210 protein-coding genes, 1 pseudogene and 3 riboswitches (2 of these 214 cut by a window edge) are annotated in these 230686 nt (G+C 53.2%); of the genes and pseudogenes, 49 read left to right on the top strand and 162 right to left on the bottom strand.

Annotated elements, in window-relative coordinates:
* Positions 1-384 carry the 3' portion of a hypothetical protein gene (locus CJP46_RS04675; protein ID WP_256992185.1) on the top strand. 228 nt of this gene lie to the left of the window's left edge, so the window shows 384 of its 612 coding nt (coding positions 229-612); its start codon lies beyond the left edge, outside the window; its stop codon occupies positions 382-384.
* 23 nt (positions 385-407) lie between these two features.
* On the opposite strand, the pseudogene CJP46_RS36965 reads toward CJP46_RS04675, so the two are convergent.
* From CJP46_RS36965 to CJP46_RS04565, 22 genes and pseudogenes are all read right to left on the bottom strand, one after another.
* Positions 408-628, bottom strand: a pseudogene (locus tag CJP46_RS36965) (transposase); the annotation flags it as partial.
* Between the two features lie 146 nt (positions 629-774).
* Positions 775-1521: an SDR family NAD(P)-dependent oxidoreductase gene (locus tag CJP46_RS04665; protein ID WP_094594406.1), complete on the bottom strand. Its 747-nt coding sequence runs from the start codon at positions 1519-1521 to the stop codon at positions 775-777.
* A gap of 65 nt (positions 1522-1586) precedes the next feature.
* Positions 1587-1916 carry a putative quinol monooxygenase gene (locus tag CJP46_RS04660; RefSeq protein ID WP_094594405.1) on the bottom strand — a complete coding sequence of 110 codons (330 nt, stop codon included), beginning with the start codon at positions 1914-1916 and terminating at the stop codon, positions 1587-1589.
* Positions 1917-2030: 114 nt separating this feature from the next.
* Positions 2031-2738: a Crp/Fnr family transcriptional regulator gene (locus CJP46_RS04655; protein WP_094595068.1), complete on the bottom strand. Its 708-nt coding sequence runs from the start codon at positions 2736-2738 to the stop codon at positions 2031-2033.
* 392 nt (positions 2739-3130) lie between these two features.
* Complete coding sequence (locus tag CJP46_RS04650) at positions 3131-3982, bottom strand: MBL fold metallo-hydrolase (protein ID WP_094594404.1); 852 nt, start codon at positions 3980-3982, stop codon at positions 3131-3133.
* Between the two features lie 146 nt (positions 3983-4128).
* Positions 4129-4875 (bottom strand): WecB/TagA/CpsF family glycosyltransferase, encoded by a 747-nt coding sequence (locus CJP46_RS04645; RefSeq protein ID WP_094594403.1) that lies wholly within the window; start codon positions 4873-4875, stop codon positions 4129-4131.
* Positions 4872-5402 (bottom strand): GNAT family N-acetyltransferase, encoded by a 531-nt coding sequence (locus CJP46_RS04640; protein ID WP_094594402.1) that lies wholly within the window; start codon positions 5400-5402, stop codon positions 4872-4874. Before CJP46_RS04640 ends, CJP46_RS04645 begins: the two co-directional genes overlap by 4 nt.
* 16 nt (positions 5403-5418) lie before the next feature.
* Complete coding sequence (locus CJP46_RS04635) at positions 5419-6036, bottom strand: cyclase family protein (protein WP_094594401.1); 618 nt, start codon at positions 6034-6036, stop codon at positions 5419-5421.
* A gap of 52 nt (positions 6037-6088) precedes the next feature.
* Positions 6089-6463 (bottom strand): DUF4180 domain-containing protein, encoded by a 375-nt coding sequence (locus CJP46_RS04630; protein ID WP_094594400.1) that lies wholly within the window; start codon positions 6461-6463, stop codon positions 6089-6091.
* A 59-nt stretch (positions 6464-6522) separates the two neighbouring features.
* Positions 6523-7353: an SDR family NAD(P)-dependent oxidoreductase gene (locus tag CJP46_RS04625; protein ID WP_094594399.1), complete on the bottom strand. Its 831-nt coding sequence runs from the start codon at positions 7351-7353 to the stop codon at positions 6523-6525.
* A 72-nt stretch (positions 7354-7425) separates the two neighbouring features.
* Entirely contained in the window at positions 7426-8013 is a 588-nt protein-coding gene (locus CJP46_RS04620; protein WP_094594398.1) for a TetR/AcrR family transcriptional regulator, read from the bottom strand.
* Between the two features lie 164 nt (positions 8014-8177).
* Positions 8178-9254, bottom strand: a complete 1077-nt coding sequence (locus CJP46_RS04615) for an NAD(P)-dependent alcohol dehydrogenase (protein ID WP_094595067.1) — start codon at positions 9252-9254, stop codon at positions 8178-8180.
* Between the two features lie 238 nt (positions 9255-9492).
* Positions 9493-10950 carry an MDR family MFS transporter gene (locus CJP46_RS04610; RefSeq protein ID WP_094594397.1) on the bottom strand — a complete coding sequence of 486 codons (1458 nt, stop codon included), beginning with the start codon at positions 10948-10950 and terminating at the stop codon, positions 9493-9495.
* A 151-nt stretch (positions 10951-11101) separates the two neighbouring features.
* Positions 11102-11839 (bottom strand): UMP kinase, encoded by a 738-nt coding sequence (gene pyrH, locus CJP46_RS04605; RefSeq protein ID WP_094594396.1) that lies wholly within the window; start codon positions 11837-11839, stop codon positions 11102-11104.
* 617 nt (positions 11840-12456) lie between these two features.
* Positions 12457-14778 (bottom strand): alpha-xylosidase, encoded by a 2322-nt coding sequence (gene yicI / locus CJP46_RS04600; protein ID WP_094594395.1) that lies wholly within the window; start codon positions 14776-14778, stop codon positions 12457-12459.
* 40 nt (positions 14779-14818) lie between these two features.
* On the bottom strand, positions 14819-15658 hold the full coding sequence (locus CJP46_RS04595) for a carbohydrate ABC transporter permease (protein WP_256992184.1): 840 nt from the start codon (positions 15656-15658) through the stop codon (positions 14819-14821).
* Complete coding sequence (locus CJP46_RS04590; protein WP_094594394.1) at positions 15655-16581, bottom strand: carbohydrate ABC transporter permease; 927 nt, start codon at positions 16579-16581, stop codon at positions 15655-15657. Before CJP46_RS04590 ends, CJP46_RS04595 begins: the two co-directional genes overlap by 4 nt.
* Before the next feature lie 24 nt (positions 16582-16605).
* Entirely contained in the window at positions 16606-17829 is a 1224-nt protein-coding gene (locus CJP46_RS04585) for an ABC transporter substrate-binding protein (protein WP_179281033.1), read from the bottom strand.
* A 183-nt stretch (positions 17830-18012) separates the two neighbouring features.
* Positions 18013-19068, bottom strand: a complete 1056-nt coding sequence (locus CJP46_RS04580; protein ID WP_179281032.1) for a LacI family DNA-binding transcriptional regulator — start codon at positions 19066-19068, stop codon at positions 18013-18015.
* A gap of 319 nt (positions 19069-19387) precedes the next feature.
* Positions 19388-19783 (bottom strand): VOC family protein, encoded by a 396-nt coding sequence (locus CJP46_RS04575; protein ID WP_094594391.1) that lies wholly within the window; start codon positions 19781-19783, stop codon positions 19388-19390.
* Between the two features lie 229 nt (positions 19784-20012).
* On the bottom strand, positions 20013-20810 hold the full coding sequence (locus CJP46_RS04570) for a helix-turn-helix transcriptional regulator (protein ID WP_094594390.1): 798 nt from the start codon (positions 20808-20810) through the stop codon (positions 20013-20015).
* A 123-nt stretch (positions 20811-20933) separates the two neighbouring features.
* Positions 20934-21365, bottom strand: a complete 432-nt coding sequence (locus CJP46_RS04565) for a winged helix-turn-helix transcriptional regulator (RefSeq protein ID WP_094594389.1) — start codon at positions 21363-21365, stop codon at positions 20934-20936.
* A gap of 177 nt (positions 21366-21542) precedes the next feature.
* On the opposite strand from CJP46_RS04565, the gene CJP46_RS04560 reads away from it, so the two are divergent.
* Positions 21543-22760, top strand: a complete 1218-nt coding sequence (locus CJP46_RS04560) for an MFS transporter (RefSeq protein ID WP_094594388.1) — start codon at positions 21543-21545, stop codon at positions 22758-22760.
* Between the two features lie 140 nt (positions 22761-22900).
* Positions 22901-23743 carry an aldo/keto reductase gene (locus CJP46_RS04555; protein ID WP_094594387.1) on the top strand — a complete coding sequence of 281 codons (843 nt, stop codon included), beginning with the start codon at positions 22901-22903 and terminating at the stop codon, positions 23741-23743.
* 100 nt (positions 23744-23843) lie between these two features.
* Here CJP46_RS04555 and CJP46_RS04550 read toward each other — a convergent pair whose 3' ends face one another.
* The 5 genes from CJP46_RS04550 to CJP46_RS04530 all read right to left on the bottom strand — a co-directional run bounded on the left by CJP46_RS04550 (position 23844) and on the right by CJP46_RS04530 (position 28247).
* Complete coding sequence (locus CJP46_RS04550; RefSeq protein WP_256992183.1) at positions 23844-24587, bottom strand: spermidine synthase; 744 nt, start codon at positions 24585-24587, stop codon at positions 23844-23846.
* Between the two features lie 82 nt (positions 24588-24669).
* Positions 24670-25389 carry a YebC/PmpR family DNA-binding transcriptional regulator gene (locus tag CJP46_RS04545; RefSeq protein WP_094594386.1) on the bottom strand — a complete coding sequence of 240 codons (720 nt, stop codon included), beginning with the start codon at positions 25387-25389 and terminating at the stop codon, positions 24670-24672.
* Between the two features lie 98 nt (positions 25390-25487).
* Positions 25488-26456 (bottom strand): glycoside hydrolase family 43 protein, encoded by a 969-nt coding sequence (locus CJP46_RS04540; protein WP_094594385.1) that lies wholly within the window; start codon positions 26454-26456, stop codon positions 25488-25490.
* A gap of 197 nt (positions 26457-26653) precedes the next feature.
* Positions 26654-27070 carry a VOC family protein gene (locus tag CJP46_RS04535; protein ID WP_094594384.1) on the bottom strand — a complete coding sequence of 139 codons (417 nt, stop codon included), beginning with the start codon at positions 27068-27070 and terminating at the stop codon, positions 26654-26656.
* Between the two features lie 262 nt (positions 27071-27332).
* A complete protein-coding gene (locus CJP46_RS04530) occupies positions 27333-28247 on the bottom strand; it encodes a DMT family transporter (protein ID WP_094594383.1) in 915 nt (304 codons plus the stop codon).
* Between the two features lie 98 nt (positions 28248-28345).
* Here CJP46_RS04530 and CJP46_RS04525 point away from each other — a divergent pair, with 98 nt between their 5' ends.
* Complete coding sequence (locus tag CJP46_RS04525; protein WP_094594382.1) at positions 28346-29221, top strand: LysR family transcriptional regulator; 876 nt, start codon at positions 28346-28348, stop codon at positions 29219-29221.
* 51 nt (positions 29222-29272) lie between these two features.
* On the opposite strand, the gene CJP46_RS04520 is transcribed toward CJP46_RS04525, so the two are convergent.
* From CJP46_RS04520 to CJP46_RS04500, 5 genes are all read right to left on the bottom strand, one after another.
* Positions 29273-30550: a helix-turn-helix domain-containing protein gene (locus CJP46_RS04520; RefSeq protein WP_094594381.1), complete on the bottom strand. Its 1278-nt coding sequence runs from the start codon at positions 30548-30550 to the stop codon at positions 29273-29275.
* A gap of 26 nt (positions 30551-30576) precedes the next feature.
* Positions 30577-32319, bottom strand: a complete 1743-nt coding sequence (locus CJP46_RS04515) for a sensor histidine kinase (RefSeq protein ID WP_094594380.1) — start codon at positions 32317-32319, stop codon at positions 30577-30579.
* 112 nt (positions 32320-32431) lie between these two features.
* Positions 32432-33952, bottom strand: coding sequence for an ABC transporter substrate-binding protein (locus tag CJP46_RS04510; protein WP_094594379.1), 1521 nt, complete (start codon positions 33950-33952; stop codon positions 32432-32434).
* A gap of 95 nt (positions 33953-34047) precedes the next feature.
* Positions 34048-34947 carry a carbohydrate ABC transporter permease gene (locus CJP46_RS04505; protein ID WP_076167155.1) on the bottom strand — a complete coding sequence of 300 codons (900 nt, stop codon included), beginning with the start codon at positions 34945-34947 and terminating at the stop codon, positions 34048-34050.
* A gap of 72 nt (positions 34948-35019) precedes the next feature.
* Complete coding sequence (locus CJP46_RS04500; RefSeq protein ID WP_094594378.1) at positions 35020-35994, bottom strand: ABC transporter permease; 975 nt, start codon at positions 35992-35994, stop codon at positions 35020-35022.
* Between the two features lie 223 nt (positions 35995-36217).
* Between CJP46_RS04500 and CJP46_RS04495 the strand changes: the two genes are divergently transcribed.
* Both CJP46_RS04495 and CJP46_RS04490 read left to right on the top strand, forming a co-directional pair.
* A complete protein-coding gene (locus CJP46_RS04495) occupies positions 36218-37069 on the top strand; it encodes an alkaline phosphatase family protein (protein ID WP_094594377.1) in 852 nt (283 codons plus the stop codon).
* 15 nt (positions 37070-37084) lie between these two features.
* Positions 37085-38062 (top strand): metallophosphoesterase family protein, encoded by a 978-nt coding sequence (locus CJP46_RS04490; RefSeq protein WP_094594376.1) that lies wholly within the window; start codon positions 37085-37087, stop codon positions 38060-38062.
* A 62-nt stretch (positions 38063-38124) separates the two neighbouring features.
* Here the strand turns inward: CJP46_RS04490 and CJP46_RS04485 are convergent, their stop codons facing one another.
* The 5 genes from CJP46_RS04485 to CJP46_RS04465 all read right to left on the bottom strand — a co-directional run bounded on the left by CJP46_RS04485 (position 38125) and on the right by CJP46_RS04465 (position 43473).
* Positions 38125-39390 carry an MFS transporter gene (locus CJP46_RS04485; protein WP_094594375.1) on the bottom strand — a complete coding sequence of 422 codons (1266 nt, stop codon included), beginning with the start codon at positions 39388-39390 and terminating at the stop codon, positions 38125-38127.
* A 268-nt stretch (positions 39391-39658) separates the two neighbouring features.
* Positions 39659-40198 (bottom strand): superoxide dismutase family protein, encoded by a 540-nt coding sequence (locus CJP46_RS04480; protein ID WP_094594374.1) that lies wholly within the window; start codon positions 40196-40198, stop codon positions 39659-39661.
* A gap of 186 nt (positions 40199-40384) precedes the next feature.
* Complete coding sequence (locus CJP46_RS04475; RefSeq protein WP_094594373.1) at positions 40385-41473, bottom strand: Gfo/Idh/MocA family protein; 1089 nt, start codon at positions 41471-41473, stop codon at positions 40385-40387.
* 15 nt (positions 41474-41488) lie between these two features.
* Complete coding sequence (locus tag CJP46_RS04470) at positions 41489-42433, bottom strand: helix-turn-helix domain-containing protein (protein WP_094594372.1); 945 nt, start codon at positions 42431-42433, stop codon at positions 41489-41491.
* A 38-nt stretch (positions 42434-42471) separates the two neighbouring features.
* The gene (locus CJP46_RS04465) at positions 42472-43473 is read right to left on the bottom strand and encodes a Gfo/Idh/MocA family protein (RefSeq protein WP_094594371.1); all 1002 of its coding nucleotides are present in this window, start codon (positions 43471-43473) and stop codon (positions 42472-42474) included.
* 323 nt (positions 43474-43796) lie between these two features.
* Here CJP46_RS04465 and CJP46_RS04460 point away from each other — a divergent pair, with 323 nt between their 5' ends.
* Positions 43797-44414 (top strand): DedA family protein, encoded by a 618-nt coding sequence (locus tag CJP46_RS04460; RefSeq protein WP_094594370.1) that lies wholly within the window; start codon positions 43797-43799, stop codon positions 44412-44414.
* Between the two features lie 60 nt (positions 44415-44474).
* A complete protein-coding gene (locus tag CJP46_RS04455; protein ID WP_256992182.1) occupies positions 44475-45011 on the top strand; it encodes a phosphatase PAP2 family protein in 537 nt (178 codons plus the stop codon).
* A gap of 119 nt (positions 45012-45130) precedes the next feature.
* Here the strand turns inward: CJP46_RS04455 and cysI are convergent, their stop codons facing one another.
* The 3 genes from cysI to CJP46_RS04440 form a co-directional block, all read right to left on the bottom strand.
* A complete protein-coding gene (gene cysI / locus CJP46_RS04450) occupies positions 45131-46855 on the bottom strand; it encodes an assimilatory sulfite reductase (NADPH) hemoprotein subunit (protein WP_094594369.1) in 1725 nt (574 codons plus the stop codon).
* Between the two features lie 37 nt (positions 46856-46892).
* Positions 46893-48743, bottom strand: a complete 1851-nt coding sequence (locus CJP46_RS04445) for an assimilatory sulfite reductase (NADPH) flavoprotein subunit (protein WP_094594368.1) — start codon at positions 48741-48743, stop codon at positions 46893-46895.
* A 237-nt stretch (positions 48744-48980) separates the two neighbouring features.
* Positions 48981-50141 carry a serine hydrolase domain-containing protein gene (locus tag CJP46_RS04440; protein WP_256992181.1) on the bottom strand — a complete coding sequence of 387 codons (1161 nt, stop codon included), beginning with the start codon at positions 50139-50141 and terminating at the stop codon, positions 48981-48983.
* A 489-nt stretch (positions 50142-50630) separates the two neighbouring features.
* On the opposite strand from CJP46_RS04440, the gene CJP46_RS04435 reads away from it, so the two are divergent.
* The gene (locus tag CJP46_RS04435) at positions 50631-51329 is read left to right on the top strand and encodes a hypothetical protein (protein ID WP_094594367.1); all 699 of its coding nucleotides are present in this window, start codon (positions 50631-50633) and stop codon (positions 51327-51329) included.
* 254 nt (positions 51330-51583) lie between these two features.
* On the opposite strand, the gene CJP46_RS04430 is transcribed toward CJP46_RS04435, so the two are convergent.
* The 3 genes from CJP46_RS04430 to CJP46_RS04420 form a co-directional block, all read right to left on the bottom strand.
* Positions 51584-52111: a DinB family protein gene (locus CJP46_RS04430; RefSeq protein ID WP_094594366.1), complete on the bottom strand. Its 528-nt coding sequence runs from the start codon at positions 52109-52111 to the stop codon at positions 51584-51586.
* A 162-nt stretch (positions 52112-52273) separates the two neighbouring features.
* Positions 52274-53173 (bottom strand): NAD(P)/FAD-dependent oxidoreductase, encoded by a 900-nt coding sequence (locus CJP46_RS04425; protein ID WP_094594365.1) that lies wholly within the window; start codon positions 53171-53173, stop codon positions 52274-52276.
* A 53-nt stretch (positions 53174-53226) separates the two neighbouring features.
* Positions 53227-54621, bottom strand: coding sequence for an MATE family efflux transporter (locus tag CJP46_RS04420; protein WP_094594364.1), 1395 nt, complete (start codon positions 54619-54621; stop codon positions 53227-53229).
* Between the two features lie 409 nt (positions 54622-55030).
* Between CJP46_RS04420 and CJP46_RS04415 the strand changes: the two genes are divergently transcribed.
* Entirely contained in the window at positions 55031-55825 is a 795-nt protein-coding gene (locus tag CJP46_RS04415; RefSeq protein WP_094594363.1) for an SDR family NAD(P)-dependent oxidoreductase, read from the top strand.
* Positions 55826-55936: 111 nt separating this feature from the next.
* On the opposite strand, the gene CJP46_RS04410 is transcribed toward CJP46_RS04415, so the two are convergent.
* The 5 genes from CJP46_RS04410 to CJP46_RS04390 form a co-directional block, all read right to left on the bottom strand.
* Entirely contained in the window at positions 55937-56722 is a 786-nt protein-coding gene (locus CJP46_RS04410) for an arylamine N-acetyltransferase family protein (protein WP_256992180.1), read from the bottom strand.
* Between the two features lie 126 nt (positions 56723-56848).
* Positions 56849-57058 carry a hypothetical protein gene (locus tag CJP46_RS04405; RefSeq protein WP_179281030.1) on the bottom strand — a complete coding sequence of 70 codons (210 nt, stop codon included), beginning with the start codon at positions 57056-57058 and terminating at the stop codon, positions 56849-56851.
* On the bottom strand, positions 57055-57258 hold the full coding sequence (locus tag CJP46_RS04400; RefSeq protein WP_094594361.1) for a helix-turn-helix transcriptional regulator: 204 nt from the start codon (positions 57256-57258) through the stop codon (positions 57055-57057). Before CJP46_RS04400 ends, CJP46_RS04405 begins: the two co-directional genes overlap by 4 nt.
* A gap of 219 nt (positions 57259-57477) precedes the next feature.
* On the bottom strand, positions 57478-58221 hold the full coding sequence (locus CJP46_RS04395) for an SDR family NAD(P)-dependent oxidoreductase (protein ID WP_094594360.1): 744 nt from the start codon (positions 58219-58221) through the stop codon (positions 57478-57480).
* 102 nt (positions 58222-58323) lie between these two features.
* Positions 58324-58437 (bottom strand): SDR family NAD(P)-dependent oxidoreductase, encoded by a 114-nt coding sequence (locus tag CJP46_RS04390; RefSeq protein ID WP_094594359.1) that lies wholly within the window; start codon positions 58435-58437, stop codon positions 58324-58326.
* A gap of 118 nt (positions 58438-58555) precedes the next feature.
* Between CJP46_RS04390 and CJP46_RS04385 the strand changes: the two genes are divergently transcribed.
* Positions 58556-59476, top strand: coding sequence for a LysR family transcriptional regulator (locus CJP46_RS04385; RefSeq protein WP_179281029.1), 921 nt, complete (start codon positions 58556-58558; stop codon positions 59474-59476).
* 105 nt (positions 59477-59581) lie between these two features.
* Here CJP46_RS04385 and CJP46_RS04380 read toward each other — a convergent pair whose 3' ends face one another.
* The 7 genes from CJP46_RS04380 to CJP46_RS04350 form a co-directional block, all read right to left on the bottom strand.
* Positions 59582-59923, bottom strand: a complete 342-nt coding sequence (locus CJP46_RS04380) for a DUF1801 domain-containing protein (protein WP_094594357.1) — start codon at positions 59921-59923, stop codon at positions 59582-59584.
* 40 nt (positions 59924-59963) lie between these two features.
* On the bottom strand, positions 59964-60473 hold the full coding sequence (locus tag CJP46_RS04375) for an SRPBCC family protein (RefSeq protein ID WP_094594356.1): 510 nt from the start codon (positions 60471-60473) through the stop codon (positions 59964-59966).
* 104 nt (positions 60474-60577) lie between these two features.
* Entirely contained in the window at positions 60578-60907 is a 330-nt protein-coding gene (locus CJP46_RS04370) for an ArsR/SmtB family transcription factor (RefSeq protein ID WP_373557958.1), read from the bottom strand.
* A gap of 171 nt (positions 60908-61078) precedes the next feature.
* The gene (locus CJP46_RS04365) at positions 61079-61672 is read right to left on the bottom strand and encodes a peroxiredoxin family protein (RefSeq protein ID WP_094594354.1); all 594 of its coding nucleotides are present in this window, start codon (positions 61670-61672) and stop codon (positions 61079-61081) included.
* Positions 61673-61725: 53 nt separating this feature from the next.
* Positions 61726-62427, bottom strand: coding sequence for a Crp/Fnr family transcriptional regulator (locus CJP46_RS04360; protein WP_094594353.1), 702 nt, complete (start codon positions 62425-62427; stop codon positions 61726-61728).
* Between the two features lie 102 nt (positions 62428-62529).
* On the bottom strand, positions 62530-63663 hold the full coding sequence (locus CJP46_RS04355; RefSeq protein WP_094594352.1) for an AbrB family transcriptional regulator: 1134 nt from the start codon (positions 63661-63663) through the stop codon (positions 62530-62532).
* Entirely contained in the window at positions 63663-64331 is a 669-nt protein-coding gene (locus tag CJP46_RS04350) for an MBL fold metallo-hydrolase (protein WP_256992179.1), read from the bottom strand. The genes CJP46_RS04355 and CJP46_RS04350 overlap by 1 nt, the downstream gene beginning before the upstream one ends.
* A 216-nt stretch (positions 64332-64547) precedes the next feature.
* Between CJP46_RS04350 and CJP46_RS04345 the strand changes: the two genes are divergently transcribed.
* On the top strand, positions 64548-65471 hold the full coding sequence (locus CJP46_RS04345) for a TetR/AcrR family transcriptional regulator (protein WP_179281027.1): 924 nt from the start codon (positions 64548-64550) through the stop codon (positions 65469-65471).
* Between the two features lie 42 nt (positions 65472-65513).
* On the opposite strand, the gene CJP46_RS04340 is transcribed toward CJP46_RS04345, so the two are convergent.
* From CJP46_RS04340 to CJP46_RS04295, 10 genes are all read right to left on the bottom strand, one after another.
* Complete coding sequence (locus CJP46_RS04340; protein WP_094594349.1) at positions 65514-66275, bottom strand: LamB/YcsF family protein; 762 nt, start codon at positions 66273-66275, stop codon at positions 65514-65516.
* Positions 66262-67278 carry a 5-oxoprolinase subunit C family protein gene (locus CJP46_RS04335; RefSeq protein ID WP_094594348.1) on the bottom strand — a complete coding sequence of 339 codons (1017 nt, stop codon included), beginning with the start codon at positions 67276-67278 and terminating at the stop codon, positions 66262-66264. The genes CJP46_RS04340 and CJP46_RS04335 overlap by 14 nt, the downstream gene beginning before the upstream one ends.
* Positions 67275-67997 (bottom strand): 5-oxoprolinase subunit PxpB, encoded by a 723-nt coding sequence (gene pxpB, locus CJP46_RS04330; RefSeq protein WP_094594347.1) that lies wholly within the window; start codon positions 67995-67997, stop codon positions 67275-67277. Before pxpB ends, CJP46_RS04335 begins: the two co-directional genes overlap by 4 nt.
* A gap of 643 nt (positions 67998-68640) precedes the next feature.
* Entirely contained in the window at positions 68641-69081 is a 441-nt protein-coding gene (locus CJP46_RS04325; RefSeq protein ID WP_094594346.1) for an SRPBCC family protein, read from the bottom strand.
* The gene (locus CJP46_RS04320) at positions 69074-69595 is read right to left on the bottom strand and encodes a MerR family transcriptional regulator (RefSeq protein WP_094594345.1); all 522 of its coding nucleotides are present in this window, start codon (positions 69593-69595) and stop codon (positions 69074-69076) included. The genes CJP46_RS04325 and CJP46_RS04320 overlap by 8 nt, the downstream gene beginning before the upstream one ends.
* Before the next feature lie 873 nt (positions 69596-70468).
* Entirely contained in the window at positions 70469-74179 is a 3711-nt protein-coding gene (locus CJP46_RS04315) for a non-ribosomal peptide synthetase family protein (RefSeq protein WP_094595061.1), read from the bottom strand.
* Positions 74180-74199: 20 nt separating this feature from the next.
* Entirely contained in the window at positions 74200-75972 is a 1773-nt protein-coding gene (locus CJP46_RS04310) for a methyl-accepting chemotaxis protein (RefSeq protein WP_094594344.1), read from the bottom strand.
* 177 nt (positions 75973-76149) lie between these two features.
* Positions 76150-76236: riboswitch (cyclic di-GMP riboswitch) on the bottom strand.
* A gap of 102 nt (positions 76237-76338) precedes the next feature.
* The gene (locus CJP46_RS04305; protein ID WP_179281026.1) at positions 76339-77040 is read right to left on the bottom strand and encodes a 4'-phosphopantetheinyl transferase family protein; all 702 of its coding nucleotides are present in this window, start codon (positions 77038-77040) and stop codon (positions 76339-76341) included.
* A gap of 476 nt (positions 77041-77516) precedes the next feature.
* Positions 77517-78638 carry a Gfo/Idh/MocA family protein gene (locus CJP46_RS04300; RefSeq protein ID WP_094594342.1) on the bottom strand — a complete coding sequence of 374 codons (1122 nt, stop codon included), beginning with the start codon at positions 78636-78638 and terminating at the stop codon, positions 77517-77519.
* A gap of 41 nt (positions 78639-78679) precedes the next feature.
* The gene (locus CJP46_RS04295; protein WP_094594341.1) at positions 78680-79426 is read right to left on the bottom strand and encodes a sugar phosphate isomerase/epimerase family protein; all 747 of its coding nucleotides are present in this window, start codon (positions 79424-79426) and stop codon (positions 78680-78682) included.
* 117 nt (positions 79427-79543) lie between these two features.
* Here CJP46_RS04295 and CJP46_RS04290 point away from each other — a divergent pair, with 117 nt between their 5' ends.
* From CJP46_RS04290 to queF, 5 genes are all read left to right on the top strand, one after another.
* Positions 79544-80479 (top strand): helix-turn-helix transcriptional regulator, encoded by a 936-nt coding sequence (locus CJP46_RS04290; protein ID WP_094594340.1) that lies wholly within the window; start codon positions 79544-79546, stop codon positions 80477-80479.
* Between the two features lie 54 nt (positions 80480-80533).
* Positions 80534-80577, top strand: a riboswitch (PreQ1 riboswitch).
* Positions 80578-80709: 132 nt separating this feature from the next.
* Positions 80710-81378, top strand: coding sequence for a 7-cyano-7-deazaguanine synthase QueC (gene queC / locus CJP46_RS04285; protein ID WP_094594339.1), 669 nt, complete (start codon positions 80710-80712; stop codon positions 81376-81378).
* Complete coding sequence (gene queD / locus CJP46_RS04280; RefSeq protein ID WP_094594338.1) at positions 81375-81860, top strand: 6-carboxytetrahydropterin synthase QueD; 486 nt, start codon at positions 81375-81377, stop codon at positions 81858-81860. The genes queC and queD overlap by 4 nt, the downstream gene beginning before the upstream one ends.
* Positions 81857-82582, top strand: a complete 726-nt coding sequence (gene queE, locus CJP46_RS04275) for a 7-carboxy-7-deazaguanine synthase QueE (RefSeq protein ID WP_094594337.1) — start codon at positions 81857-81859, stop codon at positions 82580-82582. Before queD ends, queE begins: the two co-directional genes overlap by 4 nt.
* Positions 82583-82674: 92 nt before the next feature.
* Positions 82675-83172 (top strand): preQ(1) synthase, encoded by a 498-nt coding sequence (gene queF / locus CJP46_RS04270; protein WP_094594336.1) that lies wholly within the window; start codon positions 82675-82677, stop codon positions 83170-83172.
* A gap of 71 nt (positions 83173-83243) precedes the next feature.
* Here queF and CJP46_RS04265 read toward each other — a convergent pair whose 3' ends face one another.
* Both CJP46_RS04265 and CJP46_RS04260 read right to left on the bottom strand, forming a co-directional pair.
* On the bottom strand, positions 83244-83738 hold the full coding sequence (locus CJP46_RS04265; protein WP_094594335.1) for a VOC family protein: 495 nt from the start codon (positions 83736-83738) through the stop codon (positions 83244-83246).
* Between the two features lie 75 nt (positions 83739-83813).
* Positions 83814-84272 (bottom strand): MarR family winged helix-turn-helix transcriptional regulator, encoded by a 459-nt coding sequence (locus CJP46_RS04260; RefSeq protein ID WP_094594334.1) that lies wholly within the window; start codon positions 84270-84272, stop codon positions 83814-83816.
* Between the two features lie 231 nt (positions 84273-84503).
* On the opposite strand from CJP46_RS04260, the gene CJP46_RS04255 reads away from it, so the two are divergent.
* Positions 84504-85808 (top strand): glycosyltransferase family 2 protein, encoded by a 1305-nt coding sequence (locus CJP46_RS04255; RefSeq protein WP_179281025.1) that lies wholly within the window; start codon positions 84504-84506, stop codon positions 85806-85808.
* Between the two features lie 4 nt (positions 85809-85812).
* Here the strand turns inward: CJP46_RS04255 and CJP46_RS04250 are convergent, their stop codons facing one another.
* Both CJP46_RS04250 and CJP46_RS04245 read right to left on the bottom strand, forming a co-directional pair.
* Positions 85813-86016, bottom strand: coding sequence for a hypothetical protein (locus CJP46_RS04250; RefSeq protein WP_094594332.1), 204 nt, complete (start codon positions 86014-86016; stop codon positions 85813-85815).
* A gap of 29 nt (positions 86017-86045) precedes the next feature.
* Positions 86046-86579 (bottom strand): hypothetical protein, encoded by a 534-nt coding sequence (locus CJP46_RS04245; protein WP_094594331.1) that lies wholly within the window; start codon positions 86577-86579, stop codon positions 86046-86048.
* 424 nt (positions 86580-87003) lie between these two features.
* Here CJP46_RS04245 and CJP46_RS04240 point away from each other — a divergent pair, with 424 nt between their 5' ends.
* Positions 87004-89406: a glycosyltransferase gene (locus tag CJP46_RS04240; RefSeq protein ID WP_179281024.1), complete on the top strand. Its 2403-nt coding sequence runs from the start codon at positions 87004-87006 to the stop codon at positions 89404-89406.
* A 141-nt stretch (positions 89407-89547) separates the two neighbouring features.
* Here CJP46_RS04240 and CJP46_RS04235 read toward each other — a convergent pair whose 3' ends face one another.
* The 6 genes from CJP46_RS04235 to CJP46_RS04210 all read right to left on the bottom strand — a co-directional run bounded on the left by CJP46_RS04235 (position 89548) and on the right by CJP46_RS04210 (position 94815).
* On the bottom strand, positions 89548-90303 hold the full coding sequence (locus CJP46_RS04235; RefSeq protein WP_094594329.1) for a glycosyltransferase: 756 nt from the start codon (positions 90301-90303) through the stop codon (positions 89548-89550).
* Between the two features lie 63 nt (positions 90304-90366).
* Entirely contained in the window at positions 90367-91065 is a 699-nt protein-coding gene (locus CJP46_RS04230; protein ID WP_094594328.1) for a galactosyltransferase-related protein, read from the bottom strand.
* 42 nt (positions 91066-91107) lie between these two features.
* Positions 91108-92223 (bottom strand): methyltransferase domain-containing protein, encoded by a 1116-nt coding sequence (locus CJP46_RS04225; RefSeq protein ID WP_094594327.1) that lies wholly within the window; start codon positions 92221-92223, stop codon positions 91108-91110.
* Between the two features lie 43 nt (positions 92224-92266).
* On the bottom strand, positions 92267-92839 hold the full coding sequence (locus tag CJP46_RS04220) for a class I SAM-dependent methyltransferase (RefSeq protein WP_094594326.1): 573 nt from the start codon (positions 92837-92839) through the stop codon (positions 92267-92269).
* Positions 92840-92854: 15 nt separating this feature from the next.
* Entirely contained in the window at positions 92855-93718 is an 864-nt protein-coding gene (locus CJP46_RS04215; protein ID WP_256992178.1) for a glycosyltransferase family 4 protein, read from the bottom strand.
* A 266-nt stretch (positions 93719-93984) separates the two neighbouring features.
* Positions 93985-94815, bottom strand: a complete 831-nt coding sequence (locus CJP46_RS04210; RefSeq protein ID WP_094594324.1) for a helix-turn-helix transcriptional regulator — start codon at positions 94813-94815, stop codon at positions 93985-93987.
* A gap of 155 nt (positions 94816-94970) precedes the next feature.
* Here CJP46_RS04210 and CJP46_RS04205 point away from each other — a divergent pair, with 155 nt between their 5' ends.
* Entirely contained in the window at positions 94971-96374 is a 1404-nt protein-coding gene (locus tag CJP46_RS04205) for an MFS transporter (RefSeq protein ID WP_094594323.1), read from the top strand.
* Between the two features lie 163 nt (positions 96375-96537).
* Positions 96538-96804, top strand: coding sequence for a hypothetical protein (locus tag CJP46_RS04200; RefSeq protein ID WP_179281023.1), 267 nt, complete (start codon positions 96538-96540; stop codon positions 96802-96804).
* 12 nt (positions 96805-96816) lie between these two features.
* Here CJP46_RS04200 and CJP46_RS04195 read toward each other — a convergent pair whose 3' ends face one another.
* Positions 96817-97365, bottom strand: a complete 549-nt coding sequence (locus CJP46_RS04195) for a GrpB family protein (protein WP_256992177.1) — start codon at positions 97363-97365, stop codon at positions 96817-96819.
* Between the two features lie 147 nt (positions 97366-97512).
* The gene (locus tag CJP46_RS04190; protein WP_094594320.1) at positions 97513-98340 is read right to left on the bottom strand and encodes a L,D-transpeptidase family protein; all 828 of its coding nucleotides are present in this window, start codon (positions 98338-98340) and stop codon (positions 97513-97515) included.
* A gap of 274 nt (positions 98341-98614) precedes the next feature.
* Between CJP46_RS04190 and CJP46_RS04185 the strand changes: the two genes are divergently transcribed.
* From CJP46_RS04185 to CJP46_RS04175, 3 genes are read left to right on the top strand one after another with little or no spacing between them, the layout of a single operon-like run.
* On the top strand, positions 98615-99874 hold the full coding sequence (locus tag CJP46_RS04185) for an ABC transporter substrate-binding protein (protein WP_094594319.1): 1260 nt from the start codon (positions 98615-98617) through the stop codon (positions 99872-99874).
* Positions 99875-99910: 36 nt separating this feature from the next.
* Positions 99911-100873 (top strand): carbohydrate ABC transporter permease, encoded by a 963-nt coding sequence (locus CJP46_RS04180; protein ID WP_373557957.1) that lies wholly within the window; start codon positions 99911-99913, stop codon positions 100871-100873.
* A gap of 14 nt (positions 100874-100887) precedes the next feature.
* On the top strand, positions 100888-101712 hold the full coding sequence (locus tag CJP46_RS04175) for a carbohydrate ABC transporter permease (RefSeq protein WP_094594318.1): 825 nt from the start codon (positions 100888-100890) through the stop codon (positions 101710-101712).
* A gap of 103 nt (positions 101713-101815) precedes the next feature.
* Here CJP46_RS04175 and CJP46_RS04170 read toward each other — a convergent pair whose 3' ends face one another.
* The 10 genes from CJP46_RS04170 to CJP46_RS04125 all read right to left on the bottom strand — a co-directional run bounded on the left by CJP46_RS04170 (position 101816) and on the right by CJP46_RS04125 (position 116884).
* Complete coding sequence (locus tag CJP46_RS04170; RefSeq protein ID WP_094594317.1) at positions 101816-102634, bottom strand: endonuclease/exonuclease/phosphatase family protein; 819 nt, start codon at positions 102632-102634, stop codon at positions 101816-101818.
* 39 nt (positions 102635-102673) lie between these two features.
* Entirely contained in the window at positions 102674-105853 is a 3180-nt protein-coding gene (locus tag CJP46_RS04165) for an Ig-like domain-containing protein (RefSeq protein ID WP_094594316.1), read from the bottom strand.
* Positions 105854-105939: 86 nt separating this feature from the next.
* On the bottom strand, positions 105940-106785 hold the full coding sequence (locus CJP46_RS04160; protein WP_256992176.1) for a SurA N-terminal domain-containing protein: 846 nt from the start codon (positions 106783-106785) through the stop codon (positions 105940-105942).
* A gap of 183 nt (positions 106786-106968) precedes the next feature.
* Positions 106969-108717, bottom strand: a complete 1749-nt coding sequence (locus CJP46_RS04155; RefSeq protein ID WP_094594314.1) for a glycoside hydrolase family 35 protein — start codon at positions 108715-108717, stop codon at positions 106969-106971.
* A 34-nt stretch (positions 108718-108751) separates the two neighbouring features.
* On the bottom strand, positions 108752-110029 hold the full coding sequence (locus CJP46_RS04150; protein WP_094594313.1) for a Gfo/Idh/MocA family protein: 1278 nt from the start codon (positions 110027-110029) through the stop codon (positions 108752-108754).
* A gap of 18 nt (positions 110030-110047) precedes the next feature.
* Positions 110048-110935 carry a carbohydrate ABC transporter permease gene (locus CJP46_RS04145; RefSeq protein ID WP_094594312.1) on the bottom strand — a complete coding sequence of 296 codons (888 nt, stop codon included), beginning with the start codon at positions 110933-110935 and terminating at the stop codon, positions 110048-110050.
* Between the two features lie 14 nt (positions 110936-110949).
* Positions 110950-111840, bottom strand: coding sequence for an ABC transporter permease (locus tag CJP46_RS04140; RefSeq protein WP_094594311.1), 891 nt, complete (start codon positions 111838-111840; stop codon positions 110950-110952).
* Positions 111841-111951: 111 nt separating this feature from the next.
* Complete coding sequence (locus CJP46_RS04135) at positions 111952-113682, bottom strand: extracellular solute-binding protein (RefSeq protein WP_094594310.1); 1731 nt, start codon at positions 113680-113682, stop codon at positions 111952-111954.
* Positions 113683-113802: 120 nt separating this feature from the next.
* Complete coding sequence (locus tag CJP46_RS04130; protein WP_094594309.1) at positions 113803-115137, bottom strand: response regulator transcription factor; 1335 nt, start codon at positions 115135-115137, stop codon at positions 113803-113805.
* 13 nt (positions 115138-115150) lie between these two features.
* Entirely contained in the window at positions 115151-116884 is a 1734-nt protein-coding gene (locus tag CJP46_RS04125; protein WP_094594308.1) for a histidine kinase, read from the bottom strand.
* 302 nt (positions 116885-117186) lie between these two features.
* Here CJP46_RS04125 and CJP46_RS04120 point away from each other — a divergent pair, with 302 nt between their 5' ends.
* The 3 genes from CJP46_RS04120 to CJP46_RS04110 all read left to right on the top strand — a co-directional run bounded on the left by CJP46_RS04120 (position 117187) and on the right by CJP46_RS04110 (position 119751).
* Positions 117187-118236, top strand: a complete 1050-nt coding sequence (locus CJP46_RS04120; RefSeq protein WP_094594307.1) for a permease — start codon at positions 117187-117189, stop codon at positions 118234-118236.
* Between the two features lie 241 nt (positions 118237-118477).
* On the top strand, positions 118478-119359 hold the full coding sequence (locus CJP46_RS04115) for a haloalkane dehalogenase (protein ID WP_094594306.1): 882 nt from the start codon (positions 118478-118480) through the stop codon (positions 119357-119359).
* Between the two features lie 41 nt (positions 119360-119400).
* The gene (locus CJP46_RS04110) at positions 119401-119751 is read left to right on the top strand and encodes a luciferase domain-containing protein (RefSeq protein WP_373557956.1); all 351 of its coding nucleotides are present in this window, start codon (positions 119401-119403) and stop codon (positions 119749-119751) included.
* An 85-nt stretch (positions 119752-119836) separates the two neighbouring features.
* Here the strand turns inward: CJP46_RS04110 and CJP46_RS04105 are convergent, their stop codons facing one another.
* The 7 genes from CJP46_RS04105 to CJP46_RS04075 all read right to left on the bottom strand — a co-directional run bounded on the left by CJP46_RS04105 (position 119837) and on the right by CJP46_RS04075 (position 127388).
* The gene (locus CJP46_RS04105; protein ID WP_094594305.1) at positions 119837-120601 is read right to left on the bottom strand and encodes a glucose 1-dehydrogenase; all 765 of its coding nucleotides are present in this window, start codon (positions 120599-120601) and stop codon (positions 119837-119839) included.
* Between the two features lie 99 nt (positions 120602-120700).
* Positions 120701-121552: a MerR family transcriptional regulator gene (locus tag CJP46_RS04100; RefSeq protein WP_094594304.1), complete on the bottom strand. Its 852-nt coding sequence runs from the start codon at positions 121550-121552 to the stop codon at positions 120701-120703.
* A 171-nt stretch (positions 121553-121723) separates the two neighbouring features.
* Complete coding sequence (locus CJP46_RS04095; protein WP_373557968.1) at positions 121724-123241, bottom strand: MDR family MFS transporter; 1518 nt, start codon at positions 123239-123241, stop codon at positions 121724-121726.
* Between the two features lie 142 nt (positions 123242-123383).
* The gene (locus tag CJP46_RS04090; RefSeq protein ID WP_094594302.1) at positions 123384-124304 is read right to left on the bottom strand and encodes a helix-turn-helix transcriptional regulator; all 921 of its coding nucleotides are present in this window, start codon (positions 124302-124304) and stop codon (positions 123384-123386) included.
* 65 nt (positions 124305-124369) lie between these two features.
* Positions 124370-125413: an ABC transporter permease gene (locus tag CJP46_RS04085; RefSeq protein WP_094594301.1), complete on the bottom strand. Its 1044-nt coding sequence runs from the start codon at positions 125411-125413 to the stop codon at positions 124370-124372.
* A complete protein-coding gene (locus CJP46_RS04080) occupies positions 125410-126135 on the bottom strand; it encodes an ABC transporter ATP-binding protein (RefSeq protein WP_094594300.1) in 726 nt (241 codons plus the stop codon). Before CJP46_RS04080 ends, CJP46_RS04085 begins: the two co-directional genes overlap by 4 nt.
* Before the next feature lie 47 nt (positions 126136-126182).
* Complete coding sequence (locus tag CJP46_RS04075) at positions 126183-127388, bottom strand: YhgE/Pip domain-containing protein (RefSeq protein WP_094595058.1); 1206 nt, start codon at positions 127386-127388, stop codon at positions 126183-126185.
* Positions 127389-127575: 187 nt separating this feature from the next.
* Here CJP46_RS04075 and CJP46_RS04070 point away from each other — a divergent pair, with 187 nt between their 5' ends.
* The gene (locus CJP46_RS04070; protein WP_094594299.1) at positions 127576-128196 is read left to right on the top strand and encodes a TetR/AcrR family transcriptional regulator; all 621 of its coding nucleotides are present in this window, start codon (positions 127576-127578) and stop codon (positions 128194-128196) included.
* A gap of 52 nt (positions 128197-128248) precedes the next feature.
* Here the strand turns inward: CJP46_RS04070 and CJP46_RS04065 are convergent, their stop codons facing one another.
* The 23 genes from CJP46_RS04065 to CJP46_RS03955 all read right to left on the bottom strand — a co-directional run bounded on the left by CJP46_RS04065 (position 128249) and on the right by CJP46_RS03955 (position 153728).
* Positions 128249-129004: a class I SAM-dependent methyltransferase gene (locus CJP46_RS04065; RefSeq protein ID WP_094594298.1), complete on the bottom strand. Its 756-nt coding sequence runs from the start codon at positions 129002-129004 to the stop codon at positions 128249-128251.
* 302 nt (positions 129005-129306) lie between these two features.
* Positions 129307-129831: a cysteine hydrolase family protein gene (locus CJP46_RS04060; RefSeq protein ID WP_094594297.1), complete on the bottom strand. Its 525-nt coding sequence runs from the start codon at positions 129829-129831 to the stop codon at positions 129307-129309.
* 91 nt (positions 129832-129922) lie between these two features.
* The gene (locus CJP46_RS04055; RefSeq protein WP_094594296.1) at positions 129923-130909 is read right to left on the bottom strand and encodes an acetylxylan esterase; all 987 of its coding nucleotides are present in this window, start codon (positions 130907-130909) and stop codon (positions 129923-129925) included.
* 284 nt (positions 130910-131193) lie between these two features.
* Entirely contained in the window at positions 131194-131676 is a 483-nt protein-coding gene (locus CJP46_RS04050) for a DinB family protein (RefSeq protein ID WP_094595057.1), read from the bottom strand.
* Positions 131677-131857: 181 nt separating this feature from the next.
* Positions 131858-132364 carry a hypothetical protein gene (locus CJP46_RS04045; RefSeq protein ID WP_094594295.1) on the bottom strand — a complete coding sequence of 169 codons (507 nt, stop codon included), beginning with the start codon at positions 132362-132364 and terminating at the stop codon, positions 131858-131860.
* 406 nt (positions 132365-132770) lie between these two features.
* The gene (locus tag CJP46_RS04040) at positions 132771-134027 is read right to left on the bottom strand and encodes a S8 family peptidase (protein WP_179281022.1); all 1257 of its coding nucleotides are present in this window, start codon (positions 134025-134027) and stop codon (positions 132771-132773) included.
* A gap of 341 nt (positions 134028-134368) precedes the next feature.
* Entirely contained in the window at positions 134369-135286 is a 918-nt protein-coding gene (locus CJP46_RS04035) for a cupin domain-containing protein (RefSeq protein WP_483874438.1), read from the bottom strand.
* 232 nt (positions 135287-135518) lie between these two features.
* Positions 135519-136442, bottom strand: coding sequence for a ribose ABC transporter substrate-binding protein RbsB (rbsB, locus tag CJP46_RS04030; RefSeq protein WP_094594292.1), 924 nt, complete (start codon positions 136440-136442; stop codon positions 135519-135521).
* A 16-nt stretch (positions 136443-136458) separates the two neighbouring features.
* The gene (gene rbsC, locus CJP46_RS04025; protein WP_094594291.1) at positions 136459-137427 is read right to left on the bottom strand and encodes a ribose ABC transporter permease; all 969 of its coding nucleotides are present in this window, start codon (positions 137425-137427) and stop codon (positions 136459-136461) included.
* 1 nt (position 137428) lies between these two features.
* Entirely contained in the window at positions 137429-138910 is a 1482-nt protein-coding gene (locus tag CJP46_RS04020) for a sugar ABC transporter ATP-binding protein (RefSeq protein ID WP_094594290.1), read from the bottom strand.
* A gap of 15 nt (positions 138911-138925) precedes the next feature.
* Positions 138926-139324 (bottom strand): D-ribose pyranase, encoded by a 399-nt coding sequence (gene rbsD, locus CJP46_RS04015; RefSeq protein WP_094594289.1) that lies wholly within the window; start codon positions 139322-139324, stop codon positions 138926-138928.
* Positions 139324-140202 (bottom strand): ribokinase, encoded by an 879-nt coding sequence (gene rbsK / locus CJP46_RS04010; RefSeq protein WP_094594288.1) that lies wholly within the window; start codon positions 140200-140202, stop codon positions 139324-139326. Before rbsK ends, rbsD begins: the two co-directional genes overlap by 1 nt.
* Before the next feature lies 1 nt (position 140203).
* Positions 140204-141184 (bottom strand): LacI family DNA-binding transcriptional regulator, encoded by a 981-nt coding sequence (locus CJP46_RS04005; RefSeq protein WP_094594287.1) that lies wholly within the window; start codon positions 141182-141184, stop codon positions 140204-140206.
* A 410-nt stretch (positions 141185-141594) separates the two neighbouring features.
* Positions 141595-142470 carry a YitT family protein gene (locus tag CJP46_RS04000; protein ID WP_094594286.1) on the bottom strand — a complete coding sequence of 292 codons (876 nt, stop codon included), beginning with the start codon at positions 142468-142470 and terminating at the stop codon, positions 141595-141597.
* A 153-nt stretch (positions 142471-142623) separates the two neighbouring features.
* Entirely contained in the window at positions 142624-143850 is a 1227-nt protein-coding gene (locus CJP46_RS03995) for a cation:proton antiporter (RefSeq protein ID WP_094594285.1), read from the bottom strand.
* A gap of 4 nt (positions 143851-143854) precedes the next feature.
* The gene (locus CJP46_RS03990; RefSeq protein ID WP_094594284.1) at positions 143855-144349 is read right to left on the bottom strand and encodes a cation:proton antiporter regulatory subunit; all 495 of its coding nucleotides are present in this window, start codon (positions 144347-144349) and stop codon (positions 143855-143857) included.
* A gap of 539 nt (positions 144350-144888) precedes the next feature.
* The gene (locus CJP46_RS03985) at positions 144889-145248 is read right to left on the bottom strand and encodes a hypothetical protein (RefSeq protein ID WP_094594283.1); all 360 of its coding nucleotides are present in this window, start codon (positions 145246-145248) and stop codon (positions 144889-144891) included.
* A gap of 255 nt (positions 145249-145503) precedes the next feature.
* On the bottom strand, positions 145504-147702 hold the full coding sequence (locus tag CJP46_RS03980) for a hypothetical protein (protein WP_094594282.1): 2199 nt from the start codon (positions 147700-147702) through the stop codon (positions 145504-145506).
* A 15-nt stretch (positions 147703-147717) separates the two neighbouring features.
* Positions 147718-149379 carry an extracellular solute-binding protein gene (locus CJP46_RS03975; RefSeq protein ID WP_094594281.1) on the bottom strand — a complete coding sequence of 554 codons (1662 nt, stop codon included), beginning with the start codon at positions 149377-149379 and terminating at the stop codon, positions 147718-147720.
* A 61-nt stretch (positions 149380-149440) separates the two neighbouring features.
* Positions 149441-150337: a carbohydrate ABC transporter permease gene (locus CJP46_RS03970; protein ID WP_094594280.1), complete on the bottom strand. Its 897-nt coding sequence runs from the start codon at positions 150335-150337 to the stop codon at positions 149441-149443.
* 12 nt (positions 150338-150349) lie between these two features.
* On the bottom strand, positions 150350-151261 hold the full coding sequence (locus CJP46_RS03965) for an ABC transporter permease (protein ID WP_094594279.1): 912 nt from the start codon (positions 151259-151261) through the stop codon (positions 150350-150352).
* Between the two features lie 287 nt (positions 151262-151548).
* Positions 151549-152712, bottom strand: coding sequence for a GntR family transcriptional regulator (locus CJP46_RS03960; protein WP_373557955.1), 1164 nt, complete (start codon positions 152710-152712; stop codon positions 151549-151551).
* A gap of 239 nt (positions 152713-152951) precedes the next feature.
* Positions 152952-153728 (bottom strand): phytanoyl-CoA dioxygenase family protein, encoded by a 777-nt coding sequence (locus CJP46_RS03955; RefSeq protein ID WP_094594277.1) that lies wholly within the window; start codon positions 153726-153728, stop codon positions 152952-152954.
* Between the two features lie 140 nt (positions 153729-153868).
* Between CJP46_RS03955 and CJP46_RS03950 the strand changes: the two genes are divergently transcribed.
* Positions 153869-154768 (top strand): AraC family transcriptional regulator, encoded by a 900-nt coding sequence (locus CJP46_RS03950; RefSeq protein WP_094594276.1) that lies wholly within the window; start codon positions 153869-153871, stop codon positions 154766-154768.
* Positions 154769-154817: 49 nt separating this feature from the next.
* Here CJP46_RS03950 and CJP46_RS03945 read toward each other — a convergent pair whose 3' ends face one another.
* Complete coding sequence (locus CJP46_RS03945; RefSeq protein ID WP_094594275.1) at positions 154818-156260, bottom strand: serine hydrolase domain-containing protein; 1443 nt, start codon at positions 156258-156260, stop codon at positions 154818-154820.
* 159 nt (positions 156261-156419) lie between these two features.
* Between CJP46_RS03945 and CJP46_RS03940 the strand changes: the two genes are divergently transcribed.
* A complete protein-coding gene (locus CJP46_RS03940; protein ID WP_094594274.1) occupies positions 156420-157409 on the top strand; it encodes an aldo/keto reductase in 990 nt (329 codons plus the stop codon).
* 159 nt (positions 157410-157568) lie between these two features.
* Here the strand turns inward: CJP46_RS03940 and CJP46_RS03935 are convergent, their stop codons facing one another.
* Positions 157569-158090 carry a PCYCGC motif-containing (lipo)protein gene (locus tag CJP46_RS03935; RefSeq protein WP_094594273.1) on the bottom strand — a complete coding sequence of 174 codons (522 nt, stop codon included), beginning with the start codon at positions 158088-158090 and terminating at the stop codon, positions 157569-157571.
* Positions 158091-158319: 229 nt separating this feature from the next.
* On the opposite strand from CJP46_RS03935, the gene CJP46_RS03930 reads away from it, so the two are divergent.
* Positions 158320-158691 (top strand): ArsR/SmtB family transcription factor, encoded by a 372-nt coding sequence (locus CJP46_RS03930; protein WP_076167400.1) that lies wholly within the window; start codon positions 158320-158322, stop codon positions 158689-158691.
* A 176-nt stretch (positions 158692-158867) separates the two neighbouring features.
* Positions 158868-159734: a hypothetical protein gene (locus tag CJP46_RS03925; protein ID WP_094594272.1), complete on the top strand. Its 867-nt coding sequence runs from the start codon at positions 158868-158870 to the stop codon at positions 159732-159734.
* Positions 159735-159819: 85 nt separating this feature from the next.
* Here CJP46_RS03925 and CJP46_RS03920 read toward each other — a convergent pair whose 3' ends face one another.
* The 8 genes from CJP46_RS03920 to CJP46_RS03885 form a co-directional block, all read right to left on the bottom strand.
* Positions 159820-162060: a heavy metal translocating P-type ATPase gene (locus tag CJP46_RS03920; RefSeq protein ID WP_094594271.1), complete on the bottom strand. Its 2241-nt coding sequence runs from the start codon at positions 162058-162060 to the stop codon at positions 159820-159822.
* 179 nt (positions 162061-162239) lie between these two features.
* Positions 162240-164630 carry a helix-turn-helix domain-containing protein gene (locus tag CJP46_RS03915; RefSeq protein WP_256992175.1) on the bottom strand — a complete coding sequence of 797 codons (2391 nt, stop codon included), beginning with the start codon at positions 164628-164630 and terminating at the stop codon, positions 162240-162242.
* Positions 164631-164729: 99 nt separating this feature from the next.
* A complete protein-coding gene (locus CJP46_RS03910; RefSeq protein WP_089546747.1) occupies positions 164730-165608 on the bottom strand; it encodes a carbohydrate ABC transporter permease in 879 nt (292 codons plus the stop codon).
* 13 nt (positions 165609-165621) lie between these two features.
* Positions 165622-166566, bottom strand: coding sequence for an ABC transporter permease (locus CJP46_RS03905; protein WP_094595055.1), 945 nt, complete (start codon positions 166564-166566; stop codon positions 165622-165624).
* Positions 166567-166695: 129 nt separating this feature from the next.
* A complete protein-coding gene (locus CJP46_RS03900) occupies positions 166696-168318 on the bottom strand; it encodes a type 2 periplasmic-binding domain-containing protein (RefSeq protein WP_094594270.1) in 1623 nt (540 codons plus the stop codon).
* A gap of 186 nt (positions 168319-168504) precedes the next feature.
* Entirely contained in the window at positions 168505-170235 is a 1731-nt protein-coding gene (locus CJP46_RS03895; RefSeq protein ID WP_094594269.1) for an alpha-L-fucosidase, read from the bottom strand.
* A gap of 15 nt (positions 170236-170250) precedes the next feature.
* Positions 170251-171441 carry a glycoside hydrolase family 88 protein gene (locus CJP46_RS03890; RefSeq protein ID WP_094594268.1) on the bottom strand — a complete coding sequence of 397 codons (1191 nt, stop codon included), beginning with the start codon at positions 171439-171441 and terminating at the stop codon, positions 170251-170253.
* A gap of 282 nt (positions 171442-171723) precedes the next feature.
* Positions 171724-172413: an ArsR/SmtB family transcription factor gene (locus CJP46_RS03885; protein WP_094594267.1), complete on the bottom strand. Its 690-nt coding sequence runs from the start codon at positions 172411-172413 to the stop codon at positions 171724-171726.
* A gap of 93 nt (positions 172414-172506) precedes the next feature.
* Here CJP46_RS03885 and CJP46_RS03880 point away from each other — a divergent pair, with 93 nt between their 5' ends.
* A complete protein-coding gene (locus CJP46_RS03880; RefSeq protein WP_094594266.1) occupies positions 172507-173121 on the top strand; it encodes a flavin reductase family protein in 615 nt (204 codons plus the stop codon).
* A 150-nt stretch (positions 173122-173271) separates the two neighbouring features.
* Here the strand turns inward: CJP46_RS03880 and CJP46_RS03875 are convergent, their stop codons facing one another.
* Entirely contained in the window at positions 173272-173685 is a 414-nt protein-coding gene (locus tag CJP46_RS03875; protein ID WP_094594265.1) for a rhodanese-like domain-containing protein, read from the bottom strand.
* Between the two features lie 177 nt (positions 173686-173862).
* Positions 173863-174699 carry an AraC family transcriptional regulator gene (locus CJP46_RS03870; RefSeq protein WP_094594264.1) on the bottom strand — a complete coding sequence of 279 codons (837 nt, stop codon included), beginning with the start codon at positions 174697-174699 and terminating at the stop codon, positions 173863-173865.
* 148 nt (positions 174700-174847) lie between these two features.
* Here CJP46_RS03870 and CJP46_RS03865 point away from each other — a divergent pair, with 148 nt between their 5' ends.
* Positions 174848-175975: a glycoside hydrolase family 88/105 protein gene (locus tag CJP46_RS03865; RefSeq protein WP_256992174.1), complete on the top strand. Its 1128-nt coding sequence runs from the start codon at positions 174848-174850 to the stop codon at positions 175973-175975.
* An 83-nt stretch (positions 175976-176058) separates the two neighbouring features.
* Here the strand turns inward: CJP46_RS03865 and CJP46_RS03860 are convergent, their stop codons facing one another.
* The 7 genes from CJP46_RS03860 to CJP46_RS03830 all read right to left on the bottom strand — a co-directional run bounded on the left by CJP46_RS03860 (position 176059) and on the right by CJP46_RS03830 (position 183990).
* Positions 176059-177990: an FtsX-like permease family protein gene (locus CJP46_RS03860; protein ID WP_094594263.1), complete on the bottom strand. Its 1932-nt coding sequence runs from the start codon at positions 177988-177990 to the stop codon at positions 176059-176061.
* The gene (locus CJP46_RS03855; RefSeq protein WP_373557954.1) at positions 177965-178738 is read right to left on the bottom strand and encodes an ABC transporter ATP-binding protein; all 774 of its coding nucleotides are present in this window, start codon (positions 178736-178738) and stop codon (positions 177965-177967) included. Before CJP46_RS03855 ends, CJP46_RS03860 begins: the two co-directional genes overlap by 26 nt.
* A 178-nt stretch (positions 178739-178916) precedes the next feature.
* Positions 178917-179921, bottom strand: a complete 1005-nt coding sequence (locus CJP46_RS03850; RefSeq protein WP_094594261.1) for a sensor histidine kinase — start codon at positions 179919-179921, stop codon at positions 178917-178919.
* Positions 179918-180622, bottom strand: coding sequence for a response regulator transcription factor (locus CJP46_RS03845; RefSeq protein ID WP_094594260.1), 705 nt, complete (start codon positions 180620-180622; stop codon positions 179918-179920). Before CJP46_RS03845 ends, CJP46_RS03850 begins: the two co-directional genes overlap by 4 nt.
* A 9-nt stretch (positions 180623-180631) precedes the next feature.
* Positions 180632-182488 carry an ABC transporter ATP-binding protein gene (locus CJP46_RS03840; RefSeq protein WP_094594259.1) on the bottom strand — a complete coding sequence of 619 codons (1857 nt, stop codon included), beginning with the start codon at positions 182486-182488 and terminating at the stop codon, positions 180632-180634.
* Between the two features lie 16 nt (positions 182489-182504).
* Complete coding sequence (locus CJP46_RS03835; protein ID WP_094594258.1) at positions 182505-182984, bottom strand: MarR family winged helix-turn-helix transcriptional regulator; 480 nt, start codon at positions 182982-182984, stop codon at positions 182505-182507.
* 97 nt (positions 182985-183081) lie between these two features.
* On the bottom strand, positions 183082-183990 hold the full coding sequence (locus CJP46_RS03830) for a LysR family transcriptional regulator (protein ID WP_094595053.1): 909 nt from the start codon (positions 183988-183990) through the stop codon (positions 183082-183084).
* A gap of 142 nt (positions 183991-184132) precedes the next feature.
* Between CJP46_RS03830 and CJP46_RS03825 the strand changes: the two genes are divergently transcribed.
* Positions 184133-185032, top strand: coding sequence for a DMT family transporter (locus CJP46_RS03825; RefSeq protein ID WP_094594257.1), 900 nt, complete (start codon positions 184133-184135; stop codon positions 185030-185032).
* Between the two features lie 142 nt (positions 185033-185174).
* Here CJP46_RS03825 and CJP46_RS03820 read toward each other — a convergent pair whose 3' ends face one another.
* The 3 genes from CJP46_RS03820 to CJP46_RS03810 form a co-directional block, all read right to left on the bottom strand.
* Positions 185175-185555 (bottom strand): hypothetical protein, encoded by a 381-nt coding sequence (locus tag CJP46_RS03820; protein WP_094594256.1) that lies wholly within the window; start codon positions 185553-185555, stop codon positions 185175-185177.
* A gap of 137 nt (positions 185556-185692) precedes the next feature.
* Positions 185693-187042: a beta-N-acetylhexosaminidase gene (gene nagZ / locus CJP46_RS03815; protein ID WP_256992173.1), complete on the bottom strand. Its 1350-nt coding sequence runs from the start codon at positions 187040-187042 to the stop codon at positions 185693-185695.
* A gap of 89 nt (positions 187043-187131) precedes the next feature.
* Complete coding sequence (locus CJP46_RS03810; RefSeq protein WP_094594255.1) at positions 187132-187938, bottom strand: sulfite exporter TauE/SafE family protein; 807 nt, start codon at positions 187936-187938, stop codon at positions 187132-187134.
* A 519-nt stretch (positions 187939-188457) separates the two neighbouring features.
* Here CJP46_RS03810 and CJP46_RS03805 point away from each other — a divergent pair.
* Positions 188458-189294 carry a sulfurtransferase gene (locus CJP46_RS03805; protein WP_094594254.1) on the top strand — a complete coding sequence of 279 codons (837 nt, stop codon included), beginning with the start codon at positions 188458-188460 and terminating at the stop codon, positions 189292-189294.
* Between the two features lie 89 nt (positions 189295-189383).
* On the opposite strand, the gene CJP46_RS03800 is transcribed toward CJP46_RS03805, so the two are convergent.
* The 6 genes from CJP46_RS03800 to CJP46_RS03775 form a co-directional block, all read right to left on the bottom strand.
* Positions 189384-190826 carry an ABC transporter substrate-binding protein gene (locus CJP46_RS03800; protein ID WP_256992172.1) on the bottom strand — a complete coding sequence of 481 codons (1443 nt, stop codon included), beginning with the start codon at positions 190824-190826 and terminating at the stop codon, positions 189384-189386.
* Between the two features lie 109 nt (positions 190827-190935).
* Positions 190936-191814, bottom strand: coding sequence for a carbohydrate ABC transporter permease (locus CJP46_RS03795; RefSeq protein ID WP_094594253.1), 879 nt, complete (start codon positions 191812-191814; stop codon positions 190936-190938).
* A complete protein-coding gene (locus CJP46_RS03790) occupies positions 191811-192737 on the bottom strand; it encodes a carbohydrate ABC transporter permease (protein WP_373557953.1) in 927 nt (308 codons plus the stop codon). The genes CJP46_RS03795 and CJP46_RS03790 overlap by 4 nt, the downstream gene beginning before the upstream one ends.
* Positions 192738-192881: 144 nt before the next feature.
* Positions 192882-194657, bottom strand: coding sequence for a sensor histidine kinase (locus tag CJP46_RS03785; protein ID WP_094594252.1), 1776 nt, complete (start codon positions 194655-194657; stop codon positions 192882-192884).
* A 12-nt stretch (positions 194658-194669) separates the two neighbouring features.
* Positions 194670-196301: a response regulator transcription factor gene (locus tag CJP46_RS03780; protein WP_179281021.1), complete on the bottom strand. Its 1632-nt coding sequence runs from the start codon at positions 196299-196301 to the stop codon at positions 194670-194672.
* A 248-nt stretch (positions 196302-196549) separates the two neighbouring features.
* Positions 196550-199840, bottom strand: a complete 3291-nt coding sequence (locus CJP46_RS03775) for a sugar-binding protein (RefSeq protein WP_179281020.1) — start codon at positions 199838-199840, stop codon at positions 196550-196552.
* A 432-nt stretch (positions 199841-200272) separates the two neighbouring features.
* Between CJP46_RS03775 and CJP46_RS03770 the strand changes: the two genes are divergently transcribed.
* From CJP46_RS03770 to CJP46_RS03745, 6 genes are all read left to right on the top strand, one after another.
* A complete protein-coding gene (locus CJP46_RS03770; protein WP_094594249.1) occupies positions 200273-200695 on the top strand; it encodes a VOC family protein in 423 nt (140 codons plus the stop codon).
* The gene (locus CJP46_RS03765; RefSeq protein ID WP_094594248.1) at positions 200695-201471 is read left to right on the top strand and encodes an RNA polymerase sigma factor; all 777 of its coding nucleotides are present in this window, start codon (positions 200695-200697) and stop codon (positions 201469-201471) included. Before CJP46_RS03770 ends, CJP46_RS03765 begins: the two co-directional genes overlap by 1 nt.
* 5 nt (positions 201472-201476) lie before the next feature.
* Positions 201477-201977 (top strand): DinB family protein, encoded by a 501-nt coding sequence (locus tag CJP46_RS03760; protein ID WP_094594247.1) that lies wholly within the window; start codon positions 201477-201479, stop codon positions 201975-201977.
* A gap of 163 nt (positions 201978-202140) precedes the next feature.
* Entirely contained in the window at positions 202141-202341 is a 201-nt protein-coding gene (locus CJP46_RS03755) for a hypothetical protein (RefSeq protein WP_256992170.1), read from the top strand.
* Between the two features lie 116 nt (positions 202342-202457).
* Entirely contained in the window at positions 202458-203189 is a 732-nt protein-coding gene (locus tag CJP46_RS03750) for an MORN repeat-containing protein (protein WP_094594246.1), read from the top strand.
* 71 nt (positions 203190-203260) lie between these two features.
* Positions 203261-203800: a hypothetical protein gene (locus CJP46_RS03745; RefSeq protein WP_094594245.1), complete on the top strand. Its 540-nt coding sequence runs from the start codon at positions 203261-203263 to the stop codon at positions 203798-203800.
* A 221-nt stretch (positions 203801-204021) separates the two neighbouring features.
* Here CJP46_RS03745 and CJP46_RS03740 read toward each other — a convergent pair whose 3' ends face one another.
* From CJP46_RS03740 to CJP46_RS03730, 3 genes are all read right to left on the bottom strand, one after another.
* Positions 204022-205701, bottom strand: coding sequence for a DUF6138 family protein (locus CJP46_RS03740; protein WP_094594244.1), 1680 nt, complete (start codon positions 205699-205701; stop codon positions 204022-204024).
* A gap of 175 nt (positions 205702-205876) precedes the next feature.
* On the bottom strand, positions 205877-206938 hold the full coding sequence (locus tag CJP46_RS03735) for a suppressor of fused domain protein (protein ID WP_094594243.1): 1062 nt from the start codon (positions 206936-206938) through the stop codon (positions 205877-205879).
* Between the two features lie 41 nt (positions 206939-206979).
* Entirely contained in the window at positions 206980-208005 is a 1026-nt protein-coding gene (locus CJP46_RS03730) for a LacI family DNA-binding transcriptional regulator (RefSeq protein WP_094594242.1), read from the bottom strand.
* Between the two features lie 323 nt (positions 208006-208328).
* Here CJP46_RS03730 and CJP46_RS03725 point away from each other — a divergent pair, with 323 nt between their 5' ends.
* The gene (locus CJP46_RS03725; RefSeq protein WP_094594241.1) at positions 208329-209387 is read left to right on the top strand and encodes a 2,3-butanediol dehydrogenase; all 1059 of its coding nucleotides are present in this window, start codon (positions 208329-208331) and stop codon (positions 209385-209387) included.
* A gap of 120 nt (positions 209388-209507) precedes the next feature.
* Here the strand turns inward: CJP46_RS03725 and CJP46_RS03720 are convergent, their stop codons facing one another.
* Together CJP46_RS03720 and dapA are read right to left on the bottom strand one after the other, a co-directional pair.
* Positions 209508-210758, bottom strand: a complete 1251-nt coding sequence (locus CJP46_RS03720; RefSeq protein WP_094594240.1) for an MFS transporter — start codon at positions 210756-210758, stop codon at positions 209508-209510.
* A 540-nt stretch (positions 210759-211298) separates the two neighbouring features.
* Complete coding sequence (gene dapA, locus CJP46_RS03710) at positions 211299-212204, bottom strand: 4-hydroxy-tetrahydrodipicolinate synthase (protein ID WP_094594238.1); 906 nt, start codon at positions 212202-212204, stop codon at positions 211299-211301.
* A gap of 117 nt (positions 212205-212321) precedes the next feature.
* Here dapA and CJP46_RS03705 point away from each other — a divergent pair, with 117 nt between their 5' ends.
* Positions 212322-213197 carry a LysR family transcriptional regulator gene (locus tag CJP46_RS03705; RefSeq protein ID WP_094594237.1) on the top strand — a complete coding sequence of 292 codons (876 nt, stop codon included), beginning with the start codon at positions 212322-212324 and terminating at the stop codon, positions 213195-213197.
* Positions 213198-213411: 214 nt separating this feature from the next.
* Here CJP46_RS03705 and CJP46_RS03700 read toward each other — a convergent pair whose 3' ends face one another.
* The 4 genes from CJP46_RS03700 to CJP46_RS03685 form a co-directional block, all read right to left on the bottom strand.
* Entirely contained in the window at positions 213412-213960 is a 549-nt protein-coding gene (locus tag CJP46_RS03700; RefSeq protein WP_179281019.1) for an NADPH-dependent FMN reductase, read from the bottom strand.
* A 226-nt stretch (positions 213961-214186) separates the two neighbouring features.
* Positions 214187-214399 (bottom strand): hypothetical protein, encoded by a 213-nt coding sequence (locus tag CJP46_RS03695; RefSeq protein ID WP_076167490.1) that lies wholly within the window; start codon positions 214397-214399, stop codon positions 214187-214189.
* Positions 214400-214562: 163 nt separating this feature from the next.
* Positions 214563-215747, bottom strand: a complete 1185-nt coding sequence (locus tag CJP46_RS03690) for an MFS transporter (RefSeq protein WP_094594235.1) — start codon at positions 215745-215747, stop codon at positions 214563-214565.
* 295 nt (positions 215748-216042) lie between these two features.
* Positions 216043-216630, bottom strand: coding sequence for a TetR/AcrR family transcriptional regulator (locus CJP46_RS03685; protein ID WP_094594234.1), 588 nt, complete (start codon positions 216628-216630; stop codon positions 216043-216045).
* A gap of 227 nt (positions 216631-216857) precedes the next feature.
* Here CJP46_RS03685 and CJP46_RS03680 point away from each other — a divergent pair, with 227 nt between their 5' ends.
* Entirely contained in the window at positions 216858-217517 is a 660-nt protein-coding gene (locus CJP46_RS03680) for a DUF2306 domain-containing protein (RefSeq protein ID WP_094594233.1), read from the top strand.
* Positions 217518-217606: 89 nt separating this feature from the next.
* On the opposite strand, the gene CJP46_RS03675 is transcribed toward CJP46_RS03680, so the two are convergent.
* Positions 217607-218587: a hypothetical protein gene (locus CJP46_RS03675; protein ID WP_094594232.1), complete on the bottom strand. Its 981-nt coding sequence runs from the start codon at positions 218585-218587 to the stop codon at positions 217607-217609.
* Between the two features lie 146 nt (positions 218588-218733).
* Positions 218734-220089 carry an amino acid permease gene (locus tag CJP46_RS03670; RefSeq protein ID WP_094594231.1) on the bottom strand — a complete coding sequence of 452 codons (1356 nt, stop codon included), beginning with the start codon at positions 220087-220089 and terminating at the stop codon, positions 218734-218736.
* Between the two features lie 237 nt (positions 220090-220326).
* On the opposite strand from CJP46_RS03670, the gene CJP46_RS03665 reads away from it, so the two are divergent.
* Positions 220327-221442, top strand: coding sequence for a VanZ family protein (locus CJP46_RS03665; protein ID WP_094594230.1), 1116 nt, complete (start codon positions 220327-220329; stop codon positions 221440-221442).
* A 49-nt stretch (positions 221443-221491) separates the two neighbouring features.
* Here the strand turns inward: CJP46_RS03665 and CJP46_RS03660 are convergent, their stop codons facing one another.
* The gene (locus tag CJP46_RS03660) at positions 221492-222283 is read right to left on the bottom strand and encodes a hypothetical protein (RefSeq protein ID WP_094594229.1); all 792 of its coding nucleotides are present in this window, start codon (positions 222281-222283) and stop codon (positions 221492-221494) included.
* A 194-nt stretch (positions 222284-222477) separates the two neighbouring features.
* A complete protein-coding gene (locus tag CJP46_RS03655) occupies positions 222478-223245 on the bottom strand; it encodes an SDR family NAD(P)-dependent oxidoreductase (protein ID WP_094594228.1) in 768 nt (255 codons plus the stop codon).
* 275 nt (positions 223246-223520) lie between these two features.
* On the opposite strand from CJP46_RS03655, the gene CJP46_RS03650 reads away from it, so the two are divergent.
* Positions 223521-224129 (top strand): TetR/AcrR family transcriptional regulator, encoded by a 609-nt coding sequence (locus tag CJP46_RS03650; RefSeq protein ID WP_179281018.1) that lies wholly within the window; start codon positions 223521-223523, stop codon positions 224127-224129.
* Between the two features lie 60 nt (positions 224130-224189).
* A riboswitch (ZMP/ZTP riboswitch) is annotated at positions 224190-224273 on the top strand.
* Positions 224274-224340: 67 nt separating this feature from the next.
* On the top strand, positions 224341-225186 hold the full coding sequence (locus CJP46_RS03645) for a bifunctional 5,10-methylenetetrahydrofolate dehydrogenase/5,10-methenyltetrahydrofolate cyclohydrolase (protein ID WP_094594226.1): 846 nt from the start codon (positions 224341-224343) through the stop codon (positions 225184-225186).
* Between the two features lie 207 nt (positions 225187-225393).
* On the opposite strand, the gene CJP46_RS03640 is transcribed toward CJP46_RS03645, so the two are convergent.
* Genes CJP46_RS03640 through CJP46_RS03630 form a run of 3 tightly spaced genes read right to left on the bottom strand, consistent with a single transcriptional unit; the run spans position 225394 to position 228889 of the window.
* Positions 225394-226626 (bottom strand): ABC transporter permease, encoded by a 1233-nt coding sequence (locus tag CJP46_RS03640; protein WP_094594225.1) that lies wholly within the window; start codon positions 226624-226626, stop codon positions 225394-225396.
* Positions 226623-227315 carry an ABC transporter ATP-binding protein gene (locus tag CJP46_RS03635; protein WP_094594224.1) on the bottom strand — a complete coding sequence of 231 codons (693 nt, stop codon included), beginning with the start codon at positions 227313-227315 and terminating at the stop codon, positions 226623-226625. Before CJP46_RS03635 ends, CJP46_RS03640 begins: the two co-directional genes overlap by 4 nt.
* Positions 227312-228889: an efflux RND transporter periplasmic adaptor subunit gene (locus CJP46_RS03630; RefSeq protein WP_179281017.1), complete on the bottom strand. Its 1578-nt coding sequence runs from the start codon at positions 228887-228889 to the stop codon at positions 227312-227314. Before CJP46_RS03630 ends, CJP46_RS03635 begins: the two co-directional genes overlap by 4 nt.
* Before the next feature lie 208 nt (positions 228890-229097).
* Between CJP46_RS03630 and CJP46_RS03625 the strand changes: the two genes are divergently transcribed.
* On the top strand, positions 229098-230327 hold the full coding sequence (locus tag CJP46_RS03625) for an aminopeptidase (protein WP_094594222.1): 1230 nt from the start codon (positions 229098-229100) through the stop codon (positions 230325-230327).
* A gap of 100 nt (positions 230328-230427) precedes the next feature.
* On the opposite strand, the gene CJP46_RS03620 is transcribed toward CJP46_RS03625, so the two are convergent.
* Positions 230428-230686: the final stretch of an MFS transporter gene (locus CJP46_RS03620; protein WP_094594221.1), read on the bottom strand. Its footprint extends 911 nt past the window's final position; 259 of the gene's 1170 nt are visible here — the last part of the coding sequence; its start codon lies beyond the right edge, outside the window; the stop codon is at positions 230428-230430.

Below are 230686 nucleotides of genomic sequence, written 5' to 3'. Positions count from 1 at the left end.
AAACCGATCGTCGAACCTGCCGACTTCCGACGGCATCTACCGGTGCTAGTTTCGCAAGAGCACGAGGGGTACTTCTTTACGCTTACTTCGGTTCGGCAATACGCCAATGCCAGCGTCGTGACCCTGTATGTGGATTGGGATGTAACGATCCCGGAACAAACCTCGACCGGCATATCGAACTTCGTGTTACATATGGGAGAGCATTATGATTGCCGGATGGACAGGGGAGGAAGCTGCTCCGGGAATGCAACCTATAACTATGTGGTGTCACCGGCGCTTCCGGACAGGCTCTCCGGTCTCGAATTCGTGTTCAGGGAGGAGATCGGAGGACCTTTCGGCGGCGAACCGACCGGGAAGGAAGTCCGGTTCGACATAGAGGAATAATCAGCCTGGTAAATGACTGATTGTCAAGCGAAGTGCGACAGTTCGTCCATGAATGCTTCGTAAAACAGATTTTCAGCCTAGACATTTACGGGTACGATTGGTTGATGAGGCGAATAGCTTTCGCTAGTTCCTCTTCCGGCACCATAGCGAAATCATGCCCTTTAGGAAAGAACTTGCGCAGCGGTCCGTTAGCATTCTCATTGGAACCGCGCTGCCAGGATGAATAAGGATCTGCAAAATAAATGAAACACATCCGGCAAAGCAATGCAATCAAATCCGTCGCAGTATGAAAATCAGGCAGAGAGATCTTATATAGACTCCTCTGCCTGAGTTGATACATGGGCTTATTAGGAATTGCTTAAATGACAGCTCATCCCTTCTGATTCAAGGTCAGACTTGAGCCATACCGCCATCTACGAACAATTCGACGCCGTTCACATAGCTGCTTTCCTCCGAGGCCAGAAACATCACCGCGCTGGCAATCTCCTCCGTCTTGCCCAAGCGACTTAACGGAACGACATTCTTCGCCGATTCAAGAACTTGATTTAGCGCTTCGCCAAACAGATCATTATAAGCTGGCGTGTGGACCGTGCCAGGGCTCACTACATTAAGTCGTATCCCTGTGCCTTTCAAATCCATTATCCAACTCCTCGCCATCTGACGGAGAGCCGCCTTGGTACCTCCGTAGACACTAAACGCTGCTTCGCCGATCGTACCCGCCGTCGAGCCGGTTATGATGATGTTTCCTGTCATATTTGGAAACAGCGGCAAAGCCTTTTGGATGGTGAACAAGGTACCCTTTACGTTCACGTTGAAGGTTGTGTCGTATTGCTCTTCCGTAATCTGACCCAAGGGCAGAAAGCTGCCAAGTCCAGCGTTTGCGAATAGAATATCCAGATGTCCTTTCTCCTGCTTTACCGTATCAAACAGTTTATCCAAGTCCTTCAAATTCGAAATGTCACCTTGAACGCCGGTAACCCGGTCACCGATCAATTTTACTGCCGCGTCCAGCTCGCTTTGTCTACGGCCAGTAATGAATACGTAGGCTCCTTCCGAAACGAATCGTTGTGCCGTCGTAAGTCCGATACCGCTTGTTCCTCCGGTGACAACGGCTACCTTACCTTCAAATTTTCCCATGTCTATACGCCTCCTATGAAATTATGCATCCTTCTGGACCTTAAAGCGTTAAAGATTCAACGTCATCACGCATTCGTTATATGACTTCCCCATTCGCCCTTCGGTTGCAACCAGCTGACGCTTCTATCCACAATTAAATCGCCCAGTGTTCCTTCGTAATTCTTGCGGTATGGTTTATTAAATTCTTCCGCAAGCCAGCTATCTCTCGTGCCTTGCCATGTTTCATAAATGATCAAGTCATCCGGCTGATCCAGATCGTCCGAAACAATGGCGCTAATGAAAGCCTTCTCGGATGACATCTCCTCAATAAGGGAATATAGCTCCTTGCGGAATTCTTCTTTTTTCCCTGGTTTAGCTTTGAATCGAATATTCAGTTGAACTTGTTGATTGGACATGTTGACTCCTCCTATATTTTCATATTTTGAGTGATTTCGTTACGGCATTTATCATAACGCTAGATGAATAATTCGACAGTAATGCAGATTACGAAATTCATACGGGTCATGAAATCAAGCCAGTTCTTCCATCGCTTTTTCGATATGAATCATGACCATTCTACGACTGGTCACAAGAATACCTTCATTGGATAGTTCCTGTAGGGTAAGCGATACCGCTTCTCTTGTGGCGCCGATCATATTGGCCAATTCTTGATGAGTCAGGGGAATATCGATTTTTCGGTATCCATTTTCTTCTATGCCGAACTTTTTAGATAGACGGTTAAGAAAGTAAAGCACTTTACCACGCAGATCCCTAAAAACCAATTTTTCCACCAATTCATCCTGATCTCGCAGGCGTTTGCTTAGTTCCGATAAAAATCGTAAAGACAATTCAGAATACTTGCGTAAAAGCGGTTCGAATTGTTCAGTCGAAATCGAAAAAACGATCGAGTCTTCCATCGTCTCCACATAAGTCCCTCTTGTGCCCAATGAAAACGTTTCAACTTCGCCAAACATGCCGCCTTCGCTTAGGATGCAGACCGTATGTTGTTTGCCGGCCGAATTGGTTTTGTATAAGCGAAGTTTACCGTCGATGACGAAAAACAAGCCATTCCTTTCATTACCGGGCGTCTGAAGAATAGAGTTTTTTGAAAGCTTATACGTATTTGATCTTGTTACCAATTGTTCGATTTCACGGATAATTTCTGCCGGAAGCGATTCAAATATTTTTATTCGTGGCAAAAATGATGTTATGTTTTCCATCGCCTCATCATGTAACATTTTGCCCCTCCTTTCAATGTTGCGAACGACAACCGTTCCACTCTTCGCGATAATCTTCCTCGTGTAAAATAACCTATAGCGAAGGAGTGTTACATTCATCATAAACCACCATAATTTCCTCTTCTGTAATCCAGATTACAAAGCTTTTCGCTTAGAATCCAAAGACGAAAAGAACCTATATCCCTACAAAAACTTGATGTTTAAAATATTAAACTTTCCTTTTTACACGAATCCATTCATGGGCTTCTTTGTTTTTAGCTGTCGCACTTCATCGTACAATCCGTCAAATAAAAAAACAAACCGCCTTCAAAAGAAGGCGGTTTGTGGCTAATCTAATCCATATTTTTCGAAGCTGGCCGCTTCCGGACCGAGTCCGACCGAAAAACGTCAGACTATGACTTCAAAGCATTCAGGGCCGCATCCGTCACGTGGATAAACCTTTCGCCCCGGGCGATCACATGAATGCGCATCTCAGGAAAATGGTCATATACATAGTCCACGAAATATCCCGGATGCTCGGCATTTCCCGCAAAAATGTCATAGTGCATCGGGATCGTCATGCCGATGCCGACCGACTTCGCCAGCTCGGCCGCTTCCCGGTAGTCCATATTGCCGATGATGCCGCGGCTGTTTCGGAATGCGTCGCGGCCATTGATCGGGAGAAGCCCGAGGTCGATAGACTCGCCTTGAAGGCGGTCCGTCAACCCTTCATAAATGACCGTATCTCCGGAATGGTAGACCGTAACACCATTCAGTTTGATCAAATACCCGACGTAACGGTGGTAGCCCTGCTCATCGGTTTCGAGCACTTCATGTGCGGCCGCGATCGGGCGTATGGTCACTTCTTCGCCGTAATCCTTCTCCGTGTCGGCGATCATGAAGCGCTCAGGGGCTACGCCCTGCTTCAATATATCCTCCCGGCAGTATGCGGGAGCCATATAGACCGTCTGCGTGTTGGCGCGGGACATCGCCGCAATCGTCTCCAGGTCCATATGATCCGAATGCTCATGGGTAATCAGGCAGTAATCGGCATTCGTAATATGTTCCGGACCGATCGGCGCCGGGTAGGTCCGGCCCGGATTATGGCTGACATACGGATCGATATAAATGACCGTCTTTCCTCCCTTTATGATGAAGCTGGCTTGTCCAAGCGGCCACACCGCGACCATACCGTACGGCACGACGGTGTCCTCGATTTCTTGAATCAGAAGCTGGCCTTGCTTGACTTGCTGTGTATGGCTCATGCCTTCCTCTCCCTTCCGTGACCTTTCCTATCAAACTTATCATTCCATGGAGATCCCAAGCAAGCATCGGCCCCCATTCTGAATCCAGTTCGGCAGTGATTGAACCATCATTGATCGTTATCGACCCGCCAAACATTCACTGAAGGCTAAACTTCCCGCTGCCTTTCTCTGAAAAACACCGCTTTCAAAGCAAACCGGGGTAAAATGAGCTGTCTGCGCCATCTCGACGGTTGGGAAATCAGCCGGTACAACCATTCGAGATTGAGGCGCTGCCAAGCTGCAGGCGCCCGCTTCACTTTACCGCCGATGATATCCAGGCTGCCGCCGACACCGATGGCGATTTTGGCCTGCAGCTTGTCCTTATGGCTATGTATCCACTTCTCCGCCCGGGGTGCTCCCAAAGCTACGATGAGAAAATCCGGCGTGGCTTCAGAAATCTCCTGTACGATTCGCGGCTCATCTTCCGCCGTAAAGAAACCATGATGTCTCCCGCGTACGACGATGCCCGGATACTGCCGCCCAATGTTGATGACGGCTTGCCGGCTCGTATCTTCATCCGCGCCCAGAAAGTAAAACGACCATCCCTTCCGGTCGCCTTCCTCAAGCAGCTTAAAGAGCAAATCGCAGCCCGTCACCCGTTCGGGAAGGCTGCCGCCACGTACCTTGGAGACCATCACGATCCCGATGCCGTCCGCCGTCACGAGGCCCGCCTCATCGACGATTTGGCGCAGCTGCGCATCCTTTTGGCAGGAGATGACGATCTCCGGATTGCCGGTAATGACGTGAAACAGCCGCCGTTCCTCTCGGTCCACCACGTCGTGAAGAAGCCGTACGCTCTGCTCCATCGTCAGTTTCGGGAAAGGGATCCCCATGATGGGGACATGTTGATTCATCTTTCGACCACCTCTTCTGTATCGGCGTAAACGGAATATACAAGCACTTCTTTGTTCCATTTGAAGATGCGTTTTTCCAGCGTCATTCCGATCCGTTCGGCCACCCGTGCGGATGGTTTATTGTTGGCATCGGGAAGCGAAACGATTTTGCGAAGCTCCATTTGTTTTAATCCATAATGCTTGCAAGCCGTTGCTGCCTCAGTGGCATAACCGTTCCCCCATACGCGCCTTGCAAACAGGTAGCCGATCTCCATTTCCTTAGCCCCCTCCACTATCTGCGGAACGATGCCGCATTGTCCCAGAAACTCGCCAGTGATCCGGTCCTCCACGATCCACAAGCCGACGCCGCACTCCTCATAATTGCGCAGCGTCCATTCAATCCATTCCATTGTTTCTTGGTTGTTTTTGATGGAGGGGTAGTACTTCATTGCGACGGGGTCCGCAAATATTTGCTGCAGCAAAGGAACATCATCCCGTCCCATTTGCCTCAGGTTCAACCGATCGGTACTTAGTACAACGTTTTTCATGCAGAACCATCCCCTTTTACTCTGTACTGCGAGCTATAATTCTCGCCGGTGACGAATCCGCCCGGATGAGTAGAGGTAATGCTATTATTTCAAAGGCCGTAAAAGATAACAGCCGGTCGGTGTTGAACAGATTTTCGGCAATGAAAACCCCATGCCCAAATAAATACTTATGAATGTCGAACGGGTACTTATCCGGAGACGGCATATCCAGGCAGACCATCTTCGTTTGCTTGCGCACGAGCAGCTCGGCAAACGCTTGGGTTAAGACGGGATAGTCCGTAAAATATTCCGGCTGCCCCCACAGCCTGCCGTGATCGGTATGCAGCACTACGATTTGGCCTATTCCAATCTTCTCTTCGTACATAGACTTATATTCAACCGACGCCTCTTGCGAGACGTCCAGGATGCACCCGGTTCCAATAAAGCGGTCTAATGGAAATTCGCAAAGATACCGGTCGGAATCCGTCAAATGCATCGGCCCGTCGATATGCGTGCCGGCGTGCATATTGATGGACAGTTGGTGGTTGGCATACGAATCGCTTTTCAAATGCCTCGTCTGGACAAGTGCAGTTTCCTGGTCCCCCGGGAAAACAGGCAGTCCATCGTGAATGAGCCTGGTAAGATCGATCGTCATCTGAACCGTCATCTCCCTGTCCCTTGCGTTTACCTTCGTCTCTCTTAGGCTGTTAAGGTACCCGATGAAGGGCAGCCAGCGCCTCTTCCCCGTCCTTCATAAAGAACACATCCTGCCCCTGATTGCATTCGTAGATGAAATCCCGCAGGCTTTTGCTGGAATAGGCTTCAAAATCACCGACAATGGCTATCTTAAACTGATAGGTCCGATATTTCTGCAATATTTCGCCGGCGAAACCGGATTTCAGGTCAAAAAACGCTTCGGGCATATTCGACTGATTCAGTAACAGCTTATGGCAAGGCCCCGATGGATTCCATCCAATATCCGCCATCAGATCCAGAGCCGTTTGTACGTCGTGGATCACAGCATCCCGATCCTCGAGCACCGCTACCTTCGATCCGTCCTGTTCATGTATCGTATAATTCATGGTATCCACTCCTCCTTCCGTTATCTTACCTTGTCAGTTGAAGCAGTTCCAGTCTTTTCCTAAGGCTGGTCTGGCTGAACCGCTGCCTGGCGGGCGACGCGGCACACGAGCCTCATCAGCTTACGGTGAAGCGAAGGAAACAAGGTGAACACGATATCCATCGTACGGCGCAGCGGCATCGGGCAGATCACTGGCTCATTTTTGTGAACACCCTTTAGCGCAATGCGGGCGAACTGTTCGGGGCTCATCATCTTCTGCTTCTGCATTTGCTTCAGAACGAGTTCTTTATCCAAATGGAGCGCTTCGCCCGTCCGATGGATCGGGGTATCTACAAATGCCGGGCAAAGCGCGCTGACATGAACGCCAAACGTTTCTGCTTCATAATGAAGAGAAGTCGTCAGCCCGACTATGGCGTGTTTGGTAGTAGCATACGCGGCGGCGGTAGGCGATGGCCCAAGTCCGGTCGCGGAAGCGGTATTCGCAATGCAGCCGAAGCCCTGATCCTTCATGACCCGATAGGCCGCTTGGGTTCCGTGAATGACGCCCCACAAATTCACTTGAATGATCCGGTTCCAATGATCATGTGTCATATAATACAGCTCGCCGTACATGCCGATGCCCGCGTTGTTGAACATATAGTCGAGCCGTCCGAACTCCTCGTATACGCTCTCGACCAATCCTTCCACTTGGTAAGCATCCGTCACGTCCAGGTGAACGTACCGCCCTCCACCGCCCTTGGAGGAGATTCTACTGACCGTATCCTCACCGCCTGCGCGGTTCACATCGGCCACCACAATGAAAATACGCTCCTCCGCCAACGCTTCGCAAATAGCCCTGCCGATTCCCGAAGCCGCCCCTGTGACAACAGCCACTTTATCCCAATCCGCCATATCCTTAACTCCCCTCATCATTTTAAGTTTAGAACAATTAGGACGATCGTTCTAATCTGTCTATGGAAAACCTCATCGTTTGAGGATTCCGCTTAGAAAAAGATCGACGCTTTTCCGGAAAAGGCCATGCAGCTGCTCGTGCTCCATCGTGTAGATGTGCTGGCACAGCGCGCCGAGCAGCGTCCCGAACAAAAATGTCGTCCCTTGCAAATCGTCGATCTCAAACTCGCCTGTATCGATCCCGAATTGGAAAACCTCCGAGTAAGCCTGCATCGGCGTAACCGCAAGTCCGTACAGCTGCTGGACCGTCTCCGGACTCGTCGACGGATTCGCCGCCAGCTCCTGCCCCACCTTAAGCAGCGGTGTCTGATAATTGTTCAGCACGAATGTGGCCATCGCGTACAATTTATCCCTGGCTGTCTTGTAGAGCGGGGACACCCCGGCCCACTTCTCCCCCCAAGCCCGCATTCCGTCCAGGGCGAGATAAACAAACAGCTTTTCCTTATTCTCAAAATGGTAGTACACGTGGCCCTTGCTGAACCCGGAGGCTTTGGAAATATCAGAAATCGAGGTTCCGGCGAACCCCTTCTGCGAAAAGAGCTGTGCTGCCTTTTCCGCAATAATCCGCCGCGTTTCTTCACTGTCGTAATGTCGTTTCAAAGCGATCTACCTTTCCATATTTGCAGAACGATCGTTCTAAAGTCATCATACGCGATCTGGCCTGTCATTGACAAGAAATATTTGGAAAGTTCAAAAAGAAGACATAAAGAATACAAAAAAGCACGGCCTAAACCGTGCTTTTATCCTGAGAAGATAGAAAAGTATCACTCCGCTGCCGGCACGCCGTTCGGGTAAACGACGACTTTTAGGCACTCGCTTTTGTGATTTAAGGCCCGCTCCATCGCTTCCTGGGTATCCTCGAGCAAATAACGGTCCGTGACCAATGTCATCACATCGGCAATGCCGGATTCCAGAAAGCGGATGCCTTTCGGATACGTATTGGCATACCGGAAAATGCCGTAAATATCGACCTCGTTATCCGCGATAAAAGGAACATTCAGCGGAATCTCATCCTGGGCCGGGAGCCCGACGACGGCCAGCTTGCCACCTCGCCGCAGCGAGCCGAGCGCGGTTTGCAGCGCTTTGGGATTGCCGGCGGTTTCCCAAGCCACATCGACGCCTCTTCCATCCGTCAACCGCTGAATTTCTTCCAGGGCGTCCTGCTCTGCGACGTTAATCACATGATTCGCTCCGAGCTTCCGGGCGGCATCCAAACGCAGCGGTTCCAAATCCGTTACGATGATCTTGGCAGCGCCATAAGCTTTGGCCGCGACCACGGCCATTAGGCCAACCGGCCCCATCCCCATGATCGCAATGGTGGATCCGGGCTTAAGCCTGCTTCTCGCTGCCGCATGTATCCCGACGGAAAACGGCTCGATCAGCGCGGCCTCCTCATAGCTCAGCGAATCCGGGATCCGGTACACAAAATCCTGCCGGATTTTGATGTACTGCACAAACGCACCGTCCACCGGCGGCGTCGCCAGAAACTGCACGTCCGGACAGAGATTATACCGCCCCTCCTTGCAGGCTTCGCAGCGGCCGCAGGTTACACCGGGCTCAACGGCTACACGGTCTCCCACCTTGAATCCGGTTACATCTGCGCCCACGGCGGCGACATCGCCCGAGCATTCATGGCCGAGGATGATCGGCTTCTCCACGACATACTTGCCGATTCGTCCGTGCGTATAATAATGGAGGTCGGACCCGCAAATGCCGACGGCCATCACTTTGATCAAGATTTCGTCAGGTGCGATGTCCGGAACCGGCACCGTTTCCATCCGGATTTGTCGCGGGCTGTGCATCACAGCGGCTTGCATCGTTTGGGGAATGCTGGAGCTCATCATCTGTATATTTCCTTCCCTTCCTGAAATCTATTATTTTCTATCCATTGTATTATAGAAACCCGCTAATATCTATGAAATCCGCTCCTGATCAACAGAAAGAAACCGCCCCCTTTCGGGAGCGGATCATTCTGTCCAGCGAGAAGCACCACATCTAAAGGAACACAGTCCCTTCGCTCGCGGCTATGTATCTGGATGACCGGCGGATCAATGGTCGGTCATAGCAGCGGAGCGCCTATTATTCCGCAGGACCTTTGGTCCGCTTGAATAGCAAGGCCAGAATCAACGCTGCGATAGAGAAGCCGAACCCGATGACAAAAGCGTTATGAACGCCGGATACCATCGCTTGAGCCATTTGCCCCGGCGCGGTTGGATCGGAAGAGCCCTTCAGGAAGCTGGCTTGGCCGTTCGACATGACGCTGATAAAGAATGCCACGCCAATCGCACCCGCCACCTGCTGGAGCGTATTCAAGATCGCTGTGCCGTGCGGATAATACCGGGCCGGAAGCTGGTTCATACCGTTCGTCTGCGCCGGCATCATGATCATGGAGATCGAAACCATCATGCAGATATGAAGGATGAGCAGCGTAGTTTTGCTCGTTTCGACGCTCACCTGCGTAAAGAACCACATTATGATCACCAGCGCGGCAGTACCTGGAATGATCAGTGCCCGCGGACCGAATTTATCGAACAGCTTTCCGGTAATCGGCGAGATCAATCCGTTGAGCAAGCTGCCTGGAAGCATCAGCAAACCGGAGGCAAATACCGTCATGCCGAGTGCGCCCTGAAACAGGAACGGCAGCAGCGACATGGAGGAGAACAGCGTCATCATCATAATGATCAGCATGATCGCCGTCAGGGTAAATGCCGGAAATCTAAAGGACCGGATATCCATCAAAGGATCCTTCAGACGGAGCTGACGAATGACAAACAGCAGCAGGGCAACCCCGCCGACGATGATGGTCCAGTACACTTTGGGATGCGACCAGCCCGCTCCCCCTTCACCCAGACTGCTGAAGCCATAGACGATTCCGCCGAATCCGATCGTAGATAGAATGATCGACAGGACATCCACTTTGGGTTTGGTAGGCTGCGAAACATTTTTTAAATACACAAACGCGATGATGATCGAAATGATGGCAAACGGCAGAACCAAGTAGAACAGCCATCTCCATTCAAACGAATCCAGAATCAATCCCGACAATGTCGGTCCGATGGCCGGCGCGAACATAATGACCAGACCGATACTGCCCATGGCCGCTCCGCGTTTTTCCGGTGGATACAGCACCAGGATCGTATTCATCATGACCGGAAGCATCAATCCGCTTCCCGCCGCCTGAAGCAAACGGCCTATTAAGAGGAACTCGAAACCTGGGGCGAAGGCACAGACAAACGTGCCCACCGTGAAAATGATCATGGCTCCCAGGAACATTTGCCTGGTCGTAAACCACTGGACCAGAAGCGCCGATGCGGGAACCAGAACGCCGACGACCAGCATGTAGCCTGTGGCCAGCCACTGCAGCGTAGAGGCCGAAACTTTGAGTTCAACCATCAACTCCGGAAAAGCAATATTGAGAAGCGTCTCATTTAATATGGAAAAGAACGCTCCCACAATCAACGAGACCAAGATGGGCAGCTTCTTGATATGGCTGAGATCAGCCGGTGCAGATGCAGCTGCGGCACCTGATGGATTCATATATTCTCCCTCCTGTTTTGTGCAATTTATCTATATTTGGCATCAGCGAGCCTATTTTATCATATAACACCCTGAAAGTGTTTCTTATAAATTGCTTTTTTTAAATGATTTATTATTTTAAACATTTAAGTATTTCTTGAGTCCATAAATATTACTCATATGCCAGCACCGAATCCCGGCTGATGATCGTGCCTTGATGCTTGCCTTCGCACAATTCTTTCATCGACCCCGGCTTGTCAAAGTTGAATACATGAATAGGAAGATGGTAGTCCCGGGCCAGAATAAAGGCCGATTGATCCATGATTTTCAGGTCGTGCCGGATCACGTCGTCATAATGCAGCGATTTGAATTTTTTTGCGCCAGGATCTTGCTTCGGATCGGCACTCAACACGCCGTCTACTCCCTGTTTCGCAACGAGCAGCGCGTCGCAATTCACTTCGATCGCCCGCTGAACCGAAGGATAATCCGTCGTGACGTACGGCTGACCGTTCCCGCCGGCGAAGATGACGATATATCCTTTCTCCAGATGGTGTACGGCACGCAATCGAATGTAGGGCTCGGCCACCGAGGTGATAGGAAGCGCGGTCATGACCCGGACCTCCTTATCTGTTTTGGCTTTGAGGACGCCGCGCAGCATCAGGCTGTTGACGACGGTTGCCAAAGTACCGATGTTATCGGCCTCCGCCCTTTCAATCCCCCAGGTTTCCGCCATGTTTCCTCTAAATATATTGCCTCCGCCTATGACTAGGGAAACTTCCACTCCCATACGTACGACAGACAAAATTTCGTCCGCGATATGCTCGAGTCGTTCCGGCTCAAAGCCGAACTGGCTCGTTCCGGCCACCGCACCGCCGCTTAATTTAATCAACACTCTTTGATATGCCGCCATTTATCGAAGCACTCCTTTCGATTCATAAATAGGATGACCCTCATGGAACGCTAACAAAGATAAGCCTCCATCAGCGTTTATTTCGGAGCATTCAGATTCCCTGACGCTTAAGCCGGTGTTCATAGCGCCAAAAAGAAAACACTAAAGCCGCTCATGCCTTAGTGTTCAACGCTTAAAACGTATGCTGTTTTCTTCATATTGGGGTATTTGCGCTGCTTGAACACCAGGGCTCCTCCTTTGGAATCCGTTTTTTTTCCAAGCCGATTATATCCTGAAAGGTTTGGTCGATGCAACTAAGGCCGTTGTGAGGAGGTTTGGCGAAGTGGACAAGACTTCCTTGTGACTCGTGAAGTGTGACTAGAGCGTGTGAAAGAATGGGATTACAGGTTCAAGGTAGGTACGGTTATTCGGTTTTTCTATTGTGAATTTTTCATATGTTGAAATTTGGATATTAAAGGTTGTTGGTTCATACCATTTTAAAGCTGTCATAAAGGGTTGCCGAAAAAAGCAGACGTTCAAGTTGACGCAAAAACTCCCGAAAAACCGGCGAAAAGGCGGTTTTTCGGGAGTTTAGCGTCAGTATAGTTACAGATCTCGTGTGTGCAAGGCTATCGTTATTACAATTGGATCGATATATGCTCGGCGCCAGCTTGAGGCGTCAAAAGTATCCCCTGCTCGGTAACGGCGGCTTCGGCGCCGCCTACCTGGGCGATTTGGCGGATGCCGCGCAGAAGCAGCTTCCACGGCTTCGCTCCTTCCGCCTGAACAGCGATTTTCCCTCCGCCCCGGGTTACCATGACCTTCAGTTCCTCTTCGCCGTTCGTTCCATTCACGACGCATGTGGATTCCGTCCCGTCCACAAGTTCAAAGGCGTGAAGGGTCACCCCGTCCGCGTAATCGTAATCCGGGCGCTCTTCATTGTGTCCGACCGGAATGATGCTTCCGGCTCGCGCCAGCAGCGGCACCGTGAAGTAATCGACCTGCCGGCTGATCCATCCGCCGCCCTCAACACTCTCTCCGGTTACGAAATCGGTCCAGCGGCCCTCTGGTACATAGTAGCGTGCCAATCCCTGATCGTTCATGACCGGCGCGACAAGCAGCGAATCCCCGAGCATATACTGGCGGTCCAGCACATGGCAGTTCAGATCATCCGGGAATTCCAGCACCATGGCCCGCATGACGGGCACCCCGGAGGCCGCCGTTTGCACGGCGGAACGGAACAAGTACGGCATCAGCGTGCATTTCAGCTTGGTGAAATAGCGCAGTACATCCACCGCTTCCTCGTCAAAAAGCCAAGGCACCCGGTATGACTGGTTCCCGTGCAGCCGGCTGTGCGTGGACAGCATGCCGAACGCGGTCCAACGCTTATATAGGTCCGGTGTGGCCGTATTTTCAAAGCCGCTGATATCGTGGCTCCAGAAACCGAAGCCGCTGAGCGACAAGGACAGGCCGCCGCGAAGCGATTCAGCCATCGATGCGTACGACGCGGAGCAATCGCCGCCCCAATGAACCGGGAACTGCTGGCCGCCGGCCGTAGCGGAACGGGCGAACACCGCCGCTTCATTTTTGCCGCGCGTCTCCTCCAGCACTTCAAACACCGTTTTGTTGTACAGGAACGTGTAGTAATTGTGCATTTTCACCGGATCGGAGCCGTCGTGGTAAATGACGTTCGTCGGAATCCGCTCACCAAAGTCGGTTTTGAAGCTGTCGACGCCCATGTCGAGCAGCTCCTTCAGCTTGCCCTGGTACCAGCGGACCGCCTCCGGATTCGTAAAGTCCACGAGTCCCATGCCGGACTGCCACCGGTCCCACTGCCAGACGCTGCCGTCCGGATTTTTCACCAAATAGCCGTTCTCCTTGCCTTCCTTGAACAGGTACGACTTCTGGCCAATATATGGATTGATCCATACGCAGATATGAAGCCCTTTATCTTTCAGCCGCCGCAGCATCCCCTGCGGGTCCGGAAACACATCAGCATCCCACTTGAAATCGCACCATTGGAACTCCTTCATCCAGAAGCAGTCAAAATGGAACACATGCAGCGGAATGTCCCGCTCCATCATGCCGTCCACAAAGCTGTTGACCGTATCCTCGTCATAGCTGGTCGTAAACGAGGTCGTCAGCCACAGGCCGAAGGACCAGGCAGGCGGAAGCGCCGGTTTGCCGGTCAAAGCCGTATAGTTTTGAAGGACCTCCTTCAGGTTGGCACCGCCGATGATGTAATATTTCAGCTTTTCGCCGGGAACGCTGAACTGCACCTTCGAGACATTCTCGGAACCGACTTCATAAGAGACGCGCTCCGGATGATCCACGAACACGCCGTATCCTTCGCTGGAAACATAGAAGGGGATGTTTTTGTACGCCTGCTCGCTGCTGGTCCCCCCGTCTTCGTTCCAAAGATCCACAACCTGTCCATTTTTCACAAAAGGCGTGAAGCGTTCCCCAAGCCCGTACACGTATTCGCCGACCCCGAGGTCGAGCTGTTCCCTCATATATACATCCGCCGATTCGGAGGATTTAATGTAGGCAGGACCTTTGTAGCCTGTCCCGGTGAGGCGGCGTCCATCGTAATCATACGCAACGTTCCACCCCTCGTTCGGGCGGACGGTGGCGGTCAGCTTGCCGCTGGTAAAGGTCACGGCTCCGTCACGCTTCTCTACCTGGACTTTCAGGTCCGGTTGTGAATAGATTTGAAAGGCCGGGCCTTTTTCGTCCATGCCCTCATGATGGATATATTCCACGCAAATCACGTTCTCCATCGGGGACGTATAACGGACCGTGAGCAGCGTCGTATTCAGCGTATCGCCTTTGTGGACGATTTTTTTGGTGGATGCATATACCGTCATTTCATCTTCCCGGGTCTCGATATCCCTTACCTCTACCGGATACAATACCTGCAGCCCCTGCCGCACATGCCAATAACCATCTGTAAATTTCATAGTGGCTCTCTCTCCTAACCATATTATCTATAATCATTCGTCAGTCTTTCATGGAACCGGCGGTAATGCCGCCAACGACGTAACGCTGCAGGCCGATGAAAATGATAATGATCGGAAGCGCAGCCAGCGTGGCGACCGCCATCAGATTGTTCCACTCCGTGCCGTACTGTCCGATGAAGCGGTACAGTCCGAGCGTCAATGGGCGAACGCTGTCTTCGGTCGTTAAGGTCAGACCAAAGATGAAGTCGCCCCAGCCGAAAAGGAAGCAGAACACCGCGACCGTCATCATGCCGGGCACGACGAGCGGGAGGATGATTCGCGTGAACGCCGTAAACTGGTTGCAGCCGTCGATCTTCGCCGCTTCCTCCAGTCCTTTGGGCAGTGCCATAAACGACGGCCGGAGGACGAGGACCGCAAACGGCAGGGCATGGATCATGTCCGCCAGGATAAGTCCGAAGTAGCTGTTCACGAGATGAACCTTCGAGAACATGATGAACAGCGGCATCGCCATCATAATACCGGGCAGCATCTGGATCGCAAGCAGCAGAATCATGATCAGCGACTTGCCTTTCAGATCCAGTCTCGCCAGCGCATACGCCGCGGGTGTGGCGAACAGCAGCGACATGATCATCGTCCCGATGGCGATAATAAAGCTGTTCCCGATATACCGGAGCATGTCTGTATTGTGAATGAAGTTGTCGTAATAGGCTGTAAAGGTTGCGTTCAGCACGCCAAAATGCGGCGGAGACGAGAACAGGTCCGTAATCGGGGTTACCGACGTTTTGACCATCCAATAGACGGGAAACAAAAACAACAAGGTGATGACGGCACCGATCACGGTCATGCCGGCGCCCTTCCATTGTACTCGCTGGTTCATCATGCAGCCTCCTCCTTACTGGACATACGGAGATAGATCACGGCCAGCACGGTCAAAATCGCGAACATGATCATGGATACCGATGCTCCCTGGCTGAATTGGAATTTGGTGAAGGACAGCTGGTAGGCGTAAATCGGCAGGACGTTCGACGAGTTTACCGGTCCGCCTGCCGTCATAATGAAGATCATGTCGAACACTTTGAACGTGTTGATGATCCCCAGCATGAGCAGAATCAGGATCGTCGGGCGCATAAGCGGCAGCGTGATGTGGCGGAACTGCAGCATTTTTCCCGCACCGTCCAGCTTGGCCGCTTCATACAGCTGCTCCGGCAGCCCTTGAAGTCCGGACAGCAGGATGATCATGTTGAACGGAATGCCCACCCAAATGTTGGCGACGATCGTGGAGAGCAGCGCCGTGCCGTTTTCGCTAAGCCAGCTGTGCGGCTCATGAATGATCCCCAGACTTTGCAGGATGTAGTTAACCACTCCGTAGTCGCCGTTCAGCATCCATTGGAATACCGAAGCGGTGATGACGACCGGCAGCATCCAGGCGAGCAGCATGAGTGAGCGCATCAATCCCCGGCCGGGGAAACTGCGGTTGAAGAACAGGGCCAGCGCAAACCCGATCGAAAATTGAAACACAAGGCTGAGAACGGTAAACAATACCGAGTTTCCAAGAGCCGTGTAGAAGACCGGATCTTGGAACGTCTTAATATAGCTCGCCAGGCCCGCAAAGGCGTGATGTCCCTTAAAGTTGTATACCGTTACATTTTGAAAGCTGAGGATCAGGTTATACACAATCGGGAAAATAATGAACACCAGCAGGAACAGGATGACCGGCAGAACGAACAGATACCGGGTCCATGCCGTATTTCTTAAGCGCTTGGACGTTCTTGGCGCTGCCGCGGAATAGGATTGGTCAGACATATGGTTCCTCCTCCTTTTCAAAAATTAGGGTGCAAGCGGCTTGATTTTGCCGGCAGCCGTTTGAACGGCCTGCTCGGGAGAAGCCTGCCCGGTCAGTACCTGCTGAAGCATCGTTTGGATCGCTTCGGAAATTCCCGCATAATCCGGGCCGTAGGCACGTGCCTTGGCGACCTCCATCGCATCTGCAAACACCTTCATCTGCGGATCCTTCTGCCAGAACGGGTCCTGCAGCAAATCTTTGCGGCTCGGCAGGCGGCCGTTAGTCTGCAGCAGCTTCTTCAGCCGGTCCGGCTCGTTGGCGAAGCGGATGACGTCAAAGGCAGCATCTTTGTGCTTGGAGGCCGCAGAGATCGCCCAGTTTTCGCCTCCGAGCACGGTTGCGCCCGTTTTACCTTCGGGCAGCGGCACGACGTCCCAGTTGACTTTGCCTTCCTTCTGCAGGAATGGGATCTGCCACGTTCCGTTCACCATCATCGCCACTTTGCCTGCGGCGAACTGCGTCGCGGTGTCGGATTGCTTCTGCGTGATAACTTCCCTGGACATATAGTTGTTCTTGGCCATGTAGTCATACAGACTTACCGCATCCAGGGTGCCTTGACTGCCAAAGTCAGGAATGTCCGAGCCGGCCTGCAGCAGAAACGGCAAAAACTGAAACGTCCCTTCTTCCGTCTTCACCGCACTGACCGCGAATCCGTACACATTTTTCTTGGTGAGCAGCTTGGCGTCTTCCTTCAGCTCATCCCAATTGGCGGGGGGCTTGATCCCTGCTTCATCAAACATATCTTTGTTATAAAACAGCGCCAGGTTGTTGCTTCCGACCGGAACGCCGTAATTTTTGCCGTCATACACCGTGGAGGACCATGGCCCGTCATAATATTGATCCGCCTGCCCCCACGATTTGACCTCGGAAGTGATGTCGGCCAAAATGCCGGCAGCGGCGAATGTCTGATGGTCGGCGCTGTCGATCCAGACGATATCCGGCCCCTGGTTGCCGATCGAGCCAAGCAAAAGCTTGTTTTTGATGTCGGAAGAAGATACATATGTGCGTTTGATCCTCACATTCGGATGGGCCTTTTCATATTCGCTGATGATGTTGTTGATCGCAGTCACGCTGCCGTCGGTCGTCATCGTATCCCACCAGGTCAGGGTGACTTTTCCCGAATCGGTACCGGAACCTGCCGAGCAGGCGGTCAGCGCCAGAGCGAGCAGCGAAAAGGCGAGAAAGAGCGCTTTCATTTTGCCGCGCATAAACATGTCCTCCTTACAAATAATCTAGGATCGGTTCTTCAGTGTCCTCAGCAAAGGGTATTTGTTCGATCCCTTTCCAGCGGCAGCGGTTGATTTTGGTGTGAGCCCTATCGTTTGATAGTAAATATCATAAAATGATGTACGTAAATCATTTTATTTATGAGAAGCCCGGCACCTATATCCTCAGATATAGTACCGTGCATTCTCTCTCGTAACCAGTTCCAGCTTGGAGATATTTTCCTGCAAATTCACCTTCTCGCCGCTGGCCGTATAATTAAACAGCGTCTTGACCGCCAAATACCCCTGATTTACCGGGTCCTGGCATATCGTCGCCGTTACCGTGCCGCGATCCAGGTCCTTATAAATATGTTCCGTCATGTCATGGCCGATCAGGGACACTTTGCCGCCAAGGCCCGCTTCATCCAGATGGCGAGCAATGACATGCAGCTTCGCGCTCGTTACGTAAATCCCGTCGACCTGGCGGAAGTATTCGCCAAAGCGGCCCGGATCATCGTATTCCTCATGCTTCAGCTTCAGCGGCGGAGCCATTTCGATGTTCCCCTGCTCGGCGATGACTTCGCGGAAGCCGGTAATTTTCTGCTGCATCTGAAACGTGGTCGCCGACGGCAGGCTGCTGGCGTCTGACGTGATCAGTCCAGCCCGGCCGCCGCTTCCGATCAGCTTGCACAGCATGTCGGCGGCAAGTCTGCCGGCGACCCGATAATCGCAGCCTACGTAAAACAAACGTTTGCTGAGTGGCGCGTCGTTGTTGAATGTGCATACCGCCATTCCTTTATCGATCGCCTGGTCAATAGGGTCCTCCATCTGCTGGGAATCGTTTGGAGACAAAGCCAGCGCGTCGTAGGCGCCGCTGTCCACGATATCCTGCACGATCTGTCTCTGCTTCTCCGTGTTGTAGCTCTCCGATTTGAATATTTCAATCCGCAGCCCGTAATCACGCAGCTCCTCATACGCGAGGCGAATTCCGCGCTCAATCTGGGTCCAGAAATAGTCCGGATGCTCGGGAAACACGATCGCAAAGGAAATTTCGGTACTTCGTGAAAGGAATCTCGCCGATTTGTTCGGCGTGTATTCCAGCTCCTCCAGCTTCTCCATAACTTTGCGGTATGTCTCCGGCTTTACGTTGCCGCGATTGTTGAGGACCCGGTCCAGCGTGGCAACCGAGATGCCCAATTGCTGGGCGATTCCTTTTAACGTCAGTCTTTTATGATCCTTCATAAGCATACCTCTTGTCTTATTCTGCAGAATGAAAGACGTTTGATCTTTCAGGCAGATTCATTGTAACTCCGCTGCTTCCTGTGTGTCAACGCTTTCATGATGGATTAGGACAAAAAATGATGTTCGATAATCATTTTAAAAATTCTAACCTTCTCTTCCCCTTCCTATATTCCGCCGGACTATAGGTTATTATGTCGTTGAACTCAGGTAAATCACTAGACCAAAAAGGGACCCCTGAATCCCTTCCAGAAGTCCCTGTCTGCTGACGTATCCTGCTGTTAGGGGCAATCCACCCCTGCGCTGCCTCAAAGCAACGCCGTTAGGAACCGGTCGTTATCATCCAGCGGATGCCAAACTTATCTTCCAATTGGCCGAATAAGGATCCCCAGAACGCAGGTCTGATCGGATCGCGAACCGTTCCGCCTTCGGATAGCTTCTCAAATGAAGCATATGCTTCTGACTCTTGTTCAAATTCCAATACCAGGTTAATCGCCGTTCCTTGCTGCATCGGTTCGAATACTGCGTCCGACATCAAGATATTCACGCCTGCGGCGATCAGGCTCAAGTGCATCACCTTGTCTTTGTTCTCTTCTGACGCGTGAGGCAAATCACCATGGGTCTGTACCGATACAATTTCCCCTCCGAGTGCCTGAACGTAAAATTCAGCCTGTGCTCTGGCATCCTCTGAAAAAATGTAAGTCATGTGCTTGGCCATCGTCATTCTTCCTTTCCTGTGCAGTTGTTTCATTTCGAAGCAGGAATGGTATCCCTGACACGTGACTTGGCCGCGGACGATGAACTTGCTTGTCCCTTCCCAGAAAACAAGCCGCAGCCGAAAAAGTTCGGGAGTCCGATATGTAGCGTCATTGATGAGTCGATATGTACAAGGATGGTTTCCTGTCCCACCTGCCTCTACTATAACACCGCGATCAGGAACGGATTTATTACCGATTGCTGAGTTGACTGTTGATATGAAGAAAATTGTTCATCAAAAGGGGCAGCGATATCAAAATGGGCGGATCATCCGGATGGGGGACTCGCATGTTTACATGTTGAAAAGGAACCGGCTTATCCGGACCGACGACGATCGGAATCTTGTGTTTGGCGCGGAGCGTCGTCTGGGGCACCAGAAAATCGACGGCCCTCATTCCCCACGGAACGGAAGTCGCCAACAAATAATAAGTTCCGGGCTTGACGCCGGTAAACCGGAAGCGCCTGCTCGCGGACGACAGCAATGTACCGTAAGGAGGCAGTCCCTCAGGAATGGGTTTCGCGAACAAGCCGATGAGAATGACCCCTTCAAACGGCACCTCGAACGAAACGGAGCCTTCCACGGTTCCCATTGGTGTCATCAATGACGGCAGGTCATCCCAACTCACGAGCTTTTTCAGCGAACTCAAACGGCTGTCCGCAATCTCCCTGGAATTGCGGAAGAGGGAAGGCGTAACCCCTACTTTCTCGGTAAACCGGGAAGTAAACGTGCCCAGGCTCTGCTGACCGATCTCCAGGCTGATGTCGCGAATGCTGAGATTGGTGTGAAGCAGCAGCTCTTTGGCTCGATGCAGCCGGAGAGAAGATACGTAATAGAGGGGCGGCAGCCCCATCCGCGCTTTGAAAATCCGGGCAAAATGGTATGGGCTGTACCCGGCATACTTGGCCAGTCTGTTCAGCTCCAACGGTTCATCCAGCCGGCTCTGAATATACGTAATGACTCCATCCAGTTCAGGAAACTTATTCGTCATACTGTACCTCCCTTGAGTCCCGGATGGATGAGGAGCGATGGGCCTGAACCAACCCCTGCCAAACCAGGAACAACTGTTCCCGTTTATATTACCATATTCTACCCTTCAAATAAAAGACAAAATTCATGGTTTGGACAACGAAGTTTCCTCTTTCTTCGCAGGTTGATCCATTTCGGTCGCGAGGCCGATGTCCTTATTGTTCAGAATGTTATCCTCCAACACGGCAAACTTGTCGCCATACTCTTTAATAATATGATTCTCCCCCCATGCGCATAGCGAATCCAGGATCGGTTTTAGGCTCAAGCCGTATTCGCTAAGTTCGTACTCCACCTTCGGAGGAACCTGATGATAGATGATGCGGTTCACGATTCCGTCCTCCTCCAGCTCACGGAGCTGCTGGGTCAGCATTTTCTGGGTGATGGACGGCATCAGCCGCCGCAGATCGCTTGTCCGTTTCTTGCCGTGCGTCAAATGGCACAGGATTACGCACTTCCACTTGCCCCCGATGACTTCCAGCGTTGCTTCAACCGAAATGTTGTATTTCTTTTTCTCCATCCGTGACCCTCCTAAGCGTCTATGGGCACTTTTTAGTGCCTATCGTACTAAAAAGTACGTACTGTTCAAATAAACTTCACGGGTACATAATAACATTCACCGGCCGGTACTGACTACCCTGTAGCTTGATCGTAAGCATCAAATAGATTGAACAACATATAGGAGTGAGATAATATCATGTCTTTGGATAAAAAACGCGCAACCTTTGCCTTATTAGCTTTAGCCATCAGCGCGTTCGCGATCGGTACCACTGAATTTATCAGTGCGGGACTGCTTCCCCTGATCGCCAATGACCTGCACATTTCGGTGACCCTCGCCGGGTTGACCGTTACGTTATATGCGCTCGGAGTCACGTTTGGAGCGCCGATTCTAACCTCTTTGACGTCGGGTGTGCCGCGTAAGATTCTGCTTATCGGCATTATGCTCGTTTTCATTGTCGGCAACAGCCTGGCGGCCGCATCCACCGGGATCGGCCTGCTGCTGGTGGCGCGCATCATTTCGGCGTTGTCCCACGGCGTGTTTATGTCCATCGGCTCGACGATTGCCGCCGATCTGGTTGCTGAAGACCGGCGGGCCAGCGCCATATCCATCATGTTCTCCGGACTCACGGTAGCGACCGTCACCGGTGTGCCGCTGGGGACGTTCATCGGGCAGCAGCTCGGCTGGAGAGCCGCGTTTGCGGCGATCGTGATCGTCGGCGTCATTGCACTGATTGCCAACCTGATCCTCGTTCCGCGCAACCTTCGCAAAGGCGTCCGGACACCGGTCCGCGATCAGGTGAAAATTGTGACCAATGGCCGCCTGCTGCTTGCTTTTCTTATCACTGCGCTTGGGTACGGAGGAACGTTTGTCGTTTTCACCTACCTGTCGCCGCTGCTGCATGATATTACCGGCTTTAAAGAATCAACCGTCGCCCTGATTTTACTGCTTTACGGCATCGCCATTGCCATCGGCAATGTGATCGGAGGCAAAGCGGCCAACCGCAAGCCATTATCCGCCTTGCTGTATATGTTCCTGATCCAGGCGGTCATTTTGCTTCTTCTCACATTCACGGCCCCGTTCAAGGTGGCCGGGCTGATTACGATCTTCGCGATGGGGCTCCTGGCTTTTATGAACGTGCCGGGACTCCAGGTATACGTCGTGATGCTGGCGGAACGGTTTGCGCCGAAGGCCGTCGACGTCGCTTCGTCCGTGAACATCGCTGCATTTAACGCCGGCATTGCGCTGGGCGCATATTTGGGCGGAATCGTCACCGATCATCTCGGCCTGATTCATACCGCCTGGATCGGCTCGCTGATGGTTGCGGCAGCCGTTTTACTGACCTGGTGGAGCCGGGTCTTGGAGCGCAAGGACACAGCGTCCGCAGTTTCTGACGACAACATGCTCAGTGCGTAAACCTGAACCTTTTCTAGCTATCGTATCTAATGCGGATTAGTTCTATACGGATCCGGTAATGATAAGCGAATGAGGTTTCAGATATACGGAAGCATCACGGATTTTATAACATGACAATTACCATTAGGAGGAAATTCATCATGACTCAACATGTACAAAGCAAAACCCGATTGAATAATGGCATCGACATGCCTTGGCTGGGCCTAGGCGTTTTTAAAGTAGAGGAAGGCAGCGAGCTTGTCGAAGCGGTGAAAGCCGCGGTGAAGCACGGCTACCGAAGCATCGACACCGCTGCGGTATATGCCAACGAAACGAGCGTCGGTCAAGGAATCCGCGAAGCGCTGGCCGATAACGGACTGAAGCGGGAAGACCTTTTTGTTACCTCGAAAGTGTGGAACGCAGACCTCGGTTACGAATCGACGATCGCCGCCTACGAGACAAGCCTTAAGAAGCTGGGTCTCGACTATCTGGATCTGTATTTGATCCACTGGCCGGTTGCCGGCAAATATAAAGAGGCGTGGAGAGCGCTGGAGAAGCTGTATAAAGACGGCCGCGTCAAATCCATCGGCGTCAGCAACTTCCAGGTTCACCACCTGGAAGATTTAATGAAGGATGCGGAAATCGTACCGGTCGTAAACCAGGTGGAATTCCACCCGCTGCTGTCCCAGAAGGAGCTTCGCGACTTCACGAAACAGCACGACATCCAGCTGGAGGCATGGTCTCCACTGATGCAGGGCGAGCTGCTTAATCATCCGCAGCTGAAAGAGATCGCTGACAAATACGGCAAGTCCATCGCCCAGGTGATCCTTCGTTGGGATCTGCAGCATGGCGTCGTGACCATCCCCAAATCGACGAAAGAGCACCGGATCGTTGAAAATGCATCGCTGTTTGACTTTGAACTGTCCCAGGAAGATATGGATCGGATCGACGGGCTGAACGAGAACCGCCGCGTAGGTCCCGACCCGGACAACTTCGATTTCTAATTTGGTTTCGTCATCTGCATCATGAGCAAACGCCATTCCTCCGTAAGCGGAGGGATGGCGTTTTTTAGTTTATCATCCATTTTCTCAGGAAAACCGGCCACTACAGCCGGTCTCTAAGAATGTATCCTTGTTCAAGCTGCGCCTGCATAAAACCTTCCAGCACATTCGCTGTGGCGGCAGCCGGCATGTCCGAACCCATCAACAATACATTTCGCTCCTCGCCTGGATCTCCTTCCGTCAGGGCGAATGCTTGAACAGAAGGAAACACCTGCTCCATCGTGGTATGGATGGCACTCAGCACCGCATCCCGCTGCAGCTTACCCGCTGCGTTCATGATGAGAAGCCCGCCTGCCTTCAGCTTCTGCCGGGCCAGCATAAAAAATTCCTCGGTCGTCAATGGATAGGGCGTTCCTTCGCGGGTAAACGCGTCCACCACAACATAATCGCAGGAGCCGTCGGCCTGCTGCTCCAGCACGGCCCTTCCGTCTCCGATAACGACATTGTTCCAGCCGTATTGAAAATAGGTCCTGCTGAGCTCCACAATATCGGCGTTGATCTCAGCCACTTGGCATTGATCTTCGCGAAACCGGCCGGCGATCGTTCCAACTCCGTGTCCGATCATAAAAATTCGGTCGGCTTCGGGCGTGCGTTCACGAATCAGACGGACAATTTCGCGCGGGTACTCCAGTACGATGCGCTCCGGATGCCGGAGGTCGATGGCCCCTTGCACCGCATTGTCTCCAAATTGCAGAACGCGGAAGCGCCCGGTTTCACCGAACAGCTGATGCGTATCGCAGACGATGATCTCCTGATTACCGCTCGTTATTCTGGCTAGTTCGTACAAGCGCGGCTTCCCCCTTTACTCAAAAAAAAGGCCATCGTCCTCTCAGACAATGGCCTTCTGCCGGCAAGCGGCTTCCTCTGAATTATTCTTCAAACTCCACGTTATGGTACACGTTCTGAACATCCTCCAGGTTTTCCAGCGCATCGATCATTTTCTCAAACGCCAGCTGGGACTCAGCTGGAAGCGGTACATAGTTCTGGGCAATCATGGAGACCTCGGCTAACGTAAATTCGGTTACGCCGGCATTCTGGAATGCTTCCTGTACGGCATGGAATTGTTCCGGATCCGCATATACGATGACCGAGTCATCCTCCTGGATGATATCCCGAACGTCGACGTCGGCTTCCATCAACAGCTCCAATACCTCTTCCTCCGTCTTGCCTTCGACGCCGAAGACTGCGGTGGAATCGAACATGTATGCGACCGAACCGCTGACGCCAAGGTTGCCCCCGTTCTTGCTGAATGCCGCTCGAACCTCTGAAGCGGTACGGTTGACGTTATTCGTCAGGGCATCCACGATTACCATAGATCCGTTCGGTCCGAAACCTTCGTACCGAAGCTCGTCATAGATCTCATCGGAGTTGCCTCTCGCTTTCTCGAGTGCGCGGTCAATGATGGCCTTCGGCACATTGTACGTCTTGGCGCGCTCCAGAACGACCTTCAGCGCCCGGTTGGATTCCGGGTCCGGTTCGCCCTGCTTGGCGACGACATAAATTTCACGCCCGAAGCGGGCATATATACGGCTGGTATTTGCGTCTTTCGATGCTTTCTTCTCTTTAATGTTATTCCACTTACGACCCATACGATCCGCTCTCTTTCGCTATTATCAGATTCTATCGTTCCTCGTAGAAGACGTGTTCTATTATATCGCAAAAACGGTCGATTGAACAAGCTACCGCCTTACGAATCGATCTTCTCCCTTGTAGGCAAGGGTCTCGGCGGCACCCCTTCAAAGGTCAGTTTCACCGGCTTAATCCTGCCTTCGTGACCAAACTCCATCCGGTCGATGCAGACTTCGCGGTGATTCGCCGCGGTTTCCGTCAGCGGGCGGCGGTGGTATACGATATACCACTCGTCTTCTCCTGGAATTTGAATGACGCCGTGATGGCCCGCTCCCGTGGCAACCTCGGGATCCTGCTGCAATATTTTGGCCTCCCGCACAAACGGCCCCACCGGCGAATCCGAAACGGCGTAGCCCACCGAATAATCCGGGCCTCCCCAACCGCCTTCGGCCCACATGAAGTAATACTTGCCTTCGCGCTTGATCATGCACGGACCTTCCACGAAGTTTTCAGGTGTAATTTCCTTATATATCTCCCCATCTGAAAATGGCATGGTGCTGACCATGTCTTCGTTCAGTTTCACGACGTTGCAGTGCTGCCATCCCCCGTAATACAAATAAGCCTGACCGTCGTCATCGATAAAAACATGGGGGTCGATCGGCTGAGCGCCATGGTAAAACCGGCTGATCAGCGGCTTGCCCAAGGCATCCCGGTATGGCCCTTCGGGCCGGTCAGCCACGGCAACACCGATGCCGCCCAGCTCCTCATTGTTCTGGATATCGTTCGCTGCGAAATAATAATAGTAGCGTCCGTTTCGTTCAATCGGTGAAGGCGCCCACATCGCCCTTCTTGCCCATGAAATGTCCTTCATCTCCAAGATCCGTTCAACCTTGGTCCATTGGACCAGATCATCGGAATAAAATGCATCGAAAAACGTTTGATCATCGTACGCTGCCGAGTATGTAGGATACACCCAGTACCTCCCTGCAAAGATTCGGGGTTCGGGATCGGCATACCAGCCGGGAAAGATGGGGTTGCCAGATCGACGTTCGTTACCGTTAAGATTCACAATACTGCTCCTCTCCATAAGTGACTTGTGCCTGTACATTATTTTACCAAACGATGGTACCGTTTTCCTTAAGAAAGATTTCATATTTTCATATAACGTTTCGTTTCTTGCGATATAAGAAACCCCGTCTCCGTAGCTTATACTTTCTAATATCTAAAAAACGGTACAGGCCGCTGAGCCTGTACCGTTTTCCCTATCTACACCTTATAAATCGCTTACTGCCCTTGAAGGGCGCTTGGATCCATATACGTGACTTCCCACAGATGATTGTCGAGGTCCTGGAAGCTCCAGCAGTACATAAATCCATGATCCTGCTTGTCATTGGACGGCTTGCCGCCCGCCTCAAGCGCCTTGTTTACGATTTCGTCCACCTGCTCACGGCTTTCGGCAGACACGCATACAATAACTTCATTCGTCTTGGAGGCATCAGCAATTTCTTTTTTTATGAACGTTTGATAGTACGGCTCAACCAAAAGCATCACATAAATGTGATCACTGATCACCATGCAGGTTGCATTATCACCCGTAAATTGAGGATTAAATGCGAATCCGATGTTGGAGAAAAATTCGATGGAGTTTTTCAGGTTTTTAACAGGGAGATTCACGAAAATTTTATCCAATTGCAGCGCCATTTGCGTTACCACCTTTATTTGGAATAGTCACGGTACCCGGAGCATGTTCAGGTTCAGCCTCGGATCCGGCCGATCTGCGGCCATTAATGGATCTAAACTCCCTCAACCGATCCCGTTACCGCTAAACTTGATTACATTCTATCATGGAAATAATGCTTAGATTTCTTATAAATTGCTATAATCGCTAACTAGGAGTGGAAATAAAAGAAAAAACCCGCGAAAATCGCGGATTTTGCTCTAATCTTCGATCATGGCCCCTGATTTAGCGGGCTCCTGGCCCTGTAGGCCCTTCTAGCGCCGAAGCTCTTCTGCGCTGAAAACGCACGTTGACGAGCACGATACTAACGAGAACTAGGATGAGGCCAGCCACAAGATTGACCGTCACCTGCTCGTTCAAAAAAAGCACGCTCGAAAAAATCGAAACAATGGGAATGAGGAACGTAAACGAACCGATTTTGCTAGCTTCCCCTTCGCTGATCAATTTAAAATAAACGAACCATCCCATCGCGATGACGAAGACGGCGATAAACAGCGTATCCCAAATGAACGTCCCGTTCCATTGGATCTTCGACCAGTCCTCCATCCCGGAACCGGCCAGTAGCAGAATGACGCCGCCGATCGTAATTTGCATCGCCGTCAGCCAGGTCGAATCGACCTTCGGCCCGATCTTCTTGACATAGGCCGTGCCAAGCGCCCAGGAGAGCGCAGTGATCAGCGCCAAAATAATGCCGACGGCGGAAACGCCCCCCGTAAATCCGCCCGCGCTCATCGTGGCGACGCCGGCAAAGCCGACGATCAGACCAAGCATTTTCTGCTTCGTCATGGGCTCTCCCAGCCATAACCACGAGAACAGCCCAAGCAGGACGGGCTGCAGAAACACGATGGCCGAGAACAATCCGGCCGGCGTATACTGCAGTCCGATGGTTTGGACACCATAGTATATAACGATGCTGAGCATCGCGGAGGTCAAATAGATTGGCCAGGTCTGGCGCAGCCGCAGCTGCTTCGCTTTGGGCAGGGCTACGATCACCAGCAGCAAACCGCCGATCAGCGCACGCAAGCCTGCGAACAGGATGGGAGGCGCGTAGTCTAAGGCAATTTTGGATAATGGCCAGTTGATTCCCCATACCAATATTAAAAAGATCAATAGAAATAACGTATTCTTCTGCACTCGCACTGTGGGTCACTCCTTGTATCATGGTCAACAACCATGATACAATACGCCCAGCTATAAATAAAATGCATATTCCTCATAGGAGGTATACCATTTCCGTTATGAATGAAACGCAAATCAGACTATTCGTGGCTGTCGCGGAAACAGGAAGCTTTACCAAAGCGGGCCAAATGATGAATATGACCCAGCCGGCGGTCAGCCGTGCCATTTCCAGCCTGGAATCCGAGCTTGGCGTTACCCTCTTAAACCGTCATCCGCGAAATGGTGTCGTCTTGACGGATATCGGCAAACGGATCGTGGTGACCGGCAGGGAAATTTTGCTGCAGTATGAGAAAATTTCGCAGGAGGTTGCCGCCGAGAAAGGGCTGGAAACCGGCAGCATCCGTGTCGGTGCATTTCCGGCCGCTGCTTCCTTTTATTATCCGAAAATCGTCCGGGCCATCAACGACAAGTATCCGAATATCAACATTCAGATGTTTGAAGGCACCGTCGAGGATGTCCGGCATTGGCTCGATGAGCTGGTCGTGGATGTCGGCTTCCTTATTCCGCCGCTGAACGATCTGGATGCGAAGCTGCTGCGGAACGAAGCGCTTCACGTCGTTTTCCGTGACGATCACCCCTTCAGCAATTACAAGGAGATCCGGATTCAGGATCTATCGGATGAGCCGATGCTGGTGTGCAAGGGCGGCTATGAACTGCCGGTCATGGAACTGTTTCACGCTGGTGGAGCGAATTTGAACGTGAAGCATATTACGACCAACTATCCGACTGCCCTGAACATGATCAACGAGGGATTGGGCATCTGCATCATGTCGGAGCTGTCGCTGCAGAGCGTGCCCGATCGCGTCATGAGCCGCGAATTGACGCCTAAAGCGTACCGCAAGCTGCATCTTGCCGTTCCCTCGTTCAAACAGGCATCCATTGCCGTCAAATTGTTTGTGGATACGGCGTTTCGGCTGTTCCCGCCCGCACCATGAAGTCCTGGCGAGCAAGCTTAGACGCTGGGATACCGCACAGCATACGCGGCGTCACACCCATTTTCGTCTGAACTGCTGCGGAGAAGCTTGGTGCACCTTTCTGAACATTTTGGAGAAATGCGAAAAATTGTTGTACCCGAGAGCTTTGGCCACATCGGAAATCGGGATACTCGAATCCCTGATCATCTCTTTCGCCGCCTCCATCCGCTCGCGAAGGATATAATCCGTGATGGACTCTCCCGTTTCCCGCTTGAACAGACGGGACAGGTATGCCGGATTCAGGTGCACAAAACAGGCGAGCTGCTCCCTTGTAATAGGTTCATGGAGATGCTCGGCAATGTAGGCTTGGATGCGCTGAATGACCGAGGGACTACTTTCGTTTTTGGAGAGCGGCGGGTTCGACCTAGCCAGCCGATACACCTCGTTCGATTTGTTCAGATTGCCGTACTCCATCTCAAGGAGCTTTTGATAGATTCCACCAATTTCGAACAACGTCGACCGCTCACCGATGTAACAAGATAAGGTGCAGTGAAAATAACGCCGGCAGGACTCCAGGTAGGCCATGCAGCGGTTATACAATGCACCCTCCTTCATCTCCCCGTCTTCCGGACTGAACAGAATAACAACATTGACCCCCAGCTTGGTTTGGATCACCTCACCGCGTCCGGTGGATAGCAGCATCTCTTCCGCCGCCTTGCGGATGTTGTATTCCATCATTTCCTCATCGCGGGTGCTATACTCCCGCATCCACGATTCCACGCTGACCAGTACAGGCAGGAAGGTAGCCCCCGATAAGGAAACCAGTTCATGTTCCCGCAGTATTTTCAGGACGTTATCCGGCGTGCAAATGATTCGCCGGGTCAGAACATCATTCCAGAACTTCTCCTTGATCAGCCCTTTTCTCTTATTCCACGTCTCATCGTACCGGGTCCGCAGTTCCGTCATTTCCCGTTCCTGCCGGACGGATTCCAGCGCCCTGGCTACCGACGACTTCAGCACATCATACTCGATCGGCTTCAGCAGGTAATCAAATCCGTCGAGTTGAATCGCCCGCTGCATAAAGTCAAAATTGGCGTGCGCCGTCAAAAATATCGTTTCTGTCTCCGGCGAAATGTCGTTGACGCGCTCCAGCAGCTCAATTCCGGTTCCTTTCGGCATTTCGATATCGCAGATCATCACGTCCACCGCCGTGCGCTCGAACACTTTCAGAGCGGCGCTGAGATGATAAGCCTCATAAATCTCTGAAACCTGCAGCGCCTCCCAATCGACACCGCTCTTGATTCCCATGACGGCATAAATTTCGTCATCCACGATAAGCACTTTATACATCAGGTTCCCTCCAGTTCAGTTCATCCTCAGGAAGCGAATTCGTCCACCCTCCGGCGAGGAATCGTTAGGGTTACGACGGCGCCGCCTTCAGGAGCATTCCCAAAAGACAATCCGGCATCGCTGCCAAAAAAATGCTTCAAGCGGTACAGGACATTGGTAATGCCCAGGTGCTCGCCGCTTTGGCTCTCCATATACGCTCCTGTCCGCAGCATTTGCAGCGTCTCTTCGTCAAATCCGGCGCCGTTGTCGGCAATGACGACCGTCAGCCGTCCCGTTCCAGCATGATTGATGCGGATATCGATATGGAACGGATGGTCCATAAAATCAAAGCCGTGTTTAATCGCATTTTCGACAAACGGTTGAATGAGCAGCGGCGGAACCGCCGCTTGGGCAAGCTCCTCCGGCATATGACAGCCGTAAGTCACCTGGTCCGGAAAGCGGACCTGCTGAATCCGGATATAGCTCTCCAGATGTTCCATCTCCTCCGCCAGCGTCACCGCCACCTGGTTCGTGCGGGCCGCAAAGCGGAAATATTGAACGAGATTCAGGCACATCAGCTGGATGACGCCGTAATTTTGAATCTGGGCCAAATTGTATACGATATTGATCGAGTTCAGCAGAAAATGGGGATTGATCTGCAGCTGCAGATGCTTCAGCTCCGCCTTGTGCGCTTTGATCTGCTCCTCGTACACGCTGATTTTCAGCTCCTGAATATCCATGGCCATATGGTTGAATGTTTCATTAATGATCGTAAATTCCTTCGATTTGGAAGGCTTCAGCCGGTAGGCGAGGTTGCCGTTCTTAAGGCTGCGCATACCACGGATCAAGCTGTTCATCGGCTTCAAAATGATATCGTTCAAATAGATCAAGTAAATGATGAGGACGATGACCGCCAGCACGGAAATCATCAGAATTCCCCTTCTGAAGTGGTACATGTTCTGCAGCATCCGGGCTTCAGGAATAAAGGCGCCCAGGCTGAGTTCCGTACTCTGAATCGGGTGCTTGACCACGATATATCGCCTTCCTTCCGCCTTTAAGGCCTGATAGGTACCGGTTGTATCTTTGACCGTCGGGATGTCCAGCTTGGGCGAATCGGGGGAGGCCGAGCTGGTGATCAATTCGCCCGCTTCGTCCAAAAACCCGGCATAGCCGTCCTCGCCGAGATGCACCAGATCGAGGGGAACCATCAAATTTTTCAGCTGGACGAACGCCCCTAAATAGAAGCCCTCCCCCGCATCCACTAGCCGGATCAGGGCGTATTTGCCCTTGCTGTATGGTATCGCCTTCCACTGCATGAATACGAGGCTGTCCGGGCGGGCATCCTTCACCACTTGCTGAATGGCCATTTGAATCGACTGCAGTTCGTCATAAGACTGCGTCTTGATCGGCGTGTTGAATAAATCATGGTTTTGTACCGAATAGATGAACTGAAGGTCCACGCTGTTATCGAACCGGTGATAGCGCGTAAGACTGTTCAGGATCCGGGCCTTGGCCAAAACATACTCGTCTTGATCGCTCAGCAGCTGGGACAGCGCGGCAATGTTAGGATCCTCGACGGCGAAGTTGTACAAAAATTTGATCTCCTTGTTGAGCGCCGCCTCGATCTGGCTTGAATAGAGAATGATCGAGTTTTTGTTCGAATCGGCCACCTGTTCCCGGATCGTGTTCATCGCGTAGTAATTGTTGTAGAGCAAGAGCAAGAAGAGCGGAAGCGTAATGGCAATGAAGCCGATTACTAATTTGCTGCGCAGCGAACGTTTGATATTCATGGTTCTGTCGGTCCTTTTTGTCAAAATAAAGTCTTTCAGGAAGGGGAATAGGGAATCCCCATCCCCGGTTTTCAAGCATACCGGTTGAGAGATTCCCTCGTACTTGCCGATGTTATGGATTCGCCTTCGCCCACTCGGCGAGCTGTTTGTCTACTTCCGCTTTGACTTTGTCAAAGCCGGCCGCCTTGCGCTTTTCCTTCCACTTGGCAATGATTTTCTCCGGATCCGCGGCACCGGACCGAAGCGTGGCGTCAAACTCTTTCTCCACGTTGGCGATGGAGGCCAGCTCCGATTTGACCGGCTCCTGGTCAAAAGCAAATCCGAGGGCGATCGACCGTTCCGCCCGTTCGTTGAACTTCTCGAACTCCTTCCACTTGTTCGGATCTTCGTTCGCCCACAGATAGGAATTGAACTGGTTGCCGAACATCCATCCTCCCGGATTCGGGTAGGTTTGGTTGTCTGCATTGACGCCTTCCGGATAATCGATGACCTGGTCGGATTTTTTCACGTAATGTTTGCCTTCAATGCCCCAGTCCAGCATGTTGAGCAGTTTGGGATCGTTGTACAGCAGATCGAGGAACATCATGGCCCGCGCCGGATCCTTGGAAGTCCGGGAAATGCCGAGCATGGCTCCCTGCGCATCCCCCGTCGTCGTGAACGGCTCCGCCGTCTCGACTTGTACCAGCTCCACGCCCGCCGTTACGCTCATCTCCTTGTCTTTGCCCGGTTTCAGGGATTGGGCTACAGCGAACGCCTTGCCAGCTTTAATCATATTCATTCCCTGGTCGGCGTCAGAAGTCAGAATGTCCTTGTCGAACCAGCCGTTCTGATTCCACTGATGCATCCGCTTGAAGAAATCGATGAACTCCGGATCCTCCAGCGTATCGATAGCCTTGAGTTCCTTGCTTCCCCGCGGTATGGCCAGATTCGCCACGATCCCGTCGTAATTGGCCGCACTCCAAGTATTCGTAAATTTGCTGGAAACGATCGGAGTCACGCCAGGCTCGTTCTCCTTAATCGTTTTGAACATCGCTTCCATATCTTCCAGCGACTTTACGCCGCCCGTATCGAATTTGTATTTATCCGCCAGCTTCTTGTCGAGAAGGAAACCGAAGCCCTGCCCGAATTCCTTCTTCGTCGGCAGCGCGTACAATTTGCCGCCGATCTTCGAACCTTTAATGAAATCATCTCCGAGAATTCCCGGGATATCCTGGCCGTACTGGGCCATCAGGTCATCCAATTCCACGAACTGACCCTTGGCCACATCCTTCGCATAAGAGAACCAGCTTGCCGTAAACAGCAGATCGAACGGCTCGTTGGAAATCTTCATCAGGTTCGTCTTGTCATCCCATGATGCCCATTCAATCGGCCTCAGCTCGATCGTTGCGTTGATTTTTTCCGTCAGGTATTTGCTCATTTCATCCTGGACCAGCTGCAAGTCTTTGGGTGCGGATGCGGGATACACCAGCGTAATTTTATAAGGCTTCAGACCGGTGCCGTTGTCCGAACCCGAGCTGCCTGCGGACGTGCCCGAAGCCTCTCCGGAATCACCTGCACCTCCTTTGCCGCAGCCCGTCAGGGCAAGCATTCCGCACAGCATCATCATCAGCACCAAATGGTAGGCTTTTTTCATGTTCGACGCTTCTCCTCTCAACGAATAAATGTTTCAGACTCATCATGCACAGGACCGATCGCTCCGCCCTTTCCCAGCTTTTCAGCCGTCATCCCTCAGCCTTTGACCGCGCCGCTCGTAATCCCGCTGATGTAATATTTCTGGAAGAACGGGTAAGCGAACAACAGCGGGGCAATCCCGACGATGGCCAGTGCCATCCGGACCGTTTCCCGGGGCATTTTGGCCAGCAGCTCGCCCACTTGGGCGGAGCTTCCCGATTTCATCAGCAGGTACTGGATGTTGGTTAACGTTTTGGTCATCAAATATTGAATGTTGTACAGCTCGGGCTTATCAATGAACAGCATGCAATTATACCAGTCGTTCCAATAAGACAGCGTGTTGAACAGCCCGATCGTCGCCATAATCGGCAGCGACAGGGGCAGCACGATGCTGAAGAAAATCCGGATTTCGCTGGCACCGTCAATGGTCGCAGACTCCACGACCGACTCCGGAATGGTGGATGAGAAGAAGCTTCGCATCAGCAGCACGTTGAAGGCGCTCAGCAGCAGATTGGGAATGATCATGGCGAAAATCGTATTTTTCAAGTCAAACATGTTGACATACGTCATATACCAGGGCACCATCCCCCCGCCGAACAGCATTGTAAAGAAAATATAGAAGGATAACGTACGCCGCAGGGGCAAATCCGGACGGGACAGCGGGTAAGCGAACAAGGCGGTCATGAGCAAACTTACCACCGTTCCGATCAGCGTTGTCAGAATGGTGACCCCGTATGCCTTAGCAATTTCCGAGAAATCGTTGAACAAAAACTGATACGCGGCAAAGCTGATTTCCTTGGGGAACAAGGAATACCCTTTTTGCAAGATGGAATCCTCGCTCGAAATCGACACCATAAAAATCAGTATAAACGGGATCAATGATGCCAGTGTAAAAGCCCAGAAAAACAGGTGAATCAAGGAAGGGCCGATGATTTTTTTCACGCTTGCTGTCCTCATGACGTACCTCTACCTTTCTTGAAAAAATCAATATACGCTTGCACCTACTCTAGCGCCGAAAGACGCTGCTTCTTAAAATAAAGCATCACGCTTGTTGATCCGCCGAACGGCTGCGTTGGCTGCTAGAATCAGGACAAAGCAGACGACGGATTGATAGAAACCTGCCGCTGAGGACATCCCGATGTCGCCGGACTGCGTCATTGCGCGGTATACGAACGTATCGATCGTATTCGTGGTCGGGATGAGCGCGCCCGTGTTCATAGGCACCTGATAGAACAAGCCGAAGTCGCTCCTGAGGATCCCGCTGACCGCAAGCAGCGTCATCGTTGTGATGATGGGGGCAATCAACGGGATCGTAATCCGCGTCATCTGCTTCCACTTGCTGGCGCCGTCGATGGTTGCCGCCTCGTAATACTCCTTGTCAATCCCGATAATCGCGGCGAAATAGATGACCGACAAATACCCGACGTTCTTCCACGCATTGACGATAACTAGAATATACGGCCAATAGCGGGGCTCGCCGTACCAGGACACGGCTTCTGCACCGAACCATTTGGCGATAAGCCGGTTTACCAATCCGCTTTCAACATTCAGAAAGCTGTAGACCAAGTACGCCACAACGACCATGGAAATGATATGCGGCAACAGAAAGGTACTTTGGTAGAACCGGGTGATGACCTTGTCTCTGATTTCGTTAATCAGCAGTGCCGCGAGGACGGCTAACACCAGGTTCAGGACGATAAACACAAAGTTGTATAGAAAGGTGTTTCTCGTTATGACATAGGCGTCCTGGGAATTGAACAAAAATTTAAAATTATCAAGTCCCGCCCATTCGCTTCCCCATATGCCGTCGACATAGTTGTAATTTTTGAAAGCCAAGATGACGCCGTACATGGGGATGTAGTTGTTAATGAATAAATAAATGACTCCCGGCAGTGTCATCAGCAGCAGCCATTTGTATTTCTTCAGTTGTCTTCGGAACGTGGAAACCCGCCGGATCTTCGCCGGGCGCACCACGTTCTGGTCAAGCTGCACCGCCTCTTGCATGATCTCACTCCTTTTTGTCGTTTCGTAGCCTGTAACCCCTTACAATCTCGATTCTATATGGTGCGTGCAAAGGCAGGCTACCACGATGATGACTTCCTGCTAACACTCTGATGACTTGTTTGCCTGAATCCCAATCGGTGGTTGACACCCCGTACGGGAATCTTTATGCTAGGGGGCGTAATCGATAAAATGGAAGCGAAATCAACTTTGGGGAGGTTGACCCATGAGCAATACAAAGGCCGTTTCGCGCGTGTTCATTCTGGGAATGGACGGCGCCGGCAACTTTATTCAGCACACGGCTACACCGGTCATCGACGCTTTTCTGACGAAAGGAGCCGTCACCTATGCCGCCCAGGCCCAGTCGCCGACGATCAGCGCGGAATGCTGGGGCTCTGTGCTCCACGGCGTCGTGCCGGAGAAGCACGGATTAACGAACGAGGTCGCTGCGAGTGAGGCTTATCCTGCCGAGTCACCATATCCTTCCGTATTCCGGCTTGCAAGGAAGGCATGGCCTGAGGCCAAGCTCGCCTCCTTCACCAGCTGGAGCCCGATCAATGACGGGATCGTTGAGGATGGCATCGGAATACATAAGGAATCTCTGCCGGATGCCGATTTGGTTCAGGCCATCCAGGATTATCTGGAACAGAATCCGGACGTCAAACTGCTGTTCATGCAGCTGGATGAACCCGATGCGGCCGGACACAAGCATGGGTACGGTCCGGACTCGCCGGAATATTTGAATGCGATTACACAAAATGACGTTCTGTTCGAAAAAGTGCTCGGCACCCTCGAGCGTCTGGAACTTCTTGAAGACAGCCTGGTGATTTTGCTGACCGACCACGGCGGCGGAGGCGACGATAAATTCAGCCACGGCAGCGATCATCCGATGGACAAAAATGTGTTCTGGGGCTGCGTTGGACCTGGGATCGCGCCGGGGACAACCATCGGGGAAATCTCGATTGTGGACACCGCGGCCGTCGCCGCAACCGCCCTCGGCCTGGACATTCCAGGTGCCTGGGATGCCGCTGTCCCTGCCGGCTTGCGCCAGATCCGCACCGCGCCGGGAATCGGCTAGAGAGAGGAGGAGCAGATGAGGAAAACATTGCGATTTCGCGAGGACGGTACTTTTACCATCGTCCAATTTACCGATACGGAGTTTTGCGAACCTGGCGATGAAGAGCTTCAAATGAAAGAGATGATGCGAAGGATTTTGGAAGCGGAACAGCCCGATCTGGTCGTCTATACCGGCGATGTGATCGCCAGCAATAAAAGCCCGAATCCGGTCGCGGCGTTCCGGGATGCGGTGTCGGTTCCGGAGCAGATGGGTATCCCCTGGGCAGCCGTCTTTGGGAACCACGATTCCGAGGCTCCCGATATGACGCGGGAACAGCTGCATGCCCTGCAGTTGTCCCACCGATATTGCTACGCAATGCCCGATCCGCCCCACGTCAAGGGCGCAGGCAATTATTGTCTGGAAATCCGGGATTCACACCGGGACAACACGGAGGCCGCCCTCTACTTTTTGGATTCGGGCAGCTACTCGCCGCTGGAGCATCTGCGCGTAGGATTCTATGACTGGATCCGCCGCAGCCAGATCGAATGGTATGCAGCGCAGTCCTACCGGCTTACGGCAGGCAACGGCGGAGTCCCGCTGCCATCGCTTGCCTTTTTCCATATACCGCTTCCCGAATATAACGATATTTGGGATTTCTCGGTCTGTTATGGCAACAAGCTTGATCGCCACTGCTGCGCGCCGTGGATCAACACCGGATTTTTTGCGAGCATGGTGGAAATGGGAGATATTCTCGGTACCTTTGTCGGCCATGATCACGGCAACGACTTTTGGGGAACGCTGCACGGCATCCGGCTGTGTTACGGCCGGACCACGCGCAGCGCCTACCTGGATCAGCCGTTCATGCCTGGCGCCCGGGTCATTCGGCTCACGCAAGGGGAGCGAAGTTTTGACACCTGGCTGCATCTGGAGGACGGGTCCGTCATTCATAACCAGCCTGTCCATCCACCGACGGGCAGACCCGTTCTGGCAGGGGTGCCGGCAGCCGCCGAATAATTGTTAAAAAAGCCGTTCAAGCGATGCGGGTTGCATCCGGTCTTGAACGGCTTTGTTTGGGTTCAACCCGAAATTTCAGCTTTTTTCTCGTAGTAACTTGCCGGAATGATTTTAAATACCTGAACATACAAAAGCGAGCTGAGGATCGTTGCCAGGAAGATGAACCCGAACACGACCACCGGCGGAAACCACGATGACAGCATAATCGTGACCGGAGCGATAAACCGGCCGACCGAGAACTGCAGATTCGCCGCCCCCATGTATTGCCCCCTGGCGTGTTCAGGCGCATATTTGCTGATAAAGCTGTCGGTGACGGGACTCCGCGACAGCTCGCCGATCGTAAACACAAACGTAAACACCAGAAGCAGCCACACATGCGTCGTCAAACCGATCAAGAACATCCCACCGCCGAACAACAAGGCCGACATGATCAGGATGTTCCGTTCGGACCATCCCTCGAACAGCTTGGTGACGGGAAGAACGCACAGCACGAACAGCAGACCGTTCAGCCCCAGCATCAACCCGAACACCTGCGCGCTGCTCAGGTTGAACGTCCAGCTGCTGAAGGACAGCAGCGCCTGTCCCGGTACGTATTCTTTGACATACATCGCCAAATACATATCCAGCTGCATAAAAGCAATCGTCACCAGAATCCCCGCGGCAATATAGAGCGCGAATACCTTGTCCTTAAAAATGACGCCGTAACTCACCACCTGCTCCTTCAAGATAGCGGTCAGCTTGCTGCGGGCGCGGGTCATCTTTGCGGATGCCGGAAGCGTTTCCCTGCTGAAAAAGAAAATGGTCAAAAAGTACAGGAGCGTTACCGTCGTGCAGGTCCACAACAGCTCGTGCCGGTATTGGAAAAAGAATACCGAACCCAGTGCCGGGCCAAAGACCGCCCCAATATTTCTGCCCGTCACGAAGGTTGCAAACACCATCCGCCGGTCCTTTTCCGGAGTCACGTCGGCCACCATGGCCGAGCTTCCCGGCGAATAGATCGCCCCTCCCAGCCCCAGTCCGATATATGCAGCATAATCGAGCCAATGGGACGGGGATAACGCAAAGACGGCAAACATGCAGGACTGCATGCAGGCCCCGAGCAGCATCGCGGGCCTCCGGCCGAAGCGGTCCGCCAAATACCCGCCGAACAAGCTCCCGAACAGGCTGACCAAGGGAGGAACGGCCATCAGCATACTGGCCGCGGTCTTGCCGAACGCGTCGCTGAAAAACAGGGTAATGTAAGGAAAGTACATCCAAAACAGCAAATTGAAAAGTGTGTCGCCGATCAGCCGGATTTGTAAATTCAAATCCCATTTAAGCCAGTTCACAACAGTGGTTCCTCCTGTTTTATGATGGGGTAGATTCTCTTCCTGAAGAATCATTGGCGGGAAATGATCTATCACGTGGAAAAAATGGAAGGAGTTTTAATATATCACAGGAATATGGGCCGGGCAACGATTTTTTTGCAACCGATAACATTCGCGTTCCGATTTGAGCATTTGAAACGGCTCGCACAAAAAAACTCCTGAAGGAATGTTCCTTCAGGAGTTTATATGATCGTTATCGGCAGCCTGGAATGCCAACGGCCGGGCTCAGCTATTCAATCCGTGCGCAGGCAATCCGGTTGCCTGAATTCCCCGACGGGTCGGTCACGTAATCGTCCGCTTTCTCGTGGATGATGATCGCGGTTCCGCCCGGCTTCAAGAGCGAATTGGCGGCACCCTTCATCAGCGTAACGGACTTGCTTTCCAGATCAGCGTTTACCGTTCCATCCGGCTTCACGTGAATGTTCATCAGGTCTCCGGCATGATAGCCCTTCGGATTATGGAAACCGTGCTGCTTGCCCCCTGGGTTGAAATGGGCACCTGCGGTTTTAAAGTCAGGCGGATCGCACTTCGCGTTTTCGTGGAAATGAATGCCGTGCTCGCCGGGCGGCAAATTCGCGGCTTCAATATGAATCTGAACGGCATCCCCTTTTTGGGTCAGTAGGGCCGTCCCCACCTCCCCGCCTTTGGAATCCACGATTTTTACCTTAAGCTGCGGCTCTTCCGAGTTGGCATAAGCAGCCGGAGTTGCAGCGGCGGCTCCGAGCAGGAATCCGGCGCTGAGGCAGACGGACATCACCATTTTTTTCATACTTGCATTCGTCCTCCTGTATTCTGGTTTTAGGTCTCCCAAAATCAGGTTTGCCTATTTCCCGAAAAAGATAACATGGTGAACGTCATGAAATCGCAAAAATAAAAGCAGTCCGAAGATCCAAGAATGGAAGTTTCGGACTGCTGCAGTCATGCGAGTTAAAATAACGGACGTGTTCAAATGTTACTACACCAGATCGGGAATATGGATCTCGACTTCCTTCTTCGTCAGCGAAGAGCGGATAATGCCGTCGATAATGGCCTGATTCCGCAAAATTTCCTCTCCCGGAATCGGAGCCGGCGTTCCTTCACGCAGCGCACGAACGAAGTCCTTGATCTTCTCCTCAAACACGTTGATTTCGTGCTTGATGAGCGGAATATTGCTTTCCGTATGATGTCCCTGGATGTCATGGAACAGCGAAATGGAACCGACATGTCCATCCCATACCCCGCTCCAAGGCCCGCTGCCTGCCGGAAGCACCTTCATGCCTGCATCCGTGCCGAGGAACATCGTCGCTCCGAGCGTGTCCATATGCATCGCCCAGGACGTCTTGAAGTTCAAGACCAGGTCTCCTTCGAACCGTACCATGGCCACACCGAAATCTTCGACGTCAAATTGTCCGGATTCCGCGTGATACTTCGGATTGGTGCCAAAATAATTCGAGGTGTACGCGGAAACGGTCAGCGGCTTCGGATAACCGAGTGTGTTGAGCGCCAGATCCAGCGAATAGCAGCCAATGTCGGCCATCGCACCTGCGCCGGCGATATCCTGACGGATAAATGTTCCCCCCGGCATGCCGCGGCGGCGTCCGCCTCCAGTTTCCACGTAATACACTTTGCCCAATTGCCCGTTCTGCACCATATTTTTAATGATGGCCATGTTCGGGTCGTAGCGCGGCTGGAAACCGACGTTCAGCATTTTTCCGGTTTTCTTGGAAACCTGCACCATTTCGACCGCTTCGTCCAGCGTAACCGACATCGGCTTCTCCAGCATGACGTTTTTGCCGGCCGACAGGGCATCCACCGTCGTACGGTAATGCGCCACGTTCGGCGTACAAATGCTTACGCCGTCCAGGTCCAGCTCCAGCAGCTTGCGGTGGTCGTCAAAGCCGGTTGCATCCGGCAGATCCCAGCGCTCGATAAATTGCTGCGCCTTGTCAGGCAGAATGTCCGCCACCCCAACGACTTGAACATCCTCGATTCCTTTGTAAGCCCGGGCATGCGCTCCGGCAATGCCTCCGCTTCCGATAATGCCAATCCGAATTGTTTTTCCCACGAGATCGTAATCCTCCTATACTTTCGCGTTCTTTCTCCGGTATTCCGACGGCGTATAGCCGTACCTTTTCCGGAAAACGGTATGCAAATAGCTTCCGCTGGAAAATCCGCCCTGGACGGCGATCTTCTCGATGGACCAGCGCGTCTCCACCAGCTGGCGGCATACTTCCTGCAGGCGGAAATCCTCCAAAATTTCGCTGAAGGATCGCCCGCCCCCTTGATCCTTAATGATCCGCTGCAGCTGTCTCGAGCTGATATGCAGCTTGTCGGCCACATCCTCCAGCACCACTTCGCCGGAAGAGTTGGCATGGATGTACTCCAAGGCCAGCTGGTACCGGTAGGCCTTCATGTCCCGGGACGGAAGCTCCGCCTCACGCGGTTCCGGCTCGTAGGCGCGTACGGCGCGGAGCAGAATTTGAATGATGCAGTTTTTGATACTTGTATACAGCCCTAAATATTTTTGCTGCGAGGCGTTGAAGGCTTCCAGGAAAAACGGCATCGCCCGGTACGTATCCATCACAGGCTTCAGCGGCAGCGACCGCAGCTTTTCGATACAGTCATGCGCCTCGGCCGCCTCCCATGGATCGGCGTATGGACGCGGCGAGCCGGAATCCGGTGCCTGCGACAGATCCCTGATGTCCACGTGCAGGCACAGCTCATCCATCGATTCCTCCGGATCCGCTTCCTGGTAATGCAGCACCTCCGGACCCGTCAGATAGAACATGCCCTCCTGAAGAGCATAAGGTTCATCCACCAGGATCACCGTTCCCTTGCCGCGAGGAATGAAGTGTAATTCAAACTCGGCATGCTTATGAAAGGACACGATTTTCCCTGGAGGAAAAGTAGTCAAGTGAAAACGTATAACCCGAATCTCATAATTTCCCCAATAGATGCGCAAATCCAGACGCTCCAATGCATCTTGGCGTCCCTGCATAATTTCATATGGAAAATTATTCATCATTGCAGCAACATCCTTATGTCTGAAAAGTTCTGTAATGGTTAGCCTTGCAGCTCGTTCAGTTTAACGGCGCGGCGCTCCGCATTCGACAGATTGGCCGCTTCCATGAGCTTCGTCAATTCGATCGCCATTGCGATATTCTCATCGGCGGTCGTGCCTTGTTCGATATGGCTGATCCACTGCTCAAACGCGCTTTCGCGGTTGGCCGGAACCGGAATTTCGACCCAGGCATCCTTGTATTCATCATTGCGTGTCGTACGAAGAAGCAGTTTGCTGTCCGGCGTTCCGAACAGGATCGTTCCTTCGGTGCCGTGCACCTCTACGGTAAATGGAGAAAAGTTGTTCACGAAGCCGGCTTCGACGACGCCTACCGCACCCGATGCCGTAGACAACGTCGCTACCGCATTATCTTCCACATCTTTTCCGGTTATGTATCCAAATTGCGCGCTCACGTCTACAGGCTCTTCTCTTAAGAAGAGGCGCGTCAAGTACATCGGATGGCATCCAAGATCGATCAGGGCGCCGCCGAGCGTCTCTTCTTTCTTATAGAAATGCGAAGGCAGCCAATTCGCCGTTGCACCGTTATGGGACAGCCGGACGCGTACATATGTAACCTTGCCCAGGAGCTCCTGGTCCAATAGTTCCCGAATCGCCAGCGTATAACCGTCGTTCAGTCTAGGAAGGGACACGGTCAGCTTCACGTTATTTTTCTCCACGGCCGCAATAATGTCGTTAACCTCGCCCAGCGTTGCGGCAATAACCTTTTCCGTAAAGATATGCTTGCCGGCTTCTGCGGCTTTGATCATGACTTCTCGGTGCATGTTGGTTGGCGCATCCACGATGACTCCGTCGATATCGTCACGACTGAGCATTTCATCCAATGAAGCATAAAAAGCAACGCCCTGCTTATCCGCGGCTTCTTGTCCCCGCTGCGGGTTTTCATCCCATACGGCCACGATTTCCGCACCCGGATGAGCCTCAGCTTGTTTCGTATAATCCCATGCATGCACATGCCAATAGCTAATTTTACCGATTCTGATCATATCCAGCGCTCCTCAGTATTTAATATTAAGACATCATGCCCTTAATCTATCACATGAAAAACCGTTAATACAGTATAATATTACGACAATTTTATATAAAATAGCGTCACACGGAAAACCTAGTCTTAAGGCGGGTTTCCGCCCCAACCGAAGACGGTTTTGTTCGGATAAAAATTTGCGTATGATGGGAATACAAATTATTCCGGAATGTTAAGAAATCGGGCAGACGGCTTAATACTTTCTTAAGCTTCCTGTTTATCGCTTCTTAATCTCTGCTAATTAGGATAGAAAGCACAAGTATAAACATGATAAAGGAGATTCCTATGGATGTGCTGGGATATATCGAGCAGCTGTTCGGACAGTACGGATATTGGGTCCTGCTGCTCGGACTTCCGCTCGATGCCATCGCCCTGCCGATCCCGCCAGGCAATACGACGCTTACCTACACCGGGTATTTGTCCTATAAAGGCGTGCTGCACCTGCTACCGGCCTTAGGTGCCGCTTACCTCGGCTCCATCGTCGGGCTGACGGCGACTTACTTGATTGGGTACAAGCTGGGTCAACCGCTCATCGAGCGCTATGGGAGATGGCTTTTTCTAAAACCGGAGCATGTGGAAAAGACGGCCCGGGTATATCACAAATACGGCAATAAATTGCTGCTGTTCAGTTATTTCATTCCGGGGGTCAGGCAGTTTATCGGCTACTTCACCGGGATTATCCGCGTCCCCTACCGTACCTTTGCCTTGTACGCTTATACGGGATCCGCACTCTGGGTTACCGTCTTCGTCGGGATCGGTTACATTTTCGGCAATCAATGGCAGCTTGTCCTGACCTGGACGGAGCATTTTCTCAAATATGTCGTTGCCGCCGTGTTCGCCATTCTGGTCGTGTACGTCTATCTAAAATGGCGCAAGCGCTCCAAGGTTCATTCGGGGCATTAAGCTTAATTGTTTGACGACCGTACTCCATGCAAAAAAACATATTTAGAGGAGGATCTACGAATGATCATCACCCGTTATATGGAGCGGGCGCACGGCTGGGACCGCCGTGTATTCCACTGGATTAACCGCATCCAGAATCCGTCCCTGCTCAATGCTGCGCTGCGGACGCTGACCCACCTGGGCGGAGCGCTGTTCACGATCACCCTGACGCTGTCCGTGGCGCTGTTCGCTCCCGAGCCGTGGCGGACAACCAGTCTGCAAAGCTTAGCCGCGCTGGCCCTCAGCTTTTTGATTACGACCCTGATTAAACGTAAAGTCCGGCGGATTCGGCCTTACCTCGCCCTCGAAGGCGTTAGGGTCGGGAAAAATCCGCTGAAGGACCCCTCGTTCCCGTCCGGACATTCGACGGCCATCTTTTCCATCATTACGCCGTTTCTGTTTATGGGCTCTTGGGTCGCCGTCTCACTCATTCTTATTGCACTCATCGTCAGTATTTCACGGATCTATCTTGGGCTGCACTATCCATCGGACTGTCTGGTCGGCAGCTTTGTCGGCAGCATGACGGGCGTGCTCACTATCGCCATGATCAGTCTATGAGTTCTTCAAAAGCCTCATAAACAGCAAAAAGTGCAGTCCACTGGGGACTGCACTTTTTGCGTTGCCGTCTCGACCGCCCGAACCGTCCCGTGTCGCTGTCGATCCGGTTACTTATGCAATCAGGCGTGGAAAAATTGACCCGAGCGGACTTCCTTCACATACCCGGCACGGATGGTAAAATCACCGAAATGCTCGCCGTTGTGCCGCTCCTTCGCATAATGGGAAATGATCGGCTTCAGGGAGTCGAGAATTTCAGCCTCGCCGATATTTTCTTTATAGAGCTTGTTCAGGCGCTCCCCGGCGAACCCGCCGCCGAGATACATGTTGTATTTGCCCGGCGCCTTGCCGATAAAGGCGATTTCCGCCAGCGCCGGTCTCGCGCAGCCGTTCGGGCAGCCCGTCATCCGGATGACGATTTCCTCTTCGCGGAGCCCCGCTTCCTCCAGCAGCGGCTCGATTTTGCCGAGCAGCGTTGGCAGGTAGCGTTCGGATTCAGCCATCGCCAGACCGCAGGTTGGCAAGGCCACGCACGCCATAGAGTTACGGCGCAGCGCCGAATAGTGGATGCCGTCGGTCAGTCCGTACTGCTGCACCAATTCGGTGATCTTCTTCTTTTTCTGGCTGCTCACATTGCCGATGACCAGGTTCTGGTTCGGCGTGAGCCGGAAATCCCCCGTATGAACCTTGGCGATTTCCCGCAAGCCGGTCATCAGCTCATACCCTTCTTCGTCCTTGATTCGTCCGTTTTGGATAAAGAGGGTCAAATGCCATTTACCGTTGCTGCCTTTGACCCAACCGTACCGGTCGCCGTTGCTTTCGAAATGGAACGGCCTTGCCGGCTCCAGCTCCCAGCCGAGGCGCGCGCTCAGCTCCTGGATAAACCAGTCGATGCCGCGGTCGTCGATCGTATACTTGAAGCGCGCATGTTTCCGGACGGAACGGTCGCCGTAGTCGCGTTGGATCGTCACGGTTTTCTCCGCCAGATCGATCACCTGCTCCGGCGTGCAAAACCCAATGACCTGCCCCACCTGCGGATATGTGGCCAGATCCCCGTGGGTCATCCCCATGCCGCCGCCGACGGAAACGTTGAATCCAGCCAGACGTCCGTCTTCCACGATGGCAATCAAGCCGAGGTCCTGCGAAAATACGTCGACATCGTTGGAAGGCGGGACCGCCATGCCGATCTTGAACTTGCGCGGCAGGTATACATGCCCGTAGATCGGCTCCTGTTCCACGTCATGATCGTGGCTGTCCACGACCTTTTCTTCGTCAAGCCAGATCTCATAATAGGCCCGGCTCCGCGGATCCAAATGGGCACTCAGCTTGCGGGCCCAATCGTACACTTCCGAATGAATCTCCGACTCGTACGGATTCGGATTGCACATGACGTTCCGGTTCACGTCGCCGCAGGCGGCCAGCGTGCTGAGCAGCGATTCGTTCACTTCGCGGATCGTGCTCTTGAGGTTCCACTTCAGTACCCCGTGCAGCTGAAACGATTGGCGCGTCGTCAGGCGGATCGTCCCGTTTCCGTACTTCTGGGAAATCCGGTCCATCATCAGCCACTGCTGCGGAGTGACAACGCCGCCTGATGCACGTACCCGAAGCATAAACTGGTAAGCCGGCTCAAGCTTCTGCTTCTGCCGTTCATTCCGCAGGTCCCGGTCATCCTGCATATAACTGCCGTGATGCTTCATCAGCCGGTTATCGTCCTCGGGGATCGACCCGGTGATCGGATCCTTCAGCGTTTCGACCAGGCTTCCCCGCAAATAGTTGCTTCTGCGTTTGATATCCTCCACATCGCTGTGGGGCGCGCTGCTCTGCGACATCAAATTGTTATCAGACATGTTTGCTCTCTCCTTCTCGCTTGCCTATAGGATGCGCTTAATAGACATCCCGCTGGTAACGTTTCTCCTGCTGCATGCGAATCATATATTCGGCAGCTTCCTCAGGACTGAGACCGCCTTCCTGTTCAAGGATCGTGATCAGCGTGGAATGGACGTCATGGGCCATTCGTTTCTCGTCGCCGCACACGTACACCACGGCCCCTTCCTGCAGCCACTGATATAGTTCCCGGCTCTTCTCCAGCATGCGGTGCTGGACGTAAACCTTCTGATCAGAGTCCCGGGAGAATGCCACATCCATACGCGTCAGGACGCCGTCCTTGAGCCAGCGCTGCCATTCGATCTGATACAGGAAATCGGTTGCGAAATGCTGATCGCCGTAGAACAGCCAGCTCTTGCCCTCGGCCCCCGTCTCTTCGCGCTCGCTTAAGAATGCGCGGAACGGGGCAACGCCTGTGCCCGGTCCGATCAGGATGATCGGGGTATCCGGATTTTCCGGAAGCTTAAAGTTCGGATTATGCTGGATATAGACCGGCAAAGCCGATCCCGGCTCGATTCGTTCGGCCAGCTGCATGGAGCAGACGCCGTACCGCTCTCTTCCGCGGTTCTCGTAGCGGACGGTCCGGACCGTTACATGCACCTCGCCTGGCGCCGCCTTCAGGCTGCTGGCGATGGAATACAGGCGGGCCGGAATTTTGCGCAAAATCGCCACAAACTCCTTGGCCGGAATTCCCTTCAAGGAATAATCCTGCACGAGATCCATCAGATCGCGTTCCTCGATGTAAGCTCTCAGCTCATCGTGACCCGATGCGAGCAGTTCGTCCAGCGCGTTGTTAGAAAGGAGGGCGGCTGTCTTTTCCAGCAAAGGCTTGGTGAGTACGGTGATTTCATAATGGCGGAGCAGCGCTTCGCGCAGCGCGGCCTCTTCCCCGTTCTTGTTCACCGGTACGGATTCCTCGCCGGACCATCCCATCGCCTCGATCAATTCGTCGACAAGCCGTGGATGGTTTTCCGGGTATATGCCCAGGCTGTCTCCGGGTTCATACTCGAGATTTGAGCCTTCTAGCGAAATTTCCAGATGCCGGGTTTCGCGGTCGGAACCGCGGCCGTTCAGGTTGAGGTTCTCCAGAACTTCGGCCTGGAACGGGTTCGTTCTGGAATACTCCGATTCCTCGGATCCCAGCGCCGTTTCTGCCGTGACAGGCACAGCCTGCGCTGCAGCACCGGCTCCGGTAAGCTCGCCAAGCGTGTTCGTAACGCTGTTAATCCATTCCGCCGCCGGCTCGTCGAAATCCACGTCGCAATCGACGCGCGGAACCAGCCGCTTGCCGCCCAGTTCTTCCAGCCGCTTGTCAAAATCCTTACCTGTCTGGCAGAAGAACTCATAGGAGGTGTCTCCCAGCGCCAGTATCGCGAACGGCATGCCTTCAAGCTGAGGCGCCCGCTTGCTGTGCAGGAATTCATAGAAGGAAATGGCGTTGTCCGGTGGATCGCCTTCGCCATGCGTGCTGACCAGAATCAGCAGGTTTTCCACTTTTTTCAGTCCGTTCGGTTTAAAATCGCTCATGGTAGAGAGCTTGACCTCGAAGCCCTGATCCTGCAGTCTCTTGGTCACCTTCTTGGCTAATGATCCGCAATTGCCGGTCTGCGATCCGTACAAAACGGTAACCTCTTTCGGGGCAGCCGGTGCAGAGCTCACAGGAGACGCAGCCGGAGCGGTTGCAGCCGCCGCAACGGGAACGGTCCCCAGCACAGCGCTTGCGGATACTGCGGCCGCTGCGATATATCCGCTCAGCCAGATGCGCTGGGCATCGGTTAATGTGGGCAGCAGGCGGTTGAGCAGCTCAACCTGTTCCTGATTAAAAGGGCTGTTCGTAACTTGAAGTTCCAACAAATATCCACCTCGCGTAGCATGCATTAGTGATAATTCCTAGTAGATTACTCATATTTTCTCTCTTGAACCTATCACAGCAGGGGGGAACGGTCAATTAGAATGATCTTATAGGTTTTATCAGGTTTGCTGATAAAAGGGATTTGGCCGATTGTTCACCTTGAAATTGCCACTTCGAGGATAAAAAAATGAGGCCCGACTGTTAACGCGTCGGGCCCAACAAGTGAAGGAATATAATCATGTTTCCGTGTGACAAAGTTTCTCGCGAATGAGATCCGTGACAAGCCGATCCGGAGACCGATCTCCCCGGCCAATCTTCATACGATTACACAGTACTGCCACAGCAAGGCTATTCGCTGGATCGGCGTATCCGATCATGCCGCCCAATCCGGCATAACCGAAAGCCGCCCGGCTGCCACCCATGACATCACCGTCTTGGCCAAGCGTGTAGCACAATCCCAACCGAACGGGAGCGAGGGCAACCTCGTCGATCCCATTGAAATGCTGCAGCGTCGCCTCGGCTATGGAAGACGGCTTGAGCAGGCGTCTTCCATCCACCCCTTCGCCAATCAATGAAGCATACATACGCGCTAACGCCTGAGCGGTTGCGACGGCATTCACGGCAGGTACGGCTGCTGCATGGAGCCAAGGCGAATTCCATTCCGGATTTGCAACCGGAACCAGAGCCGGAGGCAGAACCCGCTTGAACAGCATGTCATCGGGCATGGAAGCAATTGGCACAGCTTCTCCGCTAATCTCGGCAATCCGGGATTCGGCTTCCGCGGTTGCACCTAGGTACAGCTCCTTATCGATGCCAATAGGCTTGCAGATTTCGTCATGGACAATCTGGGAAATCGTCCGGCCATCCGCTCTGGCGGCCGTTTCCCCTAAAATCCATCCAAGGGTCAAACCGTGATAACCTGCCTTTGTGGCAGGTTCCCAGATGGGTTTTAACTTTTCCATTTCATGGACCATCGCAGGCCAATCGGCAATGAGCCGCATATCCGCGTACGCAGGCATCAATGGAACTCCTGCCGTATGAGTCAGTACCTGGCGGAGAGTAATCTGCTCCTTGCCGTTCGCTCCGAATTCAGGCCAGTAATGGGAGATCCGCTCATCATACGCCAGCTTGCCCTGCTCGACGAGTATATGAATGGCAGTGGATATCACACCTTTGGAGCAGGATTGCATGACGAATAGCGTTTCCGAATCAACGGGACTTTGTCCTAAGGCATCGGCGCTGCCTGAATAAGCATTTACAACCAGCTCACCGCGCCAATAGGCTGCTGCTTGGAATCCTGCGCCGATATCGTCTTGCGCGAGTTCATCCAGCAGCCGTTGGACATGGGTTTGAATATCGATGAGATGCTTCTGTTTTTTCATGAATGGATTGGTCAATGCATTCAACTCCCTTATTTAATATGAACAATAAGGTGCAAGGCCCATCCTATAAACGTCCTGCGGGCGAACTGAGTAACTTATCGTCCGCCCATGCAAAGGTTCGCCCTAAGAATAGGCTTTGCATGAGCCGCTTGGCATACTGGCAAATTGATTTGCCATCGAGATCGACCGCCTTTCTGCTTGGAATTTTAGCAGAGAATCACAGGTGACTCAACGGCAAAAATAAATATAGCCAAACTTTATAAAGACTCGTTAAGCCTGATGAAGAATCCATTCCCCCTAGTCGGCCTCGTTTTATGGTTGATGGGCAATCAACTCATATTCCTCTCACCGCTTCAATGCTCCGGTATCCGGCCGCCGTAGTTCAAGAATTCGAGGCTGAAGCAGCGGACCATCAGTTAAAATTTACTTCTTACATGCAACTTCTCTTCCCTTTCAGCGTCTGGAATATGTATCCAGATATACAAGAAAGGGTTGAATTCTCTCATGAACCATAAACTCGCGCTGGTCGTCATGTGTGCGGTTCTATGCGGCATGCTCAGCGCCTGCTCTAATAATTCTTCGGATTCAAATCATGGCACTTCGGGGTCTGCACCAAGCCCCGGCACTTCCGTACAGCAGCATGCGACCGATTCGGCCGCCCAAGCCGGGTCGGACAGTCCCCCGCAAACAGGCGTCCTCCCTGAAGGAGGCGGTAAAATTTCCGCGGAAAAAGCGCTGAATGACATTTATTCCCGAACAGGCATTAGCGATGAGGAGAAAGTGGCTCAAATGATGCGCCAAATTGCGGGTATCGATTGGAGTGTTTATAACCAAATCAGCGACCATAAGTCGCTTGAGACCGTTGAATATCTCTACAACCACGTAGATATGATCGAAACTGGAGATTATTCTGACATCGTCAGAGCGGGTAACGTTACAGATGGGGCGCTTGCCGAAAGCTATGCCGCGATCATGGCCGAGCTGTACACGAGGGAACCGTCCAAATTCATTGAAGCGCTCGGGGGATTGGAGACTCCATCCCAGATCGAGTCCGCTGTATCCCATCTGGCTTATGGACTGAGCTATCAGGATACCGCCCAGGTCAAGGGGAACTTGGAACAGTTAAAACAAACCGGCGACCTGTCTGGGGCCGGGCGAAGCGTGGCGGATCAATTGCTTTATCGGGTGGAGCATCCTTATTAAAAAGGCCATATTCCCAGGATAACAACGGGAGATATGGCCTGCAGCACTTATGTGAATATGGCTGTAACCAATTCGTTTCATTAAGCGGACACGCAGTTTCTGCCGTCATGTTTCGCTTTGATCAGAGATGATGCATGAAAGTTGGCAAAAAAAGGCCCCATGGTCCCCCGGAATCTGCTGAAAAAAAGAAAGAATCCTGACAAATCAGGGATTCTTTCTTTCACGCACAGGGCATCGATCCGAAATTCACCAGTTTAACGGTTTGCCTCCCGGATCCTTGTCAGCTGCTCGATGTGCAGGGTCTCATGAATCGCAATGAAATGGGCCCATTGGGCCGCATTCATGGAGAAGCCAAACGGATGCGGAAAGAGCAGGTCGTTCGTATTCCGTTCCGCCAGCTGAGTGATCAAAGCTTTGGTCGCCGCGCGAACCTCATCCAGCCGATGGATCGCTTCCTCATACGATAACCCCGTAGGTCTCGCCGGCTCAGGAGCCTCGAATTTCTGACCGACGATGCCGCTGCCATGCAGCACAGCCGCCACGTCAGTCATTTTTTTCTCCATCGGTTCGGACGGAAGCACCGGCTTAGCTTGGATTGCCTTCTTCAGTTGAAACTGAATCATTCGTTCCAGCCTGCCCAGATGCTCGACAACCTCGGTTACACTCCATCCTTCAGGCATTTCGCGCAGGTTCTTTTCCCCAGAGCCAAACGCATCCAACACCTCGATTAGCTGCTGGCGTACATTGTCCATATATGGAATAATATCCTGAAACTTAACCATCTTTCTTTCCTCCTGTTTCCTTGTACGACCTGAACCATTGTATAATACAACTTACTCATTGTACCACCAGCCGAGGCTGGGATCGAATCGGAAAAATAAAAAAAGGAGCCGATAAGAAACCGGCCCATGCTGTCATTAGTTCAACACCGAGCGTCGTTCACATCAAAACTCCTCGTCGATCAAATCCGCATTCACTGCCATCGCGGCTTTGCTCCCCTGTCCTGCCGCAATGATCAGCTGCGACGGTCCGAATCGGGCGGTATCGCCGGCAGCGTACACACCCTTCACGCTCGTTCTGCCCAGTTCATCCACAGCAATGCCGCCTGATCCATCAGGGCGGCAGCCCAGCTGCGCAGCAAAGGGAGCCTTCTGCGACCAATGGGGTACGATGAAGCCTCCGGTCCGTGGAACAAAGGCACCGCTGTGAAAGACAACCTCAGTTAACCGCCCCTCGCCTCCCCTAAACGAATGAATCAACTCCTCAACGACCGGCACCCCCTTGGTCCGGAGCTTCTCCTTTTCGCCGGACGTCAGAACAGGCTTGCCATTCGTCAGGACGAGCAGATCCCGGCTCCAATGATGAACCGTCTTGACGAAATGATACAGGCCCGGCTGCTCCGACAGGACAAACAGCGGCCGGTCCTGCAGCTCATAGCCGTCGCAGTATACGCAATTAAAGATGCTTTTTCCGTACAACGGCGCTATGCCGGGTATGCGGGGCAGCGTTTCGTGCAGCCCGGTAGCCAGAATCAGCTTTCTGGCAAACACTTCTTCCCGCATCGAGGTGATGACGCGGAAAGCCCCCTGGACGGGACTCACCTCGAGAGCCGTCGCCTTGAAACGGCGGACGGTCGGATACCCCCCGATCTCCTCGAAGGCCAATCTCCGAAATTGATCGGGACGAATGCCGTCCCTCGTCAAATAGCCATGCGATTCCAGCGTAACCTGGTTTCGCGGCTGGTCATTATCGATGAGCGCTGCCGTCCTGCGGGAACGCCCCAGCACCAAAGCGGCATTCAGCCCGGCAGGTCCCCCTCCGATGATTGCGCAGTCCCATATCATCCCAAGCGAATCCCTCCTCCCCTATGGCCGCTGCCGGACGGTGATAATCCGTATCAGGTCGCGACATTATTTCCTGCATCGTGGGACTTGCCGCCCCGCTCGTCAAACACCCGAATCCAGCGGTACCTGTTCACTTTTACGATGGCGACAAAGCATTTGAGGATTTGGTCGCATTTGAGGCACATAAACGTTATGACCGGCGATAGGTCAAACACGAACGCGCACAGCGCCGAAGCCGGCAGCACGATCAGCCACATGAAAATAAAATCGTTGTAGAGCACGAATTTCGTGTCTCCGCCGCTGCGGACAATGCCGGTCAAGGCAGGCATCTGGTATGCCGTTCCGACAACCGTCACGGACAATATAGTCATAAACTGCAGGGCCAGCGTTTTGGCACTCTCCGAAATCGCATACAGATCGAGGACGACATCTTTTACGGCAAACAGCAGCAATGCAGTCAGAACACCGATGATCAAGTACAGCAGCTGAAGCGTTTTGCTGTAAGAAATGACCTTTCCCGTATTCCCTTCCCCAATCGTCTTGCCGATGATAACCGCAGTGGCGCTGGCCGACGCGTATGTAATGACCGTGACCAGCTGAAAGATCGTATTCGCTACGCTGTTCGCGGCGATCGCCGCCTCGCCCATATGTCCCAGGATGGCGGTCTGGGCTCCCATCGAGACGGCCCACAGCAGGTTGGCCATCAGAACAGGCGAGCCGATCCGCAGGTACTGCTTGAAGAGCGGCTTATCGATGTGGTAAAAATCTTTCAGTTTAAAGCAGATCCGCTGATCAAATCTCTTCACGAAGGTAAGGACAATCACGCATTCGATGATACGGGCGGTCAGCGTGGCGATCGCCGAGCCGCTCACGCCAAGGCGCGGAAAGCCCAGGTGGCCATAAATAAGCAGGTAATTCAGGCATACATTAATGATCAAGGTGGACAGCGAAACGAGAAAGCCGATCCGCACGACCTCGACGCTGCGGAGCGCCGCCAGCAAAATGTTGGTCACCGCAAAAAATATGTACGAAAAACAGATGATCCTTAAATACTTCGCCCCTTCGGCGATCACGCTCTCCTCGTTCGTAAACAGCGACAGGCAGCCGTGCGGGAAGAAAAAAACAACCGCCCACATGATCACGCTTACAGCCAGAGCGATTCGCATCCCGATGCTGGAGGCCCGTTTGATGGCGTCTATATTCTTGGCGCCCCAATTCCGGGAGGACAGAATGACCAGCCCTTCGGCCGCGCCCATGACCAGCATATGCAAAATGAACTGGATCTGGTTGGCCAGCGCAACGCCGGACAGCGCAGATTCGCTGTATCCTCCGAGCATCAGGTTATCCGACAAATTGACGCCGAGCGTTATGATATTCTGCAGTCCGATCAGCACGGTTAACCGGATAAACATGCTGTAAAATGACCGTTCACGCACCCATATTCCCATGACTTCTCCTTCTTCGATATGTCGTTTAATAAGCTGATTATATTCTCAGCCGAAAGGAGCGCACAAGGCAGGAAAACGGTGGAAATGCACAGAAAAACCATGCCCGGAATCCTCCCAGCCCGTCATTCCCCCCGATTGCTCACAATACCACCCGTCTGCTCCGTCCTTTCATGAAGAAATGCGGGCTCCCCGGGAGCCCGCCTCCAAGCGAATTTCCAATCCGGATTTGACCTGATCCAGTGCAAACGCCTTATCGCCTTACGGCTCAATCTGGATCCAGTCCACCCTATTTTTCTTGCAGAGTGACCAGGTGAGGCTTGACAGTTTGAATGAAGAACTGGAACATAGTGGTATAAAAGGTCGAATTGTAGGGATCCTATTGGGGATTCCGATGAAGGAGGGAATATTTGTGGAGCTTCAGCTATCTGGACAGACCGCGCTTGTCACCGGTTCCACTTCCGGCATAGGCAAGGCGATCGCCGCATCTTTGGCCGCAGAAGGAGCCAAAGTATTGATTAACGGCCGCCGCGAAGACAAGGTCAACGAAACGATCGAAGAAATCCGGAGCCGGTACGCCGGGGCCGCACTTGTCCCCGCAGTCGCCGATTTGGGTACGGAACAGGGCTGCCTCAGCATAATGGAGCAGCATCCTGATGTCGATATCGTAGTGAACAATTTGGGCATTTTTGAACCGGCCGAATTTTTCGAGATCCCGGATGAGGAATGGTTCCGCTTCTTTGAGGTCAACATTATGAGCGGTGTTCGTTTGAGCCGTCATTATCTGAAACGCATGATGCAGCAGGATCGCGGAAGAATTATTTTCATTGCCAGCGAAGCCGCCGTCATGCCGTCGCAGGAGATGGCGCATTACAGCGCCACCAAGACGATGCAGCTGTCGATATCCCGCAGCTTGGCCGAACTGACCAAGGGGACGAACGTGACGGTCAATACGGTGATGCCAGGGTCCACCCTGACGGAGGGGGTCAAGACGATGCTCGATTCCCTGTATCCGGGCGAGTCGTTATCGATCCGGGAGGCCGAGCAGCGGTTCATGCGGGAAAATCGGCCGACCTCCATCATTCAGCGGCTGATCCGGCCGGAGGAGATCGCCCATCTCGTCACATTTATCAGCAGCCCCCTCTCGTCCGCGATCAACGGGGCCGCGCTGCGGATCGACGGCGGGCTGGTCCGAAGCGTATTTTAACATTGTATGGCGAACCGCAAAAAAGTGCCGTTGTCCCTTCCAAGGGGAGACGGCACTTTTCTTTTTCATCCGGTGGTCCAGCCCAATATTGTCAGAGAAGCATTCCGCATTTTATTCAGGGAGGACAATACCGAAATACTGCTTGTATGCTTCCCGCTTCTCTCCAGGTGTCTGTGGAATCAGAGTGCGGACTTCCTTGCCGGCAAAAACCCGGAATTCGTCGCCGGCGACCGTGTTTCGTCCTTCCGTCGTGCGGATAGACACCATGGGTCCTTGTCTGAAAATCGATTCCGGAGCATGCTCGCACCAGTAAGAGGCCATCACGTAATCACGCGGCAGCTGGGGCTCTTCGGCAAACGAATAAATGAGCCGCCATTCCTCCCCTTTACGCTCCATGAGCTGCCAGCCGAAAAACGGGTCCCGGTCCAGGCGGTAGCACTCGGTGCCCTGCGGCTGTTCCAGATGCTCCTTGATAAGAACGGGTCTGCCGGGAACGTTTCCGCCCACCCCGACATCGCACAGGTACCGGCTGCCTTCCGCTTCGACCTGTAGCACATGATGCCTGCGCTTCGGGGGAAGGTTTGTCTCATCGCGCCAAAATCTGGCGAAGTAGTGGGTAACGGAAAAGCCCAGTTCGCCCAGCAGCCAGCCAAACAGCGCGTTGAGCTCAAAGCAGTATCCGCCGCGCCGGCGCACGACGATTTTCTCGTATAGATCCGGGATAGCAAGCGATAAGGGGACACCGTTTAAAATATCCAAATTTTCATAAGGAACGCTGTAAATATGGCAGTGCTGCAGTGCTGCCAGCGTTTCCGCCCCATGGTCCACCTTGCCTTTGAATCCGATCCGGTCCAGATAAGCCTGAATTTCCGGGCTCGGCGATGAATGGTTAGTCAAAACGCAGTACCTCCCTGCTCTCATCGTGCTGGACTTTTCCAAGCGGCCTTAAGCCTGCATCGGAATACCAGCCATATTGCTAATTTCTATAGCTCAGCCTTCTCCACCTTCTGCTGATCCGGTTTCTTACTCCGTTTTTCGCTTATAAATAACACGCGTCCACCAAAACACGGCGTTTCCGATCAGCAGGATTGAAAACTCCCACCCTGTCTTGCCCGTGGAGATCAAGTTGACGAGCGACCAGACCAATAAAGCCGCCGTAAAAAAGATATATGCATTCTTGGCGGATTTCATGGTGTGATACTGTTCCATTTCGTCGGCTCTACGGATCTTCATAACGATTCCTCCTCAAAAACAAATAATTGATCCACATTAATACGTAGATGTTTGGCCAGCTTAAACGCCAGCGACAGCGTCGGGTCGTATTTATCATTCTCGATGGCATTGATCGTTTGCCTCGTAACGCCGCAGCGTTTCGCCAGCTCTTCCTGAGAGATCTGCAGCTCTTTTCTGATTTCCCTGATATGGTTCTTCAAATATCGGCTCACCCGGTTCTTATTATGTAAAAAAGTTTTTACATGCCTATTTTAAAAACGCTGCGCATAAATGTCAAATTCTTTTTACACATAGATATTGCAAAATATGTATGAAAACATGCAAAAAGCGCAGAACAGGAGCGTTCACAGGGTTTTCCCCTACTCCATATTCTGCGCTGTATCGGTTTAGTAGTCTAGCATGCCCAAGAGGCACGCCTCTTATACCGCCGTGTATCCTCCGTCTACCAGCAAGCTGGCGCCTGTGATGAAAGAAGCATCCTCACTCGCAAGGAACAGCACGGCTTTGGCGACTTCCTCCGGCTTGCCGAGCCGTCCCATCGGATGAAGGGCGGTCAGATGCGCGGTAATCGCTTCGTCTCTTCCTTGGATGAGCGGCGTGTCGATATATCCCGGGCAGACCGCATTAATCCGGATACCTCTGGCGGCATAGTCGGCTGCCATCGACTGGGTCAGCAGCTTCACCCCGCCCTTGGCGGATGCATAGGCAGTGACTCCCGCCTTGCCCACATGGCTGTGAATGGATCCGCAGTTCACAATCGCCCCGCCCGTCTCTTGGGCCAGCATCTGCTGAATTGCATATTTGTCGCTTAAAAATACGCCCGTCAGGTTAATATCGATCGTCCGCTGCCAGCTGTCCGACGATAACCGGTCCGCCGGTCCGTCCTTGGCAATGCCTGCGTTGGCGAACAGGATGTCCAGCTTGCCGAACTTGCCGACTGCCTGCTCGACCATTCGCTGCACTTCGGCTTCTTGCGTCACGTCCGTTTTGACAAACATCGTATCATGTCCCTGAGCGTTCAGTTCCTCCGAAAGGGTTTGGCCCTTGTCCGAAAAATCGGCAATGACAACTTTCGCTCCTTCCGAAGCAAACATCCGCACCGTCGCTTCCCCAATGCCGCTTGCGCCGCCGGTAACAATCGCTACTTTGGAATCAAATCTCATATACAATCACGCTCCCATGAATTCACTTATTAATGTACTAGCCTTTTAAATGGCCGTTGCTCCGCCGTCGATAACAAATCCGGATCCCGTGAAATACGATGACTAGTGGAACACGCCCGTTACGTTGATCGCCATCATCCGGTTCCATTCAGCCAGTTCGATGTCGGCAAGCCGCTTAATAAAATAAATGCCGGCATTGTTGAACAAAATATCGATACGTGAATCCCTTCCTTTCGTATCTCACATACCTATGTTAACATTTTCAGAGATTCAGCAAAATTTAAACCTATTGAATTTTGTTTAAGGAAAACTTAAAGATAAAAGGACGATGTTCATGAATACGGAAAAGCTGGAGTACCTGGTGGAGGTGGCTCGGGCCGGGTCGATTTCCAAAGCGGCAGAGCAGCTGCACGTGACGATTTCGGCGGTCAGCCAAGCCATCGCCAGCCTGGAATTGGAGTGGGGAATCATCATTTTCAAAAGATCCAAATCCGGAGTCACCCTAACTCCCGAAGGCAAGGTCATCATCAAAAAAACGTATGAAATGCTGGAGAAGTATGAAGATCTGCTGGAGGCCGCCCGCGGATTCTCGGGTACGGTCAAGGGCAGGCTGAGGGTGGCAACCATTCCGAGCCCCATGTCTCTGCTGGAGCGTGTCGTGATCGAGTTTAAAAAGAAGTTTCCGGACGTGAAGCTGGAGATCGTGGAAAAAGGCTCGCAGGACATCATTGATGATGTGAACCAGGACAAAAGCGATCTCGGACTCATCATTTTGTTCAAAAACCGGTTGATTGAACGCACCGGCCTGGCTTTTGAGCGGCTTCTTCCCGTGCACATGGTCGCCGGCATCAGCAGCTCGTCGCCGCTGGCCTTGAAGTCCGCGGTCCGTCCCGAAGAATTAAGGCAGCAGACCGTCGTCCTCTATAATGATGACTATGTGAAGTGGTATATGGACGATTTCCAGTCCCGTTACGGCCAGGTAGACGTGCTCTTTACCACGAACAACCGGGATCTGATCCTCAGGGCGTGCATGAATCATGGCGCCGTGACCATCGGACTCAATTTTTCGTTCATGAACGAGCCGGCCTTTCGCAGAGACAACATCGCCATTTTGGACTTCGAGCTGCCCGATCATGGCCCTGTCTACCTCGGCGTCATCCAGCGCAAGGAAAAGACCCATTCGCAGGTCTCCCGCCGTTTTATGGAGTGGTTAAAGCATGATCTGGAACAAATGGGGGCATCAGTGCAGACTTAAAGGGGCTCATCCAGGCAATATAAAGAAAAAAACATCACGACAATCGCGATGTTTTTGTGGTCTATTCGATTAATTCTTCCGTTAACTGAGACCGGGAGATGGATATTAGAGTCCGCTTGAAGCCTGAATGAGAAACTTGGACAGCATATCATAGTCGGCAGGCTTACCATCGCGAATTTTAATCCATTTTCTTTCCGGAGGTCCGTCGAACTGCCCTTTGGGAAGATCCAAACCTTCGGCATTCATGATCATGAATGCGACCGCATCTTTCGAAGGTGAAATAACCGCAGCATAATGACCATTTTTCAGAAAATGCGGTTTTTTGTACTGCACCCGTTCTTCCACGCCAGGAATCGATTGATGAACCATGTCACGGAGCTTGGTGCACACTTCAATCTGCCATGGCAGTTGAAGTCGATCAATGAATTCAGTAACTTCCTGATTCAACTGTGCCACTTCCTTTCATTAAGCTGATTTCGCCAAATCACTACATATTTTGAGACAAATAGGCATCCAATTGGTCGAACGTACCGACAAACCCTTCTTGTACATGAGGACGCATTCCTTCAAAGGCTGCACGCTCTTCCTCTGTGGCGTTGAACGGTCCGCCGCTCAGCGTCATCGTGGTTTTCCCGTCACTCTCCGTCAACGTGAGTTCATTAATGACTTCCAGCGGCCATTGCTCGCTGAATGGAGCACGGATGGTATTCCCTGCTTCGTCCGAGAACGATTGAATAAAGACCAGCCTTTCGGGCGCAATAATTTCCTGATACACAAATTTCCCCCACATGACATGCCCTTCGGGAGAGCGCTGGCTTCCCAGGAAAATGCCTCCTGAGCGAAGATCCAACTTGGCGATGTTCAGCTCATAGCCTTTCGGTCCCCACCACTGAGCCAGACGCTCCGGCTCGGTCCATGCTTGAAACACCAGCTCACGTGGAGCATCAAATACGCGGGTAATCATCACCTTACTGTCTGTCACGCGGTTAGCGGTCATCTTCATTTCCTCCTTCGCTTATGACAAATTTTTTATGGATTATTAGCGCTGTTCTTTCTTAAAGAGGATGCGCTATAACGCCTAGCTCTCTGCAGGCGATCCGCTCAATCCGTGTGATTGCCTGCCTGGATATCCCGCAAATACTCATCCAAACGATCCAGACGGTCATCCCACATCGATCGGAAAGACTCCAGCCATTGATCCAGCTCTTGAAAAGGTTCGGTACGCAGCTTAACGATTCGCCGATTGGCAGCCGGCTGTACTTCAACGAGGCCGGCCTCGTGAAGAACCCGGACATGCTTGGATGTCTGAGGCTGATTGAGTTCAAGCTGATTTGCGATATCTCCGATGGTCAGGGGACCACGGTCGCGAATGAGCTCGATAATATGCAGCCGGTTAGGCTCAGCAAGTGCAGTCAAAGTTGTCGTGTTCATCTTCATGCCTCCTGACAAAATATTACCACATCGGAATATTCCTTTCAAGGAATACTTATAAAAAAGTGAAAACAAAAACAGCCAGGGCAAAAACTTTTGCCGTGACTGTTGTGTTCCTAGCAAACATTAAATTCAAGACTAAGGATTGGCTTCGCCTATCTCCGACCGCCGTTAGCGCGACCGATTCTCCGTCTCTATAAGCACCTCGTCAGGGGAGGACGCCGCGAACCGGTCCACCCATTCAAAAGGAAGGTGATCGGTAATCAGCTTTCCGTAATAAGCGGTCTTTACGATCCCCTCTTCATCGATCAGAAACTCCGCCGGAATGCGGTGAAAGTTGGCCCCCTCTTCAGGCGTGAGCGGAAAACCCGCCGCCGCCGCTTCATCTGCCAGTTGATGCACATTCGGCAGCGCTAATGTAGCATCCGTTTTGGATTCCGACGATTCGACGCCATATCGGTTATAGACAACGGCACCCGGATCGGCAATCAGCGGAAAAGGCGCCTGCTGCGTACCTACATACTTGTGCAGGTTCGCTTCCGGTGATTCAAAAAACGTGATGATTTGAAGCCCCTGGCGCTGCCACTCAGGGTACCTTTGAATCATTTGATGAACGCGCAGATTGCACATGGCGCACGCCGCGTTGCGGAAGAACGACAGCAGCACCTTGCGGCTGCGGAATTGATCAAGCGACACCGGAGCGCCGTGCTGGTCGATCGATTGAAAAATCGGGGCTTTATCCCCCGGCTTCAGCAGGTTGGTCATGGAATTTCCTCCTCATGGAATCATCTATGCATCGGGTGCATGTGCCCACTTTATCAGGAAACTCCGGATTCCTCTGTGACCAGGTCACCAAACTGCTCCTCCAGCATTTTGCGCTGTAAAATTCGGACCGTTCCCCGGCCGGTCTCGATCCATCCTTCCTTTTGGAACCGGGCAAGGGCCCTTGTTACGACTTCACGAACCGAACCGACCTCTTCGGCCAGCTTTTGATGGGTGATCCGAATCGCAGACCTTTCCTCGGCCTTCATTCGAAGCAGCACCCTCGCAAGGCGGTTGTCGAGAGGCTGGGTCTGGCGCTGCTGCGTCCGTTCCACCATGCGCAGCATGCCGTCCAGAAGCCCCCCGAACACCGTGGCGCGGATGGGCTCATGCTCCTGCACCCAGCGCATAAAACTGCTTTTCCGCACAAACAGCACATCCACGTCGGTCTCGGCAGTCAACTCACCGGGATATTCACGCCCGCTCAGGCCGCTCAGCACCAACAGCGAGCAAATTTCTCCCGCCGTCAGCAGGTTGATGACGGACTCTGAGCCATTTTCGCCGATCACCGTAATCCTCGCCGTTCCGCTGATCAGAAACATGCCATACGCCGCTGCATCATCCCGGTAGAAAATTCGCGATTTGGCGCTAAAGCGCCGAATAAACGGTTCGGACTCCCGCCACTCCTCTGGCGAAACCGCCGTTAGGCACGGAAATACCTGGACTGGCTTCTCACTCCATCCATGCGCTATGCTCATGCTCTTTGCTCCTCCCAAGTAAGTCGACCCTATAATGACTTAGTATAGAAGATATTCGGCAGCAGCAAAAGAAAAATACGCTGGATACGCAAGTTAATATGATCACATCGGCTTGTTGGCCAGCTTTCTCCCTTTCAGCATTGACCTGAAGATCAGCCTGAGCAGCGGCGGTACGGCGAAAAAGATAAACAGGGTCCGGAACAGCTGGTAGCAGGTGACAACCGACAGGTCCCCGTTCACTTCCTTGGCGATCAGCGCCATTTGATCCATGCCGCCCGGCGAAAGGCTGAGAAACGCCGTAACTTCCGTAATCGCATGAAACTTGGTAAGCAGCAGGCTGAGCCCGAGGGAGGATGCGATCAGCACGACACCGCTCAAAATGGCAAGTGCAATGATTTTAACCTTGTTCTTCAAATTTTCCGGTTTGAGCAGCAATCCGATATACCCGCCCATCATCAGCTGAGACAAGCTCAGGACGACCGGCGGAAGCGAATGTCCCTCATATCCCGATAAATTCAGCAGGATGGTGCCAATCATCGGACCCAGCAGAAAGGCTGTCGGAAATTTGATCCGTTTGCCCACCAAGGCAAATACCACACATACCACCGCAAAGAGCCAGATATGCGGGAACAAGACGGACCAATCGGCCGAAAGCGCAGCCGATGCGGATCCTGCCGCGTGCGAGCCCGTGGTATGAAACAGCGGACTGAAGATCAAAAGAGGCACACAGAAAATGATCATGATCAGCCGCGATACCTGAAGGAAGGTCACGACCGTCAAATCGATGCCCTCCACCTCTTCCGCCAGCGTGATCATCTGGCTCAGCCCACCGGGGATGCTGCCCATAAGCACCGTAGGAAACGGGATTCCCGACAAAAAGGCGATCATGAAGGCAATAGCAGCGGCAACGACCAGCAGCAGCGCCGTAAACAGGACCATCGTCGGCAGCTGATGTCCGATCTGCTTCAGCGTGGACATGGTGAAGGACAATCCCATCGTATATCCGATAATAATCATCCCTGTATTGCGCACCTGCCCCGGCCAAAAGAAGGAAATGCCTTTAAACAGTTTGGAGCCGATCATGACAAAAACCATGGAGCCCAGAAGCCACGGGATCGGCATATGGATCCACTGGAAAACGAAGCCGCCGATGACGGCAAAAACGCAGGTCACCAAAAACCGCAGCCATTTGTTGTTTTTCAAACCGCTGTTGATGAAGTTCTCGGTTTCCGCCATTACAAGCTCTCAGTCAGTATGGCGATCCGTGCCGAGACATCCCCTTGGTACAGGCCGCCGTGGTAGCAGATGACGTTCTCGATCGGATAGGCTTTGAATTTGGTGATCGATCGCATCGCTTCGTCCATATTCGGGGTTACCGGTGGATTCGGTCCCTGCAACTCGCCGTTGTGCACGACCATGGCGTCTCCGGTAATCAACGTTTTGCTCAGCTCATGGTACAAGCTGATATGTCCGGGTGTATGGCCCGGTGTATAAATGACGGTCAGCCCCCCGCCAAAAGGCAGCTTCTCGCCATCGGAAAGAAGGCGGGTCACATTGGCAACCTTTCCCGAAAAGGTCGTCTCAAAGGCGTCAGCCAGATGGGCAGGCAGTGACTCCAGCAGTCCCTTCTTACGGTCCGGGCTAAATTTAATCATCGGTTTCAGCCCGTCAATATAAGGCTGATCTTCAGCATGGGCATACACCTCAACGCCCTCGCCCTTGAATTGGGGCAGGCCGCCCACATGGTCGATATCCTGGTGGGTAAGAATAATGGAATGAGGGACTGCGGGGTCCACTCCCGCCTGAGACATGAGCTCCACGATTTTCTCATAACAGCCCGGCATCCCCGTATCCACCAATACATAGGAATGCTCATCCCGGATGACCACCGGATGAATCACCATCTCCCGATCCCCCATAGGAAGGGACAGTTCCAACATTTCAATCTGATCTGAAATTTTCATGCTTATCGCCAAAGCCTCTAGCTTTGGCTCACCTCCTGTCAGCTTAAATTACCGTATAAAACTCGCTAGTTCATTATATGACTCATGAGTTTTTTGTGTCAATTCCTTTGTTGACCCTTAGCGGACATCATGTCAAAATGTGTAGAGGTGGTAAGGATGGAGCAAATCAAAAAAACACAGATCGTGAATACGGCAATGCGCATTTTTAAAGAAAAAGGATATTTCGCCGCCTCCATGCAGGACATTGCGGAAGCATGCGGCATGGCCAAGGGCAGCATTTATAAAGTGTTTCCTTCCAAGGAGGACCTGTTTACTGGCGTATTCGTGGAGGTACACCGTACGATGTTCGAGCAGGCTCGTGAGCTGGATCGCTCGGTTCGGCTGAAGGGGGACCCGCCGAAGGAAATTTTGCGGCGCAAGATCGAGTTTCAGCTTCAATACATGCTGGAAAACCATTTTTTTACGAGCGAGTTCAAAGAGCTGCCGATCACCGCAAACGAAAACTTCCAAGTGGAATGGAAAAAAAAGCGCGCCGCGTTTCTGACGTGGCATCGCGACTGCTTCTACGAAGCATACGGCGATGCCATCTCCCCTTATCTTGGGGATATCGTTGCGATCTACCGCGGAATGTCGCGGGAATATTTGTCCCATGCCGTCCAATCGGTTACCGCCTGCCCGATGGCGGAACTGGCACGCTTCTGCGTAGATAGGATGGATGCGGTGATCCGCGACATGATCGACAAGAAGCCGGTACCGATTCTCAAGGTGTCGAGCGCTTATTTTAACGATATCAATCCGGTGGACCTTCCGACCCGGAGGGCGAACCTGGGTGAATTTCTGCAGTATTTTGCCCAAAAAGTACGTGAGCTGCCGCAGCCGGAACGGATTCAGAAGGAGCTGCTGGAAGTGATCGGCTTGCTTCGGCAGGAGCTGGAACAGGGTGAACCGAACGCAACTCTGGTCCGGGTGTATACCAACTTCCTGGATTCCGTCGACGAGCTGAGACCTTACGTGAGGCAGCTCGGCCTCATGCTGAACCATGCGGCGGAACAGAAAAAAGACAGTCCGGATCAGGCCTAGCCGCCTGACGGACTGTCTTTTTGGTTGTTCAATGAAGTGGAGTCATGCTTCTGCAGCCCTAACTCCGATGCCCTCCGCTTCGAGCCGTGCCCGAAGTTCCCTGGCAAAAGCGGTGGCGTGCTGACCGTCTCCATGAAGGCAGATCGTGTCGGCCTGAATCTTGACTTCCGCTCCGTCCGCGGAAGTTACGCTGCCTTCCTTCACCATGCGGATCACCTGCCGAACCGCCTGATCGGTGTCCGTGATGAGCGCGTGGGGCAGCCTGCGGGGCGTCAGCGTGCCGTCCGGCTGATATGTCCGGTCGGCGAATACTTCGCTGGCCGTTCTCAGCCCGTGCCTGGCCCCCGCGGCCAGCAGCTCACTGCCCGCCAGGCCGTAGAGGATCAGGGACTCGTCCGTCCAGCAGACGGCTTCGGCAATCGCATCCGCCAAGGAAGCGGAAACTGCAGCCATGTTGTACAGCGCGCCATGCGGCTTGACATGATGAAGCCGCCCCCCTTCCTGCTTGGCGATCGCCTGCAGCGCCCCGATTTGGTAGGTCACCAAATCCAGGGCCTCTTCCGGCGAAATATCCATGTTTCTTCTCCCAAAGCCGGCCAGGTCCGGCAAACCGGGATGTGCGCCGATGGCGACCCCGTGGCTTAAAGCCAGCTTCACCGTCTTCCGCATGACGGAAGGATCGCCGGCATGGAATCCGCAGGCGATGTTGGCGGAAGTTATTTCCCGTATCGGTTCTTCGTCGTTCCCGATCCGGTACACGCCGAATCCTTCTCCCATATCGCAGTTCAAATCAATCCAAGCCATCTAGGCATCCGTCCTCCTTTAATCTAAGGTCAATCATCCGGGCTAGCCGGTTTAACCGTATGCCCTGATCCATCCATAATTGTTCCGCTTCCGCCTGACCTATCTCCCGAAAGCGAAGGGTCGAGCCGGGCCGCGTTTGCGCAATGACCGGCAGATCTACACCAGCGACCTGGGCGATCTTCGGATAGCCGCCGAGCGTTTGCCTGTCGGCCATGAGAATGATCGGCTGCCCGTCGGGCGGAACCTGAACGGTCCCCATGGTCACACCCTCCGATATGTATTCCTGCGGACGTTGAAGCTGCAGCTTCGGGCCTTCCAATCGGTAACCCATGCGGTCGGATTGGGGGGTGATCCGGAAGGCGCCATGAAGCAGCGCATGCCGGCTCACTTCGTCGAAATCGCCGAATTGCGGTCCGCGGATGAGGCGGATGAGCGGATGCTCGCTGTAAGCCGGTCTGGCCGAAGCCGGAACCGCCCACCTCACCGCGTCAAAAGCCTGCGTGCCGCTTAGGGATGGATGCCGTAACCGGTTCTTGCCGTCCCCTACGGGAATGATGTCCCCTGACTTCAGTGCCCTCCCCTTCATACCGCCGATCCCGGCACGGATATAGGTACTGCGGCTGCCGAGTACCTCGGGTACACCGATTCCTCCCGCGACGGCCATATACGTCCGGCATCCGTTCTTCGGCCCGGTGAATGCAAGGATACTTCCCTTCCGGACAAACACGGGCCTCCACATCGGAACAGGAATACCGTCAATCTGCGGCGAAAAGTCCCCTCCGGTCAGGGCTATCCACATCTCCCGCTCCAAGCGGAGGGACATTCCCGACCAGGTCACCTCAATCACGGCATCGCCTTCGTCGTTGCCCACCAGCCAATTCGCCGTCCGGTGCGCAAAGCGGTCCATGGAGCCAGAGACGATGACCCCATATTTGCCGTACCCGGATCTCCCCAAGTCCTGGATCGTCGCCAGCAGACCCGGTTTTATGATCGTTATGCTCATGCCCTGGCCCCCTTGATCTGCTCGTATTCCGCCGCATCAATCTGGCGGAACCGGATATACTCCCCTCCCCGAAGCAGCGCTGGCGGATCCTGGTCCGGCATAAACAGCGCAAGCGGCGTCCGGCCGATGATCTGCCAGCCACCCGGGGTTTCCACCGGATAAATTCCCGTCTGCGTCCCTGCGATACCGACTGACCCGGCCGGAATGGCAAGCCGCGGCGTCTGTTTTCGCGGTGCGGCGATCCGTTCATCGAGCCCGCCCAAATAAGGGAAGCCGGGGGCAAAACCGACCGCATAGACCAAATAGTTCTGACCGGTATGGATGCGGATCACGTCTTCGATCGCCAGTTTGTTTACGGAGGCGACATCTGCCAAGTCCGGACCGAATTCGCCTCCGTAGCATACCGGGATCTCGATCACCACCGGTTCCGCTTCCGGCGTTTCCTGGATGTCCGCCAAGTAAGCTTCCAGGATGGAACGCACATAATCAGACCTGCCAGTCTCCATCGGCGGCAAATCAAGCTCGAACGGATCATAAAATACGGTCACAGTCGTAAACGCCGGGACACACTCGACAAACCCTTGAAAAGGATTCGTCTCGATGCGGCGGGTCAGCGCCTGAACCTCACGGTGCAGGCCTTCGCTGATCGTATCGCCCAGATGCACCACGACCGCGGTTTCCCCCAAGGGAACGACCTTGCGCGCCTCGCTTCGGTTCATGGAACCCCCTCCTTTTTTATGTAAAAACCCTCATAACCTTTATGATAACAGAGTCCGGGCGGTATGCATTCGGTTTTTTATCCGCTCGCGGCGCATTCGCTCCATTTCGACTTCCGTACATGGATCATTTGGAAGGCACTCTCCGGAGAAGGTGCAGTTGGTAGCGGCTTGCCGGGTACTGGCTGCTATCGTTCAGCCGCTGCGATTTCACTGCCGGTAGCGATGCTAGCTTTTCAACTCCTGAGAGATCAACGACAGTGGCGGTGATATCCACTCCAGTTTCTTCGAGATCAATGCCGGCTGGTGCACTTATTTTTACCGAATTAGCTGCTTTTTGGTGTAATAGATGCATTAGTGCAGTTATTTCTAACCGGAGACTCCTGCGAAGCGAATCCCAGCCCTAAGGCGGCTTTTTGGCGGCAATCCAGCTGCGACAGATTGCAGGCGAACAATAATATAGACAATGAACGCATTGTTCGGCAGTTTAGACTGACCCCTTTAATACAAAAAAAAGGCACCTCAGGATCCCCTGAGGCTGCCTCCTAACACCTGATGCGGAACTTACAACTTCGTACTCACACTTACATTTTCAACCTAACATTATCGCACTAACATTTCTGACCTATTTTCAATCTAACTTCTTCTACACAAGAACGGCTTCGTCCAGCTTATCCAGCATAATCTTGGTCCCGTGCTCACGGATCGAAGCCGTATCAAGCCCGTCCAGAAACGCCCCATGCTCCGTATAAATCAGCCGCGTGCCTTGTCCCGAGGGCTGAAACTGCACCGATACGACCGATATGGACATTCGGTTGCTCCCCTGGTCTAGCGTATACGTATAGACGATCCGCTCGTTTTCGGCGATCTCCTGGTAGATTGCATCATAGGTGAAAACCGGACCGTCCGGAGGACCGCCGGCATTGACTTCGCGTCCCCCTACCCTGAATTCGAAGCTGTCGGCTTTCGGAAACCAGGCTGACTTCAGCTCCGGATCAGACCAGGCCGAAAACACCTTCGCCGGTGCGGCTTGATAATTGCGCTCAATGACAAATGTTTCGTGAATGACAGATCGTTCGTTATTCATGGTCATGGCCTCCTTGGATGGTTTTATTCTTGGGATCCGGCTGACTTTCTCCAAGCGCCTCCCCGAGCCGGTCAAGGCTGCGCTCCATGCTTGTCCGTTTTTCCAAAAAGAACTTTTCCTTGCTCTTCTTCATCACCTCGAGCAGCGCGGTAAATTCTTTGACCGTTAACGTCTGGTCATGCTGCAGAAGAGCCGATACGTTTTCCAGTTCCTGCAGAAGCTGCTGCTGCAGCCGGATGGTATTTTTCAAGCGGTCCATCTGGATCTGAACAATGTCGAGCGGACTGAATTCGTTCCCGTCCACGATTTCCTTGACCTCATCCAGCGACAATCCCAGCTCCTTCAGAGACAAGATTTGCTGCAATTTGGCCAAATCATGCCCGTTATAGATCCGATGGCCGGATTCGGTATGCCCCGACGGAGAAAACAAACCAATTTGATCGTAGTACCTTAGCGTTCGGATGGTCAGTCCGGTCATGGCTGCCAGTTCTCCGACCTTCCACTCCGTATTCATAATCATCCCCTTGCTTCGCGAAGACTTGTACCGGTAGTTCTAATATAAAACATTACGCTGCGTAAGGTTCAAGTACTAACAAAAAAAAACTCGAACGACAGGCTGTAGATCGAGTTTTAAAAGACTTCGTCATCATTTATGAAGATGAATGGTACGACTAGGAATGCCAATATTGCTGGATATAAAAATTGCCGGAGCCGCTAAATTCCGCAAAATTCCCCTTGGTATTGCTTGTGTCCCGCAGTTTGTTTTTCCGTCGTCTGTCTATCTATCCCGGCACCATGAAATAATTCCAAGTTTTTTAAGTGTTGCTACGGTGCAACTGTTATTCCGCTGCTAATGCCTTGCCATTTTTGTTCTTTTTATAATTCGGCAGCTCTTGGTCATGCTTATATCCCTACTATTAATCTTGCATATTTACTTTGCCTTCAATCTTGACATTAATGCTGCTATCAATCCTGCTTTTAATCCGTGCCACTAATCCTGCTATTCATCATGCTTCTTATCTTACTTCTAATCCTGCTATTGTTCGCCGACACTTTCTCTATCGTTTTGTGCTCACGTTAGGGTTAACTTTTGCTGGTGTATGGCTAATGAATATAACGCTATATGAATACGAATTCTCGTACTTGTCCGTTAAGTTCCTGCGGTCAACGGTTCCACAATACCTTGCCCACCCTGCCCCTCGCGAAACTTGAACTGCAAATACGACTCCGGTTTTTAACTCACATTTGTCCGTTTTTGTCTTTTTTTAACACGGATCTAACCTTTTCTTTCCTTGTTCAGTTCACGGATATCCCGCTTGTCCCCTTGCAGTCCGTACGATTTCCATATCTGTACCGACATGTCAGCCAAGCCACCTAATGATCATGATTATGGCCGCGCAAAATACCCGACCCGTACAGCATGATCAATCAGCTTCCGGAAATAATCCTCATCCGGCAGCGCGCACTGGACACCGGTTCCCTCGAGATACACGAGCGTCTGCGGGCATGCGTAACGGTAATTGGAGTTCTTCGCGCCGTCTCCCTCCAGCTGCGCCATCGCCAGCTCCAAGCCGGCCTGGTCTTTGTCCTGCTCCGGATCGAGAAGCCACCGTTCGTATTCCTTCCATTCCGCCAGGCCGATGTCATAGCCGTATGCCTGGAAGAAACCGACCAAGTCCTGATAAGATACCGTAACCGGGTTGCAGATATGAAACATCCGTCCGGCGGTTTCGTCTTGAAGCGCCAAGGCGGTAATCGCCTCTCCTGCGTAATCGATCGGCGTCATATCGACTTCCCACCGCACATCCGGAGCTTTGTTAAGCAGCAGCATCGCCTTAAGCATCCGGTAAAACGCGTTGTTATCGATGTTCTTCTGGAACAATCCATTATCCGACCGGCAGGACAAATTGCCGACGCGATACACGGATGCCGCCAGGCCATCCCGGCCAGCCTGCACGACGAGCTTCTCGGCGGCAAGCTTGCTGTTGGTGTAGACGTTCTCGACATAGGCTTCGTCATAACCGGAACCGGCAGTGACCGAAGCCCATTGGCCGTTGAGCGCCAAATCTTCCGGGATGCCGAGCGTGGAGATGAAATGGAACCGAAGGCCTGGCTTGGACTTGGCCAATGCCAGCAGACGGTTCGTGCTGTCCACGTTGACCCGGGCAAAATAGTCCGCTTCCCCGAAATGCTTGACTTCCGCGCCGCAATGGAGAATGGAGTCCAGTCGATCTGCCAGCATGTCCTGAACTTCCCGGCTCATTCCCAAATGCTCTTGTTCCAAATCGCCCTGCACGGCGATGACCCGGTTCTCCATCAGGTGTTTGATTTCTTCCCCGAAGTACCCGGTCATCGTCTGTTCCAGCCGATCGTAAGGTTCCTGCTCTCCGGATGGTCGCACGAGACAATAGATGGAAGCTTTCGATTGACGAAGTAGTTCATGCAGCAGGTGAGAGCCGAGATAGCCGGTTGCGCCTGTCAGCAATATGTGCTGCTGGGTGTTTCCCCGCCCTTCGGAATGATGCTGGGCATTAAAGCTTAACGGGTACTCCGTCAAATCCTGCAGCGGAACATCCTCACCGAATACCTCCTCCGAAGCGGCCGCTTCCTGGGCAAGGCCTTCGATCCGCTCAGCCAAAGCGGCAATCGTCGGGTATACGAAGAAATCGTTGATCTTCAGCTGGGGATAATTCGGCTTGAGCAGCACCAGAATCTCCAATATTTTCAAGGAGTAGCCGCCGATTTCAAAGAAATCGTCATGAATCCCGATTCTCGTCTGACCAAGCGCTTTCTCCCAGGCGGCTGCCACTTCCGCCTGAGCAGCCGTGACCGGGGCTTCATAAGGCGAATCGTCCTCTTCCGGCACGATCTCGAAAGAAGCCAACTTCTTCCGGTCGATTTTCCCGGTCGGTGACAGCGGCATTTGATCCACAAAGCACATATATTTGGGAACCATGTAGCCGGGCACCTTTTGGCTTAAAAACTGGACGAGGTCCTTGGAAGCCGCCGGCTGTCCGTCATTTGTCGTATAGAAGGCCGCAAGCACCTTGGTTCCGTCTGCTTCCGTTCTCGGAATGACGGCGATATCTTTAACGGACTCATGCTTCGCCAGGTTGTCTTCAATCTCACCGATTTCGATCCGGAAGCCCCGGATCTTCACCTGAGCGTCCTTTCTCCCCCGGTACTCCACCAGGCCGCTCGGAAGAAGGCGGACCATATCGCCCGAACGGTAAAATTTCTTGCCCGACGCCGGTGCAATCGGATCGGTGATGAAGGCCTCATTCGTTTTCTCCGGCTGGTTCAAATACCCCTTACCGACGCCGACGGAGCTGATTAGGAGCTCCCCGGTGACTCCGATCGGACACAGCTGGTCGTGCTCGCTGACAATGTACAATTCATAATTGCTGAGCGGCGTTCCGATGCACACCGTCGTCAGATCGTCCGGAACCGGATAATCGACGATATGGGAGGTGGCCACCGCCGTAATTTCGGTAGGACCGTAAAGATTGACGATCGGGACCTGCAGCTTTTTCTGCAGCATGCGCACAGCCTCGCCCGACAACGCCTCACCCCCGACGATGATGCTCTTGATGTTCCCATATTTAGGCGCATCCTCCTCTGGCAAATGAGCGGCAAGCTGGTTGAAAAATACCGTCGGCAGAATGGCGACGCGTGTGGCCTGCTGCTCCACCACCGCCACGGTAAAGGCGTCGATGGAGAACCGCTCTTCATCAGTGAGCAGATGCAGACGGCTGCCGCAGGCCAGTGAACCGAAAATGTCATAGACCGACGCGTCAAAGCTGAACGTGGAGTACTGTAGAATCACATCTTCTTCAGTCAGCTCCATCTCTCTGCGCGTAGCCTCCGCCAAATTGACGACGCCTTGATGAGCGATCAGGGCTCCCTTCGGCCTGCCTGTGGAGCCTGACGTATAGATGATATAAGCCAGATCATCGGGTTCAATGCCGACCAGGCACGCTTCTTCCGGATACGAATCCGCCTGTTCTCCCAATGGGAGGATTTCCGGCTTCCTATCACTGTCAAATCCGGCAAGCAGCTTCTCCAGCCGGTTCACGTAATCTGTTTCGGTCAGGATCATCCCGGTCTGAGTGTCGGCAATAATGTATGCGTTTCTCTCATCCGGATGGGAAGGATCGAGCGGAATGTAAGCCCCGCCTGCCTTAATGACGCCAAGCATACAAAGAATTGTTTCCAGGCTCCGTTTCATGAAAATAGGCACGAACTGTCCCTTTTGCAGCCCTTTGGACAGCAGCATGTTCGCAATCCGGTTGGACTGCCGGTCGAGTTCCTTATAGGTCATCCGCTTTCCGTCCTGGGTAACGGCGATCCGTTCCGGAAATTTCGCCACGGTGGAAGCCAGCATCCGGACGATCGTCGGCTGTTCCGGTAGGTCCATCTTCGTGTCGTTCAGAGCCGTGTAGGCTGCGCGGTCTTCCTCCAACAGAAATGGAAGGCGACTGATTTCCAGATCCGGGTTTTGCAGTGCCCCGCGAACGATCTGAACATAGTGCCTGCTGAATTTGCGCACGGTCTCTTCCCGGTACAGCTGGCGTGCGTAGGTGATGTTCATTGTCCATCGTCCGGATGCTTCCCGGACATCCCAGCCCAACCAGGCTGGACGACTTATTTGAGCCTCCCCGTTCACCGCATGATAGCTGACGGGCTGCCCGATCATTTCTTCCAGCTCCTGCAGGCTCAAGTCCGCATTATCCAGCTCTTCCAGCTTGGCTTCGATACGCGTATATACCTGCCGGAACGTATCCTGTCCGCTCATCGCTGCACGAAGCGGCAGCAGCTCACCTCGCCGGTTCGCCACGCCGAGCAGCAAGTCTTGGTCGGCAGTCATTCTGTACAGGAACACCGCATAACCGGTCAGCCACCAGGCGCGAAGGTTACCAAGCCGGCCCAGTTCTGCTGCCTCTCCCGGTCCCAAATCCAGCGTTTCCGTGATCCGCAGCATATCAGTCTGAATTTCCCGCACCGGCTCATCCGTATACAGATTGAGACCAGGCAGAGGAAGCTCGAGCTCTTGGGACCAGTATGCCCTGCTGTGCTCGCTTATCGATGTTGTGTTCAAAATGTTCAGCTCCTTCATGATTACACCTGCAGTTTGTCGACTAAGGTTTCCAATTGGTCAGCCACCTGGTTCATCTGATTGGCGGAATCATAAATTTTATCAAAGGAAGCCTGCTGCTCCTGGGCGCTTGTCTTGATCTCGCTGGATACGGCCGAGTTTTTCTCCGCCAGCTCCGCAAGCTGTTTGATGGAAGCCGTAATTTGCTCGGTTTCGGCAACCATTTGCTGCGTAGCGGCAGAAACCTCCTGAATTTGGCTCGTGACCGAATCGGTCGCGATCATCATGCCTTTAAACAGCGAGCCTGTTTCCTTGACGACCTCGATCCCTTTGGCAACGTTCTGCTCGCCTTCGCTGATCGCCTCGACGGCCAGTGCGGTCTCATCCTGAATGAAACGGATCAGCTCGATAATTTGTGTGGCGGATTTTCTGGACTCCTCGGACAATTTCTTGACCTCATCGGCCACCACGGCAAATCCCCGGCCTTCCTCGCCTGCGCGCGCTGCTTCAATGCTCGCGTTGAGGGACAACAGATTGGTCTGGGAAGCAATCTCCGTAATGACTTGGACGATTTGTCCGATTTCCTGGGAACGGACCTGCAGTTTCTCAATGATGTCCACCGAATTTTTAACCGAATGGTTGATCGAATTCATCTGCTGGATGACCTGATCGACGTTCTCATTTCCTTTCTCCGACTGATCCTTCATCTGCATCGAAATGTCCGACAGCTCGGAGGTATTGCCGGCAATCGTATTAACGCCAGACGAAATTTCTTCCAGCGAAACGACGCTTTCCGTGATGGATGTACTCTGCAACGCGACACGCTCGGACATTTGTTCAATATTTTTCGTAATGGCCGACGAATTTTTATTATTGTTCTCCACAGCCGAGAACAGGAACTTCGATTGTTCTGCCGATTGCTCCGATACTTTCTTAATCGTCCCCACCAGATCGTTGATTTGGTTCACCATTGTGTTGAATTTGGCGTTAACCTGTCCAAGCTCATCGTCGCCAGCCTTCAGCTGCACGGTAAAATCGCCTTTGCTGAGCTTGTCCAGCGCCGTCATTAGAGTTTTGATCGGTGCAAACGTCCGTCTGTTTGTGTAATACTGCAGCGCCAGTACGACTACCAGCGTAACCAGCAGGGCGAGCAGCGTGTTGCGGAGCAGATCGTTCTGTCCGGCAGAGACCAAGCTGGCATCCACGTCGATACCCATATAGGCGAAGATATTGCCGCCTGCATCCTGAAACGGATACAATACCGTGATCCATGTGCCGTAGTTATCCTTGTATGCTTGGGTGAAAACTAACTTTTTCGTTTTCAGCATTTCCCGGACGGCGTCGGCATGAATTTTAGGCTGTTCGTACAAGTCTCCCAGATGCAAATTATCCTGGTCGAACATTTCCAACACGGCCGACGGCATCGAAATAATCGAAGTTTGATTGCCCCCTTCAAGCTCAGGCCCGAAAATATACCCTTGGGCAATATTCGGATGCGTACGGGACAGCTCGTCAAATATACCCGTAAGTTTTTGCTGAATCGCAGCGTTTGGATCCTTTACATCTTTGGCCTGCTCGACGTCTTGTGCTGAGACGCTCTTCACCAAGGCATCCATTGTTTTACCGGAATCCGATTGCAGCTGCTCGGTCAGGACGGTTCCCTGAATATAAAAGCTTGCGCCAATCACGACCACCCCGGTGATGAAAATATAAACACTGGTTAGCAGCATACTTCTGCTTACAATACTTAAATTTCTAAACCTAAACTTCTTGGCAAATTGCTTAAGCTTGCTCATTCTCGTTTCTCTCCTTTGGTCTATCTCTCTTATGTAATCTTCCAGCTACCCACCCACCTGGCCACACTAGAAATCGTCTTGGGTTCTCACGAATAACACCTCCCCCGCGTCAGGAAACAGCAATTTCAGGCAAAAAAATAGCAACCTATGGGAATGCAAACCACAGCTCACCAATTCATTTGCAACTGGCTGACATATCCCGTTTCGGAAGTAGTCCCTATAGCTTTGCGTCACTGCTTTTCAGCAGTTTTGCCTATGAAATTATCAGGTACATTTTCATAGAAACTAATTATTAATTAGTAACTATAAAATCGACATGATCCTTGAACCAGTCTACCATAATTTTCACGGGTATTTCCAATCATTTCAGAAATTAACCTGAAAACACTCCATTTCCAAAAGTTGATCCATTTCCGGTTCAACTATTTCGATGGGCCCTATTGCTTTCGAACAGACCGCAAGTTTATACGGACCTTCCATTGGGATCAGCGTAAACTGATAATGGCATGCTTCCTCGTCAGGGCCGCTGTATTCAATCGTCCCGTCCGGATGAACCATGATCGCAAACGAGTCCAGCGGTTGACTCAGTCCTTTCCCGATGCACTTGATATAGCTTTCTTTGAGCGTCCAAATGTCATAGAACGGGCCCAGACGCTCTTCTTGCGTCAAGCTTTGAAGCTGCCCGAGTTCAGCGGGTGAAAAAAATGATTCGGCAATCCCAAGATCCACAGGGAGCATCTGCTCGACATCCACGCCGAGTTCAGCCGGACCCATGGCGGCAGCCACCCAATCTCCGGAATGGGATATATTAAAATGAATGTCCGGTTCATCCGCAAACACCGGCTTGCCGAATGCGCTTCGCGACCATGGCTTGGAAAATGCCGCAGCGGGCCCTACCTGTCTCACTGCCCAGCGCACCAAAACTTCGCCAAACAGGCTTCTTACAGCATCCCTCCAGTTTCTGATACGTTGTACTTGTCTGGTCCGTTCGGGAGAGACCCGTTTCATGAAATGATCGAATTGCGCGGCAGAAACGTTCTTGATTCCAAGCATATACAGTTTGATCATCAAGCCCTCCTGAGCACACGGCTTCATTCGTAATCACCAGGTCCACTTACAGCAACTTCTGTTACTAAAATGCAAGCTGCGAAATCTAGTACATTATCCCTAATTCATCGATTATCTTAGGATGAACATCCTATTAAAAAGCAGGCGTTCATTATTACTAATCGGCCATTTTTTCCTATTTTTTAATAGCTTCTAGCATTTGTACACAAATTGATCAACAATTTAGGTACAAAAGTCTATGTTTGGTGGTTTCTCGGATAGGATGCGTATCCCGTTCAGGCACACAAAAAAGCCAGACTCTCGGAAACCAAGAATCTGGCTTTCTCCAGTACAGCATGCCACATCCGATGCAGCTGCTTCATGGATTTTGCATCAAATTAGTTGCGATTGGAAAGCTTTGTACTCGAAAAAAACCGCCAGGCAGCAGCCGGACGGTTTTTCTTCATTGTAACGAATGGATCTTGTCAGAGCTGAACTTATCCCTCGGCCGTTACGAGCTGATCGTCAAAGTAAACCGTTTTGCCGGTACGAGCAGACTCGTAAATGGCTTCCAAAACCTCTGTGACAACCAGCGCCTGTTCCGGTTTGACCATCGGCTCGGTATCGTTCAGAATGCTTTCGATCCAGAGACGGCATTCTCTGCCGGCTTGGCTCTCGGAATTGCCTGCGAAGTAGGCGACTCCGCCTGTCTTCAGCTCAGGCTTCTTCGTATACAGCACCCCAAGGTCCTCGCCATTGATGCGCAGGCCGTCCTTCATGTCCGCGCCGCCTTCCGTACCGGACAGAGATGCCTGAGCTTCGCCCACGTCAAGCGTGTTGAGCGCCCAGCTCGCTTCCAGAATGACGGTTGCGCCGTTCTCCATCGTAATAAAGCCGAACGCGGAGTCTTCCACCTTAAATTCTTCCGCCTTCCATGGGCCAAAAGCGTTGGCAGGGCTTTCCTTGTCGCCGAGTTTGTAGTACACGTTGCCTTTGACGCTCTTTACCTTGTAGTTGTCCAAAAGCCAGAGCGTCAGGTCCAGCGCGTGCGTACCGATATCGATCAACGGTCCGCCTCCCTGCTCATCTTCGTTCAGGAATACGCCCCATGTCGGCACGGCGCGTCTGCGGATGGCATGCGCTTTGGCAAAGTAAATATCGCCGAGGTCGCCTCTCTCGCAAATTTGCTTGAGGGTCAGGGAATCCGGACGATAGCGGTTGTCATAGCCGATCGTGAGCTTCTTGCCTGTCCGCTTGGCGGTCTCGACCATCGCTCTTGCTTCTTTGGCCGTCTTGGCCATCGGCTTCTCGCACATCACGTGTTTGCCCGATTCGAGGGCGTCGATCGTAATAAAAGAGTGCGATTTGTTCGGCGTGCACACATGCACGACGTCGATGCTTTCGTCTTTCAGCAGTTCTTTGTAATCCGTGTAAATTTTGATCGTATCCTCTTTGCCGATTTTGCGCGCAGTCTCGATGGCACGCTCTTCGATGATGTCGCAGAACGCCACCAGCTCCACGTTTTTCTGGTTAACCAGGTTCGGGATGTGCTTGCCGTTGGCGATGCCTCCGCAGCCCACGACTGCTACTTTCAATACTTGATCCGTATTTTGCGCCATAACTCATTCTCCTTTTTATATAAAATGGGGTTGTACCAGAATTACAAAATTTCCCGCAAATACTTCAGGCTCTGCCCGATACTGTCCAGCTGCGGAATTTCATATTCCTCCTGCTCGACCGTAAACCAGTTGACGCCGTACTGCTTGCCTGCCGCCGTAATGGCACGGAAATCCATGATGCCGGAGCCGATCTCCGTATTCCGCTTGTCCTCCAGGCTCTTCATATCCTTAATGTGCAGAATGGCGCAGCGCTCTTTGTATTTGTTGATAAAATCCACCGAGCGCAGTCCGGCGTGCTCCGCCCAATATGTATCCAGCTCGATGAACAAATGATCAGGATCCGTATTGTTCACCAGCAGGTCCAATCCGTATTCGCCATCGAATTTATCGAATTCAATGCCGTGATTGTGGTAGCCGAAGCGGATGCCGCTTTGCTTGCAGCGTTCGCCGATGCGGTTGAACAGCTCTGCGGTACGCTTGTAGCTGTCCGAGCTGTTTCTCATGTCCTCCGGGAGACCCGGACAAATGATGTAAGCGCTATTAATTTCCTGTGAATACTCGATCGTCCGATCCAGGTGATCCGTCAGGTCGGATACGCCGATATGGCTGCCGGCCGCCTGCAGACCGTACTCGTCCAGCGCTTTTCTCAGATCGGAGGCGGAAGTGTTGAAGTAGCCGGCGAATTCGACGCCGTCGTAGCCGATCTCCGCTACCTTCCGGAGCGTGCCGAGAAAATCAGTCCCTGTCAGTTCCTTGATTGAATATAACTGCAATGCCACCTTTTCCATACTTTGCACCCCTTCCGTTGATACAAAGTAACGATACCAAAATCCCTCGATAAGTTATACAATGAACCTATTCTAATATATTAAATATTTGTCATTGTAAAACGGGAGCGTGCGAAAATGACCGAGCCATATTTTGAGTCGAACCGCCCATCCATCGGGACGATCCACTATCCGTACGAATGCATGATCCATCAAAGCGCCGGCAGCCGCTGGATTGTTCACGCCCATTGGCACATGTATATCGAGATTCTTTATTTTCTCACGGGAAAGGCCAAGGTGTTCCTGGGGGGAGAATCGCATACTTTGAGCAAGGGCGACCTGATCGTGATCCATTCGCATGAAACCCACTCCATCTATGCGCTAGATGAGGAGCGGGTCTCTTATATCGTCATTAAATTCGATCCTGAAATTTTGTACTCGACGTCCAGGACCGTATTTGAATCCAAGTACGTGCTGCCGTTTACGATGGCCGAATCGAACAACCAGCGGATGTTCGCCGAGTCTGAAATCAAGGATACCGTCGTCCCGGCCCTGGTGCACGAAATACACGACGAATTCACGAACCGGCCTTACGGCTTCGAGCTCGCGGTCCGGACGCTGATCTGCAGGCTATTCCTGTGGTTTTTGCGTGAATCGAAAAACCTCGGCCTCCACTGGGATGTCGCCCAATCCCTGAAGGATATGGACGTCCAAATGCTGCAGAAAGTGTTCGAATACATCGACGACAACTATCGCTTTGACATCAACGCCCAAGCCGCCGCGCGGATCTGCAACCTGAGCTACAGCTACTTTTCGCGCCGCTTCAAAGCGATCATGGGCAAAACGTTTACCAATTATTTGAACTACATTCGGATCACCGAGGCGGAAAAGCTGCTCCTGACCACGGACATGACCATGACGGAAATCGCCCAGGAGACAGGGTTTTCGAGCTCGAGCTACTTCATACAGCAGTTCAAGCAGTACAAGAACATCTCGCCGAGCCAATTCCGGAAAAAGGTCAGCAGCGAGAACGTAGAAATCCAAAACTCCCTCATCCGCAAAGATATGATATAATAGTCCGGCGCAGCATCATGCGCCCAATTGAAGACAATCCGCGCGGACGAAAGCGCGGGAGAGGTTCGCGAACTCCCTCTATAAAAAACTAAGACTGCCCTCTTTGGCCATAAAGACCGGGGGCTTGTTTTTTTACGGATGCCAGTTCAAGAACCCTCTCTCTTCTGCCGGAAATCAGGCGCTTTTTCAGCCCTGCCGACCGGACCTTATCATGAAGGAGAGGTTTTTTTATGCTCAAAAACGAAAAAGCGGTCGTCGTGTTCAGCGGCGGCCAAGACAGTACGACCTGCCTGTTCTGGGCACTCCGGCAGTTCAAGGAAGTCGAGACGGTTACGTTCGACTACGGTCAGCGCCACCGGCTTGAAATCGAATGCGCACAGTCGATCGCCGCAGAACTCGGCGTGAAGAACACCGTGCTGGATATGAGCCTGCTGAATCAGCTCGCCCCGAACGCGCTGACGCGCAGCGACATCGAAATCACGCAGGAGGATGGCGGGCTGCCGAGCACGTTCGTGGACGGCCGGAACCATCTGTTCCTAAGCTTCGCCGCCGTGCTGGGCAAGCAGTCCGGCGCCAGACATTTGGTGACCGGCGTATGCGAAACGGACTTCAGCGGTTACCCTGACTGCCGGGATGCATTCGTCAAGTCCCTCAATGTGACGCTAAACTTGGCCATGGACTACGACTTTGTCATCCATACGCCGCTGATGTGGCTCGACAAAGCGGAAACTTGGAAGCTAGCCGACGATCTGGGCGCATTCCCGTTTGTCCGCGAGCGCACGCTGACCTGTTATAACGGCATCATCGGCGACGGATGCGGCGACTGCCCCGCCTGCCGGCTCCGTAAAGCCGGTCTCGACAAGTACCTTCAGTCCAAGGCGGAGGCGCTGCAGCCATGACCAAGACTCCCGGCGAATTCCGCATCGTGGACCGGCTGCAAAAGCTGGGTGAAGACATCCAGCCGTCCGACCTGCGCTATCATCATAAAAGGGTACTGGTCAGCAAGGAATTTACCTTCGACGCCGCGCATCATCTGCATGCCTATGAGGGCAAATGCAAAAATTTGCACGGCCATACGTATAAAGCCGTCTTCGGCATCAGCGCCATTCCGGACGAGATCGGCATTACCGCCGACTTTGGCCTGATCAAACAAATTTGGAAAGAGCGGATCGAACCGTATTTGGATCACCGCTATTTGAACGAAACGCTGCCTCCGATGAATACGACCGCCGAAAACATGGTCGTTTGGCTGTTTGAGCGGATGGAGGAGGCGTTTGCCTGCGGGGATTACCGAATCGAGGGCGGCCGGACCGAATTCGTCCGCCTGTACGAAACGCCGACCAGCTATGCCGAGGCGAGACGGGAGTGGATGAGCGAATGAACATTCCCGTACTTGAAATTTTCGGTCCGACGGTTCAGGGCGAAGGCATGGTCATCGGCCAGAAGACGATGTTCGTGCGCACCGCAGGCTGCGATTACCGCTGCTCCTGGTGCGACTCCGCTTTTACGTGGGACGGCAGCGCCAAGGCGGACATCCGCCAAATGAGCGCTGACGGCATCTGGGGGGAGCTTCGGCGGATCGGCGGCGAGCGCTTCTCCCATGTTACCCTGTCCGGCGGCAATCCCGCCCTGCTGCCTCAGCTCGGCTCGCTTGTGAGCCTGCTGAATGGCCTAGGGATCCGGATGGCCGTCGAAACCCAGGGCTCCCGCTGGCAGGATTGGCTGGGCGACGTCCACGAAGTAACGCTGTCGCCGAAGCCGCCGAGCTCAGGCATGGAGACCGACTGGGAGATGCTGGACAGCATCGTTAACCGTCTCGCGGCCAGGCCGGCCGCTTACACGCACAGCCTCAAAGTCGTCGTCTTTGACGAGGCCGATCTGGCCTATGCCGTCCAAGTTCATGCCCGGTACCCGCATGTGCCGATGTATCTTCAGGTGGGCAATCCCGACCTGAAGCGGATGGACATCGCGGGCCATGCCGCCGATCTGCTCGCCCGCTATGAGCGGCTGATCGACGCCGTGGTCGCCTCCCCCGAGCTGAACGCGGTCCGCGTGCTGCCCCAGCTTCACGCGCTGGTGTGGGGAAATAAGCGCGGCGTTTGACCAAAGACAGCCGCCATAGGCTCGCCGAAGCGGGTCCGCTGGGAGCTTAATACCTACTAACATATTTGAAATTATTCAGGAGGAATACCTATATGTCAGGAAGACAGCCGCACGAAATGCAGGACTTGACGCTGCTTGGCAATCAGGGGACCCAATACGTGTTCCAATATGCCCCCGAAGTGCTGGAGAGCTTTGATAACAAGCATGCCTACCGCGATTATTTCGTTAAATTTAATTTTCCCGAGTTTACCAGCCTTTGTCCGATCACGGGACAGCCCGATTTCGCCACGCTTCATATCAGCTACATTCCCGATCAGAAAATGGTCGAGAGCAAGTCGCTGAAGCTGTACCTGTTCAGCTTCCGGAACCATGGGGACTTCCATGAAGACTGCATGAATATCATCATGAACGATCTGATCAAGCTGATGGATCCCCGATACATCGAGGTATGGGGGAAATTCACGCCGCGCGGCGGCATTTCCATCGATCCATACTGCAATTACGGGCGCCCGGGCACCAAGTACGAGCAGTGGGCGGAGCAGCGCATGATCAACCACGATCTGTATCCGGAGAAAATCGACAACCGATAATGCAATACGCCGACATACGCAGCAGCCGCGGGCCTTCCCGCGGCTGCTTTGCGTACACCTGAGCGTCTTCTTTACGCCTCCTCCTTCGGCCAGGCAGCCTCCAGTTGGATCCCGTTGTTATCAAGAAAGATGAAATTGCGAATGAGGCCCTGATCATAAATCTCCGTCATGACCACCCCGATCTCTTGCAGCCTTTTCCGCAGCTTCATCCCGTCGGTCTCCGAAAGCAGGCTAAAGGCTACATGCTGCAGTGCCCCGGGAAGAAACCGGTTCAAGCTGGACGAATTCCGGTCGGCCGCGAGCTGCTTGATCTCCTCGGAGCTCTGGCTGATGACAGCCTCCTCGTATTCAAAGAAATGAATTCCCCAAGACCGGGTATCCCCCGGTTTAATGAAGCAGTGACGTCCTCTTTTCCCGGCAGCAGGGAAAACAGGGCCAGCCTCCATGCCAAGCCTGTGGACGTAGAATGCGATCGTTGCGTCAAGATCGGGTGTCACCAATGCCGTATGGTGAAATCCTTGCCAGCGGACATCAGGCGCCGTCGATTGAGTTTGAATGTTACCCATCTGATCCATCTCCTTTTACATTTTAATTCGAATTCTAACTACATGAACAAAAAAAGAGGACTCGCTTCCTCTCTTCTATTTGCGGTCCATGCGCTGTACCACTCTGACCAGAAGGCTCCTAAGGGACTCATACTCGTCCGGAGAAAACTCCAGCCTGACCGCATCATCGATCTGCTGCGTCAAATGCCGGGTCTGGGCGGCAAGTTCCTTACCGGGCTCCGTCAGATAGATTTGCTTGGAGCGCGCGTCTTCCGGATGATCGCGCCGATAGACCAGCCCACGCTTCACCAGCCCGTTGATCAGACTGGTTACGCTCGGTCGTTCAATCATCAGGATCGGCTCCATTTCGGACGGCGTAATGCCAGGATAATGATCGATAATCCCCAAGGCGCTCCACTGCGTGTGAGTAATTCCGTAAGGCTTCAATAACCCTTCCAGTTCCCTTCTCATCCCGATATAAGCCGTCTTGACCAAACGTCCAAGAGGGCCTTTGTCCCATGCCCAGACGGTTCCTTCTCCTTGATCGCCATTCATGACCCACGCCTCCAAGTAGTTCGAATTCTAATTAAAAGCGTACTTCACACACATGGATTTGTCAAATTCGGAGTGTCACATGGGCCATTGTTACATACGCTATGTTAACGACGGATTTGCAAAGAAGGCAGCCTGCGCTTACCACGGAGCCTTGCCTGCCAAAGGAAAATACAAATTCAATACACGATGAGGAACGTAGCTGCCGCAAGCTTTCCCGGAAAGGAGCCCGCGATGCTTGTCTTTATTCTACCTTCCTACCACCTGCGCCACGCACAATTGACCGCCAGCTCCGTTCGGCAGGAGCTTCCCGATTCGAATATGATCGTGCTGGAACAAGGCAGCTTCGGTTCCCGGATGAACCGCGAGCTTGCCTCGTACCAAGAGCCATACTTTCTGACGCTGCAAGCGGGGGAGCAGGTGCTTCCAGGCATGGATACGTTTCTGCGCAAGGAGCTGTCCGGTCTGACCGGAGAGTCAGCCGGCTGCATCTTCAGCGCCATTTCCCACACTGAGGGCCAGCACGGCCGGTTTCAGCTGCCCAGAGGGCCGCTAATCTGGCGCACGGATGCCGTCATGGCGGCGCCTTCGTCGGGTTTCGCGGAGACAGCGCTGCTGCCTTTCGAATCCTATATCCTGGTGGAAAAACAGTACCAGCTCACCGGCACCTTTATGTGGACATCAACCAGCAATCCACCGTTGGTTCCGGCCGTCTCCCCCTCATTCCCATGGCAAAAAAGAGACGAGGAGTGGGAACTGCTGCGGCCGCTGCTCGCCTCACCGATCCAGGTTGAGCCAAGGACGGGCGCGGCACCTGAAGCACCGCTGGTTACCGTTCTGTTATGTACTTATAACGATGCCGATTATATTCCATGGGCCGTCCGTTCGGTCATGGCCCAATCTTTACGCGATTGGGAGCTGTTGATCATCGATGACGGTTCGACCGATCATACGGCAAGGATCTTGGAATCGCTGTACCCAGACCGCCGCATCCGGACCTTCCGGCTGGAACGCAATTCTGGGAAGGCTCATGCCCTGAATACGGGATTGTCCTTGGCAAATGGAAGCTGGCTGCTCGAGCTCGATGCCGACGACTGGCTGTCCCCCAACTGCCTGGAACAGTTATGCAGCAAGGCCAGCCTGCACAATCAGGCAGGCGTAATATATGCCGATCACGTCCAGTGGGAAGAACGGAAGAACAAGCAGTTGATCTATCAGGGTGTGAGGACTTCCATTCATCCATTCTCCCCTGCCAGAGTGATCGAAGCCGGCATTCCCATTGCCCCGCGGATGTTCAATACAGCCAAACTTAAATCGTTCTCCGGCTGGAACACAGCTTCCCCATCCGGAGGCCGTTTATACGAAGATATTGAAATCCTCGCCAGAATGTCGGGTTCAGACGATTTCCATTATGTCGACAGGGCGCTGTACCATCGACGAATCCGAATTCACAGCATGACCCACCGCCATGCGGATCATTACGCGGAATGGCTGAAATGGATGGATGCTCAAGACAATGGGGCGGCACCGAAATCATAATCGTTTACTGAGGCAGTATGCGGACCAGCGCCACATTACTAGTTGGAATATTTACCCGCTGCGTCGTTGGAATATAATTGGAACTGACCGTATCCACGGCTAGGATCCCGTCAGAAGATGATGCCACGGTGCCCTGGATAAACTGATTGGTCAGCAGCACTTCGACGCGCCTGCCTTTAAAGACGGCAAGTGCTTCCTCAAAATTCATATCCTTTCCCTCCCTGCTATCACAAAAATTTATGAAACAGCCAGCAAGCTGCGGAACGGGATCAGTACGTTGCTTTCGTCCATTTCAAGGATTTGCACATAATCTTCACCAATCTGGATCAATGTGCCAAAAATAGTTCCTACCGGCGTTTCTACCGTCACGCGCGAATTAATACGGGGCGTCAGCAGGGCCACGATGCCTGTGGTTTCCGTGCCTGGTCTTGTTCCTAGTGCTGGCCCCTGTCCTGGTACCGGGCTTGGTCCTGGTGCCGGTCCTGGACCTGGTGCTATCCCCGGCCCTGACCCAGGGACTCCGGTGCCCGTACCCGGACGACTGTTCATGCCGGCAATCTGTTTTTCCAATGAGCTGACCCGGGCCGAGAGCTCCGCCACCGTACCTGCCAAGCTGCTCAACTGGTGCTTCAACTTCACGATGAATCGCTTGACATTAAGCAATCGTCTGAACAAGGGAGCCGGTTTCTTCTTGTGGGAATGCGGCTTCTTTTTGCGATGGGCAGAAATCCCGCAATCGCTCTTATCTCTTTTTATCCGTCGCAGTTTCACTCGCCCTACCTCCTTTATAGTCATTGGTACAATATGTAGGTAAATAACGATGGGGACCAAGGCAAATATAAAGTTGATCAAAATGCCCAGTGGTAAGCCTCTGCCCGCGCAACTCTCCTAAAAATGATCCACTTCCATGGTGTTATGCCCAGGCGTAAAGTTCACCCGGTACATATTTTGTACATAGACAATCGTTTAGGGAGGAGAATAACGCTTGAATAAACCGAGGAACCGATCCAGGAAGGCATCCCGTCCATTGTCTGCTTCTGCGGCCTACAAATCAAAAAACAATCATTCATCTAAGACCAATCGTGCATCTGAACCCGGTGTGAACACACATGCTTTACCGCGCGATTCTCTGCCGATCGAGCCCCTCGAAACGTATTCGCCCCCCCCTTTTCAAATCACGGCTCCGCCTCCTACGATGGGTGCAGCACGTGACCCTCGGACAGCAAAACCAGAACCGGATCCGGCAATAGCCTATGACGTCATCCGGTTTCCCGTCATTGACTGGGACTTCCGTTGGCAGCGTCCTCAGCAGCTGTCCCGGCAATTTGCCGTACGGGGTCATCGCGTGTTTTATATGACCACAGAGGTCGCCTGTTTTCCGAAAGAGCATGCCGGCAGGGATGAAGTCTGCCGATTTGTCAAATTCAAAAAGGTGGACCGGAACGTGTGGCTGGTTACCCTCTGTGCCCATAGACGCTTAAATTTATATCAGGACCAAATGGACGATTTGGATATCCAATATTTAAAATGGTCACTGGAGCATGTCCTTGCCAAATTTGCGATCACCTCGTATGTATCCATCGTCGACCTTCCGTTTTGGACGCCGCTCGCCGCGGCTCTGAACCAGCACAATATCATTTACGATTGCATGGACGATCATTCCGGGTTTTCGACCAATCATGCCAACGTCATTCATCAGGAGGACCTGCTGATCCAAAAATCCAATGTCGTGCTGACTTCTTCCCAAGTCCTTCACCAGCGCGTCCGTGAGCAGAAGCACTCGACGATTTTGGTGCGCAACGCGGCCGATGTCAGCCATTTTGCCGGTTGGGTAAACAATGTCCCCGCAGAACTCAGCAGCATTGCCGGACCGGTGATCGGCTATTACGGCGCGATCTCGGACTGGTTCGATATCGGCTTGATTGAGGTGATGGCCCGGAACAGACCGGAATGGACCTTTGCCTTAATCGGCCATACGTTCGGCTGCGACACTTCAGGAGTGGAGCAGCTGCCGAACGTGTTGCTGCTCGGGGAAAAGCCCTATGAGGAGGTTCCCGGCTATCTACATCGGTTTGACTGCGCGATCATTCCGTTCGTCCAGAACAATTTGACCCAGGCGACAAACCCCGTCAAGCTCTATGAATATTTGGCGGCGGGCAAGCCGGTCGTTTCCACTCCTTTGCCCGAGCTGACCGAAATCGCTTCGGGCGTGGCGGAGATCGCAGATTCCCCCGCAGCGTTTGAGGCGGCGGTGGAGCGGGCGCTCCGTATGGAAGCGGTGCAGCCGGAAGCCGTGAGACACAGGCGCAAATTTGCCATGAACAATACGTGGAGGCATCGTTACGAGATGCTGCACGGCGCGATTTTACAGCATATTTTCCCCAAGGTCAGCATCGTCATCGTGACCCATAACAACTGGTCATTTACAAGGCAGTGCCTGAACAGTCTGACTCGGAAGGGCGGCTATCCGAATGCGGAGATCATCGTGGTCGATAACGGTTCCACCGATCAGACCCGTGCGCAGCTTGCGGCATTGGCGCAAAAACCGGTGCAGACGGTATTCTCGCCCATCAATCTTGGGTTTGCCGGGGGCAACTCCCTGGGAGCAAGCTGTGCTACCGGCGAGTATGTGATTCTTCTCAATAACGATACGATCGTACCCGATGCGACCTGGATTCCCAAGCTGATCCGGCCGATGCAGGAACACAACGATATCGCCATGACAGGACCGATGTCCAACCATGTAGGAAATGATCAGGCGCTCGATTTTTTTATCGGCGACCCTGTTCAGGGAGCGGATCCCGGTTGGCTGCAGGAGTTTTATGACAGTTACCGCGAGGGAACCCGCGAAACCGGACTGCTCGGATTTTTCTGCGTGGCCATCCGTCGCAGCGCATTTGAAAAGATCGGGCCGCTCGACCACCGTTACGGAATCGGCATGTTTGAAGATGATGATTACTGTGAACGGGTCAAGCAAGCGGGCTACCGGATGGTGATCGTAGAAGACGCCTTTGTGTACCATCACGGCAGCGCAACGATCAAGAAGCTGAAGAGCCAGGAATACCAATCGCTGTGGGAACGAAACAAGCAATATTACGAAGCAAAATGGAACACAACATGGCAGCTGCCCGAAGGTCCGTTAAACCCATTTAACCTAGCCGCAACGCCCGAAGAAGTCCGGGAACGGATCGAACCCCGTAATACTGGAGAAAAGTGGGTGCTTCTGCTCAGCGAATCGTCCTGGAGCAACGAACCCGCAAGGTGGCAGCAGTTGGCGAAGCAGTTCGCCCAATCGGACGGCTGCAACGTGATTGTCTACGCGCTGACATATCTTCAGCATCCCGTTGTCGGCATCCGCAAGGCCGGTCCCCGCCTGTATTTGACCAACCGTATCGATTTGTTCAGCCGGGTCACCTTTGATCTTGCGGTTTATTGCGGGTCTCAGCAGGTATTTGAAGAGATTCATGCCGGGCGTTATGCGGCGGACGCGATGTGCTACAAAGCGGGACAGATCGAGCAGCTGGCAGCCGAATTGCCGGAAATTCAGCTGTACGATGAGCCCCAAGCGTCCCGGCTCGTTCAGCAGTCGCTTGCTTGATAAGTTCATCCTTCAACGGCTGAACCGTTCGTTCTTCACTTCATACGATGCCACGAAGAAGCCCTCACCCGGATTCCGGATCATTCCCGGATCAAAAGTGAGGGCTTTAACTATTTTTCATACTTATCAGATTTGGATACGCTAGCCTTTTTTACGCAACTGCTCCAAATAGCGCTGAATGACGGCCGGATGCTCACCGTGAAAAGGGATCGTGGCAATCTGATACTCCTGATGGTTGTAATCCCAATCCGGCTCCCCTTCATTGTTCAGCAGATTGACGTCTCCTCGGCGGTTATCGTTATATTTGATCCGCTTGCCGACCGCATAGTGGTAATGGTATACGTTAGCGTCGGCGCGCCCGCGCGGAATGCTCCAAATGCTGGCTCCGCCGCCCGCTTCCAATGTGCAGTGGTGCTTCTCGTCCCGGTACCGGATGCCCCTCTCGGCCCGCCACATCCGGGTGATGTCATTCGACCAGCGTTCATCGCCGGGACTGTTTACCCGGATCGTGTTCGGGTCTCTCCAAAAGTTCACGAACGGAAATTGATAGACATCAACGGCGGTGTTCGCCATTAGCTCAGGCAGCATATCCCGGAATCTGTCGTCCATGATTTCATCGATATCGAGGTTCATCATCCAATCCCCGCTGGCATGATCGATCAGAAAGTTCCTCACTTCCGATTCGTTCCAGTCCTCGGTATAGGGAATTCCTGTCTGCGGCATCGAAAACAGCCGGATCGGATACTTCGTCTTGAGTCGAGCAATATGCTCCAGGCTTCCGTCCGTGCTTCCCCCATCCACAATAATGATTTCATCGGCAAAGGCTGCCACGCTCTCTAAATACAAAGGGACAAAGGTCTCTTCGTTCAAGATCGGGACAATAACCGATAATGACATAGATTCTGCTCCTTCCTTTCTTGTTCATCCCATGCTGCCTTTCTCCCGCTGGATGCCAGCAGACTAGAGCTTACCCGCCTGCTTTTCCCGGATTAGTTCGTGCATCGACTCCCATTCTCCGCGAGCAGCCTTATATCGCTCAAAAAGCCTGTAATTATGCTCATAATGGGGGTTGCCTTGCGGACCGACAAACGGATGCCAAAAATGGAGCATCAGCCCGTCGAGCCGGACATGCTCGCCCACGAACGTATCCATCGTATAGGCAAAAGCCTCGTCCTCCCCACCCCAGCCAATGAACCTTTCATCGTATCCGCCAGTCCGCTCAAATGCTTCTCGTCCAACCATATTTAAACCTCCGACAAAATAGGCCGCATGTTCTTCCCCGGTATCCAATTCGGCAGCCAGGGGCCAAATCGCTTCCCCCTCTATGACTTTCCGGGAAGTTTGCTGTGTCAGGCGGTTGATCCGGCTGAATGGAATCACCCACCGCCCCTGCTCGATTAGGCGAACCGAATCGAACACCAGCTGCGGGTCGTAAATGATATCACCATCTGCAATGATGAAGATGCTGCCGCTTGCCCGGGACGCCGCCCGGTTAATCGCCCTGGATCTGCTGAAGGGTTCGCCCGTTCCGATTTCCCCGATGCAAATGTCCGCCGCGGGCAGAATGTGCCTGTAGAATCGAAGGACAAAGGACAGTGCCTCATCCCTTGGACCGCCGTCCGGCTGGTATGGAATCAGAATGGACAGATCGTCATGCATCCACGTTACACCTCCATCCCGATAGATTAACAGCTTGACAGTCTATACTTTCCGGAAAACGCCGAGTTCCCGGTATTTCCCCGTGCCGAACGTATCCGCCAGCTTTTCATAATGCTTGAAACCAGTATTCTCCATCAGCATTTTCTTCTCCGCTTCAATGGCGTCCCCGGATTCCCAGAAGAGCAGCCCACAGACGCTCCGGTCCAGCTGGGCAAGGAACCGCCTGCAAGCTTCCGGTTCTTTCATGACATGATAAAAAACGGTCAGGAGCAAGCCGATATCGTATTGCGGCACGTCCTTGGATTCTTCAAAGCGCTCCGTGATGACGGAAAATTCCGTCCGTTCCATTACGTTCAGCTTGTAAAGCAGGGAATGGTGATCCGGATCCGGTTCAAACCCGGTAACTTCCGCCCCTTCCCTGACGAAATTCCTGGCATAATACCCGATGTTGCAGCCGATATCCAGGACACTCTGCCCTTTCAACCTTCCCCTCCCCATAAACCGGGCGATGTAGTCAAGCCTCGTTGGATACGTTTCGTCCCGCTCACTGTGCATTCCGTAAAATAGCGGATTCAGAATCGGCGTGTAGATCAGCATCCGCTGCTGATCCTCAATCGTTTGCTCGACCTCTGCCGCTGCCGTGGAATGAAGCCAGACCGGGTAATCCTGCAGCGAGATCCGGACGGGAATTCTCCGAAACCCGAGGCAGTACAGAAAAGAAGCCCGGTGATGTCCGTCCAAGATATTAAAGTATCCGGCCGGATTCCATCTCACCTTGATCGGGTGCTCGAAAAAAAAGTCCGATCCGCTGTGGAGCCCGGACCGCATATTCCCGTATTCCAGCCGTCTTTGATTCAGCAGCTCGTTCCCCGACATTGGCGGTGATAATCCCCGTGTCGCGTGAATCTGCTCATACCAATCCAGGTAAGCATCCGGCGCTGTCCCCCGCTCCCCCAAGAAATAACGGTACAGCTCCCGGTGTGGAACGAGCCGCATGATGGAAATGTCTGCACACTGAAGATGGTGTTCATACCAATGATCGGTGAACGATTCGATCAGATGGTCGGTACGGGCTGACCGAACATCCAGCTCGGTGAACAGCAGCTCAACAGGAATTTCAGTGACCACGTAATCTCTGCCAGCACCTTGCCCCGTCATATGGCGCTCTCCCTTCGACGTGATTTTGGCCATAGCCTGATATTTATCCGTTCGGCTGAGAGCCCTGGAACAAATAGGTGGCAAAGTCACGCTGAATATAATCCTTGAACATGTGCTTGGAAGCAGCTGGATACCGGTTCAGTTCCTCCACCGTCCAAACGCTGCGATGGGTTTCGTAGTCATTTCCGTATTCGGCGCCTTGCGGCCAATCGGGCCCAATCGGAACGTTCAGAAGCAAGCTGCGGCATTGTTTCAGGCAGGCCGCAAGCAGTTCGAACCCGCGCTCCTTCTCGAAATGCTCAAGGACATCGCCTAGGATGATCAGATCATAGGTTCCAAGCTGCTGCTTCGTCATCAGTTCATGTGCATCCCCAATATATATATGGTTGTAAAAGTATGGATGATAGTCGTCCACATTTTTCGGGAAAACTTCGACCCCCTCGATCCTGGTCTGCCACTGCTCGCGAAATACGCGTCCCTGCCAAACGTCGAGAAATTCCCTGCAGAGCATTCCCCACCGGCCGAACCCAACCCCGATGTCAAGTACGGTGGCCGGAGCCGCCTGCCGGATGAGTTCCACACAGTATGACAGATTCTGCCAGTTTGATGTTCCCACGAGAGTCGTCACCTCCTAAATCCCGAACAGGACGGCAAGCCAGCGTCTCACGCCCTGTTCGATGGTCCAATGCGCTTCGATTTCCGATCTGCACAGACGGCCGATTTCCCTTAAACGCGTTCTTTCCTGCAGGCAGCCGTCAATGGCCTGGATAAATGCCCCAGGATCGTCACTGTCCAAAATCAAATGATGTCCGCTGGGATGGGCCGCTTCCTTTACGTATCCAACGTTGGTGGACAGCACCGGTTTACCGCTGGCAAAAGCCTCGAGCGCCGTCGCTCCGCCTCCTTCATTCGCCGACGTGATCAGAAGCAGGTCGATATCCCGGTAGAAACGCGGCATCTCTTCATGCGCATACGCACCTGCCGTTTCGACGAACCGTACCTCCGGTCGGCCGGAAAAATGCTGTTTGATCGGTTCATACAGAGCGGTATACCGTTTGGAAGCCTTCCCCGGATCTCCCGCCCACCCGATGACGAGCGGCCGGCCCGCCCGCTCCTGCGTGTCCCCGTCTGCAGCAGCGGGTTGGAATAACGTATGGTCGACAAAGTGTCCGATATGCCGGACGGATGCAGACGGCGCCATCGCTTCAAGGCATTCGGTCAGCTTCATATTCATCGCCCCGATCGATCCAATACGGGGAATCACCAAGCGCAGAAATTCGGGATCCGGTATCGGCTTGTCAGCCCACTCACGGAACGTATCGTAATGTTTGCTGAAATAGTAATAAGAGACCGCTGCGGATGAATCGATCCGGATATGCTTAAAAACAGCGAAAGCCGCCAGGCCCAGGCACATGGAGGAGATTCGGGAGTATTCCCGGTTTAGCGCCTCGCTGCCCTTTTTCCCGATACTCTCCTCAAGCTGCTTGGCGGACATGATGTACAGGCAGGGATGATGCTGTTGAATGATCTTGGCTGTCTTGCCCAGGATCCACCAGTCGACATCGTATATAAGCAGATGCTTTTCGACCCTCCTCGCCTCCTGTCAGGCTTCTGAGCGGTATCCAACCGCCAGCCGCCGCAATTGAATAATGTCCTATACGATCATATTCCAGCGCAGAGCCGCGAGTTACGGGAGGGGGTAAATATAGGACCAACTCAGCAAAAAAAGGCAGAAACCGCATGGGTCTCTGCCTTTTGCCTTTATTGTAGCAGTTTTTTCATTCTCAGCTTGGTTTCGTCATTGTACGGCAGGTTAACCGTGGCCCGAAGATCAAAAGAATCTTCGACCTGAAAGGTAATATGGCTGAATTCAAGCAGCCCTACGCGCGGATGGTGTATTTTCTTCCGGCCCTCCTTGACGTTCAGCACGTCATGCTGGGGCCACCATGCCCTGAATTCTTCACTTTCTTCGTTCAAGTCTTCAATCATCCCGCTCCACCAGGGATCCTCCACGTTCAGTCCGTATCCCGCACGAAACTGGGCGAGCCGAAGCCGGGCGTTTTTCTCCCATCCCTCGCCCAGAAGCTCCCTCGTATAAGGAGAAACGAACATTCTCCATACCGAGTTCCGCTCCCTTGCCGTCATCTGCTCATAATCGCCGAATACGAGCCGGGCCGCCTTATTCCAGCCGACGATATCCCAGCGGGAATTGGCCACAAACGCCGGATGTTCCCCCTGTTCGTCCAGAAACGTCTGCAGCAGCGGGCTGATCGCCATTTCAGGCTGCTGATAATGAAACGGGAGCAGGCCCGAGGCCAGCAGAAACAAATGCTTCGTTTCGTTCTCATCCAGCTGCAGCGCTCTGGCGATGCTTTCGAGCACCTGCGTGGAAACGGAGATATCCCTTCCCTGTTCAAGCCACGTATACCAATCGACGCTCACGCCTGCGAGCAGCGCCACCTCCGCCCGCCGGAGGCCGGGCGTTCTTCGTCTCCCCCCGCCGGAGAGACCCGCCTGCTCCGGAGTCAGCCGGGCCCGCCGGGTCTGCAAAAATTCAGCAAGCTGGCTCGTACGCCGATGCGTTGTCTCCATGTTAAGACCCCCATTTTCTACCCATGTGGACGAGACGACGGTTTCATAGGAGTCCCGCTCCTAGGATAAACCGCTCTCTTCATCCCTGTTTCCTCTGAATATACACTATACAACACATCGATGGGTTTGAAAAAGATCATGAGAGGGGTTATGAAATGAATGAAACATCGATCATGGCCGGCACCAAGCAGGAGGGCAAAAGAAACCGGTCCTCCTGGCTGCTTGCAGGACTGTCCCTCGGCTACTTCATCGTGCTGCTTGATACGACGGTCGTCACGGTCGCTCTGCCTGCCATCCGGGATGCGCTGGGCGGCGGACTCGGCGGGATGAGCTGGGTATCGTGCGCGTATACGATGGTATTTGCCAGCATGCTGCTGGGCATGGGGGCGCTGGCCGATCGGTTAGGGGCGGCCAGCGTTTTCTTGAGCGGGATTGTCTTGTTTATGCTGGCTTCGGTCCTCTGCGCCGTTTCGCCGGCCATTGGCTGGCTGATCGGCTTCAGGGCACTGCTCGGCGTCGGCGGCGCGGCCCTGCTGCCGTCTTCCCTGACGATCATTGCTGAGACCTTCACGGAACCCGCCCGGCGGGCCAAAGCGCTCGGCATTTGGGCGGCAGTGTCTGGCCTGGCACTGGCCGCCGGTCCGATCATCGGCGGGATTCTGGTCGATACCCTTGGGTGGCAGAGCATTTTTTTGCTGAACATCCCTGTGGGTATCCTCAGCTGGCTATGGACACGGGCCAACGTAGATTTTCCGGCCCGCAAACCAACAAAGTCCGGCATGGACCCGGCCGGTCAGCTTGCCGGCCTGCTGGCCGTGGCGGCATTGACCAGTGCCTTTATGGAAGGCGATGACCTCGGATGGGGATCACCCGCTATCCTTTGCCTGTTTGCCGCCTCTGCCCTGCTGATCGGCCTGTTCGTCTGGATCGAAAAGCGAAGTGGTTCCCCGATGCTGCCCCTATCCTTGTTCAAAAGCCGGGTGCTCGTGACCGGATTAGCGGCCGGCCTGCTCATTAATTTCGGCCTGTCCGGCGTGCTGTTTGTCATGACGCTGTATTTCCAGCAGCTCCATCGTTATTCCGCCATGGAGACGGGCCTTGCATTTTTAGCACTGACACTTCCCATGGCCGTGAATCCGATGCTGATGAGCCGTCTGATCAGCCGGTTTGGCGCTGCGCGCACCATCGGCACCGGATTTCTTCTCGCATGCACCGGTATGCTGATCCAGGCTATGCTTCCGGCGGACGCCGGGTATATCCCGGCCGGCATATCGCTGCTGCTGATCGGCTGCGGCATCTCATTTATTCTGCCTCCGCTCGTCTCCGTGGTGATGACCGCCGCACCGCAGGACAAGACGGGAACCGCTTCCGGGGCGCTCAACGCCTTCCGCCAGCTCGGGGCCACGCTGGGCGTGGCGCTGCCGGGCATTTTCATGGCAGCAAGCCCCGATTTGAACCATGGCGTAATGCGGTCCTTGCTGCTGACAGGCCTTCTGTGCCTGGCCGGAAGCTTACTGGTCTTCCGCTACCTCGGGAGCTCATCAACCAGATCATCTTAACCGAGCGAAGCGCCAAAAAGCGTGCCAGGGATTCCTTTCCTGCCGGCACGCTTTTTTAAGCATTTGGGCCAGCGCGCATTGACTTCCTCCATTTTGATGTGATAGCGCCCTTTTTGGAGCATAAGGAACGCATCCCGCCCACAACACGGCTTTGGTCGAAATCGTGTTCAACGCGAGGACACCGGATAACGTCCCCTATTACAAGCTTGGTGATGAGGAAGAAGACCCTCTGCTGCAGACATTGGAGAACATCCTGCGTGAGGGTCAGGAGCAGGGAGTCTTTGGGGATTTTCATCTTTCCGTCATGTCCAATATGATTCAAGGTGCGATCGGGGAATACATGCCGAATCCTGCAGTCATCGGCAGGGTCGACCTGGAGACTTACACCAGCGAACTGGTACGCATTATTCACCGGGCCGTCCAGGCGTAACGGGCAAGCGGCTTATTCCTCCCATACGTCTTCCAAGGGGAGCCCCCTCTCCTTTCTGGCCGCATCGACGACCGATTGGATAAAAGCCGTTTTGGCCCGGGTGTAAGCATTCATCGATTCAGCGCCCCGGGCTGCCTGCATTTTGACGGCTCCGTACTGCTCTACGAGTTCGGGATGACTGCGTAAGTAATCGCGGAGCAGGATTTCGTTGCGGGTATGGAACTGTTCGTCGTTAGGCATAAGATGAACGTTGTGCGTCCAGATTCCCTCCGTCGATTTGGCAAATAAATGCCTGCCGCGCATCCCGGCATGAACGTAAGTATAGCTGGCCGGATCCAGCAGAGCTTCGTAATAAGCAGCCGGACGGAACGGATTCACGCCGACGAACATATCGATCACAGGTTTTGCCTGCTGCCCTGGGATTGCCGTGCTGCCGACATGCTCGATCACTTCCGCACCCAACCCCGTTAAACCGGACAGCCGTTCTTTTTCCAAGGCGAATACTTCCGCCCATTCCGGCAAATAATCCACAATTTCGATCCCGTTTTTCAACTTATTCACCTCTTTGGTATTTTCCGCCTCAGCCGGCCGGATCAATCTGTGGCCGCTTCCGGGCTTTACCATCATACACACCCTGGGCCGATAGTTCCAGCCAAGTACTTTCCCCGATAACCAGCACAAAAAGCCGCGCCTTCGCGCGGCTGGGGCTTACTTACCCGTTGTTAGATTCACTGTATTGGATGCTCCATCCCATACGACCGAATATCCGGATATTTCCGACATGTTGCGGAGTGGAAGCATCAGCGAATTTCCCTGGAATCGGGAGGCGGTGATGTTTACCGTTTTGCCGTTCACGACAGCCTTGCCGGAGAGAGCCTTATGGGTAATCTTGCGATTCCCCATGTAGACCGTTACCGTTTGAGTGCCGGCATTCCATTCAACCGTCCCACCGAGCAGCTCGAAGCATGCGCGAAGCGGAATGAAAATACGGTTATCGGCCATAATCAAATCCTGCTTCAGCTGGGCCTCTTTTCCATTCACCACCAGCTTTCCGTCAAACGACTGCACGCCCACCGCATAGCCGTGATTTTGGGCGATCGTTTCAAAACTGAGGCTGGACGTCGTAACAATAGCCATCGTGTGAAGCGGTACCTGCTCGAACAGCCAGTGAATCTCGTCGTTGTACATGCGGATGCATCCCGCGCTGACGTACTTTCCGATCGAGTTTTTGTTGCTGTTGCCGTGGATGGCATACGTTGTTCCCATCGTCCCGTTGACGTTGAGGCCGATCCAGCGGTCGCCAAGCGGGTTGCGGGGATCCCCCCCAGGGATTTTTTCCTTGTAATACGGACGGTTTTTGATCTTGTTGACAATTTCAAACGTTCCTTCCGGCGTCAGCTCTGGCGACTTGCCCGTCGCCACCCTGAACTCTTTAACCAACTTTCCACTGGTAAAATACGCCAGTTTATTCGTCTTTTTATTGACGATAATGAGGTCTTGCGAGGCAATGCTTGCCTCGGCCCCGGCCGGAAACATCCAGCAAAAGGACACAATTAGAATGAGTGCTGCCGCGGCATAACGGCGATAAAGGTTGCGGACTGACAGTGGCGGACTCCCTCCCTTCAGATGGTAAACCCATATTCAATATATGGCGCGGGGGCGATGTCCTACGACCGTCTTATTTCAAGCAAGCGGTTCCAAAATGTTTTGTAAGCGTTTATAATGTTCGTAGAACGGACACATTTTAAGGATTTAAAGGAGTGATGATGCTGCTGCAGTACCATAAAGCCGCGATGGGAGGCCGAAAACGATGGCAAAATACCGAATCTTATTAACGTGTTTATTGCTTGTTGCTTTCATGGTTAGCGGATGTTCTAGCGGGTCTTCATCTAATAGTAAAGTGAAAACGCTTACTCTTTGGTACTGGAACCGGAGTCTGGACGACAATTTGATCAACGCGGTCCAGAAGCAGTTTCCGGGAATTCGCATCAACGCCCAAAAAATCGGGGGCGACTTCAAATCCAAGCTGAAAACGACGCTGGCTGCCGGCAGCGGCGGTCCGGATATCGTGGCCTTTAACGACTGGGTTACCGAGCTGTTCCCAAGCGCCGACCGTTTCTACAACCTCTACGATCTCGGAGCAAAGGACATCGAGGGAGATTACCTCGACTGGAAATGGCAGCTTGGGGTCACGCCGAAGGGCGAAATGATCGCCATGCCGATCGACACGGGCCCGACCGCATTATTTTACCGCGCGGATCTGTTCGAGCAGGCGGGGCTCCCAACCGACCCGGAAGAGGTTCATCAAATGATGGGCACTTGGGAGGACTATTTCGCCGCAGGCGAAAAGCTTCAGAAGGCGCTCGGCGGCAAGGTGAAGCTTCTGGACAATATCGGCCAGGTGTATACCCAGGTCAACGCACAGTCGGATAAAATTTATTTTGATAAAAAAGAAAATTTCATTGGCGAGGATCCCTCCTCTTCCATGAAGAAGGCATGGGACCTGGCGGTCAAAGCCTCCCAAATGGGCCTGCTCGCCAATGCCAGCACGTTCTCCTCCGAGTGGAACGCCGCGATGAACAACGGCAAGATCGCTTCCTTCGTGAGCGCCGTATGGGCGAAGCAAATCCTGATGGATGCGGCCCCGGATACGGCCGGCAAATGGCGCGTCGCGAGAGCTCCGGGCGGAGACGGCAATAACGGCGGTTCCTTCCTCGCCATTATGAAAACGAGCAAATACCCTAAAGAATCCTTCGAGGTGATGAGTTGGCTCCTCAATCCGGAAAACCAGGTGACCAGCTTCAAGGAACTCAACCTGTTCCCTTCCGCCACCAAGGCGCTCGATTCGGACGTTATGAAGCAGAAAGAGGACTTTTTCGGCGGCCAGGCTACCGGTCAAATTTTCACGGAGTCCGCGCGCAACGTGAAGCCCTCCTATTTCGGGACGAAATATGCCAACCTGAACGGCATCGTGAGCCGCGAGCTGTCATCGGTCGCCCTTCAAGGCAAGAACCCGGATAAGGCTTGGGAAGATGCACTATCCAGAGTGAAAAAGGAGCTGCTGCGTTAAACGGTCATACCATCCCGACAATGGAGGTAGAGTCTTATGGGTCAACCATTACAGAAGCGAACTCAATTCGATCCCGGCAGCTCCATGCAGGTGCCGGAGCGGAAGCGGGGATTGGGGTCTGAAATATGGAAGCACCGGAAAGAATACCTGGCCATCTCCCCTTTCTATATTTTGTTTGCCGTCTTCGGCTTGTTCCCGATCCTGTTCTCGATGTATCTTTCTTTCCAGAAATGGGACGGCATCGGCGTCATGACCTTTAACGGTCTGAACAATTATCAGTTCATGGTCACCGATCCCGAATTTTGGAAAGCGGTCGGCAATACGCTCCTGATCTGGATTTATTCGACCATTCCGATGCTTTTCTTCGCGCTCATCATCGCGTTTTTGCTGAATGCGTCGTTCGTGAGGTTCCGTACCTTCTTCCGGATCGGTTACTTTCTGCCGAACGTCACTTCACTTGTTGCGGTAGCGATTGTGTTCAGCACCGTATTCTCCAACAACTACGGGCTGCTGAACTACTTCCTGTCCCTGTTCGGTATTTCCCCCGTGGAATGGCTGAACAAAACCTGGGGCATCCAGCTGGCCGTGTCCATCATGGTCATCTGGCGCTGGGTCGGATACAATGCCATCATTTATTTGGCGGGACTCCAGAGCATTCCTACCGTCCTTTATGAGGCCGCCAAAATTGACGGAGCCACCGGCATCCAGTCCTTCTTCCGCATCACGATCCCGAATTTGCGGCCGATCATTCTTTTTACCGTCATTACTTCTACCATCGGAGGCATGCAGATCTTCACCGAATCGCAGGTGCTCGTCGGCAACGACGGCGGCGTCAGCGGCGGGGGTCTAACGATCGTTCTCTACCTGTACCGGGAGGCATTCGTGAACAATTACTTCGGCTACGGCTCTGCCGTCGGCTGGGGCATGTTCATATTGATTGCCCTCTTCTCGATCATCAACTGGCGGGTAGTTCAGGGCGGCGGTGCCAAAGATGAATAAACGGGGTGATACGCATGGTTAAAAGGAAGTCTTCTATCCTGCTGTATATCGGACTGATCGTCGGACTCATCGTTTCCATCTTTCCTTTTTACTGGCTGGCCGTCATGGCCACGCGTACGACTGCGGAAATCTACAGCTTCCCGCCCAAGTTCTGGTTCGGGACGCAGTTTATCAGCAATGTGACACGGGTGTTCGAGAACATCGATTTCTTCGGCGCGTTTCTCAACACGCTGTTTGTGGCCTGCTGCAGTACCTTGCTGGTCCTGTTCTTTGATTCCTTGGCAGGCTTTACGTTTGCGAAATTCAAATTTCCAGGCAAAAAGTGGCTGTTCGTCCTGCTGCTCGCCACGATGATGGCGCCGTCGCAGCTATCGCTCGTTCCTTCTTTCGTCATCATGGCGAAGTTCGGGTGGGTGGGCTCCTTCAAGGCGCTGATCATTCCCGGTATGGCCAATGCCTTCGGCATTTTCTGGATCCGCCAGTACGCGGAGGAATCCGTTCCTTCCGAGCTGCTGGATGCCGGCCGGATCGACGGCTGCGGCTTCTTCCGGCTCTACTGGAACGTCGCGATTCCAATCCTTCGCCCGGCATTATCTTTCCTGGGAGCGTTCACCTTCATCGGATCCTGGAACGATTATCTCTGGCCGCTGATTATTCTGAACGACGAGCGCAAATTTACGCTGCAGGTGGCGCTCTCCTCCCTGAACGGAATTTATGTGACCGATTATGCGATGGTCATCGCGGGCACGCTGCTGGCGGTTATCCCGCTTATTATTCTGTTCCTGTTCGTCAGTAAGCAGTTTATTTCCGACATTGCGGCCGGGGCGATTAAAAGCTGACAGGCTTGCTCTGTCAAATGAACCCTTGGCAAATGTATGAAAGAAAACCCGCCCGGATGGGCGGGTTTTCACGTTTTTTATAAGCAGCTGCAGCAATGGGCCATTATCGCTTGAATCCTACGTCGACGGCGATCGGCCGGTGATCAGAAGCTTCCGTACCGATCACTCGTTGATTCGAATGCTGAACTTCAGGCGACGTGACGATGTAATCGATCGTTTCGGACGGCTGGTCGGCCGGAAACGTATAGGCATCCTCAACGCCTTGAAAGCTGTTGACGAATAAACCGCTATCTAACAGAGCCTGAACCTCTGGACTGCCCGGTTTCGCATTAAAATCACCCATGAGAAGCTTTGGTCCCTTAGCAGAGGAAGCCAGGTTAACGATTTCCTGCACCTGCGCCTTACGGCTTGCGGCATCGAGTCCCAGATGCGTATTATACACATCCACATGGATTCCCCGTAAATTGACCACCGCATGCAGAACGCCGCGCTGCTCATCGCCAAAGCTGCTGAGCAGCACGTTGTCTGACCGGAGGATCGGATACTTGCTCAGAATGGCGGTCCCATATTGGCGGTTGTTCGCCTGGCCTTCCGCCGGTTCCAAGTCCAGATTGGCACCGTATGCGTAGTGGTAGCCGAGCAAGCCTGCTAATTCCTTGGCTTGGTCTTGGAAGTCGCTCCGCTCCCCGAAAAACCGGTCCACTTCCTGAAGGCCTACGATCTCTGCACCGGAATCCCGGATCACATCCGCAATCCGTTGCAGGCTAAGCTGTTCATCCAAACCGACGCCATGATGAATATTGTAAGACATCACGGTAGTGCGAACTTCCTTGCCATTCCCTTGACCGGCCGCCATGGCGCTCGTTGAAAACAAAGATACGATCAGCAGGCTGACGATCGATGAAATGAAGTGTTTTTTCATGAATAACTCTCCCTTCAAAGGTTAGATGATGACCTCGCGTTAATGAAGAAGCGATTCCGCGTCGCGAAGCAGGTACTTCGCAGCGTCGATGGATACATGATTTCCTTTTTGAGCACTAATTTCATGGATAAAGCTGTTCACATTTTGTTGTTGCAGCTTTTTCAGCAAGCTGTTCGTAATCCCTTTGTTGTTAATCCAGCCGACTTCTGCAAAACGCTGAACCAATTCCTCGAGAGCCGCGTAACTTGTTTTCACTTCAAAATCAACGGACTTTGCGCTGGCATTCCCCGCCAAATCACTTGCTTTCACGGTGAACGTATGCGCTCCAAGCGCAAGCTCGTACATCGGCATGTCGCTTAAATCCGTCAGAACTTTTCCATCCAGCAGGACTTCCGTTTTCGCGTTGTCGACACCGGTCCCTTCGTCCGATATTTCAAATCTCGGTTGGAATACTCCTGTCGTTAATTCAGTTGCAGCTACAGGGCCTAGCATGATTTCGGGCGCTGTCCAATCGACGGTTATTTGGCTGGCAGCCTGAAAACTGCCGTCTTCCGTCGTTGCCGTAATAACAGCCTTCCCCTCTCCTACTGCCTTCACCCTTCCTTCAGCGTCTACCTCAGCCACCCGGCCATCATCCGTACTCCATGTCACTTTTTTATTGGTTGCGTTATCAGGAGTAACCGTTGCGAGTAGTGCCGCACTACGATCGGAAGCCGCATTAAAAAGTAGCTCCGGCCGGTCCATCGAAATGCTCGTGACGGGTACGTTTTCAGGGGTATATTCAACGATAAGCTCATTCAGAGCGATGTTTCCCCACACCCGGTTCCCATCGTTCACTTTCAGCCGCAGCTTATACGCATGAACGGTTGGAAACGTAACGGTCTGGCTTTCTTTGGTGCTGTCATTCAGCTTCCATTCGACCGATGCATCGGGTAATGCGGTCATCCAGCGGCTGCCGTCGTAATACTCCACGTCAAACTTGGTAATGCCTTGACCCACGCCGAAAAAGGTAACCAGCGTGACCTTGTTGACAGGTACCGGATCATGTCCGTAATCGAGCGTAATATAACCCGGGAAAGTTAGGTTGACGTCGCTTCCCCATGCCGAGTTCAGATTGTTGTCAATGATGTTAGTGATCGTGCCTGCCCCAGTGGGGAAGGATGTGGTGACCATATCTTTGGACAAATCCGGATTGTTATATATTTCTAGTTCGTTCAACGTGATCCTGCCGGACTCCGCATTTCCTTCATGCACCTTCAATCGGATTTTGGAAAAACGGGTGAGCGGGAACTCGACAGATTTGATCTCATTCGAGCCGTCACTCCTATCCCAGGACAGATGAATATGGGTTCGAATGGGCACCCATCCTGAACCGTTGTCATATTCAAGATCGAAGTCCGTGATCCCCGATTGTTGCCCGGATCTCGTATTGATCTTCAATTGATTGGCAGAAATGGTTTGATCGCCAAAGTCGAGCGTGATATATCCCGGAAAAGAAGGCGAAGCCTCGGTAGACCAAGCGGTGTCGTAAAACTTATCGTTAATATTTCCGATCGGCTGTGAAGACAGCGAACGGAACGTCGTGCTTGCGACAGCCTGAGGAGCCAAGTCATCAACCGGCGTGCTGACCGGCCGGATCTGATCGACGTCGATCGGGTCAGGCATAGAACCGGCTGGAGGGACACTGCCTTCATATTCGTGTGCACCGATATCCGGAGCCCCATTGTATAACGGATTGCCGAAATAATCCCTGTCTCCATTTTCATTGATACGAATGCCTGCGCCGATCAAAGGAGAATCGGCTAGCAGCTTATATCCGTCGACGGTATCCATTCCATCCGCTCCGCTGCCTGGATTCGCAAATTTCGGATCGCCGGTTACCGGATGGGCATCGGCCTGAACGAGCGTTTTCCCCCCGTAATAAGCGTTGTAGTCGAACGTTTGCCCCCTCATATCCCAGCCTTTATCTCCGAGGCTGTAATATACATTGTTGAAATTTTTAATGTTACGCGGAGCGCCGGATGCCTTGGTGAAATAGTCGCTCATGACCGGGTTTCCGGATGATTTGCCGACGTAAACCGTATTATTGTAGTTATACACATTGTCGATTGAACCGCTGTACCGGAAAATGCTTTTTCTGTCATTTTGACTAATGTTATACCTAACGACCGTATTGATCGTGTCATACGTATCGTTTACAAAAAGCATGAATCCGCCTGCATTATCATGGCTGTAGTTATACTGGACGAGCGAACCGATGTTTCCTGCGTCCACGTCGAAGCCGTGACCGTCTTCAGCGCCGTTGACGCTGGCAAAAGATTCGTTGAATTGGACGAGATTGTTGTCCGAATAAGCCCACCAGATGGAAGCATTGGTCGCCAGGTATGTAGCCTGCCCTACCGTATTATGCTCAACGACCGCTCCATCCGTTACGTTCCATGCAATCCCGCCCGTAGCGGCTCTGAGGACGGTGTTGTTGGATATGGTCACATGAGTCGAAGGTGTCCAAAGCCCGTATGGCTTCGGCACCCATGGCCATAAATCGCCCATTCCATAACGCAGGATGCAGTTGGAACCAATGTAAATGCCATAGGCATCCACGTCCGTCAGCATATTGCCGTCGATCAGGACGTCGTCAAAGGCGCTGGGCGTCGTTGACCCAACCGAGTCGAAAATAATACCGCCGGATCGTGTCGTATAAGAACCGTCTACATCATGAATGTTTAAATTTTTAATATGAATATGATGCAGCAGTCCCGCTTCTTCATTTAAGATGTAGACGCCTCGACGCTGCCCGCGCGGGTTTTGCCAGTCTCTGTCAAAGGGCAATGGGGATCTGTTCGTCACTTCTAAGTTGTTGATCTCCCAATACTGCTGATTTTTTAAAAAGACGGCTTCCAGCTCTGACGTCACACCGGCGATTAGCGGCTTGCTGCCTTCTCCATACTTATCGATGATGATGGGACTTCCCTCTTCGCCTGAGCCTTTGGGCCACAGCCTGCCATTCCAGCTTTCCCCGGCTTTAAACAAAATCTTGTCACCTGGGGAAAAGGTAGTTGCGTTCACTTTGTCCAATGACTTCCAGGCGGAATCTTGGCTTGTTCCGCTATTCTGGTCGTCCCCTCCCGTTCGGTCCACGTAATAAGTCGTCCCGGATGCCATCACGGCCTGCGGCAAAGCGGTAAAGAAAGAACAAACCATGGAGAAAATCAAAGTCATGCAGAACACTTTTCCTCCCCATTTCCTCAAAAAACATCATTCCTTTCATTTTATAATGTATGTAATGCCAAATAGGCGCTACATCGTTACATTGGTAACGAATCATACTGCTCCTGGTTTAATACGACCTTTGCTTCTGAGACCCGTTCGCGGACATACCCCTCGTATTTGTGATCGATATAGTCTTTGACTACTTGGTCTCTCACAGCATCGAATGCCGGATCTTCCGGTCTTGCGCTTTTTTGAGATTCGTAAAACCGCTTCAGCTGCTGTTCATCGGGCTTCCATTCATGCGCCATAAGATCGTTTTTGACGGATACCACCGCATTCGTCATGACATATTCAAAATAAGCTTCCTCACTGTATTGAGCAGGTCCGAAAACTACCTGATGATGGTTGATTGCGGTTTGCCTTCTCTTATTTTCGCGCTGGAGAGATTGCACAAAACTGTCATCATCGATATCCTCCAGCACCCCCTGCTCCTGCGCAATGATTTGCTGTATTTTGATGTTTACGCTCGCTTCCAGCGCTCTTTTTTTGATCATCTCCAGCGGAATTTCCCCTCCGTAAGCTGTAGTCCAAAACGCCGGCGACAGGTCAGCATCATATTTCTCATGAAAATAGCTAATGACCCCGGCTTTAGTTGCTGTCATCGCTCTGCGAAATTCGTTGATATGAATGGGTACACCGTTCACCGTCGCGATCACCTCAGCGTGATGCTTCGTCTTTGAAAACCCGGACCCAACTGTGAATAAAACGATCACGGAACCTAAGACCAACAATCCGGCTATAATCAGCCATTTGGGACTGCCCAAATGATGTACGACCTTGACCATAAGCATCCCTCGCCTGCCTATTTTTTTATGATTTTGCAAAAAACAATGGCCTTTACCTAGACGTGCTATCATTATAAAGCCCGAAAGAAAGCGCATCCATTTCTCGTTCTTTACAAACCTTTCACTTTCTTTACCTCATGGATCTGGTGGTGGATGCATCAGGGGAACTTAAGCTTTGGAATTCATCGCATAGGTCGGCTCAACGCAAAAAAAACTCTAAGCCTGATCAATGATCAAGCTTAGAGTTGCAAGGAGCCCGGCTCCAGATCCGTAAAGCGGCTATCCTAAATCTGGCTGCTCACCAAAATCAATTTCCGGCAGCTCCGTACCGTACAATTCGAAAACAACGATTTCGTTGGCACCCTCCCGCAACAGCGGCCCCGGCACATACAGCGTTGACTGCGGCCCGGTGTTCCAATACCGGCCCAGGTTGAAGCCATTGATGAACACGACGCCCTTCGTCCAGGCGTTCAAGCTCAGAAAAGTGTCTGCCTGTTCGTGAACCTGCAGCTCCCCACGGTAAAAGGCGGGGCCTTGCTGCGGTTGCAGCACGTGAAAATCGAGACCCGACAAGTCATTTAACGGTAGGGGGTACGTCGTCCAGTCCGATAAAAACTGCCTTCCGTGCCGCACGCCCTCGGTGATACCCTTCCTGTCTTTCATGTACGGGCCATAATTGATCCGGCCCATATTCTCCACGAGCAAAGTAAGCTGTACGCCGCCCGCCGGAACCTCGAACTCGATTTTCGTACCGGACTCGCTCCGGTCCAATGTGCCGACAAGTTCCCCGTTCAGATAGACCAGAGCGCGATCGCGAAGGTCTTGAACGAACAGTTCCTCCTTAGGCCTCGGGCCGGGGATAAACGTACTGTACTGAATAAATCCGTAGTTCTGGCCGAGCTTCTCCATCGGTTCGGGATAGGGGGAGCGCACCGCCGCTGAAATCCGGTCCAGATTGTCGGACAAGGCCGCAAGCTCCGTCATTGCCACTTTGCCGTATGCTTTCTTGGCGATGGGATCCGGCAGCTCGTTTGCTGCAAACGGCTTATGTTTCGCGATGATTTCACGAACGGCAAAATATTTGTCCGTAGGCTCACCGCTTTCATTTAACAGCGCATCATAGTCGTAGCTGGTGACCGTTGGTTCATAGCTGTCTTCCGTATGGCCGTTGGCTCCGCTCCAGAAGCCAAAGTTCGTACCCCCATGGAACATATAAAAATTAACGGATGCTCCAAGGCTCAGCATTTCATCCAGAACCAAAGCGGCATCCGCCGCCGGACGGGTATGATGCTCTTCGCGCCAGTGGTCAAACCAGCCGTTCCAGAATTCCATGCACATGACCGGCGCGTCGGGCTGGTACTCCCGCAGCTTCTCGAAGGATTCCCTGGCGCGGGACCCGAAATTGACCGTTGCCAGTACCTCTTCCACCATCCCGCCCTGGAGCATGGCGTCTTCCGGGCCATCCGAAGTAAACAGAAGCACGTCCATCCCCCGGCTGACCATCGCGTTTTTCAAATAGTTCAAGTACTGCTTGTCGTTGCCGTAACTTCCGTATTCGTTTTCGATTTGCAGCGCAATCACCGGGCCCCCCTGAGTACAGAGCAAAGGCTTCAGCTTAGGAAGGAGCACATCATAATAGTCATCGACATGGTCAAGGAACGGCTGATGGTAACAGCGCAGGCGCATATCCGAATCCGCCAGCAGCCAGGAAGGCAACCCTCCGAATTCCCATTCCGCGCAAATGTACGGAGATGGCCTAACGATGACATAGAGACCGAGGCTGCCCGCCAGCTCGATAAATTTCACCAAATCAGAAAAGCCTTCAAATTGGAACTTCCCTTTCTGCGGTTCATGCATGTTCCAGGGCACATACGTTTCCACGGTGTTCAAACCGCAGGCTTTCAGTTTGATGAGCCGGTCTTCCCAATACTCCGGTACGACACGGAAGTAATGAATGGCCCCCGACAAAATTTGAACCGGCTCATCATTCATATAAAAAGTAGATCCCGAATATCGAAATGTAGACATAAGTTCCTCCCGTGTTTATGTTGAAGACATGCCATTAAATGAATTGCTCGCGGGCGCCATAACGCTGTTCGAACTCCTTCAAACGAATCACCTCGCCGGCGATTCTGGACTCTTCAGCGGCGAACGCCATCAGATGGCTCTGGACGGACCGGTCGGCAGACGTAAGCCCTTGAGCTTTGGCGTCAGCCCGTACCAATTTGAGGAAATCGCTCATCAGCTTCATATCGCCGCCGCCATGGCCGACATGGCCACCCATGTCCTCGAACGTAATCCGTTCGACTTTGCCGCTGCCGAAATGGATGATTTCGATTTCGTTTTTCTCCATCGCTCCGCGGATCTCTCCGGTCGTGCCCATCAGCTTGATCGTGCGGCTGACATCTCTGGTAAATGCGCTCATCGTAAACGCAGCCATGACACCGCCCTCAAACTCCAGATTCACGACCTGGTGGTCGACGACGTCGTTATCGCAATGGTAAACGCATCTGCCATACGGCCCTTCCTGCAGCGCTTTGTAACGGGCTGCGTAGCTCATGTCGTCGCTGATGGCCGACGTCGGCCAGTTCGTATCCTCGGTTAAATATTGATCAGGCGCGTAATAAAGGCATTCATCAGCGACCGGACAGCCGTCCAAACAGCGGAGCGGGGCTCCTTCCGGCGTTTCGGAAGCCGTAAAATGGCTGAGGGTGCCGAAGGAAGATACTTTGACGCAATCCGAACCGGCAAGCCACAGCAAAATATCCAGATCATGGCAGGATTTGGCCAGAATCATCGGACTGGAGTCCTCCTTACGGCGCCAATTCCCCCTAACAAAGCTATGGGCCTGATGCCAGTAACCCACATTCTCATTATGCTGGATCGACATCAACCGCCCGATGGCACCGCCCGTCAGCAGGCTTTTCAGCGTTTGGAAAAAAGGCGTATACCGAAGGACATGGCAAATGGAAAACACAAGGCCGGATTGTGCAGCCTTCTCCCCCATCCGCATGCACTCCTCGGGATCGGGTGACATCGGTTTTTCCAGCAGCACATGATACCCCGCCTGCAGCGCCTGCATGGTCGGCTCAAAATGCTGTTTATCCTGGGTACAGATCAGCACGGCGTCGGCCAGCTTTGGGGCTTTAAATAAATCGTCCCAATGTTCAAAGCACATCGAATCCTCCAGCCCGTGTCTCGCTTGAAAGCTTTCCCTCCGTTCCTTGAGCGGCTCCGCCACGGCAACCACTTCAAGCTCATGCGGATGCGACAGCGCATATTCCAAATAGTTGATGCCGCGCAGACCTGCGCCAATCAATGCAACTTTCACTTTTTTCATTCCTTCCTCCCCCTTTCGTTATTCCTTGACGCTTCCCACCGTCATCCCTTTGACGAAGTATTTTTGCAGGAACGGATACACGACCATGATCGGCAGCGCGCCCATGAAGATCTGCGCCGTCTGCAGCGTTTTCTCGCTCAAATTTTCCATCGCTTTGATTTGTTCAATGGAAACGGAAGTCATTTGGGAATTGATCGACATAATGAGTGTGGACAAGTACGTCTGCAGCGGATATTTCTCCGGTGAATTCAAATATAAAATGCCGTCGAACCAGGAGTTCCAGTGGCCTACGATCGTAAACAAGCCGATGGTCGCGATGGACGGCAAGGAGACCGGCAAATAAATCCGCCATAAAATTCTCCAGTGTCCCGCACCGTCGATCGTGGCCGCCTCATCCAGCTCCCGCGGAATCGTGCGGAAGAAATTCAGCATCAGCACCATATTCCACACGTTCAGCGCTCCCGGCAAAATCAGCGCCCAGATGGAATCGATCAAACCCGTATTTTTCACGATAATATACGTTGGAATAAGACCTCCGCCGAAAAACATCGTAATGGCGAAGAACCAAACATATACCGTCCGATACTTAAACTGGTCTGCCGACTTGGATAACGGATAGGCCGTAATAAAGCATAGAAGCATATTGACCGCCGTCCCGAGTGCTACCCGCTCAATGGAAACCCCAAGCGAACGGAAAAACTCCACTTTTTGTCCCAGGTACCGGTAAGCATCAAAATTGAATCCAACCGGCCACAGTTTGACCTCGCCGGCCATCGCCGCCGTATTCGAACTGAGGGAAACGGAAAGGAGATGAATAAACGGAATAATGCCAAGAAGCGTAATCGCCGTCAGCAGCGCCGAATTGAAAATGACGAACATTTTTCTGCTCAAAGTTGGTTTGTGCATCTCTCTGCCTCCAGCTAAAAAATGCGATAATTGTTGTATTTATAAGCCGCATAATAAGTTAGCGACACCAAAACCAAAGATATCGCGGATTTAAACAGTCCGACGGCGGCGGCAGGTCCGAATTGCTGACTGAACATACCAAGCCGGTAAACGAACGTATCGATGATATCCGCTCCCTCATATACGGTCGGGTTATACATGATCAGAATTTGCTCAAAACCGGCATTTAAAATCCCGCCAAGGCTTAGGACTCCGAGTAATATCAAAATCGGTGCCATGCCCGGCAGCGTAATGTGAATCATCTGCTTCCATCTTCCCGCACCATCGACCTCGGCCGCTTCATACAGCGTGGCATTGATTCCGGTGATGGCGGCGAGCATGACGATCATGTTATAGCCCATCCCTTTCCAGACGTCGGACCCGATCACGATGCCGCGGAACCACTCGTTATCCAGCATGAACATGATCGGCTTTAGTCCCATTGCCGTCAGCAGTCCGTTCACGGGACCGCTTAGGGAGAACAGTTCGATAATGACGCCGCCAAGAACGGTCCAGGACAGAAAAAACGGCAGAAATACGGCCGACTGGATAAAGCGGGAAAACCACCGCTTGGTGACTTCATTCAGCAGCAATGCCAGGATTAGCGGAACAAGCAGAAACAACACCATTTTAATGACCGCGATCACGATCGTATTCCAGAGCACCTGCTTGAAGTCAGGCATCGCAAACACATATTTGAAATTGTCAAAACCAACGAACTTTGAATGAAAAAAACCGGAAAGCGGCTCAAACTGCTGGAAAGCCATGACGAGTCCGGCCATCGGGCCGTATGCATAAATCAGCGTCACGAGGACACCGGGCAGCAGCATGAGGTGAAGTATATATTCCTTTTTCAGCGTTCTCACAGATGGACCTCCCCGTTCAATCGTAAACGGGAGGAATCGCCGGTACCTAAGCAGGCTCCTCCTCCCGTTTTCACTTTACTTCAGGATTGCTAGCGGCAATCGCAATTCGATTTATTTCGCAGCCTGTTGACTGTACCAGTCGTTAACCTCTTTGGTAATTTGATCGCCGCCAAGGGATTTCCAGCTTTGAACGAACTTGTCGAACTCGTCCAGCGATCCGCCCAAAATGATTTTTGTAAAGGATTCCTGCATCAGCTTATCGAGCTGAGCGCCTTTTTCAACCTGCGTTTCTGTCGGCAGACCGAAGAACTCGTTGTTTACGAAAGCTCCGCTTTCCTTGATCTTTCGCGTCGTTCCCCACCCGCCGTCTTTTGCCGCGCGGCTGAAGTATTGGCCCCAGTTTACGCCTTTGGTGGCGTTAGCCGTGTTGCCTGCAAGGTAATCCTGGGCTGCTTTAAAGACATCAGCCACATTTTTGTAGTTCTCATCATCAAGCGTAATTTCGGTCTGCTTTGCATCCAGAGCCTTGTTGACTTCCGTGTAGATCGTATCGATTTGGGCCGGGTTGTAGATCCGCGGATTAAACCAGTTGTAGACGTATCCGTTTTCCGCTTTGTTTTGTTCCATGTATTTCTTTTTGCCTTTTTCGATGTAGAAGTTGATCATTTTAATAGCAGCTTCCGGATTTTTCATTTTCTTGTTGGCGGCATATACTTTTCCGCTCCGGATCTTAGGCACAAGCGATTTGCCTGGACCGTCCAGACCCGGAATTTGAATGGCAATCCACTCTGCCTTCGGATCCTTGTCCACGTTCAGATTCAGCGGATAGTTGGGATACCACCATTCCCCGTATACGATGCCGACTTTGCCTGCCGTAATGTCTTCGACTGCCTTGTTCTCATCCTTCAATGCGAACTCTTTGTCCAGTATGCCGTCCTTATACCAGGATTGCAGCTTTCCAAGCGCATTCTTCACTTCCGGCTGAATTAAACCGGGAACCAGCTTGCCGCTGCTGTCCTTGATCCAGGCGGATTGATTGTCGCCAATCGACGGATACGCCCCGAAGCCGTTAAAGAAGCCTCTCAGATCATAAGCCCAGAAGAACAGGTTTTTTTGCAGCGAAACGCCGTACGTGTCGTTTTTGCCGTTTTGGTCCGGGTCATTTTGTACAAATGCCTTTGCAACCTTGTCCAGATCATCCATCGTTGCAGGCGGCTGCAATTTCAGGGTGTCGAGCCAGTCCTTACGTAGCCATAGCAGCTGCGTCGACAGGAACGGATCTTCGAATGCGGGTATACCGAGCAGCTTTCCGTCTTCGGAGAACGTCTTCATGGCAAAACCGCCGTCGGATTCCATGTATTTCTTCAATTCCGGAGAAGCGTAATCGTTATAGGCTTCGGTCAGGTCTGCGAGCATGCCCTGCTTTTTCAGCTTTTCGAAGTTTTTCTGGTCCAGCTCCATAATATCCGGCAGGTCGGCCGAAGCCATCGCTAACGAGAACTTTTGCTCGAATTGACTGGATGGAACGGTCCATTTGTATTTGACTTCGATGTTTAACATGTCTTTCAGATCTTTGAGGTAAGCATTTTGATCCGGCGTAATGCCTTTCGGCGTCCGCGGGTCTTCCGGCGGGTTATACCCCAGAACTTCCGTGACCGTTACCGTTTCAGGGTATTTGCCAAGCGGCTCGGGCGGTGCGTCCGTGCTCTTGGTTTCTTCCTTGGATGCCGGGTCCGCAGCTGAGGTTGCCGCCGAATCGTTCCCCTGGCTGGAGCATGCCGTGAATAACGAAAGAGATATCGTGGCAAGCAAAAGCATTTTCCATGTCTTGTTTAATTTCATAATGATGGCCTTCCCCCTTTGTATGCTGTCATCTTGTTATCGCTCTACGTCATTCATTATAGATTCCAAAGGAAAGCGCTATCAATTTTGAGTTTTTTACTTTGCTTTCACTTTTTTTACTTATTTGGAGTTCCGGTATTCTTGGGGAGAAATCCCCATTTTTTTCTTGAAAAATGTCGTGAAATAGGAATGCGAATCGAAGCCGACCCGAGCGGCGATGTCGATTAACTTTAAGTTTGTATGCTGCATAAGGTGAAGCGCGGACTCCAGTTTTTTCGACTGGATGTATTCCTGCAAATTTTGTCCGGTCATTTGTTTATAGTAGCGGGACAAGTAGGACGGATTGAAATGGACGTGCTCTGCGATCGCCGTCAGGGACACGTCACCGGATAAATGGTGCTGAATGAAGTTCTGAATCTGGTTGATTACCCAGGATTTCATATCTTCCTGTTTCATCTGCCTCGGATCGAGCGAAGACTTCTGATGGGCCTGTTCAATATCGATCACGATCATCTTCTGACCAAGCGAGGCTCTGGACTCCAACGCACCGAGCAGCGCGTTGTACTGGTCCTGGATCGTCTCCCAGCCTTTGCTTAAATCGCCGGAAACCCCGAATGACACCGATGCGCCAAGCAGGCGTTCGCATTCATTTTGCACCAGTTCCAATATCCCCTTCATATACGCCATGAATCCTTTCCAAGCCGGGGCCTCCGGATCAGGGTGCTGGAAACGGCCAAGCAGTTCCGCCTGCGGCTGAAGCAGCCACGCAACCCTATGTTCATCTGTAACGGAGGGCTCATAGGCGATCGAATCAGGCAGGTTATTATTAAACGCTCTTTGCACGGATTCCAGCGCTTCTTGTGCTTTCAAATCCTCAATGTTGTCGAGACTGCCGATCACTAAAAATGACGGTTCTTCCGTGTTCAGCCGAAAATCCAGTTCTTCGTACCTTGGGTCGGTCAGAAGCGAAGCCGCGGATTCTCCCTTCAGCATTCTTCTGACACGTTCGTTTTTCAATACAGGAGCGGCGATTTGAAAATGCATATTTGCTTTTTCTTCCCGGACTCTGCGGCAGTTCTCCTCGTCAAGTTTATGGCAGGCTTCCGCGACGGCTCGAAAAATCGGGTCGATGCCTTCGGTTTTCAATATGTAATTGTCCGCGCTCTTACGCAGCGCAGCCTGAACGTAATCAAATTCGCTGTAACCGGTCAAAAAAATGATTCTGCAGTGCGGCCAATAGTAGGCGATTTCGTCGACCAGCTGCAGTCCGGTTTTTTGGGGCATACGGATGTCGCTGACAAGAATGTCGAGCTTCATCTTTTTGGCAGTGTTTAGTGCTTCCGCGGCGGAATAGGCTTTACATACATCAAGTTCGAATTCCGTATTTTCCTGAAAAAGCTGAATGAGCCCGTTTACGATGACCGGCTCGTCATCCACGATCAACAATCGGTACATGATGCTGCCTCCTTTATGTCTCAGGTATTATGATCAGGTTGATTTTTAAGCCGCCGTGTCTGCTTCTTGACGCCGTTAACCCGCTCCCCGGCCCGTATTTGAGCTTGAGGCGGTTATTGACGTTGATCAATCCCGTGTTCTCGATCGATTTTGAATCGGTGGCGAGCTTGCCGCTCAATTGTTCGATCATGACATCGGTAGCCAAATTCCCGTTATCTTCGACCGTAACGCACAGTTTCCCTTCCCGGTATTCCGTACCGATGTAAACTTTTCCTTCCATCATGCCGTCTTCGAAGGCATGCTCAAACACATTTTCCACGATCGGCTGAATGATCAGGCGCGGCACCGTAATCGTGGCGGGAACTTCCGTCTGCTCTTCGTATTCGAAACGTACCCGGTTAGAAAAACGGATGCACTGGATATCGCAATAATCGAGCGCATGACGGTATTCCTTATCAAAAGTCACCTCGTCCGCACCGCTTCTCGTAATGTACTGGTAATAGCTGCCGAGACGCTGGGAGAGCTCAGCCGCGCTGTCCGAATCGCCTACTTTGCACATCATATATATATTAAAAAAACTGTTGTACAGAAAATGCGGATTGATCTGGGATTGAAGCTGCTTGAGCTGGGAGCGCTGCAGCGCTATTTTTTGCTCGTAGTTATCCTGGATCGAATTTTTGAGCTTGCGTGCCATATTGTTAAAGCTGTTGAAGACGTAATGGAACTCATCCTTCGTTTTGGATTCAATCATGATGTTCAGATTGTCGGTCTCGATCATATGAAATGCCTTGACCAGCTTCGTTAAGGGTCTGTGGATCATCAGATTGACGGAAAAAGAGTAGAGAACCATAACGATGATCGCGATGATAAACAGGGTGTAGAACCATGTGATAAATTGGCTCAACGGGCGTGTGATTTCATTCTGATTCACATACATGACAAGCGATAAATGCAGCGAACTAACGTCATTTGGAGTAATAAAATAATTCACGCCATGTATCTTTCGCATCTCTGGCGCATCCGGTTTATGCAGGCTTTCCTCACCTAACAGCCCCAGAATCGAACTGGGTTCGCCCGGCTCCTGCGCAGTCGTCAGGACAGTTCCCGCTTCTTTATCCCCGAGCAGCACTTCGGATTCCGGATACAAATTGGCGATTTCCCTTAAAGCCTCCAGCAGCTTGGGTCTGGAAATCTCGATATAGGACCAGACGGCGCCGTTATTTTCCGTTTCGATGAAAAAGATCCGGCTTCCGCTCCTATAGAACGATGGTTTTGGCGTAACGGCCATGAGCGACGAGATCAGCTTCATTTCCTCATTAGGCGTATTGGTCACGCCCGAGTCCGTGGAGATGGTTTTCCCGACGGCTTCGACGTACACGCCCGCATTCACTACATATTCGCTGGAAACCGTGAGTGTGCCAAGCCGGTCCCGAACTTGATCGATCAGCTCCACCTCTTCATAATTCTCCAGCATGCTGCCCCGGAAGCTGAGTTTCTGAAGATCTTTGTCGTTTAACAGCTGGAGCTGCAAATTTCGGATAAAATACATTTCTTTATCGAGCTGCTTGCTGTAAAAAGACGCACCGGCCAAAGAAGAGTTCAATATCGCATCCTTGGTAATGGACATGCCCTTATAGTTAAGCCAAATATTCATTGAAATGAGCGGAAGCAAAAATAAAATAAAAACAATGACGATTTTCTGATACACGTACCATCGTGATGCCTTTCCCACAGACTGCAGCTTCATGCTCTACCCCCGTTTGTCAATTGTCGCCAATATACATTCCCTCAGCACACTCATGCAACTTTCTTTTTTCGACAAATATCTCGTTACGGTTATTGCTCATGGATCAATAATTCAGCGAAAAAGGCCCACTTCCTCCTCGGGTTCTCCTTTTATGCACGATAAATGTCCTCGAGTCGGCCTTATCCAGGGACTTATTGCCCGGATCGTTCCGTTTTATGATATAATAGATTGCTTGCAATTTAGATGAATTTGTCGAAATTGCTGCATTCCATATTTCAAATACGCTTGGAGGATAGATCGCCATGACACCCGCTAGTCCAAATATCCAAAGACAGAATCACAAGAAGACCGTACTGCTCGTGGTTCTGTTTATTCTGATCGCCGCCATCGGCTTGTCCTATGTCAAATGGTGGCCTTATTATCAAAAAGCGTTCAAAGCCGCGGCCGAGCACAGCATCGGATCGTCCATTCTCGGAGCGGACGGATCGGCTCCATCGTGGCACTCGGCGATTTCCTACGCGGAGACGTATTTTAAATCGGTGTGGAAAGCAGCCGTGCTCGGCATTCTGCTCGGTTCGCTGGTCCAGGTGCTGCTGCCCGTCCAGTGGCTGTACAAGCTGCTTGGCAAAACGACGTTTAAAAGCACCCTGATCGGCGGGGTAGCCTCCCTGCCCGGCATGATGTGCACTTGCTGTGCCGCACCCATTGCGAGCGGACTGCGCAAGCGCAACGTATCCGTCGGGGCGGCGCTCGCCTTCTGGCTCGGCAATCCGCTGCTGAATCCGGCAACGCTCATCTTTATGGCCTTCGTGCTGTCCTGGAAGTTTACGCTGATGCGTATTGTCCTGGGACTGGCCCTCACGTTCGGCGTCAGCTATTTCGCGAACCGCTTTGCCGGCTCCTCCGAGGTGCCCGAGCCGCTGGAGGAAGCGACGGCCGTCAAGGAAATCGACCGCGGACCGTTCCTGCTCCGCTGGGCCAAGAGCCTCGGCATGATGATTCTAAGCGTCGTTCCGGCTTACCTGATTGCCGTCCTGCTGCTGGGTGCGTTCCAGTCCACCTTGTTCCCGGTATGGGTTGGGGGCGGAATCGCCGCCATTATCCTGTTCGCCATTGTCGGCACGCTGTTTGTCATTCCGACCGCTGCCGAAATCCCGATCATCCAGTCCTTTTTATCTCTGGGCGTCGGTACGGGCCCGGCCGCTGCGCTCCTCGTGACGCTCCCGGCTGTGAGCCTGCCGTCGATGCTGATCGTGGCCAAGTCGTTCCCGCGGAAGGTGCTGCTGTTCGTATTCGGCGCGGTGATCGTGACCGGACTGATCAGCGGTCTGCTGGGCGCTTGGCTGCTGTAATCGCGGTAAATCGCATATCAAATCAAAGCAATCCATCCACAGGAATTTCGTGGATGGATTGCTTTTTTTGTATGGGATGAATGAATTAGAGGCCAAAGAGAAATTCCGGTAATTTTTTAGTTGACAACTCAACATTATCGCGTTATCATTTCCGTAGATTAAGTTTATAAGTCAACTAAATAAAACAAAATACACACTCGATGCCCAACAGCAGCGGTGTGAGCAGAAGGGTGAGATAAGAATGGTTAGCGGAGCATTTCCTTACGAAAAAAAGCGTCAACGCGTTCATGATTTAGAGATGGCTTATATAGAGGTCGGCAGTGGTGATCCCATCGTTTTCCTGCATGGTAACCCTTCCTCCTCTTATCTATGGCGCAACATTATTCCTTACGCACAAAACGCCGGGCGCTGCATTGCCCCAGATTTAGTCGGGATGGGAGATTCCGATAAACTGCCGGTTAGCGGTCCGGACGCCTACACCTTCGCCCAGCACCGGGAATATCTCGACGAGCTTCTTAATAAACTTGGGATTCATGAGAAGGTCACCTTCGTCGTACACGACTGGGGCTCCGCTTTGGGATTTGATTGGGCGCGGCGGCATCCTGGCGCTGTGGACGGTATAGTTTATATGGAAGCGATTATCAAGTCCAGCAGCTGGAGCGAGATGCCGGAACAAGGGCGTAAAATTTTTCAAGCGCTGCGGTCTGAAGAAGGTGAACAGATGATACTGGAACAAAACTCCTTCCTGAATGTCAATCTTCCCGTCAATGTCATCCGACAGTTAACAAATGAAGAGCAGGAGCAGTATCACCGCCCCTTTGTCGAACCAGGGGAAGGTCGTCGTCCGATGCTATCCTGGGCCAGGCAGCTTCCTTTTGACGACGAGTCAACGACGGAGGTGAATGAAATTGTCGCGGCTTATGGCCACTGGTTGGCACACAGCCCTGTCCCAAAATTATTCATCCATGCAGAACCGGGAAGAACATCGCAATCCCAACTGGATTTTTGCCGCAGTTGGCCGGAGCAGACCGAAGTGACGGTGCCAGGGCTTCATTACCCGATGGAAGATGCCCCCGATAAGGTTGGGGAGGCCCTTGCCTCTTGGTTGAAAAGGCTGAAATAGAACTGGACCAAATCTGCTAATGGAGAGGAGAAAATGATCAGATGACCATTGCTCGAAGGGAAGTCCTATCCGAAGAATTGCTGTCATGGACAGGAGTAACGGTTAACCCCCACCGATTCGGCGGAATTGAGTTTCTTTATGGGGGAAAAGAAATAGGTCATTTACATGGGGATCATCTGGTTGATCTGCTCTTGCCCAAATCGAAACGGGATGACGTGGTAGCCACCGGTCTTGCCAACCCGCATCACATGTTCCCTCATTCGGGTTGGGTATCTGTTCATTTGAAGTCTGAAAGGGACATGGCAAGCGCCTTTGAACTTTTGCGCTTCAAGTATGAATATCTGGTGAAAAAGATAGATGGTATCAGCTTTGAAAAAGAAACAAGCGGCTAAGTAATCCAGCCGCTTGTTTCTTTTTCGGTCCAGCGATTTGTGGCAAGCATGGTGCCAAACGGAAAACGAGGAACCGCTGATGGCATTACAAATGCGAACCGCCGGTCGCGTCGAGCATTTGTCCTGTCACCCAGCGACCGTCCGGCGAAGCCAGGAACGCGACGGCATCCGCGACGTCCGCAGCCTCTCCGATCCGTCCAAGCGCGGACATTTCGGCCGCACCCTGGCGGGCTTCCGGCGTGTTCAGCCAGGAGGCATTCACATCCGTGTCGATAATGCCCGGAAGCACGGCATTGACGGTAATGCTGCGCGGACCAAGCAGCTTGGCCAAGTGCAGCGTAAAGGTGTTCACCGCCCCCTTGGTCATGTTGTAGGACATGATATGCGGAAAAGCGATGCGGGTCACGCCCGAAGAAATATTGATAATCCGCCCCCCGTCCCGCAGCCGATCCAGCGACTGCTGTACGAGAAAGAACGGCGCCTTGACGTTCACGGTAAACACTTCGTCGAAGTCCTCCTCCGTTGTCTCTTCCATCGTTTTCGAGGTACCGATACCGGCATTGTTCACCAGAATATCATACTGACGGCTGCCTGTCCGCCGGGTCAGCTCGGCATCGAGTGATTCAAGCAGACGATGGACACCTTGGATATCGTGAAGGTCGGCACCGATGGCAAACGCCTGGCCTCCCTGCTCCTCGATCATGCGGACGACCTCGTCCGCAGCATCCCTCCGGCTGCCGTAATGTACCGCGACAAGCGCCCCTTCAGAGGCAAGGCGCAGTGCGATGCCCCGTCCAATCCCCCGGCTGCCCCCGGTCACGAGAGCTGTTTTCCCTTCCAATCTCTTCATTTCTGCTCACTCCTTCATATGTGGTTTGTAAATCCACTTTACACCTTCCCCTTGAGGGGAGAGTCAACACCTGGAGTGAGCCTTGGTTCGAACACCGAATCACCGGCTCCGAATATTACGCAGCGGGAGGAATACTTCCGACCTGCGGACCTTACCGATCATGTCTTGTTCGGCGGCAATATAGATTTCACGAATCGGCTCACCCGGTACCGGTTCATATCCCTGCGATGCCGCCCACTCCATGACCTGCGCAGCTGCCGGGCAGTGGGCGGCATAGGGGTTGCAATCATGAATCAGGGAAGCAGCGACTTCATGTCCGGGCAGCTCGCTCACGCGGATCCGGCCGCGCTCCGGGGTTGGTTCCTCCAGCGGAAATGCCACCTCGACGTCGATGACTTCCCCCTCACCGCTTCGTCCCGCGTCATACCAGAGTACGATCAGCGGTCCGGCTGCTGCTTTTCCGAAATCATTAGCCTTGACATACTCCCTGACCTCATTGACCAGCAGGCAGAGACCCTGCCGCGGGATTGTATCTCTAACCGAGGCAGCCCATTGCGCCTGAAGCGTCTGAAGCGTTACGGCCTCGGGCCCATTCCCCGCGGGCGCCCCGACTTGTTCCAACCGCTGCACCCTTCGGTCGATTTCCTCAAGCTGATGCTGTGCCTCCTGGATTGCTCGCTCCAGATCGGCCCGCTTTGTGACAAGCGTTCCTGCAGCCGTATCGGGCGTCGCCTTTTCCAGCAGCGGAGCGATCTGTTCCAGCGTCAGCCCGAGCTCTTTGTAAGCGCGGATGCGCTCCACCGTCAGCAGATGATCCGCGGAATAATACCGGTAACCGGAACTTTCATCCACGGCGGACGGTTTCAGAATCCCCAGCTCATCGTAATAACGCAGCGTTTTGATCGATATCCCGCTCATTTTGGCAAAAGCGCTGATTTTGAACATGCTCATCCGTTCCCTTCCAAGGTAAGATCTCAGCTACATTGTATGGAGGTTCCGCAGCTGCGTCAATTCGGGGTTGGCAAACACCAAACCATTCCGCACTCCAAAAAAAGAGGCCGCAGTCCGGAGCATCCATGATGCTTCCAGATTGCAGCCGCGGTGAGCTCAGCTCAAATTTCGTTAGTGAACCGGAGAATACTCTTTACCTTCGCCGCCTGCAGGAGCAACCTCCGCCGTATGGTCCAGCTTCTTGCTGCCCATAAACAGCGCCGCAAGCAAGGCCAGAATCGCGGGAACGCATGCCCACGCAAAGGTCTGAACGATCGAAGAGGCGAGCATCTCGGAAATGTTGTGCAGCACTTCAGGCGGAATGAGCGAACGCGTCTCCGGGGATAGCAGTGCATGCGGGTCCTTAATATCGAGCCCCGCCGGCAATGCCGCGGCTCCTCCCGTGTTTGCAGCTTCAGCCCCCGCAGATCCGAACCCTTTGTTCATTTCATGGGTAAACGAATGACTCTGAATCAATCCGAAGGTCGTGATGCCGATCGTCATGCCGAGCGAGCGCAGGAAGTTCAGCGTCGAGCTGGCCGTTCCCCTTTGGCGGTAGTCCAGGCCATGAATGGCTGCGTTCCCGAGGACCGAAAATGAAGCGCCGATTCCAAGCCCGATCAGGACCATATAGATCGTCACGATCAGCCGGGTCGAATTCACCGATAGGGTTGCGACCAAGGCCGTGCCGACCAGAAATAACAGCAGCGTCGGGATCAGAATGTTCCGGTATGGCATTTTGTTCATCAGACTGCCGCCAAGCGTGGCCGTGACGACCGAGCCGACCATCATCGGCAGCAGCACCAGCCCCGAATTGGTGGCCGAACCGCCCAGCACGCCCTGGATAAAAATCGGAATGTAAACCGAAGCCGCTATAAATGCCGCGCCGCTGAACAGGCCGACAAGAACGCTCGTGGCATACAGCCGGTTTTTAAACAATCCGAAGGAAATGACCGGCTCTTTCGCTTTGGTCTCCGCATACAGGAAAGTGATCAGCAGCACCGCAAATCCTCCGAACAAGGAGAGGATCTCCCAGGAATCCCAGGCGATTTGCTTGCCGCCCAGTTCCAGGGCAAACATGAGGCAGATAACCGCTCCCAGCAGCGTAAAGGCGCCGAACCAGTCGATCGGCTGCTTGGAATGCTCATGCGACTCCTTGTAGAAGAACGCCACCATGAAGAAGGCAATGACGCCCAGCGGCAGGTTGATGTAGAAAATCCACTCCCAGGCGATATGATCCGTTATGTACGCCCCGAGAAGAGGTCCGAAAATGCTGGACATTCCGAACACGGCGCCGAACAGACCGCCGAGACTGCCGCGCTTCTCCAGCGGGACCGCATCGAACATGATCGTAAATGCGATCGGAACGAGCGCTCCGCCGCCTATGCCCTGTACCGCCCGATACATGGCCAGTTCCGTGATCGTAGTCGCCGTGCCGCACAGGGCGGACCCCAGCATGAACAGGATAATCCCGAAAACAAAAAACTTTTTGCGGCCGTACATATCCGACAGCTTTCCGAATATCGGCATCCCGGCCATTTCGGCCACCATGTAGGCTGAGGTGACCCATACGAACTTATCCATGCCGCCGAGCTCGCCCACGATATTCCCCATGGCCGTGGCGACGATGGTGTTATCCATCGAAGCCATCAGGATGCCCAGCAGCAGGCCGGCGATGACCACCGGAAGACTGCTTTTTTGTGCAGGTTTCACGTTCTCAAACACTCCTTTAAATTTCTGGTTTCTCTTTAACCGATTCTAAGTGTAAACAAAAAAGTATGACAACTGTATGTCATACTTCTGAGTATTTCTGAATCATTTTTTTTAGTTTGGCATGGACAGCCTCTCGAAGCTCCGGGGGCTCCTTCACCTCGGCACCGTCGCCAAAGCTGAGCAGCATCGGGATGAGCCACAGCGTTCGCTCCATATGCTCCAGCGTGATGGTGAGCAGGAATGAACCGTCGTCGAGATAAGTTTTCTCTGCTCCATAGAAATAATCCATGGCCTTCGCCAGGCAGTCGGCGGAAAAATGAATCACCGCATGCACCGGATTCCCCTGGTTGCGGAGATGCTTGAACGTCACTTCCTCCGGAGCCGCATGCTTGTGCTTCGTAAAATGCTCGCCCATCGCCTGCAGATCGGCCATCCGGGAAAGCCGGAATTTCCGGTAATCCTTGCGGTCCCGGCAGTAGGCGAACAGGTACCAGACGTCGTATTCGTAAATCAGCCGCACCGGCTCCACGATGCGCTCCGTCTTCTCGTTTCTGGCGTTGATATATTTGAAGCGTACGACACAGCATTCCGTGATCGCCGCTCGGAGCAGCCGCAGGGAGTCATTATACAGCTGCCGGCTCGCTAAATTCATCGATAAAACCGGCGAATCCTTTTCATGCTGGATCGTCTTCAGCTTTTGAATGGTTTCGGCCGCCTTTTCGTCCTCGAACACGGTCGACATGCTGGAGAGCAGCGTGACGAGCGAACCGACGTCATATGAACCGAGCAGGCTTTTTTCCATTTTATAATCTTTGATGATGCCGAACCCGCCTTTGACGCCCTGATAGGACACCACCGGAATGCCAGCCGCGCAAATGACATCGATATCCCGGTAAATGGTCCGCTGCGAAACGTTATATTTCTCGGCCAGCGCCGACGCGGTAATAATTTCGTGATTCAGCAGCATGTAAATCATCGATATGATGCGTTCGAGCTTCAATGGTTGTTCCTCCTGCACATGTTCGCCGCCGTCCTTCGAACGGTCAGCAGTTCTCTACGCTTTCATTATAATTTACGATACTTCTTCAGCGCAAAAATATTTAGCAGGATGAACGCGCCCGCAAAAAAAGTAAGCACAGTCAGGTCGAGGCCGATTTTCGCCAGCCCTTCCCCCTTATACATTACGTTCTTTAACGCATCGGCGCCGTAGTGAAGAGGCATGATGTATCCGACGACCCGCAGCCAGTCGGCCATGCCGTCTTGGGGAAAGATGCCCGCAAAGAAGACCTGCGGGATGACGACCACCGGAATGAACTGCACCATTTGAAACTCGGACGATGCAAACGTGGACAGCAGGATGCCCAAAGAAAGGGCCACCAGAGCAAGCAGCAGATTCACCAGCAGAACGAGCCATATGGAACCGGCAAGCGTGATGTCCAGCACGCCGACGGCATACAGGACGACGATCAGCGTCTGGATCACCGCAAAGATACCGTACCCGGTCAAGTAACCCGCAACCACTTCCCCCCTGCGAATCGGTGTGGACATCAATCTCTCCAACGTGCCGGTCGTGCGCTCCCGCAGCAGCCCGATGCCTGAGATCAGGAACACAAAGAAAAAGACGAAGAAACCGATCAGAATCGGACTGAGCACGTCGAAAAAATCCGAATCGCTGCTGCCGTATATATAATGCGTCTCCATCTCCGGAGATGGGGTCAGACCGGCCGTCGGCTGCTGGATCACAGCTGCAGAGGCGGCAGCCTGGGATACTTTCATCTGCAGCTGCTTTGCTTTGCCCGGATCGCTGTTCTCCAGCGTCAGTGTCAGTTTTCCGTTCGCGCTGTTCAGCAGCGCATCCAGTTTGTCATCCAGAACCGTACCGGGATCGGCGCGATCATATTCCGTTACCGTGAGTCCCGTCTGTTTCAAAACCTGAACGAACCGGGTATCCAAACCGTTTACTCCAAGCTTCGGCTCCGTATTTTTACTGTTGAACAGAAAATACATCAAGGTCAGAACGAGCAGCGGGGCGAGCAGCAGAAGAGCCAGCGTCCGCTTGTCACGCAGCATTTGGCGGCATATTCTTGAGATGAGCGCCCGCAGTCTCATGCGTGTTTCCCTCCCGCCTTGATAAATACTTCTTCCAGGCTGCCAGCCCCATACTGCGCCTTCAATTCGCCCGGGGATCCGGCAGTCAGCAGGTTGCCATCGCGAATCATGCCGAGAACGCCGCAGCGCTCGGCTTCATCCATAACGTGCGTGGTGACGATAATCGTCTTGCTTTCCTCTTCTTTCAGCCTCAGCAGCTCATGCCAGATCGACTGTCTCAGCTCGGGATCGATGCCTACGGTAGGCTCATCGAGAATCAGGAGCGGCGGGTCGTGTAGAAGCGCGATGGCCAGGGACAGCCTGCGCTTCATCCCGCCGGAATAAGCGGACACTTTTTTCCCCAGCTCACCGGAGAGATTCACAAGGCCAGCGGCATAAGCCAACCGCTGCTTCCGCTCGGCTGACCGCAGCTGGTAGAGCGATGCGAAAAAATTCAGGTTTTCCGCTCCGGTCAGCTCGCCATAGAGCGCGTCTGACTGTGCCATGTATCCGATCTCTTGAAGCACGGGCAGATTCGGCATCGACCGGTCCAGAACGCGAATGGTTCCGCCATCCGGGACTTCCATACCGACCATCATTTTGACCAGTGTCGTCTTGCCTGCACCTGAGGGGCCGATCAGACCGCATATGCTCCCCTGTTCAATGTTCAGACTGACTTGATTTAGCACCGTTTTCGTACCGAAGCGTTTGCTGATTTGATCCATGATTACCGCATCCATCATAAGCCCTCCACTTGTTCGCTTCGATTGTTTGGCATTGGCCGCCTTCTCTACGCCTCTGCGGTTTGCGTCTCGACTGTACCTCTTGCCTCTTGCCGGTTCTGCCGGACTTTCAGCACTGAGGTGAGCAGGACGACCAAGCTAACTGCGGCAATGCCGGTAAGTACGGCAGCCGAATGATTCCATTCCAGACCCCGGCCGAAAAAGAACATTTCGCGCAGTCCTTCCACCATAAAGCGCATCGGCAGCCACGGGAACACGTAGTCACGGTAGAACGGTCCCATCATCTCCGATGGAAGGCTCAGCAGGGGAGCCCCGAAGAAGAGCAGAAGGACAAACAGCACCATCGACTTGAGCCCTACCCAGGACAGCACGGCGGAAATCATCAGGAAAAAGGCAAAGTAGCATAATGATAGAAAAATGGCCGCTTCCGTTCCGTTCGGAATGTGAAGTCCCCAGCTAGAGGCGAACCAGGTCAGGCCAAAACCGGCAATGACGGCCAGAACAGCTCCCCCACAGATCTGGACTACACGGGCAGCGAGCAAGGATCTCCGATAGGCAAAGTTCAGCTTGCTGATGACGAGATAGAAAATGACTCCACCCAAGATACTGCCCATCCAGATCGGCTGGAATAATGACACCGGTGCGTTTCCGTTAGCCGTATGGGTGCCTGTCTCATGGACGTTCTTGACGTCCTTCGCAATAGGCGCTGCCAGCACGGACGCCTGCTGCACCGTAACCTTACCGCCCTCCTTACCGGCCGCAGCCAGCAGGTCAGTCCGGATCTTCGCATTCATCGTGTCGACGATTTGGTTCAGCACCTGACCGGCCATGGTGGAGGCGGAAGCGCTCATGCCTTGGTTCACGTAAATGCGCAGCTGAGGCTGCATCGGTTTGGCCGTCAGCAGCGACGCTTGATTCCGACTGAAATCGGCCGGAACGACCAGCGCGGCATAATATTTCTGTTCATCCAAACCCGACATCGCTTCCTCTTCCGTATTCACATGAACCCATTCAACCGCCGGTCCCTCCGCTGAAGCCGTGGACGAGGTCTGCTGTTTTATCATACCGGTTAGGGTTTCTCCCATATTCGTGGCGGTTCCGTCCGGCAGCGTTACGCCTTGATCCTCGCTGACCAATGCGATCGGCAGCCGGACCGGGGTCGGATTGATGGTCGGAATCATCGCCAAACTAAACACGAATATTACGGCGGCCACGATCAGCGGCAGCACCCACACCATTTTCTGCTTCATCAAATTCATTTCACGCATCACTCCCTGTGCCTTTATAGTTTGTTCAAGATAATGAACATCGCGTTGATTATCTCGGGCAAACTCATTATAATAAGAGCGCATAGACGGTTCAATAAACAATAATTCGGAATGTGCGCATTACTCAACACATTCTTTTAAAGTGTCTACCTCGGATGCAAGGAGTGATTACATGGAAGGGAACACAGACCGGCGGATTGTACGGACACGGCTGGTCATCCGCGATGCGCTGACGGAACTGATTGAAGAGAAGGGCTTTGAGGCGGTAACCGTGAAGGATATTACGACTCGGGCGAATATTAACCGGGGAACCTTTTATTTACACTACCGCGACAAGTTCGACCTGCTCGAGCAGAGCGAAGCCGAAGTGATTGAGGGGATTATCGCCATCATCACGAGGGCGACAACAGAAGATCTGGAAACCTACCGGGAAACCGGCATTTCGGTCTCCTTGATCGTCACCGTGTTCGAATATATCGCGGAGCACGGCGCTTTTCTCAAAGCTATTCTGGGGCCAAAAGGCGATGTGTCTTTCCAATCGCAGCTGAAAACGATGTTTCGGAAAAACCTGCTGGAGAAAAACTTATCTCCGCTGATCCGCAAGGAGAACCTGCAGGTCCCCGCCGATTATTTCCTGTCTTACGTGTCTTCCGCCCATCTCGGCATTATCCAGCAATGGCTGATGGGCGGAAGACAGGAAACGCCGGCGGAGATGGCACGGATTCTGTCGTTGCTCACCTTCCGTGGTCCTTTTTTTGCCGCAGGCATAGCCGTATCCGATCCTAAGACTTGACCCCCTCGACAGTGAGCATATACATCGTAATGGATTCGGCCTCGGACTGAACTCAGTGGCGGTACTCCCGCTCCGCCTGTTCATATTCCCCGCGTGATATGAATCCATCGCGCTCCATCTGCGGGCCCCGGCTGGAAGCCGTATCCGCCCACAGGCTGGAACGATGCGGGTATGCGGGATCATCCCGCCGCACCGCTTCATGGCAAGGCGTAGCCGTGACCTGCCCCAGTCCTGCCTGCCGCATTAGGTCCGGAAGATCGTCCGCAATCCGGTTGTTCAGGCCGGCATCCTCCCGCCAGCGTAAATACGCGGAATAGAACGCGAGCATGCTGGCAGGCGGCCGCGGCGACCAAGCGATTTTTTCGTGATTATAGTCGGCAATGACGATCCTTCCTCCCGGTTTCACCGCCTTGACCATAGCCTTCAGCGCCGCCAACGGGTCCGGGAGCCAGACCATGAGCCGTGCGCAGGTGACGATATCGAACGCGGGATAACCCTGCAGCGCTTCCTCGAGCGAGTAAATATCGCCTTCGGCAAACGAAAGCCCGGGGATTTTTCCGTACTCCTGCCGAGCCTGCACAATCAAATGGGGGTTTTGATCTACCCCGACGACGCTGCCTTTTGGACCGACCGCTTCCGCAATGCCGCGGGTAATCGCCCCGGTGCCGCATCCCACATCCAGCACCGACATGCCTTCCATCAACATTCCATTCAGTATGGGATGCGATGATGCCAGCGTTCTGGCATGAAGAACGTCCGTCAGTTTGCCGGATAATTCGGTACGCCGGTTAATCGATTCATTGTTCATTTGCTGCAGCCTCCTTTTCATGACCGGATCATTGGGTTCAGGTTAAGCTTACACAATGTATCGTTATAGTTCTAATATATAAATCATATAATTCAAATAGTTTATACCTATAAAACAATCCGTCCCAATAGGAAAGATGTGAGGCCTCCCTCCCCCTCCTTCTTCTCTTGTTCCCTTGCCCATTACTTGCTTTCACTGCACAGAAAAAGAGCCCCATCACCACTGACGCAGGCTCTTTTCTCGATTATGCCAAAAAAATGATGATGGCTGACCGTTCATTCTGACCGGGATCCGAGGCTTCTTTAGAATTCAATGCTTGCTGCAGGCTGCACCTTCGCAAAATCGCGGAACATGCCATTGTATTCCTCAATGATCTCCCGGGCGGTCTTGCTTCCTTGGTCATATGTGGTGTGGGCGTCCTCAACGACAACCACATCATAGCCGAGCTGTCCTGCACGCTTGCTGGTAGCTTCCACGCACATGTCGGTTTGAATTCCGGACACGATCAGCCTTTGTACGCCAAGCGACTCCAGCTTCTCCTGCAAATCCGTCTCATGAAACCCGTCGGGCGTAATTTTCTGAACGATGATCTCCCCTTCAGCAGGAGCGATTCGGGACTGGATCTGCCATGCAAAGCTGTTCGGCTCCAGCTGTTCTCCCGGTTCTTCGTTATGCTGAATGTACACGACAGGTACACCGCTTGAACGTGCCCCTGTGATGAGACCTTGGATCTTGTCCAGCAAAGCTTCGCCGTCGAATACAGGATATTCCGGTACGAACATTCCTTCCTGCACATCAATGACCAATAAGGCGGTACTGCCGCTCATTTGCATTCCCCTTCCAAAGATGGATTCATAAGCTCTGTGTTCATAACAGCAGGTTGTCTTGAAAATATCATACCGGAACATACGTTCCTGGTCAATCCGAAACTTTCTGCAATTCCGTGAACCACTCGGGGTAATGCGTCTGCAAATACTTTAGTTTAACCTCGGTCTGGCCTGACCCCCCGCCTTCGTGTCCGTTAAACGGATAGATGACAACGTCCTTGTCACTTTGGATTCTGTTATAGGTGGCGAAATACATTTGGGGCGGACAGGTTTCATCCTTGAGTCCGACGCTGGCCAGCACCCGGCACGTGATGCGATCGGCCAAATTCATCGTGTCAAAATAGCTCAGGTTGTCCATGACGAGATCCGTCTGTTCCGGATGGCGGTTCAAATACTCCGCTACCGCTGCAAAAGCCCCGTGGTTGCCTTCGATCCGGCAAACGAGGTTGCTGTTGCTCGGCACGTCGACCATCGCCAGCACAGGCCGGTCGTCCAGGGCGGATACCGCCGTACCGAGCGCCCCGCCCTGGCTGCCGCCCTCGATCACGATTTTCGAAGCGTCGATATCCGCTTGAGCGCAGGCAAAATCGATCGCCTTCAGCGCATCCATATATGCATACCGGTAATAATATTCCCATTTGTTATGTACGCCTTTGCTGGCCACGTTTGCCACATATCCATGCGAGTATGAAGCGCTGTTGCCGGTCCGTCCGCCTTGGTCACGGCAGTCCACCGACAATACGGCCATGCCCATCATCACCCAGTGCATCAGCTCGGAAGGCTTGCCTCTGCTGCCGTTAAAACCATGGTAATGAATCAGGCAGGGATATTTTTCTTTGTTCACAAAAGCGGGAACGATCAGCCAGCCGTTAATTCTCGTCTCATCCAGCCCGCAATACGAAATATCGTAAACCTTCACATGGCGCGCCGGATATTCAATCAGCGTACGCTCAGGGTCAAGCGGAACCTCCTTGGCCTGCCTGATGGTCGTCTCCCAAAACTCGTCGAAATCGTCCTTCTTGGTGAGAGGGGGAAGGTAGCTGTACAATTCCTTCGACACCTCGTCCGTGTAGCCCATCGGTTTCATCCTCCTTCATACCAAGCAGTATACCGGATATGCCCCTTATTTGCACCGATATTTGCATGGGGCTTCTGAAAAGAAATTTTGCACCACAAGCCGCCCAAAAGACAGCCAGCGACTGCTCAGCATTCCTTGCCCGCAGCGAAGCGCCGCCTTTTCCCGACACAGCAAAAAAACCGTGATTTCTACCGAATGCCCGGATCGAAACACGGTTTGCCTCATTGGATTTCGAAAATTCTGATGTCATAGGAACCATAGAAGCGCTCCCTGACAAACGTACATTATGCTTTATGATTCATCAAGCCCCGGCCGATCAGGTTGGCGGACACGGGCTTTATTCCAAGTTCTCTGGACCAGACGGACAGCTGTCCGACATGGTGGATTTCATGAGCGATCATATGCCGGACCACTTCACCCCATCTGTCCTCAACGGGATGGCCATCCGGATGGATATCGCGATATACTTTGTATTCCCAATCCTCATTCCAGGCGTAAACAAACTCTTCCACTTCCGGTTTGAACGCTTCCTGCAGTTTCAGCACCTTATCCAGGCTGCGGTACCCGTCAAAGCTTTCCTGGAAATCAGGCTTCCCCTGCAGGCAGCGAACCCAGCTCCATTCCACATCGACGATATGAAACAGGGTATGCAAAATCCCGCCCACTCCGCCAATGCGGGTACGAAGCAGCTCCTCCTCCGGAACGTCTTCACACCAGCGGAACCAATCTTCGCGAACCTGCCAATTATATTGAAACAACGTTTTGATGAGCAATCTCCTCCAACTCTTTTCGTATCAGGCTCTGTCTTTCAAGCCTAAATTGCTATTTCATTTACTCATATAGACTGCCGGGACACAATAGAAAATAATAATATAGCCGTTCTTTACCGGTGCCGTTCAAGTTGAACGATGAAAACTTGGTCCGCTTGATTGGGCCCGTCGTCATGGGTCACTGCTGCCTGGGCTTGTCTTGTACCTCGATAACAATGCTTCCCTTCGGTTTCCCGTCGATGTATGCATCCAGCTTCCATAATCCTTTGGTCGGCAATTTCAGATAGCCAACAGACTCGACATACTCCCGCGGTTCCTTCACGGGATCGTCATTCTGGATTTGCGTCATCCCTTCAAAAGCCGTCACCTGCTCACCTGTTTCCCGGCTGGTTCCGATCACTTCCACCTTTTTATCGAGCAGCCACCTGACTTCTTCCGGTGTGTCTCCCCATAAATGTAACAACTGCTTGTTGTTCGTATCGGCCTGCACCAATCCGTCCACAATGGCAAATTTGTTTTTGCTTCCTATAAGCCCATACGGCATCGGCGTTCCCTCAGGTCCAGGTTTGGGAATCGTAAACGCGGGACTCTGCCGCCAATCGTCCGTGCCCGCTGCTGCCTCTTTCTTGTCTTCCGTGCCTGACAGCAGGGAGACAAGCAATAAAACCGCCAGTATGAATTGCAAAATGCATTCCTCCCCGTTTTGAAGGTGTATGAATCCCGATTTCGAAAAAAATCTTTTTTAAACCATTTGTCGGCTGTATCTGCTTTTTTAGCCGGATATTTTTTTCTCCAGCGCTCGGACATGGTCTTTCAGCTCCCGATCTTCCGGTATAAGTCCTTGTAAGAGGAATAAACGAAGGATCCGATATTTTTTTATTTCCATCCCGCTCCCCTTTCGCAGTTTCTTCACTTACTATATACCATATTTTTCAAGCGAAGTCCGTACTTTACACCTATCACGAAAAAAAGAATGTCCACCGAATGCTATTCATTTGCAAGCAATTCGGATCTTTCGGCCTGTTATAAACCATTCATCCCCCCTCATTTCACTCCATGAAAAAAGGAGCAGGCTTTGCGCCCGCTCCATATCAGCCCTTGCTTTGCCCGGACGGGATCAGCAATACCGGTCGGGACACAGACTTTGCTTTTTTCAAGCGCTGCGCCTTGCTTGGGACCCTGTATCCTGATGCAACCGCTGCGGGTGCAACCTGCAGCAGTCCGGCGCCTACCGCCTGCCTGCCTCCCTGAATCCGAAGCGCGCTGGCTTCGAAACGGCGCTTAATTTCGGCCGGGCTCATCCTTGGGAAAAGGGACCTCAGCAGTGCGGCGCCGCCGGTCACGTGGGGAGCCGACATCGAGGTACCCGACATTTTGCCGTACTCGTCCCCGGGCAGTGTCGACAAAATATTGACGCCCGGCGCCGCCACGGATATGCCGTTCCCCCGGCTCGAAAAATCGGCGACTCTGTTCAACCGATCCGTCGCTGCAACGGCGATGGTCTCGGGGTAACGGGCGGGGGCATCGATCAACGGGCTGAACGTCGTCCCCTCGTTCCCGGCGGACGCCGAAATGACAGCCCCCTGCTTGGCAGCCCGCTTGATGGCGTCCTGCAGCGCCTTATTGTTACCTGATCCGGTCAACCCAAAGCTCATGTTCATCACTTTGATTCCACGTTTCAGGCACCAGTCGATCCCTTCCACTATGTCGGAAACGAAGCCGTTTCCGTTTTGATCCAGCACCTTTACGGCGAACAGTTTTACTTTGGGCGCATTGCCGTAAATTTTTTGCCGTCCGGTGGCTGCCGCAATTCCGGCCACATGCGTTCCATGCCCGTTGTCATCCTGAAACGATCCGCCCGTAATGGTGTTTACGCCACCGGCTATACACAGATCCGGATGCTTGGCGATACCCGTATCGATGATTGCCACCTTTACCCCTTGGCCCATCGTCCTGTTCCACAGCCGGGGTGATTTCACCCTGCTGACATTCCAGGGAATTTTGGCCGCGTCCACCAATGAGTTTTTCTTTGTTACTTTACGCTTGCGCGCACCGCCGCGTTTGGTGACAGCAGGTTTGATGGCGTGCGCCTTCACTTTGGAATCCCGCTGGATATAGGCGACACTGGGGTGCTGTTTAATTTTTTTCATATCGGTGGAGCGGTGAAAATGACAGCAGATCAGCCGGTGGCTGTCCACGGACTTCACCGGTTTGATTCCATTAACGTTGAGCATTTTAAGGCACTGACGATAATCCTGCTGCGTTTTGAACACGACGATTTGACGACTTGTCGTTTTGCTCGGACGGCTGACGGCTGTTTTTTTCAATAACTTCTCCAGCTGCTTCACTGTATGCACCTCATTTGGAGGATAGATTCTTGATAAAATATGTGACATCGCCCGGAATGGTGTGCCTTTACCCTGTTACCTCAGCGTAAGCCTAGGAAAAACCAATAGACCGACACTGCGCCTTATGCGCTGAAGTGTCGGTCTGTTTTTGGTTGTAGACTCTAAATATACAGGATCGGTATTGTTGAGCGTCCCCATCGAATGAAGAGGCAGCTTTCATGATGGATACGCGACTGGTTTGTTCCGTAGATATATTTTTTTCTGTACGTGTTTTGGTTCTGCACAGCAGGAAGTAATTTCTTTTAGTTTTCGTGGTCTTTCAGGTCTCGTCGGACGAGTCTTTAAACCATATGGTACGGATACTGATATCCCCGTTCCGGTTCGCGGGGCGCACTCTGGGCCATGTTTGTATACGTCGGCTGGGGCGGAAGCGTTTGGGCCTGCGGTTGATTAAGGTGCTGTCTGTATGGATACCTTCCGTCCGAATAACCGCTATGGGGATAATGCATGATCGGGACTTGCGGATTCGGATAACCGCTGTTCGGATGCTGTGAAACGGGACTTAGCTGATTTGGATAACCACTGTTCGGATGCTGTGAAACGGGACTTAGCTCATTCGGATAACCACTGTTCGGATGCTGTGAAACAGGGTTTAGCTGATTCGGATATGCCTTATTGGCCGCGGCTCCTTGAACCTCGCCTTTACAATCTCTTGGCGGGCCGATGTAGGTTCTCGTCTGAACCGGGGCGAACGTATCCTTTACTTTCGCTTCGTCCATGCAGTACGAGTGGGCCCAAATTTCCGGTGGCGTTATTTTCAAAATGTCAGAGCCAAGAATGACTTCCGGCGTAGGCGCGTCGAAGATCGCCAATAAATGCGTGTGGTCGACGGTCGCAATTTCGTAGTGCCACCATCCCTGGGGAACGTTCGCCACTTGGCCCGGCGTGATCGGAAAATTGAGGAGTTCGTTCGTAAACGGATTGATCAGCGATACGACCGCAGCGCCAGATATACAATATACCAGCTCAGCTGCGTTCTGATGATAGTGGGGCTCCACCACATTCGACTTGCTGAGAAAAATATCCAGCAGCGATGTGTTTTCCAGCGTGTTTAGGTTAGCGATGCCGAGTACATTAATATAATTGTTCGCGTCTTTGCGAAACAGTGGGTTTGTATTCAAGTCAAACGTAAACTGCGTGGATGGAGACGTATAATCCATGTATGAAGTCATTGGGAAAGGTTCCTGCCCTTCTGTCATAGCAATTTTGCATTCATGTATGCTGTAAAATATGCAGATGCCTATGGGGATGTGCCTAGGGCCCCTCTCTCCCAGCCATCGTCGAACACAAAAAAAAGCCCCCATCCATCCTTCGCAATGCTTTCGCGTCGATGGACCGAGGGGGCATAACCGTTCTCAAATCATCTGATTCTATGATGAATACCTATCACTTCGCTAATCGATCTCTCTAATCTACCTCTTCACTGCGATCTTACTGCTGATCCTTCGTCACCAGCTTCAGTGGTGCCGGGATCGATTTATCGACCGTTTTGCCCTGCAGCACGTCCTTCGCCGCCTGCACGGCCATCTGGCCGATCAGCTCGGGCTGCTGCGCCACGGTGGCGGTAAGCTTGCCGGCTTTGATCGAGTTCAGCGCGTCCTCGTTGCCGTCAAACCCGATAACCGGGATGTTTTTGCCGGAGCTCTGGATCGCTTCGATCGCGCCGAGCGCCATCTCGTCGTTGTGGGCGAAGACGGCTTGCACGTCCGGGTTGCCCTGCAGCAGGTTTTCCATGACGTTCAGACCTTTGGTCCGGTCAAAATCGGCCGCCTGCTTCGCAATGACGTTCAGCTCGGTATCGGCCACTTCGTGGAAGCCTTTGCCGCGTTCGCGGGTTGCGGATGCCCCCGGCACGCCTTCCAGCTCGATGACTTTAGCGCTTTTGCCGAGCATCTTCACGATGTATTCGGCCGCCATTTTTCCGCCTTTGACGTTATCCGATGCGACCAGCGCTTTCACGTCCCCTTTGTCCGAGGAACGGTCCAGCGTAATGACCGGAATGCCCAAATCGTTGGCGTTCTGCACCACCGTGGAAATCGCGGCGGAATCCGTCGGGTTGATCAGAAGTACGTTGACCCCTTTTTGGATCAGGTCGTCCACATCATTGCTCTGCTTAGCCGAGTCGTTCTGGGCGTCGACGACGATCGTCTCCATGCCCTGCTTCTTGGCCTCGGCCACCACGCCGTCCTTCAGCGAGACGAAGAACGGGTTGTTCAACGTGGAGACGGACAAGCCGATTTTCATTTCCTTGATATCGCCGCCCGTCTTGGGCTTGGCCCATTCCGGCGGTTCCAGCGAACAGCCCGTGGTCAGAATCAACAAGAGTGCTGCTACAATTAGCGTAATTTTTTTCATGATGATCTACTCCTTCTTATGCGGATTTCTTCCGGTCGATCAGGACGGCGATCAGAATGACGATCCCTTTGACGACCATTTGGTAGAAGGAAGAAACGCCGAGCAAATTCAGACCGTTGTTCAGTGTACCGATGATGAGCGCGCCGATCAGGGTGCCGACGATGCGTCCGCGTCCGCCGGACAAGCTCGTGCCGCCGAGGACGACCGCCGCGATGGCGTCAAGTTCGTAGGATGTGCCCGCCGTCGGCTGCGCCGAGTTCAGGCGGGAGGTCAGGATGGCGCCGGCCAGAGCCGACAGCAGTCCTGCCAGGGAATAGATCATAATTTTTACGCGCGGTACCTTGATACCGGATACGATCGATGCTTTTTCGTTGCCGCCGATGGCATAGGTTTTACGACCGAACGGCGTTTTATTAAGAATGACCCACAGAATGACGAACGTAATGATCATCGTGATGGCCGGTACCGGGATGCCGAGCTCGTATCCGCGCCCGAACAGTTGGAACAGACGGCTGTCGCCAAGTCCAGTGATCGGATTGCCGTCCGTGTACACCATCGTCAAGCCTCTGAATACCGTCATCGTCGCCAGAGTCGCGATAAACGGCGCCATTTTGCCTTTCGTAATGAGCAGGCCGTTCACCATACCCATCACGCCGCCGAGAAGACAGCCGATGATGATCGCCAGAATCGGATCAAAGCCCGACACCAGCATATTGGCGACAAACGCACTGGACAAAGCCAATATCGAACCGACGGACAAATCGATGCCGCCTGTCAGAATAACAAAGGTCATGCCAAACGCGATGAGCGCGTTGATCGATACCTGACGGAGCAGGTTCAAAATGTTAAGCGGTTCCAAAAAGCTCGGATTCAGCACCGACACGATAATGATCAGAATGATCAGCCCCAGCAGCGGGCCCAGCTTTTGCATCACTTGCGATAGTTGAAAGCCTTTTGGCTTTTTAGCGTCTTGAATGGTTGTCATGTTACTGTCCCCCTGTTGCTAACGTCATTATTTTTTCCTGCGTGGCTTCTTCTCTGCTCAGTTCCCCGCTGATTTCGCCTTCATGGACGACCAGAATCCGGTCGCTCATGCCCAGCACCTCAGGCAGCTCGGAGGAGACCATAATAATCGCAACGCCGCGTTCGGTTAATTCGTTCATCAATTGGTAGATTTCCCGCTTCGCCCCGACGTCGACCCCGCGCGTCGGCTCGTCCAGGATCAGCACTTTCGGGCCGATGCCGACCCATTTGGCGATGACGACCTTTTGCTGGTTACCGCCGGACAAGTCGCCTGCCGCGGTTTCCATGGACTGCGTCTTAATCTGCAGCCGTTTGATCAGAAGGTCGACGAAGTCTTTTTCCCGTTTGCCGGAAATAAAGCCTTTGGACGTAAAGCCGGACAGGCTTGGCAGCACCATATTTTCGCGGATCGTGAAATCGAGCAGCAGTCCTTCATCCTTCCGGTCCTCCGTTATAAAACCGATGCCGCGTTTGACCGCGTCGTCCGGCTTGCGGATATGGACTTTCTTACCCTTGACCCAAATTTCCCCGCTGTCGAGATGATCCAGCCCGAACAGGGCGCGCATGATCTCGGTCCGTCCCGAACCCATCAGGCCGGAGAAGCCGACGATCTCGCCCGAACGCACCTGGAAGCTGACATTATCGAACAGCCCCTTGCGGGTAACATTCTTCACTTCGAGCACGACGTCGCCTGGCGACGGGTTTCGCTGCGGGTAACGCTCGGTCAGCTCGCGGCCGACCATCTTTTTCACGACCTCGTCAAAGTTGGTGTGCGGAATGTCTTTGGTGTCCACCGTTTTACCATCGCGCATGACCGTGATCCGGTCGCAGATTTCAAAAATTTCTTCCATCCGGTGCGAAATATAGACGATGGAAACGCCTTCCTTTTTCAACGCGGCAATGACGTCAAACAGCTTGCGGATCTCCCGCTCGGTCAGCGCCGCCGTCGGCTCGTCCATGACGATAACTCTGGCGTCGGTCATAAGCGCCTTGGCGATCTCGATCATCTGCTGCTGGCCTACCGAGCATTCCCCGGCTTCGCGCTGAAACGGGATGTCTACCGCCAGCTTGTCGAATTGGGCTTTTGCCAGCGTTTTCATTTCTTTGCTGTTCAGCAGTCCAAACTTCGTCGTCATTTCCTTGCCGATAAACAGGTTTTCAATGACCGTCATGTCCGGCCACACGTTTAATTCCTGGTGGATAAAAGCGATGCCCGCTTTTTCCGCTTCCTTCGGATTTGGAAAATACGTTTCCTTGCCATCGATCTTGATGACGCCCTCATCCCGCTGATGCAGACCGATCAGGATGTTCATCAGGGTGGATTTGCCGGCGCCGTTCTCCCCCATCAAGGCGTGAACTTCGCCTTCCCGCAGCTCAAAATCCACACCGCTCAGCACGTGGTTAGTGCCAAAGGATTTATAAATGCCTTGCATTTGTATGTGCATAAGGGTTCCTCCTCTTTATCCAAAATGGACGCCGGATTGCAAAATACAGTTGGCGAACGGCTTGGCTTCTCCGGTCCGGATGACCGCCTTGGCTCTGCGGGTCAAAGCTTTAAACTGTTCGTGAGGCACGTCCTCAATCGGGCAATCCGCAAATGTATGATCAATGTAGGCTTGCGCCTGCGGGTTATCCGCTTTCATTTCCGCGGCGACGATGACCTTTTCGATGACCATGTCCTCCGCTATGGAACTTACGACCTCTTCAAAGCTCGGATTCCCAAGCTTCAGGGCGAGGTCGATTTTCGTGACCCCTTCGGGGATGGGAAGGCCCACATCGGCCACCACGATCGTGTCGGTATGGCCGAGGTCGGCGAGGACTTTGGCAATGTGACTGTTCAGCATCCCATGTTTTTTCATTACAGGCTCTCCTCCACTTCTTGTCGCGTCGGCATGCCGCCCTGCGCACCGAACTTCATGACCGACAGCGAAGCGGCACGGTTGGCGAACCGGACGCTGTCCGCGATCGGCTTGCCTTCGGCGAGCGCTACGGCAAAGGCGGCGTTAAAGGTGTCTCCAGCGCCGGTTGTGTCGACCGCTTCGACTTTATAGGATGGAATAACAACCTCTTTCTGTCCGTCAAAATAACGCACGCCGCTGCTGCCTTCGGTAATGAACAGCTTGTTCGGATATTTGCGAAGCGCTTCGGATACGCGGTCATCGCCGAACATGATCGCAGCCTCATGCTGATTCGGCGTAATGTACGCCGCGTTCTCGATCACTTCATTCTTGATCGGACGCGCAGGGGCGGGATTCAGCAGCAGCGGGACGCCGTGCTCAGCACAGATTCGGCTGACGTGCTCCACCGTTTCTTCGGGAATTTCCTGCTGAATCAGCACCATACCCGCGGTGGTGATTGCTTGCATGGCTTTGTCGATGTAAGCCGGTGTAACTTCATCATTTGCTGCTTTGACGACGACGATACTGTTGTCTCCTTCGGCCAGCACAATGTGAGCCGTTCCGCTTTCCATACCTGTAACCGGTTCCACATCGTCTACAGAAACTTGATTGGCACGGAAATTGTTCAAAATCGCTTCGCCAAAGTGGTCGTCCCCCACCCGGCCGATCATGTTAACAGTGGCTCCGAGGCGGGCCGCTGCCACCGCCTGGTTGGCTCCTTTGCCTCCAGGCACGGTTTTAAAGCTCTCTCCGAGAACGGTCTCTCCCGCTCCCGGACGTTTGGACGATGTCACTACCAGGTCCATCGAGCTGCTTCCGATTACGCAAATGTTAGCCATCTTAATCCACCTTTCTGGTCGTATCCCGCTCTACGAAAGAAACGGGCAGTTGTATATTTCGATTGTCCACTTTTCCCTGCTCGATCAGGCGGATCAGCAGCAGCGCCGCTTCCTTGCCCATGTCGTATGCCGGCTGCCGGATCGTTGACAGCGACGGGGAGAGCAGGCTGCTGAGCGGGATATCGTCAAAACCGATCACCTGCACATCCTCCGGCACGCGCTTGCCGAGGCGCTGAGCCTCATGCAGAACGGCGGTCGCCACGATATCGTTGCTGGCGATGACCCCGTCGGTGTCGAGATGCTTGGCGAACAGCTCTTTGGCCCAGCTTTCCGCTTCCGCAAAGGAAAAGGACGATGTCTGAATGACGTTGTAGTCGATCCCCGCTTCCTCGAGTACCTCGACGGCGCCCTGGAACCGGTCCTGGGCGGGACGGATATGTACGGGTCCGCGCAGGACCGTGATCCGCTTGCTGCCGCGGGCGATCATTTCCTGGGCCGCCAGCCGTCCGCCCTTGCGTCCGTCCGAGTACACCGACGGACTGTCGCTGGACGTTCGGTCCAGAAACACGACCGGGATGTTCAGCTTGGCATAAATGTCCGAATCCGGACGATTTGTTGAGGAAATGACGCCGACCACGTTATTTTGAATGAAGGTCTGGATGTATTCCTGTTCCTTCTGCTCGTTCTCATCACTATTGCCAAAGATGATGCGGAAATCGTTGGCCTGCATGCCGTCCTCTACACCCCGCGCCAATTGTGGGAAGTAGGGGTTCGTAATGTCTGGCAGCAAAAGTCCGATCAGCCTTGACTTGCGTTTGTATAATGATCTTGCAACTTCGTTCGGCGCGTAATTCAACGCTTTAACCGCATCCTCCACTTTCTTGCGGGTATCGGCATGAACGTATCCTGTTTCGTTAATGCACCGGGATACGGTTGCGACCGAAACCCCTGCATGGCGTGCTACATCTTTGATCGTTACCATCTGTCATTATCACCTCGAAATGTGGAACCGGTTACACACATAAAATAACACATCGCTTCACCTTTGACAATAGCGCTTTCAAAAATTACCGACTGGTTAATATTTGCAGATGGCATAAAACGCACGCACCGTGCGGAAAAATAAGTGCAGGAGCATGATGGGCGGCGTTCTGCCTTGTGACGACGTTTTGGGATGAACCGCTCCCCCATTCATCAATAGAGACGAAAGTGCATCTATTTTCGGTCAAAAGCGCTCTTTTTTCCCCAATAACTGCAAAAGTGCAGTTATTGGGGAAAAAAGGCCTCAGGCGACCGTTTCACCGGAAATGAACTGCACTTTCGCATCTATTTTGATTCTAATGCCCTCATCCTGCATAAAATTTTTGCAGTTATTTTGGGATACCGAGCGAGCTACTTCTTTGCCGACCGTTCGATCCACACAATCTCCGCCTGCGCATCAGCTTTGCGTACTACCGCCTTAAAGCGCGGCACATCCAGCAGATGCACGCTGTACATCAATCGCGTCTGAGCGGGACTCCGCCCATGTTCACTCTCAGGGTCCTGACCGATTTCCGTCTCATTCCATGCGAGTCCCTCAAGCCGCAGCCGGCTTTTCAGCCCGGCCTCCACCTGCCGGGGGTTCGCTGTAGTCACGCCGGCCAACCGGCGAAACCCGAAAATGACGATTCCGGCGGTTTCATAGGCCGCCAGGCAGGCGAACGCGGAGTACAGCGTCCGCTCCCATCCCAAAGCGGCGCCGGCGGTGACCAGCACCAGGGCGTGGCAGAGCAGCAGCAGCCGCTCCACGGAGATGGCCGGGCGGGTGCCCGCTTGAATCCCGGCCGAACGGATGCGGTCGGTTTTTTCGAGGCCGAGCGCATCCAGCAGGCCGCCCGATTTGACGGCCAGCCCGCCGCCGAAACCAAGGCACAGGCCGCCTGCCAGTGCGGCAATCACCGGCTCGCCGCTGACTGCCGGAAGCGGCGCCAGCAGAAACGCCGATCCGGCAAATGCAAGCAGACCCGGGAGCACCTGGAGCATGACTTTTTTTTGGCCCAGAAGAGAATAAAAGAACAGCAGCGGTAAATTGAACAGCACCAGCAGGATGCCGAAATGGTTATTGGTGTGAAATGAAACCAGGCCAGAGATACCAGTGACACCGCCGGCAATCAGCTCATGCGGATGCAGAAACAGCTCGACGCCGACCGAAGCGGCGATGCCACCGATGACCGATTTGAAAATGGCATGCTTACCGTTACTGCCTGAACCTCCTATTGTTTTTCTCATGACCTTACGGTCCGTTTGATCGGATCATGCATAACCTTCCCTCCCTAAACTGTAATGGAAGTTCATTGGATGGGATCGCATTTCCCCAAACAGGATGCTGCACACTTGATCACGCGTTAATCCGGGAAGTATACCATGCACATCTTCCGGCTATTACAGCGCCTCTTCCTTCTGAATCCCCGCTTTTCGGTCCTTGAATTTGATCCAGCGATTCAAAAAAACAAAAATCGATTTCGACTGCTTGGTTAGCAGCGGACCCAGGATGGCCAGGATCAGCACGTAGATCGCCGAAAACGGCTGGAGTATTTCCATCAGACCTCCGTCTTTGCCCAGATTGGCCATAATGATCGAAAATTCGCCCCGCGATACGATCGTCAGCCCGATATTGGCCGAAGCTTTCGGAGACAGCGAAGCCGTCCGCCCGGCCAGCATACCTGCGCTGAAGTTCCCGATCAGCGTCACAATGACCGCCGCCAGTGCAAGCCATATGGCATTTCCGCCCAGGGACATCGGGTCAATGGAGAGGCCGAAGCTGAAGAAAAAGATCGCCCCGAAAAAATCCCGGAACGGCATGATCAAATGCTCGATCCGTTTGGCATGTTCCGTTTCGGCCAGCACCAGCCCGACCAGCAGCGCGCCGATCGCCTCGGCCACGTGAATCGTTTCGGAGAAGCCCGCCACCAGAAACAGCGCGCCGAAGATCACTAGTGCAAACAGCTCGTTGGAGCGGATCCGCAGCCATTTGTTCAGATATGGCACTGCTTTGCGCCCGATGATGATGACGGCGAGCATAAAACCGAGCGACACGAGAGCCGACAGCAGCACGCCTCCGATCGAGCTGGAATCGCTCAGCACAAAGCCGGACAGAATCGAAATATAGACAGCGAGGAAGACATCTTCGAACATGATGATGCCGAGAATCATTTCGGTCTCCGCGTTTGCGGTCCGTTTCAGGTCCACCAGCACCTTCGCTACGATCGCGCTGGAAGAGATCGTCGTAATCCCCGCGATAATCAGCGTTTCGGCGAGCGGGAACCCGCTGAAGAACCCGAGTATAAGTCCCAACGTGAAATTAATGCCGATATATATCGAACCGCCCACAGCGATGGACCGTCCCGACTTGATCAGCCGGCCGACGGAAAACTCGAGTCCCAGGTAGAACAGCAGGAACAAAACGCCGATACGTCCCATAAAATCGATAAACGGTGCGCTTTCGATAAACCGGAAGTCGAAATGCCACAGCTCCATTGCGTGCGGCCCTACTGCCATGCCGATCAAAATATAGAGAGGGATCACCGAAAAACGCAGCTTTGAAGAGATCAGTCCCCCCAATGCAATGAGTACGATCGCCAAGCCGATTTCAAATACCAAATGCTCCATCCTTTCACCCGCTTCCGTTCATTAAAATTTGTTTAAACCGCTTTTGCTGCTCCCGCTCCCCGATGGCGACGACCGTCGCCTCCGCGTTCAGCACGGCTTCCGGGCCGGGATTGACCTGTTTTCCGCTGCGTTTATCCATCAGGGCGATGACCGATACCCCGGCGTTTTGCCGTATGTTCAGTTCGCCGATTGATTTGCCTGTGCACGCATAATGCGGCTCGATCCGGTACCACTCGATCGTCAGCTCGTCAAACGCCATTTCCACCCGTTCGAGCTGCTTCGGTTTGTACGTCATGCCGCCGACAAGGGCGGCCAACTGCCGCGCTTCCGGATCTTCCAAGGTCACCATCGAAATACTTTGGTCCAAATCCTCGTACGAAAAATGGTAAAGCTCACGCCTGCCGTCATCATGAATGACCACGACCATCCGGTCGCCGCTGGCGGTATCCATTACATATTTCATCCCGATCCCGGGCAATACAGACTCACGAATATCCATGAGAATAGCCTCCTGTAATTACATGATTAATTTGAGAAACATTTCACATATTGTTGGGTTGTTGCAAATGGCAGAATGCATCTTTTTTTCGAAAAAAGCACATGGCATCCGCAACAATCACGACTCCAACTCATAACGCCGCAACAAAGCTCTACACAATGGCATCGAAGCCATACCAATCAGAAGTAAATCCAGATCAGATCAGTCCGGATCAATCCTGCCTTTACCATTCTCGTTCATGCCTAGACCAGTCTTTGCAGAAAAACAAACCATCCAAGTATCACAAAGCCTATCCACCTAAGCCATCGCTTTAAGAGCCATGAAATAACCCATTTACTAAGAAATTGCGCATGGAATCACTTTGAAAAGAAGCCGATCGGCGCCTCAACGTTTTTCGTTTAAGAATCAATAAAACAACGCTTATTCATCGATTTTTGGGTACACGAAACGAACCGTCCCGCTATCGGCTTTTTTTGCAGACCAGGTGCGAGGATGCCCCCGGCGCACGCCAATAAGGAACCGTCTATACAGGAAGGATATTAAGCCACGTAACTCGAGGTAAATTTAATCGGAAGCAGCAGCAAATACTTTTTACGGAGAAAAATACACGGAACAAATGGAAGCCGCGGTTTGGGAATACGCAGCAAGAGCAGCAGCGGCAGCACAAAAAACAGCGGAAGAGCTGACGCCAGCATGATAAGCCTCTGCATGAGGGTTGGCGTTTTACGTACCAGCGGTTTGCTTGGAGGATCGATCCGGCTGTACACCGTTTCGGTTTCCGTTGAACTTGCAGGGGAAGTGAATACTTCTACTTCAAAGGGAATGGGAAAGGTTGCCATTTGAATAACGCCAAGAACGACAATGAACATCATCCGAAGTCTATTCATCCATGCTGCCATCCTATCCCCCCTCTTGTGAAAAATTCATATATGATTATTCTAACACAAATTAGAGGGCTGCTTCAAACCGGTGGACAAGCCGGGACAAGCTGTCATCACCCCGATAAAAAATTTTGATCGGCCGAATACGTTCATGCGATCCGCTTTAAATTCAGCAAAAAACCGGCGGACCCAATAGGCTCCGCCGGTTTTTTTGACTCAACATCTTACTGGTTTTCTCATTATGATCATTCCGTCAGATATAATCAGGGACCTTTATTCCGGCCAAGTGACCACAATCTCAATCCCTTCCGGCACGCCGGGGTATTGAATCAGAACCGTTTTCGAACCGGAATCATAGGCAAACGCCGCCGGCTGTCCGCCTGCCGTCACCGCTGACGGAGCGGCCGGGACGCGAAGACGCGTGCTGACCGTCATCTCGGAAGGGGACTCGGAGACGAATGTCAGCTTACCATCAAGGTATTGCTCCTCGCGAATCCGGGATGCGCTGACAAGAATCGCCGGCTGGTCTGTCGACTGTGCAGCCGGATGGTTCAAATCAAACAGAAGGCGGTCATCGCCGGGCTGAAGCTCCACCCGGTCCAGCACCGGCAGCTCCGGCTCGAAGATGTCGACGAACGACCCTTCAAGCTGTGCCGCGGGCTCCGCTGCGTCCCGCTCGTCGAGCGCATGCGCAATCACATATGGTCCACGCCGGATGTGAAGCAGGCCGCTCTCAAGGTAGGAATCCCGCTCACCGCGTAATTGAAGCGCCTGTTTCACGCTGCCTAGGACCTGCTTGGCGCCAGCTTCCGAGCGGGACAGCTCGGCAGGATGCTGCCGGTAGTACAGCACGGCACCATCGCCGACCCGGTGCTCACCTTCCCCTGGATTACGCCCAAGCCCCATCGACTCGAACAGATGCTCTTCCGGTCGGTCATAGGCGCGGCGGGCGTCGCGGTTCCACCATTCCTGCACGGTGTGGAAAGGATCGCTTCCGTCGCCGTAATAGATCAGTACGCCTCCCTCGCGAACCCACTGCCCAAGAACCTGATGGATGCCGGGATGCTCCGGCTTCATCAGCTCGTAGCTCAGCACTAACACGCGGTAACCCGCCAAATATCCGGGAAAGGTCAGGATATTGTCCAGCTGGACCGGCCGCAGCGGAATGCCGGCCTTGACGAGAGGCAGCGCCATCCCGTAAAAGGCCGACCAGTCCAACAGCTCCTGCTGCGCTTCGCTCAGCTCTTCCGTACCTGAGGTGCCGTCGTACTTAAACTCCTGCTTGCGATCAGCTTCATCCGGGTCGACGTCCCCCCGCTGATACATCGCGGAGTTCGCCAGCAGAACGCCGATCCCGGTCGTCGCCTCGCCTTCCTGCACATCCCCGTCATACCGGTGGATGTCACGCAGCACGTTCATGATGGTGAGCAGGGACGTTTTATAGCCGGCCGGAATGATTTCCTTGCCGCTGCCGTCCTCCTTCGGATACCCCAGCTCGAACACCCGCCAAGGCCAAGGGCATACCTCATATTGGGAGACCCCCGGATGCAGCAGCGAAGCTACGACCGTTGAGCGGTAATTCTTCGCGTAATCCTTCCATGTATACCGCGGATTGTCCTCGATCGGGTCGTGAAGGAACCACATTTCGCGGCCCGTGCCGCGGGTCAGTTCCTGCATGACGCCATACTCCAGAAATGCCGTTTCAAAGGTGCGCTCTTTGCGGACACCCTTGTATACATTTTCGGTCCGGGAGGTTCCCGTCCAGATCTGGGCGATGAATCCGTCGCAGGCCGGCATGTTTACGAGCAGCGCCTCTGGACTGATGATCCGCCACTGCGTATAGTTGATCAGGCTGTGCGTCGGAACATAGAAACGGACCGTCCGCCCGTAGTGGACAAGCGCGTACTCCTTCATCTGGCTGCAGATGCGGTCCAGCGCCCGGTAGTACACATAAGCTTTCAGCTTGGAAGCGCGGTATTGGGCGTCCGGCGACGAGTGCGGGGGAATCCAATCCTCGCCGTAGTAGTTTCGCCATTCCCGCTTGAAGGCTTCGGAATAACCCGAAGCTGCCCAAAATTCCGGTTCTTCCATATGGATGGCCTCTACCCCGCTGTCGATCGCCTGCTTGATATGGGTCGCCAAATATTCGGCGAACGAGATGGTCGGCACCATATACGGGACATCCTTGCCGTGACTTACCTGATCGCCTGCCCGGTTGACCTGGGCTTCATCCCAGTGATTGCGTCCGTCAAAGCGGCCGTATAAATAATCCTGGTACTCCCCCCAAGACACGCCAGTCATCAGATGAACCGTGTATCCTGCCTGCTTCCAGCCCTGAATGCGCTGCGGCAAATCTTCCGATATGCCGTAAACCATGACGAAATCCGTCCGGAGATCATACTTCGGCCCATAGGGACGAGATTCCTGAAATCCCGTCCATTCCGGCCCCTTGCTTCCTAATCGGCTGTTCAAGGGTGAACCCTCCTTTTAGTTCGGCATCGACAATTTGATGACTTCTTTCCCTTTCAATTCTTCATTTACAAACTTCATGGCGTCATCATAACCTGTGTTTTTGATTTGCCCGCGCAGATCGTTGATCACCTTGAGAGCTGCGTCGTCCGACTTGGCGAAGATCGCCTGCTTCCATACGTCGCCGATTTGGTCCATGGACGGCTTCAGCGTATCCCATTGCGGCGATTTCGCGATGACATCCCCCGGGTTGAAAGCGGAAATGACGCTAATGCCGTTCGGACGCAAAATTTTACGCGCGTTGTCCATCGCTTTCAGGCGATCCTGGTCCGCCCAAATATCTCCGCCGCCGACCGAATTAATGCGGTCCATGCCGGTCATATTTTCCAGCCCGATGCTGATGCCTTCGTTCTTCTTGGCCTTGCCTGTCGTGTCCGCCGTAAACTTGTCGAACCATTCCTGTTTGGCGGTCGGTTTGCCATCAACCATATCCCATTGCGTTCCCTGAATGCCGTAATGCACAAGCATAAAGCCTTCGTCGGAAGCGAGGAAATCGAGCAGTTTCAGTGCGGCATCGACGTTTTTGGCTTTTTTCGTAATGACAGTAACGTTATTGCCTTGAATGTTCAGGTCCACCGGACGGTTCGGTTCCGCCCCTGCGCGCTCCAAAGGTCCAACCGGTACATAATCGCTGCCCGGATGCGCTTTCACATATTCCTTGGAAGCATCCAAGATGGCAGGATAGTGCGCCGACAGCACCGCGATGCGCCCTTGCTTGATTTTCTCGTTGGCGATCGGGTCGGTTTGCGTAAAGGCATCCGGATCCAGCAGGCCTTCGGAAATCAGCTTGCGGTAATACAGCGTGTAATCCTCATAAGCTTTCGTGAAGAACACATGCTCCAGCGTGCCGTCGCCTTTGTCCTGGTAGTCGGCCCCGTAGAACATCGTATTCCCGATGCCTACCGCCCAGCCGTCATGGAAGCCGCCGAGCGGAATGACAGGCGCACCGTTTTCGCTCAGGTTGGCATCCTTGATCTTTTTCAAGAAATTGTACAAATCGTCCTTGGTCTTCACGGACTGCGGATCGACCCCGACCTTGTCGGCAATATCCTTCCGCACGTAAAATCCATACAGCCAGTCGTTAACGTCCTTGTCGGTTGCCGGCTGGTTTTGGAACATCATGTACTTTTTGCCGTCAATCCCGCCGATCGCCTTTTCGTACAGGGCCGGCGGTACGTTTTCCTTGGCAATCGCCTTGGCCAGGTTCGGATACTGGTCGATTTTGTCCGTCAAATCCACGAGCTGGCCTTCTTTGGCGGCCTTGATGATGCCGTCCAGTTCGCCGCCCCAGGCAGGACCGGTATAAATGTCCGGCAGATCCTGCGTTGCAAAGATCGTGTTGACCTTCTCGGCCTCGCTGCCTTTCGTGTAGTCGATTTTCACCTTGATGCCGGTTTTCTCTTCAATGGCCTTGAGAACAGGGTTCGTTTCGGAATCGGAACCCGAAGAACCGTTCCAGTTATTCAGCACCGTGACCGTGACCGTCTTGGAATCCGAGCCTCCGTCTCCCCCGTCCGCGCTGTCGCCGCTGCCACCGCTGCTGCTGCATCCGTACAGCATGCCGGATATCAGGGTAAACGCCATCAGAGAAGCTGCCAATTTAAACCGCTTTTTTCTCATATGAACCCTCCCAATTTGAATGAATGTATATGATATAGTCCCGCATGCAGGACGTCTATCCTTACCCCTTGACGGATCCGATCATCGTTCCCTTGACAAAATAACGCTGCAGGAACGGGTAGATGCACAGGATCGGAAATACGGTAATGACGAGCAGCGCCATCCGGAGCGACTCCGGCGTAGCCCCCGCCGCACTGACATTGACGGTCTGTCCTCCCTGCTGCGCCGCCCGCTGCATCGAGGACGACAGCGCTTCCGCTTCGGTCAGCATTTGCTGAAGCAGGGTTTGCACCGGAATGAGGCTTTTGTTCGACACGTAATAGGTGCCGGTGAACCAGTCGTTCCAGTGCATCACGCCGACGAACAGCGATATGGTGGCCAGCACCGGACCGGACAGCGGCAGAATGATGCGCATGAAGATCTGGAAATCGCCCAGACCGTCAATGCGGGCGGCTTCCTCGAGCTCTTCGGGAATGCCTTGAATAAACGTCCGAATGATGACGATATGCATAAAATTGAACAAGAACGGAATGACATACACCCAGAAGTTGTTGATCAGGTGAAGCTTCTGCAGCGTAATGAAATACGGGATAAAGCCTGCGCTGAAAATCGTAGGCAGAAAAATGTAAAAGGTGAAAAACGTGCGCCCAGGCAGCGTTTTTTTGGACAAGGCGTAAGCCATCAGCGTACTGAGCAGCACGCTGAGCACCGTGCCGAGCAGCGTCCGCAAAATCGTGATTTTGTAAGCCTGCCAAATCTGCGCATTGTCGAACACCTGGGCGTAATTGTCCAGCGTGAACTTCCGCGGATAGAAGTACAGCGCCCCCAGCATGGAATCCTTACCGTCATTAAGCGAATATACGAGTACGTAAATGAACGGATAAATCATGGAAAAGGCAAACAGCGAAAGCAGGAAGTAATTCAATACGGTAAACCAGGAAAACGATCGTTTCTCCACGGGGTTCCCTCCTTAGAACAGTGATACGTCGCTGACTTTCCGCGCAATCCTGTTGACTGTGACGATCAGGACCAGCGCGATCAGGCTCTGGAACAAGCCGACTGCCGCCGCATAGCTTAGACGGCCTTGCTGGATGCCCTGGGTGATAACATGGACGTCAAGCACGCTGCCGATAGACGCAGTGGACGGACCGCTCAGAAGCAGGAGCTGTTCGAAGCCCGCGCTCATCAGGCTTCCCGTCGCCAAAATGAACAGAATGACCGCAACGTTGCGGATGCCCGGCAGGGTGACGTGCCAGATCAGGCGGAAACGGCTGGCGCCGTCGATTTTCGCGGCTTCATACAGCTGCTGGTCAATACCGGCGATGGCCGCCATGTAGATGATCGAGTTCCAGCCTATGTTCTTCCAAATATCTGAGCCGAGAATAACTTCATAGAACCAGGAAGTGTTGTACAGAAATTGGATCGGCTCGACGCCCATTGACGAGAGCAGGTCGTTAACCGGCCCGCCATAGGTGGCGAAGAGGCGCTGCATCAAGGTCACGACGACGATCCAGGAAATGAAATAAGGCAAATAGGATAAAGTTTGAACGGTTTTCTTGAATTTCATGTTTCGGATTTCATTGAGGAGGATCGCAAGGATGATTGGCATCGGAAATCCGATAATCAGTTTCATCAGGCTGATGATGATGGTATTGCGGATAATGTCGGTTGATTGGTAGTAATCGAAAAATTGTTTGAAGTATTTCAGTCCCGCCCATGGGCTGCCGGAAAAACCACCCACGAACGTATAATCGCGGAAAGCGACCTGTACCCCGTAAAGCGGAACGTAGGAGAACAGAAAAAACCAGATGATCCCCGGAAGCATGAACAAGTAAAACAACTTATGCTTCCAGATCCGCTTCCACAGTGTTGACGAACTCATAAGCTCCACCTCTGTTTTCGGATAGTTTGGATAGTCCAGGTTGTGGCAAAGGGCTTGCTTTTACGTCTTCCTCCCCTCAAAAAAAGTTGTAAGCGATTTCATAACATATAGACTGTTCTCTTATCTACTTGACCTCCCTTGAAACGATGAAGAATCTTGGAAGCTCTTGGATTAACCATAATATAATATAAATATTTAACATATTCAATATGTTAATAAAAATAAAAAAGACCTTTTCGTTGTGAAAAGGTCTTTTTTCGTTCGGCATCGCTTCTTCCGATGGGGAATTAACGCGGTTTTACGGGGCCTGTCGTCTGCCCGACGACCAGTTCTGGAACGAGCAGCGTCTTCGTGTATCCGCCGCTCCGGTCCGGCCCCTCCGCAATGATGTCCACCAGCGTTTCCGCCGCGCGGAGGCCCATTTCATATTCAAACTGCTTGATATGCGTAAAAACGCTGAGATCTTCCACAACGGAGGTGGGATCGTCGAAGCTGACGATCGAGAGATCGCCCGGGATGGACAGCCCGTTTCTCTTTGCCATATGCTGGATCTGCACGCCAAGCTTGCCGTTCAGCGTAATATAGGCGGTCGCCAGACCGCTGCGGATGTAGCGGTACAGCGGATGCTTCTCCGGCTCATCCGAGGCATGGATCCGAAAGCCCGTAATGATATGGGCCGGATTGATCAGAGCGCCCTTGTCCTTTAGGGCGTCCATATAGCCCTCGATGCGCTCCTGGACGGTGACAGTCTGCAGTGGGGAATCGGAGCAAATGGCGATTTCACGGTGGCCCAGCTCCCACAAATACTCTACAGCAAGCCTTGTCCCGAGCCGCCCGTCGGCAGCGATATAATTGGTCTCGACGCCCGGCAGGAACCGGTCGATCAGGACGAAGGGATAGCCGGAGAACTTCAGGTTCAAAATTTCGTCGTTATAGTGCTCCTCGTCCACAGGGAAAACCAAAATCCCTTCCGCACCGATCTGCTTCAAGGTTTTGATGGCTTCCTTTTCGTGCCCCAAGTCTCCCTCGGACAGCAGAATCATGGTCCGGTATCCTTTGCTGCTGAGCCCTTTGCGGACGCCGTCGATCAGACGGACGGCAAAATAATCGTAAATGGACGGCATTACGAGCCCGATGAGCCCCATTCTCGGCTTCACCTCTTCCGGTGCCCGGCCAAAGACCGGACGCGGAACCTCTGCTTCTTCCGCTGCCTCGGGCTCACTGACAAAGCTGCCTTTTCCGGGAACCCGGCTGATGATGTTTTCATTCGCGAGGCCGGTCAGTGCCTTCACGACCGTAATCTTGCTCACATCAAAGCGTTCCATGAGTTCCTTTTCCGTCGGGATGCGGTCGCCGGATTTTAAGCCTTCCGATTCGATCAGTTCCCGGATGTACTGCTGTATTTTTTGATACAGCGGGGTCCGTGCGGTAACATTCAACAGGATCACCATACTTTAATTTGAGATTTTGTTATATATATTATCGGCTGGAACATGGGTTCGCAACATTCATCCTGACCAAAAAAATGGTCTAATCGTCTGATTTCTTAATTTGATATATTATATATGTTATATTGAACAAAGTATTTTGTATAGCGTCGTTTTGCGAAAATGTGGTAAAAACAAAAAAAGACCACCTCGATGCGGCAGCCTTTTTTTGAATTTATGAAAATTACGAATTCAGCACCAGCTTACACATTCAGCTCCAGCTTGGCGTGATATTGACGGTACTGCGGGTCCTCCCCGGCCACCATCATGCCCATACCCCAGTCGATATGGGTCTCCTGGCTCGGCGGATCGGCCGGATCACGGTACTGGAACAGCACGTTTCTGCGCGGCCGGCTGCTCATATTGCGGTCGGATCCGTGAATCGTCAAGTAGTTGAAGAACAGCACATCCCCCGCGCTCGCCGGGCATGGCGTACCCATGCTAACCGGGTAATCGCGGTGATCAAGGTAATATCTGCCGACATGGGGGAGCGGTCCCTGCTTATGGGATCCAGGCACGACGCACAGACAGCCGTTTTCCATATCCGCATCGTCCAGGTGAACGCTGGCGGCAAGCATCGTATGACGATCATGGGGGAAGTAAGGGTAATCTTGGTGCATCGGAAAAGCGGCCCCCTGCTCAGGCGGCTTGACCAGCATTTTGGTATGATGGAGCTGGACGTTGGGACCGATCAGCTGCGTCAGAATGCTTGCCATGCGCGGATGTGCGACGGCACGGGTGAAGCATGCGTCGTGAAACTGCAGATCGTGAAAGCCTTTGAGCACCAGCTTTTTCAATTCGTCCTGGGGTATGTAATCCCCCTGCCAGGTATGGTTGGCGTCCTGCTTGGCCGCAGCGGCCTTGACGATCGTACGCTCCACCGCATGCTGCATTTCCTTGACTTCCTCTGCACTGAATACGCCGCGGACGAGCAAATAGCCGTTTTCGTTATAAAATTCTACGTCTTCTCTGCTAATCATCTTCCCGTTCCCTCCCGTAACATTCAAATGGCAATTTATGAATACGCCTTCATTATAGGGGTACCGGGCACCAGGCGTCTTTGCCTGATTGGAACCTGTTTTTGTCGGATTCGGACACGAATGGATGAGGAGGAACTGAAATGGATCATCACGGCTGGGGACACGCCCTGTCTCAACTAGATTCAACCGTCGGGGAGCTGACCGATGGGGATTTAAGCATACGCGTACATTATTGGGGAGCCCTTTCGGAGCACCGGAGCAACCTGGAACATAAGCACTCTTTTTTTGAAATGTGTTACGTCGCGGGCGGTGAAGGAACGTATGTAGATGAAGGGCAGACCCATCCGTTAACGAGAGGCACGCTGTTCATCTCCAATCCCTACCGTGTTCACCGCATTGAAAGCGCGGGGATGCAGCTCATATGGCTTGCCTTCGATCTGGATACCGGGCGCACCTCAGAGCTTTGGAACAGTCTGTTTGCGCGGCTGGCGCAGTCAGACTCCTATATCCTTCACGAAGCGGAAGACAGCCCGGCCGTCCTGCTCTGGAAAGCGATTCTGCAAGCAGCAGCCGAACTGGACACCACCCGGTTTCCGCTGGAACGGCTGGTGCTGGCGCTCGTTTCAGCGCTGCCGCAAACCTTTACACCTGACCGCCAAAAGCACAAACCGGCGCTGCCTCCGCCCCGCTCCGCTTCTCTAAGGCAGGCGCTGCAATTCATCCGGGATAACCTGGAGTCTCCGCTGAGGCTGGAGGATGTTGCGCGGTATTTTCATGTATCCGGTAGACACCTGGCACGCTTGTTTCAGAAGGAGCTAAAGATGACCTTCACAGCATACGTTCGGCAGGAAAGGGTCCGGCTAGCGGAATACCTTCTGCGTGAAACGGACCGCTCCGTCAAGGAAATCGCCGATGTTACGGGATTCGGCTCCGTTCACTATTTTACAAGGGTGTTTTCGGCGGCAGCCGGCATCCCGCCAGCCGCATATCGGACCGCTCCACAGCAAAAAGGCATGCCCTTCAAAGAAGAGCATGCCTGATTTCAAACCTTGCGGCAGCCGTATGTTTATATGATTCCAGAGCTAAGCCTCAAGCTCTCCCGGTAATGGACGGAGCTTCGTTTGGACCAAAGGATACACTGATCCGGTGATCCAGCACGATGGCATCTTCCGATTCAAACCGGATGTCCGTCGTGATATGAAACGGCGTTTCAATGAAGCGGATGCTCAGCTCCAGCGTATCCTGGGACTTCCACGCAAAGCTCGACACCGTCGACGTCTGCCGGGGCATGATCAGATCGGAAGTGCCTTCCAGCCACTTCCCGCGCCCCAGAGGTAATATAAAGTGCTTTCCGCCGTTCTCATGCAGGTCAACCACCGCCGTATCGGCCTCGAAACGGACCGAAATCCGGCTCCAGTTCATGTCGTTGTCTTCCAGCACGTAGTTTTTACCGCTGACGGCGGATTCCAGCTCCGGCTTTGCGCTATGTGCCAGCGGGACGAGCTGCAGGCTGCGGATCCGTTCCTGCAATCGGTCCTGGGCTTCATCATCTAACGGGAGTTCATCCCCGGCCATCGCCGGCTGCAGATGCTCCCAGACGGCATTCATAACCTCCTGCATCTGGTTCGTTCCGCTCGTAACGGCAAGCACGGCCTCCTGTTCCGGCATGACGATGCAGAACTGGCCAAAAGCCCCGTCTCCACGGTAAGCGCCGTGCCGGCATCTCCAGAATTGGTAGCCGTAGCCCTGCGCCCAGTCGCTTTCCCCGCCGTCCCCGTTAGAGATCTGCTTAGAGGTCGCTTCCTTTACCCACGCTTCGGGAATCAGCTGCTCCCCGTTCCACTCCCCTTGCTGCAAATACAGCTGACCGAACTTGGCGATATCCTCCGTCGTGATGCTGAGTCCGAAGCCCCCGGTATTGATCCCCCGCGGACAGGAATCCCAGGTGGGGTTGTGAATGCCCAGCGGCTCAAACAGCCGCTTCTGCAAAAATTGAAGCAGCGTCTGCCCGGTCACGGATTGCAGAATGGCCGAGAGCATGTAGGTGGCCCCGGTGTTGTACACAAAATGGGTGCCGGGAGTATGCTCTACCGGCGCCGCCAGGAAGGCCTTGGCCCAATTCCCGTCGGTGCAGCGGTCAATGGCTCCCATCGTATCCTGGTCATTCCCCGTGCCCATCATCAGCAAATGCTGAATGTTCATGGCAGCCAAATTCGGGCTGACTTCCTCCGGCAGGTCGTCGGGGAAAAAACTAACGACCTTGTCTTCCAAAGACAGCAGGCCCTCATGCACCGCGAGACCGATAGCTGTGGAAGTAAAGCTCTTGCTTAGCGAAAACAGCATGTGCGGCAGCTCCGGGGCATACGGGCCCCACCAGCCTTCCGCAGCCACTTGTCCGCGGCGAAGCAGCATAAAGCTGTGCAGCTCAATGTCCTTGGCCTGTACCTCGTCCAGAAAATCAAGGATGGCCGCTCCGGGAATGCCCATCGCTTCCGGTCTGCTTCTTGGTAATTGCAGGCTTGTATTTTCCATAGATTCACACCCCTTTCGTTACAAACGTACCGCAGCCGAATGGCAATTTCAAGCATTTTGTTTCCGCTTCCATCGGGTTCCATAATGACCTGGCGTTGACCCTGTCCTGCCTTGCTGTTATAATGCCTGATACCAAATCAAGATGGGAGGCTGACAGTAATGAAATACCGCAGATTGGGAGGCACGGGTTTGGAAGTATCTTCCCTATGCCTGGGCACGATGGCTTTCGGAAGATGGATCGATGAGGAAGCGTCGGTGCGGATCCTGGATCACGCGATCGACCAAGGGATCAATTTTATCGACACCGCCAACTATTACGGCAAGGGGCAGGATGCCGACGTTCCGCACGGAACAGGCGAAAGCGAAGAAATTCTCGGCCGGGCCCTCAAGGGCCGACGGGATCAGGTCGTTCTCGCAACGAAAGTGGGAATCAGATCAGGTTTCGGGAAAAATGACAGCGGTCTGTCGCGGACCCATATTCTCCGCGAAGTCGATAAGTCGCTGCACCGCCTCCAAACGGATTACATCGATCTCTATCAAGTACATATTTTCGATCCCCACACGCCGCTGGAAGAAACGCTGCGGGCTCTGGACGACCTCGTTCGCCACGGAAAAGTAAGGTACATCGGCTGCTCCAATTATGCCGCCTGGCAGATTGCCAAATCCCATGCGATCAGCGAGCGGATGAACCTCGAAAAGTTCATTTCCGTGCAGCCGCAGTACAACCTGCTCTCCCGGGAAATTGAACAGGAGCTTCTGCCGTTCTGCGCCTCGGAGGACGTCGGCGTGATGGTGTACAGCCCGATGGCCCGCGGAATGCTGTCGGGCAAGTACAAGGCGCCGGGCGATGCCCCTCCGGAGAGCCGTGCGGCTAGCGGCGAGAAGCCGCTGCAGCAGTATTTTACCGGGCCGAATTATGAGCTTGTCCAAAAATACGGCTTGCTGGCCGCTCAATACGAAGTGAGCTTATCCCAATACGCCCTGTCCTGGGTGCTCAATCAGCCAGCAGTCACTTCGGCCATTATCGGTGCCAGCAAAGAGCATCACGTGACGGATGCCGCGCAGATCAGCGATTGGTCCTGGACGCCGGAGATGCAGCAGGAAGCAAACGCCGTCCGCAGCTCTTTGGATGAATCGCAGCCACATTAAACAACAGTCCCGGCCGATATAACGGCCGGGACTGTTTATTTTGCCACGTTAACCGGATTACCTGTTATCCAAATGGCGGATATTCCATGGATGACGCAATTCGAATTCAGGTACTATAGGCCAGCTCCTGCGCAGCACGGAATCCGGTCCCCATCCCCGCTATACTTCCGGCGTTGGCGTTGGCGCAGCGTATTTCCCATTAGAGTACGTCTGGTCGATGATGCCGCGAATCTCCTTCACGCTTTTGCCCTGTTTGGCCAGCTCCGCGGCCGTAAGCGCCGTCTCGACGCACACCCCGCAGCGGGTGCCGTGATCGTCCCATACCACGCTTCCGTCCGAATCGACTTCTTTAATAAAGCAGTTTAAATTGCTCTTGTGTCCGGCGCTTTCCCCGCAGCCGCAGTAACATGGAATTTGGCTGAGCACTTCCTTGATGCCGGCAGCCGCCATATAAGCCGTTCTGACGGTATCGTTCGCCGGCTCCAGAAACGAAGGCAGCTGATCCTTCCCGTCGGTAGTCTCCTGAAGGTCACCGTTCGCAGCCATCTGCTGGTGCGCCCCATGTTCATGCTGCATCGTCTGTTCCGCCGAATCCGGGCTGCCCTTATCCGAGCAGCCGGTTACCAGCAGTCCGCCCAGGACGATCCCGAGCACAGACACCTTTGCTTTACTGCCTATCATTATGTATCTCCCCTTTGATTGTTGTCCATTTTACATAGTATACCATGCCACATGCTGTAAAAAATAATCTCAGGTAACCCTGCGGCTGGTCCCGGCAGCCGATCCTGGCGGACCTGTTCAGCGGGACTTGGGCATTTTCTTAACAGTAATTATTCCGTTTAAGGCAGCAGTTTGATATAATATGACGTATCTAACCTTTAATTCGGATTTTCACAGAAAGGTGATTACCATGGAACAGTCCATCCATCCGTCCCAGGAATGCGACGCAACCTGCACGGGCTCTGACAATGAATTGGGCAAAATCAAAGAAGCGCTGATCGATGATCAAGCTGCCTCGCAGGTCGCCGATTGGTTTAAAGCCTTTAGTGATCCTACCCGGGTCAAGCTGATCGACGCGCTTCTGCAAAGAGAGCTGTGCGTGCATGACCTGACCACCTTGCTGGGCATGGGCCAATCCGCGGTGTCCCACCAGCTGAGGTATTTGCGCAATTTACGAATCGTCAAACGCCGCAAGGAAGGCAAGACAGCCTATTATTCGCTTGACGATACACACATCGAACAGATCTTCCTGCAAACGCTGCAGCATACCCAGCATGGATAATCATTCCGGCACAGACCCTCTGCCTTCGGCAGAAGGGTCTTTTCTTTTTTTGCTGTTGCGGCTAACCGGACCATCCGATGCACCGCCTCATTTCCCTCCTGCGAAGAAATCAAGGATTGCCAATCACGAAAAAGGTCAATGCTGATAGCAATCCATTAATCAGGAGGCAGCTTCTTATGAACAGAACCTTGTTATCCGTTCCCCTCTTTCTCGTGGTAACCCTCTTCGGGGGATGGTGCTTTGCATGGCCCGATGGAGCGGCAGATGCAGAAAGTGCCGACACGTTAATCGGCAATGATCATTTTCTTCAACCCAACGTTGTAACCGGACTCGATGCCCAAACCGATCGGAGCCCGTCCCTGGATCCGTCCCTTCTATCGGCGATGCTACTGGCAAAAGATCCAGTACAAGCCGCGGTTCAGTTTTCCAGGACCCGATGGCCGGACGAAAGCATCAATAACAGTCCGGATGTAGTTATACTGGCCGATCCCAAGGATGAACCAAGCGCAATTGCGGCAAGCCGTCTTCTGCTTTCTTCAACGACTGGAACCATGCTGTTTACAGGCAGATATGTAACACCGGAAGCCACCTTGACCGAGCTTGCCCGTCTTCATCCTTCCGGACTTTCATCGCAAGCCGGAGTGCAGGTGATTGCAGCGGGCGATATACATCAGCGGGTTGTCGATCAGCTTCGCAGGCTGGGCTTTCGCACCGAGCGAATACAGGCTGCGAAGCCAGAAGCACTAGCGGGCGCGGTGGACGCTTATACGGCAAAGCTGGCCGGCAAACATAACAAAGCCGTGATCATGCTCCCCCTGGAACAGAAGCCGCTCTCCTCTTCTGTGCTCCGCCTATTGCAAGAAAAAGATGGTTCCATCCTTTTCGTAAAGCGGTTTTTCATTCCAAGGGAGACCCTTCAGGCGTTAGAACAGCGAGACGGCAGCGCAAAAATCTATATTCCGGGTTCTCTGGAAGCGGTCTCCCAACAGGTGGAGCGAAGGCTGCAGCGCTATGGAGAAGTGGCAAGAATATCGGGGGACTAGCAGGAGTTCCCTAAACGGCAGTGGGCGGTACCGCATGCAGCGGACCGCCCGTTATTTCGTACACCACAATATCGGAATCGTTTCATTATTTCAACTTCAATACCCGCATCGCATTTAATACGGCCAGCAGGGTGACCCCGACATCCGAGAAGACGGCTTCCCACATCGTCGCGATGCCGAAGGCGCCAAGCAGCAGGAAAACCCCTTTAACCGCCAGCGCAAAGATGATGTTCTGCCATACGATTTGGCGCGTACGCCCCGCAATGCCTAGGGCGGTGACGATTTTGGACGGCTCATCGTTCATAATGACGATATCCGCCGCCTCGATGGCCGCGTCCGACCCCAGGCCGCCCATCGCGATCCCCACGTCGGCCCTTGCCAGCACCGGCGTATCGTTCATGCCGTCCCCGACAAAAGCGATTTTTTCCTTGGGCTGCTTCAGCCGGCTCAGACGTTCCATATGTTCCACTTTATCCTGGGGAAGAAGTTCGGCATGCACCTCGTTTACGCCAAGCAGCTTCCCAACCTTCTCTGCCACCGGCCGCGCATCACCTGTCAGCATAACCGTCTGTTTGCCACGTTTCTGAAGCGCGCCCACCGCTTGGGCGGCATCCTCCTTCACTTCGTCCGATATGAGCAGATAACCGGCGTACTTTCCGTCCACGGCCACATAAACGACAGTGCCCGGAGCATCCGGCTGCTGAGCCTCCATGCCTTCATCCTTCAGCAGCTTCGCGTTGCCGGCCAATAGCTGGGCCCCGTCCAATCTCACGCGAACGCCGTGTCCCGCCACTTCGTTGTAGTCCTGAATGCGGGAAACATCCATCTCTTTCCCGTAAGCGTCCCGAATCGATTCAGCAATGGGGTGGCTCGAGTGAAATTCGGCAAAGGCTGCATATTCCAGCAGCTGCTCAGGACGGATCCCGTCGTGTGCCGGACGGGTTTCCGTCAACCGGAACGTCCCTTTAGTCAGCGTACCCGTCTTGTCGAACACGAAGTATTTCACATCGTTCAGGGCTTCCAGGTAATTGCTCCCTTTGACCAGGATGCCCGCCTTCGAAGCGGCGCCGATCCCTCCGAAAAATCCGAGCGGAATCGATACGACCAGCGCGCAGGGACATGAGATGACGAGAAAGATCAGCGCCCGGTAGATCCAGTCGGAGAACGTCGCGCCGCTCACCACAAGCGGCGGAACGAGCGCAAGGAGCAAAGCGACAATGACGACGACCGGCGTATACAACCGGGCGAACTTCGTGATGAAGTTTTCGGTAGGCGCCTTGTTGCTGCTGGCGTTTTGGACCAGATCCAAAATTTTGGCAGCGGTGGACTCGCCGTAGATTTTGGTCACCTCGATCGTAAGGACGCCGTTTTTGTTAATGAACCCGCTCAGCACCTCATCTCCCGCTTCCAGTATACGCGGGACGGATTCGCCGGTCAGCGCCGACGTGTCCGCCATCGAGCGGCCTTCGGTCACCTTACCGTCGAGCGGAATCTTCTCTCCGGGTCTGACCACGATCGTATCGCCGACCCCGACCTCCTCCGGAGTCACTTGCTTCGTTCCGTCCGCCGTCTTCAGGTTCGCATAGTCCGGCCGGAGATCCATCATGGCGCTGATGGATTTGCGCGAACGGTTGACCGCAATGCCTTGGAACATTTCACCGATTTGGTAAAAGAGCATGACGGCCACCCCTTCGGGATACTGCCCTACGCAGAACGCACCAATCGTCGCGACCGACATGAGGAAGTACTCGTCAAACACCTGTCCTCTGGCGATGTTGCGGAGCGCCTGGAGAACGATATCTCCCCCGGTGATGAGATAGGCCGCCAGAAATATGGCAAGCTCAGCCCATCCCGTGACCGGCAGCAGCATTGCGGCCGCCGTGATCACCGCCCCTGCTGCCAAACGGATAGACATGATCCGGATGCCGGCGCTGCCGTGATCGTGCGAATGCCCATGATCATGGCCGTCGGCGTGATCATGCGCTTCATGATCGCCCGCTCCATGGTTATGGCCTTCGTGAGCATGCGCATGCCCATCATGAGAATGTCCATGAGTCCCTTGCGAATGAACTCTTGCCGTTCGCGGATTCAATTCGCGTACGCTCACATGCGGCTCCAATTTTTTGATTTTCTTCGTAATCTCCGATACCCATTCGCCCCGGTCTTCTGGGGATTCAAAGGTCAGCGTCGATTTGGCGAAATTCACCGAACAGGAAGAAATGCCATCCATCTTCCGGACGCCATCCTCGATCTTCATGGCACAGTTTGCACAATCCAAGCCCTCGAGCAGCAGCTCACGCTTGATCTTTGAGACGGCTTCAGTCATCTAAATGCCTCCGATCCAACACCAAAAATATAATATGAGCATATATTCATATATAAACTTGTTAAGCACATTATATTCAGGGATGGAGAAGAATGTCAACCAGAGTTTGTGGGCTTTTCCGCCGATTTATTCAAAAAAACGCAAAAAGGCGGGATTCATCCCCCGCCTTCCATTGCAGCTCACCCGGTTTCATCCGAGATGCACGACATCATCAGCTCCCGGTATTTCCCCGGCGTGACGCCTTCAATCTTTTTAAAGGCCCGAATAAAGACAACGTCGCTCGTATATCCGACCATTTGCGCGATTTGGACGTTCGTAAATTCCTTGTTTCCCATATGGCGTTTGGCGAAATCAATCCGTTTTTTGGCGATATGGTCGCTGAGATTGGTCCCGCTCTGTTTTTTGTAAAAGGTCGATACGTACTGCGGCGTCATGTCGAAATGGTCTGCCACCATGCCAAGCCCCATGTTCGAATCGGTGAAATGCTCATCCACGAACTGTTCCATTTCTTGCAGAAGCTGGGCGCTGTGGCCGCTTTTGTCCGAAACCATGCTCTCCGCAAGGATTTCATACAGCCGCTTCATCCGCTTGTGCATCCCTTCGGCTGTTTCATACGAGAAGATGTCCTTCACCAAATCGATATCGGGTCCGAGAATGTCGTTCTGGTCCATTCCTGTCGCGTTCATTATTTTCAAATATGTACTGGTAATGTTAAAGAACAGACATTTCCCGTATTCCGGCGTAATGCTGCCCGACTCGAAATTCATCGCGTAAATCGTGTCCAGCAGCTGGAGGGCATGATCGGCATCACCGCTCCGCACAAAATTAATCAGCTGGACCTCGATATCGACCGGGTAATAATAATGGGAATGAACATCCGTGATGTCCTGAAAATAAATGATCGTCCCGCCGCCCTTGATAATCCGGAATTCCAATGCGGACGCCGCTTCCGCATAGCTCTCGCTGATGCTCTTCGCACCGCAGTGAGGCAGGCCCACCGCTACGGTAAGATCGATCTTGAACCGTTCCTCGATCATGCTTTTGAGCGCTGTGGCCAGCTCCCGGGTCACCTTCTCGCCGCCCTCGGTCTGTTCTGCGGCAAAGTTGCACACCATCGCCACCCGGTCCCGGTCCAGCTCAACGGCAAATACCTTGTGCGGGTATTCGATCAGGTCCGTGCCGATATTCGATACGATAAAACGGGCGAGCGCCCACTGCTCCTCGCTTGGCTCGGCGTTGAACCTTGCAATGCTGTCCAGCTGGACGACAATGACCGAGAATTCGTCGCTGACGAACTTAATATCCATAAACCGCAGCGACTGGCCGCCTTCCCGGGACGCATCGACGTCCATCTGCCCCCGAAGCAGGCGCAGCAGGAAGTTCGAGCGGATGACGGGCGTTTGCTGGGCGAGCAGGCTGCGTAAATTTTTTTCGGTATGCAAAGAGCCTTCGATGGACTGCAGTATCAGCTCATATTCATTGATCTGCGGTCTGCCGCTCCATTCAGTTCCCCTGAGAATGGCATTGACCGTTTTGCGCAGCGGGCTGTAATTCCGGTAAGCGATAACGAAGGCTGCGGTCAGTCCCACGGCCAAACAAAGGGCGAACAGGATCAGCGCCCACTGCTTGATCAGAATGATCTGCTGCATGAAGACGCTTTTGGGCGTAACGAGAACGTATTTCCATCCCTCTTTTTCGGAAGAGGTATACGATACCATTTTCTGATCGCCATTGATCGTCTGATTGAACAACCCTCCGGTCCCGGTGATGCGGGATACCAATTCGCTCGGCAGCGGCTGGCGGTCCGTCGCCATGATCGTCCGGCCGTCCGAATTCACGATGTAGATCGAGCTGTCGCTCGCGGATTCAATCTGGGCAAACATTTCCTTAATCTGGCTCTCGTCGATCAGAATGACGAAGGTCCCTGTAATATCACGCCGGTCCCGCCCTGGAAGCGATTGGGCAAACGTAATGACGTTCAGCGGCGTCTTCTCGATGCTCTGCATCGGATCATATTCGGCGGTACGCAGCAGCGTGGCCGAAGGTAGGTAATCCATCGTATGGAAGCTTGTGAGCATGCTTTCCCGCCAGCGGTCGTAACTCATGCCTTGGTAGCTGTAATACATATCGTAAAATTTGTGCGAATCGGTGAGGAGCCCGGGCCTCATCACCAGATCGCTCTTGCGGAAATAGACATAGTAATCCAGGATAAAGTTCGTCAGGCTCCCCTGTCTTGACATGGTGTTCCGCATAAATTCGATGAACTGGTACCGGTCGGGACCGCCCGCGTCCTGGTCCAGTTTGAGCAGATACTCCAGCTTCGGATCAAAAATGATCTGCTGTGCCAGCTTCTCCACATCGCTTAATTTACTGTCCAGGGACAGCTTGAGCTGCTCCAGCATCGCTTGATTGGAACGGTTGGCACCGCTTTCCAAACTTGCCTCGACTTTGGTGTACAAGAAGGCTCCCATCGATACCGGGATGAGCAGCAGAACCAGATTGGAAATCAGCATCGTCATCCACACGCTTCGCAGATGACCGATTCCAAGCGGACGAAGCAGCCATTTCACCAAGCATTCCCCCTACCTTGTTCATGTATCGACCGACATGCGCATCAATGAAACTTGTATGTTCATTATAATGCAAGGAACAGGGCTCCGGGCAGTTTTTTATTCCTTGATGGCGCCGATCAGCACCCCTTTGACGAAATACTTTTGCAGGAACGGATACAGGCAAATGATCGGCAGCGTCGACACGATGATGGTGGCGTATTTGATCGTTTCGCCGATCGCGTACTTGTCGTCCGCAGCCACGCCTGTGGACATGGAGTCGGTGGAATTGGCGATGAGGATTTCGCGCAAAACGAGCTGCAGCGGATACATCGTCCGGTCCCGCAGGTACACGAGCGCCGAGAAATACGAGTTCCAGTGCCCAACCGCATACCAAAGAATCATCACCGCGATGACAGGCATCGACAGCGGAATGACAATTCGGAACAGAATGGTCATCTCGCCGGCTCCGTCGATTTTGGCCGACTCTTCGAGCGACACGGGTACGCCCTGGAACGCCGTCCGCATAATGATCAGGTTAAACGTGGAGATCGCTCCCGGGATCAGCAGCGCCCAGGGGGTATTCATCATTCCGAGCTTGCCGACCAGGATGTACGTCGGAATCAGTCCGCCGCTGAACACCATCGTCAGGACGATCGCAAACATCATCAGGTTTTTAAAATACAGGTTCCGGCGCGACAGCACATAAGCCCCCAAAGCCGTCATAAACAGGTTGATGGCCGTGCCCGCCGCCACGTAAAACAACGTATTCCGGTAGCCGCTTGTAATCATCGGGTTCTTGAAAACGGCCTTGTAAGCCTCGAAGTTAAATCCGAGCGGGCGGAGGAGGATGCCCCGGTGCTGGATAAAGCTCGCCGCATCGCTCAGGGAAGCGAACAAAACATATAGGAACGGGTATAGTGTAACGAAGCAGAGCAGCAGCATCAGCAGCGTGTTGATCACGCCGAATACTTTTTCGCCGTTCGTTTGTGCAATCATCGGATGGTCCCTCCTACCACAGTTTGTTTTCGGACACGCGCTTGCTGATGGCATTTGCCGACACGATCAGAATCAGGCTGATGACGGAATTGAACAGGCCGACCGCGGCAGTAAAGCTGTAGCTCGCCTCCAAAATCCCTTTTCGGTATACATAGGTCGAAATGACATCGGCCGTTTCGTAAGTCAGCGGATTGTACAGCAGAAGCACCTTCTCGCTGCCCACGGACAGCATATGTCCCATGTTCAGAATGAGCATGATGACAATTGTGGGCATGATGCCCGGTATGGTGATATGGAACGTTTGTCTCCAGCGGCTCGCGCCGTCGATTTTGGCCGCCTCATACAGCGTAGGGTCGATATTGGCGATCGACGCCAAATAGATGATGGAGCCCCAGCCGATGCCCTGCCAAATGCCGGACGATACGAAAATGAAACGGAACCAGCCGGCCTCCTTCATAAAATCGATCGGATCTACGCCGATGAACCCCAGCAGCTGATTGATCAGTCCGTCACGGCTTAGAAAGTCAAACATCATCCCCGCGACAACGACGATCGAAATAAAATGCGGCAAATAGGAGATCGTCTGCACGAATCGCTTGAACGCCATTTTACGAATCTCGTTCAGCAGCAGCGCAAGCAGGATCGCCGCCGGAAAGCCAAACAGCAGATCATAGACGTTAATCAGGACCGTATTGCGGATGAGCCTCCAGAAATAGATGCCGTTGAAGAAGCTGTCAAAATGCTTGAATCCGACCCACGGGCTTCCCCAGATCCCTTGAGCCGGTGAATAATCCTTAAATGCGATCAGGAGACCGTACATCGGTCCGTAATGAAAGATCAAGTAATACGCAATGACGGGGAGCGCCATGATATAAATGATCCAGTTGCGGCGGAGATCCTTGCGGATGGTTTGCCCCGTGGTTAGATCGGTCCGGCTGCGCAGCGGGCGCTTCTTCATCAACTTCTTATCGGTTACCTGCCACATGTAACCCCCTGCCTTTCCTGCGGATTGTGGTATTCAAACAAAGGGCGAGCCGGGAGGCGGACGTTCCCTGCCCGGCATTTTCGCCGCCTTATGACTTTTCTATTAACGCTTGTTGAACCGGTCCAGGGCCGCCTGCTGGATTTTGATCGCGTCGTTAATGCCCATTGCTTCGATTTTTTTCACGTATTTATCGAAGTTGTCGATCGGCTCCGCGCCCATGATGAACTTGAGGAACATCTCGTCCTTATAGGTATTGATGTCCGTCATGATCGAAGCGAACTGGGAGCTCTCGTCCTTGGTCGGTGTCACGAGCGGCATTTTGCGTTCCCCGGTCGGTTGGGACCATACGGTCAAGGCATCCTTCTGATTCGGGAGAGCCAAATACTGCATCTGGAATTCATCGCTCAGCACGAACGGCGCGCTCCACGTCGAACGGTTATGCTTCGCAAACGACTGCTGGAGGCTGACGCCGCTCGGCGGGTTCAGCACCTCGGGCAGGAAGACCGGCTTGCCGTCCTTCATCGTGTATGCTTCTCCCTCTTTGCCGTAGTTGAACAGGAGGTTGCCCTGATCCCCGTAAGCATAGTCCAGCCACTTGACCGTTTCGGTCGGATTCGTATTGCTGGTCGAGATGGCGGCACCGATGCCGTTCGTGGCAAAATCCTTTTGACCCCAAATCGGCTTGTCGCCTTTGTTCAGTACCGGATACGGAGCAGCCACAAGGTTGAATTTCGGATCCTTGTCCTTCATCAGGTTGGCGTACTTGCCGATACCGCCGCCGTTATACGTTGGAGCGGCGCCCAGCTGGTTGCCCGTCATTTTCGCATCGAACAGCTTGTCGTTCGGTGCGGCGAAGTCCTTGTCGAGCAGCCCTTCCTTGTACCATTGGTTCATCGTGGCCAGGAATTCTTTATACTCCGGCTGGATCGGCCCGTATTTTACGCTGTTGTCGATCTGGTAGAAGCCGTAGTTGATGCCCCAAGCGCCAAGGAAAGGCGCGTCCGTTCCGATATCGTCCTTCGTGAAGTACAGCGGAATTTCATCGGCCTTCCCGTTGCCGTTCGGATCCTTCTCTTTAAACGCCTTGAGCACCTCGTGCCATTCATCGATCGTCGTCGGCATCTGAAGCCCGAGCTTGTCGAGCCAATCCTTGCGAATCGACGGGCCGTAGAAGACACGAACCTTATCGCCGCCGCGGAAGAACGGGAACATATATAAACTGCCGTCGTCGGTGGTCACCTGTTTTTTCCAATCGGGGTGCTCATCCAGCAGCTTTTTCAAATTCGGTGCATTTTGGTCGATTAAATCGTTCAGCTTAATAATTTTGTTGTCCTGGATCGCCTTTTCAGGTCCCCCCGGATACCCGATCCATGACGTTTCGATCACGTCCGGCAGTTTCTCGGAGACCATCATGAGGTTGAACTGCTCCTGGGCCTGGGTAGAATCGGTCGGTGGGTGCTGGAAGTCCACTTTGACACCCGTAATTCGTTCCAGTTCTTTATACATGCCCATTTCGGCGTACGTCTTCATCTGGGCGGCTGCAGCGGGGTGCATGCTGACCCAATAGGTCAGGTGGGTTAATTTCTCCGGCTCGGCTGTCTTCCCGCTTGTGGACGCATCCCCTTTCGCTTGATCGTTCCCCGAGGTGCCGCCGCAGGCCGCGAGCGACAGGACCAGAGCGGCTGCAAGCACCGCAGTGCCCCAATTTTGAGCTTTTCTTCTCATGTAAGCGCCTCCTTTTTGAAATAAATCCAGTTGACCGGACTCTGATTGATGTGAAGCCGCCGGTACCCAAAGTATAGGAAACCTGCTTGTTGCTGCGATACTGCCGCTTTGAAAGGAGCGCAGTATTTTCGTAAGATGACGGACTGATTTTTTTAATCATGCCTTAACTTTTCTACATCCGGGCGGCTAATCCTGAACCCGCACAAGCCTTACGGCACGCAGCTTCACCGCGTCGGCATGCCAGATTTCCGTGAATTTGGGAGACGGGTCCTTCAGTTTCGAAGAGCGGAGCGTCAGCGTATGGATTCCGGGCTCCCGCCACGTGATTTGTCCCAATCGAGATCGTATCGGAATGTATGGATGCTGGCATGATGGAGAATCCGGATCCTCTCCATCTTCCGCGGGATCGGTAACCAGGCAGCTTTCATCCGTCTCCAGGACGACCGGTTCCGGATACAGCCCGGCCCAGTCCTGATCATGCCGTTTGAAGCTGATCAGCATCAATTCATAGGTGCCCGGCTGAACGAGCTTGAAGGTCCACTCCGCCTTCCGCAGCGCCGGAATTCCCGCCGCCTCGTCTTCCTCCCTGACAAGGCTTATGCTGGCTTGGGGAACATCCAGCTGCAGCCGGCCCCCGTCAAGCTGTGTTAACGTCCGGTCGAAATCATGCTCTCCGGCCATTTCCAGGGCAATAACCGTCACATGCTCGTCAGCCGGTTCGGTTGAAAGCTCTACCTTAAGCACGTGCAGATCGAGTGCATCGTCAACTGATTGCCGGAACGCCAGTTCTTTTTTCTGCGGATCGGCCAGGCAGAATATACGTGATACCTCGCCGCGGATGCCATGCATCACCAAGCCGTCCGCAGGCCATTTGTCGTTATGAATGTGCACGTACACTCGTCCCGGGCGGGTTGTCACCGCTCCAAATTCCAGCTCAGCCGGAAATGGACTGCCTTCGGTGCCGTAAATGGCTTCGCTGTTCCGCCGCGTCCATTCTCCGACCTCCCGCAGACGCTCCACGGACAGTTCCGGAATCGTCCCTTCCGGCGTTGGACCGACGTTCAAGAGCAGGTTGCCGCCCTTGCCGATGACGTTTACCAGCTTCTTGATCATAGCTTCCGCCGTCTTCCAGACCTGATCCCGGGTCGTATACCCCCATGACTGGTTTAAGGTCATCGGCGTTTCCCATGGCCGCTGATCCTCACCGCTCATGCCGATTTCGTTGTCTCCCTTGGAGACATAATCGCCCATGCCGACGAAGTGCGACACCCTGGAGTTAATGAGACAGTCCGGCTGAAGTCCTTTCACAAAGGCCACGACATCGCGGCTGTCCGCTTCCGATAAGCCGCCCGCCGTATCAAACCAGAGCAGGCCGACCGGCCCGTAGGAAGTAAGCAGCTCCTTCAGCTGCGGCTTCGCTTTGCCTTCCCAGTATTCGGGAAAATGCTTCTCCTCCAGCTTGTAATCCCAGGTGTTGTTATGCTCCTTGTGCAGCGAATGGGGATGATGCCAGTCAATCACATGCGAATAGTAAAAGCAGAGCACGATTCCCGCCTCGCGGCATGCCTCGGCAAGCTCCTTCATCGGATCGCGGCCAAACGGCGTCGCGTCCACGATGTTGAAGGAATCGGCTTCGGAACGGAACATGGCAAAACCGTCGTGATGCTTGGCCGTAATCACGATATATTTCATCCCTGCGTCTTTAGCCAGCTGTACCCAGGCCGCGGCATCAAACTGCTGCGGATTAAAGTCCCCGGCCAGCTTCTCGTATTCGCGGACGGGGATCTGGTCGCCGTACATGACCCACTCGCCTTTAGCCAGCGCCGCGTACAGTCCCCAGTGGATGAACATGCCAAACCTCGCATCCGTCCACCATGCCGTGGACGGATCACGCTTCTTTACTTCTTGCTCTCCCATACGTATGGCCCCCTTCTACCAATACGGCTTCCAGTCCCGGGTTACGCGAACCAGCGCCTCGTACATGTAATAGTCGCCCCAGATGCAGCATTCGTCCACGCCGTTTCCGCCCGGCTTGCTGTATACGGCATGCAGCAAAATGCCGTTCGACTCCGGCACGTGCCAGGTCATATAATGATCGACCAGGGATTTTAAAATCCGTAGAGCGGCATTCTCATATATCCGTTTCAGCGGATCGGTCAGCGGCAAATGCGCCGCGGCTTCGATCAATCCGCAAACCGCAATGGCCGCAGCGGAGCTGTCCCGCTCCTCATCCCCTTCCGTAAATATAAGATCCCAGTAGCACACCTCGTCCTGCGGAAGCCGGTTCAGGAAGTAATTCGCCAACCTGGCCGTTAATTGCAGATATCTGTGATCGCCAGTATAGCGGTAGGAGAGCGGAAAGCCGTAAATCCCCCACGCCTGTCCGCGCGACCAGCACGAATCGTCCGCATGCCCCTGCGCGGTGGAGCCATACTTCGGTTGTCCCGTTTCGATATCCATATAAAACGTATGATAGCTGGACGCGTCCTCCCGAATGAGGTGTTCCGCCGATTTCCGGGCGTGGGACTCAGCCGCCGCCTTGTATTTAGCATTACCGGTCACGTCTGATGCCCAATACAGCAGCGGCAGATTCATCAGGCAGTCAATGATGATCCTCCCCTGCTGCCTGGGATCCTGCAGGTTCCCCCAAGCCTGGATGATTCCCGCCTTGTCCCAGTAACGCTCCATCAGCAGATCGGCAGCCTGGACGGCGAGCGTCTTGGCCTCTTCGTTTCCGGTCAACTTGTAGGAAGCCACGCAGGACAGCGTATATAGGAACCCTAAGTCATGCGTGTCCGTATAACGCCGTTCCTCCACCCTCCTGCGGTAGCTGTCCAGCTGGCCCTCCGCGGCGGCACGGTACTTGGCATCGCCGGTCTCTTCATAAGCAAGCCACAGCATCCCGGTCCAGAAAGCCGGCGTCCACTCCTTGTTTCCGGTCTCCCGGTATACCAGATTCGTGCTCGCCTCCGATGGAAACGTGTCGTCCTGAAATGTCAGAAGATTCCGGTCCACTTGGCGCCGGATAAATTCCATGGCCTCCAGACACCGTTCCCGCGTCAGCCCGGAGTCCTCCATATACCTCCCTGAATTCTTGATGTCCTCGTCCTTCACCTGCTTCATCGCTGTCACCCTCCCTGATTGTTGTATTGTCGTTCGTCATGAACTGAATTGTAACCAGGCAAGGTCCCCATCACAATCGCCGTTATTCGTGGTCGCACTGCCGTTTTTTCTTATTGAAGCAGGACATGAAAATTCGTCGGTCGCCGAAAAAAACGTTAGGATGGACAAAAGATGGGGTGAAGGCGGGAACCTACAGGACTTCAGCATCATCCAACGGATATAAAAAAACGACCCGGCAGCAGCGGCTCGTAGAAGAGCCGCAATACACGGATCGTTTGATGATCAGGGTATCTCGATATGGAAAGTCTCCCGCAGTCCGCAGATCCCTTCATCGGTAATGCGCAGGGCTCGCGTTCCTTCCATTCGCCGCAGCCAGCGAAGCTCGAGCAGGCGCTCCAGCAGGGCGCTGCCCAGAGAGCCGGCCAAATGCGGCGTGCGCTCGCTCCAGTCCAGGCATTTGCTGCAAAAGCTGCGCCGTTTTTTTCGGGCGGCTTCCACATCAATGCCCAAATGTGCGAAGAAGGCGCCCCCTTCCCCGGTAATGGCAAAGGCGTCCTCATCCTCCCGAATGACGCGGGCATCGATCAAGGCGTCTCTCAGGCGGATGCCCAGGTCTCCGGCGACATGATCGTAACAAGTTCTCGCCCGCCGCAGATGGCGGTTTTCCTCCGATTGCCTCAACGACTTGATCTCAACCGGCGGCGCGAGCAGCAGCAGCGTTTCCACCGCGGCAGCCACGTCATGGCTTTTCAAGCCGTAATATCGGTGCCTCCCCTGCTTGTGCATAGCGACCATTCCCGCATCTTCCAGCTTGGACAGATGGTAACTCGCCGTCTGCGGCGTAATCCCCGCCATAAAGGCCAGCTCGCTGGCCGGATGAAACCGGCCGTCCATCATCGCGGTCAGCATCGCCGCACGCGAAGGATCGCTGATCATGGCCGCGGGATGAGCCGCAATCGGTCCTGCCTTCATCTTGCCCCCTCCTTTGCATTCCATATTTCGATGAACATTGTAATATGAACCGGTTACAATGTTCAAGTACTTACAAAAAGGAGGCGTTTGCCAATGACTGCAGCAGATCCGCAAACCCGTGCCATCACACCGAAAATTTTATATTATGGCATGCCTGTCATCCTGATCACGACATGGAACGAGGATACCACGGTCAATATTACCCCGATCTCCTCATCCTTTGCACTGGGAGACAATATCGTCCTCGGCATTTCAACGAGCAGCAAAGCTTATGACAATTTGACCCGTCATCCCGAATGCGTCATCAATATCCCTTCCGCCCCGCTGTGGGAGAACGTGGAGCGCCTTGCCCCATATACGGGCAGAACAGCCGTTCCAGAGTACAAGGAAGCTTTGGGATTTACGCATTGCAAGGATAAATTTGCCGCAGGGGGCTTCACCGCCGTCGATGCCGAGGTGGTACAGCCCTCACGGATTGCCGAATGTCCGCTGCAGATTGAAGCCCGGATCCAGCGGATGACGGTACCCGAATACGATCCTTTCTTCGCGATCGTGGAAACCCGCGCGGTCCGGGTTCATGCCCATGAGAACATCCTGATCGGAGAGCATCATGTCGACCCCCGGCGCTGGAAGCCGCTCATTTACAATTTCCGCCACTATTTCGGGCTGGGCAGCCCGCTCGGCGCCACCTTCCGTTCGGAAACCTGAACCTTTTGTCACAGCGTCTATCGACGTGCATTCTAAGAAGCCAGACCGCATTTAGCGGAAGTTTTTCCAAAAAAGCCCCCAAAGACGTTTGGTCTTTGGGGGCTTGCCGGCCGAAGTCGAATCTATGCCTATGTCTTTTGCCTATACCCGTCAGTGGCAGCAATCGGAGCAGCATACCGCCGTCCCCGTCTGGCCCTGCCGGTTTTTCCGTCTCGGCTCATCCTTGATGATGTACAGCTGACGGAATCCGACCCGTTTTAAAAACCTGGCCGCTTGCTTGCTCTGCCGGTGACTGCCGCCCAGAATCACAACCGGTTCGGAAGCGGACAATTCCTTCTTCCAGAGAAAAGGCAACCGGCCGAGCGAAATATTCACCGTACCGTTCTCGTGCTCCCGCAAATAATCCACCGGATCTCTCACGTCCAGCATCTTGATGTCTTGTTGATCCCCGGCGATGACTTTCAGTTCGTCGGGATGGATGGGCGTAAGACCATGGACAGGCAGGATATTCCGGAGCAGCCATATTCCAATGACGATAACGGCTGCCAGCAACAACCAAATCATCCGATTTCCTCCCTGGTTATATTGTAGCGAGGGATGATGTCCTTATCGCTTTACAGCAGCATAGTCCTGCTATACAGCAAATAAGAGCGCATTCGGACATGCATCCATTAACATTTTCTATAAGTCATTGACAAATTTGATTATAACCCCGGGGAGGAAATTGTCAATGCAGGATCACTACGAATTTCCCTTTCTATAATAAAGAGGAGCATGTCCCGTAACCGATTTAAACACACGGCCGAAATGCGTGACGCTGCCAAACCCCACCTTCTTGGCAATCAAGTGGACTTTCAATGTCGTCCGCTCGAGCAGTTTCTTCGCTTCCTTGATCCTGACGCTGTTCACATACTCCACGAAGGTAAAGCCTGTTGCGATCTTAAAAAACCTGCTCAAATAATATGGACTCGTGTAAAACCTCTCTGCTAACCCATGAAGCGGCAGCTCCTGCATATAATGCTGGTTGATATAATGGACAACTTCCGAGATTCGTTCGTGCATGGGGCTTGGAGCTTCCAGCCTCTCCGGATGAACCTGGCCCGCATGCCGGCAGCAAAGGATAAGCAGCTGCAGCGCCAAGGCCTGCGCGTACATTTCGAAGCCTGGTCTTTGATCCTGCATTTCCTGAATAATGCCCCGTGAAATCGTCTCTAAAGAAGAACGGTCATAGGGAGAACATTTAACAATGACGTATTCGTGATCAAACAGCGGCTGCAGCGTGTCTTTATAAGCTCCGTTCATTGCCATGAAGCATTCATGGATGTTAATGACGAGCCGCTCATGCTTTGGCATGGCCGCATTGGTCGTACGATGCAGAATGTTGGGGGGAATGATGACGACATTCCCTTCACTGACAACCATCGTCCGGTCCTTAATGAAAAATTCACGGCTGCCGGACATCAAATAATAAACTTCGTATGTACTGTGAAAATGGCTGGACGGCATATGATGGCTCAGCGCCTTCCGGTAGGATAGCGAGAAGGTCCCCTCCGCGTTTTCATAGTTAACATCATCCATCAGTACCCCAACCTCCCCACCGGTTTGCTTTCATTATACGCTCCCTTCGAATTGACGCAAGATATAAGAAGATTTTGCGTATTCCTGCAAAAACCGTACATATTCCTGTGATAATCTAGGCATAAGCACAAGGAGGGGGAATGTGATCGTGAACACGTCTGAACTTCAGTCCAAAGAGCCATTGCAAGAGGAAAGAACGCCCATTCAGTGGGCCGAGCAAGCCTGTGAAGCATTGATGAACAAATTCGAACCCGAATTGCTTCCTCCGGACCGGTTCCATTACCACCAGGGGGTCTTCCTGTCCGGCATGGAGAAATGCTGGCAGCAAACCGGAAAAGATCCGTATTATGACTACATCAAACGGTGGGTGGACAGTCAGATTCTTGCGGACGGCAGCATCAAAAAGTACAACCCCGATGAGCTGGATGATATTCAGCCGGGCGTGCTTCTCTTCAACCTGTATGAACAAACGGGAGACGAGCGTTACAAAAAAGCGCTGCACACGCTTGTCCCGCTGTTAAAGAACTGGAACACCAATCCGTCGGGCGGGTTTTGGCATAAGGGGCATTACCCGAACCAAATGTGGCTGGACGGGTTATATATGGCTGGGCCGATCGCCGTCCAGTTCGGCAAGACGTTTGGCGACAGCGATTACTTTGACATGATGGCCTTCCAGGCGGTTCTGATGGCGGAGCATACCAAGGATCCGGGCACCGGACTCATGTACCACGGATGGGATGAGACCAAAGAAGCGGCCTGGGCCGACCCGGAAACCGGCCTCGCTCCGGAGTTCTGGGGACGCGCCATTGGCTGGTATCCCGTCGCCCTGCTGGAAATGTTCGAACATCTGCCCGAGGATCATAAAGACAAAGCGGCGTTAACCGGAATCCTGCAAGAACTGCTAACCGCCCTGACGAAATACCAAGATTCCGCATCAGGCTTATGGTATCAGGTTGTCGACAAGGGCGACCGGCCGGACAACTGGCTGGAAAGCTCCTGTACCGCCTTGTACGTGCACGCCATTGCTAAAGCGGTGCGGTTCGGCTATTTGGACGAAAGTTATCTTCAATACGCCTGGAAGGGATATCAAGGCGTCATCGATACGCTAAAGTTTGACGGGAACGGCAGCGTGATCATCGGCCAAATATGCATCGGTACAGGGATTGGAGACTACGCCCACTATATTGCCCGTCCTACGAGCGAGAACGATCTGCACGGCGCCGGCGCCTTTATTCTAATGTGCGTGGAAATGAATTTGGCGAAAAAAGCGGGGTGACCCCGGAACGAGCATATCCCGCGTTTGAAACAGAAAACCGCCTCCTCACCGGATATGCCGGAAAGGAAGCGGTTTTCTTCACGCTACACCATCACTCGCTTAAGCTTGTGGACATAACGCGAACGCACGATCAGGAAGTACACCATCTGGACGATGACAAAAGCGATCGAAGCAATCAGAACGGACGTATTCACTTCCCCGACCCCAAAGTCCTTGCGGACGGCATTCAGTACGACAAGGGTCTGAATGACCGACACCACGATCGGAACGAAGAACAGGGCGGCAATCTGCAGCGTTGCGGCGCGGCTCATTTCCTGAACCTTCAATCCGATTTTGGACATCGCCTGGTACATCCGCTCATCCTGCGTCAGCTCATGATGCAGTTTGAAGTATAGGAAGCTGGCCGAGGACATGGACAGGACTGCCGTGATAAAAATACCTGCAAAACTCATCATCGAGAAGGACTGCCGCAGACCGAAGTAATCCCCGCCCCGAGCACTGATGATATTATTGGATTGGTCGCTCAGTTCCCTGTCGATCCCTTCCTGTTTCAGCTTCATACCGATCGTGATTTCCGGATCTCCCTCCGCAGGAACGGTTCCTGTCGACCATTCGGGAATCAAATACACGACGCTGCCCAAGATCCGGTATGACTCCGGTCCGGAGGACAGCAGCTTCTTGTGCGCCTGAAATTCCGCATCCGAAATGACCAGCGTATCCGAGACGGTAGGCGACACGTTGACGTCAGGCTTGATCGTGCCGGTGATATCCAGATCAGCTTTCGTATCCCTCAAAGTGATCTTTTTGAGATCGTACCAGCCCGGACGCGTTCGCGATACTTCCGTGGCAGGGATAACATGCACCGCTTGATGCAATTGCAGGTCGCCGACCTGCGGCGCACCGAAGTTTTCCGCCAGTTGGTTGTACATGGACCGCGGCATGACCGAAACCGAAGAGGTACCTTCCTCCACCACGGTATAATATTGCTCCGTGCGAATCGTCTGATAGGTTATGCCTTGACTGCTCAGCGATTGGTCGATCAGCGCCAAATCCCCCTTCACGCTGGTGTCGTCATACACCGAAAGCCGGATTGCATACGGATTCGCCCTGTAATTATCCTTGTTCGTCTCGTTGATGGACATCACGAACGCGACGCTCATGCAGGAAATGGCCGTGACGACCGTCACCATGAACAGCACTCTGGCATTGTCCTTCATCTTATAGGCCATCTCCGAAATCCAGATCAGGTTCGTTCCCTTCCACACCCATCTGCGGCTGCGTTTAAGCAGATGCATGACAAGCACGGTAATTTGCGTGAAAAAGAAATACGTCCCCGCAATCCCCGTCACCGCCGCGAGCGCCAAATTCACATGGAGTGACATATACCCGGCGGCCAGCAGGGCAATACCGAACAAGGAAATCAGGATGGACGCCTTCGGCTCGGTTTTCGGCCGGTTCGACCCTTGCAGCAGATGCAGAACATGATTACGGCGAATCAGGACCAGCGTAAAAGCCGAGATGGCGATAAACAGCAGGGCGAAAGCGGCGACCGTCAGCAGCACCGCTTTGATCGGAAGGTATAGTCCCAGCTTATCCATGCCCACGACCTTTGCGCTCAGCAGCAGAAACAGCTTGGACAGAATGAGGCCGCTCACGATTCCGGTCACGATGGACGCAGCGCCGATGATCATATTTTCGATAAAGACCAGCCGGCTGATTTGGCCTTGTTCCGCCCCAAGAATCGTCAAGATGCCGAACTCCTTGTTCCTCGCCTTAAGAAAAGCCCCGATCGAGTACAGCACAAACAGAAATGAAAAGATGTAAATGATGTACTCCATGATCATCATGACCAGCATCGTCGTGTGGCCGAGCTCGGTTTTGTTGATGTCCGGATGGAAAATAAACAAGGCATACGTAAAAAACACCATCACCATAAAGCTGCTGCTGAGGTAGTAAGCGAAATAAGCCCTGGCGTTGCGCTTGACGTTGTTAAACGCGAATTGAGGAAAGCTCATGTGCGTTACCTCCCAGGAAAGACAGCATCTCGATGATTTTTTGAAAAAAAGCCTGCCGGCTTTCTCCCCGGTGAATTTCTCCCGACAGCTCGCCGTCCTTAATGAAGACCACCCGGTGGCAGTAGCTTGCGGCCTGGGGATCATGCGTTACCAGCATCATGGTCACGCGATCGGACACGTTCAGCTTCTCCAGCGTTTCCATCACGTTGCGGGAGGAGGCCGAATCCAGCGCACCGGTCGGCTCATCGGCGAGCAGCAGGGACGGCGACGGTATGATGGCCCTGGCGATGGCAGCACGCTGCCGCTGTCCGCCGGAGATTTCATACGTGCGTTTGTTCAAAATATCGGTAATGCCAAGTTTGTCCGCAATTTGCACCAGCCGCGAATCAATATCCGGCAGCTTCACCCGGTCCAGCGTTAGCGGAAGCACGATGTTTTCGGCCACGGTAAGGGTATCAAGCAGGTTGAAGTCCTGAAAAACAAAGCCCAGCTGGCGCCGGCGGAATCCCGCCAATTCCTTCTTCTTCAGCTTGTGGGGATTTTGCCCATTGATCAGCACCTCTCCGGAACTCGGCGCATCGATCGTGGAGACCATGTTCAGCAGCGTCGTTTTGCCGCTTCCCGAAGGCCCCATGATGCCGACAAACTCGCCTTGCTTGATCGTCAGCTGAATATTCGTTAATGCTCGGGTGGTCACTTTGCCCGGATAGACCTTGCTCAGGCCGGTCACTTTCAATATATCCGTCACAGGAATGCTCCTTTCTTGTCTGTCGTCTGTGATACCTCTACTGTAAAGCATGACCCGCAGCCGAAACTATGGATTCGTCTTACGCTAATCTTAAACCTTCGTAAGGTTATGTTCGGACAGCACCGCAAAAAGGACGCCATGACGTTTCATCAAAGCGCCCTCTCCCTTTTTGCGGCGGCTAGATAGGTGACCGTAACGGCGCATCAAAAATGAATCTTACCGTCGTTCCCTGTTCCGGTACCGATTCGATCTCCACGCGGTGACCCAGCCGGCTGCACACCTCGCGGACCAGATACAGCCCCATCCCCGTCGATTCGTGATAGTTCCGGCCCGTACTTCCTGTGTAATAAGGCTCAAACACCCGCGCCAAATCCTCGGGCCGGATGCCAACCCCTTGATCCGTAATTTCCAGAACCGTTTCCGATTCACGCCGGTTGGCAGCAAACACTACGCGCTCTCCGCGGCCGGCCGAATACGTAACTGCATTCGTAATCACCTGACCCAACATGAAATGCAGCCACTTGGCGTCTGAGTATACAGCCATCTCCTCATCGATCCGGATGTCCGGCACGAGACGGCCTCGGATCAACCACCGCCGGTTGTCGGCCACGGCCTCCTGAACGGCGGTGCGCAGCGGAATAGCATCCACCCGAAAGTCATGCTCAAACCGGTCGAGCCGGGATGTATACAGCGCCATCTCCAATCCTTTGCGCAGCCTGTCGAGCTCCTCCTGAAGGCTGCCCTCTACCTCGCCATCCACGTCCAGATCCTGCAGCGTCAGCTGGATGACCGAGATCGGCGTCTTCATCTGGTGCACCCATCGGTTGATAAAAGCCGTATGAAGCGCAAGCCGCTGCCTGGTATCATAGAGCTCATTCTGATACAGCTGAAATTGATTCTCCAGCAGTTCATGCAGCGCATCGGCCAGCGGGGTCTCCCCGATTTCGTTCTGGGACTGGTCCAGCGTCCCAGCTGTCTCCGACAACCGCCGGTATAAACGGCGGTGGCTCAAATACCTATAGGTTAGATATACGAATAATAGAACCGTAATCAGGACGGCGCTGTACAGGGAGATGGAGAGGGAATGGCTTTCAGAACCCAGCCAGAACAGCGTTCCGACCAGGATGATCTGCACGAGGTATACGATCAGAAGCGGGATGTGCTCTTTCAGGAACAGCCTCACGGCGTACCCTCTGCCAAGATGCGGAGCACGTAGCCGGCACCGCGCACCGTTTCGATCCGTTCCTCCATGTCCAGCTCCTTCAGCTTCTTGCGCAGTCTGGTCATATAGACGTTCAGTGTGTTGTCATCAATAAAGTGATGATCCTCCCACAGCAGGTCCAGCAGACGGTTGCGGCTGACGACACGGCCGGCCCGGTTCATCAGCGCTTCGACCAGCATCGATTCCTTCTGCGTCAGCTCCACGCTGGCGCTGGCCGATGATAGAATAAACCGCTCCGGATACAGTGCCAGGCCGCCCGGCTCCTCCACCTTGCGCTCCTCCTGCCTGCCGGAGTATGAGCCGTAAGCCCGGCGAAGGCTGCTGCGGATTTTGGCCATCACCACTTCGTAAGCAAAAGGCTTCGTCATATAATCGTCCGCCCCGTTTTCCAGCGCCATTACCTGGTCCATTTCGCTGTCGCGCGCCGAAATGAACAGAACCGGGCATGTGGACACATGCCGGATCTGCCGGCACCAATAGAATCCGTCAAACTTCGGAAGATTGACGTCCAGCAGGACCAGATGCGGCTGGAAAGATTCAAACCGTTCCATCACCCGGTCGAAATCCTCCAGCACCGCCGCTTCGTACCCGTACTTCTCCACATGCGTCTTCAGCATGGATGAGATTTTGGCATCATCTTCAATGATAAATATGCGAAACAATGTGATCCCTCATTTCCTTTCCGCCGCCTGTGGAAGATTCAGGGCGGGTTCGGCCGCCGGCCCAGGCAGTTCCCCTGCCTGCGGCTCTTCCCCGATGCGCAGCTGCTGCATGGCAAACTCGCGGTACATGGTATGCGATTCGAACAGCTCCTGGTGCGTCCCGCTTCCGGTGATACGGCCCTTCTCGATGAACAATATCTGATCCGCATCGACGACGGTCGAGAGCCGGTGAGCAATGACCAGCGTCGTCCGGCCCTTCATCAAATTGTCGAGCGCCTTCTGGACGAATACTTCCGACTTGCTGTCGAGACTCGAAGTCGCCTCGTCCATCATCAAAATTTGCGGGTCCCGCAGCAACGCCCGGGCGATCGAAATCCGCTGGCGCTGGCCGCCGGACAGCTTCACCCCGCGCTCGCCCACTTCCGTGCCGTATCCGTCCGGCAGCTCATGAATAAATATATCGGCGTAAGCCATATGCGCCGCGCGTTCCACTTCTTCGTCCGTCACTTTCCGGTCCAGCCCGTAACAGATGTTATCGCGGATCGTGCCGGAAATAATCGGGCTCTCCTGCGGAACATATCCGATCCGGCTGCGCCAAGAATGCAGCGAGAAGGCGCTGATCTCTTCCCCGCCGATGCGGATGGTGCCGCCGGTCGGCTTGTAGAAGCGTTCGATCAGGGAGAACAGCGTCGTTTTCCCGCCTCCGCTTGGCCCAACGACGGCCGTCACCTTGCCGGGTACAAGCGTGAAGTTCAAACCGTGGAGTACGGCCTTGCCATCACCGCTATAAGCAAACGACAAATTCTCCGCCTCGATGGGTTGAGCCGCATCAGACAGCGTACGGCCTTGCATGACATCCTCCTGCTCGTCCTCCAAAATGGCGACGATGCGCTCGGTTGCGCCGACGGATTTTTGCAGCTGCGTGAAAAACGCCGTAATCTGGTTCACCGGCATGACGATCTGGAATAAGTACAGGATGAAAGCCACAAGTTCCCCGGCGGTCAGCGCTCCACTGGATACACGCATGCCGCCGTATCCAATAATGACGACGAGCAGGCCCATCATGACCAGTGAAATGATCGGACCGATAAACGCCTGCACTTTGCCCTCGCGTATGCCGAGCGAGAGCAGGCTCTCGATGGAACGCCGCCCAACCCGCTCTTCGCGGTCCTCGGCGTTCGAGGCTTTGACCAGCCTGATCTCGGACAGCACCTGGTTCAGCACCGCCGTGAACGAGGCGGTTTCATCCTGCATTTTCCGTGATATGTTCAGCATCGTCCGCCCGAGCGGTACCAGTACCGCCGAAGCCACCGGAATGGCCGCGAGCATGATCAGCGTCATCTGCCAGTCCATGAGCAGCAAAATGACGATCGAACCGATCATGGAGATGATGCCGTTAAAAAAACCGGTCACATGCTCCGACACCAGCGATTTCAGCACCGCGGTATCATTGGTCATCCGGCTGACGGTATCCCCGGTCCGGTTGTTGTCATAGTAGGGAATGGTGAGCGTCAACAGCTTCCTCCACAGCTTGTCCCGAAGCTTGGCCACCACCTCCTGGCCCAGCCGGTTCAGCAAATAGATCGAGACGCCTCCGGCAATGGCCTGCAGGACGAACGTCACGACCAGCAGTACGATTTGCTCCGGGCGGATCGATTCCACAGAAAAGCTGTCCACCAGGTTTTTCGTAAAATACGGGACGATCAGGCTAACCAGTGTCGAAATGACGCTCAGCACAGAGGCTACGACGAGCAGCCACTTCGACGGTCTCGTCTGCATCACGAGGCGGATGAACGCCTTCCAGTCTCCTTTCGGGGCGGCTGCTTCTTTCGAAGCCCCGCCGATTGCAGGTTGATGTTCCGTCATCGTTACACCGCTTCCTTTAAATGATATTGTCCAGACCCATTTTCTTCAGGTCTTCGGAAATTTCCCCATACATTCTCTTCAGCATGTCGATCATCTGCTGCTTCTCTTCACCTGTCAGCGGGCTGAAATACGTACGGTCCCGCTCGACTCTTGCCCGGTGCATCTCCTCATGCTCGCGCAGAAGCTCCATTCCGGCCTCGGTCATCCGATAGTAAATTTCTTTTTTATTGCCTGGCTTTTGATACTTTTCGATCAGCCCGTCCTGGATAAGCTTCTTCGTCGTTTTGCTGACGGCTCCCCGGGTGACCCGCAGCGCCTTCGACAGCTTCGTTACGTTCGGATCCTCCAAATGGTCGATCAGATCAATGCAGTGTACCTCCAGGAAGCTATTTTCGCGCATGAACCGAAACAACCGTTTCTCTTCCATATTTTTAATGATGGCATGACGTTCCGAGACCCGGTTAAACAAATTGCTCAGCTCTTCATCCTGCGTCATCGTATCCCCCTTACTTTGTTCCTTAAGAAACAATAACTATGAATTATACCGTCCGGATGGTTCTTGTCAAATTCAAGCGCGTCCACCCGTGTATACGTTAATCTCCCCTATGGGGTTTCGGAACTGCCGCCAAGGCTCCATCGGTAAGCCAGCTTCGGGCGCAATCGATCATCTTCCGCGTGGCCGGTGAGACGTTCTTCGTGGCGTTCAGGGCTATTCCCAGCGACCGGCAGCTTCCATCCTCGAGCTCCAGCGCCACCACCTCGTTCCGTCTTCCCCGGAGGATCATTTCCGGTAAAATGCTAATCCCGAGCCCGTTTTCTACCATCGCCACAATCGCATAATCGTCGGCCGCCCGGAATTTGACCGGCGGTTTGACCCTTCCCTTGCGCAGCACCCGCCGGACGTCGTAATCGCTGCCTTCCTTCGGCATGATGAAGGGCTCATTGGCAATGTCGCCGTAACGTATGCAAGTCTCCTTTTCCAGCCGGTGGCCCGGGGGGAGGATGCACAGCATCCGGTCCAGTTTTAACGGGATGACCTCGAAGGAATCCAGCGTGGGCATTGACACAAACCCGAAGTCGATTTCGCCGCTGAGCAGCCATTCCTCAATCTCATGGTAATCCCCTTCATACAAGTTCACGTCGATCCGGGGATGGCTGGCCAGAAAATCGCGGATAATCCCCGGAAGCCACTGCACCGATATACTCGTAAAGGTTCCGATCCGGATGGTACCGGTTTCCAGCCCGTTAATGGCTGCCACTTCCTGCTTCAGCCGCTCCTGCACCTGCATCATCTCCCGCACGAATGCGAGAACGCGATCCCCGTTATCAGTCAGGCGAACTCCGGAGCGGTTTCGTGTCAGGAGGGTGAAGCCGAACTCCGTCTCCAGGCTGTGGATGGCATGGCTGACGCCCGACTGGGTCAGACCGAGCACTTCGGCGGCTCTTGTCAGGCTCCCGAGCTCCACCACTTTGTGAAACACTTCATATTTAATCAGGCTCACTTTCGCCACCCTTTTTTCATTAATTTTGCTCATGTTTTACATTCAAAACATTCAATTTTCTTATTTTAAAATACCACGTATACTGGATCAGGCGAAAGCTGTTTCTCAAGTTTGATCATGAAAAGGCAGGGTCCCCCATTCCATGAAACCATTTAAAGCAAATGTCATGATTATGATCGTAACCCTTTTTTGGGGCTCTTCCTATCTGTTTATGAAAATGGGGCTGGATTCGGTTCAGCCTTTCAACCTGATCGCCCTCCGGTTCGGGCTGGCGTTCATCGCCGCCGGCTGCCTCTTTGCAGGCAGGCTTCGCCGCAGTACGGACGCCTCCGTCCTGAAGCATTCCGCACTCCTTGGCTTCATCCTGTTCGGCGTGTTTGCCTCCATCATGCTGGGGCTTCAAGGAACGTCCACGTCCAATGCCGGCTTTTTGATGAGTCTGACGGTCATCTTTGTGCCGATCCTCTCGGCCGTATTCGGCAAAAACATGCCAAGCAAGCGGCTCGTTCTGGGTGTCCTGCTGGCGATGACCGGAATCGGCCTGCTCACGCTGCGGCCCCAATCCGGCATCGGGCCCGGAGATCTGTGGTGCATCCTTGGCGCCCTGCTGTTCGCCGTCCACATGATGCTGACGGGCCATGCGGCCAAAAAAACGCCGGATCCGCTCTGCCTCGGCATCTGGCAGCTCGGCTTTGCCGGCGCGTTCGGACTCGTCTTCACGATGCTGTGGGAGACACCACGCCTGCCCGGCAGCATTCCCGGCTGGATTGCGGTGATGGCGCTCAGCCTCGTGTGCAGCGCGCTTGGGTTTATCCTGCAGACCATGGCCCAGCAGTATACGACCGCGACGCAAGCCGGACTCATCTTTGCGCTGGAGCCGGTCGTGGCCGCCGCCTTCGGACTGCTGTTCATGAACGAAACGCTGTCTGTCCAAGGGTATGCCGGAGCCGGTCTCGTTCTGTTCGGCGTTGCCCTATCCGAGCTCGACGTCAGGAAGCTGATCAGGCGGAAAAAGCAGCCGCGCCGCGAAGCTGCCGGATGACTTCCCTATGGATCCGGATGCGTTAAGCAATAAACGTACATAAGAACATGAAGAAAGGCGCTCCTCTCCATCAGAGGCGGCGCCTTTTTTCATGTCGACTGGACCCGGTCCATATGCCAATCCGTTCAACTTATCATTTCGTTTACGCGAGCATCAGCGCAAGCGTTGGCGTTCCGCCCGAAACGTCAACGAACAGCACGTAGTTGTTACCGTCCGTACCCTTAAGGACAAGCCCGGGCTGGCTGGGCATAACCGCCGCATAGAAATGGACCAGCTGCGGAGTGGAACCGCCCATCGGTACGGTCGGCTGGGCTTGCGCGACCATTCGGAACGCCGCGCTCACTGTGCTGCCGGCGCCGATATTAACGGAAACCGTCTGGCTGCCGTTGATCAGCGAGGACCCGGTAATCGTTTGATTCCCCAGCACGTTGAAATTTTGCATGACCGTTTCGTTGCCATTGACCTGCAAATCCTGACCGATCGTGGCATTACCCGTCACCTGAATACTATCAAATGTTGGCATATCTCTCATCCCTTTCCCTGAAGATAGAATAGTATATGCCAAGCTTGTCATTCAGCCCCGTGCTATTGTCTCAACATTCTTCGACCTGTGATATTGGAGCTATCCCCATTTGTTCTCTATCACCCGGATGACCAACTCTATTTCAATCCGTATTTGCCCAGTAGACTGCGGGCGTCCTTGTTAATCTGGTCCACATCGGGCCCTTCTGCCGGTTCGTCGGTGATTCCATAAGCATTCTTCAGCTTAAGAACGGCGTATACCCGGTCATTGAGCACCTCTTCGGAAATCGTCCCGTCTTTTACAGCGTCCGTCAGCGCCTGAATGGCTTCCTTCTCCTTGGCGTAGTCATGACCAATGAGAATGATGTTTCCGCCCGCAAGGATGGCCCCGACCGAGGCTTTGCCGATGCTGTAATTTTTGTCGATCGCCCCCATCGTCATGTCATCCGAGATGACGACGCCCTTGAAGCCCAGCTCATTGCGGAGCAGATCCGTAATGACCGCTTTGGAGAAGGAGGCCGGGTGGTCCTTATCCAGCTTCGGCATCAGCAGATGCGCGATCATGACGACATCCGCCTGGTCTTTCACCGCAGCCTGGAACGGTACGAGCTCCAGCTTCCGCAATCTCGCCAAGTCGTGATTTACGACAGGCAGACCGATGTGGGAGTCAACGGACGTATCGCCATGCCCCGGAAAATGCTTCACGACCGGCACCACACGCTCCTCACGGATTCCCTCCATCGTAGCCTTGCCGAGCCGGGAGACCAGTTCGGCGTCGTCGCCGAAGGACCGGTCCCCGATCACCGGATTGTTCGGATTGCTGTTGACGTCCAGAACCGGCGCAAAATCCATGTTCAGTCCAAAGCCGGCCAGCTCCCGGCCGAGGATTTGCCCGATTCCATGGGACAAATCCGTGCTGTCCTTCCGTCCGATCGCCCGGTTAGTCGGCATGTCGACGAATTCGTCCGGCATCCGTGACACCCGGCCTCCTTCCTCGTCCACGCTCATCCACAGCGGCACGGGGTTGCCCTGGTTGTCCTTTTTGATGCCGTTAAACAAGCTCAGTGCCTGCTTCGTGCTGTCGATGTTATTTTTATAGAAAATAAAACCGCCGACGTAATACTTCTGCACGAGTTCACGGGTTTCTTCACTTGTTGCGGTTCCATCCATACCCACCAGCACAAGCTGGCCGACCTTTTCTTCGGTCGTCAGCTGGTTCAGCTGCTTAAGGACCGGATCGTCTGGAGTTGTGCCTGAGTCTCCCGGATTCGAACCCGTACCCGCTTCCTGGCCGCTGCCCGCCGGCGGGCTCGACGAATCCCCGCCTTGATTTGCCGTGGAATTCGGCCCACCGCTCCCTCCGGCTTCCTGTTGTCCGTTTGCACCCGTTTGTCCAGCTGAGTTATTTCCTCCGTGGGTTCCGGAACAGCCGGATGCGAGCATGACGGTCATCACGCATGCCATGCTGATTCGAAGCAGCTTGTGCATAGCCTTCACGTCCTTCCTTTCTGGGATAAGCTCTTCCTGCTTGTTCATCATTGACTTGGGGCGGAGAAATATACATGTCTCAGGCGCTACTATGCACCTGCCGCGATAATGCCCCACCAAATTTTTACGGCCGTGGCTGCGATCAGGACGGCGAGTGCGATTCTCAAAGATTTGACGTTGAGATGGCGGCTGACCATCGTCCCCACCGGTGCGCCGAGGATGCTCCCAAGCACGGTAAACAAGGTGGGCCACAATGGGATATGCCCGCCGGCTATTTTCCCGGATACGCCGCCGATGGCTGAGATAAACACGATCGCCAGCGAGGAAGCCACCGTCACCCGCACCGGAATCCGCAGCAGGGTCAGCATGATCGGAATCAGAATAAAAGATCCCCCTGCCCCGACAATCCCCGAGACGACGCCCACCAGCAGGGCGGAAACCGAGGAAATCCACGGATTATAATGCACCGATGCCAGCTGAACCTCCTCCTGAGTACCTCTTCCCGGAATCATCATCAAGACGGCTGCAATCACGGCCAGCACTCCGTAAATAATATTGATGCTCGAGCTGGGCAGATAGGCCGAGCTCAGGCTGCCTCCCAAACTGCCGATCAGAATACTCGCGCCCATGTTCATAATCAGCCCTTTGTGCATCAGCGGCTTCTCTTTCCGGCTCTGTCTGAGGAAAGCCAGCATTCCCGCCAAGGACGAGAAAAATACCTGGATCATGCTGATCGAGGAAACTTGCCGCGGACTGAACGTCTCTACGCCAAAAAGCTCCGGCACATAGAGCAGCAGCGGATAATTGATAATGGCTCCCCCGATGCCCAGCAATCCCGAGAAAAAGGAACCTGCCAGCCCGATGATAAACATAACGATATGTCCTGCTAAATCCATCTACTACACACCTCTGGATGACTGAATAGTTCGCAGCAAAAAACTCAAAATTAACACTATACGAATGAAACATTAGCGTTTATAATAAACCCAAGTAAATCAATGGGAATAGGATGGTGAATAAGCTTGTTTACGAAATTAAAAAGCTTGTTTGTAGACCGCTGCCCTTCATGCTCTGAGCCTTTAATTTCGAGCAAAGATCACCTGCGCGTCATCAAGAGCTGTCCGAATGACCATTATACGGAAGAGATTTACACCCATCTCCATGTGAGAATCGTTTACCATAAATGATGACAGGCCCGTGCTTTCGGGCACTGATACTTACGGCCAGATAGTTCCCCAGCCGGGAATATATCTGAGCCGTTTTTTTATGTATAGCGGCTCGTCCACAGCGGGTTTATCATAACATACTTGGCTGTGCTGAAGAAACCGATTAGAGAGACAACCCTCCCGCTCCGCTGGTATAATAGAACAATATTCCATTCATGATATCATCATTGAATTAAGGCGGTGTGCTAAATGAGCGTATTAGTAAACAAAGCTTGGGTGCTTGCCCGGATGTACGAGCCCGATGTGACGATCGTCGACTGCCGGTTCATGCTGGGACAGCCTGATGTCGGAAGAATTTCCTATGAGGAGAGCCACATCCCGGGAGCGGTATTCCTTGACCTGGAAAAGGATTTGTCTTCCTCTGTGGGTGAGCATGGCGGGCGGCATCCGCTGCCCAATACCGGTGAGCTTGCCGCAAAACTGGGGAAAATCGGCATTAACCGTGAAACCCGGGTCATCGCTTATGACGATCAGGGCGGGCTGTACGCCTCGCGCCTATGGTGGCTGTTGAGCTATATGGGGCATGATAGAGCGTTCGTCATGAACGAAGGTTTCAGTGCATGGAAGGATGCAGGCTACCCCGTCAGCAAGGAACAGCCAGTCCGAGTCCCATCGACCTTTACGGCTGAAGTGCATCCCGAAAAGCTCGTAAATCTGGAAGACGTCCGCCAGGCGATGAAGGATCCTTCGATCGTGATTCTGGATTCGCGCGAGTCCTCCCGCTACCTGGGTCTGAACGAGACGATCGACCATACCGCGGGCCATATTCCCGGCGCCAAGAACAAGTTTTGGAAAGGCGTTCTGCAGGACAACGGGGAATGGAAATCCCTCGAAGAGCTCAAAGACTACTATAAGGACGTACCGAGAGACCATGAGATTATCGTCTACTGCGGCTCGGGCGTGTCAGCATGCCCGAACGTCCTTGCCTTGACCGAGCTGGGATATCCGGATGTCCGGCTGTATGCAGGAAGCTGGAGCGACTGGATTTCGTACAGCGAAAACCCGATTGCTACGGGGGAAGATTAAAAGGAATAAGCCCGCGTCGGACGCGGGCTTATTTACTGTATTTCCTCATTATGTCGAGCCAACGGGCTCAAAATAATAGGGGTTGATCCTTAATTCGCTTTCACTTTGGAGAGCACTTCCGCGTCGAACTTCTTGGCCGTTTTGTCCAAGAGTTCCTTGACGTCGGTGTTCTTGTCGGAAAGAACGGCCTGCATCACCGTCGTAATCGCAGCGTAGTAATCTTGCGCGTTATACACCGCTTCTGGGTGTCCTTTCGCTACCGCAACCGACTGCTCATCCCGGGTGAATACCGTCTCAGGGTATTGCGCCAAAATTTCTTTCACTTTCTGACCGTATTCGGATTCCGAATTATAATACACGCCTGTAGGATCCAGGTAATAAATTTGGCTCTTCGATTTTCGGTCTTCCAGGACACGTTTCAATTCGTCGAGACCGCCTTGGTTAAAATAGTCCAGTGTCACATAGTTAAACGCGGCTTGCTGCACTTCCGGCGATTCCTGCGGATTGATCACGAGGTAATTGCCGCCCATAACGCCGACGTGATCCCCGCCTTTCTCCATGGAAGGCATCGGCAGCACCATCAGGTCTTCGCGCTTCATACCAGCTTCATTGACAGCCCCTTCGATGTCTTGTCCGAATACGATTGCCGCCCGCCCCTGCTTAAACAGATTGTACGTGTCGCTAATATTCAGCGCCCAGTTTTGCGGCAACGCGTTGGCTTCCCATCTGAGCTTCTGCAGAAATTCCATCGCTTTCACGCCTGCATCGGAGTTGAACGCCGACGTCACCTTGCCGTCTGCCACGTTTTCCTCCTGGCCTCCGGCTTGATACAGAAGGTTGGTCCAGTTCCACCCGCCCTCATTGCCTTTAGCCATGATGGCGAATCCTGCGATTCCTTTCGCCGGGTCAGCCGTGGCTTTCGCTGCGTTGTAGAAGTCTTCCCATGTCCATTCCGCCGTTGGCAGCGGAACATTCTTCGCCTCGAACAGCTTTTTGTTGATCATGACGCTCATGATATACCCGTCGGTAGGAATCGCATACAAATTGCCATCGATGGTTAGCGGGTCTAGGAGCTTCTGGTTAAAGTCATTCGCGTGCTCATACGTGGACATGAAAGGCGCAAGATCCGCTGCCCATTGGTGCTCCATAAGCGTTTTGCCTTCTGTAGCGAACGTATTAAATTCGGCTTGCGCCTGGTGAGCGGCCATCTTGATGCCAATTTCGCTCGGCGAATAATGCCAGTCGTTCTTCTTGATCGTTACGTTTGGATACTTCTCTTGGAATCGTTTGATCTTGCTTTCTTCCAAATCGATGGATTCCGGCGAGTCGGGCTTCGGATACTGAATGGTCATCGTAATCGGTTTGGCTTCAGACGAAGTATCGTTGCCGGATGCGTTGGTTTGGTCGCCGCTTTTTGCCTGGGTGATGCTTGCCGGTTCATTTTTGGTGCTGCTGCCGCCGCTGCTGCAAGCCGTAACCATAAGTGATAGCCCGAGCAGTGCCAGAAAGGCGTTCTTCCTTAAGGTTTTCAATATGTTTTTCCCCTTTCGAGAGCTGATAATAATGACAGGATCATCATACCGGGAATGAAATCGATGTTCGATGACGGATTCAAAGGATTGTTATGACCGATTCACCGAATCACCCTTTGACGCCTGCGATATTCAAACCGTGCATAATATTTTTTTGAAAAATAAGGAAAAAGATCAGCGGTGGAATCATGATGGCCGTAAGCACGCTGAATTTGACGTTCCAAGTCAGTTTCTGGGCGGTAACAATATCATAATAAACCAACGAGGAAATCGGATATTTCTCCTTCGCGGACAGGACCAGCGACGGCCAATACCAGTCATTCCATGTCGCCGTGAAAGCAAAGATCAGCAGCGTGGAGATGACCGGCAATGAGAGTGGTGCAGCGATGTTAAAGAAGCAGCGAAGCTCCGATGCACCGTCGATGCGCGCAGCTTCGAACAGTTCCTTGTTGATGCCGTCGAAAAAGCTCTTCAGCAGTAAAATATTGAACGCGCTAGCGCCCGCGGGCAGCCAAAACGCCCAATATGAATCGAGCAGACCCAGGCTCTTCAGGTTCAGAAAGTTCGGAATCAGGTACGTTGCGCTCGGAATCATCAGCGTGCTCATGAAGAACATCGTGACGATTTTTCGGTACGGAATCTTCATATGCGCAAGGCTGAACGCGGCCAATCCAGGAATCAACAGCGCGGAAGCCGCGTTGCCCGCATAAAGGATCAGCGTATTTCCGAACGCTCGCGCGATATTGACATAGGCAAATCCTTCGGAGTAATTGTGCCAAGCCAGATGGTGCGGGAAATAGGTCGGCGGAAAGACGAAAATTTCCTCACGCGTCTTTAGCGATCCGAAGACCGTCATCCCGAACGGGTACAGCATGGCAACGGCGATCGCCAGGAGCGCGAGCACCATGAATCCGTAGCCGATCTTGACGGGTATTTTATTCAAATCAAATGATGATACGATACTCCGTTCACGTACGGATTTGCTCATGCTTTAGGACTCCTTCCCTGGATGCGGTACAAAACGGTCGACAACAGCGTCAGTGCTACAAACATCATGACGCCCATGGCCGAAGCCTTGCCGTAATTGAGATTGGTAAACGCCTGGTTGATAATCTGATACATGTACGTCAACGTCGCGTTATTCGGCCCGCCACCGGTCAAGGCGACTTGCGTCTGGAAGCCTTGGGACGTCGAGATGAGCTGCAGGATAAAGAGCAGCAAGTACAAGTGCCGAATCCCCGGGATCGTAATATGCAAAATGCGCTGCATGACGCCGGCACCGTCAATCTCGGCCGCTTCATATAAATCTTTCGGAATACTGACGATGCCTGCAAGATAGATCAGCGCGGAAGCGCCAAAGCCTTGCCATGTCTCAGCAAGCACGATCGAGAACATCGCCCAATGCTTATCGGTCAGCCAATTGATACCGTTGATGCCGAACCAGGACAGTAACTGATTGAGCGGGCCAAGCGGGTCGTACATCCACATCCACATGGCGTATAGGGCGACCGCAGGCACGATATTGGGCAAATAAACGAATAACCGCATCAAGCCTTGCATCCGCCGTAGCTCCGAAATGGCAATCGCCACGAGGCTCGGAACCCAAAAACCGATGATGACGCCGAGAAACATATAAAAGAGCGTATTGCGGACAGCGATGCCCAGGTCGCTGCTCGTCAGCACCTCGCGGTAATTGTCCCAGCCGACGAACGAGTTGCCAAGCACGAAGTCGACGTTCTGGAAACTGTAGAGGATGCCCTTCACGATCGGCGTCCACAGAAACAGTCCGAACACGACGATAGCCGGGAACAAAAACGCGATACCCCAGATGTACTCCCTGAACTTCCTTGGCCGCCGGATGACGCCTCCCCTTTCTAGATGTTCTAATGCACGTGTTGCCAACCTTGCCACATCCTCTCCCTTGATGAATAGGAATATGGATCTAATTGTATAAGACACCCTTCCATATGCACATGATGTAACCTCCGGATCGTGTGACGCATTCTCATAGGTTCGCAGGCAAAGAAAAGAACCGCTCTAGGGCGGTTCTCCCGGTTATTTTACATAGATGGCAATCTCGCTTTCCGTACGGACGGCGGGCAGCCGGATCAACGCGCTCGTTCCGCCCTCCTCCCGCGCCGAGTATGACAGTCCGAAATCGCTGCCGAATCGTAATTGGATGCGCTGATGCACATTGCGGATCCCGAATCCCTTCTCAGGATTGGCGTTGCCGGACAGGAGCGCTTCGATTTTCAGCAAATCGACCGGACGGAATCCGTTGTCTTCGACCGTAATCAGGAGCAATCCTTCCGCCGTACGGATGTCGATCCAAACCTCCCCTTCTCCATCCATCTTGCCGATTCCGTGCAGTATGCAATTCTCGACGAGCGGCTGGATCAGCACTTTGGGAAGCCGATAATCCTCGGCGCCGGGTTCCATCTGGATATGGAATTGGAACGAGCCTTGATAGCGCTTCTCTTGCAGATGCAAATACGCCTCGACATGGCTCAGTTCCTCCCGGATCGTAATAATCTCTTGTCCCTTGCTTAAGCCGATGCGCAGCATCGTCGACAAGTCGCGTACCATATGAGCCACTTCAGGCACGCCGCCCTGAATGCCGTACCAGTAAACGGAGTCCAGCGTATTGTACAGCAAATGAGGGGTGATCTGCGAGTGCATCAGCATCAGCTCGGATTCCTTCTGTTTGATTTCCATCAAATATTTCTCTTGAATGAGCTGGTTTAACCGCTGCGTCATTTTGTGGAAGGAACGATACACGAATCCGATTTCATCCTTCCGGTCCGATTCAGCGAAGCTGGCCATCTCTTCGCCCGGTTCGTACGACTTCGAATATCTTGCCAATTTCGCCATCGGCCACAGGATCGACCTCCCCATATAGAAGAAAAAGATCAGAATCACGATTAAATAACCGATCGCGGAAATTCTGATAATTTCCTGCACCTCATTATGCGTACCGACGAGCTCGCTTAGTGGAATCTCGTAGACCAAGCGGTTATTGTAAGCCGCGCTGTCATGACTGATGATCATCAGCGACTTGGTCAGCGACACGCCAGGAACCAGCTCGTTTCCGCTGTGCGGGTCGACGAAGCGGGAACCTGTTGCATCGGTCCCTGCCAGCACCTCTCCTTCTGAGTCTACGAGAAATACGTCCGTTCCGGCCGGCAGTGCAAAAGCGTTCATGTCCGTCTCGAGCTTGTTCTCGATTTCCGTGGCGACCAGCACGCTGATCGTCTTCCGCGTCCGGGATATATCAGTTACGGCTCTTGTGTACGCCATGGTTAAACGCGGCTTCTGATTAAATCCGAAATGGTCGACGAGTGCCACCGATCCGGCTCCGTCCGCCTGAACAGCGTTTTTCAGCCAGGGGATGTCATCAAAATCCCGCACGAAAAACACGCCGGAATTCGATACGTTGGTCGATGGGGCAAATTGGTAATCCGACGGCCGGTCTGTCATGACGAAAAGAGAATACTTCACCTGCGAAGAATAGTCGGCGAGCAGCTTCTCCGTCGCCACGTATCGCTGCACAAGTTCCTGGTCTGGCAGCCTCTCGTCGTCGTTCCACGCTTGTACGAGCTTCGAGCTGAGGAGTGTGACCGATATTTCGTCAATAGATTCCAGTACCCTGTCCATCGTGGCGTGGTTTTGCCGGTTTAATTCGAAGAACGCCTTTCCCACCTGCTGCTTGATCGTCAGGTTCGCTTGGTTCGAAGCGATCCAGAAGATGAGCAGCATCGGGACGATAATGAGCAGGACAACGAATAACAACGCCTTTTTCATTAAGCTGTGTGATTTCGTAAGTCTGAACAATGGCAGTCACCCTCATTGACGGACGGTATTTGGACTTTCCCCATAAAAGCGTTTGAATATTCGACTGAAATGCTCGGGCGACTCATAACCGACTTCGTCCGCGATTTCATAGCGTTTCTTGGATGTGCTGAGCAGCAAATGCCGGGACTCTTCCATGCGCAGCGCCGTCACGAATTCCCAAACGGTCTCTCCGGCGATTCGCTTGAACAGATAGCTTAAGTAATTCGGGCTTAAATGAACATGATCCGCGATATCTTGAATTTTCAATCCTTTGTTCCGGAACGTCCGGCGAATATACTCCACTGCTTGCTGCACGATCACGCGATCACGGTCGTCCATGGAGGTCTGGACGAGCGCAGCCGCTTCGGTAAGGAACAACTCCAAGCGCGGCTTTATCGCGATTCCTGACAAGTGGCCTTGAAAATAATCGAGCGGATCGAGTGCCAAATAGCGTTCACCTACCGTCTCTTTCATGTCCAGCAGCATGGCGTACACTCGATAGGCGATGCTAAGGGCAATGCCTGTCGTTGATTCGTACGTATCAAACACGGGAGCCATGCCCGAGATGAAGCGAAGGATGTTTTCACGCCGTTCTTCGTCCCTGCGGCCCGTCTTCATCCATTCGATGAATCGTTCGGTCTTCTCCTGCCAATCGACGCGAATGAACGCCTCTTTCATCGAGAAGTCTTCGGCGTAGAACACGTTGTGCGTATCGTACAAACTGCGCCACTTCGCGGCTTCCACAGCTTGCCGGCTGCATGCGGGCAGCTGCTGTAGGCCGAAACGCGGCGGGCTGACGCCGATAACCGGTTCTATGCGCAGGCAGTGCGAGATATTGTTCGCTACGGTTGTCGCGAGCAGGTTCAATTTAGTAACATGCTCCGACCTGTCCGGCAGGTTGTCGGACTCACCGCCGAATTGCAGGATCGTATAAATCCGATTTCCTTGTCCGAAGAACGTGACCGCGTTCCAATCCGAGGTGGTCTCCTCGATAATGTTGTACGCTGCGTACTTCATTAAATTTTGGTCGCGGAACGTCTTGATTGCGTCGCCTTCCCGACCAGCGCTTTCCCAGAGCAGCTCCACGGCAAACATGGCAAAGTAAGGTCCCGCAAGCTTAACCTCGATCTGTTCGAACAGGAAGGGATCGTCATCCGAAGGAATCAGAGACCCCGCGATCACTTCATTCAAGATATACGTCCGGATTGAAGTCATGCCGGTCAACGAAAATTTGTGCCTGAGCGAATCTTCGACGATCCGCTTGTATTTCTCATGCCGATCTGATAGCACACGGCCAACCACCTGAACAAGCTGATCGAGCAGCACCGGCTTAATCAGATAATCCCTTGCTCCGAGACGGATGCAATTCTGGGCATATCCGAATTCATCATGCGCCGATATGACCACGACCGGAATTTCCGGCTTCTCCGACAAGATCGACTCCATGAGCTCGATCCCGTTCATCCCGTCCATCTGAATGTCGGTCAGAACAAGATCGACGGATTCCATGCGAACGTAATCAAGTGCTTCGTAGCCGTTCCACGCGGTCAGCACCTGGGTGATATTCAGACCTGAAGCTTCCAGCGAGGCTTTGATGCCCCGGCACACGATCGCTTCGTCGTCAACGACTAGAACAGTATACAATTGAGCGTTCATCTCCTTATGTGTAGTGAAGAATGAAGAGGTTCTATTATTGTAAAATCAGCTACAGCTCGGGTCGATGATGGATCCTACGGTTCTTGTGACGAATCCGTGTATGCGCTTACCTATTAATGATCCTACTATATGGGAACTTTTGATAGGCTGCAATGAAAAAAAGTCCGCCTGGGAGCGGGGCGCATCCCAGACGGACTTTGATTTTCATCGTGATATATCCATTTGAAGCAGTTGTCTTACTTTTCGAGGTCAACCAGCGTCAGATCCCCGAATTCACTTGGATCCTTGGCATCTCCGATTCCGTTCGCGTAGTGAATCCAACCGCGGCGCGACTGACCGTCGTTATCGTTAACCAGGAAAGAGAAGCCGAGATCCAGTCCTTCATGAGGCGTCATGCCATCCGGCAAGATCTCAGACCATGGAATCGCCATTTCATAGACGGTTTTATCGCCGACCCTTTGAATCGCATTTTTCGTTTCGGTGAGTACTCCAGTGAACTTCCCTGGTACGGCGATCCAGCGATAGTTCTGCACAGATCCGTCGTTGTTCAAGGCGAATCCCAGCTCGTTGTAGCCGCAGGAACCAGCGCCGTTGATTCTGCAGGGGTCAATTCCGATTTGAATGCCGTCCGCCTGCCATGTGCTGCCGTCCGTGTACGGCTGATGGTGCACGTCGTCGGTCACGCGGAATGCTAAATAGAGATAGTCGGCATCCCACTTCGTACGGAATTCCGCACTTAAATCCGAAGGCCCCCGCCAATCCGTGATGCCATCCACTTGCGCTGCCGTATCGATGACCCCGACCGGGGCATTTCCCCACTCTTCGTCTGTCATGTTCCCGTCGATCGTCATTGGGGACTGATCCCGAACCGCCGTGCGCAAATCGTTGATCACTTGATTGATTTCAAACGCATCGCCGGCATCCGGCTGCACACTGATTTTCACCGAAATGCCATCCTTGATCGCGTTCTCGGGAACCGGCAGATCGATAACTTGCGTTTCACCAGGGTTAATCGCCGGATAGGACACGGGTTCCGTCTTGCTCGCCCAATTCTCCGGTTGAAGCAGACGAAGCGTTCCTGCAGGCAAAGACCGATTCGAATAATGGTTTTGAATGCCGATCGATAATTTCCAATCGTTCAAATGGTTCGCATCGACCGGCTTCATGGTGACCGTAACATCAATCGGTTTGATCTTCTTGACGTTGATCTTGAACTGCGCGATCTTTTTGCCTTTTCCATCTTGGGCCTCAATTCCGATCGATTCGGCATCGCGCTGCCAGTTTACAGGTACCGCGATGGTCAACACGTCGGCGTCGACCCCTTTATTGAACTTGCCGCCGTTCACCAGCGTCCATCCTGCGGGCAAATCCACGTGATAGGAGCCTGCGATTTCAGAGCCTGCGGCAGATCGGGTGATGTCTACATTTACGGTATCGCCGGCCACGACATTGATCTCTTCATTCTCTGCTTGGAATAACGGCTCGGTCAGAGACAGATGATCGCTGAAATTGCCTACGTAATACACGGGCTCCTCCGTTGAGGTGACCGTCAACACGTTATGAACGGTCATCATATCCGTTGGATTTCCGAATAAATCGACGGATTGCAGTTTATCGCTGCCGGTATTCAATCCGATTGTCTGCTGCTTGGATCGGGTCCATGCGGCAAGGATGTCCTTATTGTCGGAGTCGCGATGGAATTTCAGCAACCGGAGGTTATCGTCCAGTTGATATTCTTTCACGAACTTCGCGCCAGACAACAGGTTCTCATTAGCTGCCAACGCCACATATGCCGGCTTAGCCGAGTAAGGTCCCCGCTGGCTCAGCAAGCCGAAGTTGCTTTCGTAATCTTCTGCGTTCATGCCATCGTTCAGCAAATCATACCAGAAAATCCTATCGACGACGCCCGGGTGCGCAAGCAGCAATGTTTTGACCTGCGTCGCGAAAGCAGCCTGCTTAAGCTCGCCATAATTGCCCGCGCTCCAGCCCACTTCCGAAATCCACATCGGCTTCTCGAAACCAAGCTTCTTGAACGATTCTTTGACGCGGAGCATCGTTTCCGCGAATTTGGCGCCTTCCGGTCCGGCTGCTGTATACGGATGGAAGGATATCACATCCATGTAATCGCCGCCGCCTGCTTTTAACAATTGCTCCAGCCAGCCGTAGTCGGAAGCGGCTACCGCGCCCGCCAATACGGTCGCCTGCGGATTGGCCTCCTTGATGGCCTTATATGCTTCCTTCTGAAGCGCATAATATTCAGCAACGCCAAGGCCGTCCCCGAAGCTGCCGTTCCATTCGTTCCATATTTCGAAATAGCCCACCTTGCCTTTCAAATGCGCAACGACCGCTTTGCAATAATTGGCGTAAGCTTCGATCGCTTCTTTTGAATGCGGCGCTTTGCCGCCGTCGTACATGGGGTTGCCGAAGTTCAGCTCGATAAGCGGCACGATGCCGTTTTTGATTTCCGTATCCAGATACTTGTCGTAGCTCTCGGGGAACGTATAGACCCCTTTGGTTTTCTCCACTTCGCTCCAGTAGTATTCATCTCTCGTATAGCGAACCCCGATATCCTTCAACAAGGGCGAGAGCTGCGCCGCATCGTAGATGCCTCCCCAGGCCATATGCGCTTGAACCCCCAATATGCTGCTCGGGATCACGGAAGTTTGGTTTGATTGCTCAATGACACTGAACGGAACGTCTTGATGAATTTGGGTCATCCCTTCCTCATCCGTTGCATCAACGATCAGCGTGTATACGCCTTTGTCTTTCACGTCCAACTTCAACTTTTCAACCGTTTTCTTGCCGTTCGCATCCGTGGACAAAGAGAACTTGCCGTTCTTTACAGGACGCTCGTTGACGTCAAGGACTTGATAGGTGCCCGACAGCTTCTTCTTCTGGGTAAATTCGTTCGTAAATGCTAGATCGATCTCCGGCTTCTCTTTATAGTCAAAAATATTGCCCGTTTTCTTCGACGAAGCGGTCATCGTCACACGTTTCAGCTTCTCGACTGAAATTGAGCCAATCGTAATCGGCTTCGGGCTCTTGCCCATCGAAGGAGCCCAGATGGCGACCCTGAAATCGGCGCCCTCCGATTCGTTGGCAAATTTGGCATCGTCCAGGATGAATTTATGTACCAGCCACTGCTTCGTGCCCGTCAAATGGACCGTGTCCGATTCCTTCCATGTCGTTTCGATTGAATTATAGGCCACGGTAAACGTCCCGTCCGTACTGTCATCGAAATATTTCACATCGACTTCCACCAGGTTGTTTCCGCCATAAATATAGGAGTCGTCAACGTTTACGCGCAGGAATCCCGGACTTTCTTCCGGATTAATCTCCCATCCCTCCTGCCCGAGCTGCGTAATGACCTTGACCGGGCCACCGATCGTCTCAACGTTCATTAACGAGGATTGTAAGGTCGTACCCAAGATGGCGTAGCTTTCAGGCATCTTGTCGTCGGCAAAGGACGCTGTCGGAAAGACGTAAAACAGCATGGTCAAAGCGAGAATACCGATACGTTTTCTCATTCCGGTTTTTCCTCCTTTTATTGTCGTGTAAGTGTGCTCGTCCAAATTCATTTCGATCGTGATTCCCCATAATGACGTTCCTTATCCTTCTCCCCTTTCTTACGCCCGAGTCGAGTCGGGGTTGGTGGTCATTGCTGACTTAGCGCATACTAGCGCTTACGTCAAATCCGTTACCCTCCTTATCGTAAATTCCGATCGGTTATTCGTCGATGACCGATCGATCGTTAATGATGACGTTTCCGACGATGTTCCTTCAGGTCGATATCCTAGTGGAAATGGCGGATGGCATTTTCGTTCTTTGGCGTTCTCTGGCAAGGCTGCAATCAATAATCCGAGATAAATAATTGAAAACCCCATAGCTTACCCGTATCTTTTTATGGATTTTTATCGTTAATAGGTTGAAAATCAGGTTATAAGGAGAGTGGCTGATCTATGGAAAAAATCATCGCTTATGTATCCGGCATCTTTATTCCGGTGACCGACGTGGCACGTTCAGAGGAATGGTACGTCCGAATGTTCGATCTGGAGACGATTGAAAAAACGGATTATCGAGTCGCACTCGCGTTCCCTAATGGTCAAACATTAATTTTACTATGGAAAGTGGAAAAACCGCAGCCTGTCCAATTCGACACCGGCAAAGATATGATGCCTTACTTCAATTTCACTTCGTACGATATTGACCATTCGTATAGACAGCTTAAGGCGAAGGGAGCGGAATTAAGCGAAATCCACGAAGAGGATGGGTACAGATTTTTCCATGCCTTCGACCTGGATGGAAATCCCGTTGATATTGTGGAAGAGACGGGGCAAACGCCGTATTTTACTCACAAGAATAAATTTAGGAAGCAACGCTAGTGCCGCAGGAAGATCATTCGGACGCAGATTATGAGACGTTTGCGATGATGACGCTTCCGCTGCAAAGCGATCTGAGACGGTATTGTCTGGCTAAAGCCGGTTCGGCTTGGGATGCGGATGATTTGCTGCAGGAGTCGCTTCTTAAAGCTTATCGTTGGCATATTCGGTTCCCGAACAGGGAAATGACGAAGCCATTTTTGTTTCGAATTGCCGCCAACGCATGGATCGATATATGCCGCAGCCGCAAATGGCAGCCTCAGGTTGGACAGCTCGAAGAGCACCTAATCGGTTCCTATGATGAATGGAGTGGGTGGGATGTGCGTGAGGCGCTCGAACTGTTGTCCGATCGGCTTGAACCCAAGCAGGTCGTTCTTATTTTGCTGATCGACGTATTTCACTTTACCGCGAAGGAAACCGGACAGCTGTTCGGACAAACCGAGGGTTCGGTGAAGGCGGCTCTGAAGCGGGCAAGGACGCGGCTGAAGACAGCCGTTGAGCGCCATCCCGAATATTGGGATTCCGTGCTCACAGCTCCGCGCAACGGACTTAGCATCGAGGTGTTCGAAGCGCTGGTCGAAGGTTTTCGCCGTGCGGACCCTTATGCGATATTCCGTTCATACCGGAAAATGATAGACGATGGCGCTGTGGTGGACCGGATCGAATTGCGCGGCAATACGCTTTATTTTACGATCATCGACCCCGACGGCAACGTATTGACGATCACAGAGAAGTTGAAGTGGCAAGATGGACAGTATCATTCGAAATCCGAGGAGTGATTGCGTTGCTCGAAATGCTGCAGCAACAATACGATTGGGTCAGATCCGTTAGGCAAAACATGTTTACGTTCTTGGAGGAGCTGCCCCCTCAAATATTGCATCAAACGGTTCCCGATTATGGGCGTGGAACGATCATCCGCACCCATAGTCATGTCATTGACTGTTATCGATTCTGGTTGGGATCTTTCGCGTCTAAGAAGTTAACAGAACATCGGGATATTTCCGTACACGAGACTGGACGCGCTGCTGTGAAGTTCATCCGCGAACGATTTGCGGAAGTGGATGAACTTGTGGAGCGGTTTTTAAACGAATATTACGATCGTTGGTCTGAACCTATCGAGCAGGACGAGAGCTGGCAGGGTTACCCGAAGACACCTACTCCTTTGCTGCTGATCACTCATGTGGAGACCCATGAATTTCATCACAAAGGTCAAATCGTATCGATGGCCAGACAACTGGGCTGCCCGCCTCCAGCCGATGATCGTTTAGGCGGACTTTTTACCTGATTCGATATTAAGACGCTGCGACCGTTTCTCGGTATTCCACCGGGGAACGGTCGTTTCGTTTCTTCACGATCCAAATCATCAACATGCTGTGGCTGTTCGAACTCTTTTATATTCACCATTTCTTGTTGAAATTTGGTAAAATGACAGGAAGAGGTGAAATGCAATGAAAAGCAGAAAATTTATGCAGCCCCTTACTTCCCCGATTCACTTCCATACCGCTATGATTGAGCAAACGCCTGTTGCCGTTTTTTTGGGCCAGGAGATGATCGGCAGCGGGAAGATCGTTCAAATCACAGATTACATCGTGAAAATCGGTGACGAATTCTATGTGCGCGATGCCTGCACATTTAAATATGCAGTCTAAACCATGCGAAGAAACTTAAGGTCTATCAAAAAAAACGTTTCTCACGTAACGTTGTCTACGCATTGCCAATATACCGTGAGCGATCATTGATTTGCTTATTGAAAGGATGAAATATTATGGTCAAACTTAAAAGTCTATCTGTTTCCCTGGCCCTGAGCGCTGCACTGTCAGCTGCGGCCATATTGCCCGTCCCTACACCCGCCCATGCGGCGACTGCCAAAGAGTGGCTGCAAATTTCGGATACAATCACCTATTACGGTGAAGTCAGCGGAGGCAAACCAAACGGCCGGGGAACCATGAAATGGGGCAACAGCAAGGAATACTCCGGAGAGTTCGTTAATGGTGACCGGGAAGGCAAAGGTAAGTACCTCAACGAATACGCTGCCGACGGGGAAAGCCACAAAGTTGTATATAACGGGGAGTGGAAGCTGGGCAGAATGAACGGTACCGGTACCCTGACCCACAAGGTCATCCAGGAAGATGGCGCGGTCCGCTCGAATGAAATCCAAACGGGCACCTTCGGCAGCGGCGTGCAGACCAGCGGTTATGATGTCATTCATGCCCTGGCCGATCCGGATTTCAGCTTCGCATACAAGTCGCCGCAGGAACAGATCGAAATTATGGGCAGTGCCGACCATCTCAAAGAGTCTCTGAAGAGCGGTACGCTGTTCAGCGTGGAGTACCGCAGCGGCACAATCCACAAGAGCTACTCCATCTTTCCGGCGGATACCGCTGCCGAGCAGCGCAGAAACGAGGCAAGCCTCAAATATTTGCAAAGCATCCAGCCAAAGCTGAACCCTCATCTGGAACAATTCGAGCAGTTGGCAAGACAAGTTCCCCTTAAATAAGGATGGCCGAGTAAGCATCATACCGTCATGTATCTACCATTGCCAGCCAGAGATACGATAAGGAGGGACTCATGAAATATTTCAAAGATTGCCCGGAACCCGGCATGGGGACGTGGTATTTTGAGACCGACCGGCAAGGTGTCGCTTACCGCCAGCTCGTGATCGAGGACGACGGCAAGTGGATCGCATCGAACCGGAAAGACGAGCACTATCATTTTATGCTGTCCGAGAAGCCGATTGAAACATCCGAACCGGGATTGATTCCGATCACCCAAGAGGAGTTTGAGGAAGCTTGGTCAGCCTCCCTACATACTAGGAACGCGCAGTGGCAGAGCTTGAAGTCGCTGCACCCTCCCGGGCTAAAGATCGAAGGCTCCATCGAGGCTTTTTTCCCGCAGGGAACGCTCGTTACGCTTACGGACACCGGGGCGGTCGGATTAGCCGACACCCGGGAGTTGGAATTGTCGGGGCAGCCGGCGTGGATGTATCCGGGCCACGTCGTGCAAGCCGTCGTAAAGGGATATGACGAAGCGAATCAATGGATTGTGCTTGATCAGGCCGCCGTTCTGGAACGGAGAACCGATCCAAATCCAAAGGAATCGTCAAACTAAAAGGAGAGCCTGCGGCTCTCCTTTTGTCATCGCGTAACATGTACTTATAAATAAGACGAAGAAGTACTCCAGTTTCTCCTGCGAATACCCGTCTTCCCCGCGCCAGCAGGCGACAGCATTGAAATCGGTGCCCCTCCCCCGTTCTTTGCGGTGAAAATCTTTCGTTTCTGCGCAGATGAACTTTCCGGGTGGATCTTTTCGTTAGCCTTCTGTGACGGGACTCACGGATACCATGCCAGCATCCGCTCCAGCTTCTCTTTCAGCGGAGAAGGCTCTTTACCGGCTAAATGCGCCAGTTTGGTGCGGGTCCCGAAAATCCGGTACAGCACCGTTTCCCGCTGATAGCCCTCTTTGGATTCCAGCTCAATCAGCAGAGCGTCCGCCAGATCCGGTGTATCGATAACGAAGGCTTTCACCGGCTTGGCCAAATCGCTTCCTCCGAGCAGAATCGTTACCAGCAGCGGAATCCGATCAGGGGCCAGCCCGTGGGCTTCGATAAAAGCATCGGCATACCCGTCCTGAGCGGATTGGTGCTCCGTATCAACCATTTCCATGTACCGGTGCAGCAGCGGAAAATAATCCGTGCTCAGGAGACCTAATCCCAGAACGGCATAGGTTCCCGGCATGACCGATTTCTCCCCGGGGTCCACATCCTTATACCAAGCAAATTCCTCCATGGCCGCCTTGGCGTACTCGGCAATCAGCGGATGCAGCCCGGGATACCGGAGCGCGCCGGCAAAAAAACGGTGCATCTGCGATTTAGCCAGCTTATTTAGCGGCAGATAGCGCTTGTCCTTACCTGGGCTCCTCAGGTTTAGTTTGTACCCTTTGGGAAAACCCTCCGAGAGCAGCCCCGTTATATACTTCAGCGCTTCCCGGTAGGCGACTTCTTCCTCCGCATGCAGGCGGATCTCGAGTGTTTCCGTAACGTCGTTGGCGGCTCCCTTCATCGCCGTGCCTTCGAACCGGTGCCGGAAGCGCCCGCTGCCGTTCTTTATATAGCCAGCCGCCTTCTCTGAGCCCAGCCGGACAGCTAGTTCCAGATAGCGCTCCCGAAGCTCAGGCTTAAGGTGGCCGACCTTCAGCGCGGCATAGACGAAAAAGTCCAGATCTTCCGCATCCATAACCGCCGCATCCGCCGCATCCACCGAATCTTTCCGCGTCCAGTCTTGGCCGAAACTCCCGGTCCGCTCAAAATAACGGGCCAAAAAACGCTCCTCCGCCCATTCCCGGAAGGCTGAAGTATATTGAGAGACCCACCCAAGCAGCCGGTCCGGATTCGACCGGTGCTTCTCATCGAGCCGCCCAATCAGCGGCTCAATTTGTTCTCCGCGCTGTTCAAACAGATCGGAATTCAGCAGATGACGGGCAAAGAAAAATTCGTCCAATTCCTTGGGGCGCACCGGCAAATCCGGCAATATTTTGAACTGGATGAATCCTTCAAGCTCCCGTTTCTGCTTCGCCAGCTTATCCTCATCGATCATAACTTCCCTGAACGTTCTTAAACCCTCTTCCCGCTCCATTTCGAGCACGATCTCGAATCGGTAATCGAAAAACCGAGGACCGTAAGTCCCGGCGCTCATCGCTTCCGCAAGCCGTGTCCGCAGTGCGGGAAGCCACTCTCCGATGATAAGACCATCGGTGATATCACATATGTATATCCCGGCATTCATCCGGTAAGAGAAGTCGCCCCAATCAAAGGGCCGGTCCAAGTCGATGCTGATCACGCCGTATCCGTCGCCGGGATTGCTGCTGCTCCAAGTCACGCCAAGATAATCCTTGATGCCCGCCTGGAGCCTGCTGACTTCCTTGATCTCTTGGATGCGCTTGCTTTCTTTCTCGTAGATCCCGCTGATCAGGGACCAGACCTCATCCAAAAACAGCTGTACGCTCGCGTTCAATCGTTTCCCCTCCCGAATATCTTAAGCCATGCCATAAGAAAAACGTCTATCGACGTACTTTCAAAGAAGACAGACCGCGTCTAAAGGTAATTTTTCTTGCAATATTAGGAAGCAATCGCTCTGGAGTTTATACTTTCTAATATTATAAACAAGCCCCGCGCAGGCGGGGTCCTGCTTAACCGATGACTTTGACCACATTGCCTTCGCTGTCCTTGATCTGCGTCTTCACGATCTGGATGGCGGCTCCCTTCACGGCAGGCAGCGGAACGACGCTTTCTTTCGGGGCCAACGAACGGCTCAGCTCGGACGCGGCTTGATCGTTCAGGGCAATTCGTACCTCGTCTCCTTCGGCTTTCAAATCCGGCTTCTGTCCAGGCTCAAAGACGACGCGGGTGCCCGGCCCGACGAGCGTGAGCGAGCGGCCCTTCAATATCCGGCCAAGCAGCAGCTTGGCAATAATTCCGGCCTGCTTGGCTCCCATTTTCACGACGGAAGACGACTTGCTGAACCATCCGCTCTTTCCCGGTTCCCAGGCCAGCTGATCCACGAACAAAAATCCGGTGCTGGATCCTTCCGCTTCAGCGCCCTGCCGGATTTTCTCCGCCACGGGTGGAATACGCAGCAGGGAACTGCGGGTTAAATCCGTTATGTAATCGGGAATATGCTCCTCGGCAGCCGCGAGAACGCCGAGCGTATTCCAGGTTTGCATAGCTTCAAGCTCATCTCCCGTAATGCCGGTCATTTCCAGAAATTCGACCTGGCCATTCGGCGTCTGGATCGCGGGCAGCTCCGGATCTTCAACAAAAGCCAAGGCCGTCAGCTGCGTGTCGGCCCCGAGGCAAATCGGCCCGTTCGCATCCAGGTAATCGCCCGCGCGGAACACATTCCCGCTGCCGAAGACGTATCTGCCCATATTTTGCAGAAGGTTCAATGCCCACGCCGGCGGTTCCTTCTCGTCGGCATCCCGCTGCAGCCGAAATGTCAGTTCAAAGCCAAATCCGCTGACCTCGTTGTCCTCCGACTCTTTTGCATATAATTCCGAGAAACCGTACGTTACGAAATGCCAATGCGGGATCGGCGACTCCGCCTTGTAGGCACTGATCCCGTCGAGCGGATCCTGGCCGCCGAGCGCATACGAAATGAGCGTTCCGTAATGCTTCGGCTCCTGACCGCCATATAATCTCTCAAGTTCCTGGTCGATGGCATCCCAACCCGGTGCGCCGATTTCTTCGTTCATGATTTTGTCCCCTTCCCCTATGTGCTGAAGCATTTCCCTTGTTATTTATTCGAATACTGCGTCATTGAAACACTGGATTCCCTCACGATGAGCCGCGGCTCAAACTCCACCCGCTCATACTCCGGCGGATTGTGCGACCCGATCCGCTTCAGAAGCAGCTCTGCCGCCAGCCGGCCGACTTCGCTGCCCATGATGGACACCGAGCTGATTTGCGGGGTCGTGACGGTCGCCCACAAGTTGTTGTCGATGCCGACCACCGCCACATCCTCCGGTACCCGGATGCCAAGCTCCTTGAAGCGGTTGACGATCCCGATCGCCACCATATCGTTGACAGCGTAGATCGCGTCGGGCATATTCTTCAGGCTGTAAAAATAGTCGGCTGCCTGGCGCCCGGTCTCAAACGAAAAATCTTCCCCGAAATAAACCAGCGAAGCATCGACATGCCTCAGCGATTGTTCATACGCCAGGTACCGTTCCTCAATTTTGTCTTTGGGCGCGCCTGCGTAAGCGATCCTTGTCCGTCCGATCTGAAGCAGATGCTCCATGACCAGCCTTCCTTCCTGGCGGGCGAGCCCCACGATATCCGCCTTCAGCTCCGGGGTGAGCTTCTTGCCGTAATTGATGACGGATACCGGGATGCTGGCCTGGTTGATCAGGCTTTCCAGCTGCTTAGGATACGCCAGAGGCATCAGGACGAGGCCGTCCACATGAAGCTTCTTGATCTCCCGCAGCGTCTCCAGCTCCAGACGGGCGTTGCCGAGCGTATTAATCTGCACAACCCGGTATCCGTGCTGCTTGGCCGCCTGCTCAACCGACCAGGCGATATCCGGGATGATCGCGTTGCGGATATCCGGCACGGCAAGCGCGATCTGGTGGGTTTGGCGGATTTTCAGGCTTTGGGCCGACGTATTGGGGACAAAGCCCATTTCATCGATTACCTGCATGATTTTCGCCTTCGTTTTTTCGCTGATCCCCCCGCTGTTGTTGAGCGCCCTGGACACCGTGGCGATGCCGACGCCCGCCTGTTTGGCGACGTCCTCTATGGTCACCTTTTTCTTGTTGGACATGCGATCTAATCCCTCTCAATTCGGAATCGTTTCCTATCCGAAAGACAATTTTTTCATTTCTAGTTTATATTATAGCATACCCCGCCGTACCGATGCCTCCACCGTGCCTTATGTATTGCCAGTGCTTCATCATTCCAGCTATTCTCAAGACGCTTATATGCATGTAGCACATCCATATCGTGCTTGAAAAAGCTCCCGCTTCCCCTGAAAAATGATTTGACACACGGTAAAGGATGTGACATCATATGGATCGGAAACGTTTCCTATTTTTCAATATATCACTCATCATATTATTTACAGCCTGATAGGGAGATGACGGATTCATGCAAGCATTGAGATGGCATGGCGTGAAAGATTTGCGTGTGGAAACGATTGAGGAGCCTTCGGCCCTCAAAGGTAAGGTAAAAATCAAAGTGGAATGGTGCGGGATCTGCGGAAGCGACCTGCATGAATACGCCGCAGGGCCGATTTTCATACCGGAGGGAACGCCTCATCCGTTAACCGGAGAGAAGGCTCCGGTCGTGATGGGGCATGAATTTTCCGGCCAGGTCGAGGAAGTCGGCGAAGGCGTGACCCGCTTCAAAGCCGGCGACCGGGTCGTCGTGGAGCCCGTATTCGCCTGCGGCCATTGTAACGCCTGCAAGCAGGGAAAATACAACCTTTGCGAAAAGATGGGCTTTCTGGGACTCGCTGGCGGCGGAGGCGGCTTCTCTGAGTACGTGGCGGCCGATGAGCATATGGTTCACCATATTCCGGATAGCGTCTCCTTTGAGCAGGGAGCCCTGGTCGAGCCCTCGGCCGTAGCGCTGTACGCAGTCCGTTCCAGCCTTTTCAAGGTGGGAGACCGCGCTGTCGTATTTGGGGCAGGCCCGATCGGCCTGCTTGTCATCGAAGCGCTGAAAGCGTCGGGAGCTGCGGAAATTTACGCCGTGGAATTATCCCCCGAGCGCCGGAGCAAGGCGCAGGAATTGGGAGCCATCGCGCTCAACCCTGCCGACGTGGACGTCGTCCAAGAAATCCATCGCCTGACCGAAGGCGGCGCGGATGTTGCCTATGAAGTTACAGGCGTTCCGGTTGTCTTAACCCAAGCGATTCAATCGACGAAAATCAGCGGTCAAATCATGATCGTCAGCATTTTCGAACGGGAAGCCCCGATCCATCCGAATCAGATCGTCATGCAGGAGCGGAATATCGCCGGCATCATCGGCTACCGCGACGTCTTCCCTGCCGTGATCAGCCTGATGCAGCAGGGCTATTTCTCGGCCGACAAGCTCGTTACCAAGCGCATTGCCTTAAGCGGTATCGTCGAGCAGGGTTTCGAGGCTCTGCTTCATGAGAAAAGCCAAGTCAAAATTTTGGTGTCGCCGCATCCGTCCAAATAACCGACTTCGAATATCATCGCACATTAGGTGCTTCTCATAGCCAATCAAAAAAAGATCCCTTCGCCGAACATGAGGCAGGGGGATCTTTGCTATGTTTTATTTTTCGGCCTGGCCAACGTCTCATTGCCGGAGAGCCGCCTCCGTTTCGTGGCTCTTGAGCCGCCGCTGATGCAGCATCATCAAGAGAACGGCGCCGGCAAACGCTGCCGATACGAGCCAGACGGGAATCCGCGGATCCAGCTTGTACGCCCAACCGCCGATAATGCCTGCCGGAGATGTGAGCAGCAGGATAAGCACGGACAGCATAGAGAACACTTTGGCCCTTTTGTCGTCGTCGATCGCATTCTGCACGGCAGCCTCCAGATAGGGTGAGCTGATCATCAGCCCTACGGCTGCCAAAATCGTGCTGAGTCCGATCCATACCAGGTTGGACGTCGGCCACAGCACCAGCATGACGTTCGAGACGACCGATAGGATGAAACCGGCCATCATCGAGCGGTTCGCCGCTTGCTCCGGAATTTTCGGCATCAGGAGCCACAGAGTCAGCAGCATGATGACGGAGGACACGGCCGGGAACAGAGAGATCAGCCCGCTGCCCACATGCAAATAATCCGCCATGTACAGCGACAGATACGTCGTTTTCAACGTGGCCTGAAAGTTGAACAGGATGTAGACGCTAAAGATCAGCATCAGCGACTTGCTCGTTAAAATGTCGCGGATCGCCCCGCCGTAATCGATCAGGCTTTCCTTCAGCCCGAGATCGCGGGTCTCCCGCATTTTTCTCAGGCCAATTTCGGTTTCGCGGGTCGATAGATGCCGGCCCACGAACTGAAACGTCATCATCAGGAACGCGAGCACGTACATGATACGCGTGCCGGACACAAGGCCGTAGTGGTTCACCAGCAGTCCGCCAAGCGGAGCAAACAGGCCCCCGATCACGCTAATAATCTGCAGCAGCGTGAAGACATAAGTCCGGTCTTTGGGCTTCGTATCCTCGACGATCAGACAATAAAACGCGGTATGGGGTACGCGCTGAAAACCGTTCACGAGCGCCGCCGTGAGGAAGAACCATACATTTTGGGATACCGCCCACAGGAGCGTCGCCAGACTCCAGCTGAGCAGGTCAAAATACAGAATGGCTGATTTTCGGCCCATCCGGTCGGTCAAATAACCGCTGATAAACGAAGAGAATACTTGAACGACCAGTCCGATGGTGGTGATCCACCCGATATTGGTTTCGGCGATGCCAAGCTCGTACATATACAGCGTCGCGTAGGTGCTTACCATACTGTACGGAATGAGAAAAAAAGGCTCAAAGGCCAGACAGCCCCTGCTGTTTCCTTTTAAGCGCTGGAATAAGGGTCGTGACATACCGTTCCTCCGGATCCTGAAAGAAATGAAAGTACGTTTGGCTGATGCAATTAGGGCAGCTTACGCCGCGTTTTCTTCGCTTGAAGGGGCTGCCAGGCGATCAAAACGCCCGCCTCTCCGAAGGAAGGTTTATTCACCTGCTCAAGCCTCTCAGGGGCGACTTCTCACAACCGCCATTCTTCGCCCACCCGGTAAAGTATACCATGACCATGGCTGCTCTGTATCCAGTTTTCCAGATTCGCAATTCCACTCTTGAGATGCTCGTCTGATGTAACTTAACGGATGAGCACTGGCTCAGGCAGACCGGTCGAGCCCAACGGACTCAAACCGTGGACTTGCTGAAGCGGTTGGCCGAAAGTGTAAGACCAGCTTTATTGTACGGAAACTAAGCATGCTTTTGAATACCCGAAAGGCTGCTTTATGCGCTGCAAAGACTGGCGTCTGGGCTGGAATCGGAGAACTGGAAGGAAGGCAGGCAAGCAAGGCAGCCGTTCCCCACTCAGAGGGAACGGCTGCCGCCTGCTGCTAACGTTCGCTGCTTTACCTTTTCGCCAGCTCGGATTGGATGACAGGCAGCAGTTGGGCCAATTCTTCCTGAAGCTGCTGAGAAATACGCGTCATCGGCAGTCGAAGGTGATCTGAAACAATCAGTCCCTGATTGGCCAGCACCCATTTTAGCGGAGCAGGATTCGGCTCCTGAAACAGCTTGCGGATGAGGGGGACTACACGGTCAAAGGATCGTTTGCCTTCAATGACTCTCCCCTTCCGCACCAGATCGTAGACTTCAATGAAGATCTCCGTGTACAAGTTGGCCGAAGCCAGAATCCCCCCGCTCGCCCCTTGGCTAAGTTTGGCATGATAATACAGATCGTCACCACACAACACTGCCCCTGCATCTTGACGTGTCAGCTCGGTAACCAGTTCCAGGCCATCGGAGCTGTCTTTCATGCCGATCACTCCGTCCATATCCATAATGGTTTTGGCCGTCTGCACCGTTAGGCGAACCCCGGTACGGGCGGGGATCTCATAAGCAATGACCGGTATCCCGACTTCGGTTACCCGGCGAAAATGCTCTATGATTCCTTCCTGCGACGGCTTGCTGTAATAGGGAACCACGATGAGGACGGCATCGGCCCCCAAGGCAGCAGCCTCCTCGGTCCGCTGCACGGTCGTCAACGTATCGTTGGTTCCCGTTCCGATAATCACCGGGATGCTTCGCTGCTTTTCTTGCAATAGCTGCTGCGTGGACTGAGTGAGCCTTACAACTTCCTCCCAGCGCAGTGTCGGCGCTTCTCCTGTCGTTCCGTTAATGATCAGGCCGTTAATATCATGCTCAGCCAGCTTTCCCGCGTATTGGTTGTAAGATGCCAAATCAAGCTCTCCACCAGGCAAAAATGGCGTAACCACAGGAACCAATACGCCATGCAGCTCATCTCTTCCGATCATTTCGATGACCTCCTCGATAGGTTGTGCCTTTAATTTAGCATAGGAATTATTATCAGTGTTATCTATAATAGTTGATGAGCATCATCGATAATATTGATACTATGGAGATGAAGCAGTATGGACTTAACGTACTTTCATACCTTTCGCGAGGTTGCGCACCGCAAAAGCTTTACCCGCGCCGCCGAGGAGCTGGGATATGCGCAGTCCAGTATAACGGCGCAAATTCAGAAGCTTGAGAAAGCATACGATACGCAGCTGTTCGAGCGCTACGGCAAGGGGGTCCGGCTGACCTCCTCCGGGGAAGAGCTGCTAAAGCTCACGGTACAAATGCTTGATTTATTCGATGAATCCAAGGAGAAGCTCCGGACCGAGGGAGGCGGCACGATCTCCGTCGGCACGATGGATTCCCTCGCCGCTTACTTTCTTCCACCCCTGATTCAGCAGCTGCGCAAGCAGTACGAAGGATTGTCCTTCCGATTATGGACGGATCGTGAGGACCTTCTCGTCCAACGGGTCAAAGAGGGGGATTTGGACATCGGCTTGATTCTCGATAATGAGCCGGAGGATCCGGCGCTTCACTGGCAGACGATCCGGGATGAACCGCTTGTTCTCATCGCAGGGCCGGAGCATCCGCTGGCGGAACTTGGGATGATCCGTCTTCAGGATTTGTACGATGCCGAGTGGATCCTGCCGGAGGAAACCTGCAATTACCGGGTCATGCTGGAGAAGCTTCTGAAGCAGCACGGAATCCCCTGCCGGCTCGGCTTGGAGTTGGGAAACCCCGAAGCTATCAAACGCTGCGTCATGGCGGGCTCAGGGATCTCCCTCTTGCCCCGGATGGCGGTAAACGATGAGATCGGGAGAGGGCTGCTCGCACCCCTTCCGTTTAGCCATCCCGATCTGAGGCTGAGCCTGCATCTGATGACCCATCCGAAGAAGTGGATTTCCCGGGCACTCGGCGATTTTATCGATTTGATTAAGAATTCGCCGTGAGCCTGTTCTTCAGCTCGGCTGTTCGTGATTCCCCAGAATGAGCTGTAAACCGTCCGCAAACAAGTCGTCCGCCGTGTTTCCGGCATCAAATACTCCCCAATCGCCGCGAGCATGGCGGGGGCCGGCTCTTCGATTCATTGGCTACACAGCAAAAAACGCACTCAGGCAGCGTTCAAGCGCTCCCTCCGTGCGTTTTTCACGATATCCATTAAAATTATGCCCGAATTGTCTTTAGAGCCGTAGACCAGGCAATCACTTGATCAAGCATGCCGTTGACATTTGTGTGATGCAGTTCCGCCGGTTGGAAGTTTTTAAAGCTTTCGAAATCGGTGAAGAGCGACAGCGTAGGATGAATGCGGACGTCCGCCACGTTCAGCTCCCCGAGAATGCCCCGCAGATGCTCGGCCGCCCGGGCGCCTCCGGTAGATCCGTAGCTCACGATTCCTGCCGCTTTATTCCCCCACTCATCCCGCAGCAGGTCGATGGCATTTTTCAATACGCCGGAAATGCTGTGATTATATTCCGCGGTGACGAACACGAATCCGTCCATGCGGCCGATGGCGGCGGCCCAGTTTTGAATGGCGTCTTCTCCGCCGGGATGTCCGAAGAATGGCAGCGGGTAATCCGCCAAATCGATCAAGTGGTAGTGCGCATCTCCACGCCGGTCGGCCAGTTCCTTGAGCCATGTTCCCACTTGCGGGCTAACCCGTCCTTCCCTTGTGCTTCCAAGGATGATTCCAATATTCAAGAGTGGTTGTTCCATCGTTTGATCTCTCCCCATGTTCATCAATTTCCGCAGGTCAAAAACCTGCTGTCAAACCCTGCATCGGTACTCTCATCTTATAGCGGCTTGAAAATGAAAGATAATACCAATTCCGGCATGGCTATATATATTTCGGTATATGGGTAGTTGATGCCAAAAAAACGGTAAACGCCTAAGCAGAGCAACGGCGGCTCTGCTTAGGCGTTTACCGGCAGTGAAATCAGATTTATTTGCGGATCTCATAAAATTGGCATTCCTTGCGCGAGTGGTACGTCACATCGCTCACACCGGACTGGGTGATCACTGTGGAGTCAGTGAACCGGATAATCCGCGTATCCGAATCGATCAAATGGTCATCTTTAAACACGCGTATGGGAAGCTTCCTGCGCTCGGCCTCCTGCAGATCCGCTTCGGTCAGAAGCTCTCGAATCGTTGCCATGAGTTACGGGTTCTCCTTTGGATATGAATTAGATACGATCACGGGTGCTCGCTCTCCCCCTATTGTAGCCGTTCATGGCATAAATGGAAATGACTGAAGCTGCAGGGACCGATCGAAGCAAAACCTACAGGCTTAGGCATGAATCCGGACCCGTCATCTCCGCTTACGCACAGGTTTTTCCAGGAACTGCCACGGGATCAGCCGGAGCCGGTGACTTTCTCCAATAGGGAATCAGCGACAGGAGGCCAAGCACGGCCAGCATCGCGCCAACCCACAACGGTGATTCCAAACCGTAGCCATGATCGATCGTCAGCCCTCCAATAGTGGAACCGACGACAATGCCGAAATTGACGATCGAGACGTGGAACGTACTTACAAGCGAGCCGCTGTTTGATGCCCTGGACACACGGGTTACCATGGCAGGATTAAGGGAGACCCCGACCAGGCCGATCACGATGATGGCGATGACCGCGACGATCTGATGGGAGGCAAAAATGCCGAACATGAGCAGCGCGCCAGCAAGCACGGCCAAGCCGATGGTCAGAATCGGCATCATGTACCGGTCGGCCAGCCTTCCGGTGATGGTATTGCCGATGACCGTCGCTACTCCATAAACCCCGAGCAGAAGAGGTACCATGGATAGGCTGAAGCCCGCTACATCGGTTAATATCGGTGAAAAGTAACTGAATGCCGCAAACGTCGCCCCAATAATCAGCATGCTGGTAGCGAAGGCCGCCCACAAATGCCGATTGTTGAATGCCGCGAGTTCGCCGCGGAGGCTGATCGATTCAGACTCTTCCTTGGGTGATTTCGGGATCAGCAGGAGACCCATCGTTCCCGAGACCAGCACGAGGACAACGACGGCCCAGAAGCTTGCCCGCCAGCCGAAATACTGGTCGAACAGCATGGCAGCGGGCAGTCCGACTGCGGTCGCGACCATCAATCCGCCAAGGACAATCGAGGCCGCACGGCCGCTTGCTTCCGGACGGACCAAAGTAAGTGCAATCGCGATGGAGACGCCGAAGCAGGCCGACGAGGCAACCCCGGTAATGATTCGGGCCGCCATCATGAGCTCATAGTTCGGTGCCATCGCCCCCAACGTCTGCCCGATCAGAAACACGGCGGACAGCATCAGAAAAGCCTTTTTCCGTGGAACTTTCAGCAGCCCGACCGTCAGCAGAGGTCCACCAATAATCATCCCCGCAGCATAAGCGGATATCAGATATCCAATGGCAGCGACAGATACGCCAAACTCCTCTGATAACGAAGGCATAATCCCCGCCACCATAAATTCGGAAGTCGTCATAGAGAAAATCATCAGTCCCAATATATAAATCGCTAGCGGCATTGCAAACAGCTCCTTTATTTTATATTTTTGTAACATTCAGTACAAAATTAGTCGCAGGTATCTTCTTAAGATATCTTCTCTTCAAGGTATCTCCGGTTTGCTCCCACTCCTGCTAACTTCTCATCTTCATTTTTCTATCGGTTATAAATTTACAGCAGATTTTAGATTTTATGTCTTTACTTTTGTGACAATCAGTACAAAATTATTCAAAATAACAGCGGCGTTCATCACGTAGACATCGTCCATCGTAAATCGCCGCAGCTCAGAAACGAGCACCGTTAACCTCACACTCCCGCTAAAACATCGCAGCCAGCGTGCTGTCAATAATCCGCCGGGCCAGTGTACGGTTCATAGTCCCCGGATAAATGACGCGCAGGCCATAATAACAGCTGAGGAACAAGGCCGCGAGCTCTGAGGTTTCCCGATCCCGGGAAATTACGCCGGAGGCCTGACCCTCACGAATTGTGTCCTCGATTGCCTGCTCCAGGAGCGCCACATGCTGTTTGAAGATCCGCTCCACAGCCGGGTCAGACTTCCCCCGTTCTGCGGAGGCGTTAATGAGCAAGCATCCCCGATCCTTGGCTGCCGAGTCTTCACGGATTTCCCATTCGAGCAGCGCCTCCAGCCGTTCCTTCACCGGGGCGTCGTTGTTCAGGATGTCCAATTGAGCTTCAATCCCCAGTTGATGGTACCGGATCAGTGCCTGCTCGTACAGCTCATGCTTGCTCCCAAAGGCATTGTACAGGCTGCCTCTGCCGAGTCCGGTTTCCTTGCATAAATCGTCTGTCGAGCAGGCCTCGTATCCCTGTGACCAAAATACCTCCACAGCGGCATCGATGACGGCCGTGTCTTTGAACTCACGGGGTCTTCCGCTTTTGCTCATGATTAGGCATCCCTTTCCATAGGTATAATTGATTGATTCTTAGAATACTTAATTTTGTACTGTTCTGTCAAATAGTATTTTTTCAAAAAAACCGTTCCGTCACAAAAACGACACCTAACATGCGTTGCAACCAAAGGCGTTTTCCTATAGCATAAATTTCCGAACGCAGTTCGACCATCGCGGTACTGCCGTGATTCGAACATTAACGCCAAACGGAGTATGTTGCCATGTCAAAAAGCAAGCACTACTATGCCCTGATGCTGCTGGTCGTGACCGCCTTTATTTTATACGTCGCCTATGTGCAGATCATCCAGGATCCCCAGGCTTCGGCCTTCCTCGGCTTTAAAACCGATCTGAACCATCCCCTAAACCATAAGCTTTGGCTGATGGTCATGAGGGTCCACGCCGGATTGGCTTGCCTGGCCATGATCTGCGGAGCAGTCAACTTCGCGAACCGGATTCGGATAAAACACCTAAAGTTTCATCGGCTCAACGGATACTTATATGTCATCTGCGTCATGCTGGTTGGCCTCACCTCAGGTTATATGGCACCGGTCGCCACGGGAGGACGATCGGTCAGCATCGCCTTTAACCTGTTAACGATGCTATGGCCGGCATTCACGGTGATCGCCGTGATTCAGATCCGCAAAAAGCGAATGGCCAGCCACCGGAAGTGGATGGTCCGGAGCTATGCGTACTGCTTTACGAACCTGGTTGTCCATGTCCTTACATGGACGATCCGCACGCTTTCAGGAAGCCCTTACCCAATCAGCTACCGAATCAGCGTGTTTGTCACGATTCCACTTCTGCTGCTCATTGCAGAACTTATTATTCGTACGGCCTGGCCTAGGCCGGCCGGTTCCCGGCAGTCAGCCTTAAAACAATAAACCATAAGCGCAAAAAAACCGCCAAATGGCGGTTTTTTCTTCTTATCCCTGCAAATTCCCGAGCAAACAACGGAAATTTCAGCTTAAAGCTATTCGTTTTCGATCGAATTCAGCGCCGCAAACGCCAGTGGTCCAAAACCTTCGGAAGCTTCCCTCTGCGGCTGTGTGACATGAAAAACAAATCCGCTGCCGTCAAGCTCCTTCACGATATATTCATGAGTTCCCGAAGAATCGAAGGCCGTCAAAAAAATAAGCGCGTCCTTCATCGGACCGGTAAGGTCTGTGGCCCCAAGCTTCTTGATTTCGCCATACGGCTTAAGCTCTTCCTTCCCTTGCAGTTCCAGCTGGTCCAAATTGAAGTCTGCAGGCAGCTTTTCAATACGGACAGAGTATTCATGGTCAATGTTCATATACAGCAAATGCTTGCTTGCATCGAAAGAAAACTGTTCGGGAATATACAGCGAGTAACCGTCTGCCTGTACGAGCTTGGCAGGACGCACTTCGTTGTTGCCTTCCAAGGTGACCTCGAGCTTTCCCTCGGATGGGCGCTTACTTATGCTGCCGCTGCTTCCGGATGATTTAGAATCACCTGATTCAGATGGACTGCCGCCCGAAGCGTTGGGAGAAGATGAATCCTTGCCGGATGTGTCACCTTTGCCGCCCTGGTCTTCTTCCTGCCCGCTATCCGATTTTTTAATTTCGATCAGAACCAGCTGCTTCAGCGTATCCTCGCCTTCAATGGCCTTTTCCTCGTATTTGAATTGTACATGATCCTGTTCCTGTAAATCCGCCACCGCTTGATCCAGCCCCTCACCCAGCTGAAAAGCGGTAGGCTTGCCGTCAACCACAATCTCCACGGTATGCGGATCCGCCTGACCGGTATACGTACCGGTTCCTTCCTTCACGGAAGGTACTTGTTCAGCGGTCCCCGGCTGGCCTGACGGATTATTCTGCTCATCCTTCTGGTCTGGTGTACTCGGCGCAGGTTCCTGTTTGTCGCCGCATGCAGTGATTGCGACGGCTAAAGACAGCGCCAGCAGAATCGAACTGATTTTAATCGTATTCTTCATGCTGCACCTCCGTTACCCTCTTAGACGAACGCAGGCGGCTGCAGGTTTCATTAAATTTAATTATGGTTGATAAAAAAATCAGATCAGAATGGCCATACGAGATCGAAAAAACTGTACCCAAAGTGCTTCAGGCGGGTATTTCCCGCTTACTTACTGCTTCCTGGATTTCTGGAAAACCGGAGCATGGACCAAATGATCAGCACGATGAGTACGGTTATGCATACGCCGATGCTGAGCCGGTTCTGCACATCGAATAAAAACATGGCCGCGATCACCGCCAAACAGATGACGACAGCGGATGTAACATACGGGTACCCCCATACTTTAAAGGACGGCTTCACCGGATACGCCTTCCGCAGCTTGATTTGAGCCAGGGAGATGCAAATCCACACCAGCAGCACGCAAAATCCCGGAACGGCCATTAACACGCGGAACAACTGATCCTGCGCAAACATGCCGAGCATGGATCCCAATATCAAGATCACTGCGCACAGTATTAGCGTATTTACCGGGATACCTCTCCGGTTCGTGCGGGCCAGAGCCGGAGAGGCCTCACCGGCTGCGGCCATGGAGTGGAGCATGCGCGATGCCCCGTAAATTCCAGAATTGGCTGCGGACAGCACCGCCGTAACCAGAATAAAATTCATCAGATCTGCCGCTCCGGACATACCGGTCGAAGTCAGCACCTGGACAAACGGACTGGACTCGGGGCCGAGCTGGTTCCAGGGAATCAGCCCGCAAATCACGAGGATCGGCAGCGTGAAAAATAATATAATCCGCAAAATAAAATTGCGTACCACTTTGGGCAGTACCTTTTCGCTGTCCTCCGTTTCCGTTAATGTCAGCCCGATCAGTTCCGAGCCCCCATAGGAAAACATTACTACGAGCAAAGCGGAAAAGATGGACGTCCATCCATTAGGCAGAAATCCTCCGGCCGCCGAGTAGTTATGCAGATACGGCGTGTTATTGCTCGGTATGATGCCGAAAATCAGACAGATCCCCAAAAAAATAAATACGATAATCATGGCGATCTTGATCCCCGCAAGCCAAAATTCGAACTCGCCGAAGCTTCCCACGCTCATGAGATTAATCAGTATAATGAAAGCTGCACTGGCAAGACTAAGCACCCATAACGGCACCTCGGGGAACCAATACTGCAAAAAGCTGCCGGCCGCTATAATTTCAATAACGCATACGGACAGCCACAAGAAGCAGTACATCCATCCCATAATAAAGGATACCCTCTCGCCAAAAGCTTCACGGACGAAATCCTTCATATTTTTGCCCGGGTATACCGTGGCCATTTCCGCCATTGCCCCCATGACGACGAGCAGCAGCAGCCCGGCGAAAACGTAGGAGATAATGACACCTGGTCCGGCCAGACCAATCGTTTCGGCACTTCCTTTGAAAATGCCGGTGCCAATAACCCCGCCCATGGCCATCAAGCTGATATGTCTTGGCTTTAATTTTTTCTGCAATGAAACCCCATCTGGTTGTGCCATCAAATTTCCTCCTGCTGAATCTTGTTGTAATAGATCAGAAACCATAAATTCAAGTATAACATTTTGCTTATGAAACCTGATAGAAATTTAACCGAAATGGTTCATCCGCTTCACGTTTTCTTTATGAATTTTAAACAAAATTTAACCGGAAAAGAATCATACTTGTGCTATGATGTACATTCAGCCGATGGCGAGGCAGAACGAAAACAAAAGAAATTAAGGCGGTGCAGTATAGTCGTGTTTCATTCGTATGTATTTCCAATCTCCTATGCATTCCTGTCATTTCCCTTTGTGGCGCTGTTTTTTACCATTCCTTTCTTGGTCGTCCAGTACCGCAGGCACGGTTATATTAATAAAATCAGGGCATTTGTGCTGTACCTGTTCCTTCTGTACCTGCTCAACGCGCTGTTTCTGGTCATCCTTCCGCTGCCTTCTTCCCGGCACAATCCGGCAATGGCCGGTGGAGCGCTTCAGCTGGTACCGCTGAATTTCATTCACGACATCTTAAAAGAAACGGCTGTTGTTTCTTCGCAGCCCTCGACTTACCTGCGGCTGCTTACAGAACGCGCCTTTCTGCAAGTGGTGTTCAACGTGTTCCTTACCATTCCATTCGGCATGATCCTCCGTTATTATTTCCGGACGGGATGGAAACTTTCCATTCTGCTGTCGTTTTTGCTGTCGCTGCTGTTTGAGACGACCCAGCTCAGCGGAATTTTCGGATTATACGATCACCCATACCGGGTATTCGATGTGGATGACCTGATGACCAACACCCTTGGCGGTTTGCTTGGATTCTTGGCAGCTGAATGGTTGTCCGGCCTTCTTCCGCGCATTGAGCAATTGGATGCCAACCTCGATCTGGCCGCCAAACGGGTTACCTATACGCGGCGGGGAATCGCCTTTATGGCGGACGGGATTGCCTGGGCGATCCTGCTCGGCATTCTGCATGTGCTGCATGTCCCGGCCACATTCTGGGTGACGACCGGGCTCTATTTCATGCTGGTACCCTGGCTGTCAGGAGGACTGACCCCTGGCAAATGGCTTGTCCGCATCCGGTTGACCGATGGAGGGGAGCGGGTCTCCTTAAAATCGCTTGTGATCCGGTATGGAATCCTCTACTGGTTGTTCTTCGGAGCCAACCGGCTTCTGGCCGGCTCCATGGATACCGTTCCGCCGATCCTGCGCATGATCCTAGGACTGATCGTGTTCGCCATGAATACCGCCTTCTTTATTCACGTCGTTATCTGCGTGTTTAAGAAGGAGCCGCAGCTGTTCTATGAAAAAATGAGCAAAACCCGCCACGTCATCTTATTGCAGCCTGCCGCTGCGCCCCAAACGGAGCAGAAAGAGTAGTATCCTTATACCCAAACTTGCTTCTCAAATAAAAAATCGCTCTTCTCCTTCAGGACTTGGGAAGTTTCGTCTCCGCTGTCCGGATGACGGAATCGATCTGTTTCTCCCACTGGTAAATTTGATTGAGGGAGGCGCTGATTTTACCAAGCTCCTTGTACATGACGGTCAGCTCGGCGGTGGCCGTGATCGCGTTCCCAAGCTTGACTGCCGCTTTATAACGCTTGTCCGATGCGCTCCGGGTGCTGTTTGCTGCCGTGATCCGCTTATTCTCGGCGGTCACCTGCTTCCTTAGCGTTTGGACCTGTGCCAAAGTATCCTTCACCGCCTTGGCCTTGACCGAGGCTTCCTTCTTGGCGGCAGCGAGCGCATCTTTCCGGCTCTTGATTTCCGCACGTGCCGCACTGGCCGAGGCCTTGATCTGGTTGCGCTTCAGATCGTACTGAAGCGCGGCCTTCTGGTCCTTGCGTTTTCTCGCATCGGACGCCTTCTTCCCAAGCTCCGTATACTCATTAAGCAGCGGCTGATATTTCTTCTGAGCCTGATCGGCCTCAGACTTCAGCTTGTCGATCTTGCCCTTGTCGATCTGCTGCACTTTTGTATTAACAGATTTTAACCGGGCATCATTCTGTTTACGGAGCGTCTGAATCTGCTGCTTCTTCAGCTTATTGGCCTCGTCCAGCGCCTTATAGCTGTCATGGAGGACGCCTATACTCTGTAATGCGGCGTCCCAGGCGCTATCGGATGCGGCATCCGCTTTATCGGGACCCAGCATCAGTAAAGCGACCGTACAGCCTAAAATCACCAACAAGCTGTTTTTCCAAAAAGATCTTAAACACGTCATCCCCATCTCTCCTCCAAATCAATCAAAATTCATAATGAATGGACAAAAAAAGCACCCCGCAAGTAAGGCGTTACGCCTTTCCTGCAGGGTGCTTCTCCCGCTTCCATTAACTATGTTGAACCCAATATATCGTTAATTCGCGCGGTTGTCAATAAATTATCAGAACATTTGTTCTTCTTTCATGACCATTATGATTACTGTCCGACCATACCGCCATCCACCGTGTACAGAGAACCTGTAACAAATGAAGCTTCATCGGACAGAAGGAAGTTCATCACTGCAGCAACTTCTTCCGGCTCGCCGTATCGGCCCATTGGCGTGGCCGATTCATTGGCGGTTTTGTAAGCTTCTGCATTGCCGGAGTTCGCCTCGATCTGCCGCATCATGCGGGTATTGATCGTTCCCGGCAGAACCGCGTTGACCCGGATTCCCAGCGAAGCCAGCTCGTTGGCGGCAACGCGCGTCAAACCGATCACGGCATGCTTGGACATAATGTATGGAGCAACTCCAGGTGCACCCATCAGGCCCGCAAGCGAAGACGTGTTCAAGATTGCGCCGGACTGCTGCTTTTTCATGACAGGAATAACGTAGTGCAGTCCCAGGAACACCCCACGGACGTTGACATTATACACCAGATCAAGTGCTCCCACGCTTTGCTCTTCGATCAGCCCGGTAGGACCCTCTATGCCCGCATTGTTCGCGAAGTAATCGATGGTGCCGAATTTTTCAACAGCACGGTTCACATAGTTTTGCACGTCCTGCTCTTTGGACACGTCGGCAGCGATTGCCAGCGAATTGGTATCATCAAGGCCAAGCTCCTGTACGACGCTCTTGACCGCATCTTCCTTCAAATCGACCAGGACGAGATTCAGCTTGCGCTCGGCCAAACGCCGTGCCAGCTCTTTTCCGATTCCACCGGCAGCTCCTGTAATGACTGCAGTTTTAGTGTGTGATTGACTCATAACTGAATCGCTTCCTTTTCAACAAAGTTTATAAAATGCTGTATGGGCTTTGCTCCCTCATATCAGCTACATATATAGGTTACACCCTTATTAATTGTTCACACAATAATCAAATTTTAAATCAATGTTGCCTATTCAACAGATCGTCCCGGGATGTCCCCGAACGATGATGATTTCGAACACACGCTGCGATTTTGTTGACGACTTTCTGCATTTTGGCGGCGGTCCTACTTGCGCTATAATATGAAGAAACGACAGCTGGAGGCAGATTGCATTTGACAGACGAACAAGTTCTTGACCGCAGGGCCAGAAGAACCCGGCAGGCGCTCAAATCCGCACTCGTTTCCTTAATTCTCGATAAAGGCTTCGATTCGGTCACCATTATGGACATCGCCGCTCGCGCAGACTACAACCGGGGCACGTTTTACAAGCATTTCGTCAGCAAGGAAGACCTGCTCAAAGAAATCCACGACGAGTTTCTGCAAGGCATCGCCGAGCTGCTCGTCGAGCCGTATGAGGGCATGGAGAGAATTGAAGCCTCAATGACTTATCCCTCGGGGCTGCGGTTGTTTGAGCATATCGAACAGCATAAGGATGTTTTCCTGGCCTTGTCGCGGGTCGAGCGCGGAAAATTGGCAATGGACATGTACGACAGGCTCAGGGAGTCGATGCGGAAGGATATGCATATCGAAATGGAACCCACCGAGCCGCCGGTCGACTACGAAATCATGCTGAGCTACCGCATGTCGGCCACGGTGGGCGTCATCATGCACTGGGCTGAGGTCAACTTTAAATACACGGCGTCCTATATGGCGGAGCAGCTAATCGTGCTGGTCGAGGCAAAGATGGATTACATCGTCTTTAAGAGAAACGGCCGCGGGTAAGAATCATTCTAAAACTCCCCATTGTGCCCGTAAGCACAATAAGGTATCATTCTACGTAGATGGACTGTGTGCGACTGGCGGAAACATGGGATGAACCATGAGGGAGCACATGGATATAAACAGCCGTACGCCTGGGCAGAGGTAAGGGGAATTTCCCCTTGCCTCTTTATGTTTTTCTGAGGCCACATTATCATTTAAAGGAGATGCAGACATGACAGAACAAACGCTGATTTTGGACGGAGCGCGCGTGGCGCAGGACATTAAGGACGGCTTGGCTAACAAGGTGAAACGGTTGTCCGAGCAAGGGATTACCCCCTGCCTGGCAACAATTTTGGTAGGCGACGACCCGGCGTCGGCCACTTATGTGCGCATGAAAGGCAATGCCTGTAGACGGCTCGGGATGGAATCGTTAAAAATTACGCTGGATGCGGGAACGACTACCGAGGAGCTCATCCGTGAAATCCAAAAGCTTAACGCCGATCCGAACGTTCACGGAATTCTGCTGCAGCATCCGGTTCCCCATCAGATTGATGAAAGAGCCGCCTTCGACGCGATCTCCATTGAAAAGGACGTCGACGGCGTCACAACGCTCGGATTTGCACAGAACGCTTTCGGATTTGCCGCATATCCCTCCTGTACCCCGGCGGCCATCATCGCCATCCTGGATTACTACCGGATCCCAGTAGAAGGAAAGCATGCCGTTGTCGTCGGCCGCAGCCCGATTCTCGGCAAGCCCGTCTCTCTGATGCTGCTGAACCGGAATGCCACGGTCACCATCTGCCATTCGAGAACGAAAGGCCTTGGTGATATCGTATCCCAGGCAGAGATCGTCGTTGCCGCTGTGGGCAAACCGAAATTCATTCAGGGAGACTGGATTCAGGAAGGTGCCGTCATTCTGGACGCAGGCTACAATGAAGGCAATGTCGGTGACGTCGATTATGAGGCATGTCTGGAAAAAGCGAGTGCCATTACACCTGTCCCTGCGGGCGTCGGCCCGGTAACCATCGCCATGCTGCTGAAGCACACGGTGGATGCAGCGGAAAAACAGCTGGGGTAACCCGTCATCGATATAACAAGCAAACCCAAGGCACATCCAAAAAAGCCATTCTCGGCATCATTGATCCGCCGTGTAACGGCTCCAGAAATGGAAAGAGGGCATTCCGCCGAACCTGATTCGGTGAAACGCCCTCTTTTTCTCACTATGATACGAATTCTTATCCGCACATATCCCGCTTACTAGAACGTGCCCCTCGCGAACGGCTGCCTATTCGTACCGCAGCGCCTCGATCGGATCCAGCTTGGCGGCCTGTCTGGCCGGGAATACGCCGAATACGATGCCAATGCAGGCCGAGAAACCGACCGCCAGCAGCACGGAGTTCATGGACACCGCGGTAGTCACGTCCATCAGCTTGCCGACGAATTTGGAGCCGCCAAAGCCGAGGATGACGCCGATCACTCCGCCCAGAATGGCCAAGGTAACCGATTCAAACAGAAACTGCGATAGAATCGTCCCTTCCTTCGCCCCGATCGCTTTCCGGATGCCGATCTCCCGCGTCCGTTCCGTGACGGACACCAGCATAATGTTCATGATGCCGATCCCGCCGACCAGCAAAGATATCGCCGCCACGCCGCCAAGGAACAGAGTCAGCGTTTTGGTGACACTTTCGGCAGACGACATGACATCCTCCTGGCTCTGAACTTTGAAATCATCGTCGGCACCGCCGAGTTTATGGCTTTGGCGCATCGTATACTGGATCAGCGCCATGGTGCTGTTGATCACGTCGGTGGATTTGGCTTCGACCAAAATTTGCCGGACGCTGCTCCGGGAGCTTCCGACCTGAAAACGGGACTGAATCGTCGTGATCGGTGCAATGACCGTGTCGTCCTGGTCTACCGTTCCGGAAGAGCCCTTGGCCTTGAGCACACCGATGACGCGAAACGGTATGTTGTTGATTTTGATCATGCTCCCGACCGCATCGAAACCTGCTTCGCCGAATAACGTTTCCGCCGTCGTCGCGCCGAGGACCACGACCTTTGCACGGTCATTCACTTCATCCTCCGTAAAAAACCGTCCGATGTCCGTCTCCCACGATTTGATGTCGGCATAGCTCGGCGTGGAGCCGATGATCGTGGCGGATGCCGTATTCGAGCCGTTCAGCAGCTGCGTGCTCACCTGCGTGACCGGCGCAACATACTTCACGGTATCGATTTTGGATATCGGGTCAGCGTCCGAAATGTTCAGCGTACCCGTACTTCCGCCTTGGTTGCCGCCTGCCGCTGCGCCGGTTGACGACCCCGAGCCTGCGGTAACCGTGATCAGATTCGATCCCAGGCTCTGGATTTGGCTCGTCACCTGCTTGCTCGTCCCCTGCCCGATGGAGATCATGGCAATGACGGTCGCCACCCCGATGATGATTCCGAGCATCGTCAGGAAAGAGCGCAGCATATTGGACCTGAGACTTCGGATTGAAATGCGCAGCAGTTCCCCTACATTCATACCCGTTCACGCTCCGTATTCAGCCGATCCGTCTCGATCAGGCCATCGCGGAACCAGATCACCCGTTTGGTATGGGCGGCGATGTCCGGTTCGTGAGTGACGATGATGATCGTATGCCCCTTTTCGTTCAGTCTCCGGAATATCCCCATAATTTCCTCCGATGACGCTGTATCCAGGTTACCCGTCGGTTCGTCCGCCAAAATAATGGCAGGGTCGTTGCTCAAGGCGCGGGCGATAGCCACCCGCTGCTGCTGTCCCCCGGAGAGTTCATTCGGTTTGTGATGCATCCGTGTTTTCAGTCCGACCAGCTCCAGGCAGTATTCCGCCTTCTCGCGGCGCTCTTTTTTGCTTTTGCCCGCATACAGCATCGGAAGCTCGACGTTTTCAATGGCCGATGTGCGCTTGAGCAGGTTGAAGTTTTGGAAGACGAAGCCGATCTTGCGGTTCCGCACGTCCGACAGCTGCTTGGCCGAAGCCGAGCCAATGTCGATTCCGTCCAACGCGTACTTGCCGGAAGTCGGTTTATCCAGGCAGCCGATCACATTCATCATGGTCGATTTTCCGGATCCTGACGGCCCCATAATGGAGACAAACTCGCGCTCATCGATGTGAAGGGTGACTCCCTTCAGAGCCTGGACTTCGTTTTCACCCGATGCATAGACCTTCTTCACTTGGTCAAAAGTGATCACTGGCCGCCACCTCCCATTCCTCCGCCGCTGCGCGCACCGCCTCCGCCGTTACCTCCGGTTCCCCCGGTTCCGCTGCCGCGGTTGAACTGCCGCATCTCGCCGCCTCCGTTCATACCTCCGAAGCCGCCTATGCCGCCAAAGCCGCCCATGGTTCCTTGGGTGGTTCCTGTGCTCGACTTTGTCGTCGTCATCGTAATGGTTACCTTGTCGCCTTCGGACAATCCGGTCAGCACTTCGGAGTTGGCCCCGTCATCAAGCCCGGTCGTAATTTCTACCTGCTCTTCTTTGCCGCCTTTGTCCACCATGACGATCTTCCGCCCGCCAAACGACTTAATCGCCGCATCAGGCACTTTCAGTACATCCTTTTTACCGTCGGTAATAATGGCCATCGTCGCGCTGATGCCCGGGATCAGCTTGTCTGCGTTGTCCTGGCCCGACGTGATTTCAATGCCGACCGGGAACGTTACGACCCCGCTCGTTTGCGCTTCTCCGAGCACCGCTTTGGACACGACTTTGCCTTTCAGCGTAACGCCCGTGAGCGCGTCGAACGTAATATTTACGTCCTGACCGACCTTTACATCGGTAATATCGGTATCGTCGATGGAGGCGGAAATCCGGAAGCTGCCGCCGGTAGAGTACATGGAGATGGCCGAAGTGGCGTCGCCGGCTACCGTCTCCCCGACCTTGGCGTTCACGGCGGAGACGATCCCGTCATACGGCGCATAGATTTTGGCCCCGGCAACATTGGCTTTGGCGTCATTCAGGGAAGCAAGCGCCATTGCAACGTCGGCTTTGGCACTGGCCACGTCGCTTTCGGCCGGCCCCTCCTGAAGCTTGGCCAGCTGTGAAGCCGCCTGATCGTAGGCGCGGGACGCGCTGTCCACCTGGGATTCTGCATTGGTCACCGTTTCTTTCAGCTGATCCAAATTGCTTTGCTGCGATACTGCTTGTTTATAGGCATTCTGGGCATTATCCGCCGCGACCTGGGCGAATAAAATCTGGGACTGGTCCGTCCCCTTCTTCGCTTCGTCCAGCTTAGCCTGCGTGCTGATGACGGCAGCCTTGGCCTTGTCCACCTGCGCCTGCAGGTACGATGCATTGGCCGCCTTTTTCGCGTTCGTAAGCGCCGTCTTGGCGTTCTCCAAATCGGACTGAGCCTTGGACACCTGGGCTTTCTGTTCGCTCAGGGTAGCCGAGTCCGTTCCTGCCTGGATGCTGTTCAGCTTTGCCACCGCACTGTCATACTTCGCCTGAGCCGACAGCAGCTCGTTTTGCAGTGCCGTTGTATCCATCGCTGCAAGCAGCTGCCCCTTCTTCACCGCTTCCCCGACGCTCACGTCGACCTTGGTCACTTTGGAATTTCCGCTGAAGCTTAAGTTCACTGACTCGGGTGCCTCCACATTGCCTGAGGACGTTACCGTTTTGGACAGGTCACCCCTCTCGACGGCATATGTAATGGTCGCCGTTTCCGTTTTTGTCGCGCTGGCGTTTTTTTGATAAAAATAAGTCCCCCCCGCGCCGATCACGATAACGCATCCGCAAATGATCAGCACGTTTTTTACCGCTTTGTTCATGTCCATTCTCCCTTCGTTCATATGACAATCACGATATCAGCCGAAACTTAAAATAACCTAAACTCCAATATCGCCTGCAAAAAAAGTTTTCGGAGAGGCCGGAAGCGGCGATAAACTTGCATCATGGAAATGGATAGAGATACACTGATAGACAGACATTCTTTTCTCGGCAGGAATGCCATTTTACATACGATGGAGGATTTGGAAAATGGATCATTTTGAACAAATGCTGGAAAAATACGCTGAACTGGTGATCAAGGTCGGGGTGAACATCCAGCCCGGTCAAGTGCTGCTCGTGCAGTCTCCGCTGGAAACCGTGGACTTTACGCGGCAGATCGTGTCCAAAGCCTATGAGGCGGGCGCCAAATACGTTCAGGTCGATTGGGATGACGAGAAGGTCACCCGCATCCGCTATGAAAAAGCGCCTGACAATTCGTTCGCCTATTATCCGAAGTGGCAGGCCGACATGATGGAGCAGCTCGCCGAAGGTGGTGGTGCGGTACTGCACATCAAGGTGCCTGATCCCGAGCTGTTCCGCGGCATCGATTCCGCCAAAGTATCAACGGCCGTGAAAGCCGCGGCGGTGGCCCGCGAGAAGTACCAGGCCTACGTACGCAGCAACAAGGTCAGCTGGTCGCTGATTAAAGCACCGACACGTGCCTGGGCGAACAAAGTTTTTGCCGATTTGCCTGAAGAAGAACGCATACCGGCCATGTGGGACGCCGTGTTCCGGATGAACCGCGTCAACAGCGGGGATCCCGTCGCCGCTTGGCAGGATCATATCGGCGAGCTGAAAAAACGGCAGCAGTACATGAACGACAAGCGGTATAAGAGCCTGCACTACCGTGCTCCAGGTACCGACCTGCATGTCGAAATGCCTGAAGGGCATTTGTGGCTCGGCGGCGGGGACTTGAAGGAGGACGGCGTGTATTTCGTGGCGAACATGCCGACGGAGGAAATCTACACGATGCCGCTGCGGACTGGGGTGAACGGCACGGTGTCCAGCACGCTTCCGCTCAACCTGAACGGCCGGTTGGTGGAAGGCATCAAGTTGACCTTCAAGGACGGAAAAGTGACGGAGTACGACGCCGTTTCGGGCCGCGAGCACCTGACCTCACTGCTTGATACCGATGAAGGCGCGTCCTTCCTCGGCGAAATGGCGCTGGTGCCCCATGACTCCCCGATCTCCCGCATGAACCGCGTCTTCTACAATACCGGCGTGGACGAAAATGCTTCCTGCCATTTCGCGCTTGGAAGCTGCTATCCGGTCAATATGGAGGGCGGAACAAAGCTGAGCAAAGAGGAACTGCAGGCCAAAGGCGGCAACGTCAGCCTGACGCACGTCGATTTCATGATCGGTTCGGAACAATTGGACATCGACGGGGAACTGCCGGACGGCACGATCGAGCCGGTGTTCCGCGGGGGCAAGTGGGTTTAAAAATATCAAAAGCGGCCAGTCCTTAAGAGGACTGGCCGCTTTCTTATTTTAAGATGAAACAACAGGTTCTGCGTTCCGCACAGGGGGACGCTCCGTTCCTTTATTCCGCCGCTGCAGCTTTCCTCCGCGCGGACAGCTGATTCAAGCCGAGCAGTGCCAGCATCGCGATCAGCACGCCCACCGCTCCGATCCATGTGACAGCTGACAGCGAGACCCCCGAGACAATCACGCCGCCGATGCCGGCGCCGGCCGCCATGGACAGCTGCATCATGGATTGGTTGAGTCCCAGCATGACGCCGGAGGATTCCGGCTTGAGCGTGACCAGGTTGTACTGCTGCGCCGGACCTGTTGACCATGCG

This window comes from Paenibacillus sp. XY044, from assembly GCF_002257645.1.
Classification (GTDB): Bacteria; Bacillota; Bacilli; order Paenibacillales; family Paenibacillaceae; genus Paenibacillus_AQ.
This window is presented reverse-complemented; position numbering and strand designations above follow the sequence as displayed.

Coding starts and splice junctions, on each gene's coding strand:
- CJP46_RS04520 (WP_094594381.1), bottom strand. CDS start 30,550: ATGTATAAAGTGCTTATCGTGGATGACGAAATTTATGCCGTCATGGGA.
- CJP46_RS04105 (WP_094594305.1), bottom strand. CDS start 120,601: ATGAAGAGATTGGAAGGGAAAACAGCTCTCGTGACCGGGGGCAGCCGG.
- queF (WP_094594336.1), top strand. CDS start 82,675: ATGTCAGGAAGACAGCCGCACGAAATGCAGGACTTGACGCTGCTTGGC.
- CJP46_RS03965 (WP_094594279.1), bottom strand. CDS start 151,261: ATGAGTTCGTCAACACTGTGGAAGCGGATCTGGAAGCATAAGTTGTTT.
- CJP46_RS03910 (WP_089546747.1), bottom strand. CDS start 165,608: ATGATTGCACAAACGAACGGCGAAAAAGTATTCGGCGTGATCAACACG.
- CJP46_RS04525 (WP_094594382.1), top strand. CDS start 28,346: ATGAATGAAACGCAAATCAGACTATTCGTGGCTGTCGCGGAAACAGGA.
- CJP46_RS04495 (WP_094594377.1), top strand. CDS start 36,218: ATGAGCAATACAAAGGCCGTTTCGCGCGTGTTCATTCTGGGAATGGAC.
- pyrH (WP_094594396.1), bottom strand. CDS start 11,839: ATGGCGGCATATCAAAGAGTGTTGATTAAATTAAGCGGCGGTGCGGTG.
- CJP46_RS04225 (WP_094594327.1), bottom strand. CDS start 92,223: ATGACGGGGCAAGGTGCTGGCAGAGATTACGTGGTCACTGAAATTCCT.
- CJP46_RS04385 (WP_179281029.1), top strand. CDS start 58,556: ATGAATACGGAAAAGCTGGAGTACCTGGTGGAGGTGGCTCGGGCCGGG.
- CJP46_RS04255 (WP_179281025.1), top strand. CDS start 84,504: ATGCTTGTCTTTATTCTACCTTCCTACCACCTGCGCCACGCACAATTG.
- CJP46_RS04020 (WP_094594290.1), bottom strand. CDS start 138,910: ATGCACATACAAATGCAAGGCATTTATAAATCCTTTGGCACTAACCAC.
- CJP46_RS04300 (WP_094594342.1), bottom strand. CDS start 78,638: ATGGCGCAAAATACGGATCAAGTATTGAAAGTAGCAGTCGTGGGCTGC.
- CJP46_RS03920 (WP_094594271.1), bottom strand. CDS start 162,060: ATGACTGAAGCCGTCTCAAAGATCAAGCGTGAGCTGCTGCTCGAGGGC.
- CJP46_RS04340 (WP_094594349.1), bottom strand. CDS start 66,275: ATGGCTTGGATTGATTTGAACTGCGATATGGGAGAAGGATTCGGCGTG.
- CJP46_RS04405 (WP_179281030.1), bottom strand. CDS start 57,058: ATGAAGATCCGTAGAGCCGACGAAATGGAACAGTATCACACCATGAAA.
- CJP46_RS04610 (WP_094594397.1), bottom strand. CDS start 10,950: ATGAATCCATCAGGTGCCGCAGCTGCATCTGCACCGGCTGATCTCAGC.
- CJP46_RS04510 (WP_094594379.1), bottom strand. CDS start 33,952: ATGAAAAAAGCCTACCATTTGGTGCTGATGATGATGCTGTGCGGAATG.
- CJP46_RS03880 (WP_094594266.1), top strand. CDS start 172,507: ATGACTGCAGCAGATCCGCAAACCCGTGCCATCACACCGAAAATTTTA.
- CJP46_RS04465 (WP_094594371.1), bottom strand. CDS start 43,473: ATGATCAGAATCGGTAAAATTAGCTATTGGCATGTGCATGCATGGGAT.
- CJP46_RS04500 (WP_094594378.1), bottom strand. CDS start 35,994: ATGCAAGAGGCGGTGCAGCTTGACCAGAACGTGGTGCGCCCGGCGAAG.
- CJP46_RS04565 (WP_094594389.1), bottom strand. CDS start 21,365: ATGGAGAAAAAGAAATACAACATTTCGGTTGAAGCAACGCTGGAAGTC.
- CJP46_RS03945 (WP_094594275.1), bottom strand. CDS start 156,260: ATGGAAAATACAAGCCTGCAATTACCAAGAAGCAGACCGGAAGCGATG.
- CJP46_RS04005 (WP_094594287.1), bottom strand. CDS start 141,184: ATGGTAACGATCAAAGATGTAGCACGCCATGCAGGGGTTTCGGTCGCA.
- CJP46_RS04095 (WP_373557968.1), bottom strand. CDS start 123,241: ATGGCTTCGATGGATAACACCATCGTCGCCACGGCCATGGGGAATATC.
- CJP46_RS04215 (WP_256992178.1), bottom strand. CDS start 93,718: ATGTCCGCCAAGCAGCTTGAGGAGAGTATCGGGAAAAAGGGCAGCGAG.
- CJP46_RS04190 (WP_094594320.1), bottom strand. CDS start 98,340: ATGTTTCCGGCCGGGGCCGAGGCAAGCATTGCCTCGCAAGACCTCATT.
- CJP46_RS04655 (WP_094595068.1), bottom strand. CDS start 2,738: ATGTTACATGATGAGGCGATGGAAAACATAACATCATTTTTGCCACGA.
- CJP46_RS04460 (WP_094594370.1), top strand. CDS start 43,797: ATGGATGTGCTGGGATATATCGAGCAGCTGTTCGGACAGTACGGATAT.
- CJP46_RS04310 (WP_094594344.1), bottom strand. CDS start 75,972: ATGAGCAAGCTTAAGCAATTTGCCAAGAAGTTTAGGTTTAGAAATTTA.
- CJP46_RS04480 (WP_094594374.1), bottom strand. CDS start 40,198: ATGAAAAAAATGGTGATGTCCGTCTGCCTCAGCGCCGGATTCCTGCTC.
- CJP46_RS04100 (WP_094594304.1), bottom strand. CDS start 121,552: ATGAGCATGTTCAAAATCAGCGCTTTTGCCAAAATGAGCGGGATATCG.
- CJP46_RS03640 (WP_094594225.1), bottom strand. CDS start 226,626: ATGAATGTAGGGGAACTGCTGCGCATTTCAATCCGAAGTCTCAGGTCC.
- CJP46_RS04435 (WP_094594367.1), top strand. CDS start 50,631: ATGAACCATAAACTCGCGCTGGTCGTCATGTGTGCGGTTCTATGCGGC.
- CJP46_RS04505 (WP_076167155.1), bottom strand. CDS start 34,947: ATGAGGACAGCAAGCGTGAAAAAAATCATCGGCCCTTCCTTGATTCAC.
- CJP46_RS03660 (WP_094594229.1), bottom strand. CDS start 222,283: ATGACGTGTTTAAGATCTTTTTGGAAAAACAGCTTGTTGGTGATTTTA.
- CJP46_RS04535 (WP_094594384.1), bottom strand. CDS start 27,070: ATGGCGCTGCAATTGGATAAAATTTTCGTGAATCTCCCTGTTAAAAAC.
- CJP46_RS04540 (WP_094594385.1), bottom strand. CDS start 26,456: ATGGAGAGGAGCAGTATTGTGAATCTTAACGGTAACGAACGTCGATCT.
- CJP46_RS03935 (WP_094594273.1), bottom strand. CDS start 158,090: ATGATAGGCAGTAAAGCAAAGGTGTCTGTGCTCGGGATCGTCCTGGGC.
- CJP46_RS03735 (WP_094594243.1), bottom strand. CDS start 206,938: ATGAACGAAGAAATCGGCGCACCGGGTTGGGATGCCATCGACCAGGAA.
- yicI (WP_094594395.1), bottom strand. CDS start 14,778: ATGAAATTTACAGATGGTTATTGGCATGTGCGGCAGGGGCTGCAGGTA.
- CJP46_RS03670 (WP_094594231.1), bottom strand. CDS start 220,089: ATGGCACAACCAGATGGGGTTTCATTGCAGAAAAAATTAAAGCCAAGA.
- CJP46_RS03700 (WP_179281019.1), bottom strand. CDS start 213,960: ATGGAACAACCACTCTTGAATATTGGAATCATCCTTGGAAGCACAAGG.
- CJP46_RS04175 (WP_094594318.1), top strand. CDS start 100,888: ATGGTTAAAAGGAAGTCTTCTATCCTGCTGTATATCGGACTGATCGTC.
- CJP46_RS04000 (WP_094594286.1), bottom strand. CDS start 142,470: ATGAGAAAAACAATAGGAGGTTCAGGCAGTAACGGTAAGCATGCCATT.
- nagZ (WP_256992173.1), bottom strand. CDS start 187,042: ATGCACAAGCTGCTTCGAATCAGCATGGCATGCGTGATGACCGTCATG.
- CJP46_RS03795 (WP_094594253.1), bottom strand. CDS start 191,814: ATGAGCAAATCCGTACGTGAACGGAGTATCGTATCATCATTTGATTTG.
- CJP46_RS04325 (WP_094594346.1), bottom strand. CDS start 69,081: ATGAATAACGAACGATCTGTCATTCACGAAACATTTGTCATTGAGCGC.
- CJP46_RS03905 (WP_094595055.1), bottom strand. CDS start 166,566: ATGAAGAAGCGCCCGCTGCGCAGCCGGACCGATCTAACCACGGGGCAA.
- CJP46_RS04660 (WP_094594405.1), bottom strand. CDS start 1,916: ATGTCCAATCAACAAGTTCAACTGAATATTCGATTCAAAGCTAAACCA.
- CJP46_RS03720 (WP_094594240.1), bottom strand. CDS start 210,758: ATGTCACGACCCTTATTCCAGCGCTTAAAAGGAAACAGCAGGGGCTGT.
- dapA (WP_094594238.1), bottom strand. CDS start 212,204: ATGATCGGAAGAGATGAGCTGCATGGCGTATTGGTTCCTGTGGTTACG.
- CJP46_RS04205 (WP_094594323.1), top strand. CDS start 94,971: ATGAATGAAACATCGATCATGGCCGGCACCAAGCAGGAGGGCAAAAGA.
- CJP46_RS03890 (WP_094594268.1), bottom strand. CDS start 171,441: ATGAAGCAGGTGAAGGACGAGGACATCAAGAATTCAGGGAGGTATATG.
- CJP46_RS03995 (WP_094594285.1), bottom strand. CDS start 143,850: ATGGAGCATTTGGTATTTGAAATCGGCTTGGCGATCGTACTCATTGCA.
- CJP46_RS04320 (WP_094594345.1), bottom strand. CDS start 69,595: ATGAATACGGAGTGGAAGGTCGGAGAACTGGCAGCCATGACCGGACTG.
- CJP46_RS04555 (WP_094594387.1), top strand. CDS start 22,901: ATGACTCAACATGTACAAAGCAAAACCCGATTGAATAATGGCATCGAC.
- CJP46_RS03685 (WP_094594234.1), bottom strand. CDS start 216,630: ATGAGCAAAAGCGGAAGACCCCGTGAGTTCAAAGACACGGCCGTCATC.
- CJP46_RS03630 (WP_179281017.1), bottom strand. CDS start 228,889: ATGAACAAAGCGGTAAAAAACGTGCTGATCATTTGCGGATGCGTTATC.
- CJP46_RS03990 (WP_094594284.1), bottom strand. CDS start 144,349: ATGGATATTCGTGAGTCTGTATTGCCCGGGATCGGGATGAAATATGTA.
- CJP46_RS04060 (WP_094594297.1), bottom strand. CDS start 129,831: ATGAGCGGCAGTACCGCCTTATTGGTCATTGATGTGCAGGAAGGAATG.
- CJP46_RS04260 (WP_094594334.1), bottom strand. CDS start 84,272: ATGAATGGCGATCAAGGAGAAGGAACCGTCTGGGCATGGGACAAAGGC.
- CJP46_RS03680 (WP_094594233.1), top strand. CDS start 216,858: ATGTCAAAAAGCAAGCACTACTATGCCCTGATGCTGCTGGTCGTGACC.
- CJP46_RS03860 (WP_094594263.1), bottom strand. CDS start 177,990: ATGAGCTTTCCTCAATTCGCGTTTAACAACGTCAAGCGCAACGCCAGG.
- CJP46_RS03775 (WP_179281020.1), bottom strand. CDS start 199,840: ATGAGAAAACGTATCGGTATTCTCGCTTTGACCATGCTGTTTTACGTC.
- CJP46_RS04585 (WP_179281033.1), bottom strand. CDS start 17,829: ATGCGCGGCAAAATGAAAGCGCTCTTTCTCGCCTTTTCGCTGCTCGCT.
- CJP46_RS04250 (WP_094594332.1), bottom strand. CDS start 86,016: ATGAATTTTGAGGAAGCACTTGCCGTCTTTAAAGGCAGGCGCGTCGAA.
- CJP46_RS04365 (WP_094594354.1), bottom strand. CDS start 61,672: ATGACCAACCTGCTGAAGCCGGGGGATAAAGCCCCGATTTTTCAATCG.
- CJP46_RS03625 (WP_094594222.1), top strand. CDS start 229,098: ATGGATCATTTTGAACAAATGCTGGAAAAATACGCTGAACTGGTGATC.
- CJP46_RS04170 (WP_094594317.1), bottom strand. CDS start 102,634: ATGAAAAAACACTTCATTTCATCGATCGTCAGCCTGCTGATCGTATCT.
- queD (WP_094594338.1), top strand. CDS start 81,375: ATGACCAAGACTCCCGGCGAATTCCGCATCGTGGACCGGCTGCAAAAG.
- CJP46_RS04570 (WP_094594390.1), bottom strand. CDS start 20,810: ATGACGAATAAGTTTCCTGAACTGGATGGAGTCATTACGTATATTCAG.
- CJP46_RS04145 (WP_094594312.1), bottom strand. CDS start 110,935: ATGCACAAACCAACTTTGAGCAGAAAAATGTTCGTCATTTTCAATTCG.
- CJP46_RS04265 (WP_094594335.1), bottom strand. CDS start 83,738: ATGGGTAACATTCAAACTCAATCGACGGCGCCTGATGTCCGCTGGCAA.
- CJP46_RS04625 (WP_094594399.1), bottom strand. CDS start 7,353: ATGGCGGATTGGGATAAAGTGGCTGTTGTCACAGGGGCGGCTTCGGGA.
- CJP46_RS03930 (WP_076167400.1), top strand. CDS start 158,320: ATGGAACAGTCCATCCATCCGTCCCAGGAATGCGACGCAACCTGCACG.
- CJP46_RS03770 (WP_094594249.1), top strand. CDS start 200,273: ATGGAAAAAATCATCGCTTATGTATCCGGCATCTTTATTCCGGTGACC.
- pxpB (WP_094594347.1), bottom strand. CDS start 67,997: ATGAACCGAAGCGAGGCGCGCAAGGTCGTTCCCTTGGGGGAAACCGCG.
- CJP46_RS04230 (WP_094594328.1), bottom strand. CDS start 91,065: ATGCATGACGATCTGTCCATTCTGATTCCATACCAGCCGGACGGCGGT.
- CJP46_RS04635 (WP_094594401.1), bottom strand. CDS start 6,036: ATGACGATCGATCTTACCAGGCTCATTCACGATGGACTGCCTGTTTTC.
- CJP46_RS04295 (WP_094594341.1), bottom strand. CDS start 79,426: ATGGAAAAGGTGGCATTGCAGTTATATTCAATCAAGGAACTGACAGGG.
- CJP46_RS04055 (WP_094594296.1), bottom strand. CDS start 130,909: ATGGGCTACACGGACGAGGTGTCGAAGGAATTGTACAGCTACCTTCCC.
- CJP46_RS04035 (WP_483874438.1), bottom strand. CDS start 135,286: ATGACAGAAGGGCAGGAACCTTTCCCAATGACTTCATACATGGATTAT.
- CJP46_RS04615 (WP_094595067.1), bottom strand. CDS start 9,254: ATGAGCTCCAGCATTCCCCAAACGATGCAAGCCGCTGTGATGCACAGC.
- CJP46_RS04240 (WP_179281024.1), top strand. CDS start 87,004: ATGGGTGCAGCACGTGACCCTCGGACAGCAAAACCAGAACCGGATCCG.
- CJP46_RS04650 (WP_094594404.1), bottom strand. CDS start 3,982: ATGAGCCATACACAGCAAGTCAAGCAAGGCCAGCTTCTGATTCAAGAA.
- CJP46_RS04425 (WP_094594365.1), bottom strand. CDS start 53,173: ATGATATGGGACTGCGCAATCATCGGAGGGGGACCTGCCGGGCTGAAT.
- cysI (WP_094594369.1), bottom strand. CDS start 46,855: ATGTCTGATAACAATTTGATGTCGCAGAGCAGCGCGCCCCACAGCGAT.
- CJP46_RS04580 (WP_179281032.1), bottom strand. CDS start 19,068: ATGAAGGATCATAAAAGACTGACGTTAAAAGGAATCGCCCAGCAATTG.
- CJP46_RS04420 (WP_094594364.1), bottom strand. CDS start 54,621: ATGGGAATATGGGTGCGTGAACGGTCATTTTACAGCATGTTTATCCGG.
- CJP46_RS04640 (WP_094594402.1), bottom strand. CDS start 5,402: ATGAAAAACGTTGTACTAAGTACCGATCGGTTGAACCTGAGGCAAATG.
- CJP46_RS04370 (WP_373557958.1), bottom strand. CDS start 60,907: ATGAACACGACAACTTTGACTGCACTTGCTGAGCCTAACCGGCTGCAT.
- CJP46_RS04130 (WP_094594309.1), bottom strand. CDS start 115,137: ATGTACCGATTGTTGATCGTGGATGACGAGCCGGTCATCGTAAACGGG.
- CJP46_RS04575 (WP_094594391.1), bottom strand. CDS start 19,783: ATGGCCAAGCACATGACTTACATTTTTTCAGAGGATGCCAGAGCACAG.
- CJP46_RS03755 (WP_256992170.1), top strand. CDS start 202,141: ATGAAAAGCAGAAAATTTATGCAGCCCCTTACTTCCCCGATTCACTTC.
- CJP46_RS04110 (WP_373557956.1), top strand. CDS start 119,401: ATGACCATTGCTCGAAGGGAAGTCCTATCCGAAGAATTGCTGTCATGG.
- CJP46_RS04135 (WP_094594310.1), bottom strand. CDS start 113,682: ATGAAATTAAACAAGACATGGAAAATGCTTTTGCTTGCCACGATATCT.
- CJP46_RS03885 (WP_094594267.1), bottom strand. CDS start 172,413: ATGAAGGCAGGACCGATTGCGGCTCATCCCGCGGCCATGATCAGCGAT.
- CJP46_RS04085 (WP_094594301.1), bottom strand. CDS start 125,413: ATGAGACTGCGGGCGCTCATCTCAAGAATATGCCGCCAAATGCTGCGT.
- CJP46_RS03745 (WP_094594245.1), top strand. CDS start 203,261: ATGAAATATTTCAAAGATTGCCCGGAACCCGGCATGGGGACGTGGTAT.
- CJP46_RS04235 (WP_094594329.1), bottom strand. CDS start 90,303: ATGTCATTATCGGTTATTGTCCCGATCTTGAACGAAGAGACCTTTGTC.
- CJP46_RS04355 (WP_094594352.1), bottom strand. CDS start 63,663: ATGGCGGAAACCGAGAACTTCATCAACAGCGGTTTGAAAAACAACAAA.
- CJP46_RS04125 (WP_094594308.1), bottom strand. CDS start 116,884: ATGAAGCTGCAGTCTGTGGGAAAGGCATCACGATGGTACGTGTATCAG.
- CJP46_RS04545 (WP_094594386.1), bottom strand. CDS start 25,389: ATGGGTCGTAAGTGGAATAACATTAAAGAGAAGAAAGCATCGAAAGAC.
- CJP46_RS04070 (WP_094594299.1), top strand. CDS start 127,576: ATGGAAGGGAACACAGACCGGCGGATTGTACGGACACGGCTGGTCATC.
- CJP46_RS03705 (WP_094594237.1), top strand. CDS start 212,322: ATGGACTTAACGTACTTTCATACCTTTCGCGAGGTTGCGCACCGCAAA.
- rbsC (WP_094594291.1), bottom strand. CDS start 137,427: ATGACAACCATTCAAGACGCTAAAAAGCCAAAAGGCTTTCAACTATCG.
- CJP46_RS04160 (WP_256992176.1), bottom strand. CDS start 106,785: ATGCGCTTTCTTTCGGGCTTTATAATGATAGCACGTCTAGGTAAAGGC.
- CJP46_RS03875 (WP_094594265.1), bottom strand. CDS start 173,685: ATGATTTGGTTGTTGCTGGCAGCCGTTATCGTCATTGGAATATGGCTG.
- rbsB (WP_094594292.1), bottom strand. CDS start 136,442: ATGAAAAAAATTACGCTAATTGTAGCAGCACTCTTGTTGATTCTGACC.
- CJP46_RS04395 (WP_094594360.1), bottom strand. CDS start 58,221: ATGAGATTTGATTCCAAAGTAGCGATTGTTACCGGCGGCGCAAGCGGC.
- CJP46_RS03805 (WP_094594254.1), top strand. CDS start 188,458: ATGAGCGTATTAGTAAACAAAGCTTGGGTGCTTGCCCGGATGTACGAG.
- CJP46_RS03985 (WP_094594283.1), bottom strand. CDS start 145,248: ATGGCAGCATGGATGAATAGACTTCGGATGATGTTCATTGTCGTTCTT.
- CJP46_RS04120 (WP_094594307.1), top strand. CDS start 117,187: ATGACACCCGCTAGTCCAAATATCCAAAGACAGAATCACAAGAAGACC.
- CJP46_RS03900 (WP_094594270.1), bottom strand. CDS start 168,318: ATGAGAAGAAAAGCTCAAAATTGGGGCACTGCGGTGCTTGCAGCCGCT.
- CJP46_RS04595 (WP_256992184.1), bottom strand. CDS start 15,658: ATGATGAACCAGCGAGTACAATGGAAGGGCGCCGGCATGACCGTGATC.
- CJP46_RS03960 (WP_373557955.1), bottom strand. CDS start 152,712: ATGGTGATCCTGTTGAATGTTACCGCACGGACCCCGCTGTATCAAAAA.
- CJP46_RS04180 (WP_373557957.1), top strand. CDS start 99,911: ATGGGTCAACCATTACAGAAGCGAACTCAATTCGATCCCGGCAGCTCC.
- CJP46_RS04305 (WP_179281026.1), bottom strand. CDS start 77,040: ATGATCAAACTGTATATGCTTGGAATCAAGAACGTTTCTGCCGCGCAA.
- CJP46_RS04065 (WP_094594298.1), bottom strand. CDS start 129,004: ATGAACAATGAATCGATTAACCGGCGTACCGAATTATCCGGCAAACTG.
- CJP46_RS04665 (WP_094594406.1), bottom strand. CDS start 1,521: ATGGGAAAATTTGAAGGTAAGGTAGCCGTTGTCACCGGAGGAACAAGC.
- CJP46_RS04375 (WP_094594356.1), bottom strand. CDS start 60,473: ATGACCGCTAACCGCGTGACAGACAGTAAGGTGATGATTACCCGCGTA.
- queE (WP_094594337.1), top strand. CDS start 81,857: ATGAACATTCCCGTACTTGAAATTTTCGGTCCGACGGTTCAGGGCGAA.
- rbsK (WP_094594288.1), bottom strand. CDS start 140,202: ATGGCTAACATTTGCGTAATCGGAAGCAGCTCGATGGACCTGGTAGTG.
- CJP46_RS04560 (WP_094594388.1), top strand. CDS start 21,543: ATGTCTTTGGATAAAAAACGCGCAACCTTTGCCTTATTAGCTTTAGCC.
- CJP46_RS03810 (WP_094594255.1), bottom strand. CDS start 187,938: ATGGATTTAGCAGGACATATCGTTATGTTTATCATCGGGCTGGCAGGT.
- CJP46_RS04290 (WP_094594340.1), top strand. CDS start 79,544: ATGACCGAGCCATATTTTGAGTCGAACCGCCCATCCATCGGGACGATC.
- CJP46_RS04350 (WP_256992179.1), bottom strand. CDS start 64,331: ATGGTGATTCATCCGGTGGTCATCCGGGATGAGCATTCCTATGTATTG.
- CJP46_RS03825 (WP_094594257.1), top strand. CDS start 184,133: ATGAAACCATTTAAAGCAAATGTCATGATTATGATCGTAACCCTTTTT.
- CJP46_RS04515 (WP_094594380.1), bottom strand. CDS start 32,319: ATGAATATCAAACGTTCGCTGCGCAGCAAATTAGTAATCGGCTTCATT.
- CJP46_RS04360 (WP_094594353.1), bottom strand. CDS start 62,427: ATGAGCATAGCGCATGGATGGAGTGAGAAGCCAGTCCAGGTATTTCCG.
- CJP46_RS03840 (WP_094594259.1), bottom strand. CDS start 182,488: ATGACGGAACATCAACCTGCAATCGGCGGGGCTTCGAAAGAAGCAGCC.
- CJP46_RS03955 (WP_094594277.1), bottom strand. CDS start 153,728: ATGATTAGCAGAGAAGACGTAGAATTTTATAACGAAAACGGCTATTTG.
- CJP46_RS03975 (WP_094594281.1), bottom strand. CDS start 149,379: ATGAGAAAAAAGCGGTTTAAATTGGCAGCTTCTCTGATGGCGTTTACC.
- CJP46_RS03820 (WP_094594256.1), bottom strand. CDS start 185,555: ATGCCAACATTTGATAGTATTCAGGTGACGGGTAATGCCACGATCGGT.
- CJP46_RS03645 (WP_094594226.1), top strand. CDS start 224,341: ATGACAGAACAAACGCTGATTTTGGACGGAGCGCGCGTGGCGCAGGAC.
- CJP46_RS04115 (WP_094594306.1), top strand. CDS start 118,478: ATGGTTAGCGGAGCATTTCCTTACGAAAAAAAGCGTCAACGCGTTCAT.
- CJP46_RS03870 (WP_094594264.1), bottom strand. CDS start 174,699: ATGGATGATGTTAACTATGAAAACGCGGAGGGGACCTTCTCGCTATCC.
- CJP46_RS04455 (WP_256992182.1), top strand. CDS start 44,475: ATGATCATCACCCGTTATATGGAGCGGGCGCACGGCTGGGACCGCCGT.
- CJP46_RS03925 (WP_094594272.1), top strand. CDS start 158,868: ATGAACAGAACCTTGTTATCCGTTCCCCTCTTTCTCGTGGTAACCCTC.
- CJP46_RS04080 (WP_094594300.1), bottom strand. CDS start 126,135: ATGATGGATGCGGTAATCATGGATCAAATCAGCAAACGCTTCGGTACG.
- CJP46_RS04185 (WP_094594319.1), top strand. CDS start 98,615: ATGGCAAAATACCGAATCTTATTAACGTGTTTATTGCTTGTTGCTTTC.
- CJP46_RS04590 (WP_094594394.1), bottom strand. CDS start 16,581: ATGTCTGACCAATCCTATTCCGCGGCAGCGCCAAGAACGTCCAAGCGC.
- CJP46_RS04335 (WP_094594348.1), bottom strand. CDS start 67,278: ATGAGCATAACGATCATAAAACCGGGTCTGCTGGCGACGATCCAGGAC.
- CJP46_RS04630 (WP_094594400.1), bottom strand. CDS start 6,463: ATGAATTATACGATACATGAACAGGACGGATCGAAGGTAGCGGTGCTC.
- CJP46_RS03690 (WP_094594235.1), bottom strand. CDS start 215,747: ATGCCGCTAGCGATTTATATATTGGGACTGATGATTTTCTCTATGACG.
- CJP46_RS04155 (WP_094594314.1), bottom strand. CDS start 108,717: ATGTCTACATTTCGATATTCGGGATCTACTTTTTATATGAATGATGAG.
- queC (WP_094594339.1), top strand. CDS start 80,710: ATGCTCAAAAACGAAAAAGCGGTCGTCGTGTTCAGCGGCGGCCAAGAC.
- CJP46_RS04470 (WP_094594372.1), bottom strand. CDS start 42,433: ATGATGAATAATTTTCCATATGAAATTATGCAGGGACGCCAAGATGCA.
- CJP46_RS03695 (WP_076167490.1), bottom strand. CDS start 214,399: ATGGCAACGATTCGAGAGCTTCTGACCGAAGCGGATCTGCAGGAGGCC.
- CJP46_RS03655 (WP_094594228.1), bottom strand. CDS start 223,245: ATGAGTCAATCACACACTAAAACTGCAGTCATTACAGGAGCTGCCGGT.
- CJP46_RS04165 (WP_094594316.1), bottom strand. CDS start 105,853: ATGACTTTGATTTTCTCCATGGTTTGTTCTTTCTTTACCGCTTTGCCG.
- CJP46_RS03675 (WP_094594232.1), bottom strand. CDS start 218,587: ATGAAGAATACGATTAAAATCAGTTCGATTCTGCTGGCGCTGTCTTTA.
- CJP46_RS03950 (WP_094594276.1), top strand. CDS start 153,869: ATGGATCATCACGGCTGGGGACACGCCCTGTCTCAACTAGATTCAACC.
- CJP46_RS03895 (WP_094594269.1), bottom strand. CDS start 170,235: ATGGGAGAGCAAGAAGTAAAGAAGCGTGATCCGTCCACGGCATGGTGG.
- CJP46_RS03835 (WP_094594258.1), bottom strand. CDS start 182,984: ATGACGCAGGATGAAGAGCTGAGCAATTTGTTTAACCGGGTCTCGGAA.
- CJP46_RS03725 (WP_094594241.1), top strand. CDS start 208,329: ATGCAAGCATTGAGATGGCATGGCGTGAAAGATTTGCGTGTGGAAACG.
- rbsD (WP_094594289.1), bottom strand. CDS start 139,324: ATGAAAAAACATGGGATGCTGAACAGTCACATTGCCAAAGTCCTCGCC.
- CJP46_RS04210 (WP_094594324.1), bottom strand. CDS start 94,815: ATGGAGACAACGCATCGGCGTACGAGCCAGCTTGCTGAATTTTTGCAG.
- CJP46_RS04345 (WP_179281027.1), top strand. CDS start 64,548: ATGGAGCAAATCAAAAAAACACAGATCGTGAATACGGCAATGCGCATT.
- CJP46_RS03940 (WP_094594274.1), top strand. CDS start 156,420: ATGAAATACCGCAGATTGGGAGGCACGGGTTTGGAAGTATCTTCCCTA.
- CJP46_RS04490 (WP_094594376.1), top strand. CDS start 37,085: ATGAGGAAAACATTGCGATTTCGCGAGGACGGTACTTTTACCATCGTC.
- CJP46_RS04150 (WP_094594313.1), bottom strand. CDS start 110,029: ATGAAAAAAGTGAAAGTTGCATTGATTGGCGCAGGTCTGCGCGGCATC.
- CJP46_RS04645 (WP_094594403.1), bottom strand. CDS start 4,875: ATGAATCAACATGTCCCCATCATGGGGATCCCTTTCCCGAAACTGACG.
- CJP46_RS03750 (WP_094594246.1), top strand. CDS start 202,458: ATGGTCAAACTTAAAAGTCTATCTGTTTCCCTGGCCCTGAGCGCTGCA.
- CJP46_RS04430 (WP_094594366.1), bottom strand. CDS start 52,111: ATGGTTAAGTTTCAGGATATTATTCCATATATGGACAATGTACGCCAG.
- CJP46_RS03730 (WP_094594242.1), bottom strand. CDS start 208,005: ATGTCCAACAAGAAAAAGGTGACCATAGAGGACGTCGCCAAACAGGCG.